At 71.8% G+C, this 215,353-nt stretch carries 173 protein-coding genes, 1 tRNA gene and 7 pseudogenes; 74 read left to right on the top strand and 107 right to left on the bottom strand.

The annotated features are described in order from the left end of the window. Together ACF1DX_RS30470 and ACF1DX_RS30465 are read right to left on the bottom strand one after the other, a co-directional pair. Positions 1-215, bottom strand: a pseudogene (locus ACF1DX_RS30470) (hypothetical protein); the annotation flags it as partial. Between the two features lie 279 nt (positions 216-494). Beyond that, complete coding sequence (locus tag ACF1DX_RS30465) at positions 495-1,481, bottom strand: aldo/keto reductase (RefSeq protein ID WP_391794345.1); 987 nt, start codon at positions 1,479-1,481, stop codon at positions 495-497. A gap of 273 nt (positions 1,482-1,754) precedes the next feature. Here ACF1DX_RS30465 and ACF1DX_RS30460 point away from each other — a divergent pair, with 273 nt between their 5' ends. The 4 genes and pseudogenes from ACF1DX_RS30460 to ACF1DX_RS30445 all read left to right on the top strand — a co-directional run bounded on the left by ACF1DX_RS30460 (position 1,755) and on the right by ACF1DX_RS30445 (position 4,295). Next, positions 1,755-2,189, top strand: coding sequence for an ATP-binding protein (locus ACF1DX_RS30460; RefSeq protein WP_391794344.1), 435 nt, complete (start codon positions 1,755-1,757; stop codon positions 2,187-2,189). Positions 2,190-2,254: 65 nt separating this feature from the next. Then, a pseudogene (locus tag ACF1DX_RS30455) lies at positions 2,255-2,443 on the top strand (hypothetical protein); the annotation flags it as partial. Positions 2,444-2,567: 124 nt separating this feature from the next. Next, positions 2,568-3,158: an SMI1/KNR4 family protein gene (locus ACF1DX_RS30450; RefSeq protein ID WP_391794343.1), complete on the top strand. Its 591-nt coding sequence runs from the start codon at positions 2,568-2,570 to the stop codon at positions 3,156-3,158. Between the two features lie 660 nt (positions 3,159-3,818). Then, the gene (locus tag ACF1DX_RS30445; RefSeq protein WP_391794355.1) at positions 3,819-4,295 is read left to right on the top strand and encodes a hypothetical protein; all 477 of its coding nucleotides are present in this window, start codon (positions 3,819-3,821) and stop codon (positions 4,293-4,295) included. A gap of 44 nt (positions 4,296-4,339) precedes the next feature. Here the strand turns inward: ACF1DX_RS30445 and ACF1DX_RS30440 are convergent, their stop codons facing one another. Beyond that, positions 4,340-4,837 carry a tellurium resistance protein gene (locus tag ACF1DX_RS30440; RefSeq protein WP_391794342.1) on the bottom strand — a complete coding sequence of 166 codons (498 nt, stop codon included), beginning with the start codon at positions 4,835-4,837 and terminating at the stop codon, positions 4,340-4,342. 391 nt (positions 4,838-5,228) lie between these two features. On the opposite strand from ACF1DX_RS30440, the gene ACF1DX_RS30435 reads away from it, so the two are divergent. The 5 genes from ACF1DX_RS30435 to ACF1DX_RS30415 all read left to right on the top strand — a co-directional run bounded on the left by ACF1DX_RS30435 (position 5,229) and on the right by ACF1DX_RS30415 (position 9,930). Then, positions 5,229-6,761, top strand: coding sequence for a hypothetical protein (locus ACF1DX_RS30435; protein WP_391794341.1), 1,533 nt, complete (start codon positions 5,229-5,231; stop codon positions 6,759-6,761). Positions 6,762-6,823: 62 nt separating this feature from the next. Then, the gene (locus ACF1DX_RS30430) at positions 6,824-7,252 is read left to right on the top strand and encodes a hypothetical protein (protein WP_391794340.1); all 429 of its coding nucleotides are present in this window, start codon (positions 6,824-6,826) and stop codon (positions 7,250-7,252) included. Positions 7,253-7,290: 38 nt separating this feature from the next. Beyond that, entirely contained in the window at positions 7,291-7,956 is a 666-nt protein-coding gene (locus ACF1DX_RS30425) for a VWA domain-containing protein (protein WP_391794339.1), read from the top strand. Positions 7,957-8,209: 253 nt separating this feature from the next. Continuing rightward, the gene (locus tag ACF1DX_RS30420; RefSeq protein ID WP_391794354.1) at positions 8,210-8,980 is read left to right on the top strand and encodes a protein phosphatase 2C domain-containing protein; all 771 of its coding nucleotides are present in this window, start codon (positions 8,210-8,212) and stop codon (positions 8,978-8,980) included. Further along, positions 8,977-9,930, top strand: a complete 954-nt coding sequence (locus ACF1DX_RS30415) for a hypothetical protein (protein WP_391794338.1) — start codon at positions 8,977-8,979, stop codon at positions 9,928-9,930. Before ACF1DX_RS30420 ends, ACF1DX_RS30415 begins: the two co-directional genes overlap by 4 nt. A 42-nt stretch (positions 9,931-9,972) precedes the next feature. Here the strand turns inward: ACF1DX_RS30415 and ACF1DX_RS30410 are convergent, their stop codons facing one another. Beyond that, positions 9,973-10,473 carry a hypothetical protein gene (locus tag ACF1DX_RS30410; protein WP_391794337.1) on the bottom strand — a complete coding sequence of 167 codons (501 nt, stop codon included), beginning with the start codon at positions 10,471-10,473 and terminating at the stop codon, positions 9,973-9,975. 519 nt (positions 10,474-10,992) lie between these two features. Here ACF1DX_RS30410 and ACF1DX_RS30405 point away from each other — a divergent pair. Beyond that, positions 10,993-12,630, top strand: coding sequence for a hypothetical protein (locus tag ACF1DX_RS30405; protein ID WP_391794336.1), 1,638 nt, complete (start codon positions 10,993-10,995; stop codon positions 12,628-12,630). Positions 12,631-12,931: 301 nt separating this feature from the next. Beyond that, a complete protein-coding gene (locus ACF1DX_RS30400; protein WP_391794335.1) occupies positions 12,932-14,077 on the top strand; it encodes a DUF4357 domain-containing protein in 1,146 nt (381 codons plus the stop codon). Positions 14,078-14,183: 106 nt separating this feature from the next. On the opposite strand, the gene ACF1DX_RS30395 is transcribed toward ACF1DX_RS30400, so the two are convergent. The 4 genes from ACF1DX_RS30395 to ACF1DX_RS30380 form a co-directional block, all read right to left on the bottom strand. Then, entirely contained in the window at positions 14,184-15,071 is an 888-nt protein-coding gene (locus ACF1DX_RS30395) for a C40 family peptidase (protein WP_391794334.1), read from the bottom strand. 153 nt (positions 15,072-15,224) lie between these two features. Continuing rightward, entirely contained in the window at positions 15,225-19,133 is a 3,909-nt protein-coding gene (locus ACF1DX_RS30390) for a helix-turn-helix domain-containing protein (RefSeq protein WP_391794333.1), read from the bottom strand. A gap of 175 nt (positions 19,134-19,308) precedes the next feature. Then, positions 19,309-19,755 carry a peptidase inhibitor family I36 protein gene (locus ACF1DX_RS30385; RefSeq protein WP_391794332.1) on the bottom strand — a complete coding sequence of 149 codons (447 nt, stop codon included), beginning with the start codon at positions 19,753-19,755 and terminating at the stop codon, positions 19,309-19,311. Between the two features lie 110 nt (positions 19,756-19,865). Next, positions 19,866-20,786, bottom strand: a complete 921-nt coding sequence (locus ACF1DX_RS30380) for a hypothetical protein (protein ID WP_391794331.1) — start codon at positions 20,784-20,786, stop codon at positions 19,866-19,868. 407 nt (positions 20,787-21,193) lie between these two features. Here ACF1DX_RS30380 and ACF1DX_RS30375 point away from each other — a divergent pair, with 407 nt between their 5' ends. Together ACF1DX_RS30375 and ACF1DX_RS30370 are read left to right on the top strand one after the other, a co-directional pair. Further along, positions 21,194-23,971, top strand: coding sequence for a glycosyl hydrolase (locus ACF1DX_RS30375; RefSeq protein ID WP_391794330.1), 2,778 nt, complete (start codon positions 21,194-21,196; stop codon positions 23,969-23,971). 575 nt (positions 23,972-24,546) lie between these two features. Further along, entirely contained in the window at positions 24,547-24,969 is a 423-nt protein-coding gene (locus ACF1DX_RS30370) for a hypothetical protein (protein WP_391794329.1), read from the top strand. Between the two features lie 235 nt (positions 24,970-25,204). Here the strand turns inward: ACF1DX_RS30370 and ACF1DX_RS30365 are convergent, their stop codons facing one another. Together ACF1DX_RS30365 and ACF1DX_RS30360 are read right to left on the bottom strand one after the other, a co-directional pair. Next, entirely contained in the window at positions 25,205-25,603 is a 399-nt protein-coding gene (locus tag ACF1DX_RS30365; RefSeq protein ID WP_391794328.1) for a hypothetical protein, read from the bottom strand. A gap of 164 nt (positions 25,604-25,767) precedes the next feature. Continuing rightward, a complete protein-coding gene (locus ACF1DX_RS30360) occupies positions 25,768-27,426 on the bottom strand; it encodes an N-6 DNA methylase (protein WP_391794327.1) in 1,659 nt (552 codons plus the stop codon). Between the two features lie 178 nt (positions 27,427-27,604). On the opposite strand from ACF1DX_RS30360, the gene ACF1DX_RS30355 reads away from it, so the two are divergent. From ACF1DX_RS30355 to ACF1DX_RS30335, 5 genes are read left to right on the top strand one after another with little or no spacing between them, the layout of a single operon-like run. Continuing rightward, positions 27,605-28,123, top strand: coding sequence for a hypothetical protein (locus ACF1DX_RS30355; protein ID WP_391794326.1), 519 nt, complete (start codon positions 27,605-27,607; stop codon positions 28,121-28,123). Continuing rightward, positions 28,123-29,517, top strand: a complete 1,395-nt coding sequence (locus tag ACF1DX_RS30350) for a hypothetical protein (RefSeq protein ID WP_391794325.1) — start codon at positions 28,123-28,125, stop codon at positions 29,515-29,517. Before ACF1DX_RS30355 ends, ACF1DX_RS30350 begins: the two co-directional genes overlap by 1 nt. Next, on the top strand, positions 29,514-30,938 hold the full coding sequence (locus ACF1DX_RS30345; protein ID WP_391794324.1) for a VWA domain-containing protein: 1,425 nt from the start codon (positions 29,514-29,516) through the stop codon (positions 30,936-30,938). The genes ACF1DX_RS30350 and ACF1DX_RS30345 overlap by 4 nt, the downstream gene beginning before the upstream one ends. A 55-nt stretch (positions 30,939-30,993) precedes the next feature. Then, positions 30,994-32,118, top strand: coding sequence for an AAA family ATPase (locus ACF1DX_RS30340; protein WP_391794323.1), 1,125 nt, complete (start codon positions 30,994-30,996; stop codon positions 32,116-32,118). Beyond that, on the top strand, positions 32,115-35,015 hold the full coding sequence (locus ACF1DX_RS30335; protein WP_391794322.1) for a DUF5682 family protein: 2,901 nt from the start codon (positions 32,115-32,117) through the stop codon (positions 35,013-35,015). The genes ACF1DX_RS30340 and ACF1DX_RS30335 overlap by 4 nt, the downstream gene beginning before the upstream one ends. A gap of 157 nt (positions 35,016-35,172) precedes the next feature. Here ACF1DX_RS30335 and ACF1DX_RS30330 read toward each other — a convergent pair whose 3' ends face one another. Further along, complete coding sequence (locus ACF1DX_RS30330) at positions 35,173-36,378, bottom strand: erythromycin esterase family protein (protein ID WP_391794320.1); 1,206 nt, start codon at positions 36,376-36,378, stop codon at positions 35,173-35,175. A 57-nt stretch (positions 36,379-36,435) separates the two neighbouring features. On the opposite strand from ACF1DX_RS30330, the gene ACF1DX_RS30325 reads away from it, so the two are divergent. Beyond that, complete coding sequence (locus ACF1DX_RS30325) at positions 36,436-37,170, top strand: TioE family transcriptional regulator (RefSeq protein ID WP_391794318.1); 735 nt, start codon at positions 36,436-36,438, stop codon at positions 37,168-37,170. Positions 37,171-37,340: 170 nt separating this feature from the next. Here the strand turns inward: ACF1DX_RS30325 and ACF1DX_RS30320 are convergent, their stop codons facing one another. Next, complete coding sequence (locus tag ACF1DX_RS30320) at positions 37,341-38,402, bottom strand: alpha/beta hydrolase (protein WP_391794317.1); 1,062 nt, start codon at positions 38,400-38,402, stop codon at positions 37,341-37,343. 344 nt (positions 38,403-38,746) lie between these two features. Here ACF1DX_RS30320 and ACF1DX_RS30315 point away from each other — a divergent pair, with 344 nt between their 5' ends. Continuing rightward, complete coding sequence (locus tag ACF1DX_RS30315; protein ID WP_391794316.1) at positions 38,747-40,210, top strand: hypothetical protein; 1,464 nt, start codon at positions 38,747-38,749, stop codon at positions 40,208-40,210. 93 nt (positions 40,211-40,303) lie between these two features. Here ACF1DX_RS30315 and ACF1DX_RS30310 read toward each other — a convergent pair whose 3' ends face one another. Continuing rightward, positions 40,304-41,425, bottom strand: coding sequence for a Gfo/Idh/MocA family protein (locus ACF1DX_RS30310; RefSeq protein WP_391794315.1), 1,122 nt, complete (start codon positions 41,423-41,425; stop codon positions 40,304-40,306). 147 nt (positions 41,426-41,572) lie between these two features. Between ACF1DX_RS30310 and ACF1DX_RS30305 the strand changes: the two genes are divergently transcribed. Beyond that, positions 41,573-41,986 (top strand): MarR family winged helix-turn-helix transcriptional regulator, encoded by a 414-nt coding sequence (locus ACF1DX_RS30305; protein WP_391794353.1) that lies wholly within the window; start codon positions 41,573-41,575, stop codon positions 41,984-41,986. A 247-nt stretch (positions 41,987-42,233) separates the two neighbouring features. On the opposite strand, the gene ACF1DX_RS30300 is transcribed toward ACF1DX_RS30305, so the two are convergent. Continuing rightward, positions 42,234-43,658, bottom strand: a complete 1,425-nt coding sequence (locus tag ACF1DX_RS30300; RefSeq protein ID WP_391794314.1) for an FAD/NAD(P)-binding protein — start codon at positions 43,656-43,658, stop codon at positions 42,234-42,236. 190 nt (positions 43,659-43,848) lie between these two features. Between ACF1DX_RS30300 and ACF1DX_RS30295 the strand changes: the two genes are divergently transcribed. After that, on the top strand, positions 43,849-44,964 hold the full coding sequence (locus tag ACF1DX_RS30295) for a LuxR C-terminal-related transcriptional regulator (RefSeq protein ID WP_391794313.1): 1,116 nt from the start codon (positions 43,849-43,851) through the stop codon (positions 44,962-44,964). Positions 44,965-45,334: 370 nt separating this feature from the next. Here the strand turns inward: ACF1DX_RS30295 and ACF1DX_RS30290 are convergent, their stop codons facing one another. The 3 genes from ACF1DX_RS30290 to ACF1DX_RS30280 form a co-directional block, all read right to left on the bottom strand. Next, on the bottom strand, positions 45,335-46,933 hold the full coding sequence (locus ACF1DX_RS30290) for an MFS transporter (RefSeq protein ID WP_391794312.1): 1,599 nt from the start codon (positions 46,931-46,933) through the stop codon (positions 45,335-45,337). Between the two features lie 82 nt (positions 46,934-47,015). Further along, complete coding sequence (locus ACF1DX_RS30285) at positions 47,016-47,486, bottom strand: MarR family winged helix-turn-helix transcriptional regulator (RefSeq protein WP_391794311.1); 471 nt, start codon at positions 47,484-47,486, stop codon at positions 47,016-47,018. A 360-nt stretch (positions 47,487-47,846) separates the two neighbouring features. Then, entirely contained in the window at positions 47,847-48,011 is a 165-nt protein-coding gene (locus tag ACF1DX_RS30280) for a hypothetical protein (protein WP_391794310.1), read from the bottom strand. 350 nt (positions 48,012-48,361) lie between these two features. Between ACF1DX_RS30280 and ACF1DX_RS30275 the strand changes: the two genes are divergently transcribed. Continuing rightward, entirely contained in the window at positions 48,362-50,119 is a 1,758-nt protein-coding gene (locus ACF1DX_RS30275; RefSeq protein WP_391794309.1) for an NlpC/P60 family protein, read from the top strand. Positions 50,120-50,225: 106 nt separating this feature from the next. Here the strand turns inward: ACF1DX_RS30275 and ACF1DX_RS30270 are convergent, their stop codons facing one another. From ACF1DX_RS30270 to ACF1DX_RS30235, 8 genes are all read right to left on the bottom strand, one after another. Continuing rightward, positions 50,226-51,587 (bottom strand): GH1 family beta-glucosidase, encoded by a 1,362-nt coding sequence (locus tag ACF1DX_RS30270; protein ID WP_391794308.1) that lies wholly within the window; start codon positions 51,585-51,587, stop codon positions 50,226-50,228. 47 nt (positions 51,588-51,634) lie between these two features. After that, entirely contained in the window at positions 51,635-52,474 is an 840-nt protein-coding gene (locus tag ACF1DX_RS30265; protein WP_391794352.1) for a carbohydrate ABC transporter permease, read from the bottom strand. A gap of 49 nt (positions 52,475-52,523) precedes the next feature. After that, complete coding sequence (locus ACF1DX_RS30260; protein WP_391794307.1) at positions 52,524-53,528, bottom strand: carbohydrate ABC transporter permease; 1,005 nt, start codon at positions 53,526-53,528, stop codon at positions 52,524-52,526. A 37-nt stretch (positions 53,529-53,565) separates the two neighbouring features. Next, positions 53,566-54,882 (bottom strand): ABC transporter substrate-binding protein, encoded by a 1,317-nt coding sequence (locus ACF1DX_RS30255; RefSeq protein WP_391794306.1) that lies wholly within the window; start codon positions 54,880-54,882, stop codon positions 53,566-53,568. A gap of 399 nt (positions 54,883-55,281) precedes the next feature. Continuing rightward, complete coding sequence (locus ACF1DX_RS30250) at positions 55,282-56,337, bottom strand: LacI family DNA-binding transcriptional regulator (protein WP_391794305.1); 1,056 nt, start codon at positions 56,335-56,337, stop codon at positions 55,282-55,284. A 57-nt stretch (positions 56,338-56,394) separates the two neighbouring features. Then, entirely contained in the window at positions 56,395-58,851 is a 2,457-nt protein-coding gene (locus tag ACF1DX_RS30245; protein ID WP_391794304.1) for a glycoside hydrolase family 3 C-terminal domain-containing protein, read from the bottom strand. A gap of 32 nt (positions 58,852-58,883) precedes the next feature. Continuing rightward, the gene (locus tag ACF1DX_RS30240) at positions 58,884-60,635 is read right to left on the bottom strand and encodes a discoidin domain-containing protein (RefSeq protein ID WP_391794303.1); all 1,752 of its coding nucleotides are present in this window, start codon (positions 60,633-60,635) and stop codon (positions 58,884-58,886) included. Between the two features lie 164 nt (positions 60,636-60,799). Continuing rightward, entirely contained in the window at positions 60,800-61,876 is a 1,077-nt protein-coding gene (locus ACF1DX_RS30235; protein WP_391794302.1) for a DUF1996 domain-containing protein, read from the bottom strand. Between the two features lie 254 nt (positions 61,877-62,130). Between ACF1DX_RS30235 and ACF1DX_RS30230 the strand changes: the two genes are divergently transcribed. Then, on the top strand, positions 62,131-63,948 hold the full coding sequence (locus ACF1DX_RS30230; RefSeq protein WP_391794301.1) for a coagulation factor 5/8 type domain-containing protein: 1,818 nt from the start codon (positions 62,131-62,133) through the stop codon (positions 63,946-63,948). A 112-nt stretch (positions 63,949-64,060) separates the two neighbouring features. Here the strand turns inward: ACF1DX_RS30230 and fusA are convergent, their stop codons facing one another. After that, positions 64,061-66,109: an elongation factor G gene (gene fusA, locus ACF1DX_RS30225; RefSeq protein WP_391794300.1), complete on the bottom strand. Its 2,049-nt coding sequence runs from the start codon at positions 66,107-66,109 to the stop codon at positions 64,061-64,063. A 483-nt stretch (positions 66,110-66,592) separates the two neighbouring features. Here fusA and ACF1DX_RS30220 point away from each other — a divergent pair, with 483 nt between their 5' ends. Beyond that, a complete protein-coding gene (locus ACF1DX_RS30220; protein ID WP_391794299.1) occupies positions 66,593-67,999 on the top strand; it encodes an MFS transporter in 1,407 nt (468 codons plus the stop codon). A gap of 308 nt (positions 68,000-68,307) precedes the next feature. Here the strand turns inward: ACF1DX_RS30220 and ACF1DX_RS30215 are convergent, their stop codons facing one another. Next, complete coding sequence (locus ACF1DX_RS30215; protein ID WP_391794298.1) at positions 68,308-69,540, bottom strand: DNA sulfur modification protein DndB; 1,233 nt, start codon at positions 69,538-69,540, stop codon at positions 68,308-68,310. A 283-nt stretch (positions 69,541-69,823) separates the two neighbouring features. Between ACF1DX_RS30215 and ACF1DX_RS30210 the strand changes: the two genes are divergently transcribed. The 5 genes from ACF1DX_RS30210 to ACF1DX_RS30190 all read left to right on the top strand — a co-directional run bounded on the left by ACF1DX_RS30210 (position 69,824) and on the right by ACF1DX_RS30190 (position 78,476). Beyond that, the gene (locus ACF1DX_RS30210) at positions 69,824-71,959 is read left to right on the top strand and encodes an N-6 DNA methylase (RefSeq protein ID WP_391794297.1); all 2,136 of its coding nucleotides are present in this window, start codon (positions 69,824-69,826) and stop codon (positions 71,957-71,959) included. A gap of 105 nt (positions 71,960-72,064) precedes the next feature. Continuing rightward, positions 72,065-74,056, top strand: a complete 1,992-nt coding sequence (locus ACF1DX_RS30205; protein WP_391794295.1) for an N-6 DNA methylase — start codon at positions 72,065-72,067, stop codon at positions 74,054-74,056. Beyond that, on the top strand, positions 74,053-74,685 hold the full coding sequence (locus ACF1DX_RS30200) for a restriction endonuclease subunit S (RefSeq protein WP_391794294.1): 633 nt from the start codon (positions 74,053-74,055) through the stop codon (positions 74,683-74,685). Before ACF1DX_RS30205 ends, ACF1DX_RS30200 begins: the two co-directional genes overlap by 4 nt. A gap of 159 nt (positions 74,686-74,844) precedes the next feature. After that, positions 74,845-75,297 carry a hypothetical protein gene (locus ACF1DX_RS30195; protein ID WP_391794293.1) on the top strand — a complete coding sequence of 151 codons (453 nt, stop codon included), beginning with the start codon at positions 74,845-74,847 and terminating at the stop codon, positions 75,295-75,297. Further along, complete coding sequence (locus ACF1DX_RS30190; RefSeq protein WP_391794292.1) at positions 75,294-78,476, top strand: type I restriction endonuclease subunit R; 3,183 nt, start codon at positions 75,294-75,296, stop codon at positions 78,474-78,476. The genes ACF1DX_RS30195 and ACF1DX_RS30190 overlap by 4 nt, the downstream gene beginning before the upstream one ends. A gap of 60 nt (positions 78,477-78,536) precedes the next feature. Here ACF1DX_RS30190 and ACF1DX_RS30185 read toward each other — a convergent pair whose 3' ends face one another. Continuing rightward, positions 78,537-78,719, bottom strand: coding sequence for a DUF397 domain-containing protein (locus ACF1DX_RS30185; protein ID WP_391794291.1), 183 nt, complete (start codon positions 78,717-78,719; stop codon positions 78,537-78,539). Then, on the bottom strand, positions 78,716-79,561 hold the full coding sequence (locus tag ACF1DX_RS30180; protein ID WP_391794351.1) for a helix-turn-helix domain-containing protein: 846 nt from the start codon (positions 79,559-79,561) through the stop codon (positions 78,716-78,718). The genes ACF1DX_RS30185 and ACF1DX_RS30180 overlap by 4 nt, the downstream gene beginning before the upstream one ends. Positions 79,562-79,690: 129 nt before the next feature. Here ACF1DX_RS30180 and ACF1DX_RS30175 point away from each other — a divergent pair, with 129 nt between their 5' ends. Next, positions 79,691-80,170 (top strand): ATP-binding protein, encoded by a 480-nt coding sequence (locus tag ACF1DX_RS30175; protein ID WP_391794290.1) that lies wholly within the window; start codon positions 79,691-79,693, stop codon positions 80,168-80,170. 51 nt (positions 80,171-80,221) lie between these two features. Here the strand turns inward: ACF1DX_RS30175 and ACF1DX_RS30170 are convergent, their stop codons facing one another. After that, positions 80,222-81,007, bottom strand: coding sequence for a hypothetical protein (locus ACF1DX_RS30170; protein ID WP_391794289.1), 786 nt, complete (start codon positions 81,005-81,007; stop codon positions 80,222-80,224). Between the two features lie 375 nt (positions 81,008-81,382). Between ACF1DX_RS30170 and ACF1DX_RS30165 the strand changes: the two genes are divergently transcribed. The 4 genes from ACF1DX_RS30165 (at position 81,383) to ACF1DX_RS30150 (ending at position 87,148) form a co-directional block, all read left to right on the top strand. After that, positions 81,383-82,975 (top strand): protein kinase, encoded by a 1,593-nt coding sequence (locus tag ACF1DX_RS30165; RefSeq protein ID WP_391794288.1) that lies wholly within the window; start codon positions 81,383-81,385, stop codon positions 82,973-82,975. A gap of 550 nt (positions 82,976-83,525) precedes the next feature. Then, complete coding sequence (locus ACF1DX_RS30160; RefSeq protein WP_391794287.1) at positions 83,526-85,667, top strand: UvrD-helicase domain-containing protein; 2,142 nt, start codon at positions 83,526-83,528, stop codon at positions 85,665-85,667. 276 nt (positions 85,668-85,943) lie between these two features. Beyond that, positions 85,944-86,675, top strand: coding sequence for an EcsC family protein (locus ACF1DX_RS30155; RefSeq protein ID WP_391794286.1), 732 nt, complete (start codon positions 85,944-85,946; stop codon positions 86,673-86,675). A 314-nt stretch (positions 86,676-86,989) separates the two neighbouring features. Further along, positions 86,990-87,148, top strand: coding sequence for a hypothetical protein (locus tag ACF1DX_RS30150; RefSeq protein WP_391794285.1), 159 nt, complete (start codon positions 86,990-86,992; stop codon positions 87,146-87,148). 31 nt (positions 87,149-87,179) lie between these two features. On the opposite strand, the gene ACF1DX_RS30145 is transcribed toward ACF1DX_RS30150, so the two are convergent. Beyond that, entirely contained in the window at positions 87,180-87,803 is a 624-nt protein-coding gene (locus ACF1DX_RS30145) for a DUF6461 domain-containing protein (protein ID WP_391794284.1), read from the bottom strand. Between the two features lie 110 nt (positions 87,804-87,913). Beyond that, a pseudogene (locus tag ACF1DX_RS30140) lies at positions 87,914-88,177 on the bottom strand (ISL3 family transposase); the annotation flags it as partial. Positions 88,178-88,261: 84 nt separating this feature from the next. Between ACF1DX_RS30140 and ACF1DX_RS30135 the strand changes: the two are divergent. Next, positions 88,262-88,783, top strand: coding sequence for a hypothetical protein (locus tag ACF1DX_RS30135; protein ID WP_391794283.1), 522 nt, complete (start codon positions 88,262-88,264; stop codon positions 88,781-88,783). A gap of 52 nt (positions 88,784-88,835) precedes the next feature. Here the strand turns inward: ACF1DX_RS30135 and ACF1DX_RS30130 are convergent, their stop codons facing one another. Then, the gene (locus ACF1DX_RS30130) at positions 88,836-89,435 is read right to left on the bottom strand and encodes a hypothetical protein (protein ID WP_391794282.1); all 600 of its coding nucleotides are present in this window, start codon (positions 89,433-89,435) and stop codon (positions 88,836-88,838) included. A 563-nt stretch (positions 89,436-89,998) separates the two neighbouring features. Here ACF1DX_RS30130 and ACF1DX_RS30125 point away from each other — a divergent pair. Next, a complete protein-coding gene (locus ACF1DX_RS30125; protein ID WP_391794281.1) occupies positions 89,999-90,712 on the top strand; it encodes a VOC family protein in 714 nt (237 codons plus the stop codon). Here ACF1DX_RS30125 and ACF1DX_RS30120 read toward each other — a convergent pair. After that, positions 90,699-91,115 (bottom strand): transposase, encoded by a 417-nt coding sequence (locus tag ACF1DX_RS30120; RefSeq protein WP_391794280.1) that lies wholly within the window; start codon positions 91,113-91,115, stop codon positions 90,699-90,701. The two genes, ACF1DX_RS30125 and ACF1DX_RS30120, sit on opposite strands and share 14 nt — an antisense overlap. Here ACF1DX_RS30120 and ACF1DX_RS30115 point away from each other — a divergent pair. From ACF1DX_RS30115 to ACF1DX_RS30100, 4 genes are all read left to right on the top strand, one after another. Beyond that, entirely contained in the window at positions 91,063-91,896 is an 834-nt protein-coding gene (locus ACF1DX_RS30115; protein WP_391794279.1) for an SAM-dependent methyltransferase, read from the top strand. The two genes, ACF1DX_RS30120 and ACF1DX_RS30115, sit on opposite strands and share 53 nt — an antisense overlap. Positions 91,897-92,053: 157 nt before the next feature. Beyond that, positions 92,054-92,938, top strand: coding sequence for an ABC transporter substrate-binding protein (locus ACF1DX_RS30110; RefSeq protein ID WP_391794278.1), 885 nt, complete (start codon positions 92,054-92,056; stop codon positions 92,936-92,938). After that, positions 92,935-93,864, top strand: a complete 930-nt coding sequence (locus ACF1DX_RS30105; RefSeq protein WP_391794277.1) for an amino acid ABC transporter permease — start codon at positions 92,935-92,937, stop codon at positions 93,862-93,864. The genes ACF1DX_RS30110 and ACF1DX_RS30105 overlap by 4 nt, the downstream gene beginning before the upstream one ends. A gap of 23 nt (positions 93,865-93,887) precedes the next feature. Beyond that, positions 93,888-94,616, top strand: coding sequence for an amino acid ABC transporter ATP-binding protein (locus ACF1DX_RS30100; RefSeq protein ID WP_391794350.1), 729 nt, complete (start codon positions 93,888-93,890; stop codon positions 94,614-94,616). A 255-nt stretch (positions 94,617-94,871) separates the two neighbouring features. Here the strand turns inward: ACF1DX_RS30100 and ACF1DX_RS30095 are convergent. The 4 genes from ACF1DX_RS30095 to sucC all read right to left on the bottom strand — a co-directional run bounded on the left by ACF1DX_RS30095 (position 94,872) and on the right by sucC (position 98,750). Beyond that, positions 94,872-94,956: transfer RNA gene (locus tag ACF1DX_RS30095), tRNA-Leu, on the bottom strand. Positions 94,957-95,105: 149 nt separating this feature from the next. Next, a complete protein-coding gene (locus tag ACF1DX_RS30090; protein ID WP_391794276.1) occupies positions 95,106-96,647 on the bottom strand; it encodes an aldehyde dehydrogenase family protein in 1,542 nt (513 codons plus the stop codon). A gap of 73 nt (positions 96,648-96,720) precedes the next feature. Beyond that, positions 96,721-97,605, bottom strand: a complete 885-nt coding sequence (gene sucD, locus ACF1DX_RS30085; protein ID WP_391794275.1) for a succinate--CoA ligase subunit alpha — start codon at positions 97,603-97,605, stop codon at positions 96,721-96,723. Positions 97,606-97,619: 14 nt separating this feature from the next. Then, positions 97,620-98,750, bottom strand: a complete 1,131-nt coding sequence (gene sucC / locus ACF1DX_RS30080) for an ADP-forming succinate--CoA ligase subunit beta (protein WP_391794274.1) — start codon at positions 98,748-98,750, stop codon at positions 97,620-97,622. 200 nt (positions 98,751-98,950) lie between these two features. Here sucC and ACF1DX_RS30075 point away from each other — a divergent pair, with 200 nt between their 5' ends. The 4 genes from ACF1DX_RS30075 to ACF1DX_RS30060 all read left to right on the top strand — a co-directional run bounded on the left by ACF1DX_RS30075 (position 98,951) and on the right by ACF1DX_RS30060 (position 105,784). After that, positions 98,951-100,633, top strand: a complete 1,683-nt coding sequence (locus ACF1DX_RS30075; RefSeq protein WP_391794273.1) for a thiamine pyrophosphate-binding protein — start codon at positions 98,951-98,953, stop codon at positions 100,631-100,633. A gap of 9 nt (positions 100,634-100,642) precedes the next feature. Further along, entirely contained in the window at positions 100,643-101,875 is a 1,233-nt protein-coding gene (gene frc / locus ACF1DX_RS30070; protein WP_391794272.1) for a formyl-CoA transferase, read from the top strand. A gap of 261 nt (positions 101,876-102,136) precedes the next feature. Beyond that, entirely contained in the window at positions 102,137-104,281 is a 2,145-nt protein-coding gene (locus tag ACF1DX_RS30065; protein ID WP_391794271.1) for an acetate--CoA ligase family protein, read from the top strand. Positions 104,282-104,404: 123 nt separating this feature from the next. Beyond that, positions 104,405-105,784 (top strand): OFA family MFS transporter, encoded by a 1,380-nt coding sequence (locus ACF1DX_RS30060; RefSeq protein WP_391794270.1) that lies wholly within the window; start codon positions 104,405-104,407, stop codon positions 105,782-105,784. A gap of 79 nt (positions 105,785-105,863) precedes the next feature. On the opposite strand, the gene ACF1DX_RS30055 is transcribed toward ACF1DX_RS30060, so the two are convergent. The 19 genes from ACF1DX_RS30055 to ACF1DX_RS29965 all read right to left on the bottom strand — a co-directional run bounded on the left by ACF1DX_RS30055 (position 105,864) and on the right by ACF1DX_RS29965 (position 129,789). Next, a complete protein-coding gene (locus ACF1DX_RS30055) occupies positions 105,864-107,048 on the bottom strand; it encodes a sugar phosphate isomerase/epimerase family protein (RefSeq protein ID WP_391794269.1) in 1,185 nt (394 codons plus the stop codon). Positions 107,049-107,163: 115 nt separating this feature from the next. Then, positions 107,164-108,543, bottom strand: coding sequence for an alkaline phosphatase family protein (locus ACF1DX_RS30050; RefSeq protein ID WP_391794268.1), 1,380 nt, complete (start codon positions 108,541-108,543; stop codon positions 107,164-107,166). Continuing rightward, on the bottom strand, positions 108,540-109,709 hold the full coding sequence (gene eboE / locus ACF1DX_RS30045; RefSeq protein ID WP_391794267.1) for a metabolite traffic protein EboE: 1,170 nt from the start codon (positions 109,707-109,709) through the stop codon (positions 108,540-108,542). The genes ACF1DX_RS30050 and eboE overlap by 4 nt, the downstream gene beginning before the upstream one ends. A 3-nt stretch (positions 109,710-109,712) precedes the next feature. After that, positions 109,713-110,603: a TatD family hydrolase gene (locus ACF1DX_RS30040; RefSeq protein WP_391794266.1), complete on the bottom strand. Its 891-nt coding sequence runs from the start codon at positions 110,601-110,603 to the stop codon at positions 109,713-109,715. Further along, positions 110,603-111,343: an EboA domain-containing protein gene (locus ACF1DX_RS30035; RefSeq protein WP_391794265.1), complete on the bottom strand. Its 741-nt coding sequence runs from the start codon at positions 111,341-111,343 to the stop codon at positions 110,603-110,605. The genes ACF1DX_RS30040 and ACF1DX_RS30035 overlap by 1 nt, the downstream gene beginning before the upstream one ends. Further along, entirely contained in the window at positions 111,340-112,263 is a 924-nt protein-coding gene (locus ACF1DX_RS30030; RefSeq protein ID WP_391794264.1) for a sugar phosphate isomerase/epimerase family protein, read from the bottom strand. The genes ACF1DX_RS30035 and ACF1DX_RS30030 overlap by 4 nt, the downstream gene beginning before the upstream one ends. After that, complete coding sequence (locus tag ACF1DX_RS30025; protein WP_391794263.1) at positions 112,260-113,219, bottom strand: SCO3242 family prenyltransferase; 960 nt, start codon at positions 113,217-113,219, stop codon at positions 112,260-112,262. The genes ACF1DX_RS30030 and ACF1DX_RS30025 overlap by 4 nt, the downstream gene beginning before the upstream one ends. Positions 113,220-113,506: 287 nt before the next feature. Beyond that, positions 113,507-114,670 (bottom strand): inositol-3-phosphate synthase, encoded by a 1,164-nt coding sequence (locus tag ACF1DX_RS30020; protein ID WP_391794262.1) that lies wholly within the window; start codon positions 114,668-114,670, stop codon positions 113,507-113,509. 153 nt (positions 114,671-114,823) lie between these two features. Beyond that, positions 114,824-118,537, bottom strand: coding sequence for a ThuA domain-containing protein (locus ACF1DX_RS30015; protein ID WP_391794261.1), 3,714 nt, complete (start codon positions 118,535-118,537; stop codon positions 114,824-114,826). 271 nt (positions 118,538-118,808) lie between these two features. Then, entirely contained in the window at positions 118,809-119,807 is a 999-nt protein-coding gene (locus tag ACF1DX_RS30010; RefSeq protein ID WP_391794259.1) for a sugar phosphate isomerase/epimerase family protein, read from the bottom strand. A 14-nt stretch (positions 119,808-119,821) separates the two neighbouring features. Beyond that, positions 119,822-121,030, bottom strand: a complete 1,209-nt coding sequence (locus ACF1DX_RS30005) for a Gfo/Idh/MocA family protein (RefSeq protein WP_391794258.1) — start codon at positions 121,028-121,030, stop codon at positions 119,822-119,824. Positions 121,031-121,110: 80 nt separating this feature from the next. Further along, a complete protein-coding gene (locus ACF1DX_RS30000) occupies positions 121,111-122,157 on the bottom strand; it encodes a substrate-binding domain-containing protein (protein ID WP_391794257.1) in 1,047 nt (348 codons plus the stop codon). A gap of 17 nt (positions 122,158-122,174) precedes the next feature. Next, a complete protein-coding gene (locus tag ACF1DX_RS29995) occupies positions 122,175-123,194 on the bottom strand; it encodes an ABC transporter permease (protein WP_391794256.1) in 1,020 nt (339 codons plus the stop codon). Next, positions 123,191-124,708, bottom strand: a complete 1,518-nt coding sequence (locus ACF1DX_RS29990; RefSeq protein ID WP_391794255.1) for a sugar ABC transporter ATP-binding protein — start codon at positions 124,706-124,708, stop codon at positions 123,191-123,193. Before ACF1DX_RS29990 ends, ACF1DX_RS29995 begins: the two co-directional genes overlap by 4 nt. A 321-nt stretch (positions 124,709-125,029) precedes the next feature. Next, the gene (locus tag ACF1DX_RS29985; protein ID WP_391794254.1) at positions 125,030-126,211 is read right to left on the bottom strand and encodes an ROK family protein; all 1,182 of its coding nucleotides are present in this window, start codon (positions 126,209-126,211) and stop codon (positions 125,030-125,032) included. Positions 126,212-126,421: 210 nt separating this feature from the next. After that, positions 126,422-127,099 carry a GntR family transcriptional regulator gene (locus ACF1DX_RS29980; protein ID WP_391794253.1) on the bottom strand — a complete coding sequence of 226 codons (678 nt, stop codon included), beginning with the start codon at positions 127,097-127,099 and terminating at the stop codon, positions 126,422-126,424. A gap of 143 nt (positions 127,100-127,242) precedes the next feature. Continuing rightward, positions 127,243-128,190, bottom strand: a complete 948-nt coding sequence (locus ACF1DX_RS29975; protein ID WP_391794252.1) for a beta-ketoacyl-ACP synthase III — start codon at positions 128,188-128,190, stop codon at positions 127,243-127,245. A 146-nt stretch (positions 128,191-128,336) separates the two neighbouring features. Further along, a complete protein-coding gene (locus ACF1DX_RS29970) occupies positions 128,337-128,480 on the bottom strand; it encodes a hypothetical protein (RefSeq protein WP_391794251.1) in 144 nt (47 codons plus the stop codon). After that, on the bottom strand, positions 128,449-129,789 hold the full coding sequence (locus ACF1DX_RS29965; protein WP_391794250.1) for an OFA family MFS transporter: 1,341 nt from the start codon (positions 129,787-129,789) through the stop codon (positions 128,449-128,451). The genes ACF1DX_RS29970 and ACF1DX_RS29965 overlap by 32 nt, the downstream gene beginning before the upstream one ends. Before the next feature lie 176 nt (positions 129,790-129,965). On the opposite strand from ACF1DX_RS29965, the gene ACF1DX_RS29960 reads away from it, so the two are divergent. Genes ACF1DX_RS29960 through fdhD form a run of 5 tightly spaced genes read left to right on the top strand, consistent with a single transcriptional unit; the run spans position 129,966 to position 136,554 of the window. Continuing rightward, positions 129,966-130,937 carry a 2-dehydropantoate 2-reductase gene (locus tag ACF1DX_RS29960; RefSeq protein ID WP_391794249.1) on the top strand — a complete coding sequence of 324 codons (972 nt, stop codon included), beginning with the start codon at positions 129,966-129,968 and terminating at the stop codon, positions 130,935-130,937. Beyond that, positions 130,934-132,877, top strand: coding sequence for a molybdopterin oxidoreductase family protein (locus ACF1DX_RS29955; protein WP_391794248.1), 1,944 nt, complete (start codon positions 130,934-130,936; stop codon positions 132,875-132,877). Before ACF1DX_RS29960 ends, ACF1DX_RS29955 begins: the two co-directional genes overlap by 4 nt. After that, complete coding sequence (locus tag ACF1DX_RS29950; RefSeq protein ID WP_391794247.1) at positions 132,858-134,831, top strand: NAD(P)H-dependent oxidoreductase subunit E; 1,974 nt, start codon at positions 132,858-132,860, stop codon at positions 134,829-134,831. The genes ACF1DX_RS29955 and ACF1DX_RS29950 overlap by 20 nt, the downstream gene beginning before the upstream one ends. Beyond that, positions 134,828-135,688, top strand: a complete 861-nt coding sequence (locus tag ACF1DX_RS29945; protein WP_391794246.1) for a 2Fe-2S iron-sulfur cluster-binding protein — start codon at positions 134,828-134,830, stop codon at positions 135,686-135,688. The genes ACF1DX_RS29950 and ACF1DX_RS29945 overlap by 4 nt, the downstream gene beginning before the upstream one ends. Positions 135,689-135,705: 17 nt before the next feature. Beyond that, a complete protein-coding gene (fdhD, locus tag ACF1DX_RS29940; protein ID WP_391794245.1) occupies positions 135,706-136,554 on the top strand; it encodes a formate dehydrogenase accessory sulfurtransferase FdhD in 849 nt (282 codons plus the stop codon). 116 nt (positions 136,555-136,670) lie between these two features. On the opposite strand, the gene ACF1DX_RS29935 is transcribed toward fdhD, so the two are convergent. Together ACF1DX_RS29935 and ACF1DX_RS29930 are read right to left on the bottom strand one after the other, a co-directional pair. Beyond that, a complete protein-coding gene (locus tag ACF1DX_RS29935; protein WP_391794349.1) occupies positions 136,671-137,684 on the bottom strand; it encodes a bile acid:sodium symporter family protein in 1,014 nt (337 codons plus the stop codon). A gap of 311 nt (positions 137,685-137,995) precedes the next feature. Further along, a complete protein-coding gene (locus ACF1DX_RS29930) occupies positions 137,996-139,300 on the bottom strand; it encodes an MFS transporter (protein WP_391794244.1) in 1,305 nt (434 codons plus the stop codon). A gap of 87 nt (positions 139,301-139,387) precedes the next feature. Here ACF1DX_RS29930 and ACF1DX_RS29925 point away from each other — a divergent pair, with 87 nt between their 5' ends. The 4 genes from ACF1DX_RS29925 (at position 139,388) to ACF1DX_RS29910 (ending at position 144,079) form a co-directional block, all read left to right on the top strand. Further along, positions 139,388-139,861, top strand: coding sequence for a winged helix-turn-helix transcriptional regulator (locus tag ACF1DX_RS29925; RefSeq protein ID WP_391794243.1), 474 nt, complete (start codon positions 139,388-139,390; stop codon positions 139,859-139,861). A 300-nt stretch (positions 139,862-140,161) separates the two neighbouring features. Next, entirely contained in the window at positions 140,162-141,034 is an 873-nt protein-coding gene (locus tag ACF1DX_RS29920) for a LysR substrate-binding domain-containing protein (protein ID WP_391794242.1), read from the top strand. A gap of 294 nt (positions 141,035-141,328) precedes the next feature. Beyond that, positions 141,329-143,155, top strand: a complete 1,827-nt coding sequence (locus ACF1DX_RS29915; RefSeq protein WP_391794241.1) for an AMP-dependent synthetase/ligase — start codon at positions 141,329-141,331, stop codon at positions 143,153-143,155. Between the two features lie 135 nt (positions 143,156-143,290). Further along, positions 143,291-144,079 carry an aldo/keto reductase gene (locus ACF1DX_RS29910; protein ID WP_391794348.1) on the top strand — a complete coding sequence of 263 codons (789 nt, stop codon included), beginning with the start codon at positions 143,291-143,293 and terminating at the stop codon, positions 144,077-144,079. Between the two features lie 107 nt (positions 144,080-144,186). On the opposite strand, the gene ACF1DX_RS29905 is transcribed toward ACF1DX_RS29910, so the two are convergent. Together ACF1DX_RS29905 and ACF1DX_RS29900 are read right to left on the bottom strand one after the other, a co-directional pair. Further along, positions 144,187-145,095, bottom strand: a complete 909-nt coding sequence (locus ACF1DX_RS29905) for a class I SAM-dependent methyltransferase (protein WP_391794240.1) — start codon at positions 145,093-145,095, stop codon at positions 144,187-144,189. Positions 145,096-145,260: 165 nt separating this feature from the next. Next, positions 145,261-146,973 (bottom strand): glycoside hydrolase family 6 protein, encoded by a 1,713-nt coding sequence (locus ACF1DX_RS29900; RefSeq protein ID WP_391794239.1) that lies wholly within the window; start codon positions 146,971-146,973, stop codon positions 145,261-145,263. Positions 146,974-147,466: 493 nt separating this feature from the next. Here ACF1DX_RS29900 and ACF1DX_RS29895 point away from each other — a divergent pair, with 493 nt between their 5' ends. Both ACF1DX_RS29895 and ACF1DX_RS29890 read left to right on the top strand, forming a co-directional pair. Then, positions 147,467-150,382: a glycoside hydrolase family 48 protein gene (locus ACF1DX_RS29895; protein WP_391794238.1), complete on the top strand. Its 2,916-nt coding sequence runs from the start codon at positions 147,467-147,469 to the stop codon at positions 150,380-150,382. 142 nt (positions 150,383-150,524) lie between these two features. Further along, positions 150,525-153,179 (top strand): cellulose binding domain-containing protein, encoded by a 2,655-nt coding sequence (locus tag ACF1DX_RS29890; RefSeq protein ID WP_391794236.1) that lies wholly within the window; start codon positions 150,525-150,527, stop codon positions 153,177-153,179. A 163-nt stretch (positions 153,180-153,342) separates the two neighbouring features. Here ACF1DX_RS29890 and ACF1DX_RS29885 read toward each other — a convergent pair whose 3' ends face one another. The 10 genes and pseudogenes from ACF1DX_RS29885 to ACF1DX_RS29840 form a co-directional block, all read right to left on the bottom strand. Next, the gene (locus tag ACF1DX_RS29885; RefSeq protein ID WP_391794235.1) at positions 153,343-154,035 is read right to left on the bottom strand and encodes a hypothetical protein; all 693 of its coding nucleotides are present in this window, start codon (positions 154,033-154,035) and stop codon (positions 153,343-153,345) included. A gap of 11 nt (positions 154,036-154,046) precedes the next feature. Continuing rightward, entirely contained in the window at positions 154,047-157,361 is a 3,315-nt protein-coding gene (locus tag ACF1DX_RS29880; protein ID WP_391794234.1) for a CHAT domain-containing protein, read from the bottom strand. Positions 157,362-157,579: 218 nt separating this feature from the next. Further along, positions 157,580-157,756, bottom strand: a pseudogene (locus ACF1DX_RS29875) (IS5/IS1182 family transposase); the annotation flags it as partial. A gap of 214 nt (positions 157,757-157,970) precedes the next feature. Continuing rightward, positions 157,971-159,026: a TetR/AcrR family transcriptional regulator gene (locus tag ACF1DX_RS29870; protein ID WP_391794233.1), complete on the bottom strand. Its 1,056-nt coding sequence runs from the start codon at positions 159,024-159,026 to the stop codon at positions 157,971-157,973. A 191-nt stretch (positions 159,027-159,217) separates the two neighbouring features. Continuing rightward, entirely contained in the window at positions 159,218-160,951 is a 1,734-nt protein-coding gene (locus tag ACF1DX_RS29865) for a nuclear transport factor 2 family protein (protein WP_391794232.1), read from the bottom strand. 281 nt (positions 160,952-161,232) lie between these two features. Then, entirely contained in the window at positions 161,233-163,143 is a 1,911-nt protein-coding gene (locus tag ACF1DX_RS29860; protein ID WP_391794230.1) for a BTAD domain-containing putative transcriptional regulator, read from the bottom strand. Between the two features lie 14 nt (positions 163,144-163,157). Continuing rightward, complete coding sequence (locus ACF1DX_RS29855) at positions 163,158-163,379, bottom strand: hypothetical protein (protein WP_391794229.1); 222 nt, start codon at positions 163,377-163,379, stop codon at positions 163,158-163,160. A 130-nt stretch (positions 163,380-163,509) separates the two neighbouring features. Next, positions 163,510-165,381 (bottom strand): rhamnogalacturonan lyase, encoded by a 1,872-nt coding sequence (locus ACF1DX_RS29850; protein WP_391794228.1) that lies wholly within the window; start codon positions 165,379-165,381, stop codon positions 163,510-163,512. A 38-nt stretch (positions 165,382-165,419) separates the two neighbouring features. Continuing rightward, the gene (locus tag ACF1DX_RS29845; RefSeq protein ID WP_391794227.1) at positions 165,420-166,193 is read right to left on the bottom strand and encodes a class I SAM-dependent methyltransferase; all 774 of its coding nucleotides are present in this window, start codon (positions 166,191-166,193) and stop codon (positions 165,420-165,422) included. Positions 166,194-166,198: 5 nt separating this feature from the next. Next, positions 166,199-166,504, bottom strand: a complete 306-nt coding sequence (locus ACF1DX_RS29840; protein WP_391794226.1) for a 4a-hydroxytetrahydrobiopterin dehydratase — start codon at positions 166,502-166,504, stop codon at positions 166,199-166,201. 142 nt (positions 166,505-166,646) lie between these two features. Between ACF1DX_RS29840 and ACF1DX_RS29835 the strand changes: the two genes are divergently transcribed. The 3 genes from ACF1DX_RS29835 to ACF1DX_RS29825 all read left to right on the top strand — a co-directional run bounded on the left by ACF1DX_RS29835 (position 166,647) and on the right by ACF1DX_RS29825 (position 169,376). After that, complete coding sequence (locus ACF1DX_RS29835) at positions 166,647-167,468, top strand: helix-turn-helix domain-containing protein (protein ID WP_391794225.1); 822 nt, start codon at positions 166,647-166,649, stop codon at positions 167,466-167,468. Between the two features lie 172 nt (positions 167,469-167,640). Beyond that, a complete protein-coding gene (locus ACF1DX_RS29830; protein WP_391794224.1) occupies positions 167,641-168,504 on the top strand; it encodes a helix-turn-helix domain-containing protein in 864 nt (287 codons plus the stop codon). A 56-nt stretch (positions 168,505-168,560) separates the two neighbouring features. Continuing rightward, positions 168,561-169,376: an SAM-dependent methyltransferase gene (locus ACF1DX_RS29825; RefSeq protein ID WP_391794223.1), complete on the top strand. Its 816-nt coding sequence runs from the start codon at positions 168,561-168,563 to the stop codon at positions 169,374-169,376. Between the two features lie 19 nt (positions 169,377-169,395). Here ACF1DX_RS29825 and dnaK read toward each other — a convergent pair whose 3' ends face one another. The 4 genes from dnaK to ACF1DX_RS29805 all read right to left on the bottom strand — a co-directional run bounded on the left by dnaK (position 169,396) and on the right by ACF1DX_RS29805 (position 174,071). Further along, positions 169,396-171,270: a molecular chaperone DnaK gene (gene dnaK, locus ACF1DX_RS29820; RefSeq protein WP_391794222.1), complete on the bottom strand. Its 1,875-nt coding sequence runs from the start codon at positions 171,268-171,270 to the stop codon at positions 169,396-169,398. Between the two features lie 93 nt (positions 171,271-171,363). Continuing rightward, on the bottom strand, positions 171,364-172,095 hold the full coding sequence (locus ACF1DX_RS29815) for a glycerophosphodiester phosphodiesterase family protein (RefSeq protein ID WP_391794221.1): 732 nt from the start codon (positions 172,093-172,095) through the stop codon (positions 171,364-171,366). Positions 172,096-172,175: 80 nt separating this feature from the next. Then, positions 172,176-172,604 (bottom strand): OsmC family protein, encoded by a 429-nt coding sequence (locus tag ACF1DX_RS29810; RefSeq protein WP_030856337.1) that lies wholly within the window; start codon positions 172,602-172,604, stop codon positions 172,176-172,178. A gap of 240 nt (positions 172,605-172,844) precedes the next feature. Beyond that, the gene (locus ACF1DX_RS29805) at positions 172,845-174,071 is read right to left on the bottom strand and encodes an RNA-guided endonuclease InsQ/TnpB family protein (RefSeq protein WP_391794347.1); all 1,227 of its coding nucleotides are present in this window, start codon (positions 174,069-174,071) and stop codon (positions 172,845-172,847) included. Between the two features lie 77 nt (positions 174,072-174,148). Here ACF1DX_RS29805 and tnpA point away from each other — a divergent pair, with 77 nt between their 5' ends. Continuing rightward, on the top strand, positions 174,149-174,622 hold the full coding sequence (tnpA, locus tag ACF1DX_RS29800; protein ID WP_391794220.1) for an IS200/IS605 family transposase: 474 nt from the start codon (positions 174,149-174,151) through the stop codon (positions 174,620-174,622). Between the two features lie 173 nt (positions 174,623-174,795). Here tnpA and ACF1DX_RS29795 read toward each other — a convergent pair whose 3' ends face one another. Further along, positions 174,796-176,871, bottom strand: coding sequence for a phage holin family protein (locus ACF1DX_RS29795; protein ID WP_391794219.1), 2,076 nt, complete (start codon positions 176,869-176,871; stop codon positions 174,796-174,798). A gap of 100 nt (positions 176,872-176,971) precedes the next feature. Then, positions 176,972-177,373 (bottom strand): hypothetical protein, encoded by a 402-nt coding sequence (locus tag ACF1DX_RS29790; RefSeq protein ID WP_391794218.1) that lies wholly within the window; start codon positions 177,371-177,373, stop codon positions 176,972-176,974. A gap of 82 nt (positions 177,374-177,455) precedes the next feature. Between ACF1DX_RS29790 and ACF1DX_RS29785 the strand changes: the two genes are divergently transcribed. Both ACF1DX_RS29785 and ACF1DX_RS29780 read left to right on the top strand, forming a co-directional pair. After that, positions 177,456-178,229 carry an MBL fold metallo-hydrolase gene (locus tag ACF1DX_RS29785; RefSeq protein WP_391794217.1) on the top strand — a complete coding sequence of 258 codons (774 nt, stop codon included), beginning with the start codon at positions 177,456-177,458 and terminating at the stop codon, positions 178,227-178,229. Positions 178,230-178,276: 47 nt separating this feature from the next. Beyond that, positions 178,277-178,900, top strand: coding sequence for a DedA family protein (locus tag ACF1DX_RS29780; protein ID WP_391794346.1), 624 nt, complete (start codon positions 178,277-178,279; stop codon positions 178,898-178,900). Between the two features lie 247 nt (positions 178,901-179,147). Here ACF1DX_RS29780 and ACF1DX_RS29775 read toward each other — a convergent pair whose 3' ends face one another. From ACF1DX_RS29775 to ACF1DX_RS29760, 4 genes are all read right to left on the bottom strand, one after another. After that, positions 179,148-180,395, bottom strand: a complete 1,248-nt coding sequence (locus tag ACF1DX_RS29775; protein ID WP_391794216.1) for an aminotransferase class I/II-fold pyridoxal phosphate-dependent enzyme — start codon at positions 180,393-180,395, stop codon at positions 179,148-179,150. Positions 180,396-180,622: 227 nt separating this feature from the next. Further along, entirely contained in the window at positions 180,623-181,384 is a 762-nt protein-coding gene (locus ACF1DX_RS29770; RefSeq protein WP_391794215.1) for a hypothetical protein, read from the bottom strand. 141 nt (positions 181,385-181,525) lie between these two features. Next, entirely contained in the window at positions 181,526-182,320 is a 795-nt protein-coding gene (locus ACF1DX_RS29765; RefSeq protein WP_391794214.1) for an RNA polymerase sigma factor SigF, read from the bottom strand. Between the two features lie 309 nt (positions 182,321-182,629). Further along, entirely contained in the window at positions 182,630-182,770 is a 141-nt protein-coding gene (locus tag ACF1DX_RS29760; protein WP_391794213.1) for a hypothetical protein, read from the bottom strand. A 159-nt stretch (positions 182,771-182,929) separates the two neighbouring features. Between ACF1DX_RS29760 and ACF1DX_RS29755 the strand changes: the two genes are divergently transcribed. The 3 genes from ACF1DX_RS29755 (at position 182,930) to ACF1DX_RS29745 (ending at position 184,394) form a co-directional block, all read left to right on the top strand. Further along, positions 182,930-183,322 (top strand): DUF2795 domain-containing protein, encoded by a 393-nt coding sequence (locus ACF1DX_RS29755; RefSeq protein ID WP_391794212.1) that lies wholly within the window; start codon positions 182,930-182,932, stop codon positions 183,320-183,322. Between the two features lie 70 nt (positions 183,323-183,392). Further along, positions 183,393-183,818 carry a CBS domain-containing protein gene (locus tag ACF1DX_RS29750; RefSeq protein ID WP_030856357.1) on the top strand — a complete coding sequence of 142 codons (426 nt, stop codon included), beginning with the start codon at positions 183,393-183,395 and terminating at the stop codon, positions 183,816-183,818. 30 nt (positions 183,819-183,848) lie between these two features. Beyond that, on the top strand, positions 183,849-184,394 hold the full coding sequence (locus ACF1DX_RS29745; RefSeq protein WP_391794211.1) for a type 1 glutamine amidotransferase domain-containing protein: 546 nt from the start codon (positions 183,849-183,851) through the stop codon (positions 184,392-184,394). 60 nt (positions 184,395-184,454) lie between these two features. Here the strand turns inward: ACF1DX_RS29745 and ACF1DX_RS29740 are convergent, their stop codons facing one another. Next, positions 184,455-184,742: a DUF6158 family protein gene (locus ACF1DX_RS29740; RefSeq protein ID WP_030856360.1), complete on the bottom strand. Its 288-nt coding sequence runs from the start codon at positions 184,740-184,742 to the stop codon at positions 184,455-184,457. 62 nt (positions 184,743-184,804) lie between these two features. On the opposite strand from ACF1DX_RS29740, the gene ACF1DX_RS29735 reads away from it, so the two are divergent. Further along, positions 184,805-185,917, top strand: coding sequence for a Vms1/Ankzf1 family peptidyl-tRNA hydrolase (locus ACF1DX_RS29735; RefSeq protein WP_391794210.1), 1,113 nt, complete (start codon positions 184,805-184,807; stop codon positions 185,915-185,917). A gap of 6 nt (positions 185,918-185,923) precedes the next feature. Here ACF1DX_RS29735 and ACF1DX_RS29730 read toward each other — a convergent pair whose 3' ends face one another. Then, entirely contained in the window at positions 185,924-187,543 is a 1,620-nt protein-coding gene (locus tag ACF1DX_RS29730) for an ABC-F family ATP-binding cassette domain-containing protein (RefSeq protein WP_391794209.1), read from the bottom strand. Positions 187,544-187,689: 146 nt separating this feature from the next. On the opposite strand from ACF1DX_RS29730, the gene ACF1DX_RS29725 reads away from it, so the two are divergent. Further along, a complete protein-coding gene (locus ACF1DX_RS29725) occupies positions 187,690-188,511 on the top strand; it encodes a class I SAM-dependent methyltransferase (RefSeq protein WP_391794208.1) in 822 nt (273 codons plus the stop codon). 42 nt (positions 188,512-188,553) lie between these two features. Next, a complete protein-coding gene (locus tag ACF1DX_RS29720; protein ID WP_030856366.1) occupies positions 188,554-188,724 on the top strand; it encodes a hypothetical protein in 171 nt (56 codons plus the stop codon). A gap of 105 nt (positions 188,725-188,829) precedes the next feature. Here ACF1DX_RS29720 and ACF1DX_RS29715 read toward each other — a convergent pair whose 3' ends face one another. From ACF1DX_RS29715 to ACF1DX_RS29655, 13 genes are all read right to left on the bottom strand, one after another. After that, on the bottom strand, positions 188,830-189,162 hold the full coding sequence (locus ACF1DX_RS29715; RefSeq protein WP_391794207.1) for a gas vesicle protein K: 333 nt from the start codon (positions 189,160-189,162) through the stop codon (positions 188,830-188,832). Next, positions 189,159-189,347 (bottom strand): gas vesicle protein, encoded by a 189-nt coding sequence (locus ACF1DX_RS29710; protein WP_073931264.1) that lies wholly within the window; start codon positions 189,345-189,347, stop codon positions 189,159-189,161. Before ACF1DX_RS29710 ends, ACF1DX_RS29715 begins: the two co-directional genes overlap by 4 nt. Then, positions 189,344-190,123 carry a GvpL/GvpF family gas vesicle protein gene (locus ACF1DX_RS29705; RefSeq protein WP_391794206.1) on the bottom strand — a complete coding sequence of 260 codons (780 nt, stop codon included), beginning with the start codon at positions 190,121-190,123 and terminating at the stop codon, positions 189,344-189,346. The genes ACF1DX_RS29710 and ACF1DX_RS29705 overlap by 4 nt, the downstream gene beginning before the upstream one ends. Beyond that, positions 190,120-190,461, bottom strand: a complete 342-nt coding sequence (locus ACF1DX_RS29700; RefSeq protein ID WP_391794205.1) for a gas vesicle protein — start codon at positions 190,459-190,461, stop codon at positions 190,120-190,122. Before ACF1DX_RS29700 ends, ACF1DX_RS29705 begins: the two co-directional genes overlap by 4 nt. Beyond that, positions 190,458-191,612: an SRPBCC family protein gene (locus ACF1DX_RS29695; RefSeq protein WP_391794204.1), complete on the bottom strand. Its 1,155-nt coding sequence runs from the start codon at positions 191,610-191,612 to the stop codon at positions 190,458-190,460. Before ACF1DX_RS29695 ends, ACF1DX_RS29700 begins: the two co-directional genes overlap by 4 nt. After that, a complete protein-coding gene (locus tag ACF1DX_RS29690) occupies positions 191,609-192,181 on the bottom strand; it encodes a DNA primase (protein ID WP_391794203.1) in 573 nt (190 codons plus the stop codon). Before ACF1DX_RS29690 ends, ACF1DX_RS29695 begins: the two co-directional genes overlap by 4 nt. Next, complete coding sequence (locus ACF1DX_RS29685; protein ID WP_030856376.1) at positions 192,178-192,444, bottom strand: gas vesicle protein GvpG; 267 nt, start codon at positions 192,442-192,444, stop codon at positions 192,178-192,180. Before ACF1DX_RS29685 ends, ACF1DX_RS29690 begins: the two co-directional genes overlap by 4 nt. A gap of 4 nt (positions 192,445-192,448) precedes the next feature. Beyond that, a complete protein-coding gene (locus tag ACF1DX_RS29680) occupies positions 192,449-193,222 on the bottom strand; it encodes a GvpL/GvpF family gas vesicle protein (RefSeq protein WP_391794202.1) in 774 nt (257 codons plus the stop codon). Continuing rightward, positions 193,219-193,653 (bottom strand): gas vesicle structural protein GvpA, encoded by a 435-nt coding sequence (locus ACF1DX_RS29675; RefSeq protein ID WP_030856379.1) that lies wholly within the window; start codon positions 193,651-193,653, stop codon positions 193,219-193,221. The genes ACF1DX_RS29680 and ACF1DX_RS29675 overlap by 4 nt, the downstream gene beginning before the upstream one ends. A 46-nt stretch (positions 193,654-193,699) precedes the next feature. Further along, on the bottom strand, positions 193,700-194,071 hold the full coding sequence (locus tag ACF1DX_RS29670; protein ID WP_391794201.1) for a gas vesicle protein: 372 nt from the start codon (positions 194,069-194,071) through the stop codon (positions 193,700-193,702). 108 nt (positions 194,072-194,179) lie between these two features. Next, positions 194,180-195,106, bottom strand: coding sequence for a non-homologous end-joining DNA ligase (gene ligD, locus ACF1DX_RS29665; protein ID WP_391794200.1), 927 nt, complete (start codon positions 195,104-195,106; stop codon positions 194,180-194,182). After that, complete coding sequence (locus ACF1DX_RS29660; RefSeq protein ID WP_391794199.1) at positions 195,103-196,950, bottom strand: transketolase; 1,848 nt, start codon at positions 196,948-196,950, stop codon at positions 195,103-195,105. The genes ligD and ACF1DX_RS29660 overlap by 4 nt, the downstream gene beginning before the upstream one ends. Next, on the bottom strand, positions 196,947-198,557 hold the full coding sequence (locus ACF1DX_RS29655; protein ID WP_391794198.1) for an FAD-dependent oxidoreductase: 1,611 nt from the start codon (positions 198,555-198,557) through the stop codon (positions 196,947-196,949). Before ACF1DX_RS29655 ends, ACF1DX_RS29660 begins: the two co-directional genes overlap by 4 nt. Before the next feature lie 142 nt (positions 198,558-198,699). Here ACF1DX_RS29655 and ACF1DX_RS29650 point away from each other — a divergent pair, with 142 nt between their 5' ends. Both ACF1DX_RS29650 and ACF1DX_RS29645 read left to right on the top strand, forming a co-directional pair. Next, positions 198,700-199,662, top strand: a complete 963-nt coding sequence (locus tag ACF1DX_RS29650) for an LLM class F420-dependent oxidoreductase (protein WP_391794197.1) — start codon at positions 198,700-198,702, stop codon at positions 199,660-199,662. Positions 199,663-199,780: 118 nt separating this feature from the next. Continuing rightward, positions 199,781-200,128 (top strand): VOC family protein, encoded by a 348-nt coding sequence (locus ACF1DX_RS29645; protein WP_030856387.1) that lies wholly within the window; start codon positions 199,781-199,783, stop codon positions 200,126-200,128. Positions 200,129-200,183: 55 nt separating this feature from the next. Here ACF1DX_RS29645 and ACF1DX_RS29640 read toward each other — a convergent pair whose 3' ends face one another. The 9 genes from ACF1DX_RS29640 to ACF1DX_RS29600 form a co-directional block, all read right to left on the bottom strand. Beyond that, positions 200,184-200,738 (bottom strand): GNAT family N-acetyltransferase, encoded by a 555-nt coding sequence (locus ACF1DX_RS29640; RefSeq protein WP_391794196.1) that lies wholly within the window; start codon positions 200,736-200,738, stop codon positions 200,184-200,186. Positions 200,739-200,778: 40 nt separating this feature from the next. Next, positions 200,779-201,711, bottom strand: coding sequence for an LD-carboxypeptidase (locus tag ACF1DX_RS29635; RefSeq protein WP_391794195.1), 933 nt, complete (start codon positions 201,709-201,711; stop codon positions 200,779-200,781). Next, entirely contained in the window at positions 201,708-203,672 is a 1,965-nt protein-coding gene (locus tag ACF1DX_RS29630) for a prolyl oligopeptidase family serine peptidase (protein WP_391794194.1), read from the bottom strand. The genes ACF1DX_RS29635 and ACF1DX_RS29630 overlap by 4 nt, the downstream gene beginning before the upstream one ends. A 4-nt stretch (positions 203,673-203,676) precedes the next feature. After that, complete coding sequence (locus tag ACF1DX_RS29625) at positions 203,677-204,990, bottom strand: M20/M25/M40 family metallo-hydrolase (protein WP_391794193.1); 1,314 nt, start codon at positions 204,988-204,990, stop codon at positions 203,677-203,679. Beyond that, positions 204,983-205,816 carry a M55 family metallopeptidase gene (locus ACF1DX_RS29620; RefSeq protein WP_391794192.1) on the bottom strand — a complete coding sequence of 278 codons (834 nt, stop codon included), beginning with the start codon at positions 205,814-205,816 and terminating at the stop codon, positions 204,983-204,985. The genes ACF1DX_RS29625 and ACF1DX_RS29620 overlap by 8 nt, the downstream gene beginning before the upstream one ends. A gap of 98 nt (positions 205,817-205,914) precedes the next feature. Further along, positions 205,915-206,643, bottom strand: a complete 729-nt coding sequence (locus ACF1DX_RS29615) for a methyltransferase domain-containing protein (protein ID WP_391794191.1) — start codon at positions 206,641-206,643, stop codon at positions 205,915-205,917. A gap of 141 nt (positions 206,644-206,784) precedes the next feature. Then, on the bottom strand, positions 206,785-209,256 hold the full coding sequence (locus tag ACF1DX_RS29610; RefSeq protein ID WP_391794190.1) for a SpoIIE family protein phosphatase: 2,472 nt from the start codon (positions 209,254-209,256) through the stop codon (positions 206,785-206,787). A gap of 144 nt (positions 209,257-209,400) precedes the next feature. Beyond that, positions 209,401-211,821 (bottom strand): MFS transporter, encoded by a 2,421-nt coding sequence (locus ACF1DX_RS29605; protein WP_391794189.1) that lies wholly within the window; start codon positions 211,819-211,821, stop codon positions 209,401-209,403. Between the two features lie 155 nt (positions 211,822-211,976). Further along, positions 211,977-212,420, bottom strand: a complete 444-nt coding sequence (locus tag ACF1DX_RS29600; RefSeq protein WP_391794188.1) for an SRPBCC family protein — start codon at positions 212,418-212,420, stop codon at positions 211,977-211,979. A gap of 171 nt (positions 212,421-212,591) precedes the next feature. On the opposite strand from ACF1DX_RS29600, the pseudogene ACF1DX_RS29595 reads away from it, so the two are divergent. Beyond that, positions 212,592-212,807: pseudogene (locus ACF1DX_RS29595) on the top strand (radical SAM protein); the annotation flags it as partial. A gap of 648 nt (positions 212,808-213,455) precedes the next feature. On the opposite strand, the gene ACF1DX_RS29590 reads toward ACF1DX_RS29595, so the two are convergent. Next, complete coding sequence (locus tag ACF1DX_RS29590) at positions 213,456-213,854, bottom strand: transposase (protein WP_391794187.1); 399 nt, start codon at positions 213,852-213,854, stop codon at positions 213,456-213,458. A gap of 81 nt (positions 213,855-213,935) precedes the next feature. Between ACF1DX_RS29590 and ACF1DX_RS29585 the strand changes: the two genes are divergently transcribed. From ACF1DX_RS29585 to ACF1DX_RS29575, 3 genes and pseudogenes are all read left to right on the top strand, one after another. After that, on the top strand, positions 213,936-214,250 hold the full coding sequence (locus ACF1DX_RS29585; RefSeq protein ID WP_391794186.1) for a PadR family transcriptional regulator: 315 nt from the start codon (positions 213,936-213,938) through the stop codon (positions 214,248-214,250). Beyond that, a pseudogene (locus tag ACF1DX_RS29580) lies at positions 214,247-214,535 on the top strand (RNA polymerase sigma factor); the annotation flags it as partial. The gene ACF1DX_RS29585 and the pseudogene ACF1DX_RS29580, both read left to right, overlap by 4 nt. 311 nt (positions 214,536-214,846) lie before the next feature. Then, positions 214,847-215,074, top strand: coding sequence for a hypothetical protein (locus ACF1DX_RS29575; RefSeq protein WP_344558929.1), 228 nt, complete (start codon positions 214,847-214,849; stop codon positions 215,072-215,074). 109 nt (positions 215,075-215,183) lie between these two features. Here the strand turns inward: ACF1DX_RS29575 and ACF1DX_RS29570 are convergent. After that, a pseudogene (locus ACF1DX_RS29570) lies at positions 215,184-215,353 on the bottom strand (IS5/IS1182 family transposase); the annotation flags it as partial.

Here is a 215,353-nt window from a genome sequence, read left to right as displayed (position 1 = left end):
ATCGTCAGCCCGATGACGTAAGGGACGTTGTACCAGGCAGGGGGCATGGGCTCTCCGCCCATGCCGTACCCGAAGCCGATCGGTAGTCGCCAGATACCGACGGGCAGTACGACCAGAGGGATAGCGTGTGCGACGCGCTCTGCCCAGGCGGGCACGCCGTGCTGTGCGGGGCCCGTCGCTTCGGAGTCCGGGTGGGAGTGCCTTGTCGTCGTCATGCATCCACCCTGCCGTGAGGCACGGCGACGCGGATCAACTCGGAGGTTGGCCTTGTCCCGCCCCGCGTCCGCCTCGCGGTGGAGCAAGGTCAGCCTCCGAGATGATGAGGGCGGAGTTTCGCGGCACGGGGGCGCGACGAACCTGCATACCAGGCAGCCCACTTCGTGGGCGCCGAAGAGTCGATCGCCCAAAGCTTGAAGGCTCTGCCCGACCTTCGATGAGAATGCTCAAACTTCGCTGCGGCAGGTCAATGAAGATCACGATCTACGGCTGGAGTACTAATGTGCGGCGTCCAGTTTCGCCCGCTGGTCCTGTGTGAGGTCGAGGTCCGCCGCCGCCAGGCTCTCCTCCAGTTGAGCCACCGAGGACGCGCCCACCAGGGGGATGACCGGGATCTCGCCACCGATCAGCCAGGCGAGGACGACCTGGTTCTGCGTGGCTCCCGTCTCCGCCGCGACCTCGGCCAGGGCGGCGAGGCGGGTGGCCGTTCCCGCGTTCTGGTAGCCGGGGTCCAGAGGCTTGTCCGTACGACCGTAACTGCCGTTCAGGAGCGGGGAGTAAGCGACCAGGGAGAGGGACGGGTCCTCGCGGAGATAGCTGAGGTGGTCGCCGGAGGCGACCCCCAGGTCGCCGTCGGGAGAGCGGAGTGTGGGCTCGTCGGTGCGATGGCGGAGGTAGCTGTGGTGGTACTGCAGAACCTCGTAGCCGGGCAGACCCGCGGCTGCCGCCAGGGTCCGGGCGCGTTCCAGGCGCCAGACACGGTGGTTGCTCGCACCCAGCAGGCCCACCGTGCCGTCGGCGACGACGGCGGCGAAACCCTCCACCGTCTCCTGGAGGGGGACGCGGGGATCCTCGATGTGCGCGTAGAGCAGGTCCAGCTTGTCCGTGCCGAGGTTCTCGCGGCTGCGCTCGGCCGACTCGCGGATCGTCTTCGCGGTGAGGCTCTCGACGTCCTTCGTGAAGGTCGAGGTGGGGTGGTTGGGGCGGCCGCCGAGCTTGGTGGCGATCGTGATCTCGTCGCCGACGCCCCGGCTGCGCCGCCAGCGTCCCAGGAGCTGCTCGCTCTCGCCGCCCTGAGTGCCGTTGACCCAGAACGCGTAGTTGTTGGCGGTGTCGATGAAGGTGCCGCCGGCTTCGACGTACCGGTCGAGGATCGCGTACGAGGTCGCCTCGTCGGTGGTGGTGCCGAACCGCATGGCGCCGAGGCTCAGGACGCTCACCTTGCGGCGGCTGTCCGGATTCTGACCGATCGTGCGGTAGCGCATGCTGAGGCCTTCCGAAGGGGTGCCTGGGGCTTCGGCGGCGATCCTGCCTGCTGGAGTGCTCTCGAAGTCAAGGGGCGCCGAGGTCGCCCCCCCTCGGACCAGGGAGCGGGTCATCAGGTGCCGGACCGCCACGACCGCGGCATGATCCGCCGGACAGGCCCTGGTCGTGCCGGTGGCACCACCTCGAGCCCGTACAGTACGTTTCCGTACGGTGACTTGACGTACGGGGCTCTCCTCTGGAACGCGTCCCCGCGCGCCCGCCACGGTGGCCCCATGAGCACAACCACGCCCCAGCTTCCCGCCGCCGCGCGGACGTTCACGCAGCAGTTCTCGTCCACCCGGCGCGGTGCCCGCCTCACCCGGCTGCTCACCTACGAGCAGCTGCGGACCTGGCAGGTGTCACCCGGCGTCACCGACCGGGCGGAACAGATCGTCGCGGAGCCGGCCGCCGACGCGGCGCTGCACGGCCGTGTCCAGGGCCGCGACTTCCGTCTCACCCTCTCCCACGACCCGACCGCCGGCGTTCTGCGCATCGCGGTCTCCGAAGCCCGCGGGGACCGGCTCCCCTCCCCGGTGGCGGACGTCGTCACGCCGTCGGACGACGAGTCGGGCCGGGGCCTGCTCATCGTCACCGCCCTGGCCGACCGCTGGGGCACGGGACCGTATCCGCCGGGCGGCAAGACCGTCCGGGCCGAGTGCGCGTGCTGAACGCTGACACGCTCGATGGGGTGAGGCCGCCGTCGCTCAGGTCTCCCATCAGCGATGAGAACGGTATGGCAACCAAGAAGTACACCGTCACGCTTCCCGAGGAGCTCGCCGAGGCCATCCGGGCGGAGGTGGGCCCCGGCGGGTTCAGCCGCTACGTCACTCACGCCATAGAGCGCCGGCGGGAGCAGGACCGCCTCGGAGAGGCGGTCGCCTGGTGGGAAGAGGAGTACGGCGAGGCCACCGAGGCCGAACTGGACCGCTGACGCGAAAGCGGACTGGCGGCGAAAGGAGTACGTGCCGGCGTCGGCCTTTCCCTTTCTGCGGGGAGCGTGATCGCGTAGGTTGTGGCTTTTCGAAGTTGTACGTGAAGGAGTGGAAGTGGGCGGGACCCCCGGGACAGCGGCGCTCGCGCAGGTCGTGTCGGCGGAGCACGGCGTGGACGAGCAGATCGACTGGAGTGCGCTCGAAGAGATCTGGGGGACCCGGTTTCCTGCCGACTATGTCGCCTTCATGGAGGTGTACGGAGCAGGGGAGCTCAGCGGGGCGATCGGCATACTGCTGCCGGTCCCGCGGACCGACGCCTACTCGGACGGGTCCGGGCTGAAGGACGAGACGGCGAACGCCCGCGGCACCTGGGAGATGTACGGCGGCAGAGCGGCCCTCGACGTGGACCCGGACTCCATCCTGGCCTGGGGCGTCACCAGTGGCGCAGACATCTATGGTTGGCTGACCACGGGCGACGATCCCGACCTGTGGCCCGTGCTCGTTTGCGGGCGGCAGACGAATCCCCACTTCCAGGTCCACTCCTTCGGAATGGCGGAGTTCCTGCGCAGACTGCTCACCGATGAAGAATTCCAGGAGGAGACGATCAGCGTCGTCCTTCCGGGAGAGCCCTCCTTCGTCAACTGGCGTGAGCAGAAACGGCGTCTGGAGGCGGGCCTCGACCCGTCCACCGGGGAGCCCTGGTAAGAGCAGCCGCTTCGGAGCGGCTGACGGGACGCCTTGACCGGGCTCGGGATCAACGAGTTTCCGCGACGGCCCGGAGTGGGCGTCGATCGGATTCGCCCGTGAGGCGTGGTCGGGGTGAAGCACAATCCGGGAGCTTCTCCTGGTTCGTCTCGACGTCTCCGAGCTCGCGTCGGAAGCACGCGCCGCGCTGCGCGGGTTACTCCCGGACGAGCGGGTCGCGAGCGGTGAGGGGCGCGGCGGGCCCGTGCAGCTGCGGACCATCACCGCCGCCGACTGGCACGGCATCGGGCCCCTTACCACGCTCGAACTGTCGCCCGGCCCCGGTGAACGGGGTCATCGGCACAGTGTGCCTCCCGACGCTGCGGATGACCGTCCGGCGGACGACGTCCCTTCGCTTAGATCGCGCCGACGAGTCATGCGCCCTCGGCCCCCTGCTTCCCGTGACCGCTGTTCACTTTTGACGGTCCGTATCGGCGATCGTACACACCCTGCAAAAAATAGCTTGTTGACATTATCAACGCGCATGCCTCATGCTCCAGTTCGCAATGGCATGACCAATCCAGCCGCGCCCATGCGCCTCGGCTGCCGTGCGCCCACCTCCGCTCGCCGTCCCCGGGAGAAACCGTGATTCCGCAGAACCACCCGCAAGGTCCGTCCGACATACGGCCGTTGCGCAAGCGCAAGAGACTGTGGGCCGTCGGCGCCGCCCTGTTCGCCCTGGGGGCGATCGGCGGCACCCAGTCCGCGCAGGACGAGGTGGACGCCGCCCAGGCCCTGGCCGCCAAGCCCGTACCGACCGTCACGACCACGACCACGGCGACGGCGACCGTCACCGCCGAGCCGGAACCCGCCCCCACGGTCACCAAGACCAAGAAGGTCACCACACCCGGCCCGACCGTCACCGTCACCGTCACCAAGACCGCCCGGGCCGCCGCCGGATCCGGCACCAGCAGCAGCACCGGCGACAGCAGTGGCAGCGGCTCCGGCACCTGCTCCATCACCTCCAACGCGGGCAACTGCTACCAGGCGGGGCAGTACTGCCGGAACAGTGACCACGGGGCCACGACGACGACCGCGGGCGGCACCCGGATCACCTGCAGCTACAGCTCGAACGCGTGGCGCTGGTCCTACTCCTGACGGGCGACAGGGCAAGGCCGCGAGCCGCTCCCGACGGTGCCCGCCTACAGGGGCGGCTTGGTGCCCGGCACCCAGTCGAAGCCGAATCCGTAGGCACGGTCGATGAGTTCCTGGTTCGACAGGAGCGGCTCGGCGGTGAACCAGCGGACCTCGCGCCGCAGGTCGAGGGTGGCGGCGCCCTGCCCCGGGGTGAACAGCGCGATGGCGCACGCAGTGGCTCCGGCCGGGGAATCGTCCAGGTGGATGCGCCAGGTGCCGTTCGGCGCGCTGACGGTGACGACGCCTCCGAGGCGGCGGAAGTCGGCCGCGCCTTCGTAGAGGTACACGTAGGCGAGCAGCTTGGCGAACCGGTGCCGGTGCTCGAGGCTGATGCGGAGGGTCTCGCCGTCCGAGGTCTCACCGGTCCGGTCGTCCTGGTCGAGGCTGACGTGGGGCCAGGCGTCGAGGTCGCCGAACTGCGCGCCGAGCGGTTGCACCGCCGCTCCCGCTCCGTCACGGGTGAGCACCAGACAGCCGAGGTCGAGGTCGGCCTCGGCCGTCACCGACCAGTTGAGGTTCAGCTGGATGACGCCCCGGCCCGCGATCTCGGCGCGGGGCGCTCACTCGGTGAGGTCCACGGGAGGCGTCGGCGCTCCCCACCGCGCCCGCGCTTCCGTACCGGCGTCCGCGCCCCTGGTGAGGTCGATGACCGTCCGCCGTCTGCCGTCGCCGCTCGATGAACGCCCCTATACCTCAAAGACCTGCACAACGGCGTTGCACCACGCCGTGGACACCATGTGATCGTCGTCCATTGTTGCCCAATCAGTGAAGAGGAAGTGAAGATTCCTCTTCACTTCCTCTGCGTGACAGGGATGTGCGTGGCATGCCATCGCCCCCTCCTCCGTCACTCTCGGATCTGTACGAAGTCCCGGCATCACCGGGCAAGGGTGGGAAATGTTCACCGGGACACACATCGACAAAGGGGTGACCGCGCGTCACCTCGAGGACGCCGCGCAGGATCCCGCGCTCGCCCCGCGCGCCGAAGAACTGCGCGTGCTGGCGCACGCGCTCGACTCCACCGACGCGGACGCCCTCGACGCCTGGGCCGACCTCGACCTGATGGCCCACTTCGCCCGGCCCGAGAGTGTCGCCGAACCGGCGGACACCGGTCGGGGCGAACGGTTCGACTCCGTGCTGGACTGGGTTCTGGGAGCCCTGGTGTTCCTGCCGCTGCTCTTCACGTGGTTCGGTCTGTGGCAGGCGTCAAGCGCCTACGGGGCGCTCACCGGGGACGACCCCAAGGCCGCCGGCCGGCCGTTCCTGCAGCTGTGGCAGTCCGGGTTCGACGGACACCTGAGCGAGGCGTACCGCTTCGGCCACGTCGCCGTGTTCGGGTGCCTGGCCCTGGTGATGCTGTTCGTCCTCACGGCCGTGCACGGCTACCGGCGCACACGCGCCGAACGTCGCGAGGAGGAGGTGCGGGAGCGTGCCCGCGCGGCTCTGGCCCGCCTGGTCCCCGTCCTCACGCGGGCGCAGCTCTCGCTCAACGAGCACCGGTTCGCCTCGCCGCAGCGTTTCGCGGCGGAGCTCAACTCGGCGGCCGGCCGGTTGAAGCGGATGCACTCCAAGGCCATCACCACGCAGGAGGCGCTCACCCGGGCCGCCGAGCTGGTGGGCGAGGCCTCGGACAAGGCGGAACAGCGCCTCGCCCGGGCGGAGGCGTACGTACGGCCCATCGAGGAGGTGGTGCTGCGGATCGAGGAGAGCGTCCGGGACAGCGGCACGGCCATCCAGGCCGCCGTCCAGGGCCTGGACGACCCGCTGACGCAGGCGGGCCGCCGCCTGGCCGACGCCGTCAGCGGGCAGACCGGTGTCCTGGACAAGGCGCTGGAGGACCTGAGAACGGCCGGCGACGACATGCGCGACGTCCTGTCCCGCGCGGCGGACCGGCTGGAGACGGCGGTCGGCGACAACGGCGACCGCGTGCGCGGCGCGCTGTCGGACGCGGCCCGGCAGGTCGAGGACTCCCTGACCGTGCTGGCCGCCTCCCAGCGCGGGTTCACCACCGGCATCGAGGTCGTGGCGGACGTCAACGGCCGCCTGCTCGACGACCTCGGCGCGGTGGCCGGACGGACCGGCGAGGCCGCCGAAGCCTCGCGGGAGGCCCTGCTCGGCATCGAGGCGCGCAGCCGCGCCGTCCAGGAGGCGACGGACCGCTTCGTCGCGGTCACCGACGTCCTGGAGCGGGCGCTCCGTGAGACGGAGGCGGCACGGGTCGAGGCGGAGGCTGCGCGAGGCGAAGCAGAGGCCGCACGGGGCCGGGCGGAGACGGCGCGGAACGAGGCGGAGGCCGCACGGGGCGAAGCGGAAACGGCACGCGGTGAGGCGGAGACCGCACGCCTGGGTGCCGAGGCGGCCCAGCGACGCGCGGAGAGCGAGCTGCGACAGGCCGAGAAGCTGCGGGCCGGGATCGGACCGGACCAGTGAGCCCGTTGAAGAGGCGCTTCCGGTTCACGCCACTTCACCTGGCCGGATGGCTCTTCGCCGACATGCTGCTCGTACTCGCCCTGGTGTCCATGGGGGACCGCGGTGACCCGCTCGCCGCACAGGCCGACGCCAAGCCCTCGAAGTCGGCCGCGGTCAAGCCGTCACCCGCACCGAGCCCCACACCGACGGGACCGCGGTCCGTGGCGCGCAAGCCGGTGAAGGTCCGGCTGACCGCGGCGGTCGGCGACACCACGCGGATGGTGAAACAGCTCCGTTCCGCCACCACTCGCTACGAAGGGCGCGAAGCCGCCTTCGTCCTGACCTTCGGCCAGGCATCGGAGCCCAGTGACGGCCAGGCCTATGCGCGGGAGGTGAACAAGGCCCTGCGGAAGGCGCGGCCGGACATGTTCGCCGACGCGACGACGCGGGACTTCTGGAACGGCGGCCCCTCGGGCTCGGCCGACCTGGAGATCTACTTCTACACCCGGTGACGGCCAACGCCGTCCCAAGAGCTCAGGAGAGCTTATCCATGCAAATCCTTCCCTTCTACATGGTGTGCGACGAATCCGGCTCCATGGCCGGTGACGGCGTGGACGCCATCAACTCGGCGTTGCCCGACCTGCACCACGAGGTCAGTACCAACCCGAGCGTCGCGGACAAGACCCGCTTCGCGCTGATCGGCTTTTCCACGCAGGCCTCCGTGCTCCAGCCGCTCGCCGATCTGAGCGAGCTGACGCATCTGCCGTCCCTGTCGGCGGGCGGCGTAACCTCGTTCGGAGCGGTCTTCCGGCTACTGAAGGACACCATCGAGAAGGACGTCGCCGCGCTGAAGGCAGAAGGCCACGACGTATACCGGCCCGTGGTGTTCTTCCTCTCCGACGGCATCCCCACGGACGAGGGCTGGCGCACCGCGCTCAACGACCTGAATGGGTTCCGCTACGCACCGAAGATCATCGCGTTCGGGATCAGCGACGCCGACGCCGCGACCATCACCGAGGTGGCCAACTTCAAGGCGTTCCTTCAACGGGACCACTCCGTCTCCCCTGCCGTCGCGCTGCGCGAGTTCGCCGCGAGTATCACCCGGTCCATCGTCAGCTCGGCGACCAGCATGGCCGCCCAGGGCGGGAAGGGCTTCGACCTCCAGGTCGAGGAGCAGGTGCCCGGTTTCACCAGCCTTTCCCTGGACAAGCTGTGAGCGGCCCGATGCGTTACGGAGAGTGGGCGGCCCCTGCATCCGCCGAGCAGCCGTCGTCCCGGGTACCGGGCCCACCGGAGCCGATCCAGATGTCCGAGACAGGGGTTCTGCGAGGAATTCCTGAGCACGTCGGCAATCGTCCTCCCCGCTATCCGCCCCATCCTCTGCGGCGTCCCTCCCTGCGGGACGGGGATGAATTCGCGGCCTTCTCCCCCGTGTCCTGCTGGACGGAGGAGAAATCGGGCAGTTGACGGTGCGTGCCGCCTCCGTGCGCGGCGACTCCCACAACTGGGAGGGAAATTGCCGTCAGGACGCGATGGTGGTGACACGCATCGGCCCGCCCGAGGCGGAGATGCTCCTGCTGGCCGTCGCCGACGGTGTGGGATCGGCACCGTACTCGCATGTGGGCTCGTACCAGCTCTCCCGCCTGGCCGCCGTTCATCTCGATCAGGAGGCCGAGAGCCTGTACGCGGCGCTATGCGCCCGGAACGAGACGAAGCTGGGCTTCATCGCCACCAAGGCGGTCGCTGGAGCTGTCAGCCGACTGCGTGCCCAGCGGGAGGGGTCCGCAGCACGCCACGGAACTCCTCTCCGCGCCGACCAGGACTACGCCACCACCCTGCACGTCCTCCTCGTCCCCACAGACCCCCGTGTCCGCGAGCGGGTCCTGTGCAGTGTGGGCGACGGCGGCCTGCTCGTCCTGCGCGAGGGTCGCTGGGAACACGAGGATCCGAACGACGACGGTGACCTGCTCGATACCCGCACCGACGCTCTCCCGCACGCCTATCACGGCGTCAAGGCCAAGCTGCTGCACACCGCCCCGGGCGAGGTCCTCCTCCTGGGCACCGACGGCATCACCAACCCGCTCACCCAGAGGGATCCCGAGTTCGCCCAGCGTCTCGCGCACATGTGGGGCGGGCCCGAGGTGCCTTCGCTGTCCGACTTCCTGTGGCAGGCGCAGACGCGGGCCAAGTCCTACGACGACGACCGGACCGTCATCTGCGTATGGGAGAAGCCGGAGTGAGCGCGGAGGACGGGGCCGACGTCGCCCGGTCGTCGCTCGCCCTGGGTGAACGGATCGGCAGCGGCGGCCAGGGAGACGTGTACGCGGTCACGGGCGGCCCGCTCCTCTTCAAGGAGTACAAAGACCCGTCCAAGGTGAACGGCACCGCCCTCGCCGACCTGGTCGGGCTGCGGCAGTGCCTCGGCCGGGCGGATCAAAGCCGCCTGGACGCCCTTGCCGCCTGGCCCCTGTGCCGGGTGGTCGAGGGCGGCCGGACGCTCGGTTTCCTCATGAGGCGGGCCCCCGCCCCCATGACGTGGCGCACCGCGACGGGGGCGACGAAGCTCCTTGAGCTGCAGTACCTGATCCGGCCGCCCAAGGCGGCCTGGCAGGACGTCGCGCAGCCGGTCCCGGAGCAGCGCAGGGCCCTCGTGCTGGCCTGCGTCGAGGCCATCGGCCGGTTCCACGACGCCGGGCTCGTGATCGGTGACATCTCGCAGGCCAACGTCCTGTGGTCCCTCTCCCCCGAGCCCGCCGTCCACTTCCTGGACTGCGACGGCTTCCGCCGGGTGGGACGCGCGGCGGTCCAGGCCCAGGCCGCCACTCCGGACTGGAACGACCCGCTCGCGCCCTCCACCGACGCGACGGTGGACACGGACGCCTACAAGACGGCTCTGGTGGTGGGGCGCATCGTCGCCCGGCAGCCGTACGCCAGACCGGGCCAGGACCTGGAACTCGTCCCCGGCTGCCTCGACGACCGGCAGGGCGACGGAGTGCGCAGGCTCTTCGCGCAGGCCGCCGGCGAGCGCGGCAGCCGGCCCCGGCCGGGCGAGTGGCGGACCGCGTTGGGCGACCGCGGCGTCATCAAGCTCACCGCGGCAACGCCCCGGCCCCGGCCCGCCGTCGACCACACGGTCCTGGACGGAGCGCGTGACCGGACGCCGATCAGGCTGCGAGGTCCGGTGCAGTAGAGGAGTACCGGTTCCCCGGTTGCCGGGGAACCGGACACCTGCTCAGGCCGACGCCGGTTCCCAGCGGTAGGCGTCGGCGGCCTCGCCGTACGGGCGCAGCAGCGGCTCCAGTTCGCCGCGGATCAGGTCCGCGTCCCCCGGCGGCAGGGTCAGCGATGCCCGCCGCATGCACACGCTCCACGTCGCCGGGTCCGGGAAGACCGACAGCCGGGGCACCAGGTCGCGCAGGACGATCCCGTCGCGGAAGGGAGCCAGGCCGGACACCTCGAGGCGGCAGCCCTCCGTGAAGGAGCGGTCGCCGAAGACGGCCGGCTCGTCCAGGGCCCGTACGGGAGTGGCGACCGAGGCCCGGGCGATCACACGGCCCAGGTCGCGGGTCGGGTTCCGGAAGCAGCCGCGCGTCGTGTAGAGGAAGATCTCGTCACCCTCTTCCAGCGTCCGCGCCGCCTTGGCCCGCCCGGCCGGGAACGCCATCCGCTGCTCGGTCACCACCCAGCTCAGAGCAGCCCGGTCTCCGATGATCAGCAGGTGCGAGGACGACATGCCGATCACCTTATCGAGGCTCCGGATACCCGGCCGCCCCCTGCCGGTCGGAGGCCGGCCCCACGTACCGCTCGAACTCCCCGGCCAGGATGTCTCCGCCCGCTCACAACCGCCTGTGGACGCCGCGTACAAGCGCTACGACCGTCGATCGACACATCGAGCACTCCCCCCACGTGTACACGTTTTCGAATTGCCCTATTTTCATCAACTCGTTGACCATGCTCACAAACGTGCGTCATTCTCTTTGGGCAAACAGGATGTCCATCGCTCTCAGGCACACCTCATCCCGCACCCCAGGAAAGAGGCAGTCGTGATCGACCAGCCGCGGACCACCGCCGACTCGACGATGCGGACCTCACTGCTGAGGTGTGGCCCTCGCCGCGCGAACCGCCTCCGGCCCCGGCGCAGATCCACACCCGCCTGCGGGAGGCCACCGACCTGCTGACGGCACTCGACGCCGCGGAGGACCGAGCAGTCGCCCCCTGCACCCCGCACATCCCCGGACATGAGGATCCCGCCTTGGACACCCGCCGATACCGCATGGTCGTCACCAGCGGACTGGACTACGTCACGACCGGTGCGCAGGTCGACGACCGGCTGCGCCGATGGCTCAGGGAACCCCCGAAGGGCTACGACGTCGACGCCTTCACCGAGGGCCGCAACGAGATAGCCCGCGGCGTCACCCTCGACCACGACTCCACCACCGGCGCCTCGGGGGCGTACGGCCGCTGGCGGCTGCGCGAGACGCTGCCCGGCGGAACCTGGCAGACCACACTGCTGATCCGCCAGGCCGGCGACGGCCCGACCAGGGTCCAGCTGGACGTGGAACACCTGCCGGACGACCCCGAGGCCGTGCCCGTACCGGCCAAGACGCCCCGGCTCGCGCGCGGTCTCCTTGAGGTCCTCGACGCACGCGACGGCCTCGCCGACGTCACGGCCGAACCCCAGGTGGTCGAGGCGGAGGACGTCGACGCCGTCATAGACGAACTGTGCGACGAGACACGGCGCCTGCCGGTCGTCGTGGCCAGCATGCCGTACGGAGCCGACTTCGACGCCTGGCTGGAGGACACCGTGGACCCGCTGGTCCGGCCCTTGGCCGGTCTGGCGATCCTCTACGTGCTCACCCCCGAGGCGGAGGCCCGCTTCAACCGCGCGCTGGAGTACCACCGGGTCTACGGCGGCGGTGTGCGCACCTACCTCCCAGGAGTCGACCCGGCCTGGCCCGCCGACGGGCAACGGCACCGGGTGATGTCCCGCAGGCTGATCACCGACCGCCCGTCGCAGGCCCGCAGGATCATCGCCCAGCTGCCCCAGCGGCTGGCCGCCCGTGCTCCCCTGCCCGCCGAGCTCGACTCCGTGCCGGTCATGCGGACCCGTACACCGGGCGACTCCGCCGCGCCCGAGCTGGAACGGTTGCGCGTCGAGAACGAGGTCCTCCACGAGATCCTGGAGGAGGCGGGGCGGGAACAACGGGTACGGGCCGACGAGATCCGCGACCTCAAGTACGAGCTGCGCAAGGCCGAGGACAACGAGACCTTGCTGATAGCCGAGTACGACGAGCAGTACCGGGAACTGCACTCCGTCCGAACGCAGTTGCAGGTGCTGCGCAAGCAGATGGTGGAACTGGGCGCCGCCGCGGCCGCGTACACCCCGCTCACCGCGCCGGAGAACGAACCGGACTCCTTCAAGGAACTCCTGCACCGCCTCGACTCCCTGCCCCGCCTGCATTTCACCGGCTCCCGGAAGGTGACGCTCGACCTCGACGCGCAGGCGTACGGCTCGTCCTGGGTGCGCATGACCTGGGACGCACTGCTGGCGCTCGGAGACTTCGCCCGGGCGGCAACCGCCGGACAGGTCGGCCGGGACTTCAAGCAGTGGTGTGCCGACGCCCCGGGCGGAGTCCGCACGATCTCACCCCGGAAGATCGTGCGGGACGAGTCCAAGACGGTGAAGGGCAACTCGAGCTGGCGTCGGCAGCGTACGTTCCCCGTGCCGGAGCACGTCGATCCGGCACGGAGGGTGTTCATGGGCGCGCATGTACGCGTCGGCGGCGGCAACACGATCGCGCCGCGGCTGCACTACTTCGACGGAGCCTGTGCCGAGTACGGCATCTACATCGGGTACATCGGGCCCCATTTGTCCAACACGTTGACGTGACAGACCGCTGACCACCGGGAGGTGTTCAGCGAGTCAGTCGTGGGCCGGCCCTCTCGTCATCGGAGACCGGCCCACCGGTGCCGGCGTCACCACAGGATTGTCGGTGTCCGCCAGTACGCTGCAGACGGATCGACCAGCAGGTGTGAGAGGGTCCCATGGCCGACGAATATCCGGAGTTCCGGCTCCGGCTGCCCAGCGGTGACGGCATCGACCAGGCCACGGAGTACTCCTGGACGAGACGGGCACCAACGGCAGCCGGAAGTTCCTCGTTCGGGCCGGTTCTCCGGCGCGGGACCATGTGATGCCCTCGCTGGGCAAGCATTTCAAGGCGCCGACCAAACGCCACGAGGATCTCCGGGCGCAAGGCGTGCTGGTGCCGTCGGTACGCTGGCCGGGCTGGCTGGAGCTGACCGAGGACGTGGTGTTCGGCTCCCCCTCCTTCGCCGCCGTCGTGCTGGTCGGGGCGCCGCGCAACGGGTGGGAGGAGTGGCGGACCGAGGACGACAGGCCCCTGTCCGACTTCATGTCCGGAGTGTGGGCGGGACCCAGCCGAACGTGGCTCGTGCGCGGCTCCGACGTCACCGGCTTGGACCTGGTCCAGCGTCTGTGGCCGCCCGTGGGGCGCGTCACCCTCGCCGCCTCCCGGCTGCGGCAGGGCGTTCGGCAGGGCGTCAGCAAGGACGAGCTGCGCACCCTGGTCCAGGAGGACTACGAGTCGACCGCCACGTACAGCCAGCGGCAGCAGCTCGTCGAGGACCTCCACGCCTTCCTGTCACGCATGAAGCCCGGCGACACCGTGTGCACGATCTCCGGCGGCCGGCTGTACGTCGGCGAGATCACCGGCGAGGCCGGGCAGACGGAGTCCGAGGACCGCCGGTCCAACCTGCGCCGGCCCGTGGAGTGGCAGCCGACCGGTTTCCCCTACGACGACCTGCCCGAGGAGCTCCAGCAGAAGCTGTCCGTCCAGCACGACGTCGTCGACCTCTCCGCCGTCCGGGCCCACGTCGAAGGGCTCGGTCCCACCGACCAGGAACTGGCCGAGGAGGCAGGGGGGACGGAGCGTGACCCGAGCGTGGAGATCCCCGCGCTCGCCGCCCGGCGGGAGCTGGAACTGCCCGAGCCCACCGACGAGCTGGCCGCCGAGCTGCTCGTACACGGGACCGAGTGTCTGCGGGAGGTGCGCGATCTGCTCTGGGACGAGCGGCAGCTCGTGTTCTACGGGCCGCCCGGCACCGGCAAGACCTACCTCGCCCTCAAGCTCGCCGAGTTCCTGGGCGGTGGTCCGGAGCAGGTGAAGCTCGTGCAGTTCCACCCCTCGTACTCCTACGAGGACTTCTTCGAGGGGTTCCGGCCGCAGGAGGGCCCGGAGACCCGCGAGGTGGCGTGGGCGAGGGAGGCGCTCGCGGTGTCATGGAGCGGGACCGCGAGCCCGTTCCTGCTCCGCTGAGGCCCGACACGAGTGCGACCGCCGCCTCCCGCGAGGCAGCGGTCGCACTCATGTAGTCCGTGTTCCGGGAGCCATCCGTTTCAGAACGGACCCCGGCGCCGGCCCGTCACCGTGTCGCCGGCACCGTCGTCCCGCACTCGGGCACCCCGTCGAGCCAGGCCGCCCCCTTGACGTAGATGTTGGTCACCCACGCCCTGTAGTCCGGCAGGTACGACCACACGTCGTTGGTGTAGCCGTCGGAGGTGACCCGTTCGGCGTGCTTCTGGCACTGGACGCGGATGGTGGTGGAGTAGGGGAAGGCGTAGACGCGGGCGGCGCTGAGGGAGGGTTCCGCCTTGGTCCACACGTCGGTGCCCCACGTCTGGTGGATGTGACCGGTGACCTGCCCGGTGTTGACGCGGACGGCGCCGAAGTAGTCGCCGCCCAGGCGGACGTCGCTGACCATGAGCCTGGTGCCGGACTCCTTGGCCTCGACCATCTTGCCCGCGCCCAGGTAGATGGCGATGTGGTGCAGGTCCTGCGAGGTGCCCCAGGCGAGCAGGTCGCCCGGGGCCAGCGGGGCCAGGCCCTGGGCGGCGGTGAAGCGGGCGGCGGCGCGGTGCGTGTAGTACTGCTGGCTGGCGACGCCGTCGAGGATGTCGGAGCCCGCCGCCTCGGCGTACGCGTGGCGGACCAGGCCCGAGCAGTCGAAGCCGAGCCGTTCGGGGTCGTGTTCGCTGTCCGGGTCGGTCGGGTCGACCTGGCCGTACGTGGGGCCGGGTTGGGCGCCGTGCCCGCCGCCCCACGTGTACCAGGTACCGGCCGCGACCTCGGCGCAGGCGGCGGCGATCGCGCGTTCGGCCGCCGCGGAGGCTCCGGGTGCGAGGACGCCGCACGCGTCGGCGGCCGTACGCTGCGCGGGTGCCTGGGTGTTCGCGGCGGCGGACACCGGCGCCCAGAAGAGGAAGGCCAGTAAAGCGATCAGTGTGCGGATGAGACCGGTCCGGCGGAGCATGCCAGGACCCCCGTTTCCCGTGGTCGTCGGATGAAGTGGTCGTACAGGAGCTTGCTGACCGCGCCTCGTGCTTGTCGAGGAACCGGGGGTCGCCTCCCTCCGACGGGCAACGGGAAACACCCGGGAAACCCCCTGCGGGCAGGTGAGTCACCGTCACCCCCGCCCGTCGCAGGCCGCCTTGTCGTCGGTGAGGCGGACACCGGGCAGGAGCTTCGCGCGGGCGTCCGCGTCGATGCCCGCGCCCAGCCGGCAGATCCGCGCCAGCCGGGCCCCGGGATCGAGGTCCCACAGCCGTACGGTGCCGTCCGTGCCGGCGCTGGCCACCGTGCCCCCGTCGGGGGCGAAGGTCACGCTCCACACCGCGTCGGTGTGGCCCGTCAGCGTCGCCCACGGGCGCCGTCCGGCGACGTCCCACAGGCGCACCGTACGGTCGTTGCCGCTGCTGGCGAGCGTGCGGCCGTCAGGGGCGAAGGCGATGCCCCGGGTGGAGCCGATGTGACCGGTCAGGACGGCCTCCGAGCGGCGTTCGCGGACGTTCCACAGCCGTACGGTGCCGTCGTTGCCGCTGCTGGCCAGGGTCCGCCCGTCAGGGGTGAAGGTCACGCCGCGCACCGCGCCGGTGTGGCCCTCCAGCGTGCCGAGCGGACGGTGCGAGGAGACGTCCCAGAGCCGTACGGTCAGGTCGTCGGCGGCGCTGGCCAGGACCCGGCCGTCGGGGCTGAAGGCGACGGCGTTGACGAAGTCCCGGTGGCCGGTCAGCGTCGCCAGCGGTGCGCGCTCCGTCACGTCCCACAGGCGCACCGTGCGGTCGGCGCCGGCCGAGGCGAGGCTCCGGCCGTCGGGGGCGAAGGCGAGGGAGAGGACCTGCCCGGTGTGGCCGGCCAGGGTCGCCAGCGGTTCCCGTGCGGCCACGTCCCACAGCCGGACCGTGCCGTCGGAGCCCGCCGACGCCAGGGTCCGCCCGTCGGGCGCGAAGGACACCGAGAAGACGGCCTCGGTGTGTCCCCGGAGCGTCGCCAGGAGCCGGCGCCCGTCCACCTCCCACAGCCGTACCGTGTGGTCGGCGTCGGCGGTGGCCAGCAGCCGCCCGTCGGGGCTGTACCGGGCCTGCCAGACCTGCGTGAACGGACGGGCCGTCAGCACCGGGCCGTCGAGGTTCCACAGGACCACGGACCGGTCGAAACCGGCCGTGGCGAGCAGGGTGCCGTCGGAGGTCGCGGCCGCCCCCATCACGTAGTCGGTGTGGCCGGCGAGCACGGCGGTCTGGCGGCCGCCGCGGGCGTCCCACAGCCTGGTCGTCCCGTCGCCGACCGCGCCGACGACCGTGGCGCCGTCGTGCGTGTACGCGACGGCGTTGATGTCGTCGTTGCTCCCGGACAGCGTCGCGCCGGGCCGGCCGCCGCGCACGTCCCACAGCCGTACGGTCCGGTCGACGCCCCCGGAGGCCACCTCCCGGCCGTCCGGGGAGAACGCCACGCCCAGCACTTCGTCGGTGTGCCCCCTGAGCACGGTGAGGGGCCGGGCCCGGTCGGTGTCCCACAGCCGCACGGTCCGGTCGGCTCCGGCGGAGACCAGGGTCCGGCCGTCGCGGGCGTGGGCCAGGGCGTTGACCGTTCCCTCGTGCCCGCTGAGGGAGGCGGTGGCGCGGGGTGTGCGCGCGGTGTCCCACAACTGGATCGGCCCCCGCGCGGTCGCGACGGCGAGCCGGTGCCCGCGGGGGTCGAAGGACAGTGCCCGGGCGCCCTTCGTGCTGTCGGCGAGCACGGCCTTCCTGCGGCGCCCGGCGATGTCCCAGAGGCTCACGGGCCCGCGCGTCGACGTCGCCGCGAGGGTACGGCCGTCGGGGCTGAAGGCGATCGAGCGGACAGGCCCGGACACGGCGAACGTGGCGGTCGTACGGTGGTCCGCCACCCGTCGCAGGGTCACCGTCCCGTCGGAGCTGGCCGTCGCCAGGGACCGGTCGTCCGGTGCGAAGACCACCGCGTTGACCGGCCCCCGGTGACCGCCCAACCGGCCCAGGAAGGGCTGGGACTGCGTGCTCAGCAGCGCGCCGCGCGCCTCGGCGGTGGTGTGGGCCCGGTAGGCCTCCCCGGCCAGCAGCATCGACGCCTCCGGCCGGCCTCCGGCGAGTGACGCGGACCGCACGGCGAGTGCCTGGGAACGCGCGACGCGTTCCTGGCCGAGGGCGCTCTCACGCTGCTGGTAGGCGAGGCCTCCGGCGGTCAGGGCGAGCCCCAGCAGGACGACGAGCGTGGCGAGCATCGACTGCCGGAGCCGGACCTGGCGTCTGGCCTGCCTCTCGTGGCCCTCCTGCTCGGCCAGGCTGGCCCGGAGGAACGCCTCCTCGCCGGGGCTGAGCCTGCGCCGGCCGTCCAGTTCGTCGGCCCAGGAACGCACGGTGCTCAGCCGGGTGCCGCGGTACAGCGCGGACGGGTCCCGGCCTTCGCGCTCCCATTCGGCGGCGGCGTGCGCGAGTTGCTGGTGGAGGAGCAGTCCGGCGCGGTCGGCGTGGATCCAGTCCCGCAGCCGTGGCCAGGCGTGCAGCAGGGCCTCATGGGTGATCTCGACCGTGTCGCTGTCCATGGTGACGAGCCGGGCCCGTACGAAGGCGTCGAGCGCGGCGGCCGCGCCGTCCGCGTCGGCGAACTGCTCCATCAGGGCGGCCCCGCTCGTCCGGCGGCGGGTCGCCCCGCCTCCGTCCGCCACGTACACCAGGCGGGACAGGACGCGGCGTATCGTCCTCTGCTCGGCCGGGTACAGCCGGGCGAAGACGTTCTCGGCGGTCCGCGCGATCGCGCCCCGGATCCCGCCGGCCCGCTCGTATCCGGCGACGGTCAGTACGGACCCCTCGCGCCGCTGCCAGGTGGCCAGCAGGGCGTGGGAGACGAGGGGGAGCACGCCGGAGGGGGTCACGTCGGCCCCGGGACCGGCGTCCGTCCCGGGGCCCCTCGGTGGGCCGCCCTGCTCGTCGCGCAGCCCCGCGTCGCGCAGGAGCAGGGGGACCAGCCCCGGTTGGAGGGTCAGTCCGGCGAGCTGCGCCGGGCGGGTGATGGATTCCCGCAGCTCCACCACGGACATGGGCGGCAGTACGAACAGCCCGTCGGTGAGGACCGGGGCCAGTTCGGGAAGGTCCAGGCAGTGGCCGGTGAAGTCGGCCCGGACGCCGAGCACCACGACGGCGGGGCCGTGTCCGCTCTCCTCCGGCCGGGGCGCCGCCAGAGCGCAGAGCACCCGGACGAAGGAGCGCCGCTCGTCCTCGTCCGCGCAGAGGGTGAAGAGTTCCTCGAACTGGTCGACGATCAGCACCGGCCGGCAGGGCGGGGGCCGGCGTTCCCCGGGCGGCGCCGGCGGATCGTCCACCATCGCGCGTACGGCGGCCGGTACCGCGTCGGGATTCTCGCGCGCCTCCTCGACGGTGACGGCGAGGTCCCCGCCCACCGCTTTCGCGGTGCGTTCCAGGAGTTCGTCCAGGGGCCGTGAGGTGGGGGTGAACGTCACCACCGGCCACCGGTCGGCGCCCGGCATGGGGAAGTCGCCGCGCCGCAGGGCGGGCACCAGTCCGGCGTTGAGCAGGGACGACTTGCCCGCCCCCGAGGGGGCGACGAGCATCAGCGGGCCGCTTCCCACCCGTTCGAAGGTCCGTTCCACCAGTGCGGCCGTCGCGCGCTCCCGGCCGAAGAACCAGTCCGCGTCCTGCGGGGTGAACGCCGACAGGCCGCGGTACGGACACGCCCCGTCGGACTGCCGCTCGGAAGCGGTGGCCTCGGCGCCGCTCCCGCTGCCGCCGGGCGGTCCCTCCTGTACGAGCCTGAGCAACTCCCCCTCGGCGCCGAGCACTCGGTCACAGATACGGGCGACGTCGGCGGTCGCCCGTTTCGCGCCGGTCTCGATCTTGCTGAGGTAGCCCTTGCTGTAATGCGTCTGCCGTGCCAGGTCGGTCAGCGACAGGCCGCGTGCCTGTCTGAGTCGTCTCAATTGTGCGGGGAAGGAGTGCGTGGTCAGCGCGTTCCGGTCCCGCCCGTTCCCGTGGTCTGCTTCATGCCCGTGCTGCGGATCTCCCACGGAGTCCCCCATGCGATGCGGCCGTGAGACGGTGGAAGCCCAGGCTAATGCCGGGATGGTGAGGGCGGCCAAGCCTTTCACCCGATGTGGCGAAACCACGAACGCCCGGAACCGTGGGGCGGTTCCGGGCGTTCGTTACCGGGCGGGCAGGCAGGCAGGCGGGCTGCCGGGCGGGTCAGGTCAGGTTGACCGCGCAGCCGCCGTTCACCCACCGGTGCGACCTGATGTTGTCGTTCACCGTCGGACCGGTGTTGAAGAAGTTGTCGGAGAGGTTGTCGGCGTACAGCTCGCCCGGCTGGAGGCAGGCGTGGCCTCCCTCGTAGTTCGCCAGGAAGTAGAACGCGACGATCGACAGGCTCCCGGTGAACCCGCGGTTCATGACCGACGAGGCCCTGTCGTTGGCGGAGCCCCAGTCGCTGCTGTTGCCGGGCGTGGCCACCAGCTGGGTGCCCTGGCAGTCGAAGCCGTCCCAGGCGTACACGTTGCCGTTGCGCGGCCCCCACTTGCTGTCGCAGCCGGGGCCGGCGACGGCGTTCTCGGCCGCCTGCGCGGCGGAGGCGGGTGCGGCGAGGCCCAGGGCGGCGAGCCCGAGGACCGCTGCGGTGACGATGGACTTGCGCATGCTGTTTCCCCTCGTTGGTTTCCCTGTCGGTGGGTCGGAGCCGGTGTGCCGGGCCGGTTGCCCGGCGCGCACCGGCGCCGTGGGGCGGTGTCCGCCCGGGCGCGGCATGGTCAGTCGCGCTCCGGGACGATGCGCACCGCCCGGTCGTAGGCCTGCCGGCCGAGGTTCCGGTAGGTGTCGATGTCCTCACCGAAACGGTCACGCAGGCGGTCCTGGTAATGCGTCTCCCGTGCCGTGGCCACGGCACGCAGGGAGGTCTCGCGGGCGCAGGTCGCGTCCGCCACGGCGGTCTTCCGCTCGGCGGCGAACGCCTCGTCCGCGCGTGCCGCACCCAGTCGGCTGGTGCGGACGCGGACGGCTTCGCGGGCCGCCCCGGGGTCCTCGTAAGGCTGTCCCGCCTGCTTCATACACCGCGCCCACGCCCTGATCGCGGAAGTCAGCCGGCGGTCCTTCATGAGTTCCTCGCCGTACAGGGCGTTGAGTCCCGAGACGGTCTTGCTCGTGCGGAACCAGACGGCTGGGTCGCCGTAGAGCGTGCGCTCGGCCTCCTCCGTGCAGCCGCCGAGGCGTTTGCGGACCTCTCCGCCGACGGGCAGCGGTGCCCGGAGCGTCCTCGCGTCGTCGCCGCCGTCCAGCGCGGTGTCGAAGGCGGCACGCCGGGTGGCGGAAAGGCTCTGCCGGTAGGTGCCGTTGGGGTTGCGCTCGTGGACCCGCAGGCTCTTCGCCTCGATACGTCCCCCGTAACCGTGCGCGCGGGCCCAGGCCACGTCGTCCTGCACGAAGCGCACCGGGCGGCTCTCCTGGAGCGTCAGGCCGCGGTCCTCCCAGTAGGTGAAGCCCTGGCGGTTCATGCACTGCTTGGTCAGGCGTTGTTGCGCGTCGGCGACGCGCAGTTCCTGCTGCCAGGTCAGTGCCTGGGGACGCGGACGCGGATCCTGTGATGCCCGGCCATCGTCACCGTCTCCGCTGTCGGCGCATCCGGTCGTGACGAACGCCACGACCGCGCACAAGGAGACGAGTACCCGTCTCATGAACTCCGCCTCCTCCGCCACCGCTTGCTGACGGATCCAGAGTCGTCCCGCCGTCGGCGGCGGTCGACGGGTTTCCTGTTGCCCGCCGGGGTGGTCGACCGGGAAACAAGGCGTGGGCAGGGGGAACGCGGGGAGGGAGGCAACGCGGTGAAGGGAGGCAACGCGGTGAAGGGAGGCAACGCGGTGAAGGGAGGCAACGCGGTGGGGGGAGTCCCCGTACATGCGCCCCCGTCGTCGGAGCCGGCCGCAGGACGTTCACACCGTCACGTCGCGAAGACATGACGGGTTTCGGGCCCGGCGGCCATCCGTTGCGTTCAAGCCATTGACACGTGCATTACATGGGCTTTACGTTCCGGCCATCTGAGAGCGCTCTCAGAGTCTCCCCCTGTCACGACTTGAGGTGACGCATGCCATCCCCACGCACCAGACCGGCAACCGTTCTGCTGCTGGCCTCAGCCCTCGCCGCCGTCGGTCTCGGCCCGGCCGCCGCACCCGCGGCCGCCGCCACCGTTCCCGTAGGCTCCGGCAGTTACTCCGACACCCGGCCCTCCGGCACGTCGGGCCCCACCACCAACACGGGAACGCCGGTCACGCCCAAGGTGACCGCCGCCGCCAGGAACCGGCCCGTGCCCACCAACGACTGGTGGTCCTCCCTCGCCTTCCAGCGCTACGGCGACAACCCGTACTCGACCCCCATGTACGGGCATCCCCTCACCTACCAGGCCACGGCCGGCGGGCTCGACGTCGGCTACCCGACGACCCCCGCGATCGTCGGTGACGGCCGCCAGTACGAGTACGCCCACAAGCGCGACCTCACCATCGGGCTGGCCGGCCTCAACTCCCCCGACACCAAGGCCGACGACTGGTCGGACTGGACGGTCACCCCCTACTGGTCCGACGGCGCCCGCACCCTGCGCACCACCATCGGCCACGGCTCCCCGTTCGTCTACGCGAAGGGCTCCGGCGGCAACGCCCAGATCACCACCGCCGGCACGCCCGCCGTCTTCGCCGACCAGGGCAACGTCCTCGGCATCACCGTCGCCGGGCACCACTACGCGCTCTTCGCCCCGACCGGCAGCGACTGGAACGTCTCCGGCTCCACCGTCACCGCGGGTCTCGGCTCGAAGGACTACTTCTCCGTCGCCGTGCTGCCGTCCACCGACGCGCTGGCGACGTTCAAGAAGTACGCGTACAGCTTCGTCACCGGTTCCAAGGTCACCTGGAACTACACCGGGGGCACCGTCGGCGCCACCTACACGCTCACCACCGAGGCGAAGGAGGGCACCGAGCGCGGCACGCTCCAGGCCCTCTACCGCCACCAGTGGCTGCACACCACGGACCCCCTCACCTCCTACACCTACGTCTCCCCGCGCGGCACCATGAAGGTCCGCGAGTCGGCCTCCTTCACCACGAGCCAGAAGGCGTCGGCGGTGCTGCCCGCGCTGCCGAAGTCGAGCGGTGTGGACGCCGCCCGGCTGCGCGGCTACCTGAACGAGGTCGTGAACGCCGCCGACCCCTTCTCCGGTGCCTCCGACACCTACTGGACCGGCAAGGCCCTCGGCCGCCTCGCCCAACTCGTCCCGGTGGCCGACCAGATCGGTGAGACCGGTACCCGTGACCGGATGCTCGGCCTGATGAAGGGCAGGCTCCAGGACTGGTTCACGGCGGGAGGCGCGAACGAGTTCAGCTACGACAAGGACTGGAAGACCCTCACCGGCTACCCCGCCTCCTACGGCAGCGACACCGAGCTGAACGACCACCACTTCCACTACGGCTACTACGTCTACGCGGCGGCGATCGTCGCCCAGTACGACCCGGCGTGGGCCGCCGACTCCGCCTGGGGCGGCATGGTCAAGGCGCTCGTGCGGGACACCGCCAACCCCAGCCGCACCGACACCGCCTTCCCCTTCCTGCGCGGCTTCGACGTCTACGCGGGCCACAGCTGGGCCTCGGGCCACCAGGGTTTCGCCGCCGGCAACAACCAGGAGTCCTCCTCCGAGTCCACCAACCTCAGCGCGGCCCTCGTCCTGTGGGGCTCCGCCACCGGCGACACCTCGCTGCGCGACCTCGGCACCTTCCTGCTGACCACCGAGTCGGAGTCGATCGCCCAGTACTGGTTCGACGCCGACGAGCAGGTCTTCCCGTCCTCGTTCGGCCACGACACGGCCGGCATGGTGTGGGGCAGCGGCGCCGCCTACTCCACCTGGTGGACCGCCAACCCCGAGGAGATCCACGGCATCAACGTCCTGCCCGTGACCGGCGGTTCGCTCCACCTCGGCGGAGAGAAGGCCGCGATCCGGCGCAACATCGCCGAGATGGAGAGGGAGAACGGCGGCCCGGCCGTCGAATGGCGCGACATCCTCTGGGAGTTCCAGTCCCTCGCCGATCCGGGCACGGCCAAGGCGAAGTGGGACGCGGGCAACGCCGGCTACACCCCCGAGCAGGGGGAGTCGAAGGCGCACACCTACCACTGGATCAACACCCTCGACACCCTCGGCGCCCCGGACGCCACCGTGACCGGTGACATCCCCTCCTCCGCCGTCTTCACCAAGGGAACGACCCGGACCTACGCGGCCCACAACTACGGTTCCACGGCCCGCACCGTGACCTTCTCCGACGGCAAGTCCCTGTCCGTACCCGCCCGTTCCACCGCGACCGGCACCGGAACCGGTTCAGGAGAACCCGACCCGGACCCGGACCCGCCGACCGGCAACACCTTCCAGCTGCGCAGCGGTGGCGCCCTGACCACGGCGACCGGCGGCACGGAGGGCAGCGACACCATCGCCTCCGCCGGCGGCGCCAACCACGACGGCACCCCGTACCAGCCCCTCGTCTACGAGGTACGCGGTGTCAACGGCACGCTCACCCCGGGCGCGCAGACCGCCTTCCGGCTCCAGGTGGACGCGGGCACCGCGGTCGGGCTGGGCCAGCAGGCCCGGATCAGCTACGACTTCACCGGTGACGGCAGCTTCGACCGGACCGAGACGTACCACTACTTCGCGACCGACCCGGTCACCGGATGGGAGGAGTACTCGCAGGCACGCGGGCTCAAGGCGGCCACGGGCACACCGGGCGACCTCAAGGGCGGCACCGTGCGCCTGGAGGTGTGGAGCGCCATCGGCAACGGCACCTCGAAGCTCCGGACGGGCACGGACAAGTCCGTGCTGGTGATCCCGTACGGCTGAACCGGCGAAGACCGGTCCGCCTGCCGCTCGCGCCGGTCCGGCCGGCACGAGCGGCAGCGGCGGTGCGGTCGCGTCACGCGACGGCGGTTCCCTCCAGCTCGACCAGCTGGCCGGGGACCGCCGGCCGGTTGCCGAGGAACTCCCCGAGCCGGCACGGCGGCCAAGCGCGTCGCCGAGGGCGGGAACGTCGTCGACCGGATGAAGGCGCACTACAACAACGGGGGCGCCCTGACCCGCTTCCGCGGCCACTTCGACCGGCGCTGGGAGAACGCCACCAACGCGCGCGCGTTGCTGGGACATCCTCGCCGGCCCGTCCGACATCACCGTCGACGCGGCCCGGCTCGCGCTCATCACGGGCGCGGGCGCCGCCCTGCCGACGGACTTCGTCCTCCTTCCCGGCAACACGGAGAAGCCGGCCCCGTTCTGTCAGGGCTTCTCCGGCCGTCAACTCGCCCTCATCGGCCTGGAGAGCAGCCTGGCCGCCAAGTACAAGGAGAACCTGGCCGTCTACCGCAAGCAGGCCGCGCAGCGGGCCGCGTCCCGGCAGGCCGGGAAGAACCGGCAGAGTTCAGCCCATGGCCCTCCTCCTCGTCCCGATTCTCCTGCCCCTCCTGGTCGGTCTGTGGTTCTGGAGCCGCCCGCTGCTCTCCGGCACGTGGCGGCGCAGTCCCGCGTGGTTCACCTGGAGCGCGGTGCTCCTGCTGCTGGGAGCCGGTGTCAGCTATCTCATCGGCTCCCTCGCCGGGGCGTCGCTGGACCCGGAGGAGGCGTGCCACAAGACGGGCCAGACCTACGACCGGGCGTACCGCAGGGCGAACTTCGAGGAGTACACGCGGTGGTTCCCGCTGCACGACAAGTGTCATGCGGGGTACGACCTGGTTCCGGCCTGGGTGAACCCGGTTCTGGTCGTGCTCCCGGTCCTGGCGCTGCTCTGCCTGGCCTGCGCCGTGGGCCTGACCGTCATCCGACTCCGTACCGACAAGGAGGGCACTTCATGACCGCTTTGAGCAGACGCCGTGTGCTCGGCGCCACCGGGAGCCTGGCCGGGGCCGCCGTCCTGAGGCCGGTGACGCCGTACTCGACCGCGGCGTCCTGACCGGCCCCGGCGCGGACCCGCGCAGGGTCACCGGTACGGCGGCGGCCGGGAGCGCCGGCGCCGAGGAGCCGGTTCTCCTCCGCGTCACGGGTGGCCGTACCGTCGCCCGGCTCTTCTGACGGGCGCCGCCGCGCCGCCTACAGACCCGCCCGCGCCAGCAGTACCGGCAGGGCCTCCGGCTTCACCTTCTGTACCGATCGCACCTGTCCCAGGCCCAGTTCCTCGCGGCTCACCGGGTCGCGGTACAGCGCCTTCGTCGCTTCGGTCAGCAAGGTCACGGGGACCAGGAAGGGGACGTCGGGGTCCTCGTCGTCCGGGCGGGGTCTGTCGTCGGCCTCGGCCACCGCGGCGACCGCCGACTCGGGCTGGGCGAAGAAGAACCAGAGGCGGTCGCCCGGCTCCATGCGGTTGCGGCGGCTGAGCCAGAGCTCCAGCTCCGGTTCCTCCTCGGCGAGTCGGCGCATCGTCTCCTTGTCGGACGGTTCCCCGTCCAGCGTGTCCTTGCGCGGATTGAGGATGTAGATCCAGTCCGCCATGGAATCCCCTTCGGTAGGACGCTCGACCCGCGTGAAAACACATCGGTGCGGCGACTCATGGTGCCAGACAGCCGGGGCGTGCGCGTACATGTTTTCGACACGAAGGCATCAGGCGTCAGGCGTCCGACGTCGGGCGCCCGGCGTCGGACATCAGGCATCCGACGTCAGGCGTCGGGCTTCAGCGCCCCGTTGCCGAGGCCGTCCCGCGCCAGCGCCGCGATCTGCCGGCTGAGTTCCGCCACCCTCCGCGACCGCTCCTCGAACTCCCTCAGCGCGTGGAACGCGGCCCCGTAGCCGCGCTGTGCGGTGATGTCCATCTGCGGGATGCGGGCGCCCTTGCTGTCGAGGCGGAAGGTGCCGCTGGCGGTGGTGGAGCGGCGGCTGTTGGCGGCGCTGTGCAGGAAGCCCTGGAGGAAGTCCGTGTCGAGCTGGTCGCTGACCGAGACCGGTTCCGGGTCCGCGTACTCGACCAGCCCGGCCCTGATCAGGTCGGCGACGCTGACGCTCGGGCCGTCCAGGGCTCCGGCGCCTTCGCCGGCGATCAGGGCGGGGAGCAGTTCGGCCAGGCGCCGCACCTGTCCGGTCAGTTCCTGGCGCAAGGTGTCGTACTCGGTCACGTAGTCGCGGTGGGACTCCTCGACGTGACGGCTCGGGGTGAGGTCGACCAGGTCGTCGAGCAGGTCGATCTGGGGGACCTCGGTGATCTGCTGGGGCCGCGGCTCCAGGGGGTCGTCCGGGCCGTTGGAGGTGAGGTCGACCATGCGTACGGCGGTGGCCGCGTCGTCCGGCGACATCGGACGCCGCAGGTGCCACAGGTGCACGGGGAGGGAGTGCGCGGCGGCCGTGCCCGGAGGCAGCGCGGTGACCTGGGTGAGGATGCCCCGGCGGACCAGCTCGGCCCGGATGCGGCGGCCGGCCTTGCGGTAGGCCACCGAGGCGGGCATGACCATGATGAGACGGCCGCCGGGGGCGGTGTGCGCGTAGGCGTGCTGGAGCCAGGCGAGTTCGCCCTCCGCGCGGGAGGGCGTGCCGAGCTCCCAGCGGGGGTCGAGGAGGAGGTCCTCCCGGCCCCAGTCGGTGTCGCTGACCGGCGGATCGCAGACGACGAGGTCGGCCTTGAGGTCGGGCCACCGGTCCGCGCGCAGGGAGTCGCCCCGCTTGATCTCGGTACGGGGAAGTCCCGCGAGGTCGGCCCGCGACTGCGCGAGACGTGCGCTGCGGGCGTCCGCTTCCTGGCCGCAGCGCCTGGCCCCCTGTCCGGCGCCGACGGCGAGCAGGAGGGTACCGATTCCGCAGGCGGGATCGAAGAGTACGGCGTCGGTGGCCACGTCGCCCGCGAAGTGCCGGACGGCCCGGACCACTCGGGGCGAGGTCACCTGGTCCGAGCCCGCCCGCCGTACGGACTCCGTGAAGCGCTCGGCGAGGCCGTTCACCACGTCCGCGGCGGAACCGCCGTCGGCCATCCGGCGGGCGAGCCGGATCCCCTGCTCGGGCAACGCCGCCGGTGCCTCCTCCCCGGGGGTGGTGAGGGCGTGCGCGATGTCCGCGAGCCCGCCGAGGATGTCGTCGCCGTAGGCACCCCGCAGCACCTGCCAGAGCTGGACCTCGTCGGTGACGTCCTGTCCCTTGCTCTGTTTGTCCAGCCAGGCCTGGACCTCGGCCAGGTCGAAGAGGGGGCTGTTGGCGCCGCCGCCGACCGGCGCCGGGAAGTCGTCGTACCGCCGTCGCCAGTTCGACACGGCGGCGCGGGTGACACCCGCGATACGGGCGATCTCGGAGCCGGTGACCGACGGGTTCGTCGGCGTGGCCGGGGTCTCTGGCATACCGCCTACGGTACACAGCGCCCCGACCGCGTATCAATGGAATACGACCGTTGACGACGTCAACGATGATCGCTTTGTCCGCCGCCTCCGCGTCCGCCCGGGCAGGGGGCGTTGTCAGTGGCCGCCGATAACTTGATCTCGTTGCGCCGCTCTGGCGTTGACGTCCCCTTTCGCATGCATGGGAGATGGTGCGTTGTCGGTCCGGGAGAAGTCGAGTACGGCGCGGGTGGTGCCGCCCGCGCGACCGCGGAAGCTCGCGAAGGTGCCGTTCGTGGAGCTGGCCGACGGCCGGTTGCAGGGTGTGGTGTCCAGCGGGTCGGACATCGGGCGGGTGTACGTGTCGTCCGTCGAGGCGGCGACGTACGCGTTCGCGTGCAGCACCAACAACAACCGGCCCTGCGGCGGGGCGCGCGGGGGGTTCTGCAATCACATACGCGCCCTCGTCGACGAGGCGGTGCTGCAGTACGGCGTCGAGCGCGTGGCGCGGTATCTGAAGGCCGAGGTCTCCGGCGAGGACCCGGACGCCCACACCGTCTTCAGTGCCATGAGCCGCACGCGGCCCGCGCAGGGCGGCGGTTCGGCGGCGGCGCAGGTGTTCAGCCGGTTCCTGCGGCACCTCGCCTACCTCGAACTCACCCCGACCACTGCCCCGTTGCCCGAGATGCAGTGGTTCCCTACGACGAGGGCGGTGGCGTGATGCGTGCCGATCTGCTGAACGACACGGTCGACGGGCTCGACGAGGCCCTCGCGGCCGTGGACGGGTTCGACGAGGTTCTCGTGGACGGCCTGCTCCGTCCGGGGCCCGCCCAGGCCGCCGGGCTGGCCGCTCTCGCCGAGGCCGTCGCCGGGTCGCCGCTGGCCGGGCGGGTCGCCGAGGCGGCCGGGAAGACGGCCGCCGGGGCCGCCGGCGAGGACCACTTCGTGGCGCTCGCCGCCGCGCGCACCGCGCTGCTCGGCTCCGTGCACGACGCGCTCCTCCTGCGGGTCGAGGAGGCCGTCGGGCGGGCGCGGGACGAGGAGAGCGGCACGGCCGCGGCCGGTGGGGAGGAGTACGCGGTCAACCTGTGCGCCGCCGCCCGTAGCTGGCTGTGCGATCTCGCGCGGGCCGGCTGGCGCGGTATCGACCACGAGGTGATCGCCGGTGCCGCGCCCGTCGTGTCCGCCATGCTGCCCGACCCGGCACTGCGCCGCCTGGCCACGCTGCTCGACGGCTTCGCCGCCGAACTCGCCGCGTCCTGCCCCGGCGCGGCGCTGGAGCACGTTCCCGTACGACGGTGGGCCGACCTGTGGTCGCGCGCCATGCTGCTGGCCCTGCCCGGCGCGGCGTCCGCCCCCGCGGCCGGCGAGGCGACCGGTCGGCTGCTGCCGCTCGGGGTCGACGTGCAGGAGCACGCCACCGCCGTACAGGCGCAGGTGCACGCGGTGTTCGAGCCGGCGGACGGTGGTACGCCGCGGCTGGTGCGGGCCTCGGTGTCCGCGCCGAAGCCCGACACCGTCGTCGGGGCGGGGCTGTGGCAGCTGCTCCGGCCGCACCTGTCCCTGCTGGCCGCCGTGAGCGAGGGGCGGGCCGTGGAGCTCGACGCGATGCCCGTCACCGGTGAGGGCGATCTGCTGTGGGACGACGCCCGGGCGCGTGCGGGCGAGCCCGCCGAGGCGTTCGCCACCGCGCGGGTGGCGCTGCCCGTCGCCGTCGCCTTCGCGACCGCTCCGCTCGACCGGCATCCGGCCCGGATCGCCGTGCCCGTCCTGCTGGAGGGGTACACCGTGGAGGAGGACGAGGGCGGGGTGGCGTTCCGGTTCGCCGGCGGGCGGCTCGCCGTCGACACCGACCGCGTTCCGGCCGCCGGTCCGCTCACCCCCGAGGTCGTCACCTCGTCCGGTGCGTGCATCGGGCTGCTGCGGTGGGACGCCGGGGAGTTCCTGCTCCAGCCGCTCGCCGTGGAGCGGACCGTGCGGAAGAAGAGCGTCGCCGTGCACGCCGGGGCCTGGGCCGGGGGTACGGCCGACAAGGCCGGCGTGCGCGCCGAGAAGGCCGCCACCGACGCCGTCAAGGTGCTGCGCGAGCGTGCCGGAAAGCTGCTGCGGAAATGAGCGGGCGGACCATGGGAGGCGCCCCGGCGCCCGATCCGGACGAGAACCGGCGGCAGGTGCTGTACTGGCGCCTGCTGGCCCGCCTCTTCGACCCCGAGGAGCAGGCGTCCCTGGAGTCGGCGAGTCTCGCCGTCGTCGAGGACGTCGGCCTGCCGGCCGCACTGCTCGACCCGGGGGCGTCCGTCGACTCCGTGGTGCAGCGGCACCCGGAGCTGGCCGCCGAGTTCGACGGGCTGATGACGCCCGAGCCGGACGAGGACGGTGCGCGTGACCGGGCCGCCGAGGTGCGGCGCGCGGCGCTCGCGTCGAAGGTGCTGCTGAACGTCTTCGCCTCCGGCTCCGGCACCGTCACCGCCGAGCAGCTGGCGCGCTGGCAGTCGGACGCGGGCTGGCTGGAGCGGGCGCTGGGCTGCCGGCCCGGTGAGCTGCGCGGCGGACGCGGTGGCGCCGGCCGCGCGGGAGCCGGGCAGGGCGTCAGCCCGACCGGCACCGGTTTCGGCGCGCCCGCGCCCGACCTCAGCCGGCTGATCCACGAGATCGGGCCGGAGCTCGGCTCCATCGAGGCCGGTCTCGTCAAGCGCATGCATCTGCGCGAGGTGCTGGCCGATCCCGCGCTGGCCTCCCGGCTGACGCCGAGCATGTCGCTGATCGAGCAGTTGCTGCGCGACAAGAACAACCTCTCCGGTGTCGCCCTCGCCAACGCCAAGGCGCTGATCCGGCGTTACGTCGACGAGGTCACCGAAGTGCTGCGCACCCAGGTGGAGAAGGCCACGGTCGGTGAACTCGACCGGTCCGTCCCGCCCAAGCGGGTCTACCGCAACCTCGATCTCGACCGCACCATCTGGAAGAACCTCACCAACTGGGACCCGGAGGAGGAGCGGCTCTACGTAGACCGGCTCTACTACCGGCACACCAGCCGCAGGACGACACCCCAGCGGCTGATCGTGGTCGTGGACCAGTCGGGTTCGATGGTCGACTCGATGGTCAACTGCACCATCCTGGCGTCCATCTTCGCCGGGCTGCCGAAGGTGGACGTCCACCTGATCGCGTACGACACGCAGGCGCTGGACCTCACGCCCTGGGCGCACGACCCGTTCGAGACGCTGCTGCGGACCCAGCTCGGCGGCGGCACCGACGGCACCGTGGCGATGGCGCTCGCCCAGCCGAAGATCGCCGAGCCGCGCAACACCGTCGTGGTGTGGATCTCCGACTTCTACGAATGGCGCACCGACGAGCTGTTCGAGAGCATGGCCGCCGTCCACCGCTCGGGGGCGAAGTTCATCCCGGTGGGTTCGGTGACCAGCTCCGGGCGCGGCAGCGTCAACCCGTGGTTCCGGGAGAAGTTCAAGGACCTCGGCACGCCGGTGATCTCCGGCCACATCAAGAAGCTCGTGCACGAACTCAAGACGTTCCTCACCTGATCACCCTCATCCGCACACCTTGTTCGTGATCACCGTACGGAAAGGCCTTCCCCTCATGTCCGACCTGCTGCGCGCCCCCGCCGAGATCAAGTACGCCGAGGAGCTCGACTGGCTGGAGTCGATCGACGACAACCCCAAGCCGTTCTCGTGGCGGCTGTCCCCGAAGATGGTCCGTCTGTTCGTCCTCGGCTCCGAGCGTGCCGACGGCCTGGACCGGGAGGTGTCGCAGAAGTGGTTCGGCGACCGCAGCTTCGTGGAGCGGTCGATCGTCACGCTCGCCTCCGACCGCGGTCTGCTGCTCATCGGTGACCCCGGCACGGGCAAGAGCTGGCTGGCCGAGCTGCTGTCCGCCGCGATCTGCCGCAACTCCACGCTGGTGGTGCAGGGTACGGCCGGCACCACCGAGGACCACATCAAGTACTCGTGGAACGTGTCGATGGTGATCGCCAAGGGCCAGTCGCGGGAGTCGATGATCCCCTCGCCGATCATGACCGCGATGGAGGCGGGGGCCATCGGCCGTTTCGAGGAGCTGACCCGTTCCACGAGCGACGTGCAGGACGCGCTGATCTCGATCCTCTCCGAGAAGTACATCTCCGTTCCCGAGCTGGAGAGCGGCGGCGGTGACGACAACATCGTCTTCGCCAGGCCCGGCTTCTCCGTCATCGCCACGGCCAACAGCCGCGACCGGGGTGTCAACGACCTGTCCTCCGCGCTGAAGCGCCGCTTCAACTTCGTCCGCATCCCGGTGGTGACGAACAAGAAGAGCGAGGCGGAGATCGTCCGCTTCCGCACCGAGGAGCTGCTGCGCCGGCACTCGATCGACCTGGACGTGCCGCCGACCCTGCTGGACGTGCTGCTGCGGAGCTTCGCCGACCTGCGGGCGTCCGCCGCCGCGGCCGGCAGCGACGACGAGAAGCTGGAGTCCGCGCTGTCGACGGCCGAGCAGATCGGTGTGCTGGAGGACGCCGTCCTGCACAGCAACTTCTTCGGCGAGCGGACCCTGACCGCCCGCGCCCTCGCCTCCTCGCTGGTCGGCTCGCTCACCCGGCGCGAGCCCGAGGACCTGGCCATCCTCAACAAGTACCTGCACGGTGTCGTCGAGCCGCGCAGCAAGGAGGAGGGCGGCTCCTGGCCGGAGTTCCTCGAGGGCGGCCGCGACGCGATCGCCACCCTGTCATGAGCGGGCCTCGGGAGAGCACGTCGTTCGCGGCGCTGCGCGGGCGACTCCAGGAAGCGGCAGCCGAGTTCGCGGGCGGGCCCGACGCCCTGGAGGGCATCCTGCTCGGCATGGTCGACGACGTCGACCGGGCGGTGCGCGAGCCGCTGGAGATCTTCCCCGTCTGTCACCACTCCCCCGCCTCCGCGCTCGCCATGGCCCGCCGCCTGCGCGAGAAGCAGCCCAAGGTGGTGTACCTGGAGCTGTGCGAGGACATGGCGCCGCTGCTGACCGAACTGCGCAACTGCCGGCTGCCGGTGGCGGTGCAGGCGTTCGCCGGTGACGTCGACGGCTTCCCCGCCGACTGGGCCCCGCTGTCGGTGGTGGCGCCGGTCACGGAGGCGTCCGCCGAGTACCAGGCGATCGCGTACGCCCTGGACACGCCGGGCGTCGAGCTGGTGCTCGTCGACCGGTCCTCGGACCATGTCTTCCAGTGGGACCGCGGGGGCGAACAGGCCGGGGAGGGGACCGAGGTCCCCGAGGAAGCCGAGGCCGCGCTGCACGGTGAGGCCGTCGGCGTCGGGATCGGCGACCTGCGGCCGCGCTTCACCGAGCTGGAGGAGCACCTGCTGCGCCACGGCAAGGTGCGGCACTGGTCGGAGTGGTGGCACCAGTACGTCGAGGTCCCGCTCGGGGACAGCGACCACGACACCTACCGCCAGGTGATGTTCCTCATCGGCAGCCTGTTCCGGCGGCTCGCCCCCGGTGACGGGTCCCGGCTCCGGGTGGACGAGGACCGCGAGCGGTACATGTGGACGCGGATGCGCGAGCACCTGGCGGCGACCGGCACGGACCCGGAGGACTGCCTGTACGTGTGCGGGGCGTTCCACGCGGCCAGCCGCGTCGAGGAGTTCGGCGTGCGGGGCGGCTCGGACACGTTCACGATCTCGCCGCGCACCGCGACGACCTGGCAGTACGGGCTGATCCCGTCCAGCCACGCGGCGATCGAGGCGCAGTTCGGCCTCGCCGCCGGGTCGGTGTCGATCGCGGCGACGGAGTGGGCGAAGGGCCTGAAGCGGACCCGGGTGAAGCCGTATGTGCTGGAGGGCCAGGCCGGGAAGAAGAAGTCCGCGGCGAAGAAGACGGCCGTCGTCCCGGCACCGCCGCCCGAGACGGCCGCCGCGGACAAGCTGTCGGGGTTCCTCCGTCGGCCGCCCGTGCTCGACGGGCTCGACGAGGCCGAGCTGCTCGGCTGGTCGGTGGAGATCGTGCGGGCGGCCCGGCGCAACGGCTATCTCGCCTCCACCGCCGACGCCATCGCCGTCTTCGAGACGTCGATCCTGCTCGCCGGCATGCGGGACCGGGCCAAGCCGACGCCGTACGACTTCCAGGACGCGGCGGTCACCTGCATCGAGAAGGACAGCGTCCCCGGGCGGCGGGACGTGCGGCGCCTCGTCGAGATCATGATGGGCGGCGACCGGATCGGGCAGGTCGGTTACGAGTCGCTGCCGCCGCTCGCCCGTGACGTGTACGACCGGCTGGCGCCGCTGGAGCTGAAGCTCGAACAGCGCGGGGTGCGCCGGGCGCTGCTGGACATGGCGTCCCGGCCGGAACTGCGGGCGTGCTCGGACGTGCTGTGGATGCTGCGGCGCCTGATGCCGCAGGGCGCGGCACGGCCGATCATGGGTGAGCGGCGGCTCGGTGAGCGGTCGATCCAGGAGTCGTGGGACCTGGCGCTCGGCACGCATCAGCGGGCCCTGATCGAGCTCGGCTATGAGGGCGTCAGCCTGGAGCAGGTCCTTGAGCAGCGGCTGCGGCGCGACGTGTACGGGCCGCGGGCGACGACGGCGACCGTGCTCGCGGCGGTCGAGGACGCGCTCCTGTACCTGAGGGGCCACCGCCTCGCCGACGAGCTGGGCACGCACGCGCTGAAGCTGCTCGGCGCCGAGCGGAGTGTCGACGGGGCGCCGGAGGTGCTGCGCCGGGTGCGTGCGCTGCTGGCGTACTACCGCACCAGTGAGCCGGTGCTGCCGGCGTGGATCGAGTCGTTCGTCAAGACCGGTTACGCCCACTACTGCACACTGCTGCCGACGGCGTTCCGGGACGAGGACGCGACGGTGGGGCAGGTCGCGGCGATGCTCGGCTTCCTGTTCTCCATGGAGAGCCTCGCCCTGTCGCTGGGCTGCGACCGGAACCAGCTCGAGCTCGCGGTCGCCCAGTCGCACCCCGACGACCCGTCGAAGACGGCACTGCTGTGGGCGGCACAGGTGCAGCTCGGCACCCTGTCCCGCACCGAGCTGCGGGCGCGGTGCGACGAGCTGCTGGACAACCCGCTGGTGGTGCCCTCCTACCCGCGCTACCTCAGCGGTTTCGTGCACGCCCTGGAGCCCGTGCCGGGGCTGGCGGACGTGGTCGTGGAGGCGGTGTCGAACGCGTTCGGGCGGCTGCCGGACACGGTGCTGCTGCCGTGGCTGCCGCTGCTGATCACCACCCTGCGCTCCGGCGCGGCGGACCTCGCCCCGCTGATGGTCCGCGAGGCGGGGCGGATCTTCCCGGGCCGGCTGGCGGCACTGGACGCGTGGGTGCCGCCGTGGCGGGTGCCGGAGACGGATCCGTTCGCCGCCGCACCCGTGGCCGATGTCCGCCGGGGCACGGCACTGCTCACGGCGCACCCGGCGACGTGCGACGCCGTGGCGGAGCTGCTGGGCTGCGACGACGGCTGGTCGCGGCCCGACGCCCCTGCCCCGTCGGGCGTGGGGCTGCTGGCCGCACACCCGGCGACGTGCGACGCGGTGGCGGAGCTGCTGGGCTGCGACGGTACGTGGGCGGCGGCCGGCCCGTCGCCGTCGGGCGGCGCCGTCCTCACGGCCCGTCATCCGGCCACGGCGGAGGTCCTGGAGTCCCTGCTCGCCGGCGCGTGACGGCTGCGGCCGGGGTCCGGGCGGCCGCGCGGCCGCCCGGACCCGGATCCGTAAGCTCTCCGGCACGGTCACGAACAGGGGGGCCGCCGCACCGTGAGGGCGGCGGCCCGGCCGAAGCACTGATCCGCCCGGCCCGGCAGGAGCCATCGGAAACGGCCTAGCCCTGCTGGACGTCCGCGAGGAACACGATCCCGTCGGTGCGGGGCAGATGAGCCGGGTCGAACGGCGCGTAGCCGAACCACGGGGACACCCGGAGCGCGGGACCGGTGTCGCCGAGCGCGGCGGACAGGCGGGCGGGGTCGACGACGCAGCGGTCCTCGGGAAGGGCGTACAGGAGCCCTTCGAGGGTGTCCGGGGGCGGTGTGTCCACCCCGTGGTGCCGGATCGTGCCGAGCGCGGTGGCCAGGAAGGCGTACTGCTCTCCGAGGCGCGCGCTCACGAGCGCGCCGGCGCTCCACCACTCCAGCCGCGGGTGGTCCCACATGCTCATCGAGCTCTTGTCCCGCTGGAGGTGACTGTTGTGGGCGTGGACGAGTACCGGGCCCCGGTCGGCGAGGGCGAGGAGGTTGCCGGCCATCATCCCGTCCCGCGTGGCCAGCAGGCGCGTCATGCGGGCGGGTGAAGGGTCGGCCGTCCAGAAGTGGTAGCGCAGCAGGCCGGTGGCGGTACGCCCGTACAGGCGCGCCCGGTCCCAGTCGTCCCGTGAGGCCGCCGTGAGCAGGTGGGGTGTCTGTGTGTCGAGCAGCGCGACGAGGTCGTCGGCGAGCAGCCGCAACTCCTCGGCCTCGGCGGACCGGCCCACGGACCGGGACGGGTCGGTCATCGCGGCCTCACGGGTCCACGGCTCGTCGGTGCCGAGCAGACGGTCGAGCGTGTCCGCGGTGCAGGGCAGCAGATGCGGGTCGACGTGCGCCGCGAGGTAGTCGTGGAGGGCGGTGAGGGACTGCCTCGGGCTCGCGGCGCCGGTGATCTCCAGCGGACCGTCCATGCCCGCGAACCGGAGCCGCTCGGACGCGGGGTGCTCCTCGTTGTGCTCCCGCATCCAGCGGACGAGTGCGCGGTTGGCCGCCGACGCGCCCCACCCGTGGCTGAATCCGCGCTCCATGACGTCGTCGAGGGTGCCGGTCCCGGTGGTGACGTACGCGTCCACGGCCAGGCCCCTCACGCAGTCGCTCTCGAGCACGATCGTGCGGTAGCCCTCCTCTTCCACGAGCTGCCGGAAGAGCTCGTTGCGCAGGCCGAGCAGGGCGTCCTCGCCGTGGGTGGGCTCTCCGAGGGCCAGCAGCCGTGGGCGGGACGGGAGCAGCTTCATCACGGCTGCGGCGTCGACGGGATGGGCGAAGTCCTTGTTCCCGGTTTCCATGCTTCAACCGTATCGTTGAACCTTCGGTGGAAACTTGGACGCGATACCATCGGCCTTGTGGGGCGAAACCTTCAAAACGCCGGGAAACTCAGGCCCATCGACCTGGCACGACGTCACGGTCTGTCCACGCAGGCCGTGAGGAACTACGAGGGGGCCGGCATCCTCCCTCCGGCCGGCCGCACGGCCCACGGCTATCGCACCTACACGGAGCTGCACGCGCAGGCCCTCAGCGCGTTCCTCACGCTGGTTCCGGGGCACAGTCACCGGACGGCGACGGCGGTCATGCGGGCCGTGAACCGGGGTGCGGCCGACGAGGCGCTCCGCTTGATCGACGAGAGTCACGCCCAGTTGCTCGAGGACCGGCGCACACTGCAGGCCGTGGAGGGAGCTCTCCGCGCCCTCTCCCCGGAGAGGGGGTCCGCGCGCGACACCCCCGGGCCCCGCTCGGGTCGTACGTTCATCGGCCCGTTGGCCGCGGAGCTGGGGGTGCGGCCGGCGACCTTGCGCAAGTGGGAGGAGGCCGGGCTCGTGCGCCCGCGACGGGATCCGGTGACCGGGTACCGGGTCTACGACGACGCCGACGTACGCGACGCACGGCTGGCTCACCAACTCCGGCGCGGCGGCCACCTGCTGGAGCAGATCGCCCCGCTGATCGCACAGGTGCGGGAGGCGGGCGGAGTGGAGCCGCTGGAAGACACGTTGCGCGAGTGGCGCGGCCGGCTGTCCGCCCGTGGACGGGCGATGCTCGCCGGGGCCGCGGAGCTGGACGCCTACCTCCGCGCACGCGCGTGAAGCCCATCGGTGTGAAGCGGGCCGGCCTCAGGAGCCGCCTCGGCAGCCGCTGAAGTCGCGGACCCGCTCCCCGGGATCGACGCGGTGCCGGCCAGGTGCCTGGCCGGCACCCGGTTCCCGCGGTGGGCCACGCTGCCACCGGACCTGCTCGACCCGGCCGGCCCCGGACGTCAGCCGGTCACGCCGAGGGCTCCGAGCAGCATCGGAAGCGAGTCGTGCAGTTCGCGTTGCCAGTAGGGCCAGGCGTGCGTGCCGGGGCCGTAGAAGTCGGTAATCAGGTGCCGCGCACCCACGCGCTTCAGCTCCGCGGCGAGGGCGTGGTTCTGGCGGTTGAAGTCGGCCTCGAGGGCGCTGGTGCCGCCCGGTGGGTCCAGGGGGCCGGTGGTGCCGTCTCCGCAGGAGAGGTACACGGGGAGGTGCTTGAGGCGCTCGGCCAGGTGGAAGGGGTCGTGCGCCTCCCAGACGCGGCGCTGGGCGACCGGGTCCCCCCAGACGCGCAGGGGGTCGTCGCCCTGGCCCGCGAAGAAGCCCATGACGCGGTCGACCGACTCGTCGTTCAGGAGCGGGTGCGCGGAGCCGGAGTAGGCGGCGGTGGCCTTGAACATCCCGGGGTGGCGGGCGGCGTACAGCAGGGCGCCCTGGCCTCCCATCGACAGGCCGGCCACGACGCGGTCGCGGCCGGCGCCCCAGTCGCGCTCCAGGAGGTGCCGCAGTTCCACGGTGTGGAAGGTCTCCCAGGCGGGGTCGCCGCCCCGGCCGTGGTTCCACCAGTCGCTGTACCAGCCGTTCCAGCCGGCCTCGGGCATGACGACGAGCACGTCGCGCAGGCTGTCGACGGCCGCGACGTCCGTCTTGGCGGTCCATGACGTGTAGTCGCCGCAGCAGCCGTGCAGGAGCCAGAAGGTGGGCCAGTGCCGGTGCCGGTCGGCCGGGTTCCAGCCGTCGGGGGTGAGGAGACGGACGTTGGCCGTCCGGCCGCCCAGGGCCGTGGAGCGGACCGTCAGGTCGAGCTGGCGGTCCGCGACCCGGGTGACCGCGACGACCTCGGCGCCGTGCGGTCCTACGGCACCCGGGGCGGGGGCCGGGGTGGTCGTCCGGGGTGGGTCGGCGGCGCGTGCGGGGGTGGTGGGCACGAGGGTGAGGAGGAGGACGGCGAGGACGAGCCGGATGCGGGCTCGGAGGGTCAGGACGGCGGTCACGGCGGCTCCCTGCGGTGCGGTGCGTCGCTGCATGAACGGTTCGACCGGGCTCGGGGACGGACTTGCCTCGGGGCAGGATCCACCACGGGAGCGATCCGCGACAGTACGGGTGCTCTCTTTCCCGAGGGGGCGGGCTGAGCCGTGGGGCCCATGTTCCTCACTGCTGCGTACAACCTTTTCCTGTCGTCGCAGGTCACCTCCGGTGTGTACGTGCGATTCCCGCACGGGCGGGCCGAGCGGGGCCGGCTCGTGACGCAGTCCTTCCCGCTCGCCGGCCCCGAGGGCCGGCGCCGGTGCGGGCACCGTCCGCAGTCGGCCCCCCGTCCCGCCACCGGGCCCCGGCCCTTCGACATCCCCGTTGCCTGAGGAAGCCCTCGTTGACCGACAGCACCACCCCTCGCCGGGACGGATCGGCTCCCGTCCCGCCGCCGGCCGCCCCTTCCCCGTCGGACGTGCGTGCGGAACGCCGACGGCTCGTCGAGTCGATCGGCGCCGTCCGCCGCCTCCTCTCCGAGCGCCGCGCCTTCGAGGTCGCCGACCAGCGGCGCCTCCAGCACGAGGCGAGGCGGCGAAAGCGCGTCGAGGCCGCCCACGGCGAGAGACTGCACCGCATCGAGGAGGAACGGGCCCGCCAGGAGGCCTCGCTGGCCCACCGGCTCGGTGCGCTGGACGGAGAGCGCGAACGCCGAGAGGGTCAGGCCCTGTCCGTCCTGCGCCGTCAGTCCGTCGAGCGGGCCCTCGGCAGCACGTACCTCACCGCCAGCGAGGTGAACGGCATCGGCGCCGGCCTCATCCGCAGCCTGTCGGCGCAGGGCATCAGGACCGCGGCCGACTTCGACGACGTGAGCTGGGGCAAGGCGCCGAACGGCAAGGGCGGCGACGTCCTCTACCTCCACCGCACCAAGGGCGGCAGGATCCACATCAACGGCATCGGCGAGCACCGTGGCCGCCCGCTGCTGGAGTGGCGCCGGGCCGCCCTCGCCCGTGCGGAGGCCCGCGCCCCGCACAAACTGCCCCCGGACGAGCGGCACCGCATCACCGAGATCATCGAGGCCGAGCGGGTCCGTCTGCGCGGGGAGTCGGCAGAGGTACCGCGGACCGCCGAGGCGGCGCGCGCGGAAGCCGTACGGCTGCACGCCGAGGCCCTCGGCCCGCTCGACGGCGCCGCGAGCGAGGCGGCGCGGCTCGCCGCCGTACGCCGGGCGGAGTTCGACACGATGGCCGAGCGGCTGGGGGACCTCCAGGACCGGTTGTCCGCCCACATCGAGGCGTACGGCGATGTCGGCCGCCGCGTCCGGCGCGCACAGAAGCGCGCGCTCCGACCGGTCGCCGAGGTGCCGCGGCCCCTCCCCGGCATTCCGTCTCCCCGCACTCCCGGGGATGCGGCAACCGGGGTCAGCCTCACCAAGGGGACCGGCCGGCCCGATCGCCGCCCGGTTCCGGGTGTCCGGGCGAGCCCCGGCTGGCTGGTCCCGGTGCTCTACTTCGCCCTGACGGCCGTCGTGGGCGTGGGCGAGCTGGGAGGCAACACGGCTCACCCGTACACGATGATCGCCTCCCGGCTCGTCGCCCTGGCCGCCGTGGCCGAACTCCTGCGGCTGTGGCTGCCCCGTGTGCGCACCCGGTCCGCGGGTCCGATGCCCGACGGAACCGGCTGGCAGACATCCGGCGTCTTCCTCGCGCTGACCGCTACCGGCATGTTCGAGGACGAGCAGTCCGATGTCTTCGGGGCGGCCTGCGTCGTATCGGTCCTTGCCGCCGTGCTCTTCCTGGCGGGGACCGTCAGCCGCATGGTGAAGACGGACGACCGCGCCGGCGAGAGTTCCACTGAGCCCGCCTGACCCGGCCTGGAGCCGCTCAGGACCGGGAGCACGTCCGGGAGACCGGACACCACTCCCCCGCCGCCCCCGGCGGACCGGGGTCGCCGCGTCCGGTCAGGCGCTCGTCACGGCGGAGGCGATGCTGCGGTGCCGGGCGGCGCCGTGGGTGAAGTCGGGGACGCCCGAGGTGCCCTCGCGCAGGTCGTCCAGGAACTGCCGGTAGGCGTGAGCGACCGCGTAGGCCGGCGCGTCGGCGCGCGGGTCCAGATACGGGACGCGGAGGTACGGTTCCGGCACCGTGAGGGGAGCGAGACCGGTGGACGTTCCGCGGCCGCCCTCCAGGGTGAGCGGGCTGAGCTGGGGGTGGCCGACCGGGGCGGTGAGGACGAGGTCGCCCTCGGTGCCGTTGATCTCCCAGCGGAAGTTGGTGCCCCGGGACACGCCTCCACGGTAGTGGAAGGTGACCACCGCGCCGCCGGGGAGCCGTCCCGAGGCCACCACCTGGTCGGCGGCGGTCATGGGCACGGGCTGTCCGCTCCCGGTGTCCACGGCCGACGTACGGCGCGACGCCAGGCGGATCCGCAGTTCCTCGGGTTCCCCCAGCACGGACGCGAGCCCGTCGAGGGCGTGGCTGAACGGAACGGTCAGCAGCGTCGCGCCGTTGGCGGCGTCGAGCACGTAGTGATCGCCGGGGCCGACGGTGGCGCCCCAGGCGCCACCGGATCCGACGACCGTCGTGGACAGCACCTCCCCCACGTATCCGTCGGCCACGAGATCCCGTACGTGGGCGAGGGCCGGGTGCGACCGCGCCTGGAGTCCGACGGCGGTCGGCACGGAGCGGCCGCGCGCCAGCCGGGCCATGTCCTCGGCCTCCGCGAGCCCGTTGCCCAGCGGCCATTCGCACAGCACGCTCTTGCCGGCGCTCAGCGCCGCGGTCACCAGCTCCCGGTGGTGCGGCACCTTCACCGCCACGACCACGAGGTCCACCTCGTCGCAGGCGGCCAGCTCGGCCGCGGTCCCGAAGGTGCGGGGCACACCGTGTTTCCGTCCGGAGAGCTCCGCCGACCGCTCCGAGCTCGTGCTCAGCGCCCTCAGCTCGTAGCCCGGGACGGCGCGCAGGGCCGGCAGGTGGGAGCGCTCGGCCCAGCTCCCCTGAGCACCGAGTCCGATGATGCCCACTCCGATCGGCTTCTCGGACCGGGCCAGCTCGGCGAGCGGTGATGCGGATGTGTTCATGACTCGCAGCCTTCTTCGCGTGGACGCCTCGGCGCACTCACAGGCCGGCGAGGGAGCAGCCGCCTGCTAGTGTTGATATATCAACACTAGGAAGGGTGCGTTGACATGTCAACACCTGGCGACGGGACCACCGGCCCGGACGAGTCCATGGGCGCCACCGCACCGGAGCCCGTCGGCCTCTGGTCCGCCTTCAAGCGCGCCCACGAGACCGTGCGCGCCCGCGTGATCGCGGACACCGCCGAGGCGGCGGGCCTGTCCGAGCCGGACCTGACGATCCTCGTCAGCCTCGACAAGGCCGGAGGCGCCCTGCGCCAGAGCGAACTGGTCACGTCGCTCGGCTGGGACCGCACCCGCGTCTCCCATCAGCTCACCCGCATGGACAAGCGCGGACTCGTCACCCGCGAACGCGCCGCCGGTGTCACCGTCGTCCTCACCGACGCCGGACGTCAGGCCGTCGCCGCCGTGCACCCCGGCCTGGAAGCCGCCGTGCGCCGCCACTTCACCGACAAGCTCTCCGCGCGGGAGATCGAGACACTGAGCTCTGTGCTCCGTCGGCTGTAGTCGCCCGGAACACGAAGCCGACGTGCCGCCGGGGCCGGGTCGGCAGCCGTCGGGCGTCGCGCCGACCATCCACCACCCTGCGACGGCGAGGGCCTTGGAGGCCCTGCTCACCGGCACGTGACGGCTGTGGCCGGGTCCCGGTCGGATCGGGACCCGGCCACTCCGAAGCCGGCCCCCTCCGCGTCCGCGGCGCTCCTTCGGTGAACCGCTCATCGCCGCCGAGCGCCCCGCACACGACACCGCCGGTTCAGTCCCCGGCCGAGAGGATCGTCCGCGCGGCCCGTGCCGCCCGGGCCGCTGTGCCCGCGATGCTCGACGTGATGAACGGGCCGCCTCCGGCGAGGTCTCCCACCACGTGCAGACGGGGGTGCGCCGGGACCAGCCCGCCGGACGGGTGCGGCTCGGCCGAGCCGTCGGCCACCAGGGCGGTGATCAGTGGCCCGGCCGTCCGTGGAGTCGCCCCCGGCTGCGGGTTCACGGCGTTGACGACGGTGTCGAACGTGCGGGTGCCGTCGGTGCCCCGTACCCGGAACGCCCCGTCGGCCGCCTCGATCGTGCGGACGCCCGCGGCGACGGCGAGCTGTCCGGAGTCCAACAGCCGCAGCACGGTGACGGCGTTCACCGGGACCATCGGTGAGGCCACGCTCGTCACCGTGCGGAAGTGGCGCCGCAGCCGCGTGCGATCGGATTCGGGCAGCAACCGCCACGCGTACGGGCCGACACTGTGCGTCGTCTCCTGGAGGACCCGGCGGCCGATCCTCGGGTCGTCGACAGCGGCCAGTTGCGCCCGCAGGCGCCGAACCGGCCCTTCGGTCCCGGCCACCGGCAGTTCGGCCGTGAAAGCATCGAAGTCCTCCCCCTCTTCCGCCAGTTCGGCGCGCAGCAACCCGATGAGGTCGTCGAGGGCGACGGCGCCGTGCTCCTGGTGCAGCGCCGCCACCCGCTCAGCGGTCACGTGCCGGGGCCGGTGATCGACCGGGCGCTGCCAGACGTGGGGGAGCACACCGCTGCGGGACAGCAGCGTGATCGGCCCGGTGTGCCCGCGCGCGGCGAGCGACACGACGATGTCGACCGCGGTCAGGCCGCTCCCGACGACCGCGATGTCGCTGCCGGACGGGATCCGGTCGAGCGTGTGTGCCAGCGGGTACGGATCGGCCGTGAAACCGGGGGCGCCGTCGAGACCGTAGTGGTCCTGCGGTGGTCCCCCGCCCACGCACAGGGCCACGTGGTCGGCCTCGTGGCCGTCTCCGTCCTCGGTGCACAGCGACCAGCGCCCCCCGGACCGGGCCGCCCCGGTGACGCGGGCGGTGACGGTGCGAACCCGCCAGCCGGTCTCGCGCAGGGTGACCAGCGCCGTCTCGGCGGTGTGTGCCAGGTACTCGCCGTAGAGCGCACGCGGGACCAGCGGGTGGCCCAGCCGTTCGTCGAGGTGGGCGGTGCCACGCGTGCCCAGCCAGGCCGCGTAGTGCCCGGAGTCCTGGTGGCGGATCGACATGACGGCCGGTGGCGCGTTGACCAGGACCGTGTCCAGGTCCGGACCGTACGGACGGCCTCGCCAAAGACGCGGGGACGGCTCGAAGACCGTGAGGGTCCCGGGTCTGCCGGCGGTGGCCGCCAGCGCGTCCAGCAGACCGACCGCGGCGGCACCCGCTCCGACGACGGCGATGTCCATGTTCTTCCCTTCGTGTTCCGGGCCGCCTCCGGAAGGAACCGCGGCCTCTTCGAGCCTCGCCGCCGGCGGTACCGGTCCCCCATCCCCCGCGTGCGGCGACCGGCCGGTAACCCTCCCCCTCAAACGGGGGGTTGGCGCATGCCCGGAAGGCGGGCAGGCTGGCTCGCATCCGAACCACGGGGGGATTTCCATGCCCGGTGCGCGCCGCCACGCCGAGGTGCCGTCAGGTCACGCCGAGGTGCTGAAGGTGCTGTCGGGTGCGGAACGGGCCACCGACACGCGCGACCTCTTCGTCCGTTCGTCCGCCGGGCTGCGACGGATCGTGCCGTTCGACTCGGCCGTATGGGCGGCCACCGATCCGGAGACCGGTCTCATCACCGCGCCGATGCTGGTGGAGAACCTCGGTTCCGGTGAAGGCTGCGCCGCGTACTGGGAGAGCGAACTGCTGGAGGAGAACGTCCTCCCGTTCCGGGACCTCGCTCGCGCCGCCGTCCCGGCGGCCGGTCTGCGCGCGGCCACCGACGACCTGCCCGCGCGCAGCGCGCGTTTCCGCCGACTGCTCGCCGGCCAGGGCGTGGACGACGAATTGCGGGCCGTGTTGCGGGCCGGCGACCGGCCGTGGGCCGTGGTGAGCCTGTTCCGTACGCGCGGTGGCGCCCCGTTCGGTCCGGCCGAGACCGCGCTGCTCGCCGGTCTGTCCGGCCCGCTGGCCGCGCGGCTGCGCCGGTTCGCCCGCCCGTCCGCGTCCGGCGGCACGACCGGCGCGCACGCGCCCGGTCTGGTGCTCTTCGCCCCTTCCGGCGAGCCGACGTCGGTCAACGAGGAGGCCCGGCAGCACCTCTCGCAACTCCCTGAAGGCCCCTCCGTTCCCTCGCGGTTGGGTCTGAGGTTGCCGATCTGGGTGGTCGCCACCGCGCTGCGGGCACGGGCGATCGCCCGGGGCCTCGACCGGGCGGGCGGCGCGCGGACGCGCATCCGGACCGTCGACGGCCGCTGGCTGGCCTGCCACGCCTCCTGTCTCAGCGGCCCCGCCGGACGACCCGGTCCCGTGGCACTCGTCATCGAGCCGGTGGCCGCCGCCGACCGGGCGGTCCTCATCGCCGAGGCGTACGGCCTGACGCCGCGCGAGCTGGAGGTCACCCGGCTCGTCACGCGCGGGCTGCCCACCGCCGAGATCGCCGCGACGCTGTTCATCTCCCCGCACACCGTGCGCGACCATCTCAAGGCCGTCTTCGGCAAGACGGAGGTCTCCAGCCGGGGGGAGCTCGTCGCGCGACTGTTCGCCGAGCACCACCGGCCCGTGTGAGCACCCCGGCCGTCGGGCGTCGAAGCGGCCGGTGCCCTCGCACGGGCGGCGCCGGCCCCCTGTCCTTCTCGCACGGGGCGCACCGGCGCCCACGGGACGTACCGGCTCGTAGCAGTTCCTGTCGCTCACTCGTGCGCCGGGCGTCTCTCCGGCGGCGCGCGGAGGCCCCGAGCGGTACCGGGAGCCGGTGCGGCCCGGGCACCGGGGAAGGCGGTGCGCCTCCCACGTACCCGGGCCGACACCGTGCGCGAGGTACCTGCGGGCCCGTCCGGGCGACGCCGTTCAGCCGCCCGCCGCGGGGCGCCCCGGCCGGCCGTACGGGTCGTCGTTCCCGCGGGGGCCCTGCGATCCGGCCGGGCACGTCACCCGTTCACCGCCCCTCAGTGAGGGGCGGGGCCTGCGCGGTGCGCCGTACGCCGGCGGCGGCGAGCACGGCACCCACCACGCACAGCACTCCGGTGACGAGCACGGCACTGTGGACCCCGTTCATGAAGGCCTGGCCACTGCCCTCGACGACCGCGGCCCTCAGCTGGGCGGGCATGTCACCGGAGACCGGGGAGACGCCCATCGCCACCGCGTCCTTGGCCTCCGCCAGGCCCTGCGCCACGGGGGCGGGCACTCCGCCGGCGGTCAGTTCCCCGTCGAGCGTCGAACCGACACGGCTGCTGATCAGCGAGACGAGGACGGAGGTGCCGAGCGCGCCGCCGATCTGCAGCGCGGTGGCCTGCAGACCGCCGGCGACACCGGCGTCCTTGACGGGGGCGTTGCCGACGATGGCGTCGGAGGAGGCCGCCATCACCATGCCGACGCCCAGGCCGAGGGCGATGAATGGCGGCCACAGCGCGCCGTAGGAGGAGTGCGCGTCCCAGGTGAGCATCCAGAAGGACGCGGCGGCCTGGAGGGCCATGCCCAGCGGCATCGACAGCCGCGCGCCGAAGCGCTCGGTGAGCGCGGCGCCGACCGGCGAGGCGACGACGGAGGCGAGGCTGAGCGGCAGGGTGCGCACACCGGCCTCGACGGGGGTGAAGCCGCGGACGTTCTGCAGGTACAGCATCACGAAGAAGATCACGCCGAGCAGGACGAAGAAGTTGACGGCGGTGATGATCGTGCCGATCGTCAGCGCGGGGCTGCGGAACATGCGCATGGGAAGCAGCGGGTGCCCGACGCGCGTCTCGTACCAGCCGAAGGCCAGCAGGATCACGATGCCCGCGGCGATGGTGCCCAGGGTGCCGGCGGAGGTCCAGCCCCAGGTCTCGCCCTTGACCACGCCGAAGACGACCGCGAGCAGTCCGAGCGCCAGCAGGACGACGCCGGGGATGTCGAAGCGGTGGTGACCGGTGGGGTTCTTGCTCTGCGGCAGGACGAGTGCGCTGAACACGAGCGCGACGACGCCGATGGGGGCGTTGATGTAGAAGACCGACTCCCAGTTGACGTGTTCGACGAGCAGACCGCCGACGATGGGGCCGAGCGCGGTCGACACGGACGACACCATCGCCCAGATGCCCACGGCCATGCCGAACTTCTTCGGCGGGAAGACCGCCCGCAGCATTCCCAGGGTGTTGGGCATGAGCAGGGCGCCGAAGAAGCCCTGCAGGGCGCGGAAGGCGATGACGCCCTCGATCGATCCGGCCAGGCCGATCGCCACGGAGGCCGCCGTGAAGCCGGCGACACCGATCAGGTAGTACGTGCGCCGGCCGAAGCGGTCGCCCAGCTTGCCGCCGAGGATCAACGCGGCGGCCAGGGCGAGGAGGTAGGAGTTGGTGACCCACTGCAGATCGGCGGTGGACGCGTCGAGGTCGCGTCCGATCTCGGGGTTGGCGATGGCCACGACGCTGCCGTCGAGCCCGACCATGAACAGGCCGAAGGCGACAGCGATCAGGGTCAGCCACGGATTGCTCCGGCGGCCGCGCCGGACGCCGTCGGGGGCGTCGGCGGACAGGGGTGGGTGATCCACGGCAGTGGAGGACATGAAGGTGATTCCCGGGTGCTAAGAGAACAGGTGACGGCGCCCGCCGGGCCGGATCGGCCGGGCGGGTTCCGCGGTGTTGCCGTCAGTGGGCGGGGTGGAGACGCCGCGCGAGGTTGCTCAGAGCGGCAAGGGCCGATCCGATGGCGTCGAGATCCCCGTCGGTGAGGGTGTGCAGCGCCTCGACGACGTAACCGTGCCTGAGGTCGTCCACCCGGGTCAGGTCCTGCCGTGCCCGCACCGTCAGATGCAGGTGCGCCACTCGCTTGTCGCGGGTGTCCTGCCGGCGTTCCAGCAGTCCCTGCCGGGTCATCTGTGAGACCAGGGCACTGACGTTGTTCGGCTTCATCAGCATCACGTCGGCGGCTTCGCGTACGGCGATGCCGTCCCGCTCCGCGACCAGCCGCAGCAGCGCCATCTGCCCCTCGGGGGGCTTGGGGATCGCGACGTCCTGGGCGAGGCGTCGGTCCACTGCCCGGTTCAGCGTCGGCAGGATCGCCGTCAGCGCACGGGCTACGTGGCTGAGGTCCTGGTCGGACGCGTGGGAACCGGGCATCCCCCAATCTTAGTACGTCTTCATACCTATGGCCAAATATCTTTCCGGGCCGCCCGGACGGCGCGGCGCCCCGACCTGGGCCGGCGCGCGTCGGCGCTTCGGGACGTGGATGCCGTGATGACGCAGGTACAGGTCGGGGTGGGAGAGGCCTGTCGCCCCTTCCTCGTCAGGTGCCGCGCCGACGGCCGGGCACCCGGAGACGGCCGAAGTCCTGGAAACGACCCGATACCCGGAGACGGCCGGAATCCCGGAGCACCTGCTCGCGGCCGCATGACAGTCGCGGCCGGGTCCCGGGTTCACCAGGATCCGGCTGTGCCCGCACCGGAACGGGCGGCGGTCGCCGATCCACCTGGCAAGCCCTCAGCCGTAACAAGCCGGCAGGGGCTCCAGGCCTTCCGGCACTCCGTACTTGATGGCCGCCGTGTACGCCTCCGCGATGTCGCAGCCCTTGTCGAACCACGGGAAGGCGAACAGGCTCCAGACCAGAAGGACGATGACAAGCGCCGAGCGTGTTCCCTTCGACATGTCTGCGTTGTTCCGCCCCACGCGGCGGAACATGCCGTACCGCCTCCGGTGTCGGGGCCGGGTGACGCGGACCTCCGCGGTGACGGCGCGTTCGGGCGAACGGCGCGGACTCGTCCTCGACACCGCCACCGCCACGCCGTGAGGCACTGTCACGAGCTGTTCACGCGTACCGGGCGCGGTCCCGCCGGTGGCGTGCTGCCGCGGGGGCCTGGCCCGTGCCAGGGCTCGCCGTCGCGGCGGTCGGCTGCGAAGAGGGGAACGGACCGTCCTCACGACGGGTCCGTTCCGTCCTCCTCGGAGGTTCCCCGGAAACGCCGTGCCCGGATACGAGGCACGAGATCATGTGCCACATGATCCATGCTTCCCGACGCACCCTGCTGACCGCCTTCGCCGCCTCCGCCGCCTCCGTTCCGCTGGCCGGGGCGGTCGCCGCATCCGCGCGCGCCGCCTCGTCCGTCCCCGTGTCCGTACAGCCCTTCGCGGCCGCGACCGGGTCGGCCGCGGCCCGGTCCTCCGTGACGCTGTCCCCGCTGGACGCCTCCTACTTCGCCCCGGTGACGCTCGACGCCTCGCTCACCACGACCGTGCTGCCGGGCCCCCCGGCCCGTACCGAGGTCACCTCGGGTGGCAGACGCGTCGCGCTGCTGACCCACGGCGCGCGGACCGTCTTACTGCCGGGGCCGCGGCGCACGTTCACCGAGGACAAGCGGCCCTTCGTGGACGACTTCCGGCGCACCCTGCCGGACCTGTCGCTGCCGGCCGCGGAACGGAGTTACTGGGGCGCCTCCCCCGGCGGCGGCACCTGGTCCACCCTCGGGCCCGTCGACACCGACTACTCGGTGCTGCCGGGCACCGGCATCATCGACCTGACCACCGACTACGCCAGTCGCCACGCCAGTCTGCGCGACAGCGAGATCACCGACGTCGACGTGCGCTCCGTGGCCGCGTTCGACAAGGTTCCCACCGGCGAGGCGTGCTCGTACGCGCTGTCCTTCGGATACCAGGACACCCACAACAACTACCGGGCCCGGCTGTCCTTCCTCACCACGGGCGCGGTCCAGCTGCGCGTCGAGAAGGAGGTCGCAGACACCGTCACCCAGCTGGTCCCGGCCCTGACACTCGCCACGGAGGTGCCCGCGAACACCGACTGGACGATCCGGGTGCGCCGCGAGGGTTCCCGCATCCGGGTCAAAGCGTGGCGTTCGGAGTCGGCCGAACCGTCCGCGTGGGACGTCGACGTCAGCGACTCCACCTTCGCCAAGGGCCGGGTGGGTCTGCGCGCCCTGGCCAACAGGGGGTGCGCCAACCTGCCGGTCAGGCTCTCCGTCAGCCGCTTCCAGGTGGACGCCGCGACCTGGGACGCCCCGCCGAGCGTCACGCACGGCGACTGGGTGCGTGTGCTGCCCCGGCCGTTCGACGGCACCTGGACCGGGGAGCTGGACCAGGTCATACGCGGCTGGGCCGGCTCCACGGCTCCGGATGTGCTCGCGTACGCCGCGATGTTCCTCGGCGGGGCTCCGGCGGTGACGGCCGGGGCGGGGCCGGCCCTGGGCAGGCAGGTGCTGGGAGAGGCCGGATACGGCTACCTGGACCCACAGGGGTACCGCTACGAGGGTGCCGACTTCCACGAGTACATGGGCATCGGCTGGACCTTCGACGACGGTGACCACACCGGGCCGTCCAGCAAGCAGGTCGGCAACCTCGACTGCTCGGGGTACACGCGCATGGTGTACGGCTATCACATGGGCGTGCCGCTGGCGGCGGGCGAGGACACCTCCCGGCAGCGGCTGCCCCGCAAGTCCCGGGACATGGCGGACTATGCACCCGGTGTGCGCATCGACCGGACCGACGGCGCCGCTCCGCCCACCGCCGCACTGCTCCAGCCCGGTGACCTGGTGCTGTTCAACGCCGACTCCGGTGACGACCGGCAGACGGCCACGGCCGACCACGTCGGCATCCACCTGGGCGAGGACGCGGACGGCAAGCGTCGTTTCCTCTCCAGCCGCAAGACCGTCAACGGGCCCACCATGGCCGATCTCGGTGGCGCCTCGCTGCTGGACGGCACGGGTACCTACGCCAGGACCCTGCACACGGTGCACCGGATCTGACACCGGGTCACGCGGGCCGGCCCGCGGCGGCGTGAGGGGCACGGGCCGTCGGATTCCCTTCCGGGTCTTCGGCGGCCCGTCCGCGCTCACCGGTGACGTGGGTACGTCAGGCCGCTCGCCGTGCGCGGTCCGCGTGGCCGCGGATGATCTCCGCGTACCGGTGACCGGAGCCCTTGATGGTGCGGACCTGGGTCTCGTAGTCGACGTGGACGAGGCCGAAGCGCTTGTCGTAGCCGTACGCCCACTCGAAGTTGTCCAGCAGCGACCAGGCGAAGTACCCGGCCAGCGGTGCGCCCTTGCGGGCGGCCGAGGCGCAGGCCGCGAGGTGGGCGGCGAGGTAGTCCTGGCGCTCCGGGTCGTCGATCGTGCCGTCGGGGCGGACGACGTCGGGGAAGGACGAGCCGTTCTCGGTGATGTACAGCCTGCGCGCGCCGTAGTCGTTCGTCAGGCGCAGCAGCAGGTCCTCGATGCCGCTCGCGTCGATCTCCCAGTCCATGCCGGTGCGCGGGACGCCGTCGCGGCGGACGGTGCGGGCACGGGGGGCCGGTCCCGTGGGGTCGTCGGCGACCGTCTGCGGGAAGTAGTAGTTCAGGCCGAGCCAGTCCAGGTCGGCGCCGATCAGCTTCATGTCGCCCGGCTGCTCCGGGAGTTCGACGCCGTAGACCTCCCGCATGTCCTCCGGGAAGCCGCGGCCGTGGACCGGGTCGAGCCACCAGCGGTTGGTGTGGCCGTCCATGCGGCGGGCCGCCGCCAGGTCCTCCTCGCGGTCACTGGCCGCGTGGATGGTGGAGAGGTTGTTGACGATGCCCACCTGGGCGTTCGGGGCCGCCGAGCGGATCGCCCGCATGGCCAGGCCGTGGCCGAGGAGCAGGTGGTAGGAGGCGCGGACCGCCGCCGTCAGGTCGGTCAGGCCGGGGGCCATGACGCCTTCGAGGTGGCCGATCCAGGCCGAGCACAGCGGCTCGTTGAGGGTGGTCCAGTGGGAGACGCGGTCGCCGAGGCGTTCGGCGACGACGGAGGCGTACGAAGCGAAGTGCTCGGCGGTGGACCGCTCCTGCCAGCCGCGGTCCCGGTCCTGGAGCGCCTGCGGCAGGTCCCAGTGGTAGAGGGTGACGGACGGGGTGATGCCCGCCTCCAGGAGACCGTCGACCAGCTCGTCGTAGAAGGCGAGGCCCTTGGCGTTGACCGGTCCGTCGCCGCCCGGCACCACGCGCGGCCAGGCGACGGACAGGCGGTAGGCGTTGGTGCCCAGCCGGCGCATCAGGTCGATGTCCTCGCGCCAGCGGTGGTAGTGGTCGCAGGCGACGTCGCCGTGGTCGTCGTTGTCGATCTTCCCCGGGGTGTGGGAGAAGGTGTCCCAGATCGACGGTGAACGGCCGTCCTCCGCCACGGCTCCCTCGATCTGGTACGCCGATGTGGCCGTGCCCCACAGGAAGTCGTGCGGGAGTGCGGCGAAGTCGATGCTCACGTAGGTCCTTTCGTTCTTTTCGGAGGTGCCGGTCACCCGGATGCCGGTCACTTGACCGCTCCGGCGGTCAGTCCGGCCACCAGGTAGCGCTGGAGCAGCAGGAAGCCGGCCACCACGGGGACGCTCACCACGAGCGACGCGGCCATGATCTGGTTCCAGTACACGTCGTTCTGGGTGGAGTAGCCCTGGAGGCCGACGGCGAGGGTGCGGGTGGTGTCGTTGGTCATGACGGAGGCGAACAGGACCTCGCCCCAGGCGGTCATGAAGGCGTAGACGGCGACCGCGACGATGCCGGGTACGGCCGCCGGGACGACGACCCGGATCAGCGCCTTGAGCGGGCCGCAGCCGTCGACCAGGGCCGCCTCGTCCAGGTCGCGCGGCACCGAGTCGAAGTACCCGATCAGCATCCAGATGGAGAAGGGGAGGGAGAAGGTCAGATAGGTGAGGATCAGACCGCCGCGGGAACCGAACAGGGCGATGCCCGTGGCGTTTCCGATGTTCACGTAGATGAGGAACAGGGGCAGCAGGAAGAGGATGCCCGGGAACATCTGTGTGGACAGGACCGTCACCGAGAAGACCCGCTTGCCCCGGAACTCGTAGCGGCTGACCGCGTAGGCGGCGAAGACCGCGATCACGACCGAGCAGACGGTCGCCACGCCCGCCACGATCAGGGAGTTCACGAAGTACTTCGCCAGCGGGACCGTCGACCAGATGTCGATGTACGGGCGGAACGTCAGACCCGTGGGCAGCCAGCGGAACTTGCCGGTGACGTCCTCCAGCGGTTTCAGCGAGCTGGAGACCATGACGTACACCGGCAGCAGCACGAAGCCGGTGAGCAGGGTCAGAAAGACGCGGCGCGTCCACAGGAAGGACGCCGGTACGGCCATCGGGGACCGGGGCGCGGCCGTACGGGGCCGGGGTGCGGCCGTCGGGGAGCTAGACACGGGCGGACCTCCGCCGTTCGCGCGACGTCAGGAACAGGTACACGCCCGTCACGACGAGCAGGAAGAGCAGCAGCAGGACCGACATGGCGGAGCCGGTGCCGAAGTTCCAGGTGACGAACGACGACTGGTAGATGTGGATGGAGATCAGGTCGGCGGCCTCGGGGGCGGCCTTGCCGAACAGCACGTACGGCGTGTTGAAGTCGTTGAACGTCCACAGGAACAGCACCAGGACCAGCACCTGGTTGACCGGGCGCAGCGACGGCAGGGTGATGCGGCGGATCTGCTGCCAGACGCCGGCGCCGTCCAGGGAGGCCGCCTCGTACAGCTCCTTGGGGATGTTCTGCAGGCCGGCCATGACGATGAGGAAGGCGAACGGCCAGCCCTTCCAGACGGACACCACGAGCAGCGCGATGAAGCTGTTGTCGCCGATCAGCCAGAAGGAGGGCTTGTCGGTGAGGCCGAGCTGGTCGTGCAGGACGTGGTTCACCAGGCCGTTGTCGTGCTGGAACATGAACGCCCAGGTGATGACGGCCGCGTAGACCGGCAGGGCGTACGGCACCAGGAAGACCGCCCGGAGCAGGCCCCGGCCGCGGAAGGTGTCCTGCATGCAGATCGCCGCCGCCGTGCCGATGAACCAGCACAGGCCGACGGAGAGCAGCGTGAACGCGCAGGTGACGAGGAAGGAGTGGAGCAGCGCCTCACCGACCGGGGCGCTGAAGTCCACCGACGTCCGGTAGTTGTCGAGGGCGGTCCAGGGTGCCGTGGTCCAGTCCCGGATGTAGAACTGGGTGAGCTCCTTGAAGCTCATCACGATGCCGATGACCATCGGCACCAGGTGGACGAGGAGTTCGAGCAGCAGGGCCGGCAGAAGGAGCAGGTAGGGCAGTCCGATGCGGCGGATCCGCCCGGTGCGGCGGCGGGGTCCGCGCGCCGCACCGGGGGAGCTCTTGCCGACCGTCCGCTCGCCCGGCCCCGCCGGGGCGGTCGTGGTGGTCATGGAGATGTCCGTGTCCGTGTCGGAGTCGGGTGGGCGGTCACTTGGTGGGCATCTGCTGCTGCGCCTTGGCGAGCTTGGCCTTCACCGACTCGGTGGTCACCTCGCGGCCGGCGGCGGCGTCGGCGAACAGTTCCTTGACGGCCGTACCGACCGCCGTCTCGAACTGCGACTCGTCGGGCACCTGGGGCAGGGCGGCGGCGCTGGTGGCGAGCGTCTCGCGCAGTACGGCGGTGCCCTGGGTGTTGAACGCCGGGTCGGACTGGGCGGCCTTGACCGGCGGGATGGAGCCGTAGGCCTTGTTGAGGAGCTTCTGCTCGGCGTCGCTGGTCATGAACTTCACGAACTGGGTGGCGCCGTCGATGTTGTCGCTGTTCTTGAAGACGGCCATGTTGATGCCCGCGACCATGGAGTTGGTGTTCGTGCCGGTGCCGGGGGCGCCGGAGGGGACGGGAGCGGGGGCGATGCCCCACTGGTCGTCCTTCATGCCCATGGTCTTGAAGGTCGCGGAGGCGGTCTGCCAGAGGACCATCGCCGTCTTGCCCTTGGCGAAGTCGCTGAGGGACTGGTTCTGCGCGTACTCGGCGTTGCCGGGGGCGATGACCTTGTCCTTGGCCATCAGGTCGACGTACTGCTTCACGGCGGCGACGGCGCCGTCCGAGGTGAAGTCGGGCTTGCCGTCGGCGGTGAAGAAGTCGGCGCCGTGCTGCTTGCCGAGGACGAAGACCTGGTGGATGTTGTTCGACAGGTTGGAGCCCTCGGCGCCGAGGCCCCACTTGCCGTCCTTGGAGATCTTCTTGCCGGTCTCGACCAGCTCGTCCCAGGTGGCCGGGGGCTTGGTGACGCCCGCGTCGGCGAACATCTGCTTGTTGTAGTAGAGCGCGTAGGCCATCGAGTACAGCGGCACCGCGGCCGGGTCCTGGCCCTGGACGCCGGTGGAGCCGAGCGCGGAGTCGACGAAGCGGTCCTTGCCGCCGATCCTGTCGAAGTTCTTCGCGTCCCAGGGCAGCAGCGCGCCGGTGGCCTGGAGGGAGGCGGACCAGGTGTTGCCGATGTTCAGGACGTCGGGGCCCTGGCCGGAGGTGGTGGCGGTGAGGATCCGGTTGAGCAGGTCGGACCAGGGCACCACCTCCAGCTTCACCTTGATCCCGGTCTCCTTCTCGAACTTGTCGAGCTCCGGCTGGAGGACCTTCTTGTCGACCTCGACGCTGGCGCCCTGGTTGGAGGCCCAGTAGGTGAGTTCCTTCGGTGAGTCGTTGGACCCGCCGCCCGTCGACGAGCCCCCGCCGCAGGCCGAGGCGGCGAGAGCGAGAGACATGGTGACGGCGCCTATGGCTGCGGCTCGGATGCTGCGCATGGCTTCTGGGTCCCTTTCCGGGAGGCGAGAAGTCAGAGGCCGGCTTCCGGAAGCGACACCCCGTTCGCGCCCCGAAGCCCCTCATGGCTTAATTTAGGACGTGAGTTAAACCTCAAGAGAAGCCCGCGTCAAGGTGTCTCGCACGCCCGTTCCCCACCCGCGCGGCAGGGACACGGGCCCGAACGCCCGCCCCGGCCGCCCACACCACCGATGACCTGCGAAGAGACACCCGCACGCCGGTTCACAACGGTTGTGTCTCGGCACCCGGGGACACCCCCCAGCACGCCGACAGCCACCCCCTCAGGGGCGCGGGGAACCGCGCGATCGGCCACGGACGGCCCGCAGTCGCCCGCCGGCCGCCTGACCCGAGGCCCGCCGCCGGCCGCCGGCCGCCGGCCGCTACGCGGAGTCCCGTACCACCAGTTCCGGGTCGAAGATCACTGACGTGGGGGCGGTGCGGCGGCCCGCGATGTGGTCGTCGAGGAGGGCCGACATCGTCGACGCCATGTCCTCCACCGGCTGGCGGACCGTGGTCAGCCGGGGCCGGCACGTGACGGCCACGCTGGAGTCGTCGAAGCCGACGACCGCGACGTCCTGCGGCACCCGGCGCCCCTGGTCGCGCAGGACCTGGATCGCCCCCTGGGCCATCAGGTCGTTGGCGGTGAACACCCCGTCGAGGTCGGGGTGTTCGGCGAGCAGCGACGTCATCGCCGCCATGCCGCTGTCGACCGTGAACCCGCCCTCGGCGACCGGCACGTACGGGTCCCCGTGCCGGGCCAGGGTGTCCCGGAACCCGGCCAGGCGTTCCTGGCTCGCCGTGACCCCGAGCGGACCGGCGACGGTGGCGATCCGGCGGCAGCCGCGCGCCAGCAGATGCTCTGCGGCGAGCCGGCCGCCCTCGCGGTGGGCGAGGTCGACGTAGCTGAGCGGCACCGGACGCCCGGGCCGGGCGAACAGCACCGCCGGCAGCCGGGCGTCGGCGAGCAGCGCGGGCAGCGGGTCGTCGGGGTGGGTGGACACCACCAGCGCGCCGTCCGCGCCGCCCTGGCGGAGGTACGACACGACCTCCTGCCGGGTCTCGGGCGTCTCGGCGAACATCAGCACCGGGTGCATGCCGCGCGGCCGCAGCCGTCCGACCACGCCGCCGACGACGCGGCCGAAGAAGGGATCGGCGAACACCCGCGCGGCGAAGGCGTTCTGTTCCGATGCGGAGGCGTCGCCCTCGGAGGCGTCGCCCGCGCCGGAGACCACCAGCGCCACGGTCGTGGTGCGCCGGGTGACCAGTTGCCGGGCGGCCTGGTTGGGGGCGTAGCCGGTGCGTTCGATGGCCCGGCGGACCAGGTCCTGGATGGCGGGGTCCACGTTGCGGACGCCGTTGACCACCCGGGACACGGTGGCCCGGGAGACGCCGGCCTCCCGGGCCACGTCCTCCAGGGTCGGGGCCTGTCTGCTCATGACCGCACCCTAACCGGCGGGGCCGGCCAGTCGGTAGAGCGCTCTCCCCCGCAGGGATCACTCCGGCACGCGGACCTCCGCCGCCAGCGGCAGCTCCCCCGCCGACCGTCCCGCCAGGACCCGGCACGGCCCCGGTTCGACCCGCCAGGCGTGCTCCTCCACCGACCAGTGCCGCAGGGCCCGCGCCGGCAGGCGCACCCGTGCCGTCACCGTCTCCCCCGGCCCGGCGTGCACGGCCGTGTACCCGGCGAGCCACCGTTCGGGGCGGTCGACCGGTCCGGGCGGCCGGGCGAGATAGACCTGGACGACCTCCCGGCCCGCCCGTACACCGGTGTTGCGCACCCGCACCGTCACCGTCAGGTCCTCCCCCGCCCGCCACACGGCCGGCGTGCTCAGCTCCTCGTACGCCCAGGTGGTGTAGCCGAGCCCGTGGCCGAACCAGTAGGCGGGGGTGCCGTGTGCGCGCAGCCAGCCGCGGTAGCCGATGTGCAGGCCCTCGTCGTAGGGGAGCCGGCCGCCGTCCGGGCGGGTGCGGGTGACGGGGGCGTCGGCGAGGGCGGCCGGCCAGGTGGTGGGCAGCCGTCCGCCCGGCTCGGCGCGTCCGAAGAGCACGTCGGCCAGTCCTCCGCCGCCCTCCTGTCCGGGGAACCAGGCCAGCAGGACCGCGCCCGCCGCCTCGCGCCACGGCATCTCGACGGGCCCGCCGCTGTTGACCACGGCGACCGTGCGGGGATGGGCGGCGGCGACGGCGTGGACGAGCGCGTCCTGGCCGGCGCCGAGGGCGAGGTCCGTCCGGTCGTAGCCCTCGAACTCGCCGTGTTCGGTGGTGCCGACGACCACGATCGCCGCGTCCGCCTCCCGGGCCGCGCGGGCCGCCTCGGCCAGCGACGCGGCGGTGTCGGGGGCCGGCGGGGCGGCGCTGACGACAGTGGCGCGGCCGGTGCCGGGCGCCAGTTCGCGGCGGGCCACCAGGAGGACGTCCCGGCCGGCCGCCAGCTCGGCGCCGGCGTAGTGGGCGGGCGGGTTGACGTGGACGACCGCCGGGTCGTCGGTCGCCGGCGGGTACTCCCCGTCCAGGAGCACACGGCCGTCCAGGGCCAGGCTCATCCGCCCGAAGCCGGCGACGCCGAGCGTCCACCGGCCCCCGGTGCGGGGATGCAGCCGGGCGCTGATCTCGACGGTGTGCGCGCCCGGCACCAGACGCGGCTCCAGCAGGCGTCCGCCGGCGCGCCGTTCGGCGTACAGTTCGGCGCCGCCAGCGTCCAGGACGCGCAGCAGCACTCCGGGCCGCCCGGAGCGCGGGTCGGCGCACGTCCCGGCGTCCAGCGCGGGTGCGGGGCCGTCCGGGCGGGGGCCGGGGACGTGGACGACGCGGGCCCGGCCGCGCAGTGCGGCCCGGATGCCGTCCAGGGCGGACACCTCGTCCTGGGGGAAGACGCCCGCGCTGCCGCCGCCCTGGGTGCGGGTGCGTGCGGCGTGCTCCCCGATCACGGCGACCGTCCGCAGGCGGCCGGGGTCCAGGGGCAGCACGCCCCGGTTGCTGAGCAGCACCGTGCCCGCGGCGACGGCCCGCCGGGCCAGGGCCCGTACGGCACGGGTGCGCATCGGGGCGCGGGCGGGGGGCCGTTCGTCGCCGAGGGCGCCGCAGCGGGCGGCGAGCCGCAGCAGGCGCCGTACCTTGTCGTCGACGGCCGCCTCGGGCACGCTGCCGTCGGCCACCGCGCGGGCCAGGGCCTCGCCCCAGGGGCCGTCAGGACCGGGCATGGCGAGGTCCAGCGCGGCGCGCGCGGTGGGCACGGTGTCGCGCACCGCGCCCCAGTCGGAGACGACGACCCCGTCGAAGCCCCACTCGCTCTTCAGCGGGTCGGCGAGCAGCCCGCTGGCGGTCATGGTGGTGCCGTCGACCGCGTTGTAGCCGGCCATCACCAGCCGTACCCCGGCGGCCACCGCGGCCTCGAACGGCGCGAGGTACACCTCCCGCAGGGCGCGTTCGCCGACGCGTACGTCGACGGTGAGCCGGTCGGTCTCGGAGTCGTTGGCCACGTAGTGCTTGGCCGTGGCGGCCACGCCGCCCGCCTGGACGCCGCGGACGAGGGCGGCGCCGATGCGGCCGGTCAGCTCCGGGTCCTCGGAGAAGCACTCGAAGTGCCGGCCGCCCAGCGGGCTGCGGTGCAGATTGAGATTGGGGGCGAGCAGGACGTGCACGCCCTTGCGCCGGGCCTCGGCGGCCAGCAGGCCGCCGAGGCGTTCGACGAGGGTCTCGTCCCAGGTGGCGGCGAGCGCGGTCGCGGACGGCAGCAGCACGGCGGTGTCGCGCTCGTCCCACGACTGTCCGCGCACGCCCGCCGGTCCGTCCGACATGACCAGCTCGCGCAGTGCCACGGCCGGTTCGGCGCGGGTGCGCCAGGTCGTGGCGCCGCTGAGCAGCAGCGCGCGGGCGCGCGGGGTCAGTTTGCCCAGCAGCCGGTCGATGTCCTCCTCGCTCGTCCCCGCCCGTTCCTCGCTCGTTCCCACCCGGGTCCCCACCCTCTCTTCCCGATGCCGTGTCAGTTGTAGACGCCGAACTCGTACAGCGAGTAGCCGTATCCGGTGCCGCGTGCGGTGCCGTTGACCCGGACGTAGCGGCCGGTGCCGGTCACGTCGAGGGTGTCGACGCCGCCGTTGCCGTCGGTGACGGTGCGTACGGTCCGCCAGTTCTGTCCGTCGTCGGAGGTCTGGATGGTGTACGCCCTGGCGTAGGAGGTCTCCCAGTACAGCTGCACGTGCCGGAAGGAGGTGCGGCTGCCGAGGTCCACGCGCAGCCACTGCGGGTCGCTCCAGTCGCTGGCCCAGCGCGTGTTCGCGTCACCGTCCACGGCGTTGGCGGCGGGGCAGGGGCAGTCGCCGTAGCTCGGCTGGAACGACGAGGCGGTGGCCGGTTTGCCGAGGGCCACGTTGGTGCCGTCCACGGCCGGTGGCACGACGCGCGCGGAGAGGGTCTCCACGCCGACGTTGCCGTGGCCGTCGGTGGCCTTGACGTACAGCTTCCACACGCCGGGGCGTTCGGGCGCGGTGACCCTCAGCCGTCCGCCGCCCAGGTCGGTGACGGGCAGGGTGGTCAACTGCTTGCTCTGGTCGATGTAGTTGCTGTTGGCCTGCACCTCGTAGGCGATCCGGTCGCCGTCCGGGTCGGTGGCGCGGGTGGTGAGCACCAGGTCCTCGCCCGCCTGCATCCTGCCCGCGTCGCCCTCGACGCCGAAGCCGGAGACCACGGGCGGTGTGTTGTCGCGCGAGGTGTCACCGCCGTACGCCCGCTTCACGGCGTAGTACGACAGCCGCTTCTCGCCGGCCGGGAGGAGGTTGAACCAGATGCCGCCGAAGTCGTACTCGGTGCCGTAGTGGAACAGGGTGGCGCCGAGGGCGACGCCGCGGTGCCCGGTGACGCAGTTCCACGCCTTGGTGTAGCCCTCGGCCTTGGCCTGGTCGGTGGGCTCCTTCGGTACGCCGTTGGCGTCGTCCGGCACCTCCCACTCGCCGGCCGGACCGGACTCGGTGACGATGTACGGCTTGGTGTAGCCGCCCTGTTCCCAGGCGGCCCGGACGTCGCAGACGGCGTTGTAGGAGTTGACGGCGTACAGGTCGAGGTCGGGGGCGTTCCTCTTGTAGTAGGGCCAGGCGCCGACCCAGGCGTCGGTGGAGGTCACGGGGTGGTCGGGGTCGACGGCGTGGATCCGCTTCGTCACGTCGTTGACGAAGGTGGTGTAGGCGTCGCGCTGCCGCTCGAGTTCGTCGCCGCTGTAGCAGTTCTGCAGGCCGAGCACGGACTCGTTGCCGACGTTCCACATCAGGACGCCGGGGTGGTCCTTGTACTCCTGCACCCAGCGGGGGAACTCGGCGAGCATCTGGTCCTTGTACGCCGTGTCGGTGAGGTAGTTCACGCAGCCGCCGCTGCCGGGTCCGCCGCCGGGCTGGAGCCAGAAGCCGGCGATGACCTTGATGCCGTGCGCGGCGGCGGAGTCGAACAGGGGTCTGCTGCCGGCGTCGGTGCCCCAGGTGCGGATGGTGTTGACGCCCATGGATTGCAGGTCGGGCATGTACCGGTTGGCGTCGGCGACGGAGGGGCCCCAGGTCAGGCCCTTGATCTGGTAGGGGCTGCCGTCGACGGTCAGCTGCCAGTTTCCCTGGCCGCCGGTGACCTTCACGGTGCTGCCCGCGGCCACCGCCTGCGGGCCGGGCAGGGCGGTGAGGGCGCCGGCGGTGAGCAGGGCGGCGGTCAGGGGTGCGGTGAGTCCGCGGGCGCGGGCGCGTGGTCGGCTCATGTGGGTTCTCCGGGTACGGGGTGGGGGGCGGCCCGGCCGTGGCGGGGCGTGGACGGCCGGGCCGGCCCGTTCGGTACGGCCGGCTCGTCCTCGCGGCGAGCCGGCCGGAAGTGCGGGTTCGGGGGAGTTCGTCGTGCTCGTTCGGGGGAGTTCGTCGTGCTCGTTCAGGGGAGTTCGTAGTGCTCGTCCAGGGCCGCGCCCGCCTCCGGGTGGTTCTGGTCGTAACCGCGCGCGTCGCACTGCAGGCCGCCGACGATGCAGTGGCCGACCATGGCCCTCAGCGTCGGCTCGTCCCAGGCGTTGAAGAAGTCGTAGTGGAACGAGTAGCTCGCGCCACTGGCCAGCCGCACCCGCGAGAGGTCGCCGTTGACCGGGAACGCCATCTTGAACTCGATCATCGGCAGGGCGACCGGGTGGCTCGCCGGGCAGATGTTGTTGTTCGTGCCGGGGTTGACGACCGGATAGGCCATGTGGCTCTGGTGGTCCGGTGTGTCCAGGTTGCGGCCGTCCCAGCAACTGGGCGCCTGGAAGCGGATGTTGACCTGGACGTCGCGGCGGTCGGGGCAGTCGGCCGGGAAGTCGACGTTGAAGAAGCTGTCGCCGCACTCCCAGCCCTCGACGAAGCCCTTGTGGTCACGGAACTCCTGGGCGCTCTGCGTCGGGCTGCCGACGACGTACCGCAGGCCCTTGGGGAAGGGGCGGACGCTGGTGTAGTCGGTGACGCCGGCCTTGTAGTAGATGACCTGCGGGCCCACCGGCAGCACCGGCTCGTCGCCGTCGTACAGGGTGGGCATCCAGTACGCCGACCGGTCGCCGGGGGCGAGACAGGTGGTGGAACCGGCGGCGAGCGAGGCCGTCGTGCTGTGGGCGTCGGTCGTCGTGTTGCCCATGAACGTGTGGTCGTGGGACTTTCCGGGCTGCTGCGGGTAGACGATCGGGTCGTCGGGCGCCGTGTGGGTGACCGAGCAGTTGGCCTGGAACTCGTGGAAGTAGCGGTGCGGCGGCTCCTTCGTGGACGGGGTGACGCCGGTGACCGGCGGGTTCGCGGGGATGTAGCCGTCGCCGTCCGGGTCCTCGGGCGAGGCGGCGGCCGAGACCGCCGTGGTGTGCCCGGCGTGCGCGTCCGGAGCGGTGGCGGCTCCCGCGTCGGCACCCGCCGCGACCGTGCCGACCCCGATCGAGGTCAGCAGTAACGCGGTCGCGACCAGGGCGCCGGACAGAACTCTTGATCTCCGTGGCATGGAGACCTCCTGAGAGGGTCGGGGAAAATCTCGGAGAGCGCTCTCCCACGGACGGAGTGTTGGGCGCGGGGCGAAAGGTGTCAAGGGATCCGGCACAAGGATCAACGAGTGCCGCACTCACACTTGTTGAACACGACGGAGGTTGAACGGTCATAACTCTTGACGTGTCTCGCACACAGATGAAACATGCACACCCAGAGAGCGCTCCCCCACCCCCACATCGTTCACTTTCCGAACAAGGAGAGAGCCGCCCCATGCCCGCTTCCCCCACGAACTCCGCCCTGCCCGAACCCTCCGGGGTGCGGCGACGGGCCCTGCTGGGTGCCGCCGCGGCCGCTCCCGTGCTGGCCGGCCTGCCCGCCACGGCCGCCGCCGCGACCACGACCGCGGCGGGGCACAAGAAGCCGCGCCGGAAGCCGCGCCGCCTGAAGGCCGGCGGCGACCTCGGCCCCAACGTGATCGTCTTCGACCCGTCCACCCCGGGCATCCAGGCCCGTCTGGACGAGGTCTTCCGGCAGCAGGAGCGCGCCCAGTTCGGCACCGGCCGCTACCAACTCCTGTTCAAGCCGGGCACGTACAACGGGCTCAACGCCCAGATCGGCTTCTACACCTCCATCTCCGGGCTGGGCCTCTCCCCCGACGACACCACCATCAACGGTGACGTGACGGTCGACGCCGGCTGGTTCGACGGCAACGCCACGCAGAACTTCTGGCGTTCGGCGGAGAACCTGGCGCTCGTCCCGGTCAGCGGCACCAACCGGTGGGCGGTCGCGCAGGCGGCCCCGTTCCGGCGGATGCACGTACGCGGCGGCCTCGACCTCGCGCCGTCCGGCTATGGCTGGGCGAGCGGCGGCTACATCGCGGACAGCCGGATCGACGGCACGGTCGGACCGTACTCGCAGCAGCAGTGGTACACCCGGGACAGTTCGGTCGGCGGCTGGACCAACGCCGTCTGGAACATGGTGTTCTCGGGTGTCGAGGGCGCCCCCGCGCAGAGCTTCCCGAACCCGCCGTACACCACGCTGGACCGGACGCCCCGCTCCCGCGAGAAGCCCTTCCTGTACCTCGACGGCGACCGGTACCGCGTCTTCCTGCCCGCGCTGCGCACCGACGCGCGCGGTGTCACCTGGGGCAACGGCACCCCGCGCGGCACCTCCCTGCCGCTGGAGCGCTTCTACGTCGCCAGGCCGGGCGACTCGGCGGCCACCCTCAACCAGGCGCTCGACCAGGGCCTCAACCTGCTGCTCACCCCCGGCATCTACCACGTCGACCAGCCGGTGAGGGTGAACCGCGCCGGCACGGTCGTCCTGGGCCTCGGCTACGCCACCCTGATCCCCGACAACGGCGTCACCGCCCTGAAGGTCGCCGACGTCGACGGCGTCCGCCTCGCGGGCTTCCTGGTCGACGCCGGACCGGTCAACTCCCCCGTCCTGCTGGAGGTCGGCCCGGACGGCGCCTCCCGGGACCACTCCGCCGACCCCGTCACCGTGCAGGACGTCTTCCTCCGGATCGGCGGCGCGGGGCCCGGCAGGGCGACCACCGCCATGGTGGTCAACGCCCGGCACACCATCGTCGACCACACCTGGGTGTGGCGCGCCGACCACGGCGACGGCGTCGGCTGGGAGACCAACCGCTGCGACTACGGCGTCGTCGTGGGCGGCCACGACGTCCTGGCCACCGGCCTGTTCGTCGAGCACTTCAACAAGTACGACGTGCAGTGGAACGGCGAGCGCGGCCGCACGGTCTTCTTCCAGAACGAGAAGGCGTACGACGCCCCCGACCAGGCCGCCGTCCAGAACGGCTCGGTCAAGGGCTACGCGGCCTACAAGGTCGGCGACCACGTCACCACCCACGAGGGCTGGGGCATGGGGAGTTACTGCTACTACAACGTGAATCCGGGCATCGTCCAGCACCACGGATTCGCCGCCCCGGACCGTCCCGGCGTGCGCTTCCACGGCCTGCTGGTGGTGTCCCTGAGCGGCAACGGCCAGTACGAGTGCGTCATCAACGACACCGGCGCCCCGACCTCGGGCAGTAACACGGTGCCGTCCACGGTGGTGTCGTACCCCTGATCCCGGCGCCGGGGGCACGCCCATGACCGAACGCCGGCGGTCCGGGTGTGCTCGTACGGCGGCGGCGGCGGCCCCTCCCGGCTGAGTTGCGGGAGGGGCCGCCGTTCACGCCCTACCGCGCGGGCGCGGGGGCCGGTGCGGGGGCGTAGCCGGTGGGCCGGGTGGTGAAGGTGCCGCGGCCCTGGGTGCGGCTGCGCAACCGGGTCGCGTAGCCGAACAGTTCGGCCAGCGGCACGGTCGCGGTGACGACCGTGGCGCCCGCCCGGGTGACCGATCCGCTCACCCGGCCGCGACGCGCGGCCAGATCACCGAGCACCCCGCCCACCGCGTCCTCGGGCACGGTGACCGTGACCTCGACGACCGGTTCCAGCAGCACCATCGCGCAGGCCCGCAGGGCGTCCCGCAGTCCGAACCGGCCGGCCGTGCGGAACGCGGTGTCCGAGGAGTCCTTCACATGCGTCGACCCGTCGGTGAGCGTGACCCGCAGCCCGGTCACCGGGTGCCCGCCCAACGGCCCCTCGGCCAGGGCGTCCCGGCAGCCGGCCTCGACCGCGCGGACGTACTCCTGCGGCACGCGCCCGCCGACGACCGCCGAGCGGAACTCGAAGCCGGACTCCGGGGAGCCGAGCGGCTCGACGTCCAGCACGACATGGGCGAACTGCCCCGCCCCGCCGTCCTGTTTGACGTGCCGGTACACGAACCCGGACACACCCCGGCCGACGGTCTCCCGGTGACCGACCCGGGGGCGGCCGACGTCGACGCCCAGTCCCTGCTCACGCCGGATCTTCTCCACCGCGACCTCCAGGTGCAGTTCACCCATGCCGGACAGCACCGTCTGACCGGTCTCCGGGTCGGTGCGCACGACCAGCGAGGGGTCCTCCTCGGCGAGCCGCGCGAGCGCCGACGCCAGGCGTCCGGTGCCGGTGCTGCTCAGTGCCTCGACGGCCACGGAGACGACCGGCTCGGCGGCCCCCGGAGGCTCCAGGACGAGCGGGGCGTCCGGCGCGCACAGCGTGGAGCCGGGGCGGGCGGACTTGAACCCGGCCACGGCGACGATGTCCCCGGCGACCGCGCGGTCCAGCCGCTCGTGCCGGTCGGCCTGGACGCGCAGGATGCGCCCGACGCGCTCGGAGCGGCGCGCGGTGGCGTCCCATACCGTGTCTCCCTTCCCGATCGTTCCCGAGTACATCCGCAGGTAGGTCAGCCGCCCGGTGGCGGTGGCGTTCACCTTGAACGCGAGGGCGGCCAGAGGTGCCGCCGGGTCGGCGGCCCGCCGCTGTTCGCCGCCGTCGTGGTCCGTGCCGCGCACCGGCGGTACGTCGAGCGGCGACGGCAGGTAGGCGAGTACGGCGTCCAGCAGCGGTTCGACACCGCGGTTGCGGTAGGCGGAGCCGCACAGGACGACGACGGCGTCACCGGCGCGGGTCAGGTCCCGCAGCGCGCCGGCGAGCGTGGCGTCGCCGAGGGTGCCCGTGTCGCAGAACTCCTCCAGGGCGCCCGGATGCAGTTCGGCGACGGTCTCCTCCAGCAGCCGGCGCCGCCGGCGCGCCTCCTCGCGCAGCTCGTCCGGCACGGGTGCCGCGTCGCGGGCCGTGCCCTCGTCGGTCCAGGTCAGGGCGCGCATGCGCAGCAGGTCGACGACGCCGGTGAAGGTGTCCTCCGCGCCGATGGGCACCTGCACCGCCAGGGGTACGGGGTGCAGCCGCTCCCGGATGGAGGCGACGGCGGCGTCCAGGTCGGCGCCGGCCCGGTCCATCTTGTTGACGAACGCGATGCGCGGCACGCCGTGCCGGTCCGCCTGCCGCCACACCGACTCGCTCTGCGGCTCCACACCGGCGACCGCGTCGAACACGGCGACCGCGCCGTCGAGGACGCGCAGGGAGCGCTCCACCTCGTCGGCGAAGTCGACGTGGCCCGGGGTGTCGATGAGGTTGATCCGGTGACCGTCCCAGGCGCAGCTGACGGCGGCGGCGAAGATGGTGATGCCCCGGTCGCGTTCCTGCGGGTCGAAGTCGGTGACGGTGGTGCCGTCGTGGACCTCGCCGCGCTTGTACGTGGTGCCGGTGGCGAACAGGATCCGCTCGGTGACGGTGGTCTTGCCGGCGTCGACATGGGCGAGGATGCCCAGGTTGCGGACGGTGGCGAGAGGGTTGGTGCGCATGGCCCGTGGCCTTTCGGAGGTTCCGGAGAAGGGCGGCGCGATGTCCCGGGCGCACGGCGTCGCACGCCCCTGACCTGAGGGGGCGTACGGGACTCAGACGTGCGTCACGGGCATCCGGTACCGGCCGCGCGGCGGGCACCGGAGGACGGAGGACACCAGGATCACCACGGACCGGCGGGACCGGGAACGGGGAGCGGCAACGGTGGCGTGGTCGCGCACGGCCGGTCTCCCCTCACTGGTCATGGATGCGCGGCCCGACGGCGGGCGGCGTCTGTGCGGTGAGTGTAGGGAGGGAGGGGAGGACCGGGCCACACAATATCCGCGTCTCACATTCCGGTACGGCGTTCCTGGCCAGTGAGATGTCTGAGATCGTTGCATGGCCCACACGGTTCGTGCGGCCCCTCCCGCGAGGCGGACGCGTGGCACGGTGCGGGCCGCCGGTGTACGCCGCCGGTGACCGTTCCTCCCCGGAAAGACCGTGAAATGCCCGCACCCACCACCGGCCCGGCCCCCGTCAACTCCCGGTCCCGGGTCCTCATCGCGAGCCTCATCGGCACGACGATCGAGTTCTACGACTTCTACATCTACGCGACCGCCGCCGTCCTGGTCTTCCCCAAGCTCTTCTTCCCGAGCAGCGACCCGACCACGGCGCTGCTGTCGTCCTTCGCGGTGTTCGGCGCCGCGATGGTCGCCCGCCCGATCGGCGCCGTGGTCTTCGGACACCTCGGTGACCGGCTCGGCCGCAAGGGCACCCTGGTGGCGTCGCTGCTCACCATGGGCATCGCCACCTTCCTCATCGGCGTGCTGCCCACCTACGCGCAGGCCGGCTGGGCCGCCACCGCGCTGCTGGTGCTGATGCGGCTCGCGCAGGGCTTCGCGCTCGGCGGCGAGTGGAGCGGCGCGGCCCTGGTCGCCACCGAGAACGCCCCGAAGCACAAGCGCGCCCTCTACGGCACGTTCCCGCAGCTCGGCGCCCCGCTCGGCTTCATCATCGGCAACGGGCTCTTCCTGGTCATCGGCGCGCTGCTGCCGTCCACGGCGGGCGCCGACCCGTCCCAGCCCTCGGACGCCTTCCTGAGCTGGGGCTGGCGCATCCCGTTCCTGTTCTCCGCGGTGATGGTCGCGATCGGCCTGTGGGTGCGGATGCGCCTGGTGGAGGCGCCGGTCTTCGCCAGGACCCGCGAGGCCGGGCTGGTGCGCAAGCTGCCGCTGGCCACCGTCTTCCGCGGCCACTGGAGGCAGCTCGTCCTCGGCACCTTCTTCATGCTGGCGACGTACGTGCTCTTCTACCTGATGACCACGTTCTCGCTGAGCTACGGCCGTACGCCCGAGGACGCCGCCGTGCCCGGCCTGGGGTACGACTACACCACCTTCGTCCTGATGATGATCTTCGGGGTGCTGTTCTTCGCCGTGTTCACCCTGGTCTCCGGCCCGCTCGCGGACAAGTACGGCCGGCGCTCCACGCTGATCGCGGTCACCGCCGGGATCCTGGTCTTCGGACTGGTGTGGGTGCCGCTGATCGGCCTGGGCACGCTGGGCGTGGTGCTGTGGCTGGTGCTCGGCTTCACGCTGATGGGCATGACGTTCGGCCCGATGGGGGCGCTGCTGCCGGAGCTCTTCCCGACGAGCGTGCGCTACACGGGCTCCGGGATCTCCTACAACGTCAGCTCGATCCTCGGCGCGGCCGTCGCCCCGTTCATAGCGGTCGCCCTGTGGGAGGCCGGCGACGGCTCGCCGTGGCTGGTCGGCGTCTACCTCTCCTCGATGGCGCTGCTGACGCTGGTCGCGCTGCTGCTGGGCAAGGAGACGAAGGACGTCGGGCTCGACGAGGGCGAGGCCGTCGACACCTCCGGCCAGGACGAGAGCCCCGTCGCCGCGGCTGCTTCCTGAGCCGTCCGGCGTCCGCACCGCGGCCCCCTTCCCCCGTCCGGGAGCGGAAGGGGGCCGCGGTGCGTCTTCGCGGCTGGCGGTATCGGCTGTGCACGCGCGAAAGGGACGGGTCAGACTCCCCCTGTCACCACTCCCTGCGGCTCGCCGTTGACCGTCACCGCGGGGTCGGCCTCCACCACGCGCACGGACATGTCGATCGGTGCGGGGCGGACGTTGGCCGTTTCGGCCGCCGAGAGGTGCCGGACGTGGGAGGAGCCGTCGGCGAACGGGACCGCCGCGCGTACCGGGCGCGGGAGCCGCGGGCCCGTTCAGCTCCGCACTCCTCGGATCTTCCGGCCCAGCTCGCTGTACGGGTCGATGAGCGCACCCGCGACACGGCCGGCGGAGTCCCTCACGCCGCCGCTGAAGTTGAGCCGGCCGGAGGAGCCGACGCTGGCGCAGACGCCGTCCCAGTAGGCGGGTTCGCGCTCCCAGCGGACGTCGGCGAGCAGGTGCTCGACCGTCTCATGGCTCATGGCCTTGCCGGGGTCGCACCAGGGGGTCGCGCGGTGCAGCAGGATGCCGAGGCCCGCCATCACGGCCGGGGCGGTGATCGCGCTGCGCCGGGCGAAGTCCGGGAAGCGACCCCCGATCAGCCGGGACACCAGCCGGACGACCACTGCCTCCACCTCGTCGGCGTCGGTGTTGGACGGCAGGTTGCCCTCGTGGACGTTGGCCGCCGAGTACTCCACGCCCTTGCTGCCGAAGACGGTGGTGACGATCAGCGCCCGCAGCGCGGACAGTGTCACGACTTCCTTGTCGGTCCTGGTGAGCTGCCGCTTGCCGGCGTTGACCAGCTTGCCGAACGGCATCCGCTGCCCGTCCGACTCGACCTCGAGCTTCTCTCCGACGGTGTAGGAGAGACGGGTGGCGAGGTCGCGCTGGTCCATGGACATGGCCAGGTTCTTGGCGACGTCGACGCCCTTGACGTTGCGGTCGTAGAAGATCTGCCGCGCGTCCGCCGGGGAGATCCCCAGGTAGAGCTCGAAGGGGATGCGGATCCGCCGGCTGAGCTCGGCGTAGGTGAGGCCGAAGGACTCCGGGTCCCGGTAGATGTCGTGCCAGGCGGTGGTCTGGGTCTCGCCGTCGATGGCGATCACCATGGCGTCCGGTGCGACGGTCAGCGTCCGCAGGCCCGAGCCGGGGACCAGCTCGTCGCTCATCGCGGCGATCTCGCCCGCGTGCCAGAGCGTGATCGGTGGCGTGGACCAGGCGGAGCCGTGCTTGCCGAGGATGCCGGCGGCGATGTACTCGGCGTAGTCCGGGATGTTCTTGCCCTTCTGGGACTTCAGCGTCCGCTGCACGGTCGCGCGCAGTTCGGCGCGGCGCCGGTCGTGCCCGGACGCGGCCTTGAGGGCGCGCGGGTCCTCCTCCTGACGCGGCGACGGCACGAGGCGCACCAGCGTCGCGAGGGACATGGTGCCGATGACCGCGTCCTCGCGGAACGGCATGACGGTGAGCGGGATTCCTTCCGGGGTGCCGCTCGGCATGGTCAGACGCATGGGTTTCCCCCTCGGTGGTGGGCGATCGGCCGCCGCCCGGCCCCGGGGCGCCGCACACCCTCCGTCCGGCATCCCGCCGGGAGGAGGCGGGGCAGAACGAGGGGTCGGGCGCCCAAGGACATGGCTGTGGCAAGAAAAGTGACGCTTCACGCCGGGGAGAGTCGCTCACCAACGGAAGCAGCCACATGTAAGCATGCGCATGAAAGCATTGTCCAACAGCTTGCGAGAGTTGACGCGTGCTGTAGGGTGTGACCACGCCGACCATCGAAGCCAGGACTCCTCCATGCCGCAGCCACCCCCTCCATCCGCCCAGGTGACAGCCGCCGAGATCTCCCGCATCGCGGGCGTCACGCGCGCCACCGTCAGCAACTGGCGCCGTCGGCACGACGACTTCCCCGCCCCCTCGGGCGGCACGGACAGCAGCCCGCTCTACGACCTGGAGGAGGTCCGCGCCTGGCTCGCCTCGCGCGGACAGCACACGGCGGCCACGCCCAGCGGGGAACTGCGCACGACCCTGCGTCTGCGCGAACAGGGGGGCGCCGGCGCGTCCGACCTGCTCGTACTGGTTCTCGCGGCGGCCCGCCGCCCCGCCGACGACCTCGCAGGTCTGCTCGCACTGCCCGACGCCGACCTGGTGAAGCAGGCGAACGACGCGGCGGCCGGGGTCGCGGACGTGGTACCGGACACGGAACCCGTCCGGTTCACCGACGCCGACACCACGGTCCTGCGCGCCCTGCTGCTCTGCGTCCGCGACGAGGGCGCGCAGACGGCGCTGGGCGTCCTGGCGGAGCGGGAGCTGGAGGACAGCGCCGCCAGCGGCGCCTACCGCACCCCGGCCCCGCTCGCCGACCTGCTGACCCGCCTGGTCCCGGGCTCCCCGGCCCGTGTCCTCGACCCCGCCTGTGGCAGCGGCACCCTGCTGACGGCCGCCGCCGCGCGCGGCGTGCGCGAGTTGTACGGGCAGGACAGCGTCCCCGTCCAGGCACGGCGCACCGCGGTCGGCCTGACCCTGACGGCCGGGGAGGGCGCGGACGTCACCGTGCGTACGGGCGACAGCCTGCGCGCCGACGCCTTCCCCGACCTCACCGTCGACGCCGTGCTGTGCAACCCGCCTTACGGCGACCGTGACTGGGGCCACGACGAACTGGCCTACGACTCCCGCTGGGCGTACGGTTTCCCGCCCCGCGCCGAGTCCGAACTGGCCTGGGTCCAGCACGCGTTGTCCCACCTCGAACCGGGCGGCCACGCCGTGCTGCTCCTCCCGCCGGCGACGGCGTCCCGTTCCTCCGGCCGCCGCATCCGCGCCGAGCTGATCCGCAGCGGCGCGCTGCGCGCGGTGGCGGCCCTGCCGCCGGGGGCGGCGATCCCGCTCCACATCGGCCTGCAGGTGTGGGTGCTGCAGCGCCCGGAGCCGTCCCGGCCGGCGTACCAGACGGTGCTCTTCGTCGACACCGTGGGCGAGCCGTCGGCTCCGGGGCGCGGCGGTACCCGTTCGGGTTCGGTGGACTGGGCGCGGGTGACCGAGCAGATCGTGTCCGCGTGGACGGCGTACGCCGAGGACCCGGACGGGTTCGAGGCGCGGGCCGGTGTGGCGCGGGCGGTGGGCGTGGTCGACCTGCTCGACGAGGTCGTCGACGTGACCCCGGCCCGGCAGGTCCGCGCCTCCCAGGCGGACGTCGACCCGCAGGAACTGGCCCGCGAGGCCGCGGCGGCCCGCGAAGGTCTGGCGGCGGCGGTACGGACGGTGGCCGAGCTGGCCGGCACGACGGCGTGGGACGCCGCGGGGGCTTCGGCCCGCGAGTGGCGCACGGCCACGGTGGCGGACCTGGCGCGGGGCGGGGCGCTGAAGGTGCTGCGTGCGGTTCCGGTCTCGCCGCGGGCGGCGGGCGCCGAGGCGGAGGACGCGGAGGCGGGCGCCGACGGCATGGACCGTCGCCCAGTCCTGACGGGCGGTGACATCGCTGGAGGCGCCGGACCGACAGGGCGGGCCTTGGACGTGCAGGCCGAGCAGATGCCGGAGATCGCCGAGGGCGACGTCCTGGTCCGCAACCTGGTCGGCGGCACCGGCCCCGTGGCCCGCGTCGCGGGTGAGGCGGAGAGCGGCGCCCTGCTGGGGGCCGGCGTCCACCTGTTCCGGCCGGACCCGGCACGCCTTGACCCCTGGTTCCTCCTCGGTTTCCTCAGCTCCGAGGCCAACCTGGCCGGTGCCTCGACCGGCAGCACGTCGTTGCATCTCACTCCGGGGCGGCTGCGCGTACCGCTGCTGCCGCTGGAGGAGCAACGGCGGTATGGCGAGGCTTTCCGGCACGTCGAGGCGTTGCGTCAACAGGCGCGGCACACGAGGGACCTGGCCGAGGAGACGGCACGGCTCGTGAGCGGGGGGCTCACGGGCGGGCAACTGGTGCCGCAGCCCATCTAGGCTCTGGCACCACCCCACTCCAGATGCGGACGGACGAGGACACACCATCCCCTCCCCGCACGCACAGTCATCCGTATCAACCCCGGAAGGGAAACGGAAGAAGTCTTGAACAGCAGCAAGCACACGGAGTTGGCGAACCACGCGTGGTCCGTCGCCGACCTCCTGCGGGGGGACTACAAGCAGTCCGACTACGGCAAGGTCATCCTGCCGTTCACGGTGCTGCGGCGACTGGAGTGCGTGCTGGAGCCGACCCGCGAGAAGGTCGCGGAGATCGCGGAGCAGTACAAGGACGGCGACATCGACCCGGACCGCTTCCTGCGCCGGGCCTCGGGCCACTCCTTCTACAACCGGTCGAACCTGACGCTCAAGAAGATCGCGGGAGATCCGGGGAGCGCGGCGAAGAACCTCCAGGTGTACGTGGGGGCGTTCTCCGACAACGCGCAGGGCGTGCTGGACCGCTTCGAGTTCGCCCAGCAGATCAAGCGGCTGGACGGCGCGGGGCTGCTCTACCAGGTCATCGGCAAGTTCACCGACCTGGACCTGCGTCCCGAGGTCGTGCCCAACCACAACATGGGCTACATCTTCGAGGAGCTGATCCGCCGCTTCGCCGAGCAGTCCAACGAGACGGCCGGTGAACACTTCACGCCGCGTGAGGTCATCCAGCTCATGGTGCGGCTGCTCGTCGCCCCGGACGGCGACGCGCTCCAGCTTCCGGGCGCGGTGCGCACGGTCCTCGACCCGGCCTGCGGCACAGGCGGCATGCTCTCCGCGATGGACGACCTGATCACGGACCTGAACCCGGACGCCACGGTGGAGGTGTTCGGGCAGGAGCTCAACCCCGAGTCCTGGGCGATCTGCCGGTCCGACCTCATGATCAAGGGGCAGGACCCGGACAACATCGCCTTCGGGAACTCGTTCTCCGACGACGGCCACAAGCGCAAGACCTTCGACTACATGCTGGCCAACCCTCCGTTCGGCGTGGAGTGGAAGAAGGTCAAGGACGAGGTCGAGGCCGAGCACAAGCAGCTCGGTGACGCCGGCCGCTTCGGCGCGGGCCTGCCGCGCATCAACGACGGCTCGCTGCTGTTCCTCCAGCACATGATCGACAAGATGAAGCCGGTGGACGTGGACGGCGGGGGCGGCTCACGCCTCGCGATCGTCTTCAACGGCTCCCCACTGTTCACCGGCGCGGCCGGATCGGGTGAGTCGGAGATCCGCCGCTGGATCCTGGAGAACGACTGGCTGGAGGGCATCGTCGCCCTGCCGGACCAGCTCTTCTACAACACCGGCATCTCGACGTACTTCTGGATCCTGACGAACAGGAAGAGCCCGGACCACAAGGGCAAGGTCGTCCTGCTGGACGCCCGCGACCAGTGGCAGAAGATGCGGAAGTCGCTCGGCGACAAGCGCAAGCAGTTGGGCAAGGAGCACATCGCCACGGTGGTCAAGCTGTACGGCGAGGCCCTGGCGGTGGCGGGCGACACGGAGCACCCGCTGCACGGCAAGGTGAAGGTCTTCCGCAACGAGGACTTCGGCTACCAGCGGATCACGGTGGAACGCCCGCTGAAGCTGTGGTTCGAGATCACGGAGGAGACGCTGGCGGCGCTGGAGGCGTCCAAGGCGATCCAGAAGCTGCCGCAGGCCCCGGCCCTGGCGGACGCCTTCAAGTCCCTGATGGGCACGAGCTGGGCCACGAAGCAGGAGGCCTGGCTCGCGTTGAAGGACGCGGTGGTGCAGGCCGGCGGGACGTGGCCGACGGGGGCGCCGTTCAACAAGGCGCTGCGGGAGGTCGTCGGGGTACGGGACCCGGAGGGTGAGGTTCAGCGCGTCAAGGGCGAACCGGAGCCGGACGGGGAGCTGCGGGACTACGAGAACGTGCCGCTGGGCGAGGACGTCGAGGAGTACCTGGCGCGGGAGGTCCACCCGCACGTGCCGGACGCGTGGATCGACCACGGTAAGACGAAGATCGGGTATGAGATCCCGTTCACGCGGCACTTCTATGTCTACGAGCCGCCTCGGCCGTTGGCGGAGATCGACGCGGAGTTGAAGGCGCTGGAGGAAGAGATCCAGGGGTTGTTGGGGGAGGTGACAGCGTGAAGAATCAGGCTTTGGAAATCCCGCTCCGGTATGTTCTTCGCCCTACGGAGAGAACGGGCTTCGAAACTTCCCAGGTCCTCTCCGTCTACCGCGATCACGGTGTAGTCCCCAAGAGCTCACGGAGCGACAACTACAACAAAACTCCAATTGACCTTTCACGCTACCAACTGGTTCAAGCGGGCGACCTCGTTGTCAACAAGATGAAGGCGTGGCAAGGTTCCCTTGGAGTATCCGACCATGAAGGAATCGTTAGCCCCGATTACCTGGTATGTAAGATCGGCGGGCAGGTACACCCTCCTTATCTCCATCATCTATTGAGGTCAGCACCACTTATTGCCGATTTCAAGTCCCGCTCCAAGGGAATCCGCCCAGCACAGTGGCGACTTTATTGGGAAGACCTAGCCCAAGTTCGGGTCAATCTCCCCCTAATCGAGGAGCAGCGCCGCATCGCCGACTTCCTCGACGCCGAGGCGACCCGTATCGATAGCCTCGCCGCCAAGCAATCCAGCCAGTCACAACTCCTGGCCGACAGGGACGTCAGCGATCTTTCTGAGGTCTACCAAAACCTAATGCAGGAGTACGGCGCGATTCGACTCCGCCACATATTGGTGCGCATCGAGCAGGGCTGATCCCCTCAGTGCGAGGACCGGCAAGTTTCCGGCCACGAATGGGGAGTGATAAAGGCCGGTTGCGTAAATAGAGGAATCTTCGATCCTGCACAACACAAGGCGCTTCCGGATCAAGTGCCGCCGCGCCAAGAATACGCCTTGAAGGAGGGGGACCTTCTCATGTCGCGAGCAAGCGGTTCAACGGAACTCATTGGCAGCGTTGGCATCGTTCCTGAGATCGAGCACAACTTGCTCCTATGCGACAAGGTCTATCGACTCGGCTTGGATTCCAGGCTAGGACGGACCGACTTCGTTGCCCACATGCTTCGCAGTCACATGGTGCGTGAACACATCAAGATGGGAATCTCCGGGGGAGAGGGTATGGCCAACAACCTACCCACAGCCGTTGTAAAGGACTGCGTTCTGCCCAAGGCTTCCCTAAGTATGCAAGCGTCAACGGCGCGGAAGCTCGATGAAGATTTCTCGCGAACGGCGCGCGTACGCAACGCTTTGCAGCGGTCGATCAAGCTACTCGCCGAGCGCCGCCAAGCCCTCATCACCGCCGCCGTAACCGGCCAGTTCGACGTGTCCACCGCCAGCGGCCGCAACGTCACCGAAGGAGTATCCGCATGAGCCCCGTGCACGACGAGTCCTCCTTCGGCTCCGCCATCGTCGCTGCCCTCTGTGAACGTGGCTGGCGGGAGGCGAACCCCGAGGACTACCAGGCCGATCTCGGGCTCGACACCAACGAGTTGTTCACCTTCATCGGCGCGACCCAGCCCGACGAGTGGGACGAACTCCTCACCGTCTACGGCGGCAACCCCAACGAAGCCCAGCGCGGTTTCGCGCAGCGGCTTGACCGGGCCATCGCCGATGACGGGCTGCTGCACGTCCTCCGCAACGGCGTGAAGGACCGCGGGGTCCGGCTCCGCGTCGCCTACTTCAAGCCCAACCTCATCTCCGCCGACTCCGTCCTCGACGGCTACCGGGCCAACCGCCTCACCGTCGTCCGCGAGCTCCCCTACGCCACCAAGCAGGCCGACTGGGGCCACCGACTCGACCTAACCCTGTTCCTCAACGGCATCCCCGTCGCGACCGCCGAGCTGAAGAACCCGCTCACCGGGCAGGGCGTCGAGCAGGCCAAGGAGCAGTACCGGACCGACCGCGACCCGACCGAGCTGATCTTTACGCGCCGCGTGATCGCCAACTTCGCCGTCGACCCGGACCTGGTCTTCGTCACCACGCAACTGCGCGGCAAGGGCACCCGGTTCCTGCCGTTCAACACCGGCTCGAACGGTGCCGGCCAGCCCGGCGGGGCCGGCAACCCGGCACCCACCGCCCACGGCAAGTACGCCACGTCCTACCTCTGGGAACAGGTCTGGCAGCGGGACAACTGGCTCGACCTCCTCCAGCGCTTCGTGCACCAGCAGAAGCACAAGACGCCCGGCGGTGGCACCACCAAAACCACGATCTTCCCCCGCTTCCACCAGTGGGACGTGGTCCGCAAGCTCACCGCACACGCGTCCGTGCACGGCGCAGGCCAGAACTACCTGATCATGGCCTCCGCCGGCTCCGGCAAGTCGAACACCATCGGCTGGCTGGCCCACCGCCTCAGCGACCTGCACGCCCGCCGCGATCCCGCCGTCCTACGGCCCGACGCCCTCGCCGACGGGCGCATCAAGCCCGGCGAGCCCGTCTTCGACAAGGTCATCGTCATCACCGACCGCCGTGCGCTGGACGCCCAGCTCTCGGCGACCGTCGGCAGCTTCTCGCAGACCGACGGCCTGGTCGTGAAGATCGACGAGAAGCACGGGGCGAAGAGCGAGCAGTTGGCCCGCGCGCTCTCGCGGGACGCCGGGAAGATCGTCACGGTCACCCTGCACTCGTTCCCGGCACTGCTGAACTACATCAAGAGCAACCCCACCGAGATCAAGGGCACCCGCTTCGCGATCATCGTCGACGAGGCGCACTCCTCCCAGTCCGGGGACGCGGCTACCGCCGTGAAGTCGGCCCTGCGAGACCTCGGCCTGGACGCCGACTCGGACGACGAGGGCGCGACCACGGTCACCGTGGAGGACAAGCTGAAAGCGAAGGCGGTCGAGCGCTCCCACGCCGCCAACCTCTCCTACTTCGCCTTCACGGCCACCCCCAAGTCCAAGACCCTCGAACTCTTCGGCACGGAAGGCGTGGAGAACGGCAAGACCGTCTACCGCCCCTTCCACACCTACTCCATGCGCCAGGCCATCGAGGAAGGCTTCATCCTCGACCCCCTGCGCAACTACGTCACGTACAACACCTACTGGAAGCTCGCGAACCTCAACCACGACGAGAAGGAGGTCGACCCCTCCAAGGCGAACAGCCTGCTCGCCCGGTTCGCGCTCATGCACGAGCACACGGTGTCCCAGCACGCTCAGGTGATCGTGGAGCACTTCGTGGCCCACACCCGCGGCCGGCTCGGCGGACGAGCCAAGGCCATGGTGGTCACGGCGTCCCGGCACTCCGCCGTGCAGATGGCACGCGCCATCAAGAGCTACATCGCCGACCGCGAGTACGACACGAAGTACCCGGACCTCGGTGTCCTGGTCGCCTTCTCCGGTTCCCTCACCATCGACGGCGAGGAGACCACCGAGAGCAAGGAGAACGGCGGCCTGTCGGAGAGCGCGCTGCCGAAGGCGTTCGGCTACACCCGCGCCGATGACAAGGCCGCGAAGGCCGGCGGCAAGGGACAGCAGGAGTACCGGATCCTGGTCGTCGCCGAGAAGTACCAGACCGGCTTCGACCAGCCGCTCCTCACGACGATGTACGTCAACAAGACGCTCACCGGCATCGCGGCCGTGCAGACGCTCTCGCGCCTCAACCGCACCGCCGACCGCAAGTCGCAGGCCGACCTGGCCGTCCTGGACTTCGTCAACGACGCCGAGGACATCCAGGACGCGTTCCGCCCGTACTTCGAGGAGGCGCACACCCTGCCCTCCGACCCGAACCTCCTCTACACGGCCCAGAGCCGCGTCATGTCCGCGCCGATCATCTCGGAGCAGGACATGGACGGGTTCGTCGCCGCGTACTTCGAGGCGCAGGAGAAGGCCGGCGGCTCCCAGGCCAAGTGGGAGAAGCTGCACGCCGAGCTGTACCGGCTCCTCTCCCCCGCCGTCACCCGCTTCAGCACCCTCCTGGAGAGCGAGGAGGAGGACGACGTCGAGGCCGCCGAGGAGTTCCGGGCCAACCTCAACGACTACGTCCGCAAGTACGGCTTCCTCGCGCAGATCGTCCCCTACCAGGACGCCGACCTGGAGCGGCTGTACCTGTACGGGCGTTACCTGCTCAACCGGCTCCCCCGCCTCGCGGACGGCGGCGTCGACATAGGCGAGGTCGACCTCAGCCACCTGCGCGTCGAGAAGACCGGCGAGCACGACAAGTCCCTCGTGCCCGACGGTCCCGCCGAACTCAAGGGGTTCGGCGACGGGGTCGGCGGCGGCAAGGACGCCGAGAAGTCACTGCTGTCCGAACTGATCGAGAAGTTCAACGCGAAGTTCGGCACGGAGTTCACCGAGGAGGACGTCCTCCCCGCCTTCATTGCCACGAAGAAGGACCCGAAGGTGCGGGCCGCCGCCCTCGTCAACGACGAGGAGAACTTCGGCGTCGTCTTCGACAAGAAGTTCGAGGAGAACATGATGGACCACGTCTCCACGATCGACACGCTCGGCAAGCGGTACTTCGGGACGGACCGGGACTTCAAGTCCAACCTCGACCGCAGCGCGCGCCGCGCGGCCTGGCGGATGATCCGCCGCGAGGAAGGGCTGGACGACTTCTGACAAGGCGAGCGGGCCCGGTGCGACGTGCGCACCGGTCCCGCTCGTCTTACACCCGCCTGTTCAGCGCTCGGCGGCCATCCGCACGAAGCCGTCCCATGCTTCGAGGCTGAAGGACAGCCTGGCTTCTGCGGGACGCTTGGAATCACGTACCCAGACGGCATCGCTGGTCTCGGCCACCTCGATGCACTCGCCGCCCTCCGCACCGCTGTAGCTGCTCTTGCGCCACGCCTCGCCCGTGTTCATAGCTCTCCCAGCACCTTCTCTACGAATCTCAGGGACTCTCGCGGAGTGAGAGCCTGGCTTCGGATGATCCCATAACGCGCTGAGATGGACCGCACCTCGTTCCGGTCAGTGACCAGGATGCTGCGCCCCTGTACCTCCAAGTACGCGATCTGTTCCCCCTTCTTCGGGGTGATCAACGTGAACGGGCCGTCAACACCCGCGTTGTCCTCCTGATCGTTCGACATGACCTGGATCTCGACGTTGCGTCGACGTCCGATGGACTGAATATTCTCCAGCACTCCACGCAGTACGTCCTTGCCCCCGAACGGCTTGCGCAGCACGGCCTCTTCGATGACGAAGCTCACCAGCGGTGCGGGCCAACGGGCGAAAGTCTCCTGCCGCGTCATTCGTGCCGAGACACGCTGCTCGATCGTGTCCTCATCCAGCAGCGGTCGCCGCATCGCCAGCAGAGCTCGCGTGTAGTCCTCGGTCTGAAGGAGCCCTGGCACCGCTTGGACCGCATAGAGGAAGAGTTCGTGGGCCTCTGCCTCCAGCCGCGCCGCATCCCTGAAGAAGGCCGGGTACTGAGCCTTCCCTACCTCCTCCTTCAGCGCCGTAAGCACCCCACCCGCCCCCAACACCTCATCCGCCTGCTCGATGAACTGAGGCTGCGGAATCCGCCTCCCCTGCTCAATCGAAGCCACCGTGTCCGCCGAGTACCCCAGCCGCTTCCCGAACTCCGCCCGCTCCAGCCCCGCCCGCGTCCGCAACAGCTTCAACTGCCGCCCGAACGCGGTCACCACGCCCGTCCCGGGCTCGTCCTCCGGCCGCCGCTGCTGCCGTACCGTCTCCTCGTCCCGCACCTCGGTCACCGCCCTGCCGCCTCTCCCCGCGTACCGTCCCGTACAGCGCCCACGCCCACCCCGTACGAACCCCCGGAAGCAGCGCGTCACCACTGGTCACGCTATGCCACACCACGCCACCGTGAGTGCATGACCGCAACACAATCACCCGTCACGGTGCACCGGTTCACGATGCGCTTCAGCTCCACCCCGCGCGGCGCCCGCCTCGCCCGGCGCATGTGCGAGCACTGCCTCGACGCCTGGGGCGTCCCGTACGACAGCGACGCGCACGACGCCGTCACGCTCGTGGCCGCGGAACTGTGTGCCAACGCCGTGCGGCACGGGCACGTCGCGGGCCGGGCCTTCCGCCTGTGCCTGACCGCCACCCCGGCCACCCGCACCGTGCGGATCGAGGTCACCGACACCCGGGGCGAGAGCCTCCCCCGACTCCCCGCCACCGCGACGGACGACGGCGAGGGCGGACGCGGTCTGCTGCTCGTCGCGGCGCTGGCCGACCGCTGGGGCTGCACACCGCGCCCGGACGGCCCCGGCAAGACGGTCTGGGCCGAATACACGGTGGACACGACGGGCCCCGTGGCACGATCCGGCCCGTCCGCCACACCCTCGTAGGTCCCAGGTGGGATGTTGCCGAGGTGCCGAAGGAATGCCGCGGTGTTCCCCTCAGTCGGAGACCTCCGACCACACCATCACCTGTGCCATTTCACCGGAATTGAAGCCGTTGCTCGTCGACGTGACCGTGAGAACGGCGATGCGCCCGGCGTCGGTCCGAAGACAGACGACCGTCCCCTTCTTCACCTCCACGGTTTTGATGGCCTGAGTGGAGACCAGGTCGGAGCACTGCTGTCTGCCGGGCATGGTCGAGCCGGACCAGAGCGCCATCGCCGAGCTGGACAAGCCCGTGGAAATGCGCGGCGGCTCGACAAGTCCCAAGTGGACGTCGTTGTCGTATTCGCTGGTTTCCGGAGGGACGACGTCGAGGTCCGGTCCTGCGTATGCGATGCGAACGGTCCCTGTGTACTGGATCGTGTTCGGTTCAGGAGCCAGTGTCGCGCTCGGAGGCGGGCTGTCCGAAAGGCCCGGTGCGTCAGAGCCGGCGGGCTGGTTCGCCGACGGAGTGGTACTGGCTGACGACACCGTGCTGTCCGGCGTCCGGGAGGCGCGGGCCGACCACTCGGGTGCTGCGGCCTCCGGCCCACCGTCCGTACCGCCGTCAGCCAGTACGGGAATGAGGACATTGAGCAAGCCGAACACCCCGCCACCGATGGTCGTGACGAGCGCGGCGATAAGACCGGTCTTGCCCGCTTCGCTCAGGCCTTGGAACCAGTTCCAGAACTGGCGTGCACGTGACGGCCGTGGTGAGGAGGGCGCCGGCCCTGATCCCGTGCCGGCCGTCGTGCCCGGCGGTGGGTTCGGTCTGTTCTGAGGTGGTGGCGGCACCGAGGACAACGCGAACCTCCCAGCCTTCAGGTTCAGTTGAGGTCTACGAGAGTAGAAGAAATCGAGCGGCCGTGCCCCGGGGTCTGCGAGAAGTCCCGGGACAGGTCCCGCCCCGGAGGAAGGCCGACAGCGGGAGCGACGAGATCCCGGCCTTCGCCCCGCTCCTCGCCGACCGCCGGGGCTGCCCACCGCGCCCGGACCGGCAGGACGGTACTGGGCCGAATACACGGTGGGCACGACGGGCGCCGTGGCGCGATACGGCCCGTCCACCGCGCCCTCGTAGGACCCGGCTGGACGCAGTGATCCCTTTCCGGGGAAACTGGCCGCGACCGACGGGGCTCGGGAGAACGAGCGAGCGCCGGTGAGGACGCGGGGCGGGGACAGGTGCCGGACAGACCGATCGCGGGCCGCTACGAGCTGCTGGAGCGGCTCGGCCACGGTGGCATGGGCGACGTGTGGCGGGGTTACGACGCGGTGCTGGACCGGCCCGTCGCCGTGAAGCGGATCCGGCCGCAGGCCGTCGCCGCCACGCCGCAGCTCGCCGAGGAGCTGGAGCGGCGCTTCCGCCGCGAGGCGCGGATCACCGCCCGCATCCAGCACCCGGGCGTGCCGCAGGTGTACGACGCCGTCCTCGACAGCACCCACGAGCACCTGTTCCTCGTCATGGAGCTGGTGGAGGGCGTCCCCCTCACCCGGTACGTGCACGAGGAGCGGCCCCTCCCGGTCAGCTGGGCGGCGGCGGTCGCCGCGCAGGTCGCCACCGTGCTGTCGTACGCGCACGACGTGCCCGTGGTGCACCGCGACCTCAAGCCGTCGAACATCCTGGTCGCGCGGGACGGCACGGTGAAGGTCCTCGACTTCGGCGTCGCGGCGATCCTGCAGACCGACGTCACCAGGCTGACGGCCTCCGGCCGGCCCCTCGGCACGCACCAGTACATGGCGCCCGAGCAGGTGCGCGGTATCCGGGTCACCCCGCGCACCGACCTCTACGCCCTCGGCTGCGTGCTCCACGAACTCCTCTGCGGCAAGACGCTGTTCAGCGCGCGCAGCGACTTCGAGCTGATGGACCGGCACGTCCGGGCCGCGCCCACCCCGCTGCGACGCCTGCGCGCCGACGTGCCGGAGGAACTGGAGGCGCTGGTCCTGCACCTGCTGCGCAAGACCCCGGAGAGCCGGCCGGTGGACGTGCAGGAGGTGTACGAGCGGCTGATGCCGTTCCTGCCCGCGCCCGGGGAGTCCTCCGCCCTCGGGGAGGCCGGGCCGCCCGGTGCGCCGGACCCGACCGGGCTCTACCGCCGCCCCTACGCGCCCCGCGCCCGGGTCGAGAGCCGTCCCGGTGCCGCCCCGGACGCGGCGGCGCCCGGCCGGGTCGCCGAGCACGTGGTCTCGCCGCCCGAACGGGAGCTGCTACGGGCCCAGTTGCGGGAGGTCGACGAGCACTACGTCGCCCTCATGGAGGAGGAGCGCTACACGCAGGCCGCCGAGGTCGCGGGCGAGATGATCGAACCGCTGGCGCGGGCCCTGGGCGCCGAGAACAAGGCCGTCCTGCGGCTGCGGCGCCGCCGGGCGGTCAGCCGGCAGCTGGCGGGCGACCACCGGGCGGCCCTGCCCGAGTTCGAGGCGCTGGCCGAGGCGTACGGCCGCATCAACGGACCGGCCGACGAGGCCGCCCGCGACTGCCGAGCCCAGGCCGCCCGCTGCCGCGGCGAACTCGGCCAGGTGACCGAGGCACTGGCGGAGCTCCGAGCCGTCCTCGAGGTGGAACGGGCCGTCGAGAGCGACGTCAGCGACGCGGCCGTGGAGCTGCGCCGTGACATCGGTGTGCTGCTGATCGGCCAGGGCGACCCGCAGGAGGCCCGCGCCTGCCTGGAGGCCCTGTACGAGGACGTCGTGCTCGTCCACGGCCCGCACCACGACGTGGCCGTCGAGGCCGCGGAGGTCCTGGCCATGCTCCGCCGGGAACTCGACGGCGGGTGACCGGGCCCCGGCGCCGCACCGGGAAGGCCGACCGGCGGCTGGACCGGCTGGGGCGACATCGACCCCGTCGACCGCCCCTGCCCCGAGTGCGGCACCGAGGCGGTCCCGCTCCTCACCATCGCCTCCTCGGAATGGGACGGCATCGGCACGTCCTGGATCGCCGAGGAGGAACCGGCGAGCCCGGCCCCGCCTCCCCTGGGCGCCCGGAACGGCAACTTCACCCTGATCGACATCGTCGGCGGCTACCACCTCCAGCTCCACGCCTGCCCGGCCGACCCCTCCCACCCCCACATCGAACTGGTCCAGTGAGTCCTCGGGGAATCCCTCCGCGATCACTTCTTCGTCGGCCGGCGGCTCGTCGGTCTCCTGGCGGACGGCCCGGCCGGTGCAATCGGGCGGGCCCGGCAACCGGTTGAGGGCGTTGGCCATCAGATGCCTCCGGGCAGCCGGGAACTCGGCGGTGGGTGACCGGCGGAACCCGGACGGCAGCCGCTGGACGAACGCCCACGGCCCGCGGCCACGCCGGGGCGGGGCGGCCTAAAATCCCGGCATGCCGCACCTCGCCCTCGACAGAGCCTTCTGTCAGCAGTTGGAGAAGCTCGAGAAGCACGTCAGGAACGGCGTGTTCGACGCCTGGGAGAAGTTCGAGCGGCTCACCCTCGACCAGCTCTTCAGGGACCCCGGCCTGAAGCTGGAATCCCTCAAGGGCGCCAGGGACCGGCAGATCCGGACCATCCGGATCACCCAGGGATACCGCGGCGTGGTCCTCGCGCCCGAGACGGGCGACACCTTCGTGCTGCTCCGTGTCGGCCCGCACGACGAGGCCACCGAGTGGGCGGTACGGCAGAAGGCGACCATCAACGCCGTCACCGGCGCCGTGGAGCTCCGTGAGATCGCCACCCTGGAGGAGCTGACCCCCACCTACGAGCGCATCGCGCCCGCCGAGGAGCGACGGCTCTTCGCGAAGGTCTCCGACGGGGAGATGGCCGCGCTCGGCATCGACGCCACCACCCTCGCGCAGGCACGCGTACTGACCGGTCTGGAACAGCTCGACGTCTTCGGGCGGTTCTTCCCGCCGGACCAGTACAAGGTGCTGGAGCACCTGGCCCTCGGCGCGAGCGTCGAGCAGACGTGGCAGGAGGTCGTCGTGCCGGCGCTGGCCGACGCGGTCTCGCAGGAGCCCGTCGACACCACCGACTACGCGACCGCCATCGCGCACACCCGCACCCGGATCGCCGTCGTCACGGACGCCGACGAACTGCGCGACATCCTCGACAAGCCGTTCACCGCCTGGCGGATCTTCCTGCATCCCGCCCAGCACAAGGTCGCCTACCGCCCGTCGTACTCCGGCCCCGCGCAGGTGACCGGCGGGCCCGGCACCGGGAAGTCCGTCGTCGCCCTCCACCGGGTGCGGCACCTGCTGCGGCACCTGCGCGACGGCGACCGCATCCTGCTCACCACCTTCACCAACGCCCTCGTGGACTCCCTCTCCGAAGGGCTCTGCCTGCTCGTCGACGATCCGGACCTGCGTGACCGGGTCGACGTCATGACCGTCGACGCCTTCGCCGGGCGCGTGGTCAACACCTCGCGCCGGCCGCTCACCGGGTACGAGGAGACCTCCCGGTGGGAGCAGGCCGCGGAAGCCACCGGCTTCACCGGCACCCCGCAGTTCCTCGCCCAGGAGTACAAGCACGTCGTCCTCGCCCAGGACATCCGCGCTCAAGAGGCGTACGAGCGCTGCGAGCGCCGGGGCCGTGGCAGCGCGTTGCCGTCCTCCGCCCGGCCGCTGGTGTGGCGGACCGTGGAGGAGTTCACCGGGCGGCTGGCCGAGGACGGGCTGCGCACCTACCTCGGCACCTGCGTGGAGGCCACCGATCTGCTGACCGGGCAGGGGCCGTGTTACCGGCACGTCGTCGTCGACGAGGCCCAGGACCTCCATCCTGCCCAGTGGCGGATGCTGCGCGCGGCCGCCCCGCGGCGCCCCGACGACCTGTTCGTCGCGGGCGACCCGCACCAGCGGATCTACGACAACCGGGTGTCGCTGAAGTCCCTCGGCATCAACGTCGCCGGCCGTTCGACCAAGCTGCGCAAGAACTACCGCTCCACTCAGGAGATCCTGAGCTGGGCGACGGGGCTCCTGCTCGGCCGCCCCTACGCCGAACTGGCCGACAGCGGGCGGCACGACACCCTGATCGGGTACAGCTCCGCCCTGCACGGCTCCGGGCCGCGCGTCCACGAGGCGGAGACGGAGGAGGCCGAACTCGACGCCCTGGTCGAGCAGGTGCGCGCGTGGGTGGACGGCGGTGCCGCGTACGGGGAGATCGGGATCTGCGCGCGGTTCAACAAGACCTGCGAGAAGGCCAAGGACCGGCTGATCGCAGCCGGGGTCCCCGCCAGCCGGGTCCGCGCGGGGACCGCCCGTACCGACGACGCGGTCAACGTGGGCACCATGCACACCTTCAAGGGGCTCGAGTACCGCTACACCGCCGTCGTCGGCGTCCACGACCGTGCGCTGCCGAACCCTTCGGCCATCACCCCGGAGGAGGTCGACCGGCTCCAGCACGAGGCCGACCTCGCCGCGGAACGCTGCCTGCTGTTCGTCGCCTGCACCCGGGCCCGGGACGGCCTGTACGTCTCGTGGACCGGGCAGCCGAGCCCGTTCCTGGTGGAGGCCGGCTGCGGGGTGGGGTAGCCGGCACGGTCCGCTCACCGTCCCCCGATCGAACGCACGCAAGCAAACCGGTGAGGTTTGACGGCGCTTTCACTTTCATGGGAGGGTGTAGCCGCTTCAGCTCGTGAAGGGCGGCGCGGCAAAGGACGTCGCGGCGTAAAGGGGTGGGCGGGCGGTGGCGAGGGGGACGCGGCTTCAGCCGCCCGCGGCTCTGCCGGGGTGCCGGCGACCGGACTCCTCCTCCTGCCCGCAGCAGTGCGGGACGCCCCGCTGGGGCGCTCGCGGAAGGGGTGTGTGATGGCCGACGAGAAGACTCCTGACGAGGGAGCGGTCGAGAAGGCCGGACGGTGGATCGCCGATCTCGCGGAGAAGGTCATGGTGAACGGCGTGGGACCGGTCACGGGGTCGGTGACCTGGGCCGAGGACCGTCTTTCGCGTCGGCAGGGTGACGCTTACCGGGCGCCTGAGGACGAGGAGCGCCGTTCTCCCGAGGACATGAAGGACGACATCGACGCGGTCGTCGCCCGCCTCATCAAGGAGTCCGTGGCCGCGGCCGGGACCCAGGGGTTCGTCACCGGGCTCGGAGGTCTGATCACCGCGGGCGTGACGATCCCCGCGAACGTGGCCGCGTCCCTCGCCATCAACATGCGGATGGCCGGTTCCATCGCGCACCTCCGGGGATGGGACATCCGTGATCCGCACGTGCGGACCGTCGCGATGATGCTCGCGATCGGGATGAGCGCGCAGAACGTCCTGGCGTCCTTCGGCGTGAAGGTCGGCCAGAAGCTCGGCGAGCAGATGATCAAGAAGATCCCGATCACGGTGATCCGGGCGATCAACAAGAAGGCCGGAACCCACCTCGTCGCGAAGTACGGAACCAAGCGCGCCGCGATCACGCTCGCCAAGGGGATCCCGATCCTGGGAGGCATCGTCGGAGGCGCCGTGGACGCGGGAGCGACCGCGATCATCGGACGGGCCACGGACAAGGCCCTGCGCGACGGCACCCTGCGAGCCGAGGAACCGGAGTGACGAAGAAGCGGACCGAGTGGACGAGGCGTGCCGCACGGGTTCCGGAATCTCCTGCACCGTCAGCGCGATCCTCGTCGCGCTGACGGTCGGCGAGGAGACGAAGAACGCCCCGCGCGGCGAAGGCGAAGTGCCCACCGCGCCCCGGGCGCGGGGGGCACGGTGGGTCCGCCTCCGTCGGCCTCGTCCGACGTCGAACATGTTCCCCACCGCCGTTCCCCCTTCTCCCCCGGGCCGCTTCGGCCCGGGGCGCCCCACGTCGTCGGCGCCCCGCCCATGATCCGGAATCGGCGAACACGCCTTCAGGAGGTCTTCTCGTGCCCTCACTCCATGACTTCGCCACCTGGCAACCCCTGCTGCGCCTGTTGCACGCCGCCCACACGGAGACGCTCACCGCGCCCGGCGGGCACGTGGCGGGACAGATCAGTAAGGGAGCGGTGTGCACCGGAAACCGAAGCCCGTCTCCGGACTCCTGAAAGGCCTGGGGCGACAGGGACGACCCGGAACCTACAGGATCTCGATGGCGCCCGGCGGGACCGGGCCCTCGCCCGCGTAGGAGTCGCCGCGTGGTGCGGACGGGGCGTCGTCCTCCGCGACGGTCAGCGTGGGCCAGGGGGCGGCCAGGGTCGCGTCGTCCAGGGTGAGACCGAGGTGGTCGAGGACGAGGGCGACCACGGGGGCGACTCCGGAGCCCCCGTGCTCGGCCAGGGCTTCCTGGACCCTGTCCCACCAAGGGCCGGAGTGTTCGGGCCGGGTTCGTTCCGAGCCGGGTTCGAAGTTCTCCAGGCACTGGCCGTCGCGCCAGTGCTGGAAGACGGCAAGGCCCTCAGTGGACAGGACGCCGTAGGTCTCGGTGCCGCGGGACAGCGCGGCGAGGAGCTCGGGCCACGAGCCGATGACGCCGTCCTCCTCGACGCAGAACGTCCAGTCGCCGAGCCTTCCGGCCCGCAGGAGCGACACCGCTCCGGCGGCGGACTGACCTGTGGACAGGTCGGACGCGGCGTCCGCATCGAGCAGGCGGGAACGGGCCGGGTCGGCACCGTAGCGGGTGAACAGCTCGGCGGGGTCCAGGCCCCGGGTGAAGGTGACGCACATCCGGTCGCCCGCCCAGTCGAGCACCTCCGCTGCCATGTTCCGTCCCGTCCCCTCTGCCGGCTCTGCTCACCGGATCGTGTCCGCCGGGCCCCGGCCTGTCAAACGAGCGGCTCTGTCCCGTCATCGGCGGTGGCGGAGGGTGACGTTCAGTGCAGGAGGATGCGATGCCGAAGGAGGTCGAAGCCCGCGCGGCCATGCATCCACCCCGTGATCCGTTCGGTGCGGGTGTGGACGCCTTTGGTCCAGCCGTTGTGGTGCGGGAGGGTGAGGCCTGCGTCGACGGCTGCGCGGTCGGTTTCGAGGCTGTGGGTGAAGGCATGGGGGTAGCGCGGCTGGGTCGTGTGGACACTCGCGATCCACGTGGTGAGTTTCTTCTCGTTACCTGCGGCAGGTGTGAGCAACTGTGCGAAAAAGCGCAGGTGTCCCGCCCTGTGCCTGTCCTGTTCTGACCGCTGCCGTCCATGCCGGGACGGGCTCGACGGAAGGGCGGCAGCGTGCCGGACGTGTACAAGATCATGCTGGACGCCGAGCTGAGCAAGGCGTTCGACGTGTGGTCCGGCTATCTGGACGCCCGGACCGGCGAAGACCCCCAGGCCCGTGCACGACTGCGTGCCACCTTGCGATCGGCCCGCGAGGCAGTCGCCGAGGGCGATCCCGAGTCCGCACGCGCCTTGGTGGCGGAGATGTACGACGACGCGCGAGAAGCCGGCCTTCCCTGGGCTCCCGTGCTGCCCGACCCCTGTACGGCGGACCGGCAGGCGCGCGACTACGCCAAGGACGACCTGCGGGAGGTGCTTCCTGTGCACCTGCGTGACGAACTCGACAGCATCGCGATCTACCTGAGCGTCACGGGCCGCCGCCTCCGGACCGCCCCCGGCCTGGACACCGCCACCCGCCGGGACATCCTCTACATCACAGCCCGCGCGGACATGGCCCTCGGCCTCGCCCACCCGACAGCAGCGCGGGAACTCGAACGCCTCGAAGCCATCGCGCGACGCTGCGGCGTGGAACCCTGAGAACCGGGCCCCGACGACCGCGGGCTTCCCCGGACCGCGTACGCCCTCCCCCTCACCCCACCCTGTCCGCGCCGGTCGTCCGGTGTTGCCGCCTGCTCTCGAGCCACTCGCCGACCTCACGCCGGAACTCCCGGTCCTCGTCCTTCCCGGCGAGCCGCTCCCACTCCCGCTTCAACTCGCGCAGCACCCCTGGAGAGCCGGCGGGATCGCGCACCGCGTACACGGCCGCACCCGTCTCGTACGTGTCGGCCAGAAGCCAGACACTGTTGTCCAGGGCCAGCATGGCGAAGCCGGGACGGCCCGCGCGGACGCCGAGGAACGTCGCCGCGCCGGCCCCCATGAGGTCCCACCGTTCCCACAGGCGGACCCGGTGCCAGACGTGCATCGTGCGTCGCCGGCGGTCCTCCTCGGCGGTCCGGGTCCCCCTGGGCAGCATGAGGAGGAATTCGCGGTTCTCGTCGATCAGGCCGGAGGACGTGGCGAGGTCGTACCAGGCTTCGTTGAGCCGCTCCACGAAGCGCGGGTCCTTGTAATCGACCAGGCGGAACCCGAAAACCCGCTCCCGTTCGTACCCCACGACATGCGGTACCGCCGAGCCCGGAACCGCGTCGGGCATCACCTCGATCCCGGCTCGCAGCAGCGGCCTGATCACCTTGCGGTACCTCTCCTGCCGGCCCAACCCGTCACCCCCTGCCCCATACCCTGTCCGGTTTGAACGTGCCGCACTCAGCCTATGGCCAGGACCGCCCGGACAAGCCCTGGTCCCTGCCTCCTGCGGGTGGCGGGCCGCCCTGTGTGCGAAGGCCGAGATCCTGCTTCGGGCGGGCGGCCGAAGCGATCGCCGTCCACCCCACCGTGGCCGAACAGCGCGCCGCCCAACCGAAGCCCGCCCCTCGTGGCGAGAACGGGTACGCCCTTCCAGGCACTGCCGTTCTTTTCACGCCCGCATCAGGAGTGAGGCGAGGGTGACCGCTGCTTCGTAGGACTCGGCGGTCCTGTCGCACCGGGCAGGAAGCCCGGCCGACCATCCTTCATACCCCGGACCAGCAGACTCACCCGCCTCAGCCCACACCGCGGAGGGTCCGGCTCCGGCTCCGGGGCCGCGGAATACTCGGCTGCGACTGAGGCCGGCCCGCCCGTAGGATCCTCGTTCGAGGCGCCGGCGGGGCGCCCTGCCGACAGCCGGCACTCAACGGACCGAGGACGCGTGGCGCAATGAGCAGCCGACTCTTCGCAATCTCCTTCGACGCGCACCAGCCCGAGCGCCTGGCGCATTTCTGGTCCGGCGTCCTGGGCTTGGAGAGAGCCGACGATCCTTACGACGGCGTCGCCCTGCTGTCCGGGAACGACGCCGGCTACCGCCTCGGCTTCCGTCCCTCCCAGGCGCAGAAGGTCGCCCAGAACCGGCTGCACTTCGACCTGCCCAGCTCCTCCCCGGAGAACCAGCAGGAGACCGTGGCCAGAGCGCTCGACCTCGGCGCCCGGCACGCCGACATCGGCCAGGGACCGGACGCGTCCCATGTGGTGCTCACCGACCCCGAGGGCAACGAGTTCTGTGTCCTCGAGCCGCACAACAATTTCCTGGCCGGCTGCGGCTTCATCGGAGCGCTCGCCTGCGACGGTTCGCAGGCCGTGGGCTACTTCTGGAGCAAGGCGCTGGGCTGGCCGCTGGTCTGGGACCAGGACGAGGAGACCGCCGTCCAGTCACCGAACGGCGGTACGAAGATCACGTGGGGCGGTCCGCCGCTGATGCCGGACCCCGGCAAGGACCTGCACTTGGACCTCGCCCCGGACGACGATCAGCAAGCGGAGGTCGAGCGCCTGCTCTCCCTCGGGGCGAAGCGTCTCGGAACCGCCCGCGGAGGGGACGGCGCGGTGCTGCTGGCCGACCCCGACGGCAACGAGTTCCGCGTGCTCACGCGCCGGTGAAGCCGGAACCGGCACCCGGCCGAATCGCGCGGCGGAGTCGTCCCGGGGCGCGAAGCCCTCTTCTCGCGCTCCGGCCGCGTGCCGGTGGGCCCGGACGAGCGTGGAGTCGACCGACGCCGGCCACTCGATGTCCCCGGCCGCGCCGGCCCTGGCCCGGGGCGGCCCGGAACATCCGCTCGAAAGTGCCGTTCTCGGCCCATCGGCGGAAGCGGGTGGGCGACGTGGCCCGGGAACCGTACCGCTCGGGCACGTCCCACCGGGCCATACCGGTACGGAACTTCCACACGATCCCGTTGAGGACCGCCCGGGGATGCCGGAACGCCGGTGGGCGGGCGGTGTCGCGGGAGAGGATGGGCGGTATGACGGTTGAAGGCTCCTCGATCGACTCCACCCGGCCCAGCATCGCCCGCGTCTACGACTACCTGCTCGGCGGCAAGGACAACTACGCCGTGGACCGGGCGGTCGGTGACGTGTTCTTCCGGGACCTCCCCGGGTCGGTGGCCATCGCCTTCGCCAACCGCGCGGCCCTGACGCGGGCCATCGCGCAGATCGTGACGACCACCGGCGTGCGGCAGTTCATCGACCTGGGCAGTGGTCTGCCGACCGCCGACAACGTCCACCAGGTCGCGCAGCGGCACGCCCCGGAGTCCCGGATCGTGTACGTCGACAACGACCCCCAGGTGCTGGTCCACGGCTGTGCGCTGCTGGAGCAGAACGACCGGACCCGGGTCGTCCGGGCCGACGTACGCGACCCCGAAGGCGTCCGCACCCACCCTGACACCCGGGAACTGATCGACTTCGACCGCCCCGTCGCCGTCGTCTTCAGCGCCATCCTCCACCACGTCAACGACGAGGAGGACCCGGCCGGGATCGTCCGTCACTGGCGTGACCACGTGCCGTCCGGGAGCCACTTCTTCGTCAGCCACTTCCGGTCCGGCGACAACCCGGAGACCGCGGAGGCCGAGCGGGTCCTCCAGCAGACCTTCGGCCGCGGCCGGTGGCGCACCGACGAGGAGATCGCCGCCCTGCTGGACGGCCTGGAGCTCCTCGACCCCGGGATCGTCCCCGCGCCCCGGTGGCGTCCCGACCCGGTCGGCGGCACCCCGTGGGGCGCCGGAGGCGAGGAACGGGAGCTCACCGTCTGGGAACGCCTCATCGTCGCCGGGCTGGCCCGGAAGGCGTAGCGGCCCGGCAGGCGACGCCTGCCCGCGCCACGCGTCCCGGCGCACCCCAACCCCGCTCCCGCCCACCTGTTCACGAGACCGCAACACCCGTTCCCAGCATGCGGATTATCGCGGGGTGCCCTCGACAAACCGGGGAGATCACTGCCACTCTCCCGCCATGTCCCTCGCCCCTCGTGTCCTGCGCCGCGTCCTCGCCGGCGCCACCGTCGCCCTCCTCGCGACCGCCGTCGGCTGCGCCCCGCGGCCGGAGGACGACGCGTCCGCCAAGCCCTCCGGTCCGACCGGCGCCTCGTGCGCCAAGGGCGAGCTCGCCACGAAGACGTCCGGCAAGCTGACGATCGCCACCGACCAGCCCGCCTACGAGCCGTGGTTCAAGGACGACGACCCGTCCAACGGCCAGGGCTTCGAGTCGGCCGTCGCGTACGCCGTGGCGGAGAGGCTGGGGTACGGCGAGGGTGCCGTGGTCTGGCAGAGCGTGCCGTTCAACAAGGCCTTCGCACCGGGTGAGAAGACCTTCGACTTCGACATCAACCAGGTCTCCGTCAGCGACGAGCGCAGGAAGGCCGTGGACTTCTCGTCCGGCTACTACGACGTGCGCCAGGCCGTCGTCGCGCTCAAGGACTCCAAGGCCGCGAAGGCGACCGGCGTCGCGGACCTCAAGGGCCTCGTGCTGGGTGCCCAGGTGGGCACGACGAGCCTCGACTACATCGAGGACGTCGTGCGACCGACCCGGGACGCCGCCGTCTACGGCAAGAACGACCAGGCCAAGTCCGCGCTGAGGAACGGCCAGGTCGACGCGATCGTGGTCGACCTGCCGACCGCGTTCTACATGACCGCCGCCGAGGTGACCGAGGCCGAGATCGTCGGCCAGTTCGAGAACCGGGGCGGCACTCCGGAGCAGTTCGGGCTGGTGCTGGACAAGGGCAGCGCGCTCACCCGCTGCGTGACGAACGCCGTGGACGCGCTCCGCGAGGACGGCACCCTGGCGGAGATCGAACAGCGGTGGCTGGCCGACGCGGTCGACGCCCCGGTGCTCAAGTGACCGTCGTCGAGGGCGGGTCCGGCCGGGACGGCGCGGACGACAGGGACGACAGGGACGACGACAAGGGTGCCGTCGAGGACCTGTACGTCCCGTCGCCGCGCCGGCTGGAGCGCGAGCGGTACCGGCGTGCCCGGGCCCGCCGCGCCACGGCGATCGCCGCGCTGTCGACCCTGGTCACCGGGGCCGCGCTCTACCTGCTCGTCGTCGGCGCGCCCGGCTGGCCGCGCACCAAGGAGACGTTCTTCAACGGCCGGTACGCGCGCGAGGCGTTCCCGAAGGTCCTGGAGGGCCTCTGGCTGAACCTGCGGCTGCTGCTGGTGTGCGGCGCCGCCGTGCTGCTCCTCGGCATGCTCATCGCCGTGGCCCGCACCCTGCGCGGCCCGGTGTTCTTCCCGCTGCGGGTGCTGGCGGCGGCGTACACGGACTTCTTCCGCGGGCTGCCACTGATCATCAACCTGATGATCGTGGTCCTGGGCGTCCCGGCGCTGCGGCTCCAGGGCGTCACCGTCGACCCGGTGCTGCTCGGCGGTACGGCGCTGACGCTGACGTACTCGGCGTACGTGGCGGAGGTGTTCCGCGCGGGCATCGAGTCGGTGCACCCCTCGCAGCGTGCCGCGGCCCGCTCCCTGGGCCTGACCAACCGGCAGGCGCTGCGGTTCGTGGTGCTGCCGCAGGCGGTGCGCCGCCAGGTGCCGCCGCTGCTGAACGACCTGGTGTCGCTGCAGAAGGACACCGGTCTGGTGTCGATCGGCGGCGCGGTCGACGCCGTACGGGCGGCGGACATCGTCGTGGGCCGCAGCCTCAACTACACGCCGTACATCGTGGCCGGGCTGGTGTTCGTCGCCCTGACCATCCCGATGACCCGCCTCACGGACTGGGTGACGGCCCGCATGGACCGCCGGCGGGCGCAAGGAGGAACGACGTGAGCGGGAACGTGCCGGTGCTGCGGATGGAGTCCGTGCGCAAGACCCTCGGCGGCTCGGTCGTCCTGCGGGACGTCGACCTGGAGGTCGCCCCGCACACGGTGACCGCGCTGATCGGCGCCTCCGGTTCCGGCAAGTCGACGCTGCTGCGGTGCGCCGGCCTCCTGGAGGACGTCGACGACGGCGTGATCCGGCTGGACGGCGAGGAGATCACCGACCCGCGCGCCGACCAGGACGCGGTGCGGCGCCGGATCGGCGTGGTCTTCCAGGCGTACAACCTCTTCCCGCACATGACGGTGCTGGAGAACATCACCCTCGCCCCGCGCCGGGTGCACCGCGTCCCCCGCGCCCGGGCGGAGGAGCAGGCCCGGGAGCTGCTGGAGCGGCTCGGCCTTGGCGGCAGGGCGGGCGATTACCCGGACCGGCTCAGCGGCGGCCAGCAGCAGCGGGTGGCGATCGCGCGCGCCCTCGCCGTACGGCCCCGGCTGCTGCTGCTCGACGAGATCACCGCGGCCCTCGACCCGGAGCTGGTCGGCGAGGTGCTGGACGTCGTGCGCGGCCTCAAGGGCGACGGCATGACCATGGTGCTGGCCACCCACGAGATGGGCTTCGCCCGCGAGGTCGCCGACCAGGTCTGCTTCCTCGACGGCGGCGTGGTGCTGGAGCGCGGCACCGCCGAGCAGGTCCTCGGCGCCCCGCGGCAGGACCGCACGCGGCGCTTCCTGCGGCGGATCGTGGAGGCGGGCCGCCTGTGAGGAGGCCACGGCGGGCCGGGCGAGCGGGGCGGTGCCGTAGCGGCGGACACCAGCGCCACGCCGCTGCCAGGCCGGGGACGGGCGTCGCGCCGGGCATGGCGGACAGGACGGCTGCGGGGTTCATGGGGCGGCTCCGCCCCGCCGCCGTGCCGGCACGTCACCTGTCCCCTTCCGGGACATCACGCATCACCCTCGATGAAACGAGAACAACCGATGGCCCCGACCGAAACGGTCGGGGCCATCGGTTGAGCGATGTGTCCGAGGGGGGACTTGAACCCCCACGCCCGATAAAGGGCACTAGCACCTCAAGCTAGCGCGTCTGCCATTCCGCCACCCGGACAAGGTGTCCGCCGCCTTCGCGGGGTGTTCCCCCCTGCGGCGACATGGACAACCATACCAAGGTTTCGCAGCGCCTTTCACCTGCGTTTTCCGTGCCTCCGGGCGGTGGCGGTACGGGGTGCACGGTGTGTGTCCGGGTGGTCACACGGGTCAGGGCATGAGCTGGTACTCCGGGAAGTTGCCGGGCAGGCGCTCTCCGGCCGGGCCCCGGGTCACGGCGCGGACCAGGAGGTCGCCGCCGACGAACGCGCCGCGCCAGGACGCGCCGAAGCCGCCGAACAGTTCGTCGCGGTCGCCGCGGGAGCGCGGGACGCCGTGGCCGACCTTGAAGGCGCGGATGTGCGGGGCCAGCCGGTCGTAGGTGGACCGGTCGTCCGTGGACAGCGTGGCCACCAGCGCGCCGTTGGACGCGTTCATGGCGGCCAGCAGTTCCGCCTCCGTGTCGACCAGGACGATGGTGTCGACCGGGCCGAACGGCTCCGCGTGGTGCAGCGGGGAGGAGGGGGGCGGGTTCAGCAGCGTGACCGGCTGGACGTACGCCGAGGTGTCCTGGCCGGGCAGGAAGCGGGCGTCGGACGGCGCGCCCCGGTGCAGCGGGACGGCGCCGCGGTCGATGGCCTCGGCGACCTGGTCGTGGAGCTCCTTCGCCTTGGCCGCGTTGATCACCGGCCCGAAGTCCAGCCGGGGGTGGGGGTCGGTGGGGTGTTCGACGGCGAGCGGGTGGCCGACCCGGAGCGTGCGGACCGCGGGGAGGTAGGCGGCCAGGAAGTCGTCGAAGAGCCGTCGCTGGACGACGAAGCGCGGGTAGGCCGTGCAGCGCTGCTTGCCGTAGTCGAAGAGCCCCGGGATCACCGCGCTCAGGGTGTCCCAGTCGGAGTGGTTCCAGATGCCCCAGGTGTTGAGTCCTTCCTGTTCGAGGATGTGCCGTTTGCCGAGGTCGGCGACGGCCGTGGCGACGGCGGCGCCGGTGTCGCGGCCTCCGACGAAGGAGACGCAGCCGACCTCGGGCGCCCGCACCAGCGCCTCGGACAGCTCGCCCCCGCTGCCGCTGACGAGGGTGACGGGGATCCCCTCGCGGGCGGCGAGTGCCGAGGCCAGGGTGAGGCAGGCGACACCGCCGTCGGTCGGGGTCTTGGCGATGACCGCGTTGCCCGCCAGTGCCTGTATCAGCACTGCGTGAACGAGCACGCTCATCGGGTAGTTCCAGCTCGCGATGTTGGAGACGGGCCCGTCGAGCGGGGCCCGGCCGGCGAGCATGCCGTCGATGCCGTCGACGTACCAGCGCACGCCGTCGATGGTGCGGTCGACGTCCGCCTGCGCGAGCCGCCAGGGCTTGCCGATCTCCCAGACCAGCAGCAGCGCCAGGAGTTCGCGGTGCTGGGTGAGGGCGTCGAGGGTGGCGGCGACGCGGGCGCGGCGCTCCGGCAGCGGGACGTGCCGCCAGGCGCGGTGCCGGTCGAGCGCGGCGCGCACGGCCTGCCGGGCGGTGGTCCGGTCCAGGCGCGGCGGGCCCGCGACGGGACTGCCGTCGACGGGGCTGACGGCGGGCAGCGCCCGGCCGTCCGGCTGCCAGGCGGAGTTCCAGAGGTTGAGGACGCGGTCGTCACGGAAGGCCTCGGGGGCGACGGTGAGGCAGCGCTGCCAGGCGTCGGTCCAGGAGGTGCCGGATTTGAGGGTGAGGGTGGGTGGCATGCGGTTCGCTCCGCTCTCGGTGCACGGTCGAGAGAAAGGGGGTTCCAGGATGTTCCAGGAGGTTCCGGGGGCTTCAGCCGTCGCCGTTCAGGGCGGCGAGCACCTGCCGGGCCGTCTCCGTGGGCGTGTCGCCGACCCTGACTCCGGCCGCCTCCAGTGCCTCCTTCTTCGCCCGCGCCGTACCGGACGACCCGGAGACGATCGCGCCGGCGTGGCCCATGGTGCGGCCCTCGGGGGCGGTGAAGCCGGCGATGTAGCCGACGACGGGCTTGGTCACGTGGTCGCGGATGTAGGCCGCCGCACGTTCCTCCGCGTCGCCGCCGATCTCGCCGATGAGGACGATCAGGTCGGTGTCGGGGTCGTCCTGGAAGGCGGCGAGGCAGTCGATGTGGGTGGTGCCCACGACGGGGTCGCCGCCGATGCCGACGCAGGTGGAGAAGCCGGTGTCGCGCAGCTCGTACATGAGCTGGTAGGTGAGCGTGCCGGACTTGGAGACCAGTCCGATGCGGCCCGGCTTGGTGATGTCGGCCGGGATGATGCCGGCGATGGACTGGCCGGGGGTGATCAGGCCGGGGCAGTTGGGGCCGATGACGCGGGTGCCCTTGCGCCGGGCGTGGTCGAGGAAGGCGACGGAGTCGTGGACGGGGATGCCCTCGGTGATGACGACCGCGAGGCCGATGCCGGCGTCGGCGGCTTCGGTCACGGCCGACCCGGCGAAGGCGGGCGGTACGAAGACGACGGTGACGTCGGCTCCCGTCGCGTCCACGCCCTCGGCGACGGAGCCGAAGACGGGGACGGCACGGTCGTCGAAGTCGACGCTGCGACCGGCCTTGCGGGGGTTCACCCCGCCGACGACGTTCGTGCCGGCGGCGAGCATCCGCCGGGTGTGCTTCATGCCCTCGCCACCGGTCATGCCCTGGACGAGGACCTTGCTCTCCTTGGTGAGGTGGATCGCCATGTCGTCCGGTCTCCTCAGGGTGTGGTGGCGAGGTGGGCGGCCCGGCGCGCGGCGCCGTCCATGGTGGTGGCCTGTTCGACGAGGGGGTGCCGGCGCTCGTCGAGGACGGCCCGGCCCCGGGCCGCGTTGTTGCCGTCGAGCCGTACGACGAGCGGTTTGGTGAGCCGTACGGTGTCCAGGGCGCGGACGATGCCGTCGGCGACCGCGTCGCAGGCGGTGATGCCGCCGAAGACGTTGACGAGGACGGATTTCACGGACGGGTCGGAGAGGACGACCGACAGTCCGTCCGCCATGATCCGGGCGGAGGCGCCGCCGCCGATGTCGAGGAAGTTGGCGGGGCGGGCTCCGCAGCCGGCCACCACGTCGAGGGTGGACATGACGAGTCCGGCGCCGTTGCCGATGATGCCGACCTCGCCGTCGAGCCTGACGTAGTTGAGGCCCTTCGCGGCCGCCGCGGCCTCCAGCGGGTCGTGCCGGCCGTCGTCCTCGGCGTCCCGGCGGGCCTGGCGGAAGACGGCGTTGTCGTCGAGGGTGACCTTGCCGTCGAGCGCCATGATGCGGCCGTCGGTGGTGCGGACCAGCGGGTTGACCTCGACGAGCAGGGCGTCCTCGCGGACGAGGACGTCCCACAGCCGGACGAGCACGTCGACCGTCCGCGACGGCAGTCCGGCCGCCTCGGCGATACGGGACGCCGCCGCCGGAGTGACCCCCTCGGCCGGGTCGACGGGGACGCGGGCGACCGCCTCGGGGCGGGTCGCGGCGACCTCCTCGATGTCCATGCCGCCCTCGGCGGAGGCGATGGCGAGGAAGCGGCCGGCGGCGCGGTCGAGGACGTAGGAGACGTAGAACTCCTCGGCGATGTCGACGGGCTGGGCCAGCATCACCGTGCCGACCGTGTGGCCCTTGATGTCCATGCCGAGGATCTGACGTGCCGTGAGTTCGGCGGCGGCCGGGTCGGTGGCGAGTTTGACGCCGCCCGCCTTGCCCCGTCCGCCGGTCTTGACCTGCGCCTTGACGACGACTCGGCCGCCGAGCCGGCGCGCGATCTCGCGGGCCTGTTTGGGCGAGTCGGTGACCTCGGCCGACGGCACCACGATGCCGTGTTCCGCGAAGAGTTCCCTTGCCTGGTGTTCGTACAGGTCCATCTCGGCTCCTGTCTGTGAAGTCGCCGGAAGGTCCGGGAGGGGCCCGGAGGGCCTGGGGACCGGCGACCGAAAAGTGCCGCGCACCCCCTGGACACCACCCACCGGATGCGGGATAACAAGCTTCATACAGTATTCGTCGACTGTATGCAATGTACCGCGAGAGCGTTCCCCACCCCCTAGGAAGGGACAAGGACTTCGCCATGCCCGACGACACCCAGGACGTCATCTCAGGCGGTCATCTCGTCGCCAAGGCCCTCAAGGCCGAGGGCGTCGACCGCATCTACACGCTGTGCGGCGGCCACATCATCGACATCTACGACGGCTGCGTCGACGAGGGCATCGAGGTCGTCGACGTACGGCACGAACAGGTGGCCGCCCATGCCGCCGACGGCTACGCGCGCATCACCGGCAAGCCCGGCTGCGCGGTCGTCACGGCCGGTCCGGGGACGACCGACGCCGTCACCGGGGTCGCCAACGCCTTCCGCGCGGAGTCCCCGATGCTGCTGATCGGTGGTCAGGGGGCGCTCACCCAACACAAGATGGGGTCGCTGCAGGACCTGCCGCACGTCGACATGATGAACCCCATCACCAAGTTCGCGGCGGCCGTGCCCGACACGGCGCGGGCGGCGGACATGGTGTCCATGGCCTTCCGCGAGTGCTACCACGGCGCCCCCGGCCCCTCCTTCCTGGAGATCCCGCGCGATGTGCTGGACGCCAAGGTGCCGGTGTCCAAGGCGCGCGTGCCGCGGCAGGGCGCGTACCGGGCGTCGACCCGGTCGGCCGGTGACCCCGAGGCCGTCGAGCGGCTGGCCGATCTGCTGGTGCACGCCGAGAAGCCGGCGATCCTGCTCGGCAGCCAGGTGTGGACCACCCGGGGCACCGAGGCGGCCATCGAGCTGGTGCGCACCCTCAACGTCCCCGCGTACATGAACGGCGCGGGGCGCGGCACGCTCCCGCCCGGCGACCCGCACCACTTCCAGCTCTCCCGCCGGTACGCCTTCTCAGGCGCCGACGTCATCGTGATCGTCGGTACGCCCTTCGACTTCCGCATGGGGTACGGCAAGCGCCTCTCCCCCGACGCGACGGTCGTGCAGATCGACCTCGACTACCGCACGGTCGGCAAGAACCGCGACATCGACCTCGGCATCGTGGGCGACGCGGGGCTGGTGCTGAAGTCGGTGACCGAGGCGGCCTCCGGGCGGGTGAACGGGGGCGCGTCCCGGCGCAAGGAGTGGCTGGACGAGCTGCGGGCGGCCGAGCAGACCGCGCTGGAGAAGCGGCTGCCGCAGCTCCGGTCGGACGCCTCGCCCATCCATCCGTACCGGCTGGTCAGCGAGATCAACGACTTCCTCACCGAGGACTCGATCTACATCGGCGACGGCGGCGACATCGTCACCTTCTCCGGGCAGGTCGTGCAGCCCAAGTCGCCCGGGCACTGGATGGACCCGGGACCGCTGGGCACCCTCGGCGTCGGTGTCCCCTTCGTCCTCGCCGCCAAGCAGGCGCGGCCCGACAAGGAGGTCGTCGCCCTCTTCGGTGACGGCGCCTTCTCCCTCACCGGCTGGGACTTCGAGACCCTGGTCCGCTACGACCTCCCCTTCGTCGGCGTCGTCGGCAACAACTCCTCGATGAACCAGATCCGCTACGGCCAGGCCGCCAAGTACGGCAAGGAGCGCGAGCGGGTCGGCAACACCCTCGGTGACGTCCGGTACGACGAGTTCGCGCGGATGCTGGGCGGTCACGGCGAGGAGGTCCGCGACCCCGCCGACATCGGCCCCGCGCTGCGCCGGGCCCGCGAGTCCGGCAAGCCGTCGCTGATCAACGTCTGGGTGGACCCCGACGCGTACGCCCCCGGAACCATGAACCAGACCATGTACAAGTGAGGTGCGCCCATGACCCCCAAGGCACTTGAGGGCATCCGCGTCCTGGACATGACGCATGTCCAGTCCGGGCCCTCCGCGACCCAGCTGCTGGCCTGGCTCGGCGCGGACGTCGTCAAGCTGGAGGCGCCGACCGGCGACATCACGCGCAAGCAACTGCGCGACCTGCCGGACGTCGACTCCCTCTACTTCACGATGCTCAACTGCAACAAGCGGAGCATCACCCTCAACACCAAGACCGAACGCGGCAAGGAGATCCTCACCGAGCTGATCCGGCGCTCGGACGTCATGGTCGAGAACTTCGGGCCGGGCGCGATCGACCGGATGGGCTTCACCTGGGACCGCATCAAGGAGATCAATCCACGGATCGTCTACGCCTCCATCAAGGGGTTCGGGGACGGCCCGTACACCAACTTCAAGGCGTACGAGGTCGTCGCCCAGGCCATGGGCGGGTCGATGTCGACCACCGGTTTCGAGGACGGGCCGCCGCTGGCGACGGGGGCCCAGATCGGGGACTCGGGCACGGGTGTGCACGCGGTGGCCGGCATTCTCGCCGCCCTGTTCCAGCGGGAGCGCACCGGGCGCGGGCAGCGGGTGAACGTGGCCATGCAGCACGCGGTGCTCAACCTCTGCCGGGTGAAGCTGCGCGACCAGCAGCGCCTGAGCCATGGTCCACTCGCCGAATATCCCAACGACGACTTCGGCGACGAGGTTCCCCGGTCCGGGAACGCGTCCGGCGGCGGCCAGCCGGGGTGGGCGGTGAAGTGCGCGCCGGGCGGCCCCAACGACTACGTGTACGTCATCGTGCAGCCCGTCGGCTGGAAGCCGCTGAGCGAGCTCATCGGCCGGCCGGAGCTGGCCGACGACCCCGAGTGGGCGACGCCGGAGGCCCGGCTGCCACAACTGAACAAGATGTTCCAGCTCATCGAGGAGTGGTCCTCGACGCTGCCCAAGTGGGAGGTGCTGGAGCGGCTGAACGCGCACAACATCCCGTGCGGGCCGATCCTGTCCACCAGGGAGATCATCGAGGACCGCTCCCTGGTCGCCAACGAGATGGTCGTCACCGTCCCGCACCCCGAGCGCGGCGAGTTCGTCACCGTCGGCAGCCCGCTGAAGCTCTCCGACTCCCCCGTGGAGGTGAGCAGTTCCCCGCTGCTGGGCGAGCACAACGAAGAGGTGTACGTCGGCGAGCTGGGGCTCGCCGACGAGGAACTGCGTCTGCTCAGGTCGAACGGGGTGATCTGAGTTGAACCCTCCCCCAGCTCAAGCGGGGGGATTCCTGGCTCAGGAAGCCCCACGGGTCAATGACCCACAAGGTCTTACTCCCTCAACACCAGCCGGGACGGAACCTGCCCGGTTTGTCGAGCAAAGCTCGGCTGTGTCGTCTTGGTTCTCGATCGACACTGCATGCGGGCTTGGTTCTCGCAACGCACGGCAGCCGTGCTACCCGATCACGTACCCCCATCCCGGCCCAAAGGCCAGGGCATCCTCGAAGGAGATCAGGTGATGGCCGAGGACCGGAAGCCGAGGGTTCGGGCGCTGCTGGACTCGGTGCGTGCCGAGGGCCGTACCGCGCTCACCGCGCCCGAGGGCAAGGTGATCGCCGACGCGTACGGGATCGCCGTACCCGGCGAGGAACTGGCGACGGACGTCGACGAGGCCGTGGCGTGCGCGGCGCGGTTCGGCGGGCCCATGGTGATGAAGATCGTGTCGCCGGACATCCTGCACAAGACCGACGCCGGTGGTGTGATCGTCGGTGTGGAGGGCGCCGCGGACGTACGGGCGGCGTTCTGCCGGATCGTCGAGAACGCCCGCGCGTACGCCCCCGACGCCCGGATCGAGGGCGTGCAGGTGCAGGAGCTGCTGCCGAAGGGGCAGGAGGTCATCGTCGGCGCGGTCACCGATCCGACGTTCGGGAAGGTGGTGGCGTTCGGGCTCGGCGGGGTGCTCGTCGAGGTGCTGAAGGACGTCACGTTCCGGCTGGCGCCGGTGGACGCCGACGAGGCGCTGTCGATGCTGGACTCGATCCGGTCGGCGGAGATCCTGCGCGGGGTGCGCGGCCAGGAGGGCGTGGACCGGTGGGCGGTCGCCGAGCAGATCCGGCGGGTGTCGCACCTGGTGGCGGACTTCCCGGAGATCGCCGAGGTCGACCTCAACCCGGTGATCGCGACGGCGGACGGCGCGGTCGCCGCCGACATCCGTGTGATCCTCTCCACCGAGACTCCGAAGGAGCGGCGGCGCTACTCGCGCGAGGAGATCCTCGCCTCCATGCGGCGGCTGATGCAGCCGCGTTCGGTCGCGGTGATCGGGGCCTCCAACGAGGCCGGCAAGATCGGCAACTCGGTGATGCGCAACCTCGTCGACGGCGGCTTCGCCGGGGAGATCCACCCGGTGAACCCCAGGGCCGATGACATTCTCGGCCGCAAGGCGTACAAGAGTGTCACCGACGTTCCCGGTGAGGTGGATGTGGCGGTCTTCGCGATCCCCGCCCGGTTCGTGGCCTCGGCGCTGGAGGAGGTGGGGCGCAAGCGGATCCCGAACGCCGTACTGATCCCCTCCGGGTTCGCGGAGACCGGTGAGCACGAACTCCAGGAGGAGATCGTGGCGATCGCCGAGCAGCACGGCATCCGGCTGCTCGGGCCCAACATCTACGGCTACTACTCGACCTGGCAGGACCTGTGCGCCACGTTCTGCACGCCCTACGACGTCAAGGGCGGCGTGGCGCTGACCAGTCAGTCGGGCGGCATCGGGATGGCCATCCTGGGGTTCGCGCGGACGACGAAGACCGGCGTGTCGGCGATCGTCGGGCTCGGCAACAAGTCGGACCTGGACGAGGACGACCTGCTGACCTGGTTCGGGGAGGACCCGCACACCGAGTGCATCGCGATGCACCTGGAGGACCTCAAGGACGGGCGCGCGTTCGTCGAGGCCGCGCGGGCGACCGTGCCGAGGAAGCCGGTCGTGGTGCTGAAGGCGGGGCGTACGGCGGCGGGCGCGAAGGCCGCGGGCTCGCACACCGGCGCGCTGGCGGGCGACGACGCGGTGTACGACGACATCCTGCGGCAGGCCGGCGTCATCCGCGCGCCGGGGCTGAACGACATGCTGGAGTACGCGCGCGCGTTGCCGGTGCTGCCCGCCCCGAAGGGCGACAACGTGGTGATCATCACCGGGGCCGGCGGCAGCGGGGTGCTGCTGTCGGACGCGGTGACGGACAACGGGCTGTCGCTGATGGAGATCCCGGCCGACCTGGACGCGGCGTTCCGGGAGTTCATCCCGCCGTTCGGCGCCGCGGGCAACCCCGTGGACATCACCGGCGGGGAGCCGCCGTCGACGTACGAGGCGACGATCCGGCTGGGTCTGGAGGATCCGCGCATCCACGCGCTGGTGCTCGGCTACTGGCACACGATCGTCACTCCTCCCATGGTGTTCGCCGAACTCACCGCGCGGGTGGTGGCGGAGTTCCGGGAGCGCGGGATCGAGAAGCCGGTGGTGGCGTCCCTCGCGGGCGACGTGGAGGTGGAGGAGGCCTGCCAGTACCTCTTCGAGCACGGGGTCGTGGCGTACCCGTACACCACCGAGAGGCCGGTGGCCGTGCTGGGCGCCAAGTACCGGTGGGCGCGGGCCGCGGGCCTGTTGGGGGGCGGCTCATGACCTGAGGCCGCGAGGGGCCGGCCGGCGGGTGCGCGTCGGCCGGCCCCGAGGACCCGCGCGCGCACGAAAGGCATTGGACAGGGGGCGCTGGCCAGAACTTTCGACGCTAGGGGTGCAATCGACATGACAACCACCGATGTCTCAAGGGTCGCCGCCTACCGGGAGGTGACCGACAGGAACGGACGCGTCTACCGCGTGGGCGAGTCCGACATCGACATCATGGGGCGCAAGCGCAAGTGGATGGTGATCCTGCCCTGGATCGGCATGATGGGCATCTCCTCCGCCGAGTACGCGTTCGCGTCCGCCGAGGACACGCTCCACGAGGCCCACCACTGGTCCAGCGGCAGCATCTACTGGATGATGACCGCCTGGGTGTTCTGCCAGGCGGCGGTCGCCTTCCCGGCGGGGCGGCTGCGGGAGAGCGGCAGGCTGCCCGCGCGGTGGGCGATGATGCTGGGCTCGGTCGGCACGCTGCTCGGCTATCTGTCGCTGGCGTTCGCGCCGCACGTCGCGCTCGCCTTCATCGGGTTCGGCGTGTTCAGCGGCATGGGCGCCGGCATGGTGTACGCGACCTGCGTCAACATGGTCGGCAAGTGGTATCCGGAGCGCCGGGGCGGCAAGACCGGCTTCGTCAACGGCGGCTTCGCCTACGGCTCGGTGCCGTTCGTCTTCATCTTCCACGGCTACATGGACACCTCCAACTTCCGCTGGGTGCTGGTCTCTGCGGGTGTCTTCCTCGCCGCGATCGTGGCCGTCGCCGGCTTCTACTTCCGGGACCCGCCGAAGAACTGGTGGCCGGCCGCCGTCGACCCGCTGAACCCGCCGGACGACCCGCGGGCCCGGCGTTCGCTGGAGAAGAACCCGCCGGCCGTCAAGCAGTACTCCCCGATGGAGGCCTGGAGGACCGGCCGGGTGGCGTTGATGTGGTTCTGCCTCGCCTGCACCTCCGGCGTGAACATCTTCGGCATCGCCTTCCAGGTCGACATCGGTGAGGACGCGGGCTTCGCGGCCGGCATCGTGGCCACCGCGATGTCGCTGAAGGCGATCGTCAACGGCACCGGGCGCGGTGTCATCGGCTGGCTCTCCGACCTGTACGGCCGCAAGAAGTGCCTGCTCTACGTGTGCGTCATCCTGGGCCTCGCCCAGTTCGGCATCATCTGGTCGGCCGAGATCAAGAACCTGCCGCTGTTCCTGGTCTTCTCGGCCGTCTCCGGCTTCGGCGGCGGCGCCATCTTCCCGATGTTCGCGGCGCTGACGGCGGACTACTTCGGTGAGAACAACAACGCCACCAACTACGGGATGGTCTACAGCTCCAAGCTCGTCTCGGGACTGGGCGCGGGCATGGGGGCCGTGGTCGTGGGCGCCTGGGGCTACAACGGCGCCTTCACCCTGGCGGGCTGCATCTCGCTCTTCGCCGGCGTCGTGGCGCTGTTCCTGCATCCGCCGGGACGCGCCAAGGGCAAGCACGTCACGCCCAACCCGCGGCCGCTCGGCGAGGGCTGACCCGACAGAACCTCCCCCCACACGGACCGGGCGGCCCCTCCCGCGGCACGCGGGAAGGGCCGCCCGGTCCGTCTTCCGCTCAACGGCGGCGCCTGCGCAGGGCCGCCATGTTGTCGTAGCTGATCTTGGCCTCGCGCAGCGACTGCGCGGGGTCGGTGGCGCTCGGGGAGTTGTCGTCCTCGACCATCGGGTTGTGGTAGTTCCGCTCGCCGACCCGCGAGAAGAACGTCGTGTAGTCGATGACGCCGGTCCCGAAGGGCACCATGTCGTAGCCCATGCCGTTGGTCGTGCTGACGACGCCGTCCTTGGCGTGGAACAGCGGGTAGCGCTTGTTGTTGCGGGCGACCAGGCCGGCCGGGTCGAAGACGTTCTTCCTGGTCGAGCCGTCGTGGGCGGTGTACGTGTGGAACTTGTACTGGGCGACGTGCGCCCAGAAGATGTCCATCTCCAGCCAGACGAGCCGGGGGTCGGTGATCTTCAGGAAGTACTCCAGCTTCCGGATGCCGGAGCTGCGGGTCGGCCGGCCCTGGTCGTCCAGCGGGCCGCCGTCGAGCAGGAAGCCGTAGGCGCTGTCGTGGTTGTGGGTGTAGAGCTTGATGCCCTCGTGGCGGGCGATCTCCCCGAGGGCGTTCCACTTGTCGGCGGCCACGTCCCAGTCGGCGCGGTAGGAGCTGCCGGTGGGGTCGCCGCCGGTGCCCATGTGGTCCATGCCGAGGATGTTGGCGATCTCCAGGTGCTTCTTGAAGGTGTCCTTGTCCGCCGCGGTGAGCGGCCAGGAACCCGGGATGAAGCCGTGGTTGCCCTGGGCGCGCAGACCGTAGTCGTCGAGCCAGCGGCGCAGCAGCTTCGCGCCCTCGACGGTTTCCAGGTTGTCGCCGCCGGGTGCGTTCGCGTGCTGGCGGTAACCGGCGAACTCCACCTGGCGGTAGCCGTGGCGGGAGAGCTGCTCGAACACCTCGCGGAAGCCGGAGGGCAGGTCGCTCGCGAGCGGGTCGCGGGCGGTGGCGTCGCGGACGGTGTAGAGGATGATGCCGCGCTTGTGCGGCGGGACGAGCACCTGCCCGCGCCCGTGTCCGTGGTCGTGGTCTCTGTCCCGGCCGTGGGCCAGGGCGGGGGCGGCGCCGAAGACGGGGGCGGCGACGGCTCCGGCCGCCACGGCGGTGCAGGTGCTGAGGAAACGGCGCCGGTCCACACCGAGGGTGCGGCGCAGTCCCTCGTCCGGGGCGTCGGCTTCGGTGCGGGAGGGGTCGGAATACAGGGTCACGAGTGGCCTGCCTTCTCGGTCGTGGCCGGTTCCGGTCCCGCCGGGGCCGGCCGTTGTCAGTGCCGTGTGTTTCACTCTCAGTAGTCGGATCTCGGGGGCCGTACCGGGTGGTGCGTCAGCCGAGTCCGGCCAGTTGGAGCAGGAGTTGTTTCACATCGGTGGCCGCGACGCGGTCTCCGACAGCGCGGGGGGTGGAGCAGATGAGGAGCGGACCGTCGTCGTCGCTCGCGGGGAGGCGGCCGTGGCTGCCCCGAATAGGTGAGGGGTCCAGGGGCACGACCGCCATGCGGTAGCGCATGCCGAGCTTCTTGCGCGCCAGCGCGCCGGCCGCCTTGACCTTGACGTAGGGGTCGAGGGGATCCATGAAGAGCTCGACCGGGTCGTAGCCGGGTTTGCGGTGGATCTCGACGAGCTGCGCGAAGTCGGGCGCGCGGTCGTCGTCGAGCCAGTAGTAGTACGTGAACCAGGCGTCGGGTTCGGCGACGGCGACGAGTTCGCCGGCGCGCGGGTGGTCGAGGTGGTGGGCCTTCTTGCCCTCGTCGTCGAGGAGCTGCTCGATGCCGGGCAGTCCTTCCAGGGCCGCACGGGTGGCGTCGAGGTCCTCGGGGCGGCGCACGTAGACGTGGGCGAGCTGGTGGTCGGCGACCGCGAAGGCGCGGGAGGCCATCGGGTCGAGGTACTCCATGCCGTCCTGGGTGTGCACCTCGAGCAGGCCCGCGCGGCGCAGGGCGCGGTTGATGTCCACGGGCCGGTTCACTCGGGTGATGCCGTACTCGGACAGGGCGACGACGGTACGGCCCTCGGCGCGGGCGTCGTCCAGCAGCGGGGCCAGGGCGGCGTCGAGGTCGGTGGCCGCCTTCAGGGAGCGCGGGTCGTCGGGGCCGAAGCGCTGGAGGTCGTAGTCGAGGTGAGGGAGGTAGCACAGGGTCAGGTCGGGGTGGCGGGTGCGCATGATGTGGCGGGTGGCGTCGATGATCCACCGGCTGGAGACCAGGTCGGCGCCGGGGCCCCAGAAGTGGAAGAGGGGGAAGGTGCCGAATTTCTCGGTGAGTTCGTCGTGCAGGGCGGGCGGCCTGGTGTAGCAGTCGGGTTCCTTGCGGCCGTCGGCGTAGTAGACGGGGCGGGGGGTGACGGTGATGTCGGTGTCGGCGCCCATGGCGTACCACCAGCAGATGTTGGCGACGGTGTAGCCGGGGTGGGCGCGGCGGGCGGCGTCCCAGAGCTTGTCGCCGGCGACGAGGCCGTTGTGCTGCCGCCACAGCAGTACGTCGCCGAGCTCGCGGAAGTACCAGCCGTTGCCGACGATGCCGTGCTCGGAGGGCATGGTGCCGGTGAGGAAGGTGGACTGGGCGGCGCAGGTGACGGCGGGCAGGACGGTGCCGAGCGGGGCGCGGGAGCCGGACCGGCCGAGCGTCTTGAGGTGGGGCATGTGGTCGAGGAGACGGGGGGTGAGGCCCACGACGTCGAGGACGAGCAGGGGGGTGGGACCGGTCATGGGAGTTCCTTCAGGCCGAGGTCCGTCAGGAGGTCGCGGGCCAGGGTGAGTTCGGCGGCGATGCCGTCGGCGAGCTGGGTGCGGCCGCGGGGGCGCAGCTCGGGCGGGAGGGCCTGCCAGGTGTAGGTCTCGACCTCCAGGTGGCGGGTGAGGGGGTGCGGGCCGCCGACGAGCCGGGTCAGGACGGACTTCAGGACGGGCAGCGTGGAGGTGAGGGGCGCGGCGGGGGCCGCGTGCAGCGGGACGTGGAAGTGGGAGCGCCAGGGAGCCGCGTCGGGCAGGGCGTCGCCGGCCAGGGCCTCGTCGAGGTCGTCGGTGCCGCGCAGCCCGGCCAGGGTGGAGGTGCGGGTCTGGTGCAGGAAGCGGGGTTCGGCGAAGGCGGCGAGCGCCTCGCGGACCTCGGGGAGGTGGGGCTGTTCGGCGTGCAGGGCGGCGGAGAGCTGGGACTTGACCACGGACACGCCGGCCCGGGTGAGGTCGTCCAGGGCGGTGTGCGGGTCTTCGAAGGAGGTGGCGAGGTGGCAGGTGTCGACACAGATGCCGACGCGGTCGTGGGCGATCGCGGTGAGCGGGGCGATGGCGTCCCGGGTGGTCTCGACGACGCAGCCGGGTTCCGGTTCCAGGGCCACGCGGATGGAGCGTCCGGTCAGTTCCTGGAGGGCGTCGAGGCGTTCGGCGAGAGTGCGCAGGGCGGTGCGGGCCGTCTGCGCGCGCTGCTCGTCGTAGGCGGTGCGCCAGGCCAGCGGCAGGGTGGAGATACTGCCGTCGGTGACGTCGTCGGGGAGGAGTCCTGCGAGAACGCGGGCCAGGGAGGTGGTGTGCTCCAGCCGCTCGGGATCGGCCCAGTCGGGTTTGTAGACGCGGTACTTGACCTCCTCGGCGCCGAAGCCCTCGTAGGGGAAGCCGTTGAGGGTGACGACCTCCAGGCCGCGCCGGTCGAGTTCGCAGCGCAGTCCGCGCAGGGCGGCGGGGTCGGTCACGAGGGCGTGCGCGGCGTCCTTGGCGAGCCACAGGCCGATGCCGAGCCTGTCCCGGCCGAGGCGGCGGCGGACCGGCTCGCAGTGGTCGCGGAGCTGGGCGAGGACACCGTCCAGGGTTTCGGCGGGGTGCACGTTGGTGCAGTAGGCGAGGTGGACGGTGGAGCCGTCGGGGTGGCGGAAGCGCATCGCTCACGCCTCCGTGGCGGGGGCGCCGGCCGGCTGTGGCTCGTCTCTCGGCGCGCCGCGCAGGATGGAGTTGCCCTCGTGGGTGGCGCCGGGGGCGTCGACGTCGAGGTTCAGGCGGCCGCTGAGCCCGTAGAAGGCGACGGGGTTGCGCCACAGCACCCGGTCGACGTCGTCCTCGGTGAAGCCCTCGGCGAGCATCAGGTCGGCGACCTTGCGGGTCTTGAGGGGGTCGCTCCTGCCCCAGTCGGCGGCGGAGTTCACCAGGACCTGCTCGGGGCCGTACGCGCGCAGGATGGCGACCATCCGTTCCTCGTCCATCTTGGTGTCGGGATAGACGGAGAAGCCGAGCCAGGCGCCGCTGTCCTTGGCCTCCTTGACGGTGGTCTCGTTGAGGTGGTCGACCAGGACACGGTCGGTGGGCAGGGCGGACTCGCGGACCACGTCCAGGGTGCGGCGCAGCCCGGCGAGCTTGTCGCGGTGCGGGGTGTGCACCAGCGCGGGCAGGCCGTGGTCGGCGGCGAGCTGGAGCTGGGCGGCGAGGGCGGTGTCCTCCGCGGGGGTCATGGAGTCGTAGCCGATCTCGCCGACGGCCACCACGTTGTCCTTGACGAGATACCGGGGCAGCGCGTCGAGGACGGGCGTGCAGCGCGGGTCGTTGGCCTCCTTGGGGTTGAGGGCGAGCGTGCAGTGGTGGGCGATGCCGTACTGGGCGGCGCGGAAGGGTTCCCAGCCGAGGAGGGCGTCGAAGTAGTCGAGGAAGGAGGCCGGGGAGGTGCGGGGCTGGCCGAGCCAGAAGGAGGGCTCGACGACGGCGCGGACGCCCGCGGCGTACATGGCCTCGTAGTCGTCGGTGGTGCGCGACGTCATGTGGATGTGGGGGTCGAAGATGCGCATCAGGACTCCTTGCCGTGGGGGTCGTCCGTGCCGTGCGGCGGGGTGGCGGGGGCGGAGCCGGCCAGGGCCAGGACGCGGTGCAGGTCCTCGGGGACGGTGCGGCCGGCGGCGGTGCGTTCCGCGGCGTAGTCGCCGAGCATGCGGGCGAGTTCGCCGTCGCCCCGGGCGCGCCGGTCCAGGTCCGCCACGTGGTCGAGGCCGACGCCGGTGAACAGGCACTTCAGGACCGCGTGCCGCCAGGCGTGGGCGTCCAGGTGCCGGGCGGCGTAGGGGCCGAGGGCGGCGGCGACGAGCCGGGTGTCGTTGGTGCGCAGGGCGTCCTCGACGAGCGGGAGGGCGTCGGGCCCGTCGGGCACGAGGTGCGGCAGGGCGTGCAGGACGGCACGGCGTTCGTCGGCGGTGCCCTGGAAGTAGACCCGGGTCAGGGCGTCGGCGTCGGCGTGGGCCGCGTGCAGGATGAGGACGCGGGCGGCGTCGGCGTGGGCGGGGCCGCAGCGGCGGCCGGCCTCGGCCAGGCGCAGCTCCCACACGGAGATGGGCCCGTGGGTGCCGGGGTGGGCGGTGGCCTCGTCCAGGGCCTGGTCGAGCCAGGCGCGGGCGGCTCCGCCCAGCCGGCCGGCGAGGCGGCGGCGCAGTTCGGCGGGCGGGGTGAGGGCGGGGGTGGTGCCGTCACCGGGGGCCGCCGGCCCGCCGGTGGTGTCTGCCTCCGGGGTGGCCGGCGTGGCATGGGGGCGGGTCATGGGGTTCTGCTCCCTTCGGGGGTGGCGGAGGGATCGCCGTGCGGTGGGACGGAAGGGGCGGCGTGACGGAGGAACGGGAGGGAGCGGGCGGCGAAGTGGGGGCCCGCGTGGGAGTGGCGGGGCAGTTCGACGACCGTCAGGCCCTGGTAGCCGGTGGCGGCGAGGGTCGCGAGGACGGGCGGGAAGTCGATCTCGCCGTCGCCGAAGGGAAGGTGCTCGTGGACGCCCCGGCGCATGTCCTCGATCTGGACGTGGCGCAGCCAGGGGGCGGCCTCGCGGACGCAGTCGGCGGGCGGGAGGGGTTCGAGGCACTGGCAGTGGCCGAGGTCCAGGGTGAGGCCGAGGGGCTCGGGATCGCCGAGCGTGCGGCGCAGGTGGTGGAAGTCGGCGAGGGTGGCGAGGAGGTGGCCGGGTTCGGGTTCGACGGCGAGGGGGACGCCGGCGCCGGCGGCGGCGTCCAGGACGGGGGTGAGGGTCTCGGCGAGGCGTTTCCAGGCGGTGTCCTCGTCGGTGCCGTCGGGGACGATGCCGCTGAAGCAGTGCACGGCGTGCGCGCCGAGGTCGGCTGCGACGCGGACGGCGCGCAGGAGGAGGTCGACGCGGCGGGCGCGGTCGTCCGGGTCGGCATCCAGCAGCGACGGGCCGTGCTTGCGGCGGGGGTCGAGCACATAGCGGGCGCCCGTCTCCACGGTGACGCCCAGGCCGAGCTCGTCGAGGCGGTGCGCGACCCGGCGGGTGCGGGCGGCGAGGTCCGGGGCGAGCGGATCGAGGTGCATGTGGTCGAGGGTCAGGCCCACGCCGTCGTAGCCGAGGTCGGCGAGGAGGGCGAGGGCGTCGTCGAGGCGGAGGTCGGTGAGGCCGTTGGTGCCGTAGCCGAAGCGGAGGGGGGACGCGGTGGCGTCGTTCGGGTTCCGGTTCACGTGATGCTCACCTTCCTCATGCCGGCCCTCTTCGCGAACGCCCGGCCGGCCGGGGCGAGGGCCGCGACGAGCAGGGAGGTGACGGCCGAGCCGGAGCGGGCGGCCAGCGCGGCCTGGAGCGGGATGGTGGCCCGGATACCGCCGCCGACGGCGCGCTGCGTGAGCGGGGGTGAGGGGTTGAGCGCGGCGTGGACGTAGGGCCGGGCGGCCGTGGCGGCGTAGGCGGCGCCCAGGGCTGTGGCGAGGGCGCCGGCGGCCCCGGGCGGGCGCGCGGCGGGGCTGGAGCCCGGCAGGCCGGGGGCGGCTGCTGCCCGCCGGCCTGCCGGGAGTCGGGTGCGGCGGTGGGTGACCAGCCGGGTCAGTACCCCCGTCGTCGCGAGGGCCGCCAGCGGGGCCAGGGCCGAGCCGCCGGTGGTCTCCCGGCGGGAGACGGCCGTGACCGCGAGGGTGTGCGTGCCGAGCAGTGCGGCGGAGGGCAGTGCGGCGCGGGTGCCGCCGCCGGTGGCCGCGGCGCCCAGGAGCAGGTCGAGTCCGCGGGCGGCGGCCATGGCCACGGGGCCTGCGGGTGTGTGCTTCAGGGCGAGGTCGTAGGCCCAGACGGTCGCCGCCAGGGGCGCGGCCACCGCGAGGGCGGGGCGTCCCGCGCCGGCGGCGAGCGCCAGTCCGGCGCCGGTGAGGGCACCGGCGGCGGTGAGGGCGGCGGCCGGACGGATGCGGCCGGACGGCAGGGGGCGGTGCGGGCGCTCCACGGCGTCCTCGGCACGGTCCGCCCAGTCGTTCAGGGCCATGCCGGCCTCGTACAGGCACAGGGAGGATCCGATGGCGAGCAGGGTGCGCGGTCCGGGGCGCACACCGGCCGCCGCCGCACCGGCCAGGGCGTCACCGGGGACGGTGAACAGCGCGGGCAGGCGCAGCAGTTCCGCCCACGCGGTCGCGCGGCCGCCCTGTGCGGGCATGTCCCGCGCAGGGCCGCCCCGTGCGTGGGCCGTCGGGGTCCCGTGCGGGTCCGATGTGGTTGATCGCGCAGTTCCCCGCACCCCCGGGGAGTCGCCCTGCACCGGCATGTCCTCCGCAGGGCCGCCCCGTGCGTGGGCCGTCGGGGTGCCGTGCGGGTCCGATGTGGTTGATCGCGCAGTTCCCCGCGCCCCTGGGGAGTCGCCCTGCACCGGCATGTCCCGCACAGGGCCGCCTTCCACAGGCCCGCTCCGTGCGGGTCCGCCGTGGGTGTCGGGTGTCGGGCGGGTCATCGGTGGGCCTCGGGGGCGGTGGCGGTGTCGCGCAGCCGGTCGGTGAAGTGCACGAGGTCCCTGTACTGCTCGGCCAGGGACGACGGGCCGTCGCCGACCGGGTCCTTGAAGTAGAAGCCCAGCTCGCTCAGCGGGCCGGTCAGGCCCTTCTGCCGGGCGCGGACGGTCAGTCGGGCCAGGTCGAGGACGAGGGGGGCGGCGAGGGAGGAGTCGCAGCCCTGCCAGGTGGTCTGGAGGATCATGCGGGCGCCGAGGAAGCCGTCGAAGGCGATGTGGTCCCAGGCGGTCTTCCAGTCGCCGAGGGCCGGTACGTCGTCGATGTGGACCTCGCCCTCGGGGGTGATGCCGAGGGTGTCGGCGAGGACGCGTTCCTTGCCGGCGTTCTTCGCGGCGGCGGCAGCGGGGTCGGCGAGGGCGGCACCGTCACCGCCGCCCAGGAGGTTGGTGCCGGACCAGGCGCGCACGGCGAGGGCGCGCTGGAGGAACATCGGGCCGAGCACGGAGCGCAGCAGGGTCTGCCCGGTCTTGCCGTCGCGGCCCGCGTACGGCAGGCCGGAGGAGGAGGCGAGCTCGGCGAGCGCCGGGTGGTGCAGTCCCGTGGAGGGGGTGAAGTTGACGTAGGGGCAGCCGGCGCGCAGGGCGGCCGCCGCGTAGAGGGAGCTGGGCGGCAGGGAGCCGTCGGTGGGGGCCGGTTCGGTGGAGGCGACGTTGATGACGACGGCGCCCGCGAGGTGCTGGCGGCGCACGAAGTCGCGGATGTCGGCCGCGAAGACGTCGGTCCACTCGTCCTGGGTGCGTCCGGTGTCACCGGGCGGGGGGCCGCCGGGCCTGATCTCCCGGTCTGCGGCGACGAGTTCGGCGTGCACGGCGGACGGCAGGCCGTGCGGCAGGACACCGCCGTCGGCGAGGTGCTCGGCGCGTTTGGGCAGCGGGCAGTCGACGGTGTCGTGGCCGCCGAAGACGAGGGACGACAGCGAGGGCAGACCGCATGTGGTGAAGGGGGCGGTCTCGGTGACCATGCCGGTCGGCGGGTGGAGCCCGGCGGCGACGGCGGCGCAGCCCGCGATCGCGGTCGTGGCGACGGAGCCGCGTGCGCCGATCAGCCAGACGCCGAAGCGGGGGGCCGGGGAGGGGGCGGGGAGGGACGGTTCGGCGGACATGGGCAGCCTCCTTGTCGTACGCGAACCTGGTGCGAGTGCCGGTGGGGGGATGTGCGGGGTGCCGGGCGCGGGCCCGGCGGGACGGCGGGCGGAGGTCCGGCGTCCTCCGCCCGCCGCCGTTCCGGTCGCCCCCTCGTCAGGGGGCGGGGCGCCCTAGGAGGGCAGTTCCTTCAGCTGGATGTCGCGGAAGGAGACCTGGTCGTCGGCGCCGTGGTTCTGCAGGCCGATGTAGCCGTCGGTCAGGCTCCGCTCGGGGTCCTTGTTGGTGAAGTCGTTGATCTTGACTCCGTTGAGGAACACCTGGAGGCGTTCGCCCTGGACCTTGATCTCGTAGGAGTTCCACTGGCCGGGCGGCCGCAGGACCTGGTCACGGGCCTTGATGTTCGCCGACTTGAAGGAGTAGACGGATCCCGTGGTGCGGTCCGCCGCGTCCGTGGCGTCGATCTGGATCTCGTAGCCCTTGTTCACCGCGGACCAGGGGTCGTCGGAGGCGGGGAAGCCCACGAAGATCCCGGAGTTGTCGTCGCCCTGCATCTTCCAGTCGAGCTTCAGGGAGTACGACTTCAGCTCCTTGGCCTGGTACCAGAGCAGGCCCATGCCGCCCTCGGTCTCCATCACGCCGTCCTTGACGACGAACTTGCCGGGGCCGGCCTGCTTCCAGCCGTCCAGGGTCTGGCCGTTGAAGATCTCCCGGTAGCCCTTGTCCGGCTTGCAGTCCGCCTTCACCTGGCCGGTGGCGTACTGCATGCCGCCGAGCAGGTGGGTGCGGAAGGCCGCGTCGGCGTACGACTCCTTGGTGTGGCCGCCGCCGGTGTAGAAGGAGCGTCCGCCGCCGTAGCTCTGGCACCAGGCGATCGGGTGGTCGCCCTTCATGGTGCCGCCGGAGTAGGTGGTCTCGTCGAGGGTGGCGAGGACCTTGGCCTGCTCACGCGGGTTGGTGCGGTAGTTGTACCACTCGTCGGTGCGCTCCCAGGCGTCGCCCAGGTGCGCGGTGGACGGGTGGTCGTGGTCGTGGACGCGCACGGTGGCCTTCTGGATGGCCGGGTGCGAGTCGAAGTAGGCGCCGACGAGGCCGCCGTAGAACTCCCAGTCGTACTCGGTGTCGGCGGCGGCGTGGATGCCCATGTAGCCGCCGCCGTTCTTGACGTAGTTCTCGAACGCCGCCTGCTGGTCGGCGTTCAGGACGTCACCGGTGGTGGACAGGAAGGCGACCGCGTCGTACTTGGCGAGGTTGGCGGTGGTGAACTGCCGGGCCTCCTCGGTCGCGGTGACCGAGATGCCGGCCGGGGCGCCGAGCTCCTTGAGGGCGGCGACGCCCTCGGGGATGGAGTCGTGGCGGAAGCCCGCGGTCTTGGAGAAGACCAGGACCTTCTTGCCCTTCTTGAACGGCTCGGTGGAGAACTCGAAGTCGTCCACGTCGTACAGCGCGCCCTCGCCGCCCCGGAAGACCAGGTAGATCTCCGTGGTCTTCTTCGGCAGGGACCGCAGCGGCACGTCGACGTCCTGGAACGTCTCCCAGCCGCCGGTCGGCGGGATGTACGCCGAGCCGTGCAGCTTGCCGGTGGGCGAGCCGGTGCGCAGTTCGACGAAGCCGCCGGAGCCGCCCGAGGAGGCTCGTACGGTCATCTTCTTCTGGCCCTTGAACAGGTAGGGGCTGAAGGAGATCCAGTCACCGTCGTCGATGTTGCCGACGGTCTTGCCGCCGTTGGCTCCGGTCTTGTCGATCACCGACACGCCCTGCTGGGCGCCGAAGTGCTCGGCCTGGCGGTGCAGCGGCTGGATCACGGCGCGGGCGGTGCCGGTCAGGGCCTCCTGGCCGTTCGCCCCGCCGTCGGTGTAACTGGCGCCGACGACACCGTAGATGTTGGCGTTGGGGTCGTGGCCGCCGTCGCCGGCGGGCGGCTTCAGGGTGCCCTCACAGCCCATCTCGCTGGTGAGCTCGTGGGCGTGCGAGTCGTGGCCGAGGCTGTAGGCGACCTTGACCTTGGAGCAGTCGATCGTCTCCTCGGGGTCGGTGACGGTCACCTTGAAGGGGACGGGCTCGCCGAAGGGGGCGAGGCTGCCGTTGCCCGGCAGGGTGATCTTCACCGTGGGTTCGGTGTTGCCGACGACGATCCGGGTGCTGGCGCTGCCGGTGTTGCCCTCGGGGTCCTTCGCGGTGAAGGTCGCGGTGTAGGTGCCGACCTTCTTGTACTTGTGGGTGGGGGTGAGTCCCTCGCCCTTGGTGCCGTCGCCGAAGTCCCAGCTGTAGGTGAGGTCCGGGGAGTCGGCGTCGTCGGCGGTGCCGGTGAACTGCACCTTCAGGCCGGCCGCGCCGGACGTCCGGTTCGCGCTGACCCCGGCGATCGGGGAGAAGCCGTCCTCGGCGTTCTCGATCCGGTACAGCGCGGAGTTCTCGTCGCCCTGGAACCAGGAGACGCCGTAGTCGAGGACGTAGAGCGCGCCGTCGGGGCCGAACTCCATGTCCATGATCTGGGTGCCGGTCCACGGGAAGTCGTTGATCTTCGCGACCGTGCCGTCCTCGTTCTGCTCGATCCGCTTGATCCAGCGGCGGCCGAACTCACCGGCGAAGAAGTCGCCGTCGTACGCCTCGGGGAACTTCACCGAGGAGTCGAGCTCGGGGTCGTAGCGGTAGACCGGGCCGCCCATCGGGGACTCGGAACCGGTGCCGAACTCGGGTACGGAGGCGCCGTCGTACGGGATCCAGGCGGCCTGCGCGGGCGGCAGGTCCTCGAGGCCGGTGTTGTGCGGCGAGGTGTTCTTCGGGGCGGCGCAGTCGAACTTCGGTCCGGAGGTGCCGGTGGCGAAGTCGTAGTCGTTGTAGGCGTCGTTGTCGCCGGTGCAGAACGGCCAGCCGAAGTTGGCGGCCTTGGTCACCTTGGCGAACTCGACCTGCCCGGCCGGGCCGCGGTTCGGGTCGGCGGCGCCGGCGTCGGGGCCGTAGTCACCCACGTAGACGGTGCCGGTCGGCTTGTCGATGTTCATCCGGAACGGGTTGCGGAAGCCCATCGCGTAGATCTCGGGGCGGGTCTTCTCGGTGCCCGGGGGGAAGAGGTTGCCTTCCGGGATGGTGTACGAGCCGTCCTCGGCGACCTTGATGCGCAGGATCTTGCCGCGCAGGTCGTTGGTGTTGCCGGAGGTGCGGCGGGCGTCGAAGGCGGGGTTGCGGTCGGCCCGTTCGTCGATCGGCGTGTAGCCGTCGGACTCGAAGGGGTTGCTGTCGTCGCCGGTCGACAGGTACAGGTTGCCCTCGGCGTCGAAGGCGATGTCGCCGCCGACGTGGCAGCAGATGCCCCGGGAGGTCGCGACGTCGAGGACCTTCTTCTCGCTGGCCAGGTCGAGGGTGCCGTTGGGGTTGAGGACGAAGCGGGAGAGGCGGTTGACGCCGTCGAACTTCGCGAAGTCGGCGGCGGTGCCGGTCGACGGGGCGTCGCCCGCGGGGGTGTCCAGCGGCGGGGCGTAGTAGAGGTAGATCGCCCGGTTGTTCTCGAAGTCCGGGTCGATGCCGACGCCCTGGAGGCCTTCCTCGTCGTGGGTGTAGACGGGGATCTTGCCGGCGACCTTGGTGACGCCGCCCTGGTCGGTGAGGCGCAGTGTGCCGTCGCGGGCGGTGTGCAGGACGCTGCGGTCCGGGAGCACGGCGAGCGACATCGGCTCGCCCATCTCCGGTTCGCCCTTGGCGAGCGGCACCTGCTGGAACTGCCCCTCCGCCGCGGCCGGTTCGTCGTGTTCCGGGTGGCCGGGGTGGGCGCCGGCGACGGTGGCCGGGGTGCCCACGGCCAGCAGCAGGCCGGTGAGCAGGGCGAGGCCGGTGCGCAGCCTGGGGCGCCGCGTGGCGCGGGTGGTTTTGAGTCTGGTTCTGTGCACGAAGTCCCTCCGGGAACGGGGTGGAGCCGTACGGAACAGGTGCGAAGACGTGGGGGGTGCGTGCGGGCGCCGGGGTGCGTTGTCACCCCGGAGACGTGGGTGTCCTGAACACTTCAGGGACGGTAACCGCGTTCTTCCGGGGCGAACACCCCTTGGACCGGGACCGGTTGAACTTTTTCCCATCTCAGGACAAAGCGGGATCCGGGCAGGCCGGATCCGGGGACCGGCGGATGGTCCGGTCCCCGTCCCCGGCCTGCGGCCGGGCCTCGGATCAGCTGTTGAACGCGGCGTCGAAGGACGCGCTGGGCGGCTCGAAGTCGAAGGCCTTGAGACGGGTGAGCGCCTCCGGGGCGCCCTGGAGCCGGTCCATGCCGGCGTCCTCCCACTCGACGGAGACGGGCCCCTGGTAGTCGATGGAGCGCAGCATGCGGAAGACGTCCTCCCAGGGGACGTCGCCGTGCCCGGCGGAGACGAAGTCCCAGCCGCGCCGGGGGTCGCCCCAGGGCAGGTGGGAGCCGAGGCGGCCGTTGCGGCCGTCGAGGCGCTTGCGGGCCTCCTTGCAGTCGACGTGGTAGATCCGGTCGCGGAAGTCCAGAAGGAAGCCGACCGGGTCGAGGTCCTGCCACACGAAGTGGGAGGGGTCGAAGTTGAGGCCGAAGGCCGGCCTGCGGTCGACCGCGTCCAGGGCGCGGACGGTGGTCCAGTAGTCGTAGGCGATCTCGCTGGGGTGGACCTCGTGCGCGAACCGCACGCCCTCGGCGTCGAAGACGTCCAGGATCGGGTTCCACCGCTCGGCGAAGTCCTCGTAGCCGCGCTCGATCATCGACTCGGGGGCGGGCGGGAACATGGCGACCAGGTGCCAGATGGCGGAGCCGGTGAAGCCGATGACGGTGTCGACGCCGAGGAGGGCCGCGGCGCGCGCGGTGTCCTTGATCTCGGCGGCGGCCCGCTGCCGTACGCCCTCGGCCTCGCCGTCGCCCCAGATGCGGGCGGGCAGGATCGCCTGATGGCGTTCGTCGATGATGGCGTCGCACACCGCCTGCCCCACCAGGTGGTTGGAGATCGCCCAGCACTTCAGGCCGTACTTCTCCAGGAGCTGGTGGCGTCCGGCGACGTACGCCGGGTCGGCGAGCGCCTTGTCCACCTCGAAGTGGTCGCCCCAGCAGGCGAGTTCGAGGCCGTCGTAGCCGAAGTCGCGAGCGAGTCGGCAGACCTCCTCCAGTGGCAGGTCCGCCCACTGGCCGGTGAACAGCGTGAAGTTGCGCGGCATCCGTATCCGTCCTCTCAGGCGGCGATCGGTGTGTAGACGGAGTTCTTCTCGGCGCTCTCCTCCACCGCGGCCAGGACGCGCTGCACCTGGAGCCCGTCGGCGAAGGAGGGTTCGGGGCCGCGGCCCTCGGCGACCGCGTGGACCAGGTCGCGGGCCTGGTGCACGAAGGTGTGCTCGTAGCCGAGGCCGTGGCCCGGCGGCCACCAGGCGTCGAGGTAGGGGTGTTCGGGTTCGGTGACCAGGATGCGGCGGAAGCCCGCGTGCGTCCCGGGCTCGGTGCCGTCGTGGAACTCCAGCTCGTTGAGCCGTTCCAGGTCGAAGGCGAGCGACCCGCGCTCGCCGTTGAGTTCGATGCGCAGGGCGTTCTTGCGTCCGGTGGCGTACCGGGTGGCCTCGAAGGAGGCGATGGCCCCGGAGGCGAAGCGGCCGGTGAACAGGGCGGCGTCGTCGACGGTGACCTGCCCGGTGCCGGCGGCGGTGACGGCGGCCAGGCCGGCACTGGGCGCGGTGAGCAGCGGCCGCTCCCGTACGAACGTCTCGGTGAGCGCGGAGACACCCGCGAGCCGCTCGCCGGACAGGTACTGCGCCAGGTCGACGATGTGCGCGCCGAGGTCGCCGAGCGAACCGGAGCCGGCCTGCTCGCGGCGCAGCCGCCAGGTCAGCGGGAACTCCGGGTCGACCAGCCAGTCCTGCAGGTACGCGACCCGCACGTGCCGCAGTTTCCCGATCCGGCCCTCGGCCACCATCCGCCGGGCCAGCGCGGTCGCGGGGACCCGGCGGTAGTTGAAGCCGACCATCGCCGACTGGCCGCGCGCCGCCGCCTCCTCTGCGGCACGGGTCATCGCCTCGGCCTCCGCGACGCTGTTGGCGAGGGGCTTTTCGCACAGCACGTGCTTGCCGGCGGCGAGCGCGGCGAGGGCGATCTCGGCGTGACTGTCGCCGGGGGTGCAGATGTCGACGAGGTCGACGTCGTCCCGTTCCACCAGGGCACGCCAGTCCGTCTCGGTCTCCGCCCAGCCGTGCCGGTCGGCCGCCGCGCGCACGGCGTCGGCGTCCCGGCCGCAGATCACGGCCAGTTCGGGGCTCATCGGCAGGTCGAAGACGCGGCCCGCGGTGCGCCAGCCCTGGGAGTGGGCGGCGCCCATGAAGGCGTAACCGACCATGCCGATACGCAGGGGCGGCTTCCCCCTCCGAGCCCCGTCGGACGCTTGCGGCTGTGCCATTCGGATGTCCTCCTCGTCGTCGTGGCGGGCGGGGGTGGACCCCGCCCGGGGGGCTGGTCAGGCCCGTAAGGCGGGGCTCCTCACTTGAAGCCGGTGGGCATGTACTGGTCCACGTTCTCCTTGTCGACGACGGCCGAGTAGCAGGTCACCGACGAGGGGATCTCGAACTCCGCGAGGCCGCCCACCCCCTTGCCCTGGCCGAGGGCGCGGGCCAGGTCGATCGCGGAGGCGGCCATCGTCGGCGGGTACAGGACGGTGGCCTTCAGGACCCCGCTGTCGGCCTTGATGGCCTCGAACGCGGAGAGCGCGCCCGCGCCGCCCACCATCAGGAACTCGTCGCGCCCGGCCTGTTCGATGGCGCGCAGCGCGCCCACGCCCTGGTCGTCGTCGTGGTTCCACACGGCGTCGATCCGCGACTGCGCCTGGAGCAGCTGGGCCATCTTGGCCTGGCCGGACTCGACGGTGAACTCGGCGGCCTGGCGGGCCACCTTCTGGATGTTGGGGTAGTTCTTCAGCGCGTCGTCGAAGCCCTGGGTGCGCTGCTTGGTCAGCTCCAGGTTGTCCAGGCCGGCCAGCTCGACGACCTTGGCGCCCTGCTTGTCCTTGAGCTTCTCGCCGATGTAGTGACCGGCGTTCAGGCCCATGCCGTAGTTGTCGCCACCGACCCAGCAGCGGTACGCCTGCGGGGTGTTGAAGATCCGGTCGAGGTTGACGACGGGGATGCCGGCGCGCATCGCCTTCAGCCCGACCTGGGTGAGGGCCTTGCCGTCGGCGGGCAGGATCACCAGGACGTCGACCTTCTTGTTGATGAGGGTCTCGATCTGGCCGATCTGCTGGGCGGTGTCGTTGGAGCCCTCGGTGATCTCCAGGGTGACGTCGGAGTACTTCTCCGCCCGCTTCTTGGCGTTGTCGTTGATGGCGTTGAGCCAGCCGTGGTCGGCCTGCGGTCCGGCGAAGCCGATGGTGACCGGCTTGCCGGGCTTGTCGTCGGCGGCCGGCTGGTTGTTGGCGGCGGGCTCGTCGTCACTGGACTCGTTGCTCGTACAGCCGGTGACGAGGACGCCGGCGGACACGGCGGCCGCTCCGAAGAGCAGTCCTCTGCGGCTTGCGAAAGGTGTCTCTGGCATGGCGGTGAACCCTTTCCTCAGGTCGTGCTCGCGGTACGGCGCTGGACCAGCACGGCGGCGACGATGATCGCGCCCTTGGCGATCTGCTGGACGTCGCTCTGCAGGTTGTTCAGGGCGAAGATGTTGGTGATGGTGGTGAAGATCAGGACGCCGAGGACGGAGCCGACGATGGTGCCGCGGCCCCCGGTGAGCAGGGTGCCGCCGATGATCGCGGCGGCGATGGCGTCGAGTTCGTAGAGGTTGCCGTTGGTGTTCTGGCCGGAGCCGGCCAGCACGATCAGCAGGAAGGCGGCGATGCCGCAGCACAGCCCGGACAGCAGGTAGAGGTAGAGCCGCTGGCGGCGCACGTCGATGCCGGCCAGCCGGGCGGCCTCCGCGTTGCCGCCGACGGCGACGGAGCGGCGGCCGAAGGTGGTCCGGTTGAGCAGCAGCCAGCCGATGACGGTGACCGCGGCGAACACCAGGACCAGCGGCGGGATGCCGAGGATGTAGGAGTCGCGCTCGCCGAGGTCGAGGACGCCGTCGACGGTGACGATCTGGGTGCGCCCGTCGGTGATCTGCAGGGCGAGGCCGCGGGCCGAGGCGAGCATGGCGAGGGTGGCGATGAACGGGACCATCCCGCCGTACGCGATGAGCACCCCGTTGACCAGCCCGCACCCCAGTCCGACGAGGACGGCGGTGAAGAGGATGCCCGCGAAGCCGAACTCCTGGGTGGCGACCGTGGTCGCCCACACCGAGGCGAGGGCGACGATCGCGCCGACCGACAGGTCGATGCCGCCGGAGATGATGACGAAGGTCATGCCGACGGTGACGACACCGATGACGGAGGCCTGGGTGAGGACCAGTTGGAGGTTGCGGGTGTCCAGGAACTGGTCCGGTTTGGTGATGCCGCCGATGAGGATCAGTACGGCGAGCACGCCGAGCAGCGACAGCGTGCGGACGTCGGCGCGGAACAGCACGGCGCGCCAGGCGGGTGTTTCGCCGGCCGACGGCACCTTGGGTGCGCTGTCCCGCGGCGGGGAGACGTTCTGCGTCATGACGCCGGGCTTCCTTCCATGACCAGGTCGAGTACACGGTGTTCGTCGAGTTCGCGGGCGGGCGCCGTGTGGACGACGCTGCCCTCGCGCAGCACCAGGACGCGGTCGGCGAGGCCGAGCACCTCGGGCACCTCGCTGGAGACCAGCAGCACGGCGAGGCCCTCGTCCGCCAGCCGGCGGACGACCGCGTAGAGCTCGGCGCGGGCGCCGACGTCGACGCCGCGGGTGGGTTCGTCGAGCAGCAGCACCCGGCAGCCGCGCAGCAGCCAGCGGGCGAGCACGGCCTTCTGCTGGTTGCCGCCGGACAGGGTGCGCACGGGCACGTCCGGGTTGTCGGGCCGCAGCGACAGCTCGCGGACCGCCGCGCGCGCCGCTCCCAGTTCGGCGCCCCGGTTGATCCAGCCGGCCTTCGCGAAGCGTGACATGGAGGAGACCGACACGTTGCGGGTGACGGACTCCAGCATCAGCAGGGCCTGCGCCTTGCGTTCCTCGGGGGCGAGCCCGAGTCCGGCGCGCACGGCGGCCCGTACGCTGCCCGGCCTCAGCGGGCGCCCGTCGACGAGGACCCGGCCGGTGTCGGGCTTGCGGGCGCCGTAGATCGTCTCCAGGATCTCGGAGCGTCCGGAGCCGACGAGTCCGGCGAGCCCGACGATCTCCCCGGGGCGCACCTGGAGGTCGAGCGGGGCGAACTCGCCCCGGCGGGACAGTCCTTCGACGGTGAGCACCGGTTCGTCCCGCGGTGCGGCGGTGGGCCGCTCCGGGAAGACGTACTCGACGTTGCGTCCCGTCATCAGCGCGACGACCTCACGGGTGGGCGTCGACCTGGCGGGCAGTCCGCCGGCCACGGCCCGGCCGTCCTTGAGGACGGTCACCCGGTCGCCGATGCGCCGGATCTCCTCCAGGCGGTGCGAGATGTAGACGACGGCGACGCCGTCGGCGGTGAGGTCGCCGACGATGCGGAAGAGGTTGTCGACCTCGTCCGGGTCGAGGGCGGCGGACGGCTCGTCCATCACGATGAGCCGTACGTCGTGGGAGAGCGCCCGCGCCATGGACACGATCTGCTGCTGCGCCGCGGAGAGTTCGCCGACCAGCCGGGCCGGGTCGACCTCGGGGTGGCCGAGCCGCTTGAGGAGTTCGGCGGTCGACGCCCTGGCGGCCCTTCCCCGTACGACGAAACCGGCGGCCGTGGGTTCGTGGCCGAGATGGACGTTCTCGGCGACCGACAGGTGTTCCACCAGGTCGAGTTCCTGGTAGATGGTGGCGATGCCGAGGCGCATGGCGGCGATCGGCGAGCGCAGGACGACGTCCTCGCCGCGCCAGCGGATGGTGCCGGTGTCGGGCTGGTGGGCGCCGGCCAGCACCTTGATCAGGGTGGACTTGCCGGCGCCGTTCTGGCCGAGCAGGCAGTGCACCTCGCCGGCCTGGACGTCGAGGTCGACGCCGTCCAGGGCCCGGACTCCGGGGAACGACTTGGTGATGCCGGACATGCTGAGCAGCGGTGGTTGTGGTGCCATGCGGATTCCCCTCGGCGGGCGTACGGGCCGGTGTCAGGGCGATCCCCTTGCGGGGCAGGCGTTTTCGGGCAGGGCGGGGTAGGGCGGTGGCGGTGCCTGGTGCGGGTGGGCTGTTCCGGTGCGGTGGAGCGGGTGCGATGGTGCCTGGAGCGGGTGCCGTGACGCGGACGCGGGTGCGGGTGCGGGTGCGATGGTGCCTGGAGCAGGTGCCGTGACGCGGGTGCGGATGCGGATGCGGGTGCGGTGGTATCTGGAGCAGGTGCCGTGACGCGGGTGCGGTGGTGCCTGGAGCGGGTGCGACGAAGGAGCGGGAAAGGCTGCTTACGCGGGTGAGAACAGGTGGTCGCTGATGAGCCGGGCCGCGCCGATGACTCCGGCGGTGGGTCCCAGCTCCCCCAGCACGATGGGCAGGTTGCCCGTGGCCAGGGGCAGCGAGCCGCGGTAGACCTGGGTGCGGATCGCGGCGAGCAGGGTGTGGCCGAGGCCGGTCACCCCGCCGCCGATCACCACCAGGCCGGGGTTGAAGAAGCTGACCAGGCCGGCGATGACCTGGCCGGTGCGGTTGCCGCCCTCGCGGATCAGTTCGAGGGCGGTGGCGTCACCGGCCGCCGCCGCGGCGGCGACGTCGACGGCGCTGAGCGTGCCGTTCGTCTCCAGCCGGCCGGCGAGTTCGGCGGAGAGCCGCTGTTCGGCGGCCTCCATGGCGTCCCGGGCGAGGGCCGCGCCAGAGAAGTGGGCCTCCAGGCAGCCCCGGTTGCCGCAGGCGCACGGGCGGCCGTCGGGCACGGCCTGGATGTGCCCGATGTCGCCCGCGCTGCCCGTCGTACCGCGGTAGACCTCACCGCCGACGACGATGCCGCAGCCGATGCCGGTGCCGATCTTGACGCAGAGGAAGTCGGCGACGGTGCGGGCGACGCCCGCGTGCTGCTCCCCCATCGCCATCAGGTTCACGTCGTTGTCGACCATGACCGGGCAGCCGAGGTCCTGGCTGAGCGCCTCCCGCACGGGGAAGCCGTCCCAGCCCGGCATGATCGGCGGAGCCACCGGGATGCCCTCGGGGAAGCGGACCGGGCCCGGGACGCCGATGCCGGCGCCGTCGAACCCCTCCGCGAGCCCCGAGGCCTTCAACTTCGCGGCCATGGCGAGTACGTGCTCGAAGACCGCGACCGGTCCCTCGCGTACGTCCATGGGCTGGTTGATGTGCCCGAGGATCTCCAGCTCGGCGTTGGTGACGGCGACGTCGACCGAGGTCGCGCCGATGTCGACGCCGAGGAACCGCAGGTGCGGGTTGAGCCGGATGTTGTGGGAGCGCCGGCCGCCGCGCGAGGCGGCGAGTCCGTCGGCCACGACGAGATCCGTCTCCAGTAGCCGGTCCACCTCCACGGCCAGTTTCGACCGGGAGAGGTCGACCTGGTCGCCCAGCTGGGCACGGGAGTTGGGTCCGCCGTCGCGCAGCAGTCTGAGCAGTCGTGCCTGGTGGGCGTTGGCGGGTCGCGCTGTCATACGTCTCACGAGCCCCTCCCCGCCTCGATCGGCCTGTGCGCGCCGGATTCCGGCCACGTGTGTGGCGTTCCTTCGGATGGGAAAGTAGCAGCGCCTGCTGGAGGTGGGAAGAAGTCGCGCAGGAATTGCCCCCTACTTTTTCCACTCACAGGACAAAGGACTCCGTGAGGGCGCGCGGGGAGTCACCACAAAACAACCGAAAAGGCGCACTCAGGATGTCGTGCGGGCGTGGTACGAGCGCCGGGTGTGCTCGGTGTGTTCGCGCATGAGCCGGGTGGCCAGTTGTTCGTCATGGGCGGCGACGGCCGCGATCAGTTCGCGGTGCTCGACCCAGGACTGTCCGCCACGCTGCCGGGCGACGGGCGTGTAGTACCAGCGCACGCGCCGGTCGACCTGGGCGGCGAGTTCGGCGAGCACGGCGTTGCCGGCCAGCTCCATGATCTTGGCGTGGAAGCGGGCGTTGAGGGCGACGGCGGTGTCCACGTCGTCGGCGTCGACGGCCTTGAGCCCCTCGGCCAGGATCTCCTCCAGGGCCGCCACGCCCGCCGCGTCGGCGTTGCTCGCGGCCAGCCGGGCCGCCTCGGCCTCCAGCAGCGTACGGACGGTGAGGAGCTGGTCGGCCTCCTCCTCCGTGGGCTCGTGCACGAAGGCGCCCTGCGCGGGCCGCAGATCGACCCAGCCCTCGGTGTTGAGCCGCTGCAGCGCCTCGCGCACCGGCTGGCGGGAGACGCCGAGGTGGCCGGCGAGTTCGCTCTCGACGAGGTGCTGGCCGGGCTGGAGGGCGCGGGTGGTGATGAGTTCGAGCAGCGCCTCGTAGACCCGGTCGCGCAGCGGTCCCGGCCGTTCGAGCTTGGGCACCGCCCCCTGGGGCAGTCCGGTCGACAGCATCGCGGTCCCCCTCCTCGGCGGCGCCGCGCACCGCCGCGAACACCGGTGCACCGCAACGCCAGTAGTGATTGTCTTTCGTCTACAGTCTACGGCGCACAGATGCCAGGGGGCGGGGAATCGGCCTCGTCACATCCGCGGCGGGCTCAGGGGCAGCGCACGACCTGTCCCGCGTACGACAGGTTCCCGCCGAAGCCGAAGAGCAGGACCGGGTCGCCGGCCGTCACCGCGCCCTGTTCGACGAGCTTGGAGAAGGCGAGCGGGATGCTGGCGGCCGAGGTGTTGCCGGACTCGGTGACGTCGCGGGCGACGACGGCGTTGACGGCGCCGATCCGGCGGGCGAGGGGTTCGATGATCCGCAGGTTGGCCTGGTGCAGTACGACTCCGGCGAGGTCCTCGGGCGCCAGTCCCGCCTTCTCGCAGGCCTGGCGGGCGACGACCGGCAGCTGGGTGGCCGCCCAGCGGTAGACGCTCTGTCCCTCCTGCGCGAACCGCGGCGGTGTCCCCTCGATCCGCACGGCGTGGCCCATCTCGGGCACCGAGCCCCACAGCACCGGGCCGATCCCCGCCTCCGCGCCCGGGGCGCAGGCCTCCACCACGGCGGCCCCCGCCCCGTCGCCGACCAGCACGCAGGTGGTGCGGTCGGTCCAGTCGGCCACGTCGGACATCTTGTCGGCGCCGATGACCAGCACCCGGCTCGCGCCGCCGGCCCGTACGGCGTGGTCGGCGGTGGCGAGGGCGTGGGTGAATCCGGCACAGACCACGTTGAGGTCCATGACGGCGGGTCCGGGCATGCCGAGGCGGGCCGCGACGCGGGCGGCCATGTTGGGCGAGCGGTCGATGGCGGTGGACGTGGCGACCAGGACCAGGTCGATCTCGGCGGGGGTCCGGCCGGCCGCCGCCAGTGCCTTGGCGGCGGCGTGCGCGGCCAGCTCGTCGACCGGCTCGTCGGGGCCTGCGATGTGACGGGTGCGGATGCCCACGCGGCTCGTGATCCACTCGTCACTGGTGTCGACCATGCCCGCCAGGTCCTCGTTGGTGAGGACCCGGGCGGGCTGGTAGTGGCCGACGGCGACGATGCGCGAGCCGATCATGGGCGATCCCCCCAGTGGTTCGGTTACGGGATGCACCAGTCTGATCAGTGACTCACGGGTACGAGGGCAGGTGAAGCGACAGGAAACGGGGGTGAGGCTTGTCGGCTTCCGTCAGCCCCTCGAGGCGCCGCCCCCCTGTCCCGTGGTCAGCCGGTGAACAGTTGTGCCGCCTTGCGTACGAGCTCGTACAGTCCGTAGGCGAGCGGCACTCCCACCCACAGCCAGGAGAAGGTGATGAGCCCGCGGCGGCCGGGGCTGCTAGGCGGACTCTGGCTGCTCTCGCCGGTCATCGGCGGCCTCCTTCGGTGTCTCGGGGCTGGGGACGTGGTGGCGGGGGTGGACCGGCCGGACCAGCTCGTTGGCGACGAAGCCGACGACGAGCAGCCCGATCATGATGACCAGTGACAGCCCGTACAGGGACGGGCCGTGCCGGCCCGCCTCCTCCTGGTGGTCGGCGACCCGGTTGACGATCAGCGGTCCGAGCACACCGGCCGTGGACCAGGCGGTGAGCAGCCGGCCGTGGATCGCCCCGACCTCGTAGGTGCCGAAGAGGTCCTTCAGATACGCCGGGACCGTGGCGAAGCCGCCGCCGTAGAAGGAGAGGATCACCAGGGCGCACAGCACGAACAGCGGCTTGGAGGAGTCGCCCAGCAGCCAGATGAGCGCGTACATCAGCGCGCCGACGCCGAGGTAGACCCGGTAGATGTTCTTGCGGCCGATGAGGTCGGAGGTGGTCGACCAGCCGATGCGGCCCGCCATGTTGGCCGCCGACAGCAGGGCGACGAATCCCGCGGCGGCGGTCGCCGACACCGGTGCGGAGGTGTCCGCGAAGAAGTCGGTGATCATCGGGGCGGCCTTCTCCAGGATGCCGATGCCCGCGGTGACGTTCATGGTGAGCACGATCCACAGCAGCCAGAACTGCGGGGTGCGCACGGCGGAGCGGGCCGAGACCTGCGGCCCCGTGAGCACGGCGGGCCCGCCGCCCCCCGGGCGGGCGGTGCGCGGCACCCGCACCAGTACCACGCCGAGCAGCATGAACACGGCGTACGTCAGCCCGTGCACGAGGAAGGCGTACGCGATGCCGGTGTGGTCGGTGCCGAAGGAGTCGAGCATCTGCGCCGACCAGGGGGAGGCGATCAGCGCGCCGCCGCCGAAGCCCATGATGGCGATGCCGGTGGCCATGCCGGGCCGGTCCGGGAACCATTTGATGAGCGTCGAGACGGGCGAGATGTAGCCGATGCCGAGTCCGATGCCGCCGACGAAGCCGTAGCCGAACACGATCAGCCAGTACTGCTCGGTGGCCGCGCCCAGCGCGGAGAGCAGGAAGCCGGAGGAGAAGCAGATCAGGGCGACGGTCATCGCCCAGCGCGGGCCCCGGCGTTCGACGAGGGTGCCGCCGAACGCGGCGGACAGGCCGAGCATGACGATGCCGAGCTGGAAGGGCAGTGCGCTCTGGGTGCCGCTGAGGTCGAGCGCGGACTCCAGCGGCGGCTTGAACACGCTCCACGCGTAGGCCTGGCCGATGGAGAGGTGGACGGAGAGCGCGGCGGGCGGCACGAGCCAGCGGCTCCAGCCCGGCGGTGCGACGGGGGGACTCATGAGTCCCCCACCGTAGGGACCGATGGGGCTGTTGAGAAGACGGTTGAGCGGACAACCACCGGTACTGCACAAAGCCTTGCTGGGGCCACCCCCATACTGTAGACAATATTCCGTCGACAGAGATTCGGCGGTTTCCGTGGTCCCGTGTCCCTCGACCGGACGGAGCTACCCTCGCCATGAAAGTCGCAGTCCTCGGCGCCGGGGCGATCGGCGCCTACGTCGGTGCCGCGCTCCACCGTGCGGGCGCCGACGTGCATCTCATCGCCCGTGGACCGCATCTGGCGGCCATGAGGCAGTACGGGGTACGGGTGCGCAGCCCGCGCGGTGACTTCACCGCGCGCCCCCACGCCACCGACGACCCGGCCGAAGTCGGCCCGGCCGACTACGTGTTCCTGGGTCTCAAGGCGAACTCGTACGCGGCGTGCGGGCCGCTGATCGAGCCGCTGCTGCACACCACCACGACCGTCGTGGCCGCCCAGAACGGCATCCCCTGGTGGTACTTCCACCGGCACGGCGGACCGTACGACGGCCACCGCCTGGAGAGCGTGGACCCGGACGGCGCGGTCAGTGCGGTGCTCGCGCCCGAACGGGCCGTCGGCTGCGTCGTCTACGCGGCCACCGAACTTCAGCAGCCCGGTGTGGTGCGCCATGTGGAAGGCACCCGCTTCTCCCTCGGCGAGCCCGACCGGAGCGTCTCCGCGCGCTGTCTGGCCCTGAGCGAGGCGATGCGGGCCGGGGGCCTGAAGTGCCCGGTCGAGCCGGACCTGCGCAACGACATCTGGCTGAAGCTGCTGGGCAACATCTCCTTCAACCCGATCAGCGCCCTGGCACGCGCCACCATGCGGCAGATGTGCCTGCACGGCGGCACCCGGCAGGTCATCGAGACGATGATGGCCGAGACGCTGGCGGTCGCCGGGGCCCTCGGCTGCGAGGTCGGCGTCTCCATCGAGCGCCGGCTGGCGGGCGCGGAGAAGGTCGGCGACCACCGCACCTCCACGCTCCAGGACCTGGAGCGCGGCAAGCCGCTGGAACTCGACGTCCTGCTCGCGGCCGTCGTCGAGCTGGCGGAGATCACCGGTGTCCCGGTGCCCACCCTGCGCACCGTGCACGCCCTGTCGGACCTGCTCGCGCTGAGGAGCGCCGCATGAGAAAACCCGCCCGCAAACAACGCGACCGAAGCCCGAAGACCTACACCCGTCTCACCCACCCCCTCGTCCGGGACTCGCGCGACGCCCCCTTCCGCCGGGCGAGCTGGGACGAGGCCCTGGACCGGACCGCGCGGGGCCTGACGGCGGCGCGCGGCGCGTTCGGACTGTTCTCCTGCTCCCGCGCGACCAACGAGACGAACTACGTGGCGCAGAAGTTCGCCCGGGTCGTCATGGGCACCAACAACGTCGACTCCTGCAACCGCACCTGCCACGCCCCGTCCGTGGCCGGCCTGTCGGCGGCGTTCGGCTCGGGCGGCGGCACGTCGTCGTACGAGGAGGTCGAGCACACCGACGTCATCGTGATGTGGGGCTCCAACGCCCGCTTCGCGCACCCGATCTTCTTCCAGCACGTGCTGAAGGGCATCCGGGGCGGCGCCCGGATGTACGCGGTCGACCCGCGCCGGACGTCCACCGCCGAGTGGGCGGAGGGCTGGCTCGGGCTGAACGTCGGCACGGACATCGCGATGGCGCACGCGATCGGCCGCGAGATCATCCACGCGGGCCTGGTCAACGAGGCGTTCGTACGGCGGGCCACCACGGGTTTCGAGGAGTACGCGGCGCTCGTCGAACCGTGGACGCTCTCCCTGGCCGAAAAGGTGACGGGCGTTCCGGCGGCGGCCATACGGGAGCTGGCGCACGCCTACGCCCGCGCGGAGCGCGCCCAGCTCTGCTGGACCCTCGGCATCACCGAGCACCACAACGGCACGGACAACGTCCGCGCGCTGATCAACCTCTCCCTGCTCACCGGCCATGTCGGGCGTTACGGCTCGGGACTTCAGCCCCTGCGCGGCCAGAACAACGTGCAGGGCGGCGGCGACATGGGCGCGATCCCGAACCGTCTGCCCGGCTTCCAGGATCTCCTCGACCCGGGCACACGGCTGAAGTTCGAGTCCGCCTGGGACTCCGTCATCCAGCCGCGCTACGGGCTGACCCTCACCGAGATGTTCGAGGCGATGGACGACGGCTCCCTGCGGGCCGTGTACTGCATCGGCGAGAACCCGGCGCAGTCGGAGGCGGACAGCGAGCAGGCGGTACGCCGTCTGCGGTCGCTGGACTTCCTGGTGGTCCAGGACATCTTCCTGACGAAGACCGCCGAACTCGCCGACGTCGTCCTCCCCGCGACGGCCGGCTGGGCGGAGACCGAGGGCACCACCACCAACAGCGAGCGCCGGGTGCAGCGGGTGCGCCGGGCCGTGGTCCCGCCCGGCGAGGCACGCGAGGACATCGACATCCTCTGCGACCTCGCCGGCCGCCTCGGCCACGACTGGAAGTACGCGGACGCCGAGGCGGTGTGGAACGAACTGCGCTCGGTCTCCCCCGACCACTACGGGATGACGTACGGGCGGCTGGACGAGCACCAGGGCATCCAGTGGCCGTGCCCGAGCACGGACGCGCTCGAACCGACGTACCTGCACGGCCGTCTGTGGGACCCGGACCCGGCCGGGCGCGGCAGGCCCGCCCCCTTCGGCATCGTGCGGCACGACCCGCCGGTCGACCTCACCGACGAGCAGTACCCGATCCGGCTGACCACGGGCCGGCGCCTCGACTCCTACAACACGGGTGTGCAGAGCGGCGGTTTCGCGTCTCCCCTGCGGCGCGGCGAGTACGTCGAGCTGTGCCCGGAGGACGCGGAGCGCTACGGGGTGGTGGTCGGCGAGGAGGTGCGGGTGACCTCGCGGCGCGGCTCGGTGCTGGCGCCGGTCTGGGTGGACACGGGGCTGCGGCCGGGTCTCGCGTTCATGACGTTCCACTTTCCCGACGAGGTGGACACCAACCGGCTGACGATCGAGGCGAACTGCCCGATCGCGGGAACGGCGGAGTTCAAGGCGTCGGCGATCCGGATCGAGAAGGTGAGCACCCATGGACCTGCACTTCGGTGACAGCAAGCCGACGGACGAGGAGCGCGCGGCCGTCGATGCCCTCCTCGGCCCGCCCGAGTCCTCCTGGGAGGGCGCCGACCGCTCCGACGCGGACCTGCGCTGGGCCCGCGGCGGCCGCGAGGCCCGTGACCGCCGCGACCTGCTGCTGCCGGGGCTGCACGCCGTCAACGACCGGGTCGGCTGGATCAGCGAGGGCGCCCTGGACTACCTGTGCCGCCGCCTGACGGTCCCCCCGGCGGAGGCCTACGGCGTCGCCACCTTCTACGCGATGTTCTCCGTCCGCCCCCGCCCGGCGACGGTCCTGCACCTGTGCGCGGACCTGGCCTGCACGGCGGCGGGCGCGACCGAACTGTGCGCCGACGTCGAGTCCCGTCTGGGCCCGGAATCCGGCGTCCAGGTGGAACGCAGCCCCTGCCTGGGCCTGTGCGAGAGAGCACCGGCCGCACTGGTGATCAGGGCAGGCGAAACGGTCCGTCCGGGGGTACCCCCTCTGGGGGAGTTCGAGGACGAGGCCCGTTCAGGGCCGAAGGGGGGTCTGGGGGCACAGCCCCCAGGGAACGGTGGGGGTCCCTCCCGCTCGAGCGAAGCCGAGAGTGGGGGAGGGAAGGGGCGGCGGGGGCGAAGAACAGCGGTCTGCGCCCCCGCCACCCCCGACACGGCGATCCAAGCGGCCACCGCCCCCGAAAACGCACCTCCCGAGCCCACCCCCTCCGCCGCGGTCCCCCAGTCCGGAGCCCCCACCCTCACCCTCCTCCACCGCATCGGCACCACCGACCCCGCCGACCTCGACGACTACCGGGCCCACGGCGGCTACACCGCCCTCCGCCGCGCCTTCGCCCTCGGCCCCGCCGCCGTCATCCGCGAGGTCACCGAGTCCGGCCTCCTCGGCCGGGGCGGCGCCGCCTTCCCCACCGGCCGCAAATGGCAGGCAACGGCCTCCCAGCCGGACCACCCGCACTACCTCGTCTGCAACGCCGACGAATCCGAGCCGGGCACCTTCAAGGACCGCGTCCTCATGGAGGGCGACCCGTACGCGCTGGTCGAGGCGATGACGATCGCCGCGTACGCGACCGGCGCCCACCAGGGCTACCTCTACCTCCGCGGCGAGTACCCGCGAGCGACAGCCCGCATGGAACACGCGATCACCCAGGCCCGCGCCCGCGGCCTGCTCGGCGACGACATCCTCGGCCAGGGCCACGCCTTCGACATCGAGATCAGGCGCGGCGCGGGCGCGTACATCTGCGGCGAGGAGACAGCGCTCTTCAACTCCATCGAGGGCTACCGCGGCGAGCCCCGCACCAAGCCCCCCTTCCCGGTGGAGAAGGGCCTGTTCGGCAAACCGACCGTGGAGAACAACGTAGAAACCCTGGTCAACGTCCTGCCCGTCCTCACCATGGGTGCCCAGGCCTACGCGGCGATCGGCACGGAGAGGTCCACCGGCCCCAAACTCTTCTGCGTCTCGGGCAGCGTCGCCCGCCCCGGCGTCTACGAACTCCCCTTCGGAGCGACCCTGGGTGAACTCCTCCGCCTCGCCGGCGTCCGCGACAACCTCCGGGCGGTCCTCCTCGGCGGAGCCGCCGGCGGCTTCGTACGCCCCGACGAGCTGGACATCCCCCTCACCTTCGAAGGCACCCGAGCGGCGGGCACCACCCTCGGCTCCGGAGTCGTCATGGCCTTCGACGACACCGTCCCGCTCCCCCGCCTCCTCCTGCGCATCGCCCAGTTCTTCCGCGACGAGTCGTGCGGCCAGTGCGTCCCCTGTCGCGTCGGCACCGTCCGCCAGGAGGAGGCGCTGCACCGGATCGTCGACCGCGCCGGCGCCGACGCCGCCACCGACATCACCCTGCTGCGCGAGGTCGGCCGGGCGATGCGGGACGCCTCGATCTGCGGTCTGGGGCAGACCGCGTGGAACGCCGTGGAATCCGCCATCGACCGTCTGGGGGCGTACGAATGACCGTGACACCGCTGGGGATCCCCCGCCGTCTGCTGGAGTTCACCCTGGACGGCGAGCCCGTGCGGGCGCCCGAGGGGTCGACGATCCTGGACGCCTGCCGGGCGGCCGGAAAGGACATCCCGACGCTCTGCGAGGGCGACACCCTCACCCCCAAGAACGCCTGCCGGGTCTGCGTGGTGGAGGTGGAGGGCTCCCGCACCCTGGTCCCCGCCTGTTCCCGCCGGGCCGAGCCGGGCATGGAGGTGCGCACCGGCACCGAGCGGGCCCGGCACAGCCGCAAGGTCGTCCTGGAACTCCTCGCGTCCTCCGTCGACCTGTCGACCACTGACCGGGTCACCGAGTGGCTCAAGGAGTACGAGGCGAAACCGGACCGTTTCGGCCCGGACGCGGCCCGCATCGACGAGGGGCCGAGGGTCGACAACGACCTGTACGTCCGCGACTACGACAAGTGCATCCTCTGCTACAAGTGCGTGGACGCCTGCGGCGACCAGTGGCAGAACACCTTCGCGATCTCGGTCGCGGGCCGCGGTTTCGACGCCCGGATCGCCGTCGAGCACGACGCCCCGCTGACCGACTCGGCGTGCGTGTACTGCGGCAACTGCATCGAGGTCTGCCCCACGGGAGCCCTGTCGTTCAAGTCGGAGTTCGACATGCGGGCAGCGGGTACCTGGGACGAGTCGCGGCAGTCGAGGACGACCACCGTGTGCGCGTACTGCGGTGTGGGCTGCAACCTCACCCTCCATGTGCAGGACAATGAGATCGTGAAGGTCACCTCGCCGCACGACAACCCGGTGACCCACGGCAACCTGTGCATCAAGGGTCGCTTCGGCTTTTCGCACGTACAGAACCGGGACTGAGCGGAGCTGGTGGGAACATGGGACGGGTCACGGAACGACGCAAGGTGCTCCGCATCCGGGACGGAGCGGTGTCCAGCCGCCCGGACACACTCGTCGCCGAGGAGCCCCTGGAGATCCGCCTCAACGGCAAACCGCTCGCCATCACCATGCGCACACCGGGCGACGACTTCGCGCTGGCGGCCGGGTTCCTGGTGAGCGAGGGAGTGCTCGCGAACGGCGCGGACCTGCAGAACATCGTCTACTGCGCCGGGGCGACGGTCGACGGCTCGAACACGTACAACGTCGTCGACGTGAAGACGGCCCCCGGAGTGGTGATCCCGGACATCACACTCGAACGCAACGTCTACACCACCTCCTCCTGCGGCCTGTGCGGCAAGGCCAGCCTGGACGCGGTGCGCACCACGACCCGCCACCCCGTCGCGGACACCCCCGCGCTGCGCGTGGAACCGGAACTGCTGGCGGGCCTCCCCGACCGGCTGCGCGCGTCCCAGCGGGTCTTCGACCGCACGGGCGGCCTGCACGCGGCGGCCCTGTTCGACGAGGACGGCGAACTGCTCGACGTACGGGAGGACGTGGGCCGGCACAACGCGGTCGACAAACTGGTCGGCCGTGCCCTGCAGAGCGGGAACCTGCCGCTGTCCCGGACGATCCTGCTGGTCTCCGGCCGGGCCTCGTTCGAGCTGGCGCAGAAGGCGGTCATGGCCGGCGTTCCGATGCTGGCGGCGGTCTCGGCGCCGTCCTCGCTGGCCGTGGACCTGGCGGCGGAGACGGGGCTGACCCTGGTGGGCTTCCTGCGGGGCGGTTCCATGAACGTGTACGCGGGTGAGGAGCGCATCGCCCTGCGGGCCGCGGCCGCCCGGGGCTGACCGGTTCCCCCGCTGCACGGCGGCGGGGCCCCCACCGGCGGGGAGCGCCCCCTGCGCCGCGGGGCCCCGCCTCAGTGCGAGGCCCCCTGGACCCGGGCCCCGGAAAGCCGTGCCGCTCAGCCGGAACGTGTCCCTGTGCCGACCTCGGTTCGTGACCGTTCGCCTCGGTCCGAGAGGGCGGCCTCCTCGACGAGGTCGTGCGAGCGGCGCTTGGCGATCACCGCGCACACCATCAGCTGCGTCTGGTGGAACAGCATCAGCGGCAGCACGGCCAGCGAGGCCTGCGCCCCGAACAGCACACTCGCCATCGGCAGCCCGGCCGCCAGGGACTTCTTCGAGCCGGCGAACTGGATCGCGATCCGGTCCTCCCGGCCGAACCGCAGCGCCTTGGCTCCGTACCAGGTCAGCAGCAGCATCACGGCGAGCAGGACGGCCTCGACGGCGAGCAGCCCGCCGAGCCGGGCGGGGCTCACCCGGTGCCAGACGCCCCGCACCATGCCCTCGCTGAACGCGGTGTAGACGACGAGCAGGATCGAGCCCCGGTCGACCAGCCCCAGCACCTTCCGGTGCCGGGAGACGAATCCGCCGATCCAGCGGCGCAGCAGTTGCCCGGCGACGAACGGCACCAGCAACTGGAGCACGATCTTCACCACCGACCCGGCGGAGAACCCGCCCCCGGCGCCGCCCAGCAGCGTCGCCGCGAGCAGCGGGGTGACGACGATGCCGGCCAGCGAGGAGAAGGAGCCGGCGCAGATCGCGGCGGGCACGTTGCCGCGGGCGATGGAGGTGAACGCGATCGACGACTGGATGGTGGACGGGACCAGGGTGAGGAAGAGCAGGCCCTGGTGGAGCGGGTCGGTCAGGAACACCGGGACGAGTCCGCGGGCGGCCAGGCCCAGCAGCGGGAAGACGACGAAGGTGCAGACCAGCACGGTGACATGGAGCCGCCAGTGCTTCAGCCCGTCCAGGGCCTCGCGGGTGGAGAGCCGGGCTCCGTAGAGGAGGAACAGGAAGGCGATCGCGGCGGTGGAGGCGCCGGAGGCGACGTCCGCGCCGGTCCCCCGCGCGGGCAGCAGCGCGGCGAGGCCCACGGTCCCGAGCAGCAGCAGGATGTACGGGTCGATCGGCATCCAGTTCGGCCAACGCAGGCGTTTCACGGTGCTCCACTTGCTCGGGTACTCGGTGCCCGGGTGTCCACGGGCGTCCCCTCCCCATCCTGCTCCCTCCCACCGTGATCGGGAATCCGGTATACCGCTCTCACTGTCATCACGTTCCGCGATGACCGCGCAAGGTCCTGTCCGGCGGGTCATGTGGCCTTCCGACCGGTCGCTCGTCGTTTCGACCGTGGGTCGGGGGGATCCGACGTATCGCGAGTGGTCGCTGCTGGAGCCGCATCTGTCACCTTGGTCCTGCCTGGACGCCACGGCTCGTCGAAGACCGTCTACGAGCGGCATCGCCGCCGGCCGGTGGGCGGCACCTGGGAAACCCCGGAACGGTCCGCCACCGGGCCGACCCGCTCCCTTCCGCCCCTCTGCTCCTCCCCCTCGCCACGGTGCGCGTCCGCCGCCTCGGAACCGGCCTCCGAAGCCTCGGGGCGCCGACGTCCGTCGGTGGCCCGGACGATCAGCGCGCAGGTCGCGAATCCGGCCCCGAGGAGACTGGAGGCGACCCAGCCGTGGGAGGTGAAGACGGAGGTGGTGGTGGCCGCGCCGAGGGCGGAGCCGAGGGAGTAGAAGACCATGTAGCCGCCGATGACGCCGCTGGTGTGCTCCGGATGCGCTGTGGTGAGCAGGTGCTGGTTGCTCACGTGCACGACCTGGACCGCGAAGTCGAGCACCACGACGCCGACGACGAGCAGCCACAGGGACCAGGACAACTGCGCGGTCGCGGCCCAGGAGGCGATGAGCAGAGCCAGCGCGAGGCCGCTGACCGGGATCGCCCGTCCTGCGTCCGCCCACCGTCCCGCACGTGCCGCGCCCAGTGCGCCGGCGAGTCCGGCGATGCCGAACAGTCCGATCTGGCTTTCGCTCAGATGCCACGGTGCGTTCGCCAGCGGCAGGGACAGGCCACTCCACAGGGTGCCGAACGACGCGAACAGGAAGAACGCGATGAGACCGCGCGTCAGGAAGAGACGCTGCCCGAACAGCCCGCCGAACGAGACGACGGCCTGTCGGTAACCCGCAGGCCGACGAGAGCCGTCCTCGGGCGGCAGCGCGCGCAGGACGAGGGCGGCGAGGGCGAGGGCGAGCACACCGAGCACGGCGTACATGCTTCGCCAGTCCCACGCCTGCGCGAGCACTCCGGTGACGACCCGCGCGCCCAGGATGCCCACCACCACGCCCGACGTCACGACACCGATGTTCCGTCCGCGCTCGGCGGGCGGCGAGACCGACGCGGCGTAGGCCACCGTGGTCTGCACCACGACCGCGAACATCCCGGCCAGCGCGAGCCCGGCGAAGGCCGTCCAGGCGGCCGGAGCGGCAGCCGTCAGGAACAGACCTGCCGCGGTGACGGCCAAGTGCACCGCGATGAGCCGACGCCTGTCGGCGACCACATCGCCGAGCGGCACCAGCAGCACCAGACCGGCCAGATAGCCGAACTGGCCGGTCGAGACGATCCACCCGGCGTGCCGTGCCGACACCCCGAGGCTGTCCCCCATGGGCGGCAGCACTGTTTGCGCGGCGTAGACGCTCGCCACCGCGACACCGCACACGGTCGCGAGGAGCAACCGTCGCCACACGTCCATCGCACCCCCGACGAGATGAGTAGCAAAATGAAACTCATTCGACCGTAAGGCATGATGGTTTCAATCCGCAACTCATTGGGAGGTGTCATGCCGCGCCCCTCCACGGGCACTCCGAGCCCTGCCTGGACCGATCCCGACTGCCCGGTGGCCCGCACGCTCGACCTCGTCGGTGACCGGTGGAGCCTCCTGGTCGTCCGGGACGCGATGGACGGGGCACGGTCCTTCACCGACTTCCAGCGACGGACCGGCATCGCCCGCAACATCCTCACCGACCGCCTGCGCAAGCTCACCGCTCACGGAGTCCTGACCCGGCGGACCGCGCCCTCGGGCCGCCGCCTCCAGTACGTACTCACAGACGCCGGCCGCGACCTCTTCCCCGTCCTCCTCACGCTGCGCCAGTGGGGAGAGCGTCACGCCTTCGGACCCGGCGAGCCACACTCCACACTGGTCGACCAGCACGGCGTCCGCGTGCCGGACATCAAGCCGACCGGTGCCGACGGCGCCGTCATCGACGCCGACACCACTCACGTGCGGAAGACCGGCGGCGAGCGACACCGGTGAGGTGACGGCCGACGAGACGGCCGGCGTCCGCGCCCGGGCACGCACGGCGACGCGGTGCGTGCGGCCGGTTCACGGGCGGCCCCGCGGGCCGGACGACCTCCACGGCGATGCCCCGGGCACGGGCGTGCGCGACCATGCGGGCGGTGGCGTCCTGCCCGCTGGACGGTGAACCGTCCCGGACGGCCGGCAGCCGACCGCAGCCGCCGGCCGGCCGTCCGTCCGCGCTCACACAGGCGTCCCGGTCCCGCGGCCGGAGGTCGTGCGGGCCGGGACCGCCGGCCGGCGCCTAGGCTGCCCGGTATGTACGACCCGACGCAGTTGCGGACGTTCCTGTCGGTGGCGCAGACGCTGAGCTTCACGCAGGCGGCGCGGCGGCTCGGGCTGCGCCAGTCGACGGTGAGCCAGCACGTGCGGCGGCTGGAGGGGGCCACCGGACGGCAGTTGTTCACGCGGGACACCCACTCGGTGGAGCTGACCGAGGACGGCGAGGCGATGCTCGGCTTCGCCCGGCGGATCCTGGACGTGCACGAGCAGGCGACGCGGTTCTTCACCGGCAGCCGGCCGCGCGGACGGCTGCGGTTCGGCGCGTCGGAGGACTTCGTGCTGACCCGGCTGCCGGAGATCCTGGAGCGGTTCCGGCACGAGCACCCGGAGGTCGACCTGGAGCTGACGGTCGAACTGTCGGGCATCCTGCACGAGCGGCTGGCGGCGGGCCGGCTGGACCTGGTGCTGGCCAAGCGGCTGCCGGAGGACCCGCGGGGCGAGCTGGTCTGGCACGACGAGCTGGTGTGGATCGGCGCGCCGGGTCTGCGGCCGGCCCCGGACCGTCCGGTGCCGCTGATCGTCTATCCGCCGCCCGGCATCACCCGGGCCCTCGCCCTGCGGGCGCTGGAGCGGGAGGGCCGCCCGTGGCGCATCGTGTGCACCAGCGGCAGCCTCAACGGGCTGCTCGCGGCGGCCCGCGCCGGGCTCGGGGTGATGGTGCACTCGCGCGGGCTGATCCCGCCGGGGCTGGTGCGGATGCCGGAGCGGGCGGGGCTGCCGGAACCGGGCGAGGTGGACTTCGTGGTGGTGCACGGGCGGCGCCGTCCCTCCGCGCAGGGCGCGGCGGACGCGCTGGCGTCGGCGATCCTCGCGGGCGGCGACCGGCTGCACCGGGGCGGGCGGGGGTGACGTTCCGGCCGGCGCGCACGCTGGAACCAGTGGGGCCGTGGGGCGCACCAAGGGGCGGTCATGAGGCCGTACAGATTCGGTGGAGATTGCTCCACCGAAACTTACTCATCGGTCAGGTTTCTGTCCGGCCCTTCCCCTTGTGAGCGCATTTTCCTCCCCCGGCCGGCGCGGACGAGAGCTCCGCCCGGCTTCCGCTCCCCTCCCGTCCGCCGTCCGCGTGGGGTAGCTTTCACGGCGCCGTGCGGGACGAGGGCGTCGCCGCACCATTCCGGCGCTGAGGAGCGGGGAGCGGGATTGCGCGAGTTCACCAACCCTCCGTCGGTCCTGGAACCTCCGGTGGGCGGTCTGGCCGACGTGGTCTTCCGGTATGCCGCGGAGGACCCGTCGCGCGTCGCGCTCGGCCGCAAGGACGACACCGGCCGGTGGCGGGACGTGACCGGCGCGGAGTTCCGCGACGAGGTGCTCGCCCTCGCGAAGGGCCTCCTCGCGGGCGGTATCCGGTTCGGCGACCGGGTCGCGATCATGTCCCGTACCCGGTACGAGTGGACGCTCTTCGACTTCGCGCTGTGGACGATCGGCGCGCAGGTCGTGCCCGTCTACCCCACGTCCTCCGCCGAGCAGTGCCTGTGGATGCTGTACGACGCGGAGGTGACGGCCGCGATCGTGGAGCACGAGGACCACGCGATGACGATCGCCACCGTCATCGACCGGCTGCCGCGGATGCGCCGGCTGTGGCAGCTCGACGCGGGCGCGGTGCAGGAGCTGTACGACGCGGGCGCGCACCTCGACGACGAGGTGGTGCACCGGCACCGGCGGGCGGTCACCCCCGACTCGGTCGCGACGATCATCTACACCTCGGGCACCACCGGCCGCCCCAAGGGCTGTGTGCTCTCGCACGGCAGCTTCATGTACGAGGCGGACACCGTCATCGCACGCTGGGAGCCGGTGTTCCACTCCCGCCGGGGCGACGAGGCGTCGACGCTGCTGTTCCTGCCGCTCGCGCACGTCTTCGGGCGGATGGTGCAGGTGGCGGCGATCCGCGGGAAGGTGAAGTTCGGCCATCAGCCGCAGCTGAACGCGGCGGCGCTGATGCCCGATCTGGCCGCGTTCCGGCCGACGTTCTTCCTGGCCGTGCCGTACATCTTCGAGAAGGTGTTCAACGCCGCGCGGCGCAAGGCCGAACGGGAGGGCCGCTCGGGCCCGTTCGAGAAGGCCGTCGAGGTGGCCGTCAAGTACGCGGACGCGGTGGAGGCGAGGGCCTGGGGCACCGGGCCGGGACCGTCCGCGGCGCTGCGGATGCAGCACCAGCTCTTCGACAAGCTCGTCTACGCCAGGATCCGGGCGGCGATGGGCGGCAGGATCCGGCACGCCATGTCGGGCGGTTCGGCGATGGACCGCCGGCTCGGGCTGTTCTTCGCGGGCGCGGGCGTGCACGTCTACGAGGGGTACGGCCTCACGGAGTCGACGGCGGCGGCCACCGCCAACCCGCCCGAGCGCACCCGGTACGGGACGGTCGGGCAGCCCATCCCCGGGGTCACCGTGCACATCGCGGACGACGGCGAGATCTGGCTGCACGGCGACAACGTCTTCGACGGCTACCTCAACAACCCCAAGGCGACCGACGAGACACTGCACGACGGCTGGCTGGCCACCGGCGACCTCGGCTCCCTCGACGAGGACGGCTACCTCACCATCACCGGCCGCAAGAAGGAGATCCTGGTGACCTCCGGCGGCAAGAGCGTCTCGCCGGGGGTGCTGGAGGAGCGGGTGCGGGACCATCCGCTGGTCAACCAGTGCCTCGTCGTCGGCAACGACCGCCCGTACATCGCCGCGCTGGTCACCCTGGACCAGGAGGCCGTCGAGCACTGGCTGGCGATGCGGGGCAAGCCGCGGATGTCACCGGCCGAGCTGGTGCGGGACGCGGATCTGGAGACGGAGGTGCGGCGGGCCGTGGTCACGGCGAACACCCTGGTCTCGCAGGCCGAGTCGATCCGTACGTTCCGGATCCTGGCGCAGCCGTTCACCGAGGAGGACGGCCTGCTCACGCCGTCGCTGAAACTGAAGCGGAGGGCGATCGAGAAGGCGTACGAGACCGAGGTCGAGGCGCTCTACCAGGCATGAATTTCCCGGTCAGGAATGCGCCGCGGGTCGTGATCGTCGACGATGGGGGTAACACCTGTAAGTATCTGACCACAACCGAAGGATCGAGAGCTCGTGAGCAAGGTCCCCCCGATCATCCTGAACAACGGCGTCGAGATGCCCCAGCTGGGCTTCGGCGTCTGGCAGGTGCCGGACGCGGAGGCCGAGACGGCCGTGACGACGGCACTGGAGGCCGGCTACCGCAGCATCGACACCGCCGCGATCTACGGCAACGAGGAGGGCACCGGACGGGCCCTCGCGAAGTCGGACGTCCCGCGCGAGGACCTCTTCGTCACCACCAAGCTCTGGAACAGCGACCAGGGGTACGACTCCACCCTGCGGGCCTTCGACACGTCCCTGTCGAAGCTCGGTCTCGAGTACGTGGACCTGTACCTGATCCACTGGCCGGCGCCCGCCCGGGACCGGTACGTCGACACGTACAAGGCGTTCGAGAAGCTGCTCGACGACGGCCGGGTCCGCGCCATCGGCGTGTCCAACTTCCTGCCGGAGCACCTGGAGCGGCTGGCGGCCGAGACGTCGGTGGTCCCGGCGGTCAACCAGATCGAGCTGCATCCGCATCTGCAGCAGCACGCCTCGCGTGAGTACCACGCGGAGCGGGGCATCGCGACCGAGGCGTGGTCGCCGCTCGGTTCCGGCAAGGGGATCCTGGAGATCCCGGCGCTCGTGGCGATCGCGCGGAAGCACGGGCGTACGGCGGCTCAGGTGGTGCTGCGCTGGCACCTTCAGCTGGGGAACATCGTCATCCCGAAGTCGGTGACGCCGTCCCGGATCGCGGAGAACATCGATGTGTTCGGGTTCAGTCTGGACGCGGAGGACCTCGCCGCGATCAGCGCGCTGAACGAGGACCGGCGGATCGGTTCGGACCCGGCGGAGGTCAACAGCTGATCCCGCACACGCGACGGCCTCCTCCGCCACGGGGGAGGCCGTCGCATGCGTCCGGACGACGATGATCAGCCGGGCCTGCCGACTGTCCCACGACCACGGTGGCGACGTCACACGGGCCGCACCGCCGCGTGGACCGTGTGGGCCGCCAGGACGAACACGTCCGGGCGGTGGTGGACGCTCGCCTTGTCGTCGGGGTCGAGGAGGCGGTCGAGGGTGGCGCGGTCGTCGGCGTCCAGGTCCTCGCCGATGACCTCGCGCGTCCGGGTGAGGGCGGCGACCACATGGGCACGGGAGCGGTCCGTGACCGGGGCGGGGAGGTCGAGGAGGAAGGTGCGCGAGCGGGCGTGGTGCAGGCCGGCCGAGGTCAGCAGGGCCGGCCAGTCCTCGACGACGGCCACCGAGCCCGGCAGTTCGGCGCGCATCCGGCCGAACCTCTCCTCCTCCACCACGTTGATGCGCGCCTGGAGGCCGGGCCGGCCGAACCCGATGTCGCGGGGCAGGAACCGGACGGGCAGACCGCCCTCCATCACGGCCAGCGTGCCGCCGGGCGCCAGCCGCTCCGCGCAGGCGGCCAGCGCGGCGGCCTGGTCCCCGAGGTGGTGCACGCTGCGGCTGGCCCACAGCAGGTCGGCCGGGTAGTCCAGCTCGCCGAGCACGTCGGGGAGTTCACCGGCGAGGGTGCCGAAACGGTCGCCGGCGCCCAGGCGCCCGGCCCGGTCCCTGGCCCGCTCCAGCAGCGGTTCGCTGCCGTCGACGGCCACGACCCGCGCGCCCGGGAAGGTCTCGGCGAACAGACACGAGATGACGCCGGGGCCGCTGCCCGCGTCCACGATCAGTCCCGGTTCCGTCACCTCCTTCGCCAGCCAGTTCAGGGCCCGCTCGTAGAGCGGTGTGTACAGCTCCGCCTCGGATTCGAGCAGGGGGGCCATCTCGGCCCAGTCGTGGTCGTGCCCGTGCTTGTGCCCGTGCCCGTGCTTGTGGTCGTGGTCGTGCTTGTGGTCGTGGTCGTGCGCCATGGTGCTCAGCCTCTCCGCTCGGATGCCGTCAGGGTGCGACGACGCACCGGCGACGGGCAACCGACGTTGCCGATCCCGCAAAAAGGGCGCGGCGGACGAGGCGCGCGGCGGTCCGCCGGGGCCGGACCCGGCAGGTCCTGCCCCGGCGGACCGGTGGTCAGCCCGTCACGACAGCGGCGGGTACGCGTTCCTCATCAGCTCCTGGAACTGGGCGGAGAACCAGTGCCCGGAGATCGGGGCATTGCCCAGCGCACCCGACATGTTGTTGTCGTTGCGCGGGTTGCCGGTGTACGTCGGGTCGCACATCCGGTCGAAGCCCTTGCCCTCGTCGTTCTCGATGGCCTCGCTGGCCCCGTCGGACTCACCCGGGGGCTTCATCCACACGTAGGCGTCGATCCCGGGCTCCGGGGAGGCCTGCGGCCGCTCACCGAGGCCGGCTCCCGACTGGTTGCACCAGTTGCCCGTGTTGAAGCGGCGGTCGTAACGGCCGCCGTCGACATAGGTGTCCACGCTGGTCGTGGCGCCGGGTCCGGTGGGCCGGTTCGCGCCGCCCCAGCCGTTGCGGGAGGTGTCGATCAGCATGCCGATGCCGGAGTCGAAGCCGATCGAGACCAGCTTGTCGCGCAGCGCCTGGGCGTACGACAGCTCGTCGACGTAACGGTTCCAGCTGACCCACTTGGACTCGCGCACCGACTTGCCGGCCACGTTGTCGTTGATGGAGAAGTGGTCCTCCTTCAGCGCGCTGTAGTTGGCCGTGTTGGCGATGAAGCCGTGCACGTCGGCGACGGTCGCGCCCTCGGCGGTCGCGGCCTGCTTGAACATGTCGGCGGAGGCGCCGAAGTTGTCGTCCCAGCCCAGCCAGCCGTGGTGGCCGGCGTCCACGTAGTTGTAGACGTTGGGCACGTCGCCGAGCTTGTTCAGGGCGTAGCCGACGCCCTTGACGTAGTTGCCGTTGGCCTTCATCACGTCACAGTTGGGCGTGACGGTGGGCCGCGGGGAGACGTTGGTGACCAGGTTCGGCAGGGAGTCGATCTCGACCGTGGTGACGATCCGCAGGCCGGCGTACTTCTCGTCGGCGAGGATGGCCTTGATCGGGTCGATGTACTGCGTCTTGTACTTGTCGATCTCCGTCGGGCCGAGCTCGCCGTTGGAGGCGAGGGCGGCGCAGTCACGGCCGGGCAGGTTGTAGATGACGAGCTGGACGACGAGCTCGCCGGAGCCCTTCTGCGTGAGCGCCTCGTCGAGGTGGTCGCGCAGGCCCATCTTGCCGTTGGCGCCGCCGATGGCGGCGATGCGGTCCAGCCAGACACCGGTGGGCTGGTTCGCGATGCGGCTGCCGCCCGGCTCGGCGGCGGCGTTCGCGGACCACTCGGGGTTCACGTACACCTTGGCGCCGTCGTAGGGGTTGTTCACCCGGTTGCCGGGCGGGTCCGGCGGCGGGTCGGTGGGGCCGCCGGAGTCGACGTTGCAGGTCACGCCGTCGAGGGTGAAGGTGGCGGGGACGGCGTTGCTGCCGCTGTAGGTGCCCTGGAAGCCGAAGGAGGTCGAACCCCCGGTGGCGAGGGTGCCGTTGTAGGACTCGTTGACGGCGGTGACGTTCGCGCCGGACTGGCTCACCTTGGCGTTCCAGCCGCTGGTGACCTTCTGGTTGCCGGCGTAGGACCACTTCAGCGACCACGACGACTTGGCGGCGCTGTTGTTGGTGATCGTCACGGACGCGGTGAAGCCGGAACCCCAGTCGTTCTGCACCTTGTAGTCCACGGTGCAGGGGACGGCGGCAGCCGCGCCGGCGGCGCCGGGGACGGCGGCGATCGCCGTCCCGGTGGCGCCGGCGACCAGCGCCATCGCGGCGAGAAGCGCGGTTCTGGTGCGACTCATCGTGCGGGTTTCCTATCCGTAGGGGGCTGTCCTTCTTGGGCGCGCGCGGACGATCGCGCGGCCTGGTGCCTCACGGGTGGGGGTGCCGTTCAGACCTGATGGGGGCAGGCCCGCGGTGCCGGCCGGACGTTTCCGGGCAGCACGGACGGCACGTGGATCCCACGGAACGAGCGACCCCGCGTCAGGTGCTCCACACGTGCACGGGGGTGGCTAAAAGTACTGAACGCGGGGGGTGGCGCATCGAGCGACTCCTTGCAGCTCGGACGCGTCGTGACGGACGCGTCGACTGATGGAACCGCTCCCACTGGTGCACATGAAGCTAGCGCCAAGCGACGGTGAAGAACAGAGGGTCCACCGACTTTCAGGCAAGTTGAACCGTCGAATGTTTTCGACTTGCCCCAAGGGTTGACCGCACCCCACCCCATCCTCACTATGGGAGCGCTCCCACTGGTTCAAGGCTTGACATGTACGAGTCGCAGGAGGAACCAGCACCATGCATCCCCCACCCAGGAGACGCAGAGGCTTACGGAGATCACTGACGGCCGTCGCCGCTGCTCTCGCGCTTCCGCTGACCATGCTCTCGACCGGCTCGACTCCCGCTCAGGCGGCCGCCATCCAGTGCAGCGTCGACTACAGGACGAACGACTGGGGTTCCGGATTCACCGCGGATCTGACCCTCACCAACCGCGGTGCGGACGCCATCGACGGCTGGACCCTGACGTACGACTACACAGGCAACCAGAGACTCTCGAACGGCTGGAACGGCAGCTGGTCGCAGTCCGGCAGGACCGTCACCGTGAAGGACGCCGGGTACAACGCCCGGATCGCCGCCGGCGCCGCCGTCACGACCGGCGGCCAGTTCACCTACAGCGGCGGCAACGCCGCTCCCACGTCGTTCGCCATCAACGGCACCCCCTGCGTCGGGGCCCACCAGCCGCCGATCACCGTGCTGACCAGCCCTCAGGCCGGCGCCGTCTACACGCAGGGCGAGACGGTCCCGCTCGCCGCCACCGCGGCGGCGGCCGACCAGGCCACCGTCACCAAGGTGGAGTTCTACGACGACACCGTACTGCTGGGCACGGACACCAGCTCGCCCTTCACGCTCTCCGCCTCCGGTTTGACCGTGGGCAGTCATTCGCTGGTGGCGAAGGCGTACGACAGCATGGGGGCCTCCGCCTCCTCGACCCCGGTCGGCATCACGGTCGCCTCGGGTCCCGCCGTGGTCGCCACGCCGTCCCAACTCGGCGTCCAGCAGGGCGAGTCGGGCTCGTACGAGGTGAAGCTGTCCAAGCAGCCGGCCTCGAACGTGACCGTCACGACGGCCCGGGCGAGCGGCAACTCGGGACTGTCGGTCTCCGCCGGCGCCTCGCTCACCTTCACACCGTCGAACTGGAACACCGCGCAGAAGGTGACGATCGCCGCCGACTCCTCGGGCAGCGGCTCGGCGGTCTTCGAGTCCTCGGCACCGGGCCACGCCAAGGCGGCGGTCACGGTGACGCAGCTGGGCGCCGAGAAGGCGTACGACGCGCGCTTCCTGGAGCTGTACGGGAAGATCACCGACCCGGCGAACGGCTACTTCTCGCCGGAGGGCATCCCGTACCACTCGGTGGAGACGCTGATCGTCGAGGCGCCGGACCACGGTCACGAGACCACCTCTGAGGCGTACAGCTACCTGCTGTGGCTCCAGGCCATGTACGGCAAGGTGACCGGCGACTGGTCGAAGTTCAACGGGGCCTGGGAGATCATGGAGAAGTACATGATCCCGACCCACGCGGACCAGCCGACCAACTCCTTCTACAACGCCTCGAAGCCGGCGACGTACGCGCCCGAGCACGACACCCCGAACGAGTACCCGTCGCAGCTCGACACGGGCGTCTCGGTCGGCCCCGACCCGATCGCGTCCGAGCTGAGGTCCGCCTACGGCACCGACGACGTCTACGGCATGCACTGGATCCAGGACGTCGACAACGTGTACGGCTACGGCAACTCGCCCGGCACGTGCGAGGCGGGTCCGTCGGACACCGGGCCGTCGTACATCAACACCTTCCAGCGCGGCCCGCAGGAGTCGGTGTGGGAGACCGTCCCGCAGCCCACCTGCGACGCCTTCAAGTACGGCGGGAAGAACGGCTACCTGGACCTGTTCACCAAGGACGCCTCGTACGCCAAGCAGTGGAAGTTCACCAACGCCCCGGACGCCGACGCGCGCGCCGTGCAGGCCGCGTACTGGGCGGACCTGTGGGCCAAGGACCAGGGCAAGGGCTCCCAGGTCTCCGCGACCGTCGCCAAGGCCGCGAAGATGGGTGACTACCTGCGCTACGCCATGTTCGACAAGTACTTCAAGAAGATCGGCAACTGCACCAGCCCGTCCTGCCCGGCCGGCACCGGCAAGGACGCCTCGCACTACCTGCTCTCCTGGTACTACGCCTGGGGCGGCGCCACCGACACCTCGGCGGGCTGGGCCTGGCGCATCGGCTCCAGCCACGCCCACGGCGGCTACCAGAACCCGCTGGCCGCGTACGCGCTGAGCGAGTACGCGCCGCTGAAGCCGAAGTCGGCGACGGGCGCGGGCGACTGGGCCAAGTCGATGCAACGCCAACTGGAGTTCTACCGCTGGCTGCAGTCCGACGAGGGCGGCATCGCGGGCGGCGCGACCAACAGCTGGGCGGGCCGGTACACGACCCCGCCGTCCGGCACGCCGACCTTCTACGGCATGCACTACGACGAGAAGCCGGTCTACCACGACCCGCCGTCGAACCAGTGGTTCGGCTTCCAGGCGTGGTCGATGGAGCGGGTCGCCGAGCTGTACCAGCAGACCGGCAACGCGCTCGCCAAGTCGGTCCTCGACAAGTGGGTCGACTGGGCGCTGTCGGAGACCACGGTCAACCCGGACGGTTCCTTCCGGATCCCGTCGACGCTGCAGTGGTCGGGCAGGCCCGACACCTGGAACGCGTCGTCGCCCGGCGCCAACAGCGGGCTGCACGTCACCGTCGCCGACTACACCAACGACGTCGGTGTGGCCGCGGCCTACGCCAAGACGCTGACGTACTACGCCGACCGCTCCGGTGACACCGAGGCGGCGGCCACCGCGAAGGCACTCCTCGACGGCATGTGGGAGAACAACCAGGACGCGCTCGGCATCGCCGTCCCGGAGACCCGCGCCGACTACAACCGCTTCGACGACCCGGTCCACGTCCCGAGCGGCTGGACCGGCACCATGCCCAACGGTGACGCGATCAACTCGTCGTCGACGTTCGCGTCGATCCGTTCCTTCTACCAGGACGACCCGGCGTGGTCGAAGATCGAGTCCTATCTGGCGGGCGGCGCCGCGCCCACCTTCACGTACCACCGGTTCTGGGCCCAGGCCGACATCGCCCTGGCCATGGGCTCGTACGCGGAGCTTCTCGAATAGCCCCCGCCGACGCTCCGCGTACCGGCCCCGGCACCTGACGCCGGGACCACACGGCCGGGCGGTCCCACCCGCGCACGGTGGGGCCGCCCGGCCCTCGCACGCTCTCCCCACTCCCCCTCCCCCCAAGAGGAAGGAACCTCCCGTGCGAAGAACCCGTGTTCTCACGACCGTGCTCGCGCTGGCGGCCGGTCTGCTCGCGGGCGGCCCGCCCGCTCTGGCCGCCGGCGCCCCGGAGCCGGCCGGCACGCTCGCCGCCGACACCTACACCTGGAAGAACGCGCGCATCGACGGCGGCGGCTTCGTGCCCGGCATCGTCTTCAACCGCGGTGAGAAGGACCTGGCCTACGCCCGCACCGACATCGGCGGCGCCTACCGCTGGCAGGAGTCCACGAAGACCTGGACCCCGCTGCTCGACTCGGTCGGCTGGGACGACTGGGGGCACACCGGCGTGGTGAGCCTCGCCTCCGACTCCGCCGACCCCGACCGGGTGTACGCGGCGGTCGGCACGTACACCAACGACTGGGACCCGACGAACGGCGCGGTGCTGCGCTCCACGGACCGGGGCGCGAGCTGGAAGAAGGCGGACCTGCCGTTCAAGCTGGGCGGGAACATGCCGGGACGGGGCATGGGGGAACGGCTGGCGGTCGACCCCCACGACAACGACGTGCTGTACCTGGGCGCGCCCAGCGGCCACGGGCTCTGGCGGTCGACCGACGCGGGCGCCACCTGGTCGGAGGTGACGGCGTTCCCCAACCCCGGGAACTACGCGCAGGATCCGAGCGACACCTCCGGGTACGCGTCCGACAACCAGGGCATCACCTGGGTCACCTTCGACGAGTCGACGGGCGGCACGGGGACGGCGACGAGGACAGTCTACGTCGGGGTCGCCGACAAGGAGAACGCCGTCTACCGGTCGACGGACGCGGGCGCGACCTGGCAGCGGATCGCCGGGCAGCCGACGGGATACCTCGCCCACAAGGGCGTCCTCGACGCCGAGAACGGCTACCTGTACCTGGCCTACAGCGACACCGGCGGCCCGTACGACGGCGGCAAGGGCCGGCTGTACCGGTACGCGACGGCGACCGGCGCCTGGACGGACATCAGCCCGGTGGCGGAGGCCGACACCTACTACGGCTTCAGCGGCCTGACCGTGGACCGGCAGAACCCGGGCACGGTGATGGCGACGGCGTACAGCTCCTGGTGGCCGGACACGCAGATCTTCCGCTCGACGGACAGCGGCGGCACCTGGACGCAGGCGTGGAGCTACACCTCGTACCCCGACCGCGAGAACCGCTACACGATGGACGTCTCGTCCTCCCCGTGGCTGACCTGGGGCGCGAACCCGTCGCCGCCGGAACAGACGCCGAAGCTGGGCTGGATGACGGAGGCGCTGGAGATCGACCCGTTCGACTCCGACCGGATGATGTACGGGACGGGCGCGACGGTCTACGGCACGGAGAACCTGGGGAACTGGGACTCCGGGTCGAAGTTCACCATCACCCCGATGGTGCGCGGCCTGGAGGAGACGGCCGTCAACGACCTGATCTCTCCCCCGTCCGGCGCCCCGCTGATCAGCGCGCTCGGTGACGTCGGCGGCTTCCGGCACACGGACCTGACCAAGGTGCCGCCGATGATGTTCACCCAGCCGAACTTCACCTCGACGACCAGCCTCGACTTCGCCGAGTCCAACCCCAACACGGTGGTACGGGCCGGCAACCTGGACTCCGGTCCGCACATCGCGTTCTCGACCGACAACGGCGCCAACTGGTTCGCGGGCACCGACCCTTCGGGCGTGAGCGGCGGCGGGACGGTCGCGGCGGCGGCCGACGGCAGCCGGTTCGTGTGGAGCCCGCAGGGCGCCGGCGTGCACTACGCGACCGGTTTCGGCACGTCCTGGTCGGCGTCGAGCGGCATCCCGGCGGGGGCGGTCGTCGAGTCCGACCGGGTGGACCCGAAGACGTTCTACGGCTTCAAGTCCGGCAAGTTCTACGTCAGTACGGACGGCGGCGCGACGTTCACGGCGTCGGCGGCGACGGGGCTCCCGGCCGGTGACAGCGTGCGCTTCAAGGCACTCCCGGGTGCGAAGGGCGACGTGTGGCTGGCGGGCGGGGCGAGCGACGGGCCGTACGGCCTGTGGCACTCCACGGACTCGGGCGCGACCTTCACCAAGCTGTCGAACGTCGACGAGGCCGACACCGTCGGCTTCGGCAAGGCGGCGCCGGGCGCCTCGTACCAGACGCTCTTCACCAGCGCGGAGATCGGCGGCATACGCGGCATCTTCCGCTCCACGGACCGGGGCGCGACCTGGACCCGGATCAACGACGACGCCCACCAGTGGGGCTGGACGGGCGCGGCCATCACCGGTGACCCGCGGGTCTACGGCCGGGTCTACGTGGCGACCAACGGCCGCGGTGTCGTCTACGGCGACACCTCGGACACCGGCGGCGGCACGGACCCGGAGGAGCCCGGTCCGTCGGGCGCCTGCACGGTGACCTACAAGATCACCAACCAGTGGGGCGACGGCTTCCAGGCCGACGTCCGGCTCACCAACACGGGCCCGGCCACCTGGAACGGCTGGTCCCTGACCTGGTCCTTCACCGACGGCCAGAAGATCTCCCAGCTCTGGAACGGGTCCCCCGCCCAGTCCGGTCCGGCGGTGACGGTACGCAACACCGACTGGAACGGCACGGTGGCGGCGGGCTCGTCGGTCGCCTTCGGCTTCACGGCGACCCGGTCCGCGACGAACTCCGCGCCGACCGTCTTCGAACTGGGCGGACAGACCTGCGCGGTGCGCTGAGGACCGCCGGTGGGGGATGACGACCGGGCCCCCACCGGCGACAGCGAAGGAGCCCCGATGCACGGACGGCCGGTTCACCGAGGCCGTGACCCGCGGGCCGGACGCCCGCCTGTACCGGGTACGGGCGGGCGAAGGGGCCGGGGCCACCGAGCGGGTGGCGCTTCTACAGGTCCTCGAACGTGCCCTGGGCGTCCAGCCTCACCTTTCGGCGGCCGACGAGGGGCACGGTGCCGAGGGCTCCCCGGGCCGAGACGCCCGCGCGCAGGGTGGTGTGGAGGTGGGCCTGCGTGGCGCCGTCGGGCAGGCCGGCCAGAAGACGCAGGGTGCGGTCGACGTGCAAAGGTGCCTCCCCGACCTGGAGGAAGTCCCACCAGGCCGCGGCGAACATGGGGCCGGACGAGGTGAGCCGGGGGAAGAACACGTCCTGTTCCCTGGCCCGTTCGACGGTGACCTCCGGTCCCAGGGGGACGATCTCGGTCTGAAGGGACAGGCCGCCGCCGTAGCGGGTGATCACTCTGACCGGGTCGGTGGCCACCTCGTCCTTGGGACTGAGGTCGAGGACCGTGCCGTCACTGCCGGAGACGTCCACGCTCACTCTCACCCAGCGCAATCGGCACTCCGGGTGCCGGTGGGCGACACACCGCAGCGAGATGTCGACCGCGACCCCCTGGCCGTTGCCGAGCGGGTTCCAGGAGGCGGGCCCGGCTCGCAGGGCGAACCTGTTCTCCCGTGCCAGCAGCCTGACCGTCCGGTCCACGGCGACCGGTTCGGCACGCTCTTCCAGCGCCGCTTCGTCGATGTCCATGGTGTAGTCGACGACGTGTTCGCCGGCTCCCGTGTCCTGTCCGTTCCCCACCCGTTCCTCCTTCATCGCCAGTCACCGACGGCCACGAACGCGCCCCAGTGGTAGAAGTGCCGGCGGTGCGGTGGCGTGCCCGCCACGGCCCGTGCGGCGTGGTGGAGCGCGTCCGCGCAGCCGAAGCCCTCCGCCAGCTCCCGGTGGAACGCGGTGAGCAGCACGGCCGCGGACCTGTCCGCCACCTTCCACTGGCTCACCACGACCGACCTGCACCCGCCCAGGAACAGGGCGCGCGTGAGCCCCACCGGTTCGTCCCCGGTCCGCTGCTCGTTCACGCCTGTCTCGCAGCCGCTGAGCACCACGGCACCGGCCCCGACACGGCGGCCCACGAGGTCGGAGGCGCGCAGGACACCGTCGGCCATGTCCATGCCCCGTTCGAAGCCGTCCCCGGTCGAGAGGTGTCCGTGCCCCGCCAGATGCACCAGCGCGCACGCGTCGAGCGCGTCCAGTACGCGCGCCGTCGTCACCTCGGCCCCCAGCCTCTCCCGGACCGAAAGGAGCCGGGCCACGGCTCCGGCCTCCTCGGCCGACCTCGGGAGGTCGGACCGCGAGTCACCGAAGACCGATCGCGCCCCCGCTCGTGTCCGCTCCCCCCGCGTCGTCCGGTTCAGGAGGTCGAGCAGCACGGCGCTGCTCGGGCTGTAGCACACCGGATTGCGCAACAGCAGCGGCTCACCCGCGACGGGGAGTGTGTGCAGCGGCAGGTCGTGGAGGATTCCGTGCGGTACGAGGTACAGGATGTCCCCGGGTGAGGCCCAGTCGGCCAGGGGGGCGACGAGGGAGGAGAAGGAGTGCCAGTCGCGCTCCCCTCCGTCGGCGAGGTCCTGCATCATCAGGCGGACCCCGCCGGGGCGGCGGAAGTACTGGGCGGCGTAGCGGGACAACCGCGCGTGGTCGACCGCGACGGTCTCCACCCGCGGCGCGGCCCAGTCGGCGCGCAGGGCGAACAGCAGGGTTCCCGTCGGGCCGCACCGGTACTCGGCCACGACGATCCGCCGCCCGGCGGTGTGCCGCTGTTCCCTGCCGAGTGCGGCACGCAGCGCCTCGTAGGCCGGCGGCTCGACGGACTTGGCGCGCGCGTAGCCGGCCATCGGGCCCGTGCGCATCGTGGCGAGAAGTCCGTCGATCTCCCGGCGCAGGGCCAGTTCCTCCGCGTCGGTGGCCGCCGGCCGCTTCCGCAGGTCCTGTTCCCGTGCGAGTTCGGGGACCCGTCTCAGGACGGGTTCGGGGGGCGTGAGCTCGCCGAGTCCGTCCAGCAGGGCCCGGGACTTGGACCGCTCCAGCCATCCCAGGGCCTTGGCCGCGTCGGCCCTGCGGTACCAGTGCAGTTCAAAACCGAGACGGTAGATCTCCGAGGTGTCGCCGGCCAGGGCGATGCGTACGTGCTGGGTCCGCAGCGCGGTCGTGTCCGCGGTCGCCGCTGCTGCCCGCAGCCGGTCGACCTCTCGGGCGGCCTCGTCGAGCAGGGTGTCCGCCCGGGACCAGTGGCGGGCGCGGTCCCTCTCGGTGGACGCGTAGCGATCTCCCGTCTCCAGGGCGCAGATGCCGCGGTGGAACAGGACCCGCCAGATCTCCGGGCGCAGGCCCGCGGTGGCCAGCAGCCCCTGGACCTCGGCGAGGCACCGGTCGGCGTCCTCGTACAGCGCGGCCCCACCGCCGTGGCGGGCCCTGTCCATCAGCACCAGGGCCTGGTAGCTGAGGGTGAAGGCCAGTTGGGGGCCGAGGCCGAGGGTCCGGCACAGGTCCTCGGCCCGGCTCAGCGACGTCCCGCACTCCTCCCAGTCCTGGGTGAAGAAGGCCGCCTGCCCGCGCTGCTGGTGCACCGACACCAGGTGGACGCGGGCGTCCAGGGTCGTCAGGGGCTCCAGCAGCGCTGTGGCCCGGTCGAAGAGGCCGGCTGTCTCCTCGGGGGAGAGGAGCGTGGTCCCGCCGCGTCTGCGGGCCAGTACCGCCACCCACGCCTCGAGGGCCAGGCAGCGCGCCTCGTCCACGGGAAGACCCAGTCGGCGGGCCGCGGCGGCACCCCGCTCCAGGTGTACGCAGGCCGCCGGTCCGTCGGAATCGGCCAGCAGCCCGGCCAGTGACAGCGACACCTCGGGCAGCAGACCGGCCGGCGCCGGGCGGTCCCGCAGTTCACGGTCGATCTCCCGCAGCAGCGGCACGGCCTCGTCCCTGAGGCCCATCGCCGAGAGCACCGACGCGCGCACGACCGCCTGCCCGACGAACTCCCCCGCCTCCGGGGGCACCCGCCGTGCGGTGAGGATGTCGGCGCGTCCGCGGTCGCCGGCTCGGAAGGCGGTGTCCGCCTCGCCGATCGCCCGCGCGTCGTCGGCGAGGGGATGCCCGATGAGCCGGGTCAGGCCGGCCGCCTCCTCATCGGCGTTCTTCCGCGCCTCCGCATCGCCGTGGTGGACGTGCCACTGGGACAGCGCCTGCCACGCGCTCAGCTCCTGGGCCGGTACCCGCGCCTCCCGGAAACCGTTCGCGGCCTTCTCGGTGAGGGCGACGCCGTCGGGCACCCCGTGGTTCAGGCACAGGTGCCCCAGGGCCAGGTACGCCCGTGGTTCGCCGAGGCGGCCGCCGGCCGCGGTGATCCGCGCCGCCGCGTTCTCGAGGGCGGCCACGAGCGGCTCGGGCTCCCGTCCCCGCGGCTTCCCGAAGTCGGTGGCGAACCAGACCTCGAGGTCCAGTTCCGCCAGCGCGAACGCCGATTCGGCGGCCGACAGGCCGTCACCCCGCCGCTGCGCCGCTTCCAGGGCGACCGCCAGCAGATCACGTGCCCGGGCGGGGTCGGCTCCCGGGTTCCCGCGCAGGAACGACGCGGCCCTGCGTACGGCCCGGTCGGCGTCGCCGGGCATACCGGCGTCGAAGTAGGCGTCCGCCGCGGACTCCCATGCGTCGGCCACGGCCGTGCGCCGGCCGGGTTCCTGACCTGAGAGCAGGAACCGCAGTGCCAGGCCCTGCGCGCGGAGGTCACCGGCCAGCAGGCCCGGTGCCGAGGCCCCGCGGGCGGCGGCCCGCTCGCAGTGTGCGACGAACGCGTCCAGCGCCCGGGGGGTGAGCGCCGCCCTGCTTCTGTAGACCTCGGTCAAGCGGCTCCACAGATCGGCGACGCCGTCCGGGGCGAACCGTCCCCGCGCGTCGTCGACCAGGACGCCCGCCTCACGGATCAGGCCCTGCTCCAGCCGGCACCGGAGCAGGAGCGTCCACACCTCCTCGTCCCAGCCGTCCGGGACCGGCCGGCGCGCGGTCCCTCCGACCGCTCTCACCAGTTCCGCGTACCGCTGCTGATCGAGCAGCGCCCTCACCTCTGAGGCGTTCACATGACTCCCCGTCATTCCGGTCGTCCGCCGGGACCGCGGGGAGACGGTGCCGCCCTTCCCGGGCACACGCACCACGGTCCGACCGTCCGAGCGGGGCGACGGACAGGAGAATGCCCTGTTCATCGGTCCCGGACGCCGGGAAACCGTCGTCCTACGCCCGCATCCGGCCCGATCACCCGGACGACGTACGTCAGGTGTACTAGGCGGTTTCGTCTGGATCAGCGGGCGGACCGGAGGAAGACGCCCGTGATGTGAGCCCCGGCGAGGTGGATGGTCGCGGTCTTCTCGTAGCGGGTGGCGATGCCGCGCCACTGCTTCAGGCGGCTGACGCACCGCTCGACGGTGTTGCGCCGCTTGTACGCCTCGCGGTCGAAGGCCGGCGGTCCGCCGCCCGCGCGCCGAACGCGCCCACCTGCTGAACCCGGTCCAGGCAGCCGACGGCTCCGACGCCCTCACCCGCCCCCGGCCTTGCCCTCACCGTCCGCACGGCCGGACCCGGCTCGTCCCGCGATGAGGGCCTCCTCCTCCCCCGCCCTCGCCGGCATCCTCCTCCGGAGAAGACGTAGGCCCCCTCGTGGACAAGGCCCTCGTCGTCACCGCCGGCGGTCCTCAGGTCACGTCGTGTGGAGCTGTGGCCTCCTGGGTGAGCCGGGAGACCAGTTCGAGCCAGCCGCTTTCCAGTCGTCGCAGCGGTAGGTCGCACTGGTCGCTCAGATGCCGGAGAAGAGCGGGCTCCAGGTAGCCCAGCAGCGCGTGGCCGAACAGTTCCGCGTCTGCTTCCGGTGCGGCCAGGCCGAGCAGGACGCTGATCCGCTCGTGGTACGAGCGGCGAGGTGCGCGCCGGTAGCGCTGGTCGGGGGCGGGCTCGGCGGCTGTCTGGAGCTCCATCTCCTGGGCATAGCGCCGTATGGCGGCCACTCCGAATGCGCGAAGCTGCTCGATGGCCTTGTCACGGCCCTCTGCTTGGTCCAAGCCGCTGAGGTGAGCGGCCTGGAAGGTGTCCTCGGAACGCTGCAGCAGGGCTTGCAACAGACCTGTGCGGTCGCCGAACCGCCGGAAGACGGTGCCTTTGCCGACACCTGCCGCGGTGGCCACCGCTTCCATGGTGAGGTGCTTCAGCCCATGCTCCCGCGCTATCCGTGCCGCGGCGTCGAGCAGGCGGGCGTGATTGCGTGCCGCGTCCACGCGCAACCGTCTGTTGTCCTCGCGAAGACGCGGTGAGCGGTGCGCGGGTGGTGTTTCACTCCGATGGTTGCCTGCCGGGCCCGGACCGGGGCACGCTTCCGGCGGAGGAGCAGCCTGTCGGTGCGGTACCGCCCGTGTGACCGTCTCGACGAGGTCCAGCGCCAGGCCGGCAGTGTGCGGCGCGGCTGCGTCGGGCTTCTCGACCAGCGGCAGCAGGTCGGCCAGCAGGGTGACGAAACGTCCGCCGTTCTCGTGGATGGCCGTCATCGAGCCCTCCCTTATCGCGGCCCGGATGCCGACCGCGCTGAGCGATCCGGTCCCGGCGGCCGACCGGGCGAGAAGCTCGGCCAGGCGATGTTCGAGGCCGGTCGGCTGCCACACGCCGTGGCGGAAGTCCCGCAGGAGGGCCTTGAGTCGTTCCTGGACGCTGTCGGGATGTGAGTACTGAGGAGGGTGGGGCTCATCGGGGGTGGTGGACACTCGGAACGCTCCCAAATGGATCGTGGAGTGCGGGCGTTGAAGGCCTGGGGGTAGCCGGCCCGTCGGCGGCGGTTTCGTGAGTCAAGCGGGTGCGGCCCGCATCCGCGGCAGTGTGGGTGGGGCCCGGCAGCACCGGGGTGGCGCCCTGCGGGTGGAGGGGGCCACCCCGGTGGGACCGTCCCACCCTGGGATCAGTCGCCGGGAAGCAGGACGGTCTCGTCGCCCTCGAACCAGGCGTTGTCGATCGTCAGCCGGCTGATGCGCCAGGTGCTTCCGTCGCGCGTCAGGTCCGCGTCGTAGCGGTTCATCATCAGTGCGTGCCGGGTCCGGTCCGGCTTGGGGCCTTCCTGCGGCAGGTAGTGCTGAGCCATCGCATAGCAGTACACGTGGGCGGTGTCGCCGTCGACGGTGGCGCGGATGTTGCTGATCACGTGGCTGGTGTCGAGCGGGCCGACCGCCGGGATGAGCGCTCCCACGACGGTGTCGCGCGGCTTGAGCGCGGGGAAGTCGAGACCGATCTTGCTCGTGGCCGGTGTCAGGTCGACCAGGGCGTCCTCGGTCAGTGACGAAGCGAGCAGATCGGCGTCGCCGTGGTCGAGTCCCGCGGTGTAGCGGTGCAGTGTGTCGGCGATCGCGGCGTGGTCGGTCAAGAGCTGCAGCTTGTCGTCGGACATCGGGCGCTCCTCGGGGGGAATGTTGTGGTTCAGGCGGAAGACGTTGTCCGGGTCGAAGCGCCTCTTGATGCCTCGGAGCCGGTGGTAGTCGGCTTCGTCGTAGGCGGCGCTCACGTCGGAGACGCCGGTGTCCTGGGCGGCCATGAAGTTCAGGTAGCGGCCGCCGGTGGACCAGGGGCGCATCCGCCGCAGAAGCTCGTCGGCGTAGGCGTTCATCGCGGTGAACGCATCGGGTGCGCCGACACCGACGACCCAGAGGGCGAACCGGGCGTCCCGGTGTCCGACGGCGTTGTCCGCGGCGTGGGCCAGGGCGCCGCCGAGGTGACGCAACTCGACGAAGTGCACCGGGCAGTCGGCCGTCGGGCCCGCGGCGGTCAGGATCTCCTCAACGGCTTCGGCGGTCAGTGAGCGCAGCATCACGGTACGTTCCATGAACGGTGCCGGGTCCGCCGGGTCGTTGTGGATCTGGGCGAAGGACGCGTACGGCATCGGACCCAGCGTGTCCGCGAGGACAGGTGCGGCCGCCCGCAGCGGCGCGACCAGCCGGGCGGCTTCGGCTTCCGGGCCGAGGGAGGAGATGCGGACGTGCACGGCGAACCGGCCGGCGAGGAACGGGGGCACGCCGGGCAGGGCCGGCAGGCGCAGCAGGGCGATCGATGAGCTCAACTCGTCCGGGGCCGCGGCCGTGACCTGGGCGTAGGCGTGCAGGACGGCTGCCGCGTCGGCGCCGTCGAAGAAGAGGCCGCCCGCCCACAGCTCTTTCACCGGGAAGAGCGCGAACTCCATGGCGGTGACGACACCGAAGTTGCTCTTGCCGCCGCGCAGCGCCCAGAACAGGTCGGGTTCCGAGGCGGCGTCGACATGGCGCAACTCGCCGTCGGCCGTCACCACCTCCAGCGAGGTGACGTGGTCGGCCGCCCATCCGTGAGCACGGCCCATGGTGGGGCTCAAGCCCCCGCCGAGGGTGTAGCCGACGACTCCGACGAGCGGGGAGGAGCCGTTGAGCGGGGCGAGCCCGAACGGGGTCGCCGCGTCGATCACTTGCTGCCAGCGGGCTCCCGCCGTCACGCGGGCTGTGCGGGCTGCGGGGTCGATGCTCACCTGCGCCATGCGGTGCGTGGTGATGAGGACCGCGTCGTCGGCCGGGATCGTCGCCTGGTGGCCGGTGGCCATGACGGCGACCGGCAGACGCCGCTCGGCGGCGAAGCCAACGGCGACCTGCACGTCGGTGCTGTTCGCGGCTCCGACCACGACGCAAGGGTGATGGGTCACGGCAAGGTTGAAGGGCGCGCACTCGTCGGCGAACCCTTCGTCTTCCGGTCCGAGTACGGGCCCGGTGATCTGCGCTGCCAAACCGGCGCGCGTGAGTGAATCGAGCATGTGCGCATTGCATCGAGCGCCTGTCGACGTGGCGTCGACGGCGCGTCGACGAGGCGTTTCACCCACGGGACGCAGGTGGTCTTCCGTGCGTTCTCACCGCGGGTGACGCGGGGGTTGTGCGGGTGCGTCGCCTCGCGCGGCCGCTGCGGGAATCAGGGCAGCGAGAGCGACACCCTGTCCGCGAGAGCGTCCGGAAGATCGGTGATCTGGTCCAGTACCGCGCGCAGGTCCTTCTCACCGACCGTGTTCTTGCCGGTCAGGCAGTGATGCAGCAGCCGGTGCAGCGCTTGCTGGCAGTGCTCGTGTCCCAGCCCGTTGAGGGCCTGGCGTCGCGCGAACGCCTTGACGAGCCCGAGGAAGTGGTAGCCGCCGTTCTCGCCGGTCTCCACCACATGAGCGTCGACGAGGGCTTCCATGACGGCAGTGGCTTCGCTGACGGGCAGGTCGAGCACGGCCGCAGCCATGGCGGCGTCCAGCCGGCCGCAGTCGGGAACGGCGGTGAGGTGGAAGGCGTCGCGGTGGAAGGTGTCCATGCGTGCCTGGGCCTCACGGAACGGTCTGTCGACGATCTTGCAGTCCTCGTGCATGACGACCGGCAGGCGCAGATCGTCTTCGAGCTGGGCCAGGATCTGGTCGATCGTCCACGACGGCCGGGCATCCAGCCGGGCGGCCGCCACATGCACCGAGAGCGGCTGGTAGGAGCAGGCCTGCACCAGGCGACTGGCCGCTTCCCGCTCCGCGAACACCCGCCGGGTCCCGGAGATGGCGGCGAGCAGGTGCAACGCGTCCTGGGGCCGCAGGACGCCGAGACGCAGCCAGGGGATGCCGGGCAGGTCGATGATGCGGCGCGGACCGGTCATGACGACGGCACAGCCCGGGGAGGCCGGCAGCAGGGGGCGCACCTGCTCACCGCTGGTCGCCGCGTCCAGGACGATCAGCAGGCGACGGCCGGACACCGTCGTACGCCACAACGCGGCACGTTCGTCCAGCGATGCCGGCAGCCGCGACACCCCGACCGCACGCAGGAACCGGCCGAGTACGTCCAGCGGGCCGACCGGATCCTTGAAGCCGCCGAGGTCGGCGAAGAGTTGCCCGTCGGGAAACAGATGCCGCCGGGTGTGCGCGACGTGGACGGCGAGCGCCGTCTTGCCCATCCCGCCCAGGCCGGTGATGCCGACGACCGGAGCGTGCGCGGCATCACGCAGTGTCGAGGACAGCTCCGCGATCTCCGCGCGGCGTCCGGTGAACACCGCCAGGTCGGCCGGGAGCTGAGCCGGAACCGGCGCGGGCGCGAGGGGCGAGGACAGCTCGCGGCCCGCGGGGGCGGGCGCGTCCTCGGCCTCGCGCAGGATACGGCTGTGCAGAGAGCGAAGTGCGGGCCCGGGGTCCACACCCAGCTCTTCCCGCAGAAGCCGCCGTGTGTGCTGGAAGGCGGCCAGAGCCTCGGCGCGGCGGCCGGCACGGAACAACGACAGCATGAGCTGTTCGTGCAGCCGCTCCCGCAGCGGGTGCTCCCTCACGGCTGCCCGGATCTCGGACGTCAGATCGGACTGCCCGCCGGCCTCCAGCTCGAGATCGAAAACCTCCTCCAGGGCGGCCAGCCTCAGCTCCTCCAGCCGATCACGCTCGAGCTCGAAGAAGGGGCCCCGGACACCCGACAGGGCCGGTCCCTGCCATGTGCCGAGGGCCTGACGCAGGAGGTCGGCGGCACGCGCCGCGGCGCCGTCACGGCGTGCCCGGTGAGCCCGCGCGGCCAGCTCCCGAAACCTCCTCAGGTCGAGGGTCCCGTCACGAACCGTGAGACAGTAACCACTGCCGGTCGATTCGATGACCGCCATGTCGCCGAGAATCGGGCGCAGACGATAGACGTACGTGCGAACGGTGCCCCGAGCGCCGCGAGGCCCGTGCTCACCCCACAAGGCCTCCACGATCGCCTCGGTCGCCACGGGGCGCCCTTCATGCAGAAGCAGCAGCGCGAGCAGTCCACGCTGCTGTGGAGAACCGAGATCGATCTCCTCGTCCCGCCGCCACGCACGGACAGGACCGAGAACCGCAAGACGCATCACGCGACCGCACCCTATCTTTCTCGTGCCCGCCCCGTTCCGGCCCGGTCGGCGAGGCCGCCACGCGGAGCCGGAACGGCGGCACCTGCGTCGGCGGCGAGGTGGAACAGTACGTCGCTGCCTGCCGCCGCGTCCTGCCAGCCGGCCGGCTCGGTCAACTCGCCCCGCACCGGATGCGCGCCGAGGGCCGCGGCCTTGTCGGCCGACGCTTCGCTGCGGACCAGTGCCCGCACCACGACAGCGCACCCGGCCGCCGGGCGGCCGTCTCGAGCGGCGGCCCTGCCGGAGTCGGCAGGGGCGTGCCGGGAACAGGCCGTGGTTCCCGGCACGCCCCAGAAGCGTCACACGGTTCTCCCCCGCCGGACGTCAGGGCGTGAACACCGCCGGCCTCGGCGGTGTCGGCATGTCCGCGCCGATGAAGAAGCCGGTGTGCGGGGGCTGGTTGTAGGCGGTGTTCTGCCAGGCCAGGGACGTGCGGTAGAGGGTGTCGTGGAGGAGGGTGGTGATGCGGCGGTCCGTGTCGTGGGGGGTGGAGTAGATGCGCAGGTTCTTGTTGTCGCCGGTGCGCCAGACGACCTCCTCGCGCCAGTCGCCCAGGATGTCACCGGACAGGACCGGGGTGGCCTTGGTGCCGTTGTTCGAGGAGACGCCCGAGCCGGTCAGCAGGCGGGTGTCGGAGGACGTGCCGTACTTGTCGACGTGGGTGCCGTCGAGGAGTTCGCGGACCGGGTCGCCGTCCCACCAGGACAGGAAGTTGGCGGAGGAGGGCTTGCGGCCCTTGGTGGCGCCGCCCTCGTCACGGATGCCGCCGTCGGAGGAGGACCACATCTCCGGGCCGGAGTTGCCGGACCAGATGTCCCCCGCGACCCCGCGGCCGTTGTCGCAGCAGGCGGAGAGCTTCCAGCGGACCGTGCCGTTCGCGGGGTCGATGTACAGCGCGGCGGGCCGGCTCGTGGACTCGGAGACCTTGTAGTACTCCAGGCCGGACGTCGACGGGTCGAGGTCGCCGAGGTGCTGGGCGTCGCCGTGGCCGGTCCTGGTGGTCCACAGGCCGTTGCCGTTGTCGTCGACGGCCATCGAGCCGTAGACGATCTCGTCCCGGCCGTCGTTGTCGACGTCGCCGACGGAGAGGGCGTGGGAGCCCTGACCGTCGTACCCCTTGCCGCTGTTGGTGGAGGAGTCGGTGTCGAAGGTCCAGCGGCGGGTGAACCGGCCGCCCCGCCAGTCCCAGGCCGCGATCACCGTGCGCGTGTAGTAGCCGCGCGCCATGATCAGGGAGGGGCGGGCGCCGTCCAGGTACGCGGTGCCGGCGAGGAAGCGGTCGACGCGGTTGCCGTAGGAGTCGCCCCAGGAGGAGACGGTGCCGCGGGCCGGGACGTAGTCGACGGTGCCCATCGCCCTGCCGGTCTGCCCGTCGAACATCGTCAGGTACTCGGGGCCGGACAGGACGTACCCGCTGGAGTCGCGGTGGTCGGCGGAGGAACTGCCGATGACCGCGCCGGTGCCGTCCTTCGTGCCGTCGGCGGTCTTCATGGCGACCTCGGCCCTGCCGTCGCCGTCGTAGTCGTACACCTGGAACTGCGTGTAGTGGGCGCCGGAGCGGATGTTGCGGCCCAGGTCGACGCGCCACAGCCGGGTGCCGTCCAGCTTGATCCCGTCGACGATCGTGTTGCCGGTGTAGCCGGACTGGGAGTTGTCCTTGGCGTTGGTGGGCTGCCACTTGAGCACGATGTCGAGGGCGCCGTCGCCGTCGAGGTCGCCGACGGAGGCGTCGTTGGCCTCGTAGGTGTACGAGACGCCGTCGGGGGTGGTGCCGCCGGACGGGGCGCTGATCGGCACGTCCTTGTAACCGGTGCGGAACTGGATGGCGTGCACCGAGTCGCCCTGCTCGGTGCCGTTCACCACCGCGCGGACGGTGTAGTCGGCGTGCGAGGGCGCGCCGGGGTGGAAGAACGTCGTGGAGCCGGTGATCGGGCTGGAGTTGACCTTGGTGCCGGCCCGGTAGACGTTGAAGGCGACGCTGTCCGGGTCGGTGCCGAGCCAGCGCCAGCCGACCAGGTTGCCGCTGCCGGTGTACACGCTGACGACGCCGCGGTCCAGCTTCTCGACCTGCCGTGCGGTGGCGGCCTCGGCGGGCGCCTCCGACAGCGCGGTCAGACCGGCGCCGGCCAGCGCCGCCGCGGCGAGTGCCGCGGGCAGGGCGAGACGGCGTCCGCGGTGCCTGTGGGGGTGGGTCACGGGACGGACCTCCTGGGGGGACGGATGGGTTCCGCCCCTCAGTCGCCGCCGGGGTGCTCCGGGTTGCCGTCCTCCCGCTTCCGGTACGCCCGGAGAGTGAACACCGGGTCGGGGCGGGGCCGGTCCTGGTCGGGGAGCTCGGCCAGCCGGGCGGCGAACTCCTCGGCGACCGGTTCACCCGGCGGCAGGGTGACGAACCAGCCGCGTCGCAGGTCGTCGATGGTGCGGCGGGGGCTGCGGCCCTGCCCGTGCCCCCGGAAGCGGGCCTCCCCCGCGGGCAGCAGACCGTGGGCCGCGGCGCAGGCGTCGACGGTGTCGGGGCCGTCGGGGACCGGGCTGCGCGGACGGGCCGCGAGGACCGCGTCGATGTCGCTGCCGACGTTGTGCGAGGCACCCTTGTGGACGGTGGTGACGTACACCCCGCCGGGCCGCAGCACGCGGGCGCACTCGGCGACGACCGCCCGTACGTCCTCGGGTCCCGCCAACAGGTGCAGCAGCCACACACTGGCCACGGCGTCGAACCGGGCGTCCCCGAAGGGCAGTCGGCGGCTGTCCGCGCGGACCACCGCGCCCGGCAGACGGGCGACGGCCATCCGGGTCATCGCCTCGGAGAGGTCGGCGCCGGTCACCCGCAGACCGGCACGGGCGGCGGCCAGCCGCCGGGTCACGATGCCGGTGCCGCACGCCACGTCCAGCAGCTCCCGCGCCGACGCCGGTACCAGGCTCAGCACGGCCTCCGCGGCGGCCGCCGCCCGGGGTTCCCCGCCGCGCAGGACGTCGTACCGTTCCGCTTCCTCGTCGTAGTCCAGCACGCGCCTCAGTGTGCACCGTGGCCGGGGGCCAGGTCCTCCACCCTGCGGGCGAGCTCGAAATCCTTCTCGGTGACGGCGCCGCCCGCGCTGTGGGTGTGCACGGACAGGGTCACCGTGTTGTAGCCGAGGGTGAGGTCGGAGTGGTGGTCGAGCTCCTCCTGCACCTGGGCGATGTGGACGACCATCGCCGTCGCCGCGACGTGCGAGCCGAGCCGGTAGGAGCGGGTGAGCCGGTCACCGTCGAGCGACCAGCCCGGCAGCTCGGCCAGCCGCTCCTCGATCTCCTTCTGCGACAGCGGTTCGACGGGCATGGGCTGCGCTCCTTCGCCGGTTCGGGTCTCGTGATCCCGTGATCTCGTGCGGGACTCCCAGGCTGCCACAGAAGGCTTCCCGGGGCCCCGGCCGGAAGCGGGCGGCGCCCCGGTACGGCCGTTTCTCGATTACCGTCCTGGCATGACCACTGTCACGTCCGGTACCGCTTCCCGCACCGGGGGCGTGGGTCCGCTGCTGCGCGCCTGGCGGGAGCGGCGGCGGGTCAGCCAGTTGGAGCTGGCCCTGCGCGCCGGCTCCTCCGCCCGGCACATCAGTTTCATCGAGACCGGCCGCTCCCGGCCCAGCGAGGAGATGGTGCTGCGGCTGGCCGAGCACCTGGACGTGCCGATGCGGGAGCGCAACGCGCTGCTGCTGGCGGCCGGTTACGCGCCGTACTACCCGGAGACCCCGCTGGACGATCCCGCGCTGGGGGTGGTGCGCGACGGCATCGAGCGGCTGATCAGCGGGTTCGAGCCGTATCCGGCGCTGGTGGTGGACGGGATGTACGACGTCGTGGCGGCCAACCGGGGGGTCATGGCGTTGTTCGACGGCGTCCCGGAGCCCCTGCTGACGCCGCCGCTGAACGCGGTGCGGCTCACCCTGCACCCGCAGGGGCTGGCGCCGCGGATCCGGAATCTGCGGGAGTGGCGCGGGCACCTGCTGGAGCAGATGCGACGGCACATCGCCCTGCACCGTTCGGAGCGGCTGCGGGCGCTGTACGACGAGGTGGCGGCGTTCCCCGTACCGGAGGAACCCTCCGGCCGGCCGGAGGAACCGGCCGGTCCCGTGGCGTACTTCGCGCTGCCGATGGTGATCGAGCACGCGGGACGGACGCTGTCGTTCGTGTCGTCGATCTCCACGTTCAACACGCCCATGGACGTGACCGTCGCCGAGCTGGCCGTGGAAACCCTGCTCCCGGCGGACCCGGCGACGGCCGAGTACCTCCGGTCCTGGCTGATCTGACGCTTCGTCCCCCGTAGGGGCCGGGTCGATCGCCTCTCGGGCCGTACGCCTCCCGGGTCATGCGGCGAGGACCGGAGGACCGGTGGAACAGGGCGGTCACCTGCGACTCGTGAGAGTGTCGGAAGAACATGACAGACTGAGCGCATGCCCGGGCGCGTTGGGGAGGCGTGGCGTGAGTGAGCGGCGGGCCGCACCCACCGTGGGCCAGGTGGTCCTGGGAAGGCGGCTTCAGGAACTGAGGGAGGCGGCGGGCCTCTCGCGGGAGGAGGCCGCCCGCGTCCTGCGGGTGGCGCCCGCGACCGTACGGCGGATGGAGACCGCCGAGGTCGCGCTGAAGATCCCGTACGTCCAGCTGCTGCTGAGCGCCTACGGGGTGCCCGAGGCCGAGTCCGCCGCGTTCGTCGAGCTCACCGAGGAGGCGAACCGGCCGGGCTGGTGGCAGCGGTACGGCGACGTGCTGCCCGAGTGGTTCAGCATGTACGTGAGCCTGGAGGGCGCCGCCCGCATCGTCCGCTCCTACGAGCCGCACTTCGTGCCGGGGCTGCTGCAGACCGAGGGGTACGCGCGCGCCGTGCTGGAGGCCGGGACGATCGGGACCATCGGACCCGACGTGGTCGAGCGGCACGTGGCGCTGCGCATGGAGCGCCAGCGGCTGCTGGAGCACCCCGATCCGCCGCACCTGTGGGTGCTGATGGAGGAGACGGTGCTGCGGCGTCCGGTGAGCGTCGACGGCCGGGTGATGCGCGACCAGCTCGACAAGCTCCTGGAGTACTCCGCGCGGGACCGGATCACGCTGCAGATCGCCGAGTTCGCGGACGGCCCGCACCCGGGGACGTACGCGCCGTTCTCGCTGTTCCGGTTCGCCGAGCCGGAGCTGCCGGACATGGTGTTCACCGAGTATCTGACCGGCGCCCTGTACCTGGACTCCCGCAAGGAGGTGTCGGCGCACCTGGAGGTCCTGGACCACATGACGGCGCGGGCGGCCTCGGCACAGCGCACCGAGAAACTGCTGCGGGAGTGCCGCGAGCACTACTGAGCCGCGCGCCCGAGCAGGCCTTCGCATCCTTTCGACCCATGAGGAGAAGACCGCCCATGACCGGATCCGACGCCGCGCCCGCCCGCATCGACACCAGCAGGCCGCATCCGGCCCGGGTCTACGACTGGTGGCTCGGCGGCAAGGACAACTACCCGGTCGACGAGGAACTGGCGCGGAGGATCCTCGCGGCGGACGGCACGGTGTTACGCGGGGCGCGGGCCAACCGCCGGTTCATGCACCGGGCCGTGCGCACCGTCGCCGGGGCGGGGATACGCCAGTTCCTGGACATCGGCACGGGCATCCCCACGGAGCCCAATCTGCACCAGGTGGCGCAGGGCGTCGCCGCGGAGGCCCGGGTGGTGTACGCGGACAACGACCCGATCGTGCTGCGGCACGCCGAGGCGCTGCTGCACGGCACCGCCGAGGGCAGCACGCGGTACGTGCACGCCGATGTGCGGGACGCGGACACGCTGCTGCGCCGGGCCGCCGAGTCGCTGGACCTCGGCCGGCCCGTGGCGCTGTCGCTGGTGGCGCTGACCCACTACCTGGACGACGACCCGGACGGCGACGACGTGTACGGCCTGCTGGAGCGGTACACGGCCGCGCTCGCGCCGGGCAGCTTCCTGATCCTCTCCCAGGTCACGCCCGATCTGAACCCCGAGGCCGTCGGGCAGGCGGCCGAGCACTTCCGGCGCGGCGGTACGCCCTTCCACCCGCGCTCGCTGGCCGCGTTCTCCCGCTTCTTCACCGGGCTCGAACTGCTGGGCCCGGGAGTGATCCCGGTACACGGGTGGCGTCCGGAGGCGGAGGACGTGGCGGCGCAGGCGGAGGGCATCGTGCCGGTGTACGCGGGGGTCGCCCGCAAGCCCTGACCGGTGCGGCGTACGGCGGTCAGGCCGCGCCGTCCTCGCGCCGGCCGGTGTCCTTGTCGTCGTCGACGATCTCCGCGTCGACGACGCCGTCGTCGTCCTGCGGCGAGGTGTGCTGTGCGGTGCCCTCCGAGGGGGTCTGCTGGGCCTGCGCGTACATCGCCTGGCCCATCTTCTGGCTGACGGAGGCGAGTTTCTCGACGGCGGCGCGCAGTCCGGCCGTGTCGGAGGACTCCTGCTCCAGCAGCCGCTTCACCTCCGCGACGGCCGACTCGACCTCGGCCCTGGTCCCGCCGGGCACCTTGTCGCCGTTGTCCCGCAGGAACCGCTCGGTCTGGTAGGCGAGTTGTTCGGCCTGGTTGCGGGTCTCGGCGGCCTCGCGGCGTTTGCGGTCCTCCTCGGCGTACTGTTCGGCGTCGCGCATCATGCGGTCGATGTCGTCCTTGGGGAGGGCCGAGCCGCCGGTGACGGTCATCTTCTGTTCGCGTCCGGTGGCGAGGTCCTTGGCGGAGACGTGCATGATCCCGTTGGCGTCGATGTCGAAGGCCACCTCGATCTGCGGGACGCCGCGCGGGGCCGGGGGCAGACCGGTGAGGTCGAAGACGCCGAGCTTCTTGTTGTAGGCGGCGATCTCGCGTTCGCCCTGGTAGACCTGGATGCCGACCGAGGGCTGGTTGTCGGTGGCGGTGGTGAAGATCTCCGAACGCCGGGTGGGGATCGTGGTGTTGCGTTCGATCAGCCGGGTCATGATGCCGCCCTTGGTCTCGATGCCCAGGGACAGCGGGGTGACGTCGAGGAGGAGCACGTCCTTGACGTCGCCGCGCAGGACGCCCGCCTGGAGGGCGGCGCCGAGGGCCACGACCTCGTCGGGGTTGACGCCCTTGTGCGGCTCCTTGCCGGTGAGTTCGCGGACCAGGTCGGTGACGGCGGGCATCCGGGTGGAGCCGCCGACCAGGATGACGTGGTCGATGGCGGAGAGCTGCACGCCGGCGTCCTTGACGGCCTGGTGGAAGGGCTTCTTGCAGCGCTCCAGGAGGTCCTCGGTGAGTTCCTGGAACTGGGCGCGGGTGAGCTTCTCGTCGAGGTGCAGGGGGCCTTCGGCGGAGGCGGTGATGTAGGGCAGGTTGACGGTGGTCTCGGTGGACGAGGACAGCTCGATCTTCGCCTTCTCGGCGGCCTCCCGCAGCCGCTGCACCGCCATCTTGTCCTGCGCCAGGTCGACGCCGTACTGCCCCTTGAAGCGTGTGGCGAGGTACTCGACGACGCGCTGGTCCCAGTCGTCGCCGCCGAGGTGGGTGTCGCCGTTGGTGGCCTTCACCTCGATGACGCCCTCACCGATGTCGAGCAGCGACACGTCGAAGGTGCCGCCGCCCAGGTCGAAGACGAGGACGGTGTGGTCGTTCTCCTTGTCCAGGCCGTACGCCAGGGCCGCCGCCGTGGGCTCGTTGATGATCCTGAGCACCTTCAGGCCGGCGATCTCCCCGGCCTCCTTGGTGGCCTGCCGCTGGGTGTCGTCGAAGTACGCCGGTACGGTGATGACCGCGTCGGTGACGTCCTCGCCGAGGTAGGACTCGGCGTCCCGGCGCAGCTTCTGCAGCACCCGGGCGGACAGTTCCTGCGCCGTGTAGCGGGTGCCGTCGACGGAGCCCTGCTCGGGGAAGCGCCAGTGCGCGTCGCCCATGTACCGCTTGACCGAGCGGGCGGTGCGGTCGACGTTCGTCACGGCCTGCCGTTTGGCGACCTCGCCGATCAGTACCTCGCCGTTCTTGGCGAAGGCCACCACCGAGGGGGTGGTCCGGGCGCCCTCCGCGTTGGCGATGACGGTGGGCTCACCGCCCTCCAGCACGGCCACCACCGAGTTCGTGGTTCCCAGGTCGATTCCGACCGCACGTCCCATCGCTGTCCCCTTCCGTCAGGGCACCTCTCCGGACTTCCAGCACAAAACTTGAGCGGCTTGTTGTCAATAGTTTGAGCGGATGGTTGTCAACGGTCAACGGGAGGGGTGATCGCGCAGGGCCACGGCACGGCGGGGACGGTCGGTGATCAGCACGTCCACGCGCGGATCGCCGAGGAAGCCGCGCAGCGCCGCGTCCTCGTTGACCGTCCACACCATGGTGAACAGCCCGCCCCGCGCGGCCTCGCGCAGCACGCCGGCGCGGGCCAGGCGCCAGTGCGCGGCGACGCCGTGGGCGCCGCAGGCGCGGACGCGGCGCAGGGGCAGCAGCTCGCCGATCCGGGTCCGCACCAGCCGGCCCCGGCCGATGTCCTTGCCGTCCCGGCCGAGGGACAGCACGGTGCGCACGCGCGGGCGGGCGGCGGTGAGGGCGGCGACGGAGCGGTCCTCGAGGGTGGTGGCGACGAGTCCGTCCTCGCCGAGCAGGGCGACCGCGCGGTCGATCAGCTCCCGCTCGTGGCCGGTCTCCTTGAGGTCCAGATGGGCGACGAGCTTCCCGGCGACCAGCTCCATGACCTCGTCCACGACGGGCACGGGGTATCCGGCGCGGTCGTTCAGCTCGGCGTGGGTGAGCGTGGACAGCGGCGGGCCGGTGCGGCGTACGCGGGGATCGTGGTGGACGACGAAGACCCCGTCCGCCGTGCGCCGTACGTCGAACTCGACGTACTCCGCGCCGGACGCGAGCGCGTCCTGGTACGCCTCCCAGGTCGCCGGGGCGGCGCGTTCGGATCCTCCCTGGTGGGCGGAGACGGCGGGGCGTGGCGTCATGGTGGTGCGGCTCCGGGGCGGGACGTGCCGCAGGCCGCCCGGGAGGGAGCGGCCTGCGGTGGTGCGGTGCGGCGAGCGGGTCAGGCGAGCTTCGCCGTCAGGGTGATGTTCGTGCCCTTCAGTGCCTGGCTGACGGGGCAGTTCACCTTGGCGTCCTCGGCGGCGGCGACGAAACCGGCCTCGTCCAGGCCGGGGACGGTGCCCTCGACGGTGAGGTGGATGCCGGTGATGCCCTCACCGGGCACGAAGGTGACGTCGGCGGAGGTGGTCAGCTTGGTCGGCGGGGTGCCGGCCTTGTCGAGACCGTTGGAGAGGGCCATCGAGAAGCAGCTGGAGTGCGCGGCGGCGATCAGCTCCTCCGGGCTGGTCTTCCCGTTCGCCTCCTCGGCCCGCGAGGCCCAGGTGACCGGCTGCTCGGCGATGCTGCCGGAGGAGTCGAAGGCGACGACCCCGCTGCCCTTGAAGAGACTGCCTTCCCAAACGGTGTGTGCGGAGCGCGTGGCTGCCATGACGCATCCTTTCGAAAATGTCCGGCCGTGTGTCCGGCGGTGCTCGGTCCGGGCGCCCGGATCACCGGGTGCCCGCCCCCATCCGATCACATCACGGCTCAGCTCACCCGGAAGACGGGCCCCCTCGCGGTGAACGGCAGCCGCGCGCCCCGCGGGATCAGAGTCGCCGATGCGGCGAGGCGTGGCGGTCAGGATCAGCGATTGAAGTGCTCTCCCGGCTGAAGGCCGGGAGATTCCTGCTTACCTTGCGGTAGCAGGCTTGACGCGCTTGGCGCGCCTGACGACTGCCCTCCCGGCAGCCGGGACGAGCGCGAGGCCCGTCCGGTACAGGTGCAGGACGTTCCGGGCCGCGTTGTGGTCGGCGTTGCCCGACCAGCCGCAGTCCGGGTTCTTGCATACGAACACGGCCTGGGACTCCCGGCTGCCAGGTGTGGTGAGACCACAGGCGGAGCAACGTCGAGAGGTGCCAGGGGCGGAGACCTTGACCAGGGTGCCGCCGAGCCGGGCGGTCTTGTACGTCAGCATGGTGACCGTGCGGCCCCATGCCTCCCCGCTGATGGAGCGGTTCAGTCCGGATTTCTGGGCGACGTTCTTCCCCGGTGCCTCGATGGTTCCCCTGGCCGATGTGACCATGTTCGTGATGGTGAGTGCTTCGACCACGACGGTGCCGTAGGTGCGGGCGATGACGGTGGTCGTGCGGTGCTGCCAGTCCAGGGCCCGGCGCTTGGCTTTCGCGCGCAGTCCTGCGATCCGGTCGTAGGTGCGGTGCAGCCGGCGGCTGGTGCTTTCGCCGGATCTGCGGTGCTTCTTGCGCTGCGCGGCGCGCTGCTCCAGGTGCAGGAGCTTGGCTTTTTCCTTCTGTGTCAGCCACTCGCCGTGCTCGAAGGTTTCGCCGTCGGAGAGGGCCAGGGGCACGGTGACGCCCATGTCGATGCCGATGTCCGGGCCCGGGTGGGGTTCGGGCTTGTCCTGAAGGGTCTGGACGCGGAAGGCGATGTGCCAGCCGAGTGCGTCCTTGACCAGCCGGGCCCCGGTGATCCGGTTCTCCGCGTCGGCGCGCTTGCCCACGGGCAGGTCTTTGGTCCACCGGAAGCGGACCCGTCCCACCTTGGGAACGTTGACCATGCCCCAGCGGCGGTGCACACGGGTGATGTTCAGGTCCCGGCCCTGCGGGATGTCCACGGACATCACCGTACGGAAGCGACCCTTGAAGTTCGGGGCGTCGGCACGGTGCTCCCAGCAGTTCTTCCACGCCTGGAAGTACGTCTTGAGTACCGTCTGCGCGGCCTGCGCGGGCAGGACGGTCAGGAAGTCGATGTCCTTGCGGGCCTGGCGGATTGCGGCGTCCGCGTTCGCGAGAGTCCGCTTCTCCTTCGGCATCATCTGCCACCACGCGTGGAGCAGGTTCCACAGGGTGCGGGCCGCGTGTGCCTGATCATCCGCTGCACGAATTCCGGCAGGAGACAGCGAAAGCCGGGCGCGATGCCCGAACTGCCGCTTGACCAGGATGCCTTGCCTCACAATCGAGAACCTAGCATCGGTTTATGTCGCCGCGCTGGAACCCTGATCCCGATGTCAGAACCGGTCGCCACGTTGTCCATAGCCTGCACATTTACTTGACTTTTGTCACGAAGTACCGGCGGAATGCGTTCACCAACGTCATACTGACCCGCACCGAAAAAATCATGCGGGAGGTCTGCACCGACTTCGAGGCCGAACTGAAGCAGTTCAACGACGAACAGGACCACGCCCACCTGCTCGTGCACTACCCGCCGAAAGCCCAGCTCTCCAAACTGGTCAACTCCCTCAAAGGCGTCAGCTCCCGCAGGCTCCGTCAGGAGTACGACAACCATGTCCGCCGGTACCTGTGGAGCGAACACTTCCGGTCCGGCTCAAGGATGGCCTTCACCCCCCTGAAGGGCGGACCACTGACAAGATCAGAGCAGAACACCTGCTGCGCGCGCGAAGTGGCTGCGTTGAGCGCACCCAGGAACGACAGTGCGGCTCATCGCGGGTGATCGCGTCCGGCGGGCAAAGCGCCGAGCAGCCGTCCCGGGTCTGCGGCACGCTGATTAGGCTCTCCGGGCGGGCTGGGTGCCCAGCAGACTCACTTCGGTTACGGTGGCCACGCAAATTTCTGCCAATCACCCGCTCTTGAGAGTACGGACGTACAACGGCCCCGCGGCCCGGCTCAGGCCGCGCGCTCCTGGTCCGGGACCGCGGGCGATTCCGCCTCGTCCGACTCGGTCAGCCAGCGGCGCAGCACCCGGTGGACCTGTTCGGCGCCGGTGAGGTCCGCTCCGTCGTGGACGGGTGCGGACAGCGCGAGGGGGGAGAGCAGGAAGGGGCGGGACTGGGCGCCGCCGAGGCCGCCGTGGGAGCCGATCTGCTCCTCGAAGGCGAGGACCTCCCCGTCGGCGGGGTCGTGGAAGGAGTTGACCATGATGTCGGCGGTGTGCGGGAAGGTGTGGGTGCGGCGCACGGCGTCGGCGGCGCCGGGGCCGAACGCGGCCAGCGGGCCGGGGTTGTCGTCCAGCTCGTCCAGCGGTATCTCCGCACCGTACGCGCCGAGGACGACCCCGCCGTGGCGTTCGCTGCGGACGAGGAGGAAGCCGATGCCGGGGTGGTTGGCGAGGGTCGCGAGGAGCGCGGGGTGGCGGGCGTCGATCTCCTCCTTGGTCATCCGGTGCGGTACGTCCGGGAAGGAGACCAGGCCCAGGTTGCCGGAGGCGAGCACGATCGGCTCGGAGCCGCGCGAGGGGCGGTACTGCCCGGCGCCCTCCTCGACGGGCCGGCGCAGCGCCGCGCGGACGGCGGCGCGGGCCTCGGCGCCGCTGTGGGTGCGCCCGGCGCGGCGCGGCACGGGCAGTCCGCAGCCGGCCCGCACCAGGTCGCCGAGGGTGAGGCCGTAGCGGGAGCGGAAGGTCTCGCCGGGGCTCTGTCCGTGGTCGGAGAGGACGACGATCCGGTAGGGGCGGGGGGCGTGCTCGGCGACGTTCTCGATCAGGGCGAGGGCGCGGTCGAGGCGCTGGAGGACCTTGTCGGTGTCCCGGCTGGTGGGACCGGAGTGGTGGGCGACCTCGTCGTAGGCGACCAGGTCGGCGTAGACGGCGGTGCGGCCGGCCAGCAGGTCGCCCGTCACGGCGGCGGCGACGACGTCCCGTTCGACGACGGTCGCGAAGGCCCGGACGAACGGGTAGAGCCCGCCGCGCGAGACGCGCGGGCGCTGCTCCCGCAGCCGGGCCCGGGTGGACTGGCCGATCTCCCGGCCCACCTCGGCGACGAAGGACAGCGCGGTGCGCACGGCGTTGGCGGGGTCGGAGAAGTAGGCGAAGTAGCCCGCGCGGGAGCGGGCCGCCGGGCCGCGGCGGCGGGTGGCGATGGAGAGCACCAGGGCCTGTTCGCCGGCGCCGCCGCTGAAGAGGTTGCCGCGGCTGGCGCCGTCGGTGGCGAGCAGTCCCGCGTGGCCGGAGTACTCGATGGCACGGGCCTGGAGTTCGGCGGCGCTGGTGGGCCGGTTGCAGACCATGACCTCGCGGCGGGCCTTCTCGTACCAGCGGAAGGCGGGGACGTCGTGGTTGCTGCCGTGCAGGATGCCGAGCTGGCTGGCGCCGGTCTGGCTGGACCAGTCGGTGCGCCAGGGGGTGAGGCGGTGGGAGGGGCGGTCCCCGCCGGTGCCGGTGCCCAGCCAGCGGGCGACGGTGGGCATCAGTCCCTTGTCGACGGCGGCCAGCAGCACGTCGTGGCCGACGCCGTCGAGTTGCAGGAACACGGTGCCGGGGGTGGCGGGGCAGGGCGGGGCGGAGCCCCGTCTGCGGTCGGCGAGGCGGTAGAGGCGGCGGCGGTAGGCGTCGTCGTCGCGTACGGCCAGGGCGGCGCCGGTGGCGGAGGCGACGGCGGACATCACGGCGGCGACCACGACCGCCGTCTCCGGGGCCGCGGTGCCGCGTTCGACCGGAGTGACGTGCAGCGCCAGCCACAGCAGGGCGCCGTTGAGGAAGAACACCAGCAGGCCCAGGACGAGCGCCGGCACGAGCAGCAGCAGACGCACCAGCAGCGGCCAGACCAGGGCGGAGAGCAGACCGAAGGCTCCGGCGCCGAAAGCGGCGGTGACCGCGATGTCCGTGGCGCTGTCGCCGTCGGCCGAGCGCAGCCGGAAGTCGGGCAGGATGCCCGCGAGCAGCAGCATGGTGAGGGTGGAGACCGCCCACACGGCGACACTCCGCCCGATCTGACTGGCGACCCGTCGCCACCGCCCGCCACCCACGCCCCGCGCACCTCACGTCCCGGCCGACCTGGCCCTTCCCCACCCTGTCACAACGGCCGGACGGGGCGTTTCGTCCCCGGTCGCGCGGGCCGTCCGCGGCTCAGCGGCCGTCGTACCCGGCCGTCGGCAGCGACAGCCGCCGGTGCACACGGGCCTTCATCTCCGCGTCGTACGACGGTTCCGCGCGGCCGACCGTCTCCACGCGCACCCCGCGCCGCGCGCACTCCCGCGTGAACTCCTCCACGGAGGACAGCGCGCGTTCCAGTACCCGCAGGCTGGGCGCCACGAACAGATCGGCCCCGGGCCGCACCCCGTCCCACAGCGCACCGTGGTCGGGCCGCAGTCCCCGTACGAGGAGTTCCCGGGCCACCACATAGCCGTGCTCGGCGGCCCAGCGGGCGCACATGGCGTGCTGGCCGCGGGAGTCCACCAGGAAGGGATCGGCGTCCAGTTCCTCCAGCGGCGTCAGACTCGCGATCGCCGTCACCCGCACCGGCCCCATGGCGCCCCCTCACCTCCGGTTTCGCCGCCGACCCTACTCCTGCGCGTAGGCTTCGGGGAGTCGCGCGAAGGGGGCGGAAGAGGTGCCGGTGGAGGTCACCTGGTGGGGTCACGCCACCTGCACGATCGAGGACTCGCACACCCGTGTGCTCACCGACCCCCTGTTCGCCCGCCGGCTCGCGCATCTGCGGCGCCGGCGCGGTGCGGTGCCGCCGGCCGAGGCCCGGCACGCGGACGTGGCCCTGGTCTCCCATCTGCACGCCGACCATCTGCACCTGCCGTCGCTGGCCCGGCTCGCCCCGGGTACGCGCCTGCTCGTGCCCCGGGGCGCACCACGCGCGGTGCCGGGGCTGCGCCGGCTCACGCATCTCGGGGTGAGCGAGGTGGCGCCCGGCGATGTGACGCGGGTCGGCGGACTGGTCGTACGGGCCGTGCCCGCGCGGCACGACGGGCGGCGGCTGCCGGTCGGGCCGCACCGCTCCCCCGCCCTCGGCTACGTCCTGGAGGGCGAGGCGCGGACGTACTTCGCCGGGGACACCGGCCTGTTCGACGAGATGGCCAAGGAGGTCGGGCCGGTCGACGTGGCGCTGCTCCCGGTGGGCGGCTGGGGTCCGTACCTGGGCGAGGGCCATCTGGACGCGGGGCGCGCGGCCGAGGCGCTGGCCCGGCTGGGGGCGTCCAGCGCGGTGCCGGTGCACTACGGCACGTACTGGCCGATCGGGATGGACGCCGTGCGCCCGCACGAGTTCCACGCGCCGGGACACGAGTTCGAGCGGCAGGCGGCCCGGCACGCGCCCGGCGCGTCGGTGCACCGGCTGGAGCACGGGGAGCGCGTGCGCCTGGAGGTCGCGCGGTGATCCTTCCCGCCGCCCTGGGCCGGGCGGCCGGCGCGTCCCTGTCGTCGGTGGCCGCGTCGGCCTCCGTACCGGCCGTGGCGCCCGAGTTCACCCAGCAGGCCGTCGGCTACCCCTCGCTGTTCCTGCTGGTGCTGATCGGCGCGCTGGTGCCGGTGGTGCCGACGGGCGCGCTGGTCAGTTCGGCGGCCGTGGTCGCCTTCCACCGGGCGGCGCCGCTCTCGATGGCGCTGGTGTTCGTGACGGCGTCCCTGGCGGCGTTCCTCGGGGACATCGCGCTGTACTGGCTGGGGCGGCGCGGGATGAGGTCGAGGAACGGCTCCCGCTGGCTGGAGGCGATCCGGGAGCGCGCCCCGGAGGACCGGCTGGCACAGGCGCAGCACAAGCTCGCCGACCACGGGGTGGCGGTGCTGGTGCTGTCCCGGCTGGTCCCGGCCGGGCGGCTGCCGGTGATGCTGGCCTGTCTGGTCGCCAAGTGGCCGGTGCGGCGCTTCGTGCGGGGCAATCTGCCGGCCTGTCTGGCCTGGGCGGCCACGTACCAGCTGATCGGGGTGCTCGGCGGTTCGCTGTTCGACCGGCCGTGGCAGGGCGTCCTGGCGGCGATCGTGCTGACGGTGCTGATCAGTGTGGCCCCGGGGCTGTGGCGGCGACTGCGGGGAACGGCCACCGGGTGAGATCCCGGGGGCGGCCCGGGTCAGGCCGGGGTGCGGGAGCCGCCCGCCGGGAAGGTCCCCCGGGTGCTCGCGCGGCGGGCCCGCCCGCTGCCGAACGGCGTGCGCCGCCCCCTCCGGGGCGCAGGGGACGTCGGCCGGTCATCGGCGGGGGTCGTCGGCGCCGAGGGGCAGGCGGCGAGTCCGTCCGGGGTGGGGCGCGGGGGCGCGACTGCGGGCCGGCCGTCCGCGTGGCCGGCCCGCAGTCGCGTCATCGGGGGGACTCCCCTCGCCCGGCGTCGTCGCGGAGTTCGCCGAAGACCGCTGTCAGTCTGCTCAACGCGTGCCGTACCCGCGGCAGTTCCAGGGGCGCGGGTGACGTCAGGCCCTCCGCGCGCAGTTCCGGGGTGTCGCCCAGCAGCGGGGCGGTGGACAGCCGTACGCGCGGTGCTTCGAGGTCGTCGCCGAAGCGGTGGCCGCCCGGTGCGGGCATGCCGAGCCGGGTGGTGAGGAAGTCCTCCAGCTCCTGGGCGTCACCGATGCCGTGCGCGCGGAGCGCGGGGGCCAGGGGGGTGAGGTCGACGTACAGGTGCCGGCCGCAGCAGGGGGGCCGGGCGAGGGCGCCCGCGGCGACGACGGCGTGGTGCGCGGCGGCGGCCACGCGCGCGTGCAGGCGTACGGCGGCGGCGACGCGCGCGGTGACCGGCCCGGGTTCGGACAGCGCGTACACCGCGGCGGCGGCGACGGGGGAGGCGACGCGCGCGTCGAGCGCGGTGAGCACGTCGAGCACGCGCGCGTGGAGGGCGTTCCCGTCCTCGCCGGCCGGGAAGCGGGCCACCGCCGCCGGCCAGCCCGGCGGGAGCAGGGCGCCGGCCAGGTCGGTGACGACGGTGACCCGGTCGGGCAGCATCTCGGCGGGGCTGAGCAGCACGGTGCCGTGCGGGTCGTGCAGGGTGTCGCGCCAGGTCTCGTCGCTGACCAGGTGCAGCCCCTCGCCGACGGCGGCCTCCAGGGTCTCGTGCAGCAGCTCGGGCGGGGTGACGCCGGCGGTGGGGTCGTCGGCGACGGAGAGCACCAGCAGGCGCGGGTCGCTGCCCTCGGCCCGTAGCCGGCGCACGGTCTCCAGCAGGGCGTACGGGTCGGGGACGCCGCCGCTCTCGGCCGGGGTCGGCACATGGAAGGCGGGGCGGCCGAGCAGGCGGGCGTAAGGGGCCCACCAGGCGGCGCAGGGCCGGGGCACCAGGACGTCGCCGCCGAGGGCGGCGGTCAGCGCCACCAGCAGGGCGGGGGCACCGGGGGCGACGGCCACCCGGTCGGGGGCGGCGGGCAGTCCGCGCCGGTCGCCGTAACCGCAGGCCGCGTCCAGCAGGGCGGGTCCGCCGCCGACCGGTTCGGCGTCGGCGCGGGAGGCCGCGGCGGCGAGTACGGCGGACAGCTCGGGCAGGACGGGCAGCCCGTCCTCGGGGAGCGCCGGCCCGAACCGGACGGGGCCGTGGCCTTCCGGATCCGTCCGCCGCATCCCTACCTCCACGCGGTTCCCCGGCGCCGTGCCCGGCGCCGGCTCGTGTTCCAGGTCCTGTCGTCACGTCCCCGCCGTCCGGTGCGCGTACGGAGAGAGTGCGCGCCGGGTGTCGCCGGGCGGGCGGGGGCCGGACGACGGGCCCACGCCAGTCAGTACCCAGCGTGCCGCGCGCCATGGGTGCCGGGTGGAGCGCGCCGTTCGCACGCGGCGCGGGGCGGCCGGCGTCAGCCGTCCGCGCGGGTGGTGCGGTCGCGGTACACGCGGTGCGCGGCGGCGCCGAACGCGCCCGCGATCAGCAGTCCTCCGGCGGCCAGCGCGGGCACGGAGTCGGTGAAGGCACCGCCCGCGCCGGCGTGGACGCCCTGGTGCGCGGGGGCGGTGGGGCAGGGGGTGCCTTTCGGGTCGGTGGGCCGGGACCCGGTGGGCCCGGGCCTCAGGGCCTTGGGTTCGACGGCCTCCGGGGCGGCGGGGTCGCTTTCCTGGGGAGCGGGGATCTCCGCCCCGAAGCCGGGTCCGGCGTCGGCGTCGGCGTCGGCGTCGGCGTCGGACTCGCCGTCCGGTCCGGCACCGAACTCGGCTTCGGGCTCGAATTCGTCCAGCGCCGTGCGCTTCGGTACGACCGCCTCGGACCCAACGGGGCCGCTTTCCTGGGGAGCGGGGATCTCCGCCCCGAAGCCGGGTCCGGCCTCGGCGTCGGTGCCGGCGTCGGTGCCGGACTCGGCATCCGGTCCGGCACCGAACTCGGCTTCGGGCTCGAATTCGTCCAGCGCCGTGCGCTTCGGTACGACCGCCTCGGGCCCGGCGGGGGCGAGGGCGGTGTCCGGTTCCCCCACGTACCCCTCCGGCCGCGGGCAGGGCGAGGGGGAGGCGGTGCCCCAGGAGGCCCCGTCGTCCGGAACGGTGCCCGCCGACGCGGCCGGTGCGAGCACCACGAGGGCGGCACCGGTGGCGGCGGCGAGGGACAGGGCACGGGCGGTGCGGCGCATGGTGCGGGCTCCTTCGAGCGACGGCGGGGGCACGGCGTTCGGTCACGCCCCACAGCCATCACAGCCCCATCGCCGCCGCGCCGCCCGCCGCCGGACACCATTGGCGGGACCGGACACACCCGGGCGGGTGAAGGGCCCGCGCTACGCCTCCCCGTCCCGCATGACCTGCTCCCGTACCCGGCCGCAGCAGCGGCTGATCAGGCGGGAGACGTGCATCTGCGAGATGCCCAGCTCCTCGGCGATGCCGCTCTGCGTCATGTCGCCGAAGAACCTCATGTAGAGGATGGCCCGCTCCCGCTCGGGCAGCGCGGCCAGCCGTTCCTTGACGGCCTCGCGGTCGATGACGGTGTCCAGCGCCGGGTCGGGCGCGCCGAGCACGTCGCCGAGCGAGCAGCCGTCGTCGCTGCCGGGCAGCTCGGCGTCCAGGGACAGCGCGGAGAAGCTCTCCAGCGCCTCCTGTCCGGTACGGACGTCCTCCTCGCTCAGATCGGCGTGCTCGGCGATCTCGGCCACGGTCGGCCGGCGGCCGGAGGTGGTCTGGGACAGGTCCTGGGAGGCGTGCCGGACACGGTTGCGCAGCTCCTGGACCCGGCGCGGCACGTGCAGGGTCCACATGTGGTCGCGGAAGTGCCGTTTGATCTCGCCGGTGACGGTCGGCACGGCGTAGCTCTCGAACGCGTTGCCCAGCCCGGGGTCGTACCGGTCGACGGCCTTGACCAGGCCGAGCGCGGCGACCTGGCGCAGGTCGTCGAGGTTCTCTCCGCGGCTGCGGAAGCGTCCGGCGAGGCGGTCGGCCATGGGGAGCCAGGCCTCGACGATCTCGTCACGGAGCGCGTCCCGCTCCGGGCCCGGGGGCAGTGCGGCGAGTCGGCGGAAGGCGGCCGCGGTGTCGGGGGCGTCGTCGTGCGGGTGTTTCGTGGTCGCTCGGGTCGGCATGGTGCGTCGCAGCTCCCTCGGGGCCGGGTCCTGTCGTCGCGTTCCCGTCGTCCGCCCGAGGGGGGCGGACCCGGTGACGTCCGGTGCGCGCGGTCGTGAAGCGCCGAAGCACCCTCGACGGGGGGCTCCCCTCCGGAGGGTGCGTGCCGGGCGTCGCCGGTCGGGCTGGGGTGTGACGACAGGGCCTGGGGGACGGGCGGTCACCGCGGTGGGCGCTCCGGTCGGGAACAGGTGCGCCCGGAGCGGCGCGACGCCGCCTCCACGGACGTGCCTCCTGTCCGAAGCACTGGAGGTGCGCCTGCCCCCGTTTCACCGTCCCAAACTCCCCAACCGGGGTTCGGGCGGTTCGGCCTCGGGCGGTGCGGGCGGGAGCACGACATCCTCGTAGCGGCCCAGCATCAGGATCACGCCGAGCATGAGGGGCGGGATGAGCACGGCGAGCACCGCCATGGCCTGTCCTTTCCGGGAGGCACGTGGGGGGCGTGGGATGCGGGTCTCCCGCCTTCCGGCGGCCAAACCCCGGCCCGTGACGATCCGGCACCCGAACTCCCGTGTCGCCCTCCGCTCCCCGGGTACGCGGTGCGCACCCCGAAGGATCTGGAGGGAGACATGCAGCGAGGCAGCGACCGGCTCAGCGTCCACCGCGACGACGAGATGAAGCACGAACTGCAGGGTCTGCTGCGGTCCGGGCACCCCACCCGTACCGAGGAGTGGCACGACCCGGAGCCGTTCGCCGACGACGACCCCGAGGTCGCGCACGGCCCGGTGACGCCGGGCCGCGGCCCGACGTCACTGGAGTCGGTGCGGCTGGAACTGGCCAGGATCCTGGGCCGCGGGGCGTTCCCCGCGGGCCCGCGCGAGCTGATGCGCGCCCTGGACCGGCGGTACGCGCCCGACGTCCTCATCGAGGCGTTGGAGCGGCTGCCGCACAAGGCCCGTTACAACAGCGTCCAGGAGCTGGCCGAGGCGCTGACCCGGTCCCGGGAGACGGAGACCGCGTAACGGCCCGCCGGGGCACCGCGGCCGGTCCGCGGTGCCCCGGCGGCCGGGATCGACAGGGAGGGCCTCGGTCATGGCCGAGTTCGTCAAGGACGTGATGACTCCGGGCGTGGTCGCCGTACGCCCGGACGCCTCGATCGTCGAGGCGGCGCAGCTGATGCGCACCCAGAACATCGGCGACGTGGTGGTGGCGGACGGGCAGCGGGTCGTCGGCGTGCTCACCGACCGCGACATCACGGTCCGCGCGGTCGCCCGGGGCGCGGATCCGCTCGGGACGAGCGCGGGGTCGGTGTGCACACCGGACCCGTTGACGCTCGCCCCGGACGATCCCGTGTCCTCGGCCGTCGCCCTGATGCGGGAGCACGCGATACGCCGGATCCCGGTGGTCGAGGGCGGTCTGCCGGTCGGGCTGGTGAGTCTCGGCGATCTGGCCGAGGCGCGGGAGCCCGGCTCGGCGCTGGCCGACATCAGCCGTGCGGAACCGGACGGGAAGAGCTGAACGAGCGGAACGAAGGGACGTAGTGCCATCATGCGAATCGCATTCCTGACCGCGCCCGAGGGTGTCGAGCAGGTGGAGCTGACCGAGCCGTGGCAGGCGGCCGTGGACGCCGGCCACGAAGCCGTGCTCGTGTCGACGGGCCCCGGGAAGATCCAGGCGTTCAACCATCTCGACAAGGCGGACACCTTCCCGGTGCAGGAGGTCGTCGGCGAGACGTCGGCGGACTCCTTCGGCGGTCTTGTGCTGCCGGGCGGGGTGGCCAACCCGGACTTCCTGCGCATGGACGACAAGGCCGTCGCGTTCGTGCGGGACTTCTTCGAGCAGGGCCGGCCGGTCGCCGCGATCTGTCACGCCCCCTGGACCCTCGTCGAGGCCGACGTCGTCCGGGGCCGGGTGCTGACCAGCTGGCCCAGCCTGCGGACCGACCTCCGCAACGCCGGCGCCACCTGGGTCGACGAGCAGGTGAAGGTCTGCGACCACGGGCCGAACAAACTGGTCACCAGCCGCAAGCCGGACGATCTGAAGGCCTTCTGCGAGACGTACCTCGAGGTGTTCGGGGCCGAGCAGGCCTCATAAGAGGCCGGGCAGGCCCCGTAAGGGCCCGGGGCCCGGGACGTACGGGCCCCGGGCCCGGGATCAGGTGCCCGGGGTCGTGGGTGTCGTGGTGTCCGCGGCACTCCGCTCCCGGGCACCTTCGCGGGTGCGGCCCGCGGCCACCGGGCGGCGCGGATTGCGGCGCAGGTACTCGCCCTCCAGCTGCGCCATCCGCTCGTTGTGGGCGCGCAGCGCGTCGTTGGAGCCGTACAGCAGTGTGTCGTGGCGCGTGCGGTGGATGGTCTCCAGCTCCTTCATGAGCTGCTGGTCGTCCAGGCGGTCCGGCTCGACTCCGGTCATCGTGGTGCCCCGCTCGTCGTGTGTGTCCATACGGTCCGGGTACCCGCCCGGCCGGTACAGGCACTACTCCGAACGGCAACCGGGAGGGAGCCATGGAACTCGCTTTCCTGCATCCACTCTACGAACGTCCCGGCCCTTGGGCCTCCGTCTACGTCGACACCTCCCGGCACACGGAGCACACCCCTCAGGAACGGCATCTGACGGCGCAGGCGATGGCCCGGGAGCTGGCCGGCCAGGGCGCGGACGAGGCGACCTGCCAGGCGGTGCGCCACGCGCTGGAGGATCTGCGGCACTCTTCCGAACCGCACGGCCGCGCGCTGTTCGCCCGGGACGGTGAGGTGGTGCTCGACCCGCCGCTGGCCCGGTCCCCGCAGCGCGACTGGGCCCGGTGGGCGCCGCTGCCCCGGGTCGCGCCGCTGCTGGAGCTGGCCGGCGAGGACCCGGTGTGCGTCGTCGCGTACGTCGACCGCAGGGGCGCGGACTTCGAACTGCGCAGCGCGCTCGGCCGGGACGACGCCGGCGGTGTCACCGGGCGGCAGTGGCCGCTGCACCGGACCGGTTCCGTCGACTGGTCGGAGCGCCACTTCCAGCTACGGGTGGAGAACACCTGGGAGCACAACGCCGCGGAGATCGCCGACGCGCTCGCCGTCTGTCACGAGGAGACCGGCGCCGATCTGCTGATCCTGGTCGGTGACGACCGGGAGCGGCGCTCCGTGAGCGAGCGGCTGCCGCAGCGGCTGCACGACCTGGTGGTCGAGGCCTCGCGCGGCGCCGGCAGCCGGCTGCTCGACGAGGACGTGGAGCGGATCCGCGCGGAGCACATCCATGACCGTGCCGCCGCCGAACTGGAGCGGTTCCTCGCCGCCCGGAGCCCCGACGACGAGGGCCGCGCGAGCGCGGTGGAGGGTGTGCCGGCGCTGGTCGAGGCCGCGCGCGAGCACCGGATCGACGAGCTGCTGATCCGGCCGGACGGGCCGGACGCGCACCGGGAGGTGTGGATCGGTGAGGACCCGGACCAGCTCGCGGTGCGGCGTACGGACCTGAAGGTGCTCGGTGAGCAGAACTCCTGGTCGGCGCGGGCGGACGACGCGCTGATCCGGTCGGCGGTCGCGACGGACGCGCCCGCGCTGTCGGTGTCCCTGGCGCCGGGCGTGCCGGACGACGCACCGGTCGGCGGACTGGGCGCGCTGCTGCGCTGGAAGTGAGCCGCTCTAGCGCACCCGTTCCACCCGGCGTTCGTCCCACACCGGTTCGGGGGTCTCCCTGACACGGCCGTCGCTCCCGAAGACCAGGAAGCGGTCGAAGGACCGGGCGAACCAGCGGTCGTGGGTGACGGCGAGAACCGTGCCCTCGAAGCCCTCCAGGCCTTCCTGGAGGGCTTCGGCCGATTCCAGGTCGAGGTTGTCGGTCGGCTCGTCGAGGAGCAGGGCCGTGACGCCCTGGAGTTCCAGGAGCAGGATCTGGAAGCGGGCCTGCTGGCCGCCGGAGAGCCGGTCGAAGGTCTGCTCGGCCTGCTGGGTCAGCTCGTAGCGGCGCAGACGTGACATGGCGGCGCCCCGGTCCTGGGAGTGTTCGGTCCACAGGATGTCCAGGAGGGTGCGGCCCAGCAGTTCGGGGTGGGCGTGGGTCTGCGCGAAGTGCCCGGGCAGCACGCGTGCGCCGAGTCTCCAGTTCCCCGTGTGGGTCACGTCGTCGCCGGCGAGCAGCCGCAGGAAGTGCGACTTGCCTGAGCCGTTGGAGCCGAGCACGGCGACCCGTTCGCCGTAGAAGACCTCCAGGTCGAAGGGTTTCATCAGGCCGGTGAGTTCGAGCCCCTCGCAGGTGACGGCGCGGACACCGGTACGGCCGCCCTTCAGGCGCATCCTGATGTCCTGTTCGCGCGGGGGCTCCGGCGGGGGTCCGGCCTCCTCGAACTTGCGCAGCCTGGTCTGGGCGGCGCGGTAGCGGGACGCCATGTCGGGGCTGTTCTCGGCGGCCTGGCGCAGCGTCAGGACCAGCTTCTTCAGCTGGGCGTGCTTCTCGTCCCAGCGGCGGCGCAGCTCCTCGAAGCGGGCGAAGCGCTCCTGCCGGGCCTGGTGGAAGGTGGCGAAGCCGCCACCGTGCACCCAGGCGTCGGCGCCCGCGGGACCCGGCTCCAGGGAGACGATCTTCCGGGCGGCGCGGGCGAGGAGTTCGCGGTCGTGGGAGACGAACAGGACGGTCTTGCGGGTCTCGGCGAGCCGTTCCTCCAGCCAGCGCTTGCCGGGTACGTCGAGGTAGTTGTCCGGCTCGTCGAGCAGCAGCACCTCGTCGGTGCCGCGCAGCAGCGCCTCGAGGACCAGGCGCTTCTGTTCGCCCCCGGAGAGGGTGCGGACCTCGCGCCACTGCGCCTTCTCGTACGGCACGCCCAGCGCGGCCGTGGTGCAGATGTCCCACAGCGTCTCGGCCTCGTACCCGCGCGCCTCGGCCCAGTCGGCGAGGGCCTGCGCGTACGCCATCTGGGCGGCCTCGTCGTCCACCGTCATGATCGCGTGCTCGGCGGCGTCGACGGCGCGCGCGGCCTCGCGGATCCTGGGCTGCGCCACGGACACCAGCAGGTCGCGCACGGTCGTGTCGTCCCGTACGGAACCGACGAACTGGCGCATGACGCCGAGGCCGCCGGTGACGGTGACGGAGCCGCCGTGCGGCTTCAGCTCGCCGGCGAGGAGGCGCAGCAGGGTGGTCTTGCCCGCGCCGTTGGGTCCGACGAGGGCCACGACGGCCCCCTCCCCCACCCGGAAGGAGACATCGCCCAGCAGCGCCCTCCCGTCGGGGAGGCAGTACTCGAGGTGCGCGGCTTCCAGATGACCCATGGTGGGGATTGTGCGGGGCCGTCGGCGCAGGGGGCAAACGGGTTTCGAGCGGAATGGTGTCCATGATGCGAAACGGCGGTCTCATCATGCGGCCGGCGGGCGTAGCGTGAGGGTCCTCCTACGAGAGTGGAAGGGGTGGGTTCGTCATGCCGGAAGCGCGGGAGACCGCCGTCTACACGCATGGCCACCACGAGTCGGTGCTGCGGTCGCACACCTGGCGGACCGCCGAGAACTCGGCGGCGTATCTCCTCGGGGTGCTCGAGCCCCACATGCGGATCCTGGACATCGGGTGCGGGCCCGGCACCATCACCGCGGACCTGGCGGGACTCGTTCCCGACGGGCACGTCACCGGTCTCGACCGGGAGCCGGGGATCCTGGAGCAGGCCCGGGCGGTGGCCGGCGAGCGGGGGCTGACGAACACCGACTTCACGGTGGGGGACGTGCACGCGCTGGACTTCCCGGACGACACGTTCTGCGTGGTCCACGCCCATCAGGTGCTCCAGCACGTGGGCGATCCGGTGGGGGCGCTGCGCGAGATGCGGCGGGTGACCAGGCCGGGCGGGTTCGTCGCCGTCCGGGACTCGGACTACGCGGCGATGACCTGGTACCCCCTGTCGGCGGGCATGGACGACTGGCTGGACCTCTACCGGCGGGTGGCCCGGGCCAACGGCGGCGAGCCGGACGCCGGGCGGCGGCTGAAGTCCTGGGCGCTCGCCGCCGGCTTCACGGACGTCACCGCGACCTCCGGCACCTGGACCTTCTCGACTCCCGGGGAGCGGGCCTGGTGGAGCGGCCTGTGGGCGGACCGCACCGTGGCGTCGGCCTATGCCGAGCGGGCGGTCGACGGCGGCCACGCCACCCGGCAGCAGTTGCGGGAGGTGGCCGGGGCGTGGCGGGAATGGGGCGAACGGGACGACGGCTGGTTCAGCGTGCTGCACGGCGAAATTCTCTGCCGCAAGGACGTCTGAACCGCGTTTTCCGGGACATCAGGATGTCAGGAGGTAGACATTATGGTTCCCATTCTTCTGGTCCTGCTGCTGGCACTGATCCTTTTCGGTGCCGGATTCGCGGTAAAGGTTCTCTGGTGGATCGCCCTGGCGGTTCTGGTCGTGTGGCTCCTGGGGTTCTTCATGCGCAGTACGTCGGCGGGCGGAGGCAGGAGCCGGTGGTACCGGTGGTGAGATGACGGGAAATCCCCGGGACCTCTCGGTCCCGGGGATTTTTCGTGCCGGAATTCGATCCGGTGATTTCCTGTGCCGGGCTCGGTCCCGGGAGCCGTGCCGGGCTCAGTCCCGGGGAAGCAGCGGTCCGAGCGGCCCGAGGTCCAGGTTCAGGTCCTCGGGCCGCAGTCCGTAGCGGTTCCGCAGCTCCGCCATGCGGTCCTCGAGCAGCATCAGGGTGAGCCCGACCCGCTCCTCCTGCTCCTCGGTCAGGTCCCCCTCGTCGAACCGGCGCACCGCCTGCCGCTCCATGAGCTGGCGCAGCAGCTCCACGACGGTGAGCACCAGCTTGATCAGGTCGCGTTCGACCGTGTCCGGCTCCAGGTCCAGGCTCCTGCTCCGGCTGCCGTGCGGTTCGATGTGCGGCTCGACGTGCCGGTCGTCGGGGGCTGCCGTCACAGCGACTCCTCGAAGGGGGACGGGACCCGCGCGTTCACCGAGCTGATGAGCGCGTTGAGGTCGATACGGACCAGGTCGACGTCCGCGATGCGCAATGTGATGTCCCCTTTGATGACGACCCCGCCGGCCAGGAGCCGGTCGAGCAGGTCCACCAGGGCTATCTCGCGGCGTTCGACGACGGTCACGGGCCCTCCTCCTCGGCGATATCCTCACCGGCGAACGAATAGGCGGCCCAGGGGCCGGTGAGTTCGACACGTATTCCGGGCGCGCCGTCCTTCGTGCGGTCCACCTTTTCCACGAATTCCTCGGAATTCACCCGGGGGACGAGGTAGGCGGCATTGAGCACATTGCGCCCGGAGGCGCCGGAGAGTGTGGGATTCTGCGGTGCGTGCAGCCGGGAGTCCTCGGCGGCCCCGGACAGGGTCTCGTGCAGCCGGGTCGCGAACGTCTCGGCGCGCTGCCACAGATCGTCCTGCGATTTCGTCCGCTCCCGCCGCTGCCGCAGATAGTCCCGGCCGGACACCGGTTTCGGCGCGGGCGCGGCGGGGGCGTCCGGTGTCCGGTCCGGCTCGACGTACACCTTGACGCCCCACTCGACCCGGCCCTCCAGCCGGTCCAGGGTGCGCAGGAAGCTCTCCTCGCGTGCCTCCATCATGGTCCGTACGCCGCTGTCGTCGCGGAACACGGTGCCGAGCCGCAGCGGCAGCGGGGTCGTGACGGTGGTGAGCGCGTCGATCACGCCCTGGTGGGCGCGGGCGACCGCGGTCAGCCAGTCGAGGTCCTCCAGATGCGCGCGCAGCGGTTCCTCCGCGAAGTCCGCCTCGGGCACGTGGCTGACGACGGCCACCAGGCCGTGGTGGGGCAGGAGCCGGGGCGGATCGCCTCCGACTCCGGTCAGTTGCGCCTGGAGCGGCGTGCCGTAGGGGCGGCAGACCGCGTAGACGTACCGCAGTCCGGTCACGGGCCCTCCTCCTGGACGCGGCGGGGCGCCGGCCCCAGTTCCTCCAGCCGGGCCAGCCGTTCCCGCAGCTCAGCGTTCTCCCTGGCCAGTTCGTCGCGCCGGGCGCGCGAGGAGAGCGCCGGGTCGGACTCCCACCAGTCGATCCCCATCTCCTTCGCCTTGTCGACGGAGGCGACGACGAGGCGCAGCTTGATGGTGAGGAGCTCGATGTCCAGCAGGTTGATGCGGATGTCCCCCGCGATCACGACGCCCTTGTCGAGCACCCTCTCCAGGATGTCGGCGAGATTGGCGCCGCTGCTCTGGCCGTACGGCTCGGGAAGCCGGCTGGGGGTCGTCATCCGCGGCTCCGGCTCTCGGGCCGCTCGTCCTCGACCTCGTCCTCGTCCTCGTACGTGTACTCGTCCTCCGGGTACTCGTCCTCCTCGGACTCCTCCGGTTCCTCTTCCTCTTCTTCCTCGTCCTTGTCCTCGTCTTCGTACTCGTCCTCGGGCTCCGGCTCCGGCTCCGGCTCCGGCTCGTACTCCTCCTCGGGCTCGTCCTCGTACTCGCCCTCGGGCTCCTCTTCCTCTTCGCGGTCGTCGGCGGAGGTCTCGTCCTCCTCCTCGGCGAGGGCGTCCTCGTGGCTGCGGACGACCTCGCCGTCGCGGATCTCGCCCCGCCAGCTGTCCTCGGCCTCGCCCTTGAGGGTGATGAAGCGGGCGAAGTGCTTCAGGTCGAGCCGGGCGCGACGGCCCTGGGCGCGCCAGATGTTGCCCGTCTTCTCGAAGAGGCCCGAGGGGTAGTACTCGATGACCAGCAGGACCCGGGTGAGGTTGTCGGCGAGGCGGTGGAAGGAGACGACGCCCCTCGTCGTGCCCTTGGCGCCCTCCGAGGACCAGGCGATGCGGTCGTCGGGGACCTGCTCGGTGGTCTTCGCCTTCCAGCTGCGGTTGGACCACCAGATCTTCGCCTGCCAGTCCGACGTGGTGTCGTCGGACTTGCCGGCGCTCTTGACGCCCTTGGCGAAGGTGCTGAAGTCCTGGTACTGGGTCCACTGGTCGTACGCGGTGCGCAGCGGGACCCCGACGTCGATGTACTCCATGATGACGGTGGGCTTCTGGCCGGCGGACTTCTTGCGCTTGCCCTTGCCGCCGCCGCCCAGGCCCTTGAGCGCGCCCATCACGTTGTCCTTGGCCCGTGAGGCACCGAGTTCGACGGCACTGCGCAGCGGGCTCTTGCCCTCGGCGAGCTTGCGGCCGCCGTCGAGGGCGAGCTTGGCGAAGCCCGGGCTGTTGCCCTCGGCGATGTCGTTGAGCTTGTTCGTGGTCTCGCCGAGCTTGTGGCCGAGGCCGGTCAGCAGCCGGGTGGCCTGGGCCGCGAGGTAGTCCTGCAGCTCGGCCTTGAGCCGGTCGGCGGCCTCGCTGTGGGCCACGCCGGCGAGCGGGTTCTTCGCCGCCCCGTTCGCGCTGTCACGCGCGGCGGAGCCGGCCCGTCCGAGGGTCTCGGTCATCGCTCACCGCCTCCCTTCGCCGTGCGGGAGCGGGCGCCGCGGGCCACGGCCGCGGTCTTCTTGGCGGCCGTCTTCTTCGCCGGAGCCGTCTTCTTCGCCGCCGCCTTCTTCACGGGGACGGCCTTCTTCGCCGGAGCCTTCCTGGCCGGCCGCTCGGAGGCCGGCTCGTCCGGCTGCTCCCGGTCCTCCGCCGGCGCGTCCTCGCGTCCCTCGTCCTCGGCGTGTTCCGCGTCGGCGTCGTCCCGCGGGCCGGCGCCCGTCAGCCGGTCCCGCATGCCGGCGGTACGGCCGTGCAGCCGGTCGGCGAGGGAGTCGAGCTGCCGCTCGACCAGCGCGCCGGAGGCCGCCTTGCCGACACCCCGCAGCTCACCGCGGAGCTGATCGCCGATCTCCTTGAACTGCGGGTTGTCCCGAAGCTGCTGGGACACCAGGTCCGCGACCATGCGCGGACTGAGGTTCAGCTTCTTGCCCGCCACCAGGCCGCCGACGGCGACCGCCATCTTCAGTTTCTTCGTCCGTCCGAGGAGGTATCCGGCCCCGATCGCGAGGCCCAGTCCCATGCGGTTCATCGTGGTGCCGTCCCGTCCCCTGTACCCGCGCCGGTGCGCGTCGCTGTCTCCAACCGGTCGAGGAGTTCGTCCTCCTGCCGGTCGAACTCCTCCTCCGTGATCTCTCCGGCCTCCAACCGCTCCTCCAGCCGGGCCAGTTCGGCCCGTATCGTGGCGGGGTCGTAGTAGATGCGCTCCGCCTCCCGCAGCACCTGCCGGATGGCCCAGCCGCTGCCGCGCACCGGGGCGAACGGCAGCAGCAGGACCTCCGAGATCAGGCCCATGTCGTCACCCCGCTCCGGTGTCCGTCCCGCCGGCCGCGGTGCCCGCCGGCTCGGCCGGGCCGGGCTCGACGAAGCTGTACGGCGGCAGGGGGCCGTTCAGACGTACTTCGAGGTGGGGCAGGTCCTTGCGGGCCTGGTCCACCGCTTCCAGGAACTCCGCCGCCGAATCCCGCTTCACCAGGTACGACACGTTGGCGAGCCAGCCCGTGGACTCGGGGCCCACGCTCACCGCGTCGGCGACCGGCTCCAGGACGCGCTCCAGCGCGACGGCGTCCTCGGCCTCCTTGGCCTTGACGGCGGCGGCGACCATCTCACCGAGCTGGATCTTCTGCTCGTAACTGCCGCCGCCGGACTTCCGGTTGGCCTCCGCGAGAGCGCGGATCTCCGGATTGCCGGCCATCACGTGGTGCAGGACGGCGTCCTCGACGTGGTTGGCCTTGACGTTGTACTCGACCCGGCCGTCCAGGGCCCGCAGCCGCTCCGCGTAGTGCTCGGCGCGCTCGGCGAGGACACCGGTGACGGCGTCGTCGTCCGGGGCGACGCTGCCGAAGCGCATGGGCAGCACACAGCCGGCCGCGCCGGCCTCGCTGAGCACGTTCTGGTGGGCGAGCAGCTCCTTGCGCTTGGGACGCAGGCCCTCGGGGGCGTCACTGACCAGGGCGGCCAGTTCGCCCACGCGCAGGACGCGCACCGGAAGCTGCGGGTCGCCGACACCGTCCACGCCCTCGGGAAGGCCGGGGTGCGAGGCCGCCGTGATGCCGTAGACGTACGTGCTCACTCCTGCTCCTCCTTCCGGCGGGCCGAGGTGCTCTTGCGAGCCCGCGGACGCGACTCGGTCTCGCGCTCGGAACCGTCCTCACGCGCCTGCTTGAAGGCACCGGATATGGTCTCGGCTGCGCCGGACAGCGCCCCCTTGGACTTGCCGCGGGCGCCGGACTCGGTGACCTCACCGACGATCTCGGGCAGACCCGGGCTCTTGCGGGGGCCCGCCTCCAGGTCGAGGCGGTTGCACGCCTCGGCGAAACGGAGATAGGTGTCGACGCTGGCGACGACGACACGGACGTCAATCTTGAGAATTTCGATGCCGACCAGGGACACGCGCACGAAGGCGTCGATGACGAGCCCCCTGTCCAGAACAAGTTCAAGCACGTCGTAGAGGCCGCTGCTGCCGCCTCCACCACCGGTCTGCTGTGCCGGTACGACTGTCATGCCGACTCTTCCTCCTTCTCTGTGGGTGTGGGTCCGCTCGGGCGGCCTACCGGCCGCCGGGCCGATGTGAGTCGGCCCGCCCACGCTCGTAGCGGCGGACGCGCCGGTACCCGGTGAGCTCGCCGTCGGAGTCCAGCTCGACCTGGTAACTCGCCATCAGGCTCATCGTGTCGGGCACCCGCTCGAGTTCGAGGACCTCGACCTCCAGCGCCCAGCCCTCCTCCGTCTGCTCGAAGGACGACACGGACTCGGCTTCCATCCCGGTGAGCTCCGCGAGCTGGCCGCGCGCCTGGCGCAGCAGCTCCATCGGACTCGGCCGTTTGGTGGTTCTGGTGTTGTCCGTTGACTTGTGGGATTCCTGTGAGTCCTGGGTTTCCTGTGAACCCTGTGGCTCTTCGGTGTTCTTCGTGTTCGACATGGCCACCTCCCCCTTCGTGTGGCCGCAAGTGTGTTCGCCAAACCTCTGTGCGCTCAGCCGTTCCCCGCGGCCGGGCATCGCGCCCGGTCGGAGGGGTGCCGGCGCCGCTCAGTCCCGCAGTGCGGCCAGCCGGCGGCGGGCCGGTCCGAGGGAGCGACCCCGGCCCGGCAGGCCGGCCCAGGGGTCGGTGCGGGCCTGCTCGACGGCGTCGGCGACGGTCCAGCGGCGGGCGTGCAGGTCCGGGTCGTCGAGCTGGTCCCAGGAGACGGGCACGGCGACGGGGGCGCCGGGCAGGGCGCGGACCGTGTAGGGCGCGACGGCGGTCTGCGCGTAGGCGTTGCGCTGCACGTCGAGGTAGAGCCGGTCGCCGCGGTCCTTCTTGCGGGCGGCGGTGGTGAGCCGGTCGGGGTGGGCGGCGGCGAGGGTGTCGGCGGCCTCGCGGGCGAAGGCGCGCACGTCGTCGAAGTCCTGGGTCCCGCTCAGCGGCACGACGACGTGCAGGCCCCGGGAGCCGGTGGTCATCAGGGCGGACGGCAGTTCCAGCTCGTCCAGCAGCTCCCTCAGCAGCCGCGCGGCCTCCCGCACCGTCTCGAAGTCGTCACCGGAGGGGTCCAGGTCGAACACCAGCCGGTCCGGGTGGTCGGTCCGGGCGGTGCGGGACAGCCAGCGGTGCAGGGTGATGCTCGCCTGGTCGACGAGGTAGAGGAGGGTGGCGGTGTCGTCGCACACGGTGTGTGTGACGGTGCCGTCCTCCTTGGCGACCTCGGCGCGGGTGATCCAGTCCGGGTAGCCGTCCGGGGTGTTCTTCTGCATGAACGTGGGGCCGCCGATGCCGTCCGGGCGCCGGTCCAGCATCAGCGGGCGGCCCCGCAGGTGCGGCAGCATGAACGGGGCGACGGCCCGGTGGTAGTCGACGAGGTCGCCCTTGGTGTACTCCTCGGCGTCCCCGCCGCCGGGGAAGAGCACCTTTCCCGGCCTGCGGATCTCCACCGAGTGACGGCCGGCCCGTACGGTGCGCGCACCGTCGTCGCTCACGACACGATCGCCTCCCCCACCAGCAGCCGGCCGGCCGCCGCGATCGACTCGGCGTCGATGCCGGCGGCGCGCAGCTGCTCCTCGGGGGAGGCCGAACCCGGCATCTCGCGCACCCCCAGCCGCACCAGGCGCGGTACGGGGCTCCCGTCGGCGAAGGCCTCCGCGACCGCGTCCCCGAGGCCGCCCTCCGGGTGGTGGTCCTCCACCGTCACCAGGCAGCCGGTCTCCTCGGCGGCCGTGCGCAGCGTCTCCCGGTCGACCGGCTTCACCGAGTACAGGTCGATCACCCGTACGGCGATGCCCTCCCCCTCCAGGGCCTCCGCGGCGGCCAGCGCCTCGGGCACGGTGACGCCCGCCGCGACGAGGGTGAGCCGGTCTCGGCCGGAGGAGCGCAGCACCTTGCTGCCGCCGACGGGGAACTCCTCCTCGGGGCCGTAGATCACCTCGCTCGCTCCTCGCGAGGTGCGCAGGTAGCGGATGCCGTCCAGGTCGGCCATCGCGGCGACCAGCCGCGCGGTCTGGTTGGCGTCGCACGGGTACAGCACGGTCGAGCCGTGCACCGCCCGCATCATCGCCAGGTCCTCCAGACCCATCTGGCTGGGGCCGTCCTGGCCGATGGCGACGCCCGCGTGCGAGCCGACGAGGTTGATCCCGGAGCCGCTGACCGACGCCATGCGGATGAAGTCGTGGGCGCGGGTGAGGAAGGCCGCGAAGGTGGCGGCGTACGGCAGCCGGCCGCGCGCGGCCATGCCGACCGCCGCGGCGACCATCTGCTGCTCGGCGATGTAGCACTCGAAGTAGCGCTCGGGGTGTTCCTTGGCGAAGGCCTCCGCGCGGGTGGAGTCGCCGACCTCCCCGTCGAGGGCGACGACGTCGTCGCGCGCGGTGCCGAGGGCGGTCAGGGCCTCGCCGAAGGCGTTGCGGGTGGCCACCTCCTCGCCCTTGTCCCAGCGGGGCAGGTCGGGCCGGCCGGTGTGCCCGGCGGGCGGGGCCCCGTCGGCGGACGGCGCCTCCACCCGGATGCGCAGGTCACGGGGGCCGCCGAGCTCGGCGATGGCCTCCTCGGCGTCGGGCAGCGGTTTGCCGTGCAGTCCCTCGCGGTCCTGGACCGCCTCGACGCCCTTGCCCTTGAGGGTGCGGGCGAGGACCGCGGTGGGCTGGCCCTGGGTGGACAGGGCCTCCCCGTAGGCGCGGTCGACGGCGTCCACGTCGTGGCCGTCCACTTCGACGGTGTGCCAGCCGAAGGCCTGGAAGCGGCGGGCGTAGGCGTCCAGGTCGTGGCCGTGCCGGGTGGGACCGCGCTGCCCGAGCCGGTTGACGTCCACGATCAGCGTGAGGTTGTCCAGGTGCTCGTACGCGGCGTGCTCGGCGGCCTCCCAGACGGAGCCCTCGGCCAGTTCGCTGTCGCCGCACAGCACCCACACCCGGTAGCCGGCGTGGTCGAGTCGCTTCCCGGCCAGCGCGATGCCGACGCCGACGGGGAGCCCCTGGCCGAGCGAGCCGGTGGCCGTCTCGATCCAGGGAAGCCGCCGGGGGGTGGGGTGCCCTTCGAGGCGGCTGCCGTTCTTGCGGAAGGTGAGCAGTTCCTCGTCGTCGATGGCGCCGGTCGCCTTGTAGGTGGCGTACATCAGGGGCGAGGCGTGGCCCTTGGAGAGGACGAAGCGGTCGTTGCCCGGGTGGTCGGGACGCTCGAAGTCGTAGCGGAGGTGGCGGGCGAACAGCACGGCCATCAGGTCCGCCGCGGACATCGACGACGTGGGGTGCCCGGAGCCCGCGGCAGCCGCGGCGCGGACACTGTCCACCCTCAACTGCTGCCCGAGCTCGACGAGTTCACCGGTGTTCATGAGTCTCCTTCGGTAAAGCGGTCGGTGCGCTTGACGGGTCCGGGCGCGACATCGGGACCGGGCGGCGGCTGATCGGGGGGTGGGGTGACGGCGGGCCGGCCCTTCGCGGGCTCACCGCCGGGCTGCTTCTTCGCCGGTTCACCGCCGGGCTGCTTCTTCGCCGGTTCACCGCCGGGCTGCTTCTTCGCGGGCTCACCGCCGGGCTGCTTCTTCGCGGGCTCACCGCCGGGCTGCTTCTTCGCCGGTTCACCGCCGGGCTGCTTCTTCGCGGGCTCGCCCCCGGACGGCCGTCCCCGCCCCGACTCGCCCGGCACCCGCGCCAGCTCCGGTGACGCCGTGTCCAGCGGCACCGACCAGGACCGTACGAGCCCCAACTGGACGGCCTGACGCGGCAGTACGGCGTCGAGGAACCAGTCGGCGGCGACGCGCACCCGGTTGCCCGGCATCGCCGCGAGGTGGTAGCCGCGGGTGACCGCCCCCGCCGCCGGCCCGGACAGGTTCACGCCGAGCGGATTGGCGGCGGCCTTGACGCCGCCCAGGTCCACCACGAACCCCATGTCCTTGTGCCGGTAGGCGCGCCGCCGACCGTCACCGAACGACGCGGCGACGTTGTGCGCGCACACCTTGCCCTGCCGCCAGGCGTGCTGCGCGGTCATCGGGGTGTACGAGCCGGGCTTCTCCAAATCGGGCACCGCGGCGGCGTCCCCACAGGCGAACACCTCGGGCCGGCCCGGCACTCGCAGGTGCGGGTCGACGAGCAGCCGGCCGCGTTCCATGGGCAGTCCGAGGGACTCGGCGAGCGGGTCGGGGCGTACGCCCACGCACCACACCAGGGTGCGGGTGTCGACGAACTCCCCGTCGGTCAGCAGTACTCCGTCGTGCGTGGCCTCCTTCACGGAGGTGCCCATCCGCACGTCCACGCCCCGTTCCCGCAGCACGGTGTCCGCGGTGCGGGAGAGGCGTTCGTCCAGCTCGGGCAGGACCCGGTCGGCGATGTCGAGGAGCAGCCAGCGCGGCCGCATCCCGGTCCGCATCGGATGCCTGGCGACCTGCGCGTCGGTGAAGAGCTGCCCGTGCGCGGCGACTTCGGTGCCGGTGTAGCCGGCACCGACCACGACGAACGTACAGCGGGCGGCGCAGTTCTTGGGATCGTCCGCGGCGGCGGCGAGCTCCACCTGCCGGGTCACGTGGTCGCGCAGGTACAGCGCCTCGGGCAGGCCGCGGAAGCCGTGGGCGTGCTCGGCGACACCGGGGATCGGCAGCAGCTTGTTGACACTGCCGGCCGCGAGGACCAGCCGGTCGTAGTCGAGGATGCCGCCCTCGCCCTCGGGGCCGGTGTAGTGGACCTGCCGCGCGTCGAGGTCGATGCGGTCGGACTCCCCCAGCACCAGCTTCACGTGCGGCAGCGTGCCGGAGAGGGAGACGGTGACCCGGCGGGGTTCCAGGATGCCGGCGGCGACCTGGGGCAGCAGGGGCAGGTACAGGAAGTAGTCGGTCGGGTTGAGCAGGACGATCTCGGCGCGGCCACGGGCCATTTTGGAGAGCGTCTGGGCCGTGCGGTACCCGGCGAAGCCGGCACCGACGATCACAATACGGGGTCGACTCACGGTTCGCCTCCGGCGCTGTCGCGGACGTCGGGAGACTTCCGCGTCCCCCTGACCGGGTCCGCCAAACGTCCGCCGGTTTCCGCCGGGCCCCCCGGGTACCCGGTCCGGGACCCGAACCGCCCACGTCACGGAGGCGCCCCCCATGCCCGAGTACGGCTATTTCCTCTCGTGCGAGCAGTACGGTCCCGCCGAGCTGATCGAGCAGGCGCGGATGGCCGAGCAGGCCGGGTTCCAGGCCCTGTGGATCTCGGACCACTACCACCCGTGGAACGACGAACAGGGGCAGAGTCCGTTCGTGTGGTCGGTGATCGGCGCGCTGTCCGAGGCGGTGTCGCTGCCGGTGGGGACGGCGGTGACCTGCCCGACCGTGCGGACGCACCCGGCGGTGGTGGCGCAGGCGGCGGCCACGGCCGCGGTGATGTCTCCGGGGGAGTTCCGGCTGGGCGTGGGCACGGGCGAGGCCCTGAACGAGCACATCCTCGGAGACCACTGGCCGCCCGCGCACGTACGGCTCGAGATGCTGGAGGAGGCCATCCAGGTGATGCGCCGGCTGTTCTCCGGCGAGGAGGTCAACCACCACGGCACGCACTACACGGTGGAGAACGCCCGCCTGTACACCGTGCCGGACGAGCCCGTCCCGATCGACATCTCGGGCTTCGGGCCGGCGGCGACCAAGCTCGCCGCCCGGGTCGGCGACGGCTACATCACGATGATGCCGGACACCTCGATGGTGGAGCAGTACCGCAAGGGCGGGGGCGGCGGCAAACCGGTCAGCGGCGGCACCAAGGTCTGCTACGGCACCGACCGCGACGCGTGCGTGCGTACCGTGCACCGGCTGTGGGCGAACGAGCTGCTGCCCGGCGAACTGGGCCAGGTGCTGCCCTCGCCCAAGCACTTCGAGCAGGTGCAGACGCTGGTCACCGAGGACATGGTGCGGGAGAACCGGGTGTGCGGCGACGACGTGGACGAGCACGTCGCCGAGCTCCGCCGGTTCGCCGACGCGGGTTTCGACCGTGTCTACGTCAACCAGATCGGCCCCGACCTGCGCGGTTTCTTCGACTTCTACCGCACCAAGGTGCTGCCGCGGCTCCAGCAGGCCGGCTGACCACGGGAGGACGGACGACATGGAACCGCACCGCCCCGGCGTCTGTGTCCACACCGGGCCGGCCGACGCCCCCGAGGTCGGCTCCACTTGCCGGGGCGGCCCAACTAGGCTCGTTCCCATGGAGATTCTGGGTGCCACACTGCGTGTCTGCGTCGACGACATCGAGACCGCCATCCCCTTCTACGAGCGGCTGGCGGGCGGCAGGGCCCTCCGGTTCGAGCGGGGCGGCGTCCAGGTCGCCGCGGTCGGCTGCTTCCTGCTGATGAGCGGTCCCGCGGCCGAACTGGACGTGCTGCGCAGGGTCGCCGCGACCCTCGCGGTCAAGGACGTCGAGGAGACCGGCCGGGTGCTCGCGGAGATGGGCGCCGACATCCTCGCGGGCCCGCTCCCCACCCCCGTGGGCCGCAACCTCATCGCCCGGCACCCGGACGGGGCGGTCTACGAGTACGCGGACCGCCACTCCTGACACGCCCGGTCACGGCGCGGGCCTCCGCACGGGGAACCGGGCACGGGGCCGGGCGTCAACGGCCCGCTGTCATCTCGCGCGTGATCGCCCAGCGTTGGTGGTCGCGCCAGGCGCCGTCGATGAAGAGCATCTTCGGCGAGAAGCCCTCCAGGCGGAACCCGCAGGCGCGGGCGAGGGCGATGGAGGCGGCGTTGCCGGGCTGTACGTTGATCTCCAGACGGTGCAGCCGCATCGGACCGAAGGCGTACCGGACCACGAGGTGCAGGCCCTCGCGCATCAGTCCGCGCCCGGCCGCGTGCGCGAAGGCGCCGTAGCCCAGCGCACCGCACAGGAAACCGCCCTCGACGATGTTGTTGATGTTGATGAACCCGGCGAGGGCGCCGTCCGCCTCCTTCTCGCAGACCAGGAACCCCGCCTTGGTGGGATCCTCGATCAGCCGCCCCGCGTACGCGGCGTACGCGCCCTGGCTGTCCGGCGGGAACAGCCAGGGGTGGTGGAGGTCCTTGCTCTCCCGGGCGCGGGCGGTGAATTCGGCGCCGTCCTCGTGGGTGAAGTGACGGAGCCCCACGCGGCGGCCTTCGGCGAGGTAGCGGGAAGCGGTGTGCGGCACCCCGCCACCCTACGACGGGCCCGCGCGCGACGCGTGCCGGTCAGCTCAGCGCCGGTTCGTCCAGGGTCAGGGTGCCCGCGTCGGCGTCGAGTTCGGCCGCGACGCCGAAGGGGACGGTGAGCGCGTCGGCGCAGTGCCCGAACCCGAACTGTTCGGCCGCCGGCACCCCGAGGCCGCCGAGCCGGTCGGCGAGCAGCGCCCGCACCCCGTCGTACGGCTCGCACCGCGCCCAGGAACCGAGCAGCAGTCCCGCGACCCCGTCCAGCCACCCCGCCCGCAGGAGCTGGGTGAGGCAGCGGTCGAGCCGGTAGGTCTCCTCCCCCACGTCCTCCAGGCAGAGCAGTCCGCCGCGCGCGGAGGGTCTGGTGTGCGGGGTGCCGAGGTCGGCGGCGAGCAGGGAGAGACAGCCGCCGAGGGTGATCCCGCGCGCCCGGCCGGGGACGAGCGCGGTGCCGTCGGAACGGATGGTGCGGACCGTGTCGGGGGCGAGGAGCGTCGCCTTGAGGTGGCCCTGCGCCCGCGCGCTCTTCACGAAGTCGATGCCCGCGGCCATCGGCCCGTGCAGGGTGACCAGGCCGAGCCGCACCGCGAACGCCTCGTGCAGCGCGGTGATGTCGCTGAACCCGACGAACACCTTCGGCCCGGCGGCCCGCATCGCCTCCCAGTCGAGCAGGTCGACCATGCGCTGGACGCCGTAGCCGCCGCGGGCGCAGATCACCGCGTCGACGGCCGGGTCGCACCAGGCGGACTGCAGATCGGCGGCCCGGTCGGCGTCGCCGCCCGCGAGGTAGCCGAACTCGCCGTGCCGGTCCAGGACATGGGGGCCCACCACGGGGTCGAGGTCCCAGCCGCGCAGCACGTCGAGCCCGGCCTGGAGCCGCTCCTCGGGCACCGGACCGCTGGGCGCGACCACGGCCACCCGGGCGCCGGGGGCGAGGCGGGCCGGCCGCCGCAGTGCTCCGGCCCGGCTCACGTGCCCAGCTCCAGGGCCGGCACGCCGGGCGGTCTCATCCCGAACACCTGGGCGTACAGGGACAGCTCTGCCTCCAGGGCGCGCACCATGGTCTCCGCCCGCCGGAAGCCGTGCCCCTCGCCCTCGAAGGTGAGGTAGGCGTGCGGCACGCCCCGGCCGGCCAGCCGGGCCAGGAAGCGCTCGCACTGCGCGGGCGGGCAGATCACGTCGTCCAGTCCCTGGAGCATCAGGAACGGCGCGGTGAGCCGGTCGGCGTGCGCGGCGGGCGAGCGTTCCGCGTACCGCTCGGGCACCTCGGCGCGCGGGCCGATCAGGCTCTCCAGGTACTGGGACTCGAAGTCGTGGGTCTCCCCCGTGCCCCAGCCGGTGAGGTCGAGCACCGGGTAGCTGATGGTGCCGCAGGCGTAGACGTCGGTCGTGGTGAGCGAGGCGGCGGCGGTCCAGCCGCCGGCGCTGCCGCCCCGGACGGCGAGCCGGCCGCGGTCGGCGGTGCCCTCGTCGGCGAGGGCCAGCGCGACGGCGGCGCAGTCCTCGACGTCGACCACGCCCCACTGTCCGCGCAGCCGGTCGCGGTACTCCCGCCCGTATCCGGTGGAGCCTCCGTAATCGACCTCGGCGACGCCGATGCCGCGCGAGGTGAAGTAGGCGATCTCCAGGTCGAGCACGAGCGGCGCCCGCCCGGTGGGACCGCCGTGCGCCCGGATGACGTACGGGGGCCGCTCGTCCGCGGGACCGGCGCACCCGGGGTGGTGCGGGGGGTACACCCGGGCGTGGATCTCCCGGCCGTCCGGTCCGGTGAACGTGCGGACCCGCGGCTCGGGGTAGTACGCCGGGTCCACCGCGTCCTCGTGGCGGGCGCCGATCACCCGGGCGTGACCCGTCCGGGTGTCCAGCTCCACCACCTCGTGGCCGCTGCGCGGTCCGGCGCCGACGGCGACGACCCGCTCGCCGTGCGCCGCGAGGGTGGGCGCGAACTCGCTCCACGGGCCGGCGGCGTCGACGAGCTCGCAGGTCTCGGGGTCGAGGACGCCGAGCACGGGTGCGCCCCGGCCGTGCAGGACGGCGATCAGGCCGCTGTCCAGCGGGGCGAACCAGCGCAGCCCCAGCTTCCACAGCGGTCCGCCGAACTCCTCCTCGCGCGGGCAGACCGGCTCCCCGTCCCGGTAGAGGTTCCACCAGCCGGTGCGGTCGCTCGCGTACAGCAGCCGGCCGTCGGGGGTCCAGTCGGCCTGGGCGACGGACTCCTCGGGTCCGCCGGCCACCGCGCGGGCCTCGCGCAGGGTGCCGTCGGCCAGGACGTCGGCGACGAGCAGTTCGGTGCCGTCCCACGGCATGCGCGGGTGGTCCCAGCCGAGCCAGCAGGCGCGCCGCCCGTCCGGCGTGAGACGCGGCCCGGTGACGAACCGGTGCCGGCCGTCGCTCAGTTCCCGCACGGCACCCCGGTCACCGGCGGCGGAGCCGTCCAGCGGTACGGCTGCCAGGACGCGGCGCACGTCGCCGGGGCCGTCACCGGTGAACTCCTCCAGGACGCACCACACCTCGCCGCGCTCCGGCGGCAGCACCGGATCGGCCCAGCGCAGCCCCTGCCCGACCGGGGACACGGGGGTGAGCGGGCGGGGCTCACCGCCCGGCTCGTACCGGTAGAGGCGCTGGTCGGCGAAGTTCACGAACACCACGAGCGGGACACCGCCGCGCACGGTGCCGGCCCAGGGCCGGCCGCCGTACTCGATGACCCGGCTCCGCACGTTCCACGGCGCGGGCAGGACCGGCTCCTCGGTACCGTCGGCGTGCCGGCGCACCAGCGTGCGCCGGCCGCCCTCGGCGGGCCGGGGCTCGGTCCACCACACCTCGTCGCCGACGAAGCCCACGAACTCGGGGCCGCCGTCGTGGGCCGCGGCCGTGGCCGCGTCGATGGGCGAGGGCCACTCGCCGTACGCCAGGGTCCGCACCGTCTCCCCCATCCGCTCAGGCCGTCCGCAGGAACCGGTCGAGGACCCAGACACCGAAGTGGAGCGCCTCGACCGGGACGCGCTCGTCGACGCCGTGGAAGAGCGCCTGGTAGTCGAAGCCCTCCGGCAGCCTCAGCGGCGCGAATCCGTAGCCGGTGATGCCCAGCCGGGAGAACTGCTTGGCGTCCGTGCCGCCGGACATGCAGTACGGCACCACATGCCCCTCGGGCGCGAACTCCTCGACGGCGGCCCGCATCCGGGCGTACGTCGGGGAGTCCACCGGCGCCTGGAGCGCCACCTCGTGGTGCTCGAACTCCCAGTCGACGTCCGGTCCGGTGAGCCGGTCCATGGTCGCGCGGAACTCGTCCTCGGCACCCGCCAGATACCGTCCGTCGACGTGCGCCACGGCCTCCCCGGGGATCACGTTGACCTTGTAACCGGCGTCCAGCATCGTCGGGTTGGCGCTGTTGCGGACGGTGGCCTCGACGAGCTTCCCGGCCGTGCCGAGCTTGTCCAGCAGCGTGTCCACGTCGGACAGGTCTGACAGGTCGGTCTCGATGCCGTACACGGCGGCGAGTTCGGTGAGCGCGGCCCGCACGGTCGGGGTGAGCCGCAGCGGCCACTCGTGCTCGCCGATGCGGGTGACGGCGGCGGCGAGGCGGGTCACCGCGTTCTCCCGGTTGACCTTGGAGCCGTGTCCGGCCCGGCCGCGCGCGGTGAGCCTCATCCAGGCGGTGCCGCGCTCACCGGCCGCGATCGGGTAGATCTGCCGTCCGCCGCCGTCGTGGAAGGTGAACGCGCCCGACTCGCCGACGCCCTCGGTGCAGCCCTCGAAGAGGTGGGCGTGCCGGTCGGCGAGGAACCCGGAGCCGTCCTCGGCGCTGGCCTCCTCGTCCGCGGTGAACGCGATGACGATGTCCCGCCGGGGCCGTACGCCCTCGCGCGCCCAGGCCCGCACCACGGCGAGGATCATCGCGTCCATGTTCTTCATGTCGACGGCGCCGCGCCCCCAGACGACCCCGTCGCGGACCTCACCGGAGAACGGGTGCACGCTCCAGTCGGCGGCCTCCGCCGGGACGACGTCCAGATGGCCGTGGACGAGCAGCGCGCCGGCCGACGGGTCGGTGCCCTCCAGGCGGGCGACGACGTTGGCGCGGCCCGGGACGCGCTCCAGGAGCACCGGTTCCAGGCCGGCCTCGGCGAGCAGCGCGGCGGCGTACTCGGCGGCGGGCCGCTCCCGGCAGTCGCCCCCGCCCCTGTTGGTCGTGTCGATCCTGATCAGGTCGGACGTGAACGTCACGACCTCGTCCAGGGCCCGCTCGTCAGCCATACTGCTCCTCCACCGCGGCCGAGGCGATCGTGGTGACCGCCTTGAAGACGCGGATCCCGTCGTACATGGTCCCGCTGGTGTACGCCACCTTCCGCTCACCGGTGCGGGTCACGCCCGGCACGACGGTGACGGCCATCGCCAGGTGCTCGGCGTCGAACTCCACCGCGACGGTGAACGGCCCGCCGCCGGCCGGCTCCCGGCGCACCGCCAGCGCGGCCGCCTCCTCGGCCGCCGCACGGATGTCGGCGGCCGTCCGGGCCGGGGTGCGGCACACGGCCGCGTACCGGGACACATGGTCCTTGACGGCGACCTTCAGCGCCTCGGGCGCGTAGCCGAGCGCGTCCTCGCAGGCGACGTCGTCACCGGTCACCAGGACCACCGGCACCCCGTACTCGGCGGCCACGTGCGCGTTGAGCAGGCCCTCGCTGGCCCGTACGTCGTCGACCCACACCCCGGTGATGGAGTTGGCGAGGAAGGTGTGCGCGAGGACGCCCTCCATGCCCGCGCCGGCGTGGTAGCCGATGAACGCGATGCCGTCCACGTCGCCGTGCTGCACGCCCTCGACCATGGACAGGGCCTTGTGCCGCCCGGTGAGCATCTCGGCCCGCTCGTCCAGCCGCTCCAGGAGCAGGTTGCGCATGGTCCAGTGGGCCTCGTTGATCAGCACCTCGTCGGCGCCGCCGTCGAAGAACCCCCGCACGGCGGCGTCGACGTCCGAGGTGAACAGGGACCGGCACCGCTCCCACTGGGGGGTCCCCGGCAGCACGTCGGCCGGCCAGGTGACGCCGGTGGCACCCTCCATGTCGGCGCTGATGAGGATCTTCATGCGGCACACGCTACGTGGTTCCGCCGAATCCCGGCCAGCCTGTGGACAACTCTCACCGGTCCGGACCGGTGAAGGCCGCATCGCTCCTCACCAGGCGTTCACCTCACGGCGCGTCCCGTCAGGAACCAGAGGGACGGCAGTGCGACACGGGTGCCGTCGGGGCCGTGTTCCGTGGTGGTCAGCGGCAGGGTGCCGTTCGCCAGCACGGTCAGTCCGGCCGCGGTCAGGAACTCGGGCACGGCCGCGTCGTCGACCTCGCCGGGGGCTATGCCGTGCCGCAGGACCGGCGCGAGTTTGGGCGGCGGGCCGCCGGGGCCGGCCGCGAGGCCCCGCAGGACGGCTCCGGCGGCCTCGGAGGGCTCGACGAGGAAGGCCCGGCCGCGGTCGCCGACCAGCGTGGCGACGGCGTCCGCCAGCGCCTGCCGGTCGTCGGGCTCGCACTGGTGCAGCACACCGCGCATGTACACGTTGGCGTCGCCGAGTTCGGCGTGCAGTTCCTGCGTCCCGGCCTTGTCGACGGCGTCCAGTCGCCGGTACGCCGCCCGCCCGGCCGGGTCGGCGGCGCGGGCGCGGTCCAGGGCGGCGGCGGAGAGGTCGGCGCCGAGGACGTGCGGGAAGCGGTCGGCGAGGAAGCGGGTCTGGGTGCCGTTGCCGCACCCGAGGTCCACCAGGGGCAGCCAGGGGTCCGTCAGATGCGGTTCGAACAGGGCGAGGTGGCGGGCCACCGTCAGGGCGGGCTCCGCGTCCCAGAACACGGCCCCCTCCTCGTCGGGTGCCTCGCGCCAGAAGCCCTCCCAGGCCTCCCGGTACCGACTCGTCACGCTCATGACCGACTCCCCAGGGTGCGACGCCGACCCGCCCCGTGTGACGGGCCAGTACGGTGTATCGCGCCCCGGGCGCGCGGACAAGCGCCCGGCGCATTCCTTCACGGCTCGTTCGCCCCGGAGTGCGCCGTGTACCACCGGCGCTCAGCGTCGTCGCGGCAGTGTCAGTTCGAACCACACGCTCTTGCCGGTCGTCGTCCGGCTGGTGCCCCACTGGCGGGCGAGGGTGCTGACCACGCGCAGTCCCCGCCCGAACTCGTCCGCCGGCCGCGCGTCGAGCAGCGTCGGCAGTTCGTGGTCGTCGTCCTCCACCTCGCACAGCAGCGTGTCGCCGCGCACCAGCCGCAGGGCGACGGGGCGGGCGTGGGAGTGCAGCACGGCGTTGGTGACGAGTTCGCTCACCATCAGCTCGGTGCTGTCGGCGAGCTTCGGCAGCCCCCAGTCGTGGAGCTGCTCGCGGACCACCGCGCGGGCCCGGCCGACCTGGGACGGCTCGGGGACGAGCCGCCATTCGGCGACGTCGTCGGGGTCGATGCCGCCGAGGCGGGCCATCAGCAGGGCCACGTCGTCCTTGCGGCCGCCCTGGGTGTTGAGCGCCCGGATGATGGTGTCGCAGGCGTCGTCCATGGAGGCGGCCGGGTGGGCGGCGGACTCGCACAGCGTGGCGAGCCCGACGCCGATGTCCTCGCCGCGCACCTCGACCAGTCCGTCGGTGCACATCACCAGCCGGTCACCGGGCTCCACGGGCACGCGCGCCGTCTCGAAGGGCACCCCGCCGACGCCGATGGGCGCCCCGGTGGGCAGGTCGAGCAGTTCGCTGCGCCCGTCGGCGGCGCGGACCAGGACCGGCGGGATGTGTCCGGCGTTGGCGAGGCGCAGCTCGCCCGCGATGGGGTCGTAGACGGCGTACAGGCAGGTCGCGAGGTAGGTGTCGCCGAGCCGCTGGGCGAGATCGTCGAGGTTGCGCAGGAGTTGCGCGGGCGGCAGGTCCAGTGCGGCCATGGTCTGCACGGCGGTGCGCAACTGGCCCATCATCGCGGCCGAGTTCAGCCCGTGCCCCATGACGTCGCCGACGACGAACGCGGTACGGGTGCCGGGCAGCTTCACCGCGTCGAACCAGTCGCCGCCGATCCGCCCGAGCAGGGTGCCCGGCAGATAGCGGGTGGCGATGTCGCAGCCCGCCATGCGCGGCGGGATGTGCGGCAGCATGCTGTCCTGGAGTGTCTCGGCGACGTTCTCCTGGTACGTGTACATCCGCGCGTTGTCGAGCACGAGCCCCGCGCGGGCGGCGAGTTCGGCGCCGGTGACCCGGTCCATGTCGTTGAAGACCTGCCGCTCCGGATGGCGCAGCAGGATCATGAAGCCGAGGACGGCGTGGCGTGCCTTCAGCGGGACGACCAGCATGGACCGTCCGGTGATCAGCGGCCGGATGTCGCGCTTCTCGAACTGCGAGGCGATGGCGTGGCCCATCTCCTCGCTGATGCGCGGCACGAGGACGGGTTCGCCGGTGGTCATGCACTGGAAGAACGGGGTGTGCGCCGGAAAGGGCATGGCCTCGCCGACGGGGACGACGTCGTCCCAGCGGCCGGGTTCGTCGGTGTGCTCCACGGCGACCCGGTGCCACAGGGTGGTGGTGTCCGGCACGCCCTCGTCGAATCCCTCACCGGCGACGACCTGTTCGCGCAGGTAGGTGCCGGCGACGTCGGTGAAGCGGGGCACGACGGCCTTGCTGACCTCGACGATGGTGCGGGAGAGGTCGAGGGAGGTGCCGATCCGGGAGCTGACCTCGTTGAGGAACTCCAGGCGTTCGCGGACGGCGGCGTACTCGAGGTCCTCGCCCTCGTCGCGCAGTTCCTCGGGCACCGGCTCGCCGGCCGCCAGCGCCCGCGCGGCCCGTTCGCGGCGCTCCCGGCGTTCGACGCGCCGGGGCACGCCCCAGTCGGGGGTGACGGGCACCCGGTCGTTCTGGCTGAACTCCAGGACGGGATAACCCAGTTCGAGGACCTGGGAGACGATACGGGCGCTGTCGCCGACGCTCATGCTGGGGAGGATCTCGGGGAGCCGGCGGGCGAGCTCCTCGGAGCCGGGGAAGTCGGTGTGCAGGGCGAAGCCGGGCGCGATCCGTTCGAACGTCCCGGCCTCGTCCGTGCGCAGCAGTCCGTCCGCGTCGGCGGCCAGCACCAGCAGCCGCTCGCGTCCCGGGCCCACCAGCGGGTAGGCCCACCACAGCACGTCGACCCGTCCGGCGCCGGCCGCGGTCAGCCGGGCCCGGCCCGCCGCCGGGTAGGACAGGCCCCCGCCGAGCGAGGCACCGAGGCCGGGCCCCAGACCGTCGTAGGCGGCGTACGCCCCGTAGGGCTCCTCGTCCCCGGACTCCCCCGGTTCCTCGGGCAGGGCCCCGGCCACGGGCAGCAGGTCGGCCGCCGGGCGGCCGATCGCGTCCTCCTTGGGGAGGGAGAACAGGCGCCGCGCGCCCCTGCTCCAGTGGGAGACGAGTCCGTCGCGGTCGACCACGACCACGGCCAGCGGGATACGGCCGGCGCCGCCCCGTTCGGCCGCCGCGCCGTCTCCCGCGCGGCGTTCCGGAGGCGCGTCCCGCTCGGTGCCACGGTCCATGGCCCAGGCCCTCTCTCCCCCGGCTGTGCAAGATCTGTACCGCCGTCACCACCGTACGACCACGGTCGGCCGCGATGTGTGTCAACGCGGGAATTGCCCGCCCGTGCTCGCACCGGCGTGTATTCCCGCGCGTGACCGACCGTTTCAGTCCTCGTGGCCGAGCTGGAGGTCGCGTTCCGTGCGGCCTCCGCCGGCCATCTGGAGCACGGTCGCGACCGGTGGGTAACCGGCGGCGATGACGGTGTACTCACCGGACGACAGGTCGACGAAGCGGAAGATGCCGTCGGGTCCGGTGGTGAGGGTGTCGACGACGTTGCCCGCCGCGTCCAGCAGGGTCACGCGGGCCTCCTCCACGGGCCGTCCGCCGCCGGCCCGCACGGTGCCGCGCAGTACCGCGCCGCCGGCCAGCTCGACGTCCTGACGCGTCTCGCGGGCGGCCTGGACGGTGACGGGGAGGGCGGCCGGACGGAAGGCGGGCGCGCTCGCGGCGAGGGTGTACTCCCCGGCCACCAGCTCACCGATGACATAGCCGCCCTCCCGGCCGCTGCGGGTGCCGGCGACGACCTCCCCGTGGACGTTGGTGAGGGTGACGGCGGCGTCCCGCACCGGGGTGCCGTCGGCGGTGACGACGCTGCCGGCGAGACGGCCCGCGCCACCGAGGACGACATCGAGTTCGACGGGCCGCTCGCCGACGGTCACGGAGACCGCCTGCGGCTGGTGACCTCCGGCGGCGGCGATCAGGACGTACGACCCCGGTCCCGGCGTGGCCAGCGCGTACCGCCCGTCCTCGCCGCTGGCGCCCCGTCCGGTCTGCTGTCCGGTGACGTCGATGAGGGTGAGCGCGGCGCGCGGTACGACGGTCCCGTCGGGGTGCTGCACGGTCCCGCAGACGGGGATGCCGCCGGTGTGCGGGGAGCGGGGCGGGGCGGGGGTCCCCCCGTTCGGGGAGTGGGGGCGCGCGTGCGGCACCTGTGCCGTGAAGTCGGCGGTGGGGGCGTGGTGGGACACCAGTGGTCTCTCCTTGAGGAAGAAGGCGATGAGCAGGCCGAGGACGAGCACCGGCACCAGGTGGAGGAAGACGCGCGGCATGGCGTCGGCGTAGGCCTGTACGTAGGCGTCGCGCAGCCCGGGCGGCAGCGCGTGGACGAGCTCGGGGGTGATCGACTCGGCGTCCGGCGGCCCGCTGCCCGCGTGCGCGGGGAGGCGCTCGTCGAGCGCGTCGGCGAGCCGGCCGGCGAAGAGGGTGCCGAAGACGGCGGCGCCGACGCTGCCGCCGATCTGCCGGAAGAAGTTGTTGGCGCTGGTGGCGGTACCGAGGTCGGCGGGGCGCACGGAGTTCTGCACGGCGAGGATCAGCACCGGCATCACCATGCCGATGCCGGCGCCGAGGACGGCCATCCAGACGCTGTAGTGCAGCCGGGGCGTACCGGTCTCCAGGCGGGACAGCAGCCACATGCCGAGGACGGAGAGGGCGGAGCCGGTGACGGGGTGCCACCGGTAGCGGCCGGTACGGCTGATGAGCTGCCCGGAGACGATCGAGGCGCCGACGATGCCGCCCGTCATGGGCAGCATCAGCAGTCCGGACTCGGTGGCGGAGGCCCCCTCGACCATCTGCAGATACGTCGGGAGATAGCTGGCGGCGCCGAACAGGGCGACGCCGGTCACCAGCCCCACCAGGCCACTGACGTTGAACACGGAGTCCCGGAACAGCCGCAGCGGGATGAGGGGTTCGGCGGCGAAGCGCTCGACGACGAGGAAGAGGACGGTGGTGACGACGGCGCCCGCGCCGAGTCCGAGCACGACCCGGGAGTCCCAGGCGTACTCGGTGCCGCCCCAACTGGTCAGCAGCACCAGGCAGGTGGAGGCGGCGGCCAGCAGCAGGGTGCCGAGGACGTCGAAGCGGCCCCGTGCGGCCGGCTTGGGGAGTCTGAGCGCCAGGGCGACGACGGCCATGGTGACGATGCCGAAGGGGACGTTGACGTAGAAGCACCAGCGCCAGGAGAGGTGGTCGGTGAAGTAGCCGCCGAGCAGCGGCCCGGCGACGGACGCGAGGCCGAAGGCGGCGCCGATCAGCCCCATGAAGCGGCCGCGCCGCCTCGCGGGCACGATGTCCGCGACGATCGCCTGCACGCCGATCAGCAGGCCGCCCGCGCCGACGCCCTGCACCGCCCGGCAGGCGATCAGCTCGTCCATGGTGGACGCGCGGCCCGCCAGCGCGGAGCCGACGACGAACACGAGGATCGCGAACTGGAAGACGCCCTTGCGGCCGAGCAGGTCGCCGAGCTTTCCGTAGACCGGCAGTCCGACGGTGGCGGTGAGCAGGTAGGCGGTGATCGTCCAGGACATCCGGTCCCGGCCGTGCAGCTCGCCGACGATCTCCGGGAGCGCGGTGGCGACGATCATCTGCTCCAGGGCGGCGAGCAGCAGCGCGAGCATCAGCGCGAGGAAGACCAGCCGGACCCGGCGCGGGCTCAGGCCCTGCTCCACGACCGGTGCCGGGGGCGGCGGGCCCCCGGCCGGTGGTGCCGTGACCGGCTCGTCCTGCGTCAGAGTGATCCCGCCCACGTACCGCTCCCCTCGTCGCACCGCCGGACAATTCCCGCGTAAAAGCGACAACTACGAGCAAGCGCGGCGAGTTACGGGACCGAGAAAGGTCGTAACGGGATCACTCGAAACGGTGAGGAGCCACCTCCGCACCGTTTACGGGGGTTTGCCGCCCCTTACTTCTCGACCTCCGCGGCCAGCCTGGCCAGCAGGGCGTCGTAGATGCGGGCGAGGCCCTTGGGCGCGAAGGTCTTCTCGAAGAAGCCGCCGATGCCGCCGGCGCCGTTCCAGACGGTGCTCACCACGACGCGGGAGCGGCCCTCGCCGGCCGGGGTGACCCGCCAGGTGGTGACCATGGAGGAGTTGCGGTCCTTCTCGACCAGTTCGCCGTCGGTCGGCTCGGTGACCTCCAGGAGGCAGTCGCGCACGCGCTTGCTGGTGGCCTGGAGCTTCCAGTGCACGAGGGTGCCCTCGCCGTCGCCGCCCTCGCGGACCTCGTACTCGCTGTACTGCTCGGGCAGCACCTTCCCGCGGGTGCCGCTGTAGTCGGCGAGGGCGTCGAACACCGTCTCCGCGTCCGCCGCGACGATCCGCTCCGTAGTGGCCTCGACCTGCGCCATCGCTTACCTCCAGGGCATGGGTTCTCGGGGTCGGGGCAAGCCAACCACCCCCGTGCCCGGCCGCCCAAATCGGGGGTCCGGATGTGATCGGGAGAGTGACCGAAGATGTCACTCGCACGATCAAGGGAACACTTGTTCTATTCTGTGCCGCAGCGACACCGAGGAGGCGTCATGCGCTGGGAGAACCTCTCACCGGACTCCGAACACAGCCGGGCCGACACCACCCTGTTCGACGCGGAGACGGTCACGACCCGCACCTTCGACACGCCCGAGTTCGCCGGAATCACCTTCCACGAGATCCGGGCCCGCTCCCTCGTCAACCGGGTGCCGGGAGCCTCCCGCATGCCGTTCGAGTGGACGGTGAACCCCTATCAGAGCTGCACACACATGTATGCGCTTCTACCAATGACCCTATTTACTGGGAGTGGTTCCTCATGGTCAGCGCACCGCAGGCCGACAGGGTCTGGAAGAGCATGACCGCATCGATCACGGACCGGGACGACCGCGGGCCGCAGCCCGCCGCATCCGGAGCAGGGGCGGCCGCGTACCGCGTACTGTTCCAGGGCGGCGACACAGAACCGGCAGACAGCGCTCCTGCCAGACAGTGGCTGCTCCTGCGCAAGCGCACGACCGAGCGGTGAGCCCCTCCGCCGAAGGCCCGCAGCATCGGCGCAGACGCCCACGCAAACCGCCCTGCCGGAGGCTTGCGGACCTCCGGCAGGGCGGGGCTCGAGAACAGCAGACCCGGCACCTCGTTACGAAAAGCATCAGGGCTGACGCTGACACGTGAACATGTCCCCTCCATTTTTACCGAGTGCCTCGCGATCACCCGGACTGGATCACCGAACGGCGCCGGGAGCTGGGCAAGCGCATCGCGGACCTGCGGACCGCCGCGCTCCACTCTCAGGAGTCCTTCTGTGAAGCCACCGAACCGAGCCGCAGCACTCTTCAGCGCATCGAGTCCTGTGAGGGCGACCCCCCGCTTCAGCGAGCTCCTGCGCATCGCGGCCGCGCTCGACGCCCGCGTCTCCGTCCTCACCGGCTGACGTCGGGCAGGAGAAAGCCCCGCCCAGCTGAAGCCCTGAGAGGAACGACCAGCAGCGACACCGCCACAACCGCGGCCGCCACCTGTGCCGGCCAGTCGATGTCGTCGGCCGTGTCCGCACGGGCCTGGATCTGCTGGAGGGCCCGGGCGAACACGCCGTCCAGGGCATAGCGGCGAAAGCGGGTGCAGACCGTCTGCCATGAGCCGCAGCGTTCCGGCAGGTCGCGCCAGGGGATCCCGGTCCGGATCTTGTAGACCATCCCGCCGACGACCTGCCGGTCCTCCACGCGCGGACGTCCTGCCGCGGCCCGCGACATGAGAGGAGCGAGCAACTCCCACTCGTGACCGGCGAGTTCATGGCGACGTGCCGCCCCACCATGATCCGACACCCGACGATCCTCGAGGACGGACCCTGGTTCGTACTCGATATACGCTTGTCTGTCGTACTCGATATATGGTCCACTGGTCGCATGCCGAACATCCGGCTCACCAAGCCGACGATCGCCGTCCTGGAGAGACTGCTCTCCGCGACGGCGGACAACCCGGCTTGGGGGCTCAGCATCTGCCGCGACGCCGACCTCGGCCCCGGCACCGTCTACCCCATTCTCGACCGGCTCACTGAACGCGGTTGGGTCACCAGCCACGAAGAGTCCGGGCCCCATCCCGGACGGCCTGCACGTCGCTTCTACGAACTCACAGGCGCCGGTCGCCTGCAAGCCACAGAAGCCCTAGATGCGCGGAAGGCCCGACAGATCAAGTTCCGTCTGGCGGGAGGCGCGGCATGAGCGCTACGCAATCTCAGGGGGGATCTTCGGACCGGGCTGCTGTCGGCGCACTCGTACGCAGTGCCGGTGACGGTAACGCGGCTAGCTGGAAGGCCCTCGTAGAAGGATTGGGGCCGCTCGTCTGGTCCGTCGTTCGCACCCACGGGCTCTCCGACGCCGACGCGCATGAGGCATACCAGCGCACCTGGTTTCGCTTCGCCCAGCACATTGGAAAGATCAGAGAGCCGGATAGGGCGGGGTCGTGGCTGGCCTCGACCGCTCGGCACGAATGTCTCAGGACCATCAGGGAACGGCGCCGAACAACCGTAGAACAGGTACGCGCTGCCGAGGCTTTCGTGGAGAGGTACCGAGTCGAACCGTCCAGCCGTCAGAACACCCGCACCACGCGGTCCCGTTCGGCATGGGGCTTGACGTCGTGGGCTTCGCGGATAGCGGGAAGCCACCGGGATACAGACGAGTGGCGCGCGTATCTTGCAGGAGCCCCGGAGGAAGGCATCGTCCTGACACCACGCCAACAGCAACGCGCGGCGTTCGGCTTCCTCATCGCCGCTATGCGATTCCGCCTTCACGATCTCTGCGGTGGATTGTGGTGGCCCGTGGACTGGTTGCTGCGCACGCCGGCACGCAGCAACGCCTTCATCACGGCAGCAGTAGGCGCTCAGGCGATCTATATCGTGGGCGATGACGGTCTCTCCGCGCTCGTCACTGAGGTGTGGGAACCGTGCGGCATCGCGGGTGCGGCGTTGTACGCCCTGTCGAGGTGGCTGCGTCGTGTGCGCGGCATAGAACTTGCCGCAGCCGAGCGGGAGCCGGTTGACGAGTAGTACAAAGCCGCCCGCTTCCCACTGTGGGCGGCTCGCGCCTGAGTGCCCAGAGATCGAAGCGGCGGCGGCGACGTTGGTGTCCTTGGCCACTGAGCCTTTTCCATCTTGATCAGGTGGTGAGTTCGAGGGCAACGACAGCTCGGACGACGGCTGTGATCCGGGTGGTGCTGCAGCGGAGCTTCCGCAGGAGCCGCCAGGACTTGAGGATCGCCATGGCGCGTTCACCGAGGTTGCGGATCTTCGCGTGGTCCCGGTTGTGACGTCGGCGCCAGCCGCGCA

Source organism: Streptomyces sp. NPDC014676 (assembly GCF_043084105.1).
Lineage (GTDB): Bacteria > Actinomycetota > Actinomycetes > Streptomycetales > Streptomycetaceae > Streptomyces.
The sequence above is the reverse complement of the archived record's forward strand: the minus strand, read 5'-3'. Positions and strand labels throughout refer to the sequence as shown.

What these genes read in the sequence shown, in the direction of transcription:
- ACF1DX_RS29585 (WP_391794186.1), top strand. Translation starts at nt 213,936, where the DNA reads ATGCCGAACATCCGGCTCACCAAGCCGACGATCGCCGTCCTGGAGAGA.
- ACF1DX_RS30435 (WP_391794341.1), top strand. Translation starts at nt 5,229, where the DNA reads ATGTTCACCGGGACACACATCGACAAAGGGGTGACCGCGCGTCACCTC.
- ACF1DX_RS30340 (WP_391794323.1), top strand. Translation starts at nt 30,994, where the DNA reads ATGTCCGACCTGCTGCGCGCCCCCGCCGAGATCAAGTACGCCGAGGAG.
- ACF1DX_RS30365 (WP_391794328.1), bottom strand. Translation starts at nt 25,603, where the DNA reads ATGGCGGACTGGATCTACATCCTCAATCCGCGCAAGGACACGCTGGAC.
- ACF1DX_RS30065 (WP_391794271.1), top strand. Translation starts at nt 102,137, where the DNA reads ATGGCCGAGGACCGGAAGCCGAGGGTTCGGGCGCTGCTGGACTCGGTG.
- ACF1DX_RS30060 (WP_391794270.1), top strand. Translation starts at nt 104,405, where the DNA reads ATGACAACCACCGATGTCTCAAGGGTCGCCGCCTACCGGGAGGTGACC.
- ACF1DX_RS29985 (WP_391794254.1), bottom strand. Translation starts at nt 126,211, where the DNA reads ATGACAGCGCGACCCGCCAACGCCCACCAGGCACGACTGCTCAGACTG.
- ACF1DX_RS30005 (WP_391794258.1), bottom strand. Translation starts at nt 121,030, where the DNA reads ATGGCACAGCCGCAAGCGTCCGACGGGGCTCGGAGGGGGAAGCCGCCC.
- ACF1DX_RS30295 (WP_391794313.1), top strand. Translation starts at nt 43,849, where the DNA reads ATGCCCGGTGCGCGCCGCCACGCCGAGGTGCCGTCAGGTCACGCCGAG.
- ACF1DX_RS29610 (WP_391794190.1), bottom strand. Translation starts at nt 209,256, where the DNA reads ATGGACCGTGGCACCGAGCGGGACGCGCCTCCGGAACGCCGCGCGGGA.
- sucD (WP_391794275.1), bottom strand. Translation starts at nt 97,605, where the DNA reads ATGGCGATCCACCTCACCAAGGAGAGCAAGGTCCTCGTCCAGGGCATG.
- ACF1DX_RS29905 (WP_391794240.1), bottom strand. Translation starts at nt 145,095, where the DNA reads ATGGCGCACGACCACGACCACAAGCACGACCACGACCACAAGCACGGG.
- ACF1DX_RS30195 (WP_391794293.1), top strand. Translation starts at nt 74,845, where the DNA reads ATGTCGCGAGCAAGCGGTTCAACGGAACTCATTGGCAGCGTTGGCATC.
- sucC (WP_391794274.1), bottom strand. Translation starts at nt 98,750, where the DNA reads ATGGACCTGTACGAACACCAGGCAAGGGAACTCTTCGCGGAACACGGC.
- fdhD (WP_391794245.1), top strand. Translation starts at nt 135,706, where the DNA reads ATGGGACGGGTCACGGAACGACGCAAGGTGCTCCGCATCCGGGACGGA.
- ACF1DX_RS29990 (WP_391794255.1), bottom strand. Translation starts at nt 124,708, where the DNA reads ATGGCACCACAACCACCGCTGCTCAGCATGTCCGGCATCACCAAGTCG.
- ACF1DX_RS29975 (WP_391794252.1), bottom strand. Translation starts at nt 128,190, where the DNA reads ATGATCGGCTCGCGCATCGTCGCCGTCGGCCACTACCAGCCCGCCCGG.
- ACF1DX_RS29920 (WP_391794242.1), top strand. Translation starts at nt 140,162, where the DNA reads ATGTACGACCCGACGCAGTTGCGGACGTTCCTGTCGGTGGCGCAGACG.
- ACF1DX_RS29750 (WP_030856357.1), top strand. Translation starts at nt 183,393, where the DNA reads ATGGCCGAGTTCGTCAAGGACGTGATGACTCCGGGCGTGGTCGCCGTA.
- ACF1DX_RS30305 (WP_391794353.1), top strand. Translation starts at nt 41,573, where the DNA reads ATGGGCGCCACCGCACCGGAGCCCGTCGGCCTCTGGTCCGCCTTCAAG.
- ACF1DX_RS29825 (WP_391794223.1), top strand. Translation starts at nt 168,561, where the DNA reads ATGACCGGATCCGACGCCGCGCCCGCCCGCATCGACACCAGCAGGCCG.
- ACF1DX_RS29900 (WP_391794239.1), bottom strand. Translation starts at nt 146,973, where the DNA reads ATGAGTCGCACCAGAACCGCGCTTCTCGCCGCGATGGCGCTGGTCGCC.
- ACF1DX_RS29730 (WP_391794209.1), bottom strand. Translation starts at nt 187,543, where the DNA reads ATGGGTCATCTGGAAGCCGCGCACCTCGAGTACTGCCTCCCCGACGGG.
- ACF1DX_RS29815 (WP_391794221.1), bottom strand. Translation starts at nt 172,095, where the DNA reads ATGACGCCACGCCCCGCCGTCTCCGCCCACCAGGGAGGATCCGAACGC.
- ACF1DX_RS29910 (WP_391794348.1), top strand. Translation starts at nt 143,291, where the DNA reads ATGCCCCAGCTGGGCTTCGGCGTCTGGCAGGTGCCGGACGCGGAGGCC.
- ACF1DX_RS29670 (WP_391794201.1), bottom strand. Translation starts at nt 194,071, where the DNA reads ATGTCGAACACGAAGAACACCGAAGAGCCACAGGGTTCACAGGAAACC.
- ACF1DX_RS29625 (WP_391794193.1), bottom strand. Translation starts at nt 204,990, where the DNA reads ATGGCTGACGAGCGGGCCCTGGACGAGGTCGTGACGTTCACGTCCGAC.
- ACF1DX_RS29765 (WP_391794214.1), bottom strand. Translation starts at nt 182,320, where the DNA reads ATGCCGACCCGAGCGACCACGAAACACCCGCACGACGACGCCCCCGAC.
- ACF1DX_RS29700 (WP_391794205.1), bottom strand. Translation starts at nt 190,461, where the DNA reads ATGACGACCCCCAGCCGGCTTCCCGAGCCGTACGGCCAGAGCAGCGGC.
- ACF1DX_RS30250 (WP_391794305.1), bottom strand. Translation starts at nt 56,337, where the DNA reads ATGAGCAGACAGGCCCCGACCCTGGAGGACGTGGCCCGGGAGGCCGGC.
- ACF1DX_RS29645 (WP_030856387.1), top strand. Translation starts at nt 199,781, where the DNA reads ATGGAGATTCTGGGTGCCACACTGCGTGTCTGCGTCGACGACATCGAG.
- ACF1DX_RS30025 (WP_391794263.1), bottom strand. Translation starts at nt 113,219, where the DNA reads ATGCCCGCACAGGGCGGCCGCGCGACCGCGTGGGCGGAACTGCTGCGC.
- ACF1DX_RS30040 (WP_391794266.1), bottom strand. Translation starts at nt 110,603, where the DNA reads ATGCGCATCTTCGACCCCCACATCCACATGACGTCGCGCACCACCGAC.
- ACF1DX_RS30335 (WP_391794322.1), top strand. Translation starts at nt 32,115, where the DNA reads ATGAGCGGGCCTCGGGAGAGCACGTCGTTCGCGGCGCTGCGCGGGCGA.
- ACF1DX_RS30460 (WP_391794344.1), top strand. Translation starts at nt 1,755, where the DNA reads ATGAGCACAACCACGCCCCAGCTTCCCGCCGCCGCGCGGACGTTCACG.
- ACF1DX_RS30330 (WP_391794320.1), bottom strand. Translation starts at nt 36,378, where the DNA reads ATGGAAACCGGGAACAAGGACTTCGCCCATCCCGTCGACGCCGCAGCC.
- ACF1DX_RS29720 (WP_030856366.1), top strand. Translation starts at nt 188,554, where the DNA reads ATGGTTCCCATTCTTCTGGTCCTGCTGCTGGCACTGATCCTTTTCGGT.
- ACF1DX_RS30265 (WP_391794352.1), bottom strand. Translation starts at nt 52,474, where the DNA reads ATGGCCGTACCGGCGTCCTTCCTGTGGACGCGCCGCGTCTTTCTGACC.
- ACF1DX_RS29695 (WP_391794204.1), bottom strand. Translation starts at nt 191,612, where the DNA reads ATGACCGAGACCCTCGGACGGGCCGGCTCCGCCGCGCGTGACAGCGCG.
- ACF1DX_RS30075 (WP_391794273.1), top strand. Translation starts at nt 98,951, where the DNA reads ATGCCCGACGACACCCAGGACGTCATCTCAGGCGGTCATCTCGTCGCC.
- ACF1DX_RS29675 (WP_030856379.1), bottom strand. Translation starts at nt 193,653, where the DNA reads ATGACAGTCGTACCGGCACAGCAGACCGGTGGTGGAGGCGGCAGCAGC.
- ACF1DX_RS29835 (WP_391794225.1), top strand. Translation starts at nt 166,647, where the DNA reads ATGACCACTGTCACGTCCGGTACCGCTTCCCGCACCGGGGGCGTGGGT.
- ACF1DX_RS30275 (WP_391794309.1), top strand. Translation starts at nt 48,362, where the DNA reads ATGATCCATGCTTCCCGACGCACCCTGCTGACCGCCTTCGCCGCCTCC.
- ACF1DX_RS30385 (WP_391794332.1), bottom strand. Translation starts at nt 19,755, where the DNA reads ATGCGCAAGTCCATCGTCACCGCAGCGGTCCTCGGGCTCGCCGCCCTG.
- dnaK (WP_391794222.1), bottom strand. Translation starts at nt 171,270, where the DNA reads ATGGGACGTGCGGTCGGAATCGACCTGGGAACCACGAACTCGGTGGTG.
- ACF1DX_RS30290 (WP_391794312.1), bottom strand. Translation starts at nt 46,933, where the DNA reads ATGTCCTCCACTGCCGTGGATCACCCACCCCTGTCCGCCGACGCCCCC.
- ACF1DX_RS30280 (WP_391794310.1), bottom strand. Translation starts at nt 48,011, where the DNA reads ATGTCGAAGGGAACACGCTCGGCGCTTGTCATCGTCCTTCTGGTCTGG.
- ACF1DX_RS29965 (WP_391794250.1), bottom strand. Translation starts at nt 129,789, where the DNA reads ATGAGTCCCCCCGTCGCACCGCCGGGCTGGAGCCGCTGGCTCGTGCCG.
- ACF1DX_RS29685 (WP_030856376.1), bottom strand. Translation starts at nt 192,444, where the DNA reads ATGGGCCTGATCTCGGAGGTCCTGCTGCTGCCGTTCGCCCCGGTGCGC.
- ACF1DX_RS30355 (WP_391794326.1), top strand. Translation starts at nt 27,605, where the DNA reads ATGGGAGATGGTGCGTTGTCGGTCCGGGAGAAGTCGAGTACGGCGCGG.
- ACF1DX_RS29760 (WP_391794213.1), bottom strand. Translation starts at nt 182,770, where the DNA reads ATGGCGGTGCTCGCCGTGCTCATCCCGCCCCTCATGCTCGGCGTGATC.
- ACF1DX_RS30050 (WP_391794268.1), bottom strand. Translation starts at nt 108,543, where the DNA reads ATGACCGGTCCCACCCCCCTGCTCGTCCTCGACGTCGTGGGCCTCACC.
- ACF1DX_RS29630 (WP_391794194.1), bottom strand. Translation starts at nt 203,672, where the DNA reads ATGGGGGAGACGGTGCGGACCCTGGCGTACGGCGAGTGGCCCTCGCCC.
- ACF1DX_RS30155 (WP_391794286.1), top strand. Translation starts at nt 85,944, where the DNA reads ATGGCCGACGAGAAGACTCCTGACGAGGGAGCGGTCGAGAAGGCCGGA.
- ACF1DX_RS30375 (WP_391794330.1), top strand. Translation starts at nt 21,194, where the DNA reads ATGCCATCCCCACGCACCAGACCGGCAACCGTTCTGCTGCTGGCCTCA.
- ACF1DX_RS29935 (WP_391794349.1), bottom strand. Translation starts at nt 137,684, where the DNA reads ATGCCGATCGACCCGTACATCCTGCTGCTGCTCGGGACCGTGGGCCTC.
- ACF1DX_RS30125 (WP_391794281.1), top strand. Translation starts at nt 89,999, where the DNA reads ATGAGCAGCCGACTCTTCGCAATCTCCTTCGACGCGCACCAGCCCGAG.
- ACF1DX_RS29775 (WP_391794216.1), bottom strand. Translation starts at nt 180,395, where the DNA reads ATGCGGCGGACGGATCCGGAAGGCCACGGCCCCGTCCGGTTCGGGCCG.
- ACF1DX_RS29860 (WP_391794230.1), bottom strand. Translation starts at nt 163,143, where the DNA reads ATGCGTCTTGCGGTTCTCGGTCCTGTCCGTGCGTGGCGGCGGGACGAG.
- ACF1DX_RS30350 (WP_391794325.1), top strand. Translation starts at nt 28,123, where the DNA reads ATGCGTGCCGATCTGCTGAACGACACGGTCGACGGGCTCGACGAGGCC.
- ACF1DX_RS30310 (WP_391794315.1), bottom strand. Translation starts at nt 41,425, where the DNA reads ATGAACACATCCGCATCACCGCTCGCCGAGCTGGCCCGGTCCGAGAAG.
- ACF1DX_RS30210 (WP_391794297.1), top strand. Translation starts at nt 69,824, where the DNA reads ATGCCGCAGCCACCCCCTCCATCCGCCCAGGTGACAGCCGCCGAGATC.
- ACF1DX_RS30145 (WP_391794284.1), bottom strand. Translation starts at nt 87,803, where the DNA reads ATGGCAGCGGAGGTGCTCGACTGGGCGGGCGACCGGATGTGCGTCACC.
- ACF1DX_RS30370 (WP_391794329.1), top strand. Translation starts at nt 24,547, where the DNA reads ATGGCCCTCCTCCTCGTCCCGATTCTCCTGCCCCTCCTGGTCGGTCTG.
- ACF1DX_RS29980 (WP_391794253.1), bottom strand. Translation starts at nt 127,099, where the DNA reads ATGCTGTCGACCGGACTGCCCCAGGGGGCGGTGCCCAAGCTCGAACGG.
- ACF1DX_RS30190 (WP_391794292.1), top strand. Translation starts at nt 75,294, where the DNA reads ATGAGCCCCGTGCACGACGAGTCCTCCTTCGGCTCCGCCATCGTCGCT.
- ACF1DX_RS29735 (WP_391794210.1), top strand. Translation starts at nt 184,805, where the DNA reads ATGGAACTCGCTTTCCTGCATCCACTCTACGAACGTCCCGGCCCTTGG.
- ACF1DX_RS30345 (WP_391794324.1), top strand. Translation starts at nt 29,514, where the DNA reads ATGAGCGGGCGGACCATGGGAGGCGCCCCGGCGCCCGATCCGGACGAG.
- ACF1DX_RS30000 (WP_391794257.1), bottom strand. Translation starts at nt 122,157, where the DNA reads ATGCCAGAGACACCTTTCGCAAGCCGCAGAGGACTGCTCTTCGGAGCG.
- ACF1DX_RS29995 (WP_391794256.1), bottom strand. Translation starts at nt 123,194, where the DNA reads ATGACGCAGAACGTCTCCCCGCCGCGGGACAGCGCACCCAAGGTGCCG.
- ACF1DX_RS30215 (WP_391794298.1), bottom strand. Translation starts at nt 69,540, where the DNA reads ATGCGTCTGACCATGCCGAGCGGCACCCCGGAAGGAATCCCGCTCACC.
- ACF1DX_RS30175 (WP_391794290.1), top strand. Translation starts at nt 79,691, where the DNA reads ATGACCGCAACACAATCACCCGTCACGGTGCACCGGTTCACGATGCGC.
- ACF1DX_RS30010 (WP_391794259.1), bottom strand. Translation starts at nt 119,807, where the DNA reads ATGCCGCGCAACTTCACGCTGTTCACCGGCCAGTGGGCGGACCTGCCA.
- ACF1DX_RS30380 (WP_391794331.1), bottom strand. Translation starts at nt 20,786, where the DNA reads ATGAGACGGGTACTCGTCTCCTTGTGCGCGGTCGTGGCGTTCGTCACG.
- ACF1DX_RS30235 (WP_391794302.1), bottom strand. Translation starts at nt 61,876, where the DNA reads ATGCCACGGAGATCAAGAGTTCTGTCCGGCGCCCTGGTCGCGACCGCG.
- ACF1DX_RS30285 (WP_391794311.1), bottom strand. Translation starts at nt 47,486, where the DNA reads ATGCCCGGTTCCCACGCGTCCGACCAGGACCTCAGCCACGTAGCCCGT.
- ACF1DX_RS29745 (WP_391794211.1), top strand. Translation starts at nt 183,849, where the DNA reads ATGCGAATCGCATTCCTGACCGCGCCCGAGGGTGTCGAGCAGGTGGAG.
- ACF1DX_RS30255 (WP_391794306.1), bottom strand. Translation starts at nt 54,882, where the DNA reads ATGCGCAGCATCCGAGCCGCAGCCATAGGCGCCGTCACCATGTCTCTC.
- ACF1DX_RS29840 (WP_391794226.1), bottom strand. Translation starts at nt 166,504, where the DNA reads ATGCCCGTCGAACCGCTGTCGCAGAAGGAGATCGAGGAGCGGCTGGCC.
- ACF1DX_RS29725 (WP_391794208.1), top strand. Translation starts at nt 187,690, where the DNA reads ATGCCGGAAGCGCGGGAGACCGCCGTCTACACGCATGGCCACCACGAG.
- eboE (WP_391794267.1), bottom strand. Translation starts at nt 109,709, where the DNA reads ATGCGCTTCCGCCACCCCGACGGCTCCACCGTCCACCTCGCCTACTGC.
- ACF1DX_RS30220 (WP_391794299.1), top strand. Translation starts at nt 66,593, where the DNA reads ATGCCCGCACCCACCACCGGCCCGGCCCCCGTCAACTCCCGGTCCCGG.
- ACF1DX_RS29650 (WP_391794197.1), top strand. Translation starts at nt 198,700, where the DNA reads ATGCCCGAGTACGGCTATTTCCTCTCGTGCGAGCAGTACGGTCCCGCC.
- ACF1DX_RS29755 (WP_391794212.1), top strand. Translation starts at nt 182,930, where the DNA reads ATGCAGCGAGGCAGCGACCGGCTCAGCGTCCACCGCGACGACGAGATG.
- ACF1DX_RS29690 (WP_391794203.1), bottom strand. Translation starts at nt 192,181, where the DNA reads ATGAACCGCATGGGACTGGGCCTCGCGATCGGGGCCGGATACCTCCTC.
- ACF1DX_RS30100 (WP_391794350.1), top strand. Translation starts at nt 93,888, where the DNA reads ATGGAGTCCGTGCGCAAGACCCTCGGCGGCTCGGTCGTCCTGCGGGAC.
- ACF1DX_RS30160 (WP_391794287.1), top strand. Translation starts at nt 83,526, where the DNA reads ATGCCGCACCTCGCCCTCGACAGAGCCTTCTGTCAGCAGTTGGAGAAG.
- ACF1DX_RS29600 (WP_391794188.1), bottom strand. Translation starts at nt 212,420, where the DNA reads ATGGCGCAGGTCGAGGCCACTACGGAGCGGATCGTCGCGGCGGACGCG.
- ACF1DX_RS30465 (WP_391794345.1), bottom strand. Translation starts at nt 1,481, where the DNA reads ATGCGCTACCGCACGATCGGTCAGAATCCGGACAGCCGCCGCAAGGTG.
- fusA (WP_391794300.1), bottom strand. Translation starts at nt 66,109, where the DNA reads ATGCGCACCAACCCTCTCGCCACCGTCCGCAACCTGGGCATCCTCGCC.
- ACF1DX_RS30035 (WP_391794265.1), bottom strand. Translation starts at nt 111,343, where the DNA reads ATGACCCGCCCCCATGCCACGCCGGCCACCCCGGAGGCAGACACCACC.
- ACF1DX_RS29930 (WP_391794244.1), bottom strand. Translation starts at nt 139,300, where the DNA reads ATGGACGTGTGGCGACGGTTGCTCCTCGCGACCGTGTGCGGTGTCGCG.
- ACF1DX_RS30020 (WP_391794262.1), bottom strand. Translation starts at nt 114,670, where the DNA reads ATGTCCGCCGAACCGTCCCTCCCCGCCCCCTCCCCGGCCCCCCGCTTC.
- ACF1DX_RS29895 (WP_391794238.1), top strand. Translation starts at nt 147,467, where the DNA reads ATGCATCCCCCACCCAGGAGACGCAGAGGCTTACGGAGATCACTGACG.
- ACF1DX_RS30425 (WP_391794339.1), top strand. Translation starts at nt 7,291, where the DNA reads ATGCAAATCCTTCCCTTCTACATGGTGTGCGACGAATCCGGCTCCATG.
- ACF1DX_RS29925 (WP_391794243.1), top strand. Translation starts at nt 139,388, where the DNA reads ATGCCGCGCCCCTCCACGGGCACTCCGAGCCCTGCCTGGACCGATCCC.
- ACF1DX_RS29945 (WP_391794246.1), top strand. Translation starts at nt 134,828, where the DNA reads ATGACCGTGACACCGCTGGGGATCCCCCGCCGTCTGCTGGAGTTCACC.
- ACF1DX_RS30230 (WP_391794301.1), top strand. Translation starts at nt 62,131, where the DNA reads ATGCCCGCTTCCCCCACGAACTCCGCCCTGCCCGAACCCTCCGGGGTG.
- ACF1DX_RS29960 (WP_391794249.1), top strand. Translation starts at nt 129,966, where the DNA reads ATGAAAGTCGCAGTCCTCGGCGCCGGGGCGATCGGCGCCTACGTCGGT.
- ACF1DX_RS29950 (WP_391794247.1), top strand. Translation starts at nt 132,858, where the DNA reads ATGGACCTGCACTTCGGTGACAGCAAGCCGACGGACGAGGAGCGCGCG.
- ACF1DX_RS30430 (WP_391794340.1), top strand. Translation starts at nt 6,824, where the DNA reads ATGCTGCTCGTACTCGCCCTGGTGTCCATGGGGGACCGCGGTGACCCG.
- ACF1DX_RS30260 (WP_391794307.1), bottom strand. Translation starts at nt 53,528, where the DNA reads ATGACCACCACGACCGCCCCGGCGGGGCCGGGCGAGCGGACGGTCGGC.
- ACF1DX_RS29770 (WP_391794215.1), bottom strand. Translation starts at nt 181,384, where the DNA reads ATGCGCCGCACCGCCCGTGCCCTGTCCCTCGCCGCCGCCACCGGTGCC.
- ACF1DX_RS30185 (WP_391794291.1), bottom strand. Translation starts at nt 78,719, where the DNA reads ATGAACACGGGCGAGGCGTGGCGCAAGAGCAGCTACAGCGGTGCGGAG.
- ACF1DX_RS29620 (WP_391794192.1), bottom strand. Translation starts at nt 205,816, where the DNA reads ATGAAGATCCTCATCAGCGCCGACATGGAGGGTGCCACCGGCGTCACC.
- ACF1DX_RS29955 (WP_391794248.1), top strand. Translation starts at nt 130,934, where the DNA reads ATGAGAAAACCCGCCCGCAAACAACGCGACCGAAGCCCGAAGACCTAC.
- ACF1DX_RS29740 (WP_030856360.1), bottom strand. Translation starts at nt 184,742, where the DNA reads ATGGACACACACGACGAGCGGGGCACCACGATGACCGGAGTCGAGCCG.
- ACF1DX_RS30360 (WP_391794327.1), bottom strand. Translation starts at nt 27,426, where the DNA reads ATGCCAGAGACCCCGGCCACGCCGACGAACCCGTCGGTCACCGGCTCC.
- ACF1DX_RS29615 (WP_391794191.1), bottom strand. Translation starts at nt 206,643, where the DNA reads ATGAGCGTGACGAGTCGGTACCGGGAGGCCTGGGAGGGCTTCTGGCGC.
- ACF1DX_RS30400 (WP_391794335.1), top strand. Translation starts at nt 12,932, where the DNA reads ATGCCCTCGCTGGGCAAGCATTTCAAGGCGCCGACCAAACGCCACGAG.
- ACF1DX_RS29810 (WP_030856337.1), bottom strand. Translation starts at nt 172,604, where the DNA reads ATGGCAGCCACGCGCTCCGCACACACCGTTTGGGAAGGCAGTCTCTTC.
- ACF1DX_RS30300 (WP_391794314.1), bottom strand. Translation starts at nt 43,658, where the DNA reads ATGGACATCGCCGTCGTCGGAGCGGGTGCCGCCGCGGTCGGTCTGCTG.
- tnpA (WP_391794220.1), top strand. Translation starts at nt 174,149, where the DNA reads ATGTCGCCGCGCTGGAACCCTGATCCCGATGTCAGAACCGGTCGCCAC.
- ACF1DX_RS29970 (WP_391794251.1), bottom strand. Translation starts at nt 128,480, where the DNA reads ATGACCGGCGAGAGCAGCCAGAGTCCGCCTAGCAGCCCCGGCCGCCGC.
- frc (WP_391794272.1), top strand. Translation starts at nt 100,643, where the DNA reads ATGACCCCCAAGGCACTTGAGGGCATCCGCGTCCTGGACATGACGCAT.
- ACF1DX_RS30240 (WP_391794303.1), bottom strand. Translation starts at nt 60,635, where the DNA reads ATGAGCCGACCACGCGCCCGCGCCCGCGGACTCACCGCACCCCTGACC.
- ACF1DX_RS30090 (WP_391794276.1), bottom strand. Translation starts at nt 96,647, where the DNA reads ATGCCACCCACCCTCACCCTCAAATCCGGCACCTCCTGGACCGACGCC.
- ACF1DX_RS29660 (WP_391794199.1), bottom strand. Translation starts at nt 196,950, where the DNA reads ATGAACACCGGTGAACTCGTCGAGCTCGGGCAGCAGTTGAGGGTGGAC.
- ACF1DX_RS30120 (WP_391794280.1), bottom strand. Translation starts at nt 91,115, where the DNA reads ATGCTGGGCCGGGTGGAGTCGATCGAGGAGCCTTCAACCGTCATACCG.
- ACF1DX_RS30320 (WP_391794317.1), bottom strand. Translation starts at nt 38,402, where the DNA reads ATGCAGCGACGCACCGCACCGCAGGGAGCCGCCGTGACCGCCGTCCTG.
- ACF1DX_RS30115 (WP_391794279.1), top strand. Translation starts at nt 91,063, where the DNA reads ATGGGCGGTATGACGGTTGAAGGCTCCTCGATCGACTCCACCCGGCCC.
- ACF1DX_RS30410 (WP_391794337.1), bottom strand. Translation starts at nt 10,473, where the DNA reads ATGTCGTCCTCGCACCTGCTGATCATCGGAGACCGGGCTGCTCTGAGC.
- ACF1DX_RS30395 (WP_391794334.1), bottom strand. Translation starts at nt 15,071, where the DNA reads ATGCTCCGCCGGACCGGTCTCATCCGCACACTGATCGCTTTACTGGCC.
- ACF1DX_RS30110 (WP_391794278.1), top strand. Translation starts at nt 92,054, where the DNA reads ATGTCCCTCGCCCCTCGTGTCCTGCGCCGCGTCCTCGCCGGCGCCACC.
- ACF1DX_RS29790 (WP_391794218.1), bottom strand. Translation starts at nt 177,373, where the DNA reads ATGGGGCCGGTGCGGGTGACGGCGATCGCGAGTCTGACGCCGCTGGAG.